Here is a 230,686-nt window from a genome sequence, read left to right as displayed (position 1 = left end):
GCGTCAAAGCAGAATAAATGGCCTTGTGCACCGAGTGTATAGACACGATTAGAGTCGATCACCGGTGTAGATCGTGGGCCAGCAGGATAACTGACAGAATACTCGACAGGATATTCATATTCCCAGATTTGCTTTCCGGACTCCGCGTCGAGGCACTGGACCCGTTCATAACTCACACGCTGTTTAAATATGCGATCTGTGACAAATACACACCAGCGGGAATTCACTTCTGCAACAGCAGGCCCGGAATAACCTTCACCGAGAGAAGCCGACCAAACACGGGGGAGCAAGCCGGACGTGGGAAGAGTTTTCACGATCCCGGTTTCCCGCCAGACGAGATCTTGTTGGGGACCACCCCATTGCGGCCAATCGTCGCTGAAACCAATTTGCGTGATTAGACTGAAACACAACATTGTTAAAATCAGAGTCAGTTTTTGCAGCATGGTAACCTCAGCTGTTTAAACAGTGCTTGTAAAATTTATTTCACTTCGTGGACCAAGAGCATATCGTGCCCCAATGAAGACCAGTCCGTTCCCGAAATCAATACTATCTGGCTCCCCTGTGAAAGGAAGCCATTTTTTTTGCCGTAATTGGCAATATATTTTAGAATTTCTTGAGGCGACTTATCGACCACATCCGTCAAGAGAGATGTCACGCCCCAATAAAGGGTAATGCGGCGCGCCGTAGCCCGACGATCAGTCAAGGCGACCGTTGGCACAGCCCGTCGCTGTTTGGAAAGTGCCATCGCGGTTTTGCCTTCATGCGTGCAGGTTACCATCAAATCAGCATCTAGCTTTTCTGCTGTGATACCGGCGCCGAGTGTCACAGCTTCTGTCACTTCGCGAGCATGTAATCGTCGATTGCTCGTCGTTTCTTCTGAATGCAAACTGGAAGAAAGAATGCGGGCTGCTTCTCGAACGATGCGACTCATCATTTCCACAGCAGACAGCGGACTGACACCCACGGCTGTCTCACCCGAAAGCATAACAGCATCACTACCATCCAGAACAGCGTTTGCCACATCGCTGGCCTCAGCACGAGTAGGAAAGGTATTAAACTGCATGCTGTCCAGCATCTGCGTGGCAGTGATCACAGGCACGCGGTATTGATTACAGAGATGTATGATGCGTTTCTGAATTATGGGAACACGCTCGATGTCGACTTCCACTCCCAAATCGCCGCGCGCAACCATAACAGCATCAGTCAGCTTGAGAATCTGTTCGATATCACTGACCGCTTCAATCTTTTCGATTTTGGCAACGATATGCGGACGATTCTCAGGTTCCAGCTTATCGATTTCCTCATTTAAATGTGTGATATCATCTGCGGAACGTACAAAACTGAGACCAACATAGTCAAGACTATGCTCAACAGCCCAGGCAAGATCTTTAATATCTTTTTCCGTCAGACTAGGAGTACTAAGTTGAACCCCAGGTAAATTTACCCCTTGTTTGCTACGAATGATTCCTTCTCGCTCAACGATACAAACAACAGACTGTCCATCGTCCGGTTTTTCAACCACGCGCATAGCAACCATGCCGTCCGTTAACAAAACGGGGTCTCCGACTCGCAAATCTTCGATCAAAGGTTCGTAAGTGCATGTCAACTCTTGTGGATTGTTGGTCTCAATGCCACGAATGAAGCGAAAACGCATGTCATGCCGACAAGTGATTTCGTCTCCCGGTAACACTCCGAGACGAATTTTCGGCCCTGATAAATCACCTAAAATTCCAACCGGTTTTCCCATTTCGTCAGAGAGTTCATGAATGTTATTGACAATCCCTGACAACCAATCATGTGTGCCATGAGCAAAGTTCAGTCGAAATAAATCAACACCGGCAATGATTAAACGGCGAAGCATATCACGTGAATCACTGGCCGGCCCGACTGTGGCAATGATTTTCGTTTTCACCAACGGCTGCTCTTCGTATTGGATTTTTTCGGTCATAATGAACCTTGTAAAAGGACTCCTTTCAATAACAAAAAATCATATGCACAATAAATTGCAGCAAGGTAGCAAATTCAGTTTGTTGCAGTAGGTTGGAACCACTTCTGATTGATCTGTCTAACTTGTTCTCCAGGTTTGGCGATTTGAAATTTTCCTTTGAGGCTGATTGTAGTGGGACGAATACAGGTTTTATCATTACAAGCCTGGTATTTGATCTTTAGTTCCAGAGTTTCCTCTTTACCAGCAGAGTTGCCTGGAACTTCAAGCGTGCCGCGAATAATAGCCTGTTTCTCATAAACCTGAAGTGGTTCATCAAAGCCCGTTACGCGGAATGCATGACCGGTTGGATATTTGACATCGGATAATTTTACACTCTGGTTTGATTTGATGGTAAAGGTTGTGGGAACCAGGAAATCGGGACTGGCGGGGTTTGTGTTAATATGCCACCCTTTCTCAATCGCTAACACAATTGCAACCTGGCAAGTTTTACCTGCTGGAAGCCTATCAACCGACAGATAAGCTTTAGCGGTAACCAGTTTTTTCTTTTCCTTTGTTTGTCCCAAACCAGCTGCCATTAGCAACTCTAAGCCAGGATTCCTAGCAGCCAGTTGTTCATCGGCTATTACATTAGAATCTTCTAGCGATACGAAGTCGCCAGTCGGGATCGAAATCGCTGATTGATTTTGAGTGAGAGGCGATTCAATATATTCCCCAACGGCCTGCACGAGTTGGGCACAGCGACCGGGATATCGTTTGATGGTTTTGCCGAACAATTGTAGTGTTTGATTGGCGTATTCGCGGTACTTTGGTTGATGAGTCCGCTCTGACAATTCAATCAAATTCAAAGTACTGATACTGTTACCAGATGGAATTGCTGCATCATAGGCGTTTTTGGTACGTGCGATTAGCTGCTCATGGTCATGCGTGGTGAAAAAGAAACCGTGCTCTTTCTGATCCCAAAATAACTCAATTTGCAGGTCTGTTAATTCACGCGCCTGGTCCAGCCATTGCTGTTTGCCGGTAGCCTGATGCAATGCAAGCAGTCCTTTTACCAGAAAAGCATAGTCATCAAGATAGGCATTCAATCGTGCTTGACCCGTACGATAGCTACGATAGAGGTGCCCCTTGTCATCTCGCATATGTTCGAGAATAAACTGCGCTGCTTTTTCGGCAGCCGCGGTGTAATCGGGACGTTTCAGAATTCGGCCCGCGGTCGCCATGCCTTCAATCATTAATCCATTCCAGCTGGTCAGGATTTTATCATCGATTAATAACGGTTTTCTTTTGCTACGAATCGTATGAAGCTTTTGTCGCAGAGTCGCCAATTTCCCTTCGAGTGCTTCGGGAGTCATGTCCTTTTTTGGGGCGAGTTCCTCCAACGAAGTGACACGATGCAACACATAACCGTGTTCGAAACGAGCAGGTTCATTCAACCCGTAGAATTCAGCAAACAGATCATAATCGTCTCCTAAAGCTGACTTGAGTTCTGCTTGAGACCAGGCATAATGTTTTCCTTCAACACCATCGGTTTCTGCATCGAGCGCAGAGTAAAAACCACCTTGAGTATCAGTGAGCTCGCGCAAAACAAAATCAACGATGCCTTCGGTGACGTTCTTGTATTGAATGTTTCCTGTTTGTTCAAAAGCATTCGCATACAATGAGGCCAGTTGCCCATTATCATACAGCATTTTCTCAAAATGGGGGACATGCCAATATCGGTCCGTACTATAACGGTGAAAGCCACCACCGAGGTGATCATAGATGCCACCATTGGCCATCGCATCGAGTGTGTAATTGAGAACTTTGGCAGACTCTGCAGAAGTGGAGTCTTTGGAAGGAGATTGGATATCGTACTGTAACAGAGCCAACTTTGACGAAGTCGGAAATTTGGGGGAATTCGGGCTCACTTCAGAGAAGTCAATGCCACCAAATTCGGCATCATAGCTGGCGTTGATCGATCTAACACCAGCTGTGACTAATTTACTTTCGATTGCAATAGTTTCTGTCGCTGCCTGTTCTTTTTGTAGTCGGGCGACTTCGCGGGCAATGATCGTCGCACTCTGGCTGACTTGTTTCTTATCCTCGGACCAGAGTTGATGTACACGCTGGAGCACACGAGGAAAACTCATTTGTCCCCCCTGATCGGTAGGAGGGAAATAAGTTCCACCAGCAAACGGTTCTCGATCGGGCGTTAGAAACATCGATAACGGCCAGCCTCCATTGGAGGGCGCACCGATCAGATGGAAGTAAACGCTTAAGGAAGTCATGTAAATGTCGTCGATATCAGGACGTTCTTCGCGATCCACCTTGATATTCACAAAATACTTGTTCATATACTCGGCAATTTGAGGATTCTCAAAAACCAGTCGTTCCATAACGTGGCACCAATAGCAACTGCTATAACCAACCGAGAGGAAAATAATTTTGTTTTCTTTTTTCGCTTTTTCAAATGCTTCCGTTCCCCAAGGATACCAGTCCACCGGGTTATGCTTATGAAGTAGTAGATAGGGACTGGTTTCTTTAGCCAGTCGATTTGTGAATGTGGGCGTCTCTTTATGCTTATCGGCAGACACTGATGATTTTTGTTTCGAAATTTTTCCAGATCCGTCGTCGGCAGATAACATTTGATGGTTCCAACTCGAACTGATAAAAAAAGCGGTGAGAAGCAAAGCAAACCACCAATTTGAGTTTTTCTTCAAATCCATTTTATTCCTCCGGGAAAGGACAAGTGCCCCATTCCACTCTAAATTATTTTGAGCTACTACAGTACTTCCAGACCTTTGCTCTGCCGGATATCCAGTACATGTATCTTAGCTAATATGACTACGGACGCCTATTTAATAATGTCGGAACCACAAAATTTCAGCATGACAGCAATGAAGCTTGACGGAACTCGGTTTCTCCATTTTATCCCGGAACCGTAGCCTGTTGTAGAATTTGTCGAATAATTTCCGTGGCACGTTCACGTTGGCTTTCTCGTACGAGAGACTTGGTAATGACCCGATGAGCGAGCACCGGAACAGCCAATTGCTTGATGTCATCCGGTGTCACATAGTCACGTCCTTCGGTAAACGCCTTACTCTGGGCTGCTTGTGAAAATGTAATGGCTCCGCGTGTACTGACTCCTAATGTGAGCTCCGGATGATTGCGAGTAATCTCTACGATTTCGAGGATGTAGTCGGTCAAAGAATCATCAACACGCACATTGAGCACAGCTTGTTGCATTTCTCTTAACTGTTTGACAGTTAGTACCGGCTCTAATGTATCGACAGGTTCACCAGAACGATGCTGAATCAACACATCGCGTTCAATCGAACGCTCGGGATAACCAATATCGATACACATCATGAAGCGGTCGAGTTGATTTTCAGGTAGAGGGTAAGTCCCTTCAAATTCGAACGGATTTTGTGTCGCCAAGACGAAAAAGGGAGGCTGTAATTGGATGGTTTGCCCTTCAACACTCACTTGTCCTTCATTCATCGCTTCTAACAAAGCGCTCTGCGTACGGGGAGGTGTCCGATTTATTTCATCTGCCAGAAGAATATTCGAAAAAATTGGTCCTTTTCGGAATTCAAATTCACCCAGATTGGGTAAAAACACATTTGAACCCAAAATATCGGATGGGAGCATATCCGGAGTAAATTGAACGCGCGTGTAATTACAATCCAAACTTTTAGCAATTGCTTTTGCCAGAGAAGTCTTACCCACACCAGGGGCATCTTCGATCAAGATATGGCCTTCTGCTAATAATGTGACAATCGCAAGTTGTACGACCTCGGGTTTGCCAATTAATACACGGGAAATATTGTCATGAAGTGTTTTGACCAGACTTTCTGTTTGTTGCTGGGAACGAACTTCCATTTAAGATCCATTTCTGAAGGGAATTTTTGCTATAGCAGCGGGGAGAAAAATTTACTTTTAATGGTTCAGAATTACAGAAACCTGTGATTCATTTCAACCAATAGTTTACCTAGTTTACAGTTGATATGGAATTATGGAAAAACAAACAAAATAATTCTGTACAATTGTGTGAATGACTTTCATTATAGAGTAGTCGATGCTAAAGAAAACCAAGATTTGACAACAATCAATGGACGTCGCAATCATTATTTTTACTATTTAGCTTGATTTCAGTGTGTTCAATTACAATCACACAGTATTTTTTCAATTTCCATAATTAATATTATTTTCATCAGGATCATTCAGCATGTCGGGCTCAAAACAGTCGATTGACCAGGTAGAAAAACTCTCACGACGCACTTTTTTACAGAGCGGAGGGATTAGTCTGGTTAGTTTAAGTCTATTTGAAAACTTAGTATTACAGGAATTAGTAGCTGCCCCAGCTGATCAAAAAATCGAAACGTTGAACCGCTTTCCAAGAATGGTCCAGGAGTACTTTGTTCGCCGCGTCAGAGAACAAGAAGCGAAAACGATCAAACGATTGGATTCTTTGAAAACCAAAGCCGATGCAGAAGAATATGTACAGTCCGTACAAAAACGAATTCGCGAAGCATTTGGCCGGAATCCTGAGCGTACTCCCTTAAATGCCCGCATTACCAAAACAACGGAACGCGACACTTATCGTATTGAAAACATCATCATCGAAAGTCGCCCCGGCTTTCTGGTCACAGCCAATCTCTATATTCCCAAGGGGATCACTAAACCAGTCCCGGGTGTTGTAGGAACTTGTGGTCATTCACACAATGGAAAAGCCGAAACTGCCTATCAGTCGTTTGCACAAGGGCTGGCCAGAAAAGGGTACGTCGTGCTAATCTATGATCCCATTGGACAAGGAGAACGGATTCAATATAGTGGGGACGACCTGAAATCGACCATCGGCGTTGGGGTTCGCGAACATCTACAAGGTGGCAATCAACAATTTCTAGTTGGGGAAAACCTTGCGATGTGGCGCGCCTGGGATGGCATTCGTGCATTGGATTATCTATTAACGCGTAAAGAGGTCGACCCAAAACAAGTGGGAGTCACCGGTAATTCTGGTGGGGGAACAATGACCACCTGGTTGTGTGGGGTGGAGCCACGATGGACAATGGCAGCTCCCAGTTGTTTCGTCACAACGTTTCGACGAAACATGGAAAATGAGCTTCCCGCGGATACAGAACAATGTCCGCCGAAAGTGTTAGCATTAGAACTTGACCACGCCGACTTTCTAGCAGCGCAGGCCCCTCACCCCATACGCATCTTAAGTAAGGAGCGGGATTATTTCGATGTTCGTGGTGCTCACGAAGCCTATTTACGACTCAAGCGACTTTACAAGCTGCTTGGCAAAGAAGAAAACATCTCGTTTTTCATCGGCCCGACTTATCATGGGTATTCGCAGGAGAACCGTGAAGCGATGTATCAGTGGTTTAATCAAGCCACGGGAGCTTCTAATGAATCAAAAGAACCAAAACTGATAATCGAGAAAGATGAGACTCTGTGGTGTACTCCCAAAGGCTCTGTTGCCAATGTTGGTTCCAAACCAATGCATGTCTTTACTGCAGAGCGATCTCAGGAACTGGCAAAGCAGCGTAAACCAAAATCCGGCGCGGCACTGAAATCGGTTGTTGCTGAGGCATTAAGATTGAAGCACATAGACGGCGTTCCCGACTACCGGATATTACGAAACCGTGGAGGAAAGAATTACCCTTTGAAATATTCAATCAGCTATGCTGTTGAGACGGAACCAGGAATTCAAGCTGTGGTGTACCGAGTTTCTGATGAACGACTTTATTCACGACCTCCACAAAACACAGGAAAATTGGCAACATTATATGTCGCGCATATTTCGTCCGATGCCGAGTTACGAGAAGAGCCACTCTTGAAAAAGGCCAGCAAAGAGAAAGAGTCCATACTCTATACATGTGATGTAAGGGGTATCGGAGAATCTCTGCCTGACACAACAAATGCGAATTCTTTTTTTACTCCATACGGCAGTGATTATTTCTATGCCGCCCATGCAGTGATGTTGGATGAACCATACATCGGTCAAAAAACATTTGACGTCCTTCGCGTGCTTGAATGGTTGAAAGCAAATGGACATACCGAAATTCATCTGATTGGCCGAGGCTGGGGAGCGTTACCAGCAACCTTTGCTGCTTTATTCTCACCACAAGTGAAACAGGTAACGCTTAAGAACGCATTAACATCCTTCAGTGACATTGCAGAAACGGAACACTATCACTGGCCTTTATCCACACTGATCCCCAATGTATTAACAACCTTTGATATGCCAGACTGCTACGCCGAACTAAAGGTTTCCAAAGAGTTTACGCAAATTGCCCCTTGGGGAGCAATCGGTACTGACAGTTAAGAAGACTATCAAACACCCTTGCGTCGATTGGTGCCTGCTCGTCACAATAGACATAATAACCATGACTAAGTGTTTTCATTTCTCTCTATAGAAACTGACAATATCGTGAGCAGCGACCCTACATTGGAATCTTCCGATTTGGAAGGCGTTGAAAAATTACATCAGGCGTACGAACAGCTGAAACAGGAAGTCAATCGAGTCATTATCGGGCAACAGCAAGTTGTCGAAGAACTCATGATCTCTCTGTTGGCCGGTGGTCATTGCCTGTTGGTAGGCGTACCTGGATTGGCGAAGACGTTAATCGTACATACTTTGGCCGATACGTTGAATCTCTCATTTAATCGAGTGCAGTTTACCCCCGATTTAATGCCCGCTGATATTACCGGAACTGACGTCATTCAGGAAGATAAAAGTACTGGCAATCGTGATTTTAAATTTCTGGCTGGTCCTGTGTTTTCCAATGTTGTACTAGCTGATGAAATCAATCGCACACCACCTAAAACACAAGCTGCCTTGCTCGAAGCAATGCAAGAACACCAGGTAACTGCGGGGGGACGCAAACATAAACTCCCCGTCCCGTTCTTTGTACTGGCAACCCAAAACCCCATTGAACAAGAAGGAACTTATCCTCTTCCCGAAGCCCAACTAGACCGTTTCATGTTTGAGGTCAAAGTAGATTACCCGAGTGAAGAAGAGGAATTCGCGATCGTGCAGCAAACGACTTCTGATGATTCCTATACCGTGAAGAAAGTATTGGAACTAGAAGAGTTATTATCGTTTCAATCTCTCGTTCGAAAAGTACCAGTGGCTGATCATATCATTCGCTATGCCATGCAATTTGCACGCATGACACGCATCAGCCAGGGCGATAGTTTAAACTCAAACGATATTCCCGACTTTATACGCGAGTTTGTAAGTTGGGGTGCTGGACCACGCGCGAGTCAGAACTTGATACTGGGTGCAAAAGCGCGAGCAATTCTACACGGACGCATGTATGTCAGCACAGACGATGTAAGGGCCGTGGCACATCCGGTATTGAGGCACCGAATCATCACTAATTTCAATGCGGAAGCCGAGGGAATGACTCCCAATAAAATTGTGGACCGCTTAATAGAACTCATTTCCGTCGATTCCTCTCAGGAAAAACTTGATGGACGATTACCGCAAGTATTTAGATCCGCAGACGCTCGCTAAAGTTCAGAATCTGGATCTTGCAGCACGGCAGATTGTGGAAGGTTATGTTTCGGGTTCTCATAAGAGCCCTTTTCATGGTTTTTCCGCCGAGTTCGCGCAGCATCGCGAATATGCAACCGGTGATGATCTGCGTTATGTTGACTGGAAGGTATTCGCCAAGTCAGATCGCTATTATCTGAAACAGTATGAAGCCGAGACCAATTTTACCTGCTACATTTTGCTCGATTGTAGTGAGTCAATGCGATACCGTTCTGAAAATGCTGCACTTTCAAAATGGGAATATGCAAGGTTGGTGGCAGCAGCATTGTCATATGTAGTTATCAAGCAGCAAGATGCAGCAGGGCTATGTACAATGAATGATCGTGTACTCGAATTCCTCAGGCCTTCCAGTCAACCGAATCATTTAAAACAGATTTATCACACGATGGAACATACAGAACCTGCAGGTGAGTCTGGTCTGGGAAATGTATTCCATGAATTAGCCGAGAGAATTACACGCCGCAGTCTCATCATTGTCATCAGTGATCTCTTTGATGATATTGATAAAGTTATGTTGGGGTTGAAACATTTCCGCCATCGCAAACACGATGTAAGTCTGTTACAGGTAATTGACCCGGCAGAGCAGGATTTTCCGTTTCAAGAGCCAGTTCTCTTTCGAGGACTGGAAAATTTACCCGAACAGATGGCTGAACCTCGTTCACTTAAAAAAGCGTATCAGGCAGAATTCGAGAAGTTTTTAAGTTCGGTACAACGTGGCTGTCGTGATTTAAAAATGGATTACGCCCTGATACGTACAGACCAACAACTGGATGTCGCGTTATCCGCATTTTTGTCGAATCGACGGTCGCGGGTTGGTTCTTAATCATATTCCGAATTCGAAACATATGAACTATTTAATTTTCCAACCTGTAGTCGCTTTCGGATTTGCCAGCCCCTGGCTATTGATGGGGTTGTTGGCAGCGGGTATACCAATTCTCATCCATTTGCTACATAAGCGAAAATTCATCGAAACCGACTGGGCTGCGATGAAATTTTTGCTGATGGCTACCAAAAAATATTCGCGGCGTTTCAGAATTGAACAGCTGCTAGTCTTACTGGTACGATGCTTAATTCTGTTGTTATTGGCCATTGCCTTTTCCCGTCCCTATTGGTCCGTGCAAGGTTCTCTCCTGGAGTCAGCTGGCCCCGTGCATCGGATTATTGTAATCGACTCCTCATTCAGTATGCGCTGGATCGAAGATGAACAGCCACTCTTTGAGTCAGCAAGAGAACTAGCACTTTCTTTGGTTTCGCAATCAAATCCGGGAGATGCCTTTCAACTAATTCAAATTTCCGATTCCTCTCAGCAGGCTCTGATCTCTCGACCTTCTCGACAGCAGACATTTGTTTTAGATGAAATCACAAGAATGCAGACTACTGAAGAATATGGCAATGTAAGTCAGGCATTGCAAACAGCATTGGAATTTTTGGATCAATCACAAGAACTGGCACAGAAAGAAGTGATTGTGATCAGCGATTTTCAAGCACAAAGCTGGTCTCCGTCGCAAACGGATCAGGAGAGTGCGCGCATTCTCTCTTTAATCGAAGCCATTTCTAAAAAATCTACTTTAATTTTAAAAGACATTGGTCTCACAGATGAAGCGAACCTCGCAATCACGGACTTCTCCAGCAAATCCGTATTTGCCTCACTGAATCAACCGATTCGACTCGAAGTTACGTTGCATAATTTTGGTGTTATGAATCAGGAAAATGTCAATCTCCAATTGTTCGTAGATGGTAAGCTTGTTAACCAGAAAACAGTCGATCTTACTGCCAATGCAGATACGCAGACGGAATTCACACATCAGTTCACAAGAGTGGGAGACCATCGGCTGGAAGTGAGACTCGCAGAGGATCGGCTGCCTTTAGATAACCATCGCTGGAAAATCATGCCTGTCAAAAAGGATATCAATGTACTGCTGATAAATGGCAGGCAATCCGGAAAATCCATGGGGCGCGCTACTGATTACCTTGAATTGGCATTATCACCGTCTTTGAAAGAACACCCCTGGCAGGGAATTATAAAACCTCACGTAATTAATGAAGGTGAGCTGGCCAATACCGAATTGAGTTTATACGACGCCGTCGTAATTTGTGACGTAGCACTCTTCACGGCAAATGAACGAGACTTATTAAAAAGATACGTCAAACGCGGTGGTGGTTTGATTATTAGTCTGGGAGAGCAGGTCAATGCCGAAAATTACAATCAAACACTATTTCAGCCAAACGTTGGCTTACTGCCTTTGAAATTATTAAATCGACGTGGTGATGCCAAAAAACAAGCGAAGTACTTCGAGTTTGATCCTTTGAAATACCAGCATCCAGCTATCGAGCTCTTTAAGGGAAATCCGGACGCCGGTCTGGAAACAACTCATCTTTATGAATATTTCCAAGCGGAAATTCTACCCGACCCCAACACACGATTGATTTTGAATTATGATACCAATGATCCGGCCATTGTGGAAAGTACATTAGGGCGAGGAAAAATTATCCTGATCACGACATCCTTGGATCGTCAATGGGGAACATGGGCGATCTGGCCGAGCTTTCCTCCAATGATGAATGAGTTTGTGCTCTATGCTGCTACTGGAAAATGGGGCGCAAGAGAAACTTTAGTCGGACAACCGTTGGAAGTCGTTATGCTGGATAATCAACTTCCGCTTTCTCCCCGCATGATTACCCCCAACCAGGAAGAATTCCCGCTACGAAGCGTTCTCGATCAAAACGCAGAAACCAGAACAATCTCTTTTAGTCAGACATTCCTATCAGGAATTTACGAATTGGACTGGGGAACGTCAACTACTGAAAAAACCCTTTATGCAGTCAATGTAACTCCTCTGGAAAGCGACTTGAGACATATTGGTCCGCAATTCATCCCTCCACAATATTTCCGCACACAGGCTAGCACTCAAAACATTCTGACGGAACTGTCTGAAGATCAAACTTCACAAGTTGGTTTGTCGGAATGCCTACTATTCATAGTCTTAGCATTGATTGTAGTGGAACAGCTATTATTATGGCGATTTCCCATCGGTGCGTTTTCATTTCTGGCTGTACTATTACTGTCTTGCCTGAGCCTGTTTTTATTGCAGTGACTGTCAATGTGAGTCTATAACTAAAGAATCTCTTATGATATACTCCCCAGTTCCAGGTACCATGATTTTTTGTCTGAGAGGGAATACACACAACGATGGGTTTGAATAAGAAACAGAAAAAACAGATTGATGTCGCACGGAAAAAAATCCAGAATTTTCGTCAGCGTTTGACGGGGGCCAAAGAGCAAATGGATGACCCTCAGGAAGTAAAAAACCTCGAGCAAGAAATTGCCAACCAGGAAGCGTTAATTAAAAAAATTCAAGAAGAGTCCTGAATAGTTATAATCTTTTTCCAAAAATTTTTATTACACTCGCAAATTTTTAATAGTATGCAAAAAGCCGGGCACCGTGTTAGTTTCTCATCTCCCTACGATCATAGTGGTACATCCTAAAGAACGAAAAAGTAAATGCACAGTTCAGACATTACGTTCAAGAGATGATTTTCTTTTCTGGAAATTCCCCAGAAAAGAACCTGAAAAGCTAACACGCTACGTCCGTCTGGGAATGGGAGGTCCACAAATTAGTAAAGCGGATGCCACGTCAGGATTGCTGGTTCTGGATGGGACCTGGCGTCTGGCTGAAAAAATGGCATCTGCTTACGAAGAACTGCCCGTGCGAAGCTTACCTGTCTGGGAAACCGCATACCCACGTGTATCCAAGCAGTTTGATGATCCAGAAACAGGTCTGGCAACGATTGAGGCTATTTTTATCGCCTATCACTTGATGGGCTATGAGACAGCAGGGTTGTTAGATGGTTATTATTGGGCCACAGAATTTCTGAAAAAAAATTCTGAGCGGCTGGCACAAAAAATCTAGACCGATCAACCCACTGTTTCTACAACCTCTTCTTCAGGGATCAGTGACTGATATGTCTCTACAATTTCCCTGAGTTTATTCCGATTAACTGGTTTTGTAGTATAGTCATCACAACCTGCATCAAGACATTTTTGACGATCACTACTCATGGCGTGTGCCGTTAAAGCAACAATGGGCAAATTATATCCCTGTTCTCGTAATTTTCTAGTGGCACCATAACCATCTAATACAGGCATCGACATGTCCATTAAGATGACATCAAATGGGTTACCTTGCTCACGCGCATTCATTGCACATCTATAGGCAATATCTCCATTCTCTGCCAGCATGACCTTCGCTCCTTCTTTCTTCAGAAGCGTAGAAATCAATCGTTGATTATCAACTCCATCTTCAGCCAAAAGTACAGAACAGGTTCCTTTTGGTTTTTGTTGTGCTGATCCGTCAGCAGAAAAATTATCTCGACTGCCAACTTGAATCGCCTTCAAGGCAGCCATGGGATCATCGTGAAACGACATGGATTCCATTTCACCAGTACTGATTGTCAAGGTGAAAACAGTTCCTTGTTCGGGAACACTATCACAAACCAAATCACCACCTAGCATTTCTGAAAGCCGTTTACTGATGGCCAAACCTAGTCCCGTTCCTCCAAATTTACGCGTTGTCGAAGAGTCTGCTTGAACAAATGGTTGATAGAGATTCTTCATCTGTTCCTGAGTCATCCCAATGCCTGTATCCTGAATTTTGAACTGTAACATTGGTTTGCCCGACTCTGATTCCAGGAATGATGTTTCTACGGAGACTTTTCCACCATCAGGTGTGAATTTAATAGCGTTACCAATCAGGTTAATAAGAATCTGCTTGAGTCGAGTGGGATCGCTCTGAATTCGTTCGGGTATTTTTCCGTTAAATGTTAACTTGAATCGAATTTCCTGATGTTCAGCGCGAATATTCATTAATGACTGAATTTCTTTCATTTTTTCCATCAGGGAAAATTGAATTGTTTCAACTGTGAGATTTCCTGACTCTATTTTGGAAAGATCAAGAATATCATTAATGAGTTCCAGTAAATAATTTCCATTTCTTTTGATGACATCAAGTAACTTCAAACTTCCAGGACGTCCCCAGCTTTCTTCTATTAATAAATCCGTGTATCCCAGAACAGCTGTCATAGGTGTTCTGATTTCGTGACTCATATTTGCCAGAAATTCGCTTTTGGCACGAGATGCTGCCTCTGCATCTTCATTAGCTTTCTTCAGGCGTTCGGCTTTCACTTCCAACTCGGACGTTTTCTTTTCCAGTTCCGAGCGAACTAATTCTAGATTATTTGTTCGACTCTGAAGTTCGTTCAGTGCCTGATCACGTTTTTCTGAGACACGATTATATTGTTGGGCAATCAATCCCACATCGCTATGTTCATCCAAGTCCTCAATAGGGCTGGAATCACCCTGAATATGTCGCTCCATCGAATTGAGTAAATCATACATTTCTGTCGAAGTACCATGATCTGCCATATTTAATCCCATCTCTTCTTCTTCAGATGTGGCTCGCAGACGCACATACTTGCTTACGATTCGTAGCGTGACCCAGCAAAAAGAAAAACACCAAACGAAACAAACAGCACACCCCAGTAATTGGACTAAAAATTGTTCAAATCGCGAATGAGTCAGAAATTCTGCCGGAACAAAAAACGCGACGGCAAGTGTTCCCCAGACACCAGCAAAACCATGTACGGGAATGACACCAATCGTATCATCCAGTTGACAACGTTCCAGAAGCCAGACACCACATTCCATCACAATCGCAGCGATGACTCCGATCATGGCGGCCGAAATAGGCGAAATCACGTCGCAACTGGCACTACTGGCTACGAGACCCGCCAGGAGTCCATTCAGAATATTTTCAATTTCTATCTGCTTACGTTGATAGAACTGCCAGATCAGTAAGGTAGTGGCACCAAAGGCTGATGCAATAAATGTGTTAATCAATATTTGAGGAACATGAGATGTAAAACCAAATTCGCTCCCACCGTTAAATCCAAACCAACCTATCCATAGAATAAACACACCGGTCGTTGCTAATGTCAGGTTATGTCCTTTGAATTTGCGTTTGCTTTGCGTTTTATCAAATCTTCCAAGCCGTGGTCCGATAATGACAATTGAGGCTAATGCTGCCCACGCACCAATCGAATGAACGACTGTTGAACCACTGAAGTCTTTAAATCCGAGAGATTCCAACCATCCGGGAGCTTTTCCAGCAAAGTGACTGGTCCAGGCCCAATGACCGAAAACCGGATAAATCAGTCCGCCAAGAACAACCGCCAGAATCACATAGGCAGTAAATCGCATTCTCTCTGCAGAAGCACCCGACGCAATTGTGGCGGCAGTGACACATAGCATCAGCTGAAAAAGGAAAAAGGCTGATAAAAAGTTATCGGTTCCCGGGTTCAAATAGGGAAAGTGAGAAGTTCCAATCAAACCACCCGTGGTCGTCCCAAACATCAATCCGAATCCGAAAATCCAGAAAAGTATGCCGACAACGCACACATCTACGACGTTCTTAATCGCAACGTGGATGCTGTTTTTTGACCGAGATAAACCGGATTCCAGACAGCAAAATCCTGCCTGCATAAACAGTACAAAAATAGTGCAAACAAGAACCCAGACAATGTCAATTTGTTGGTGAAGATCCATGGTAACTTCTACTCATTTATCATGAAGATCGATTTAAGGTGAAACGTATTAGTGACATGATGTTCTAACTGTTCTCTTTTGTTCATTAACGACAAACTCAAGAGAATGAGGCAATTTCACCTCACTACATCATGTAAGAAAAGCTTATGTCGTTTTCAGTAAACACGAGGCCTTAACTCAACAAATTCACATGCTGTTCATTTCAGGAAGCGAAGTGCATGAAAAGCCTGTATCGAATGGGAGGTATAAGGTTTATTTTGTCTATGTGAACGTAGGTAATCATGCAAAACCCTCCTATTTAGAAAAGGGTTCATAAAAAAGAACTTATAACTCGCATCAGATACTAGAACTACTTAGTAAAATTGTTACAGCCGGACAGATCATTTCAGTTCCTCTGGTCCGAACTTATATTGTGAATTATTTATGGAAATCGTGTTTCTTTTGTTATCCGCTCTGAGAGAAGCAAACCTCGGATTCAAAATTCAAGATCGAGTGATGATTTTAAGGGTAGGCAGCTAGCCGTCAATTTGATTTCCTGTTTCAGAAATACATCTGAAATTCTCCGTTTCGCTAAGTAATATTTACTAGAATTTCTAGGAATCCCTCTTAGATGCAACTCCTGGTTGCATTCTGATGCGCTCTGAAGCCAGTCTGTTCTGAGACTTTCTGGCCTGCATTCCTTGATTATTTTGGATGGCTTGTTAACGTTGAGAAGATTTGCGCAAAAATAGGTATTTCAGCCAAAAAACAATGTACATTTGCTGTTAAGGTGACGTAAGAAAGTGCCCAGACGCGACGATATCCATAAAATTTTAATCATCGGCTCCGGTCCCATCGTAATTGGCCAGGCTTGTGAATTTGACTATTCCGGTACACAAGCATGTAAAGCTTTAAGAGAAGACGGTTATGAGGTTGTGTTGGTGAACTCCAATCCAGCCACAATTATGACTGACCCGGAAACCGCTCATCGAACTTATATTGAACCGATCACCTGGCAATATATTCAAAAAGTGATCGAGATCGAAAAACCAGATGCACTGCTGCCGACTTTGGGCGGGCAGACCGGCTTGAATGCGGCAATGGACCTGGCACGACGGGGAATCCTTGATCAATTGGGAGTCGAGTTGATCGGTGCCAAAGAAGAGGTGATTGCTAAAGCCGAAAGCCGTGATCAGTTCAAAGAAGCCATGATGAAAATTGGGCTCGACTGCCCTCGAAGTGCGGTCGTCCATAATATGGAAGAGGCAAACGCCGCCTTAAGAGACATCAGCCTCCCGATGATCATTCGGGCCAGTTATACCTTAGGGGGCACGGGAGGGGGAGTTGCCTATAACCGCGAGGAATTCGAAGAAAAAGTACGTAGCGGGCTGGCTCTTTCTCCGGTGAATGAAGTCTTGCTCGAAGAGTCCATCCTCGGGTGGAAAGAGTATGAAATGGAGGTCATGCGTGATCGGGCCGATAATGTGGTGATTATTTGTGCGATCGAAAACTTCGATCCGATGGGAGTTCATACGGGAGATTCCATTACCGTCGCACCGGCACAAACCTTGACTGATAAAGAATATCAACGGATGCGTGATGCCACGATCGCCTGTATGAGGGAAATTGGCGTCGAAACGGGTGGTTCCAATGTCCAGTTTGCAATCAACCCCGATACCGGCCGGATGACGATTATTGAAATGAATCCTCGTGTCAGCCGCTCGAGTGCACTCGCCTCTAAAGCAACCGGATTTCCAATTGCCAAAATTGCTGCAAAACTCGCTGTCGGATATCGACTGGATGAAATCAGGAACGACATTACGCGCGAAACACTCGCTTGTTTCGAACCTACGATTGATTATGTCGTGACAAAAATTCCACGCTGGACATTCGAAAAATTTGTCGATGCCGATTCTGTGTTAACAGTACAGATGAAATCTGTTGGCGAAACCATGGCCATTGGACGTACATTTAAAGAATCGCTGCAAAAAGCCTTACGCGGGCTGGAAATCGGACACTTCGGCTTGGGAGGCGGCAATAAAGATCTGTGGGGAACGTCGAAACAACCTTCCCAGGATTTCATTGAATCCAGATTGTCGATTCCAAACGAAGAACGCATTTTCTTCATTCGCTATGCATTCAAACTCGGCATGACCACCGAACAGATTCATGAATTAAGTGATATCGATCCCTGGTTCCTGAACCACATTAAACAATTGGTTGAGTTTGAAGAGGAGATTTGTAATTGTTCTCGACTGGAAGACCTTGACTTCGCATTCATGAAAAAGGCGAAGCAGTATGGTTATTCCGACAAACAGCTGGCCTTCTGGTTGGACTCCACAGAAATGGATGTTCGCCAATACCGTAAAAATTTGGGAATCGAAGCCACATTCAAGCAAGTCGATACCTGTGCGGCGGAATTCGAAGCATATACTCCCTATTTTTATTCCACTTACGAACAGGAAAACGAAACGCCAGCTAACCCGGAACAAAATCGACGAATCATGATTCTGGGAGGAGGTCCTAACCGTATTGGACAGGGGATTGAGTTCGATTATTGTTGCTGTCAGGCCTCGTTCGCTTTGCGGGAGTTGGGTATTGAAAGCATCATGGTCAATTCGAATCCCGAGACGGTTTCGACTGATTATGACACGTCCGATCATTTATTCTTTGAACCGTTAACAACTGAAGATGTTTTAAATATCTGCGATCGCATGCAGCCTGATGGGGTGATTGTACAATTCGGCGGTCAAACACCTCTCAATCTCGCCCGTGGTCTTGAAGCTGCCGGTGTTAATATTATTGGTACCAGCCCCGAAATGATCGATGCCGCCGAAGATCGGGAACGCTTTCAGGCTATTCTTGAGAAACTCGAACTGCATCAACCACCAAATGGAATCGCCACCGATACAGAAAGTGCACGTGCCGTTGCAAACGAAATCAGTTATCCCATTCTGGTTCGTCCCAGCTATGTGTTGGGCGGCCGTGCAATGGAAATCTGTTATGATGAAGAATCCCTTGTACGCTATATGCATGAAGCCGTCAATGCATCTCCTGATCACCCGGTGCTCGTTGATCAGTTCCTGGAAGATGCGATTGAGGTCGACGTCGATGCCATTTCTGATGGAATCACCACACTGGTCGGAGGAGTTATGGAGCACATCGAGGAAGCGGGAGTTCACTCTGGTGACTCTGCTTGTGTGCTGCCTCCACACTCTTTACCCGACTCTGTGATTGATGAGATCAAACGCGCCACTTACGCGCTCGCACGAGAATTAAAAGTATGTGGCTTAATGAATATCCAGTTTGCCGTCAAACAGACTGAAGACGGATACACAGTCTATATTCTGGAAGTGAACCCCCGTGCGAGTCGTACATCACCGTTCGTTTCAAAAGCCACAGGCCTCTCATTACCGCGTGTCGCCGCGAAAGTCATGGCCGGTGTTCCACTGCTGGAACAAGGCGTGACAAGGGAAATTGTACCTCAACATACTTCAGTCAAAGAGAGCGTCTTCCCCTTTTCTCGATTCCTGGGAGTCGATATCATCCTCGGCCCGGAAATGCGTTCCACGGGCGAGGTGATGGGAATCTCCAAAGGCTTCGCTCTCGCGTTTGCCAAAAGTCAGTTAGCCGCAAATACGACTCTGCATTCTGAAGGAACTGTTTTTATCAGCATGGCAGACGTCTATAAGGAAACTATGATTGAACCCGCACGTCGCTTGATCGAGATGGGATTTAAAATCGTCTCGACTTCAGGAACCGCACGCGTTCTTCAAGAGGCTGGCATCGAAGTCTCCACCGTAAAGAAGTTGAAAGAAGGCCGGCCAAACCTGCTGGACATGATGGCGAATCAAGATGTGCAATTTATCTTCAATACACCCAGCGGAAAAGGTTCGCGCACCGATGAGGGTAAGATCCGTTCTGCATCCGTTACGTATGGTGTAACGTGTGTCACCACAATTCCCGGATGTCTGGCAGTCGTCAAGGCTCTGGAGGCTTTAGCAGAAGACGCCACACCTCAAGTTCGTGCCCTGCAGGACTGGATGGCTGACATCGAATAAACGGATCACACATCGCCTGAACTGGAAACCCAATTAACTCTATCAGATATTTTCGAACCGCTTTTTTCTGATCGAATTTAGCTAAATATTTTGTACTTGACACCGTCGTGCTGTTCTTGAAACTCTGTGATCTGCGTCGCGCGCGAGGAGCTTTTTTCTGATGAGTGTACATCGTGAATACTGAAAATGTTCGCACCACAAAAACGTCCTTTTTTTGCTGATGATCACCTGCATCTTGAGAATATGTTAATTCTATCTCGTAACGTTTTGCCCCGTTTGAGCTCACTTTCAGCCAGTTCAATTGAAACAAAGTCGCTATTTTTGACCACTTCTCAGACAATAATGCGCAAAAGTTTTTCTTGACCGCCTCACGCCGGTTTGCATGATGTAACAAGATCAACAATGAAAAACTGATTCTGAACCAGAGAAACGCATACATAACAAACCTTTCCTGTGTAAGCAGACAACCCAGGCATGACTGAGGAATGTAAATGAGTCCCAGTCACTGAAATTGAATTCGGTTAGAAATGATATGAAATAGCGCCCAGTGACTCTAACTGAAAATCATGAACAGTAGCGACGCATGTAATAAATAGAACAAGCCGGACCACTGGCAAGAAAGAATTTAAATTCGGAAATACGTTTAGACATGAGAAAGCAGAAGTGATTACAATAAGGGATTCTTATCTCGTAAAACTGTTCAGCAGATTGAATGACCATCCAAACGAAAACATCAGCCCTGGAACCAAGTATCTAACATGCCATCTCGAATCCACCAATTCAAACAGATATTTCACATAAGCTTCGCCATCGCATTGGCCCTGTTACTCATTTCCAACCCAGTTTGTGGGCAGAATAAGAAACGGAAGAAGAAGCCGCAGCCCTTTCGCTGGGTGAATGAACTAAAACAAAAACTTCCCGGTGTGCAGCATGGAACATTTCATAGTCCGTCGATGAAAGTTGATGTCGGCTACTGCATCTACCTGCCTCCACAATACGAGGCACCCGAAAACAAGAAACGACGATTTCCCGTTGTGTACTACCTGCATGGTGGCCGCCCCGGCAGTGAAACAAAAAGTGTACGCCTCGCCGAATACATCAACAAACATATGACAGCCGGTGATGTCACACCGATGATCTATGTGTTTGTAAACGGAGGACCGGTCAGTCACTATAATCTGCCCGAACGTGAGAACGCGATGGGGGAAGATGTCTTTGTGAAAGAGCTGATTCCACATATTGATAAAACCTATCGTACTATTGCCGACCGCAAAGGCCGTGGAATCGAAGGCTTTTCGCAAGGTGGTCGCGGCACCACGCGCATCATGTTTAAACATCCACAATTATTTTGTTCTGCAGCGCCGGGGGGAGCCGGTCATGCCACTGAGAAACGCATCTCGGAAGAAAACGGGCGCGAAAACCCAAATCTAATCTTCGCCAAAGGCTATAACACATACGATCTGGCCCGCGAGTATGCAAAACATCCTGAACCAGACCTCCGGATCTTAATTCATGTCGGCACCAAAGGGTTCAATTACGAGAATAACCTCGCCTACATGAAATTCCTGGATTCACTCAAAATCCCATTTGAAAAACTCATCGTTCCCGAAGTACCACATAGTGCCGTGAAAATTTATCAAAAAGAAGGACTCAAAATTATGCAATTTCATACTAATAATTTTCGCCAGGCTGCTATAAAAGACTAAACTTCAGAATTAAGTTTCCAAACACCCATAGTTAATTTTGTGTTCTTTCGTGGTAGCAAAAAAGCACTTTCAACTCACCGTCTACGTTTCTTGGCAGCATAAGTCGCACGTCGTTTCTCGGCATGAAACACAAAATAGCCGTCAATCTCTTTCACATCGACGCCTCCAAAAATACTCGTCAGTTTTTTCTGATACCAGAGCCGACGACGCGTGACCATCACCATCCGACCACCGATTTTTAATCGGTTAAAGCCTTTCATAATGAAATTTTTAGCGATTGAAAAATCGGTATGATAAGGGGGATTCGACAAAATCCAGTCGAAGTCGGATTCGTGGTGATCATTCAGACCATCACTCTGCATGATTTCCACAGCGTCAACCTGATTCTGCTCTGCATTGTGCCGTGCAAACTGTACCGCTGCCCGCTCAATGTCAGTCATTACGACATTTTCTGGTCCTACTATTTTCGCTGCCAAAATTCCCACGACACCATATCCGCAACCCAGGTCTAACACACGCTGACCGGGTTCGAATGTCACCGTCGATAACATTGCCTCCGTTCCCCTGTCAAGATTTTTGGGAGAAAACAACTCCGGAGCGGTTTCGAATGTGAATGAGTGACTTTGATAGGTGAGAGAAAATGCCATACAAGTTCAAATAGTCTGGTGAAAAGTGGTCTTTTCTGTTAAGAATCAACAATCCATCGAACGCATTGATTGTCTCGATTCACATTCATAGTTACGTTATCTACTGGAAACATACACGTTTCGCAAAGAATTATCCATTTCAAGTAACAGATTTCATTTTGAGCTTGATAAGGAAGTCTTTGCTGGCACGTTGATGCGCAAGGATTTGGCGAATGGGCGAAGTAACACAGAAGCATTTCAAACCCGGGTTAACAACTTGGATTCTAACAAGTCTGTTTCTGGGAATTCTGTGTGGTCTTTTCTTTGGTGATCTGTGCGCCCCTCTGAAATCAATCGGGGAGATTTTCATTGGTCTCTTGCAGATGACCGTCCTGCCCTACATTACACTTTCACTGATTCTGAATTTGGGCCGTATCTCATTAAAACAGACACGGAATATGGCTCTGACGGTCATTGTTCTCCTGATCATTTTATGGTGTATTGGTCTGTTTTCTGTCTGTCTGATGTCCCTGGCGTTTCCTTTCTGGCAAAAGGGAGCGTTTTTTAGCACCAGCATCATCCAGGGGACACAAAACGAAAGCCTGTATGATTTATTCGTGCCCGCAAATCCCTTTTTCTCACTTGCGAACAACGCGGTTCCTGCCGTCGTCATCTTCTCCATCGGACTAGGTATCGCTTTAAGCAGTCTTTCGAATCGGGATCATTTGCTGGATCCACTAACGGTTGCAGTGCAGGCATTAATGAGACTCAACCGCTTTGTGGTTCATATTTCTCCTTTTGGAATCTTTGCGATCGTCTCGTACGCCGTCGGCACACTGCCGTTTGAAAAATTCGGATTGCTCCAGGCTTATCTAATCACCTTCTCAGCCGCGACGCTGCTTCTCGCAGTCGGAATTCTACCGATGCTGATTTCAGTCTGCACTCCCGTAAGATACTGGGACGCATTAAAGGTTTCACAAACCGCGGTCATCGCAGCATTCGTGTTAGGCAACACCTTCGCTGTGCTGCCATTAATCGTCGAAGCGGCTCGCGAGATTCTGGACCGCTATCATCTGGAAAAAGAAAATAGCGGTGGCTCTCCGGATGTTTTAGTTCCCCTCGTATTCCCCTTTCCCGATCTGGGAAGGATTATCGGATTGATTTTTATTCCCTTTTCGGCCTGGTTTTATGGTGAGAGTTTATTACCAGACCAATACCCCAAATTTTTATCCTTAGGCATGGCCGGTTCCTTTGCCAAACCTGCCGTTACAATCCCCTGGCTACTCGACCTGATGCATATTCCCCATGATATTTTTCAACTCTATCTGGCAGTCGGCATCTATACCACGCGTCTGGGAGATGCACTCCGTTCGATTTATCTGTTTTCCTTTGCTATCCTCGCTGCCGCCTCATTGTCGGGAACCCTCAAAATTCAATGGAAAAGATTTATTTCTTACTCGCTACTCTGGTTGTGCATTGCCGGCATTGTCATTGCTGGAATTCATACCGTTTTGAATTACACTTTCAAAGACCTTTATCAATCCAAGGCGATGATTGCGGATCGGCAATTATTGTTTCCTGATGTCCCTTATACAATCCTCAAGAAATCAACACCAAATCCGGTCGCCATCATGCCGGGGGAAACCAGAATCGACCGCATTAGACGCCGTGGGGTAATTCGACTCGGATTTGATGGCAAACGTTTGCCATTTTCCTATTTCAATGAACAAAATCAACTGGTCGGTTTTGATATTGATATGGCACATCGCCTGGCCGACGATCTAGGTGTGGCCATCGAATTCATTCCGTTCACTCCGAATACCCTCATCAAACAGCTTGATGAAGATCACTTCGATCTGGCGATGTCAGGTCTGGAAGGTACCATCGAACGTGCCACCGCATTCCCTGTGGCCGATTCTTATATGGACGTTACACTCGCCATCGTCTTACCCGACTATCGCAAAGCCGTCTTTTTGGATTTCGAGGAATTTCGAAATTCTAAAGATTTGAAAATCGCCGTTGTGTCCAATAGCTTTTTTGATGAAAAAGCACACGAATATTTTCCGAATGCCTCATTTGTTCAAATTGAATCTGAAGAGGAATTTTTTGAAGGCGAAGCGGGAGATGCAAGTATCCTGGTCACCAGTGCCGAGACCGGTTCGGCCTGGACACTCTTGTATCCGAAGTTTTCTGTTGTGAATCCTTTTCGGAAAGATATTCGCGTTCCCTTGTATTACCTGGGAGCACACGATGTGGAGTTCGAAGAATTCATGGAAGTCTGGCTCGAACTCAAAAAGAAGGAAGGCGCCTTTCAAACGCTCTACAATTACTGGATCCTTGGCAAAAACGAAGAGAGAACACCCCCGCGCTGGTCGATCATCCGCAACGTCCTGCATTGGATTGATTAGAAATGTTTTCACAGCACTGGTGACGAGTCACCAGTGGAACCCGACTACGAACAAAAAAAGCTGCCAATGCAGGGTGCCACTGTCGGCTTGTCCGACAGTGCTCGACTAAAAGTAGAATACAGCTACTACAAATTACTTCCTGGATTGATCTAACCCAAAATTTCAGTAGATAAAGCGACTTGAACTTTCTCTTCAGAATTGTGATATAATCTTCAAGCTTTCCAGTGATGAAAGTAATTTTCGTGTCGAAGTAAATTCTTGCGAGGAGTGAATTATGCTTGGTCGTTTGTCACTCACACTGATGTCCCTGACTTTTTTGCTGAATTCTCCGGCGATAATGAGGGCAGCACCACCAACAGATGACAATGAACGGAAACTGAATCCAAAGGAAATCCAAAAAGCCTTTGCATTCCTCGCAAAACAGTTATCTAGTAATTTGGATTCCATCCAAACCTGGCAGGGAACCTACCGTTTCTTCGACAAAGTCCATTTTAAAATCCCGAAGCGAAACGAAGGCAGTGGATATTGGGAGATCACTCAAGGCCAACTACCATTCTGGCTGGACCAAAAACAGGACAAGCTGCGCGTAAATTATGAGTTATCCGTAAAACCAGATAATCTCCAGCTGATACCACAAGAGCATGTTAAAGCAAATAGCTGGCTGAATTCACAATGGATTGTGAGAAGAGAAGAGAGTTTTGCACTCTCAGAAAATCACTTCGGACGACGTAAAGAATTTCACCAAAATATCAGTGGTAGAATATTATATCGCTTGCTGAAGTATGATCTGCACTCGAATGGCCGTTTTTTTGATCCCAGAGGTTTATTTGGAAGCGGCTCAGATTTCTCGGATTCCTTTGCAAATAATTGTGACATGTATGCCACAGCGCTCAGTGGAAAGAAAGGAGACGAACAAAAGCAGAAAGCTTTGATGATGGTATCGATCATAGAAAAAACAAACACATCTGGTGATAAATTTTTTATCGTGACCAAGAAATTTAAGCCTATGAGCCCCAAAGCCACACCGAACATTTATAAAGTAACATACGATTCCAGGTATGGTTTTAATACCACAAAATATGAACAATACTCCGGTCTAAAACTACGGCACAAACGCATCTTTAGATACAAAAAAGTAGACGGGATCTATTTACCAGAAAAAGTAAGTATCGAACACTTTCAAAACAAAGAGGGCCAAGAGGAAGAATTGATTAGAAGTCGTACCGTTACATTAATCGAATCCAAATTAAACCTCCCGATTGAACTAAACCTTTTTGAAGTCAAATCACTCGACCTGCAATACGGCGAGCGTATGTGGGACTCCATTAAGAATCAGGCATTCATCCAAGATCGGCAAGGTCTCGTCCCTGTAAAAGATTTTGTATTCAAAGCGAAATAACTTCATATTCATTTTTCGAGCCTATTATTTAGTCCTCTTCTTTCGATTCTTCACAGGCTTTTTTTGCTTCGGAAACACATTGACTCGCTTCGCCCAGGCTTGCCATTGGGTCGATAGTTCATTCACTTTTTCGGGATGACTACTCGCGAGGTTATTCAATTCCGTACGGTCTTTATGTACGTCATACAGTTCCCACTTCTCGGGCTTCAGTCCGCCAGCGGGAGAGACGCCGCGACCCACCAGTTTCCAGTTCCCGGCTCTCACAAATGCGTTGTTCTCATGTTCGATGAAAAGCGGAGCAGCGCGGTCTAAGCTTTTCCCCTTCATCGCAGGTTTTAACGAAATACCATCCAGTGTATGAATCGATTTGCCTTTATGTTCTTTCGGATACGATGCTCCGGCAACATCGACGATGGTGGGCATGACATCGATTAATTGCGCCGGTTCACGGAACCACTCTTGACTTGGTCTGATCTGCTGTGGCCAGTGCATGATGAAGGGAGTCGCACTTCCGCCTTCGTGAGCATAATGCTTATACAGGCGAAAGGGAGTATTCGAAGCATTGGCCCAGGCAGCACCGTAGCTGTTCGCTGTCTCTTGATTTCGTTTTTCGATGTCGAGAAATTCCCCACGTCCCAACTTACCCCCCTCTGCACAACCCCCATTGTCGGACAGAAACAGGATCAACGTGTTTTCATATTGCTGATGGTCTTTGAGCCAGTTGACGAGCTTGCCAATATTCTGATCAACACGATCAACCATCGCGGCATAGATGGCCATCTTGAGCGCCATCTCTTTTTGTTTTTCCGCACTCAATGAATCCCAGGCGGGAACAGATTTATCACGCGGTGAGAGCCTGGTGTCTCTAGAAATCAGACCCGATTTCTTTTGTCGTGCGAAACGCTGCTTACGTAACTCGTCCCAGCCGATCTTGTATCTTCCGCGATATTTATCAATGTCTTCTTCATGTGCCTGAAGTGGCCAATGTGGAGCGGTATAAGCCAGATACAGGAAAAACGGTTTCTCTTTTTGTGAGTTCTCCTGTTGATGTTCTCCCAGAAAGCGAATCGCATAATCAGTGAAGGCATCAGTAGTATAAAAAGGGCGATCGGTTGTGCTGGGAGGAGTTTTGATATTTTCATTACCAAACGTCATTCCCCGTGGTTCAATAGGATAAAAGAAACGCGTCGCACCCGAGACACAACCAAAATATTTTTCATAACCACGTTGCAGTGGCCAGCAATCACGCACGCTATAGCCAAGATGCCATTTCCCCGCCATATAGGTTGCGTAGTTCGCCTGCTTCAATACTTCAGCAACTGTGACGCAATTACGGTTCAAATACCCTTGATAGGCCGGCGGTTTTGAGTCACCTCTTTTATTTCCAGGCGGATTGGTCATCCAGCCAATGCCTGTCTGATGAGGGTGCAAGCCCGTCATCAAGGTGGCGCGAGTGGGACAACAGCGACCCGAGTTATAAAACTGAGAAAACCGCACGCCCCCGGCAGCCAGCGCATCGAGATTCGGTGTTTCAATTTCACCGCCGTAACAACCAATATCTGAGAACCCCATATCATCGACCATAATGAGAATGACATTCGGACGTGATGTCTCAACTGCATACAGACTGCGTGAGGTAAATAGAGTTACAAATAAGGCTAAGCTGAAGAGCGACTTCATAAAATTCATGTTGGTCTTTCAGATAAATGCGTCGTTAACTTTGCGATTTGATAATACTTAAGGCTGCTTTTTTGTTTGATAATCGTGGCCCTGGTTACTTTGCTCACAGGATTTCATCCAGCGTTCTAATTCTGTCTGATACCGTGCAACGAGTTCAGGATGTTCTTTAGAAATATCTTTGCTTTCCGTTGGATCAGCAAGCAGGTCAAACAATTGATACTCTGTTTTCGACCTTTGCTGTTTTCTAAGCAGTTTATAGCGATCGGTCACCCAGGCCGCGTTTTTCTGGAATTGAAAGCCAATCGGCTGCTGGCGATGTTTTACCTTGTTTGCAAAAACAGGCCAGAGATTCATTCCATCAATGGGACGATCTGCTTGAACTGGCAACTCCATAGCCGCCAGGATCGTCGGTAGATAATCACTGGTCACCATTGGAAAGCTGGTTTCGGTACCAGGGTGAATTTTGGCCGGCCATTCCAATAGCGCGGGCACACGAATGCCTCCTTCAAACAAGTCACGTTTGCGCCCACGAAACGGACCCGCAGAACCGGGGGCACGAGCATTGCCTTCTGGACCATTGTCAGAGCAGAACCAGAGCATTGTATTTTCAGCAGAATTCAGTTGTTTCAATTGCGCCCGCAAGCGTCCTATCTGCTCGTCCATCGCAGTAATACAACCATAATAGTTACTGTGATAAAGATCATACTTCTGATACATGTCTCGATAACGGGGCCCTGCAACCACAGGCAGATGTGGCGTATGAAACCAGATCACGCAGAAAAACGGTTTCTCTGCTCTCGTACTGCTTTTAATAAACGGTAAGGCACGGTCCATAATAATTTTCGAATCATCACCGCGTAAGTTATCTTTAACGATCTCGCCTGCTGAATTCCAGTAATGCGTGCCATATGGTTTGGTAGGTTCGCCCTCTTCAATCGCTGCCCAACCTTTTCCAGGAGCCTTTCCGGCTGGCTTGAGCATCGGATCCCAGGTGGGAACTTTCGCTTCGGTGGAAAAACAGGCTTCGAATCCGTTCTGCCAGGGAGGTGAAAAGTCTTTGATATTTTTTGGTCCCCCCCGATTCGATTCGCGAACCGTTTTCGTCAGTGTTCCCAGATGCCATTTCCCGAAATGCCCTGTACGATAACCGTGGTCTTTTAATAATTCTGCCAGAGTAATCTCCTGAGCTTTCATGTGCCCCTTGTTGGCTGTCACAATCCCATACCGAAAGGGATTGCGGCCCGTCAGACAACTGCCACGCGTCGGACTGCATACCGGCGCTCCCGCATAAAATCGTTTCAGGATGACTCCCGCTTTCGCCATCTCGTCCAGATGTGGAGTTTGGATGATTTTATTTCCGTTAAAGCCAGTATCTCCCCAACCGAGATCATCACACATGATTAAGACTACGTTTGGTTTTTGTGACGCAGCATCCGCCCTAGTTGTGATCAAACAACTCAACACACTGAGTAACGTAATCAAACACTTCACGTACATGGCATCACAACCTGAAAAGTGAGCGGTTCGGCGCTAGCCGCCGGTTCTACTGTTTTTAAATTACCGGTGGCTAGCGCCATTCCACTCAGAAAATGTTAATCTCACCTTACCACAGCGAACGAAAATATTTCGCATCTACGGCCGTTTGTGCCAGACACTCCTCTGTTGAAAGCTGTTTCCAACTGTGGCGACCTTTAAACTCACTATGAAGTGAAAAGATTCCTTCATAACCTAGTTTCCGCAGCGCGTCGACATAATCCGGAATCGGTGAAATCCCGTCAGCCACGGGCACAGTCTTGACTTCCCACTTCTGATGCCCTTTTTTGTCTCGTCCCTCGCCTCGTTCCCAGGCAAAATTCTTAACGGCACAGAGAGCAATCCAGGGTGCTAACAGATCAAGTCCCTGACGCCAGCCATCGCCGCTACCTTCCTTGACCATATGCAACATATCGACATACGCGCCGACCTCCTGAGGCGAATAGTCTTGAATCATTTGATACAACTGCGTTCCATGCGAAGGCAGAAAGTTGTTCGAGTGCACATGCACGCAAGGCAACACGTTATATTTTTGTGCCAGTTTTGCAACCTTGCCAATTTGCTTGCTTGTTGCTTTTAACTGCTGAGCCAGCGTGCCAAACTCCTTGTAACGGTAGTAGCCGATTTTGATTCGATCAATCCCCTGCTCTTGCGCGGTTGCCAGAATCCGTTCTGCGTTTTTGTCAGGCTCAGTAATCATGGTGGTCAGAAAGAGAACTTTGACGCCTGCCGCTTTGGCCGCAGCACATGCCTGTGGCAGTTCTTTTTCTACATTTTCTGGTAAAATATGCCCCTTGGGACGCACGGTCAGATCAAGACCGTCCAGACCAATCGATTGGAATGCCCGGCAAACGTCGGAAATAGGCATATCCTGAAAGCTCTTTGTAAATGCCCCCAGTTGGTAACCATTGCCCGATTTCGTTTTGGGCTGCTCCCCCGCCTTTGATGTGTTTTGTTCAGACAGGCCATTGACTAGAGCAGTACCCGCTAAAACGTTCAGGGAGGCCTGTTTCAAAAAATCACGGCGAGGGAGCCGATTATAAGGGGGCAGAGCATTCCGCATTGTGAAAACCTTCTCTATGATCAATTGTCTTGTAGAATTTCGTTTGGGTCCATATATAGTAGTATGATCATCCCTCTGCCCTTTTTCTACCGGATATTGTTTGTTTTACTGAATTCGAAAGTGATACCCCGCCAGTATGTCCGAGCCAATAACTCTCGTAGCCACTTCTGCTTTTGGCCTGGAAGCCGTGATTTCGCGCGAATTAAAACAACTGGGATACGAAGATCAGACGGTCGAAAACGGACGCGTCACATTTCAAGGCGATCTGAATGCCATCTGTCGCTGCAATCTCTGGCTCCGCAGTGCAGACCGAGTGTTGGTATGCCTTGGTGAATTCACGGCCTTTGATTTTGACGATCTGTTTGAGGAGGTCCGAGATCTCGAGTGGGAGCGCTGGATGCCTCCCTCTGTGCAGTTTCCCGTCAGAGTATCGACGGTTCGTTCGAAGATCAACAGCGCTAAAAACTCACAGAAGGTGGTGAAGAAAGCGATTGCCGAACGCTTGAAGCAGCATTACATTAAAGACTGGTTCCCCGAAGATGGTCCCCTGTATTCGGTCAGCGTTTCGATCCTGAAAGATAAAGCATCGGTTTGTATCGACACCACAGGCCCCAGCCTGCACAAGCGCGGCTATCGCAAGTTGACCGCCGGAGCACAATTGAAAGAAACCTTAGCCGCCGGGTTAATTCAATTAAGTTACTGGAATCGTGAACGTCCTTTTATTGACCCGTGTTGCGGTTCAGGAACCATCCCCATCGAAGCCGCCTTAATTGGAACCAATACCGCCCCCGGTATCAATCGCGATTTTACTTCTGAAGGCTGGCAGCAACTTTCTGCTGAGTTATGGGAGGCCGCCCGCGAGGAAGCCCACGATCTGATGCGTAATGACATCGCTTTCCGTTTGCAGGGCTACGATATCGACCCTGCCATGATTCGCATGGCCCGCTATCACGCACAGCAATCAGGGATGGAAGAACACATACACTTTCAAGAACAACCGCTTTCTGAATTAAGCACGCCCCGCAAATATGGTTGCCTGATTACCAATCCTCCATATGGAGAACGCCTGGGTGAGAAAGAAGATGCCGAAAAAATTTATCGCGAAATGAAACGTGTGTGCGAACCGTTAGAAATGTGGTCCATTTATGTACTGACGTCTCATCCCGGTTTTGAGCGCATCTTTGGTCGCAAAGCACGCCGCCGAAAATTATATAACGGCCGCATTGAATGCACGTATTACCAATTTCCTGGCCCACCGCCGCCACGCAAAAAAACACCCTGGGATCAAGCAACCAGTGCCAGTAAAAAATCGACGGATGAAAAGCCAGTCGATACCGAAACGGCAAACGAAGAAGAATAAAACGCGAGTGTCGTCGATCAGGCAGACCACATATTACGAATATTCTTGCGAATGTCTTCCGCCGTCGTCTCGATCTGCGCGTCCTCTGGTGTGTCCAAATCTTCTGCATTGAAAGCAGGCCGACGTTGGAATAGTGGAATCGTCTTCGAGGAGATAAACCGCGTCAATTGTGCATAACTATGTGCCTGATTCCAGCGACGGTTCTGGAAATACTGCCGATGTGGAAAACAGACATAAAGCCAGTTCTTCGCCCGCGTGAGTGCTACATAAAACAGGCGGCGCTCTTCATCAATTTCGTCATTACTCTCCAATGACATTTCGGATGGAATGCTGCCATCGGCGGCCTGCAACACATACACGGCATCCCACTCCAGCCCTTTCGAAGAGTGGATCGTACTCAAAACAAGAAAATCATCATCGTCCTGACCTGATGCCGCAGTGACATCTTGTGTGGAACTGGGAGGATCAAGGGTGATCTCTTCCAGAAAACTCATGCGACTGTTAAAGCGGCTAGCAACCTGTTCCAATTGTTCCAGATCGCGTTGACGGGATGTCGCGTTATCATACTGTTGATCCAGTAACGGCGCATAAAAGGTGCGCACCTGATGAACTTCGGCTGAAATGCCTCGCTTTTCCGACTGAGGCGAAGACAGGTTTTTCATCAATCGCACAAATAAAGGCCAATGCTCGGCGGTTGCCGCCGGCGGTTTGAATTCCAACCATGCATCGAATCGAAACTGGGAATCCGCCAGCAGATTTAATAATTGTTGTGCTTTCTTCTGACCGATACCAGGCAGGAGTGTCAGAACTCGCAGACCGGAAACGGCATCACGCGGATTTTCTGCCAGTCGTAAATAGGCCATTAAATCTTTGACGTGCGCCGTTTCAATAAATTTCAAACCACCATATTTGTGATAGGCAATATTACGTCGCGCCAGTTCGACTTCGAGCGACAGGCTATGGTGCGAGGCTCGAAACAAAACCGCCTGTTGATGCAGGGGCATGCCAGCCTCTCGATGTTCGAGAACCTGCTGTACAACAAAATCAGCTTGCTCATTGTTATCACTGCAGTCGATGATATACGGGGCTTCCCCTGCAATTTTCGCTGACCAGAGATTTTTCTCAAACCGCTCATGGGCTTCGTCGATAATCTGGTTCGTCGCCTGCAAAATCGGTTGTGTGCTACGATAATTCTCTTCCAGCGTGACCACCGTTGTGCCAGGATATTCTTCCGGGAAGTCCAGAATATTCCGCACGGTCGCCGCCCGAAAGGAATAAATCGATTGTGCATCATCGCCCACAACTGTCAGACCGTTTCCGTCGGGAGACAAGTTTTTCAAAATGCCTGACTGCAAAACATTTGTGTCCTGATACTCGTCGACTAGAATCGCTTCGAACTGGCCACGTAACAGTTTGCCACCAGCAGGGTCAGATCCAAGTGCATGCCAGAAGAGTAGTAAATCGTCGTAATCGAGTATGTTCTGTTTTTCTTTGCGGTCCACAAACGCCTGAAACAGTTTTTTGAGGTCATTCACATGCTCCAGGCACCATGGATAATGTCGTTCCAGAATCGGCTCCAGCTTCAAACAGGTGTTTACACAACGGCTGTAAATCTCCACCAGTGTCCCTTTACGGGGGAACTTCTTACCGTTGTTGCCCAACTCCATTTCGCTGCGAATCGAGCTCATTAAATCTTCGGCATCGCTACGATCAATGATGGTAAAGTCATCCGGCAGATTGATGGCTTGCCCATAACGTCTCAGCAATCGGGCGGCCGTCGAATGAAATGTGCCTCCCCAGATGCTGCGCGACCGTGCAGAGGACGATCTCTCTCGACCGTCACCCAACGTACGTAGTAGCGCATCGACACGACGAATCATTTCATTCGCAGCCCGCCGAGAGAATGTAAGCAGTAAGATGCGGCTGGGATCGACGCCTTGCGCAATCAGATAAGCAACACGGTGTGACAATGTCGTCGTTTTGCCTGTACCAGCCCCCGCAATAATCAGCAGTGGGCCAGACTCATGACAGGCGGCTGCCTGCTGTTCTGGATTGAGCTGTTTAAATAGGTCTTCAAGTTCTGCTGGAATGTCTGACATCCGTGCCCCACCGCGGTCGAAAGAATTACGTGTCTGCTTATTCTCTATTTTCGCCGGGCAGAAAGTTATCGCAAGGGGCGGATCTCAAAATTGTTGATGAACTGCTGTTTTTCCTCTTCCGTAAACGATCGCTCATAGTTCCCGCAGGCGAATATTACGATAATGCACCTGATTGACGAGGTTCCCATGAATCTGTAATGCGATAATTCCCTTGAGCGGAATCTTCGGATCGTCTTCGGTAAAGTCGACCGTCTGTACTCCGTTAATCCAGAGCTGAATCCGTGGACCTTCACAGCGGATGCGATACGTGTTCCAATCATCCATGCGAATTGGCAAAGTTCGTTGGTCTTTTGGTGGTCCAGCCAGAATTTTTTTGCGGCGGGATTCGTCATACAAACAGCCCCAGTAACCGGTACCCAGGTCCGCCTGATATCCAATGACTTCATGATGATCGGGAATTTCCGCCGTACGAATTTGTATACCCGCATTGGTTTTATCACCGCGTAATTTGAATTCCAGCTTGAGTTCAAAATCATCGTATTCCTTGTTGGAACGCAAAAACTCATTACGCTCCACTTTCTCAATCAGACTGCCACCAACAATTTCTCCATCCTCGATTCGGAAAATCTTTTTATTGCCATGCCAACCGTCAAATGACTTGCCATCAAACAGAGATTGGAAGCCTGACCCTTGTTCGTCCTGTTTTGCCTGAATTCGCACACGCTCCAGTTGCTGTGTAGCCCGTTGTTTCAGGTTGGCATTAGAAGTGGTCGCGATGACCTGTTGCAAGGCGTTTTGCAGCAGGTCAGCATCGACGGGAGTGCCTCGTTCTGCCCAAGAAACTATTATAGAACTAGCAGGCACATTGAGCTGTTTGTCTTTGAGCAGAGAAACCGTATAGTTCACTGCCAGGGGATTTGGATAGCGTCGTAAAACTTCAAAGACCAGTTTTCGTTCATCGTTCCGTTCTGCATTCGCCAGCGTATTGCGACAGACTTCCAGACGTTGTTCCGGCGTCATGTTGAGCTGGCGAGCAACGCGAATATAACCGCGAAGAGAACGAATTTTGTATTTTCGGTTCTCCAGATTTTTTGCGAGATCCAACAACGCAGGAGCGACATCAATACTGACCCACTTCCCCAATAAGTCGGTGGCGGTGTTTTGTAAAGCGTCATTGTTCGAACGCGCTGCTTTGACAATAGTCTTGAGTGCCGTTTCGCCTCCAATGGCCGCCAGTTGCTTCAGCAGGAGCTGTTTTTGTTCAGTTGTAGCGCCCTGCATCGCAGTCGCCAACGCTTGTGCGGTCTGATCTAAAGGCAAACGCGAACAGGCCGCTTTAAGGGCGTCACTGGTGGTTTTATCATTCGGATTCTTTAATGCCAGCGCGATTAGCTGAGAAAGAGTGGCCGTAGAAGTCGTACCCCCCAGTGCTTTGATGGCTGCTTGCTTGACCTCAGTATTAGAATGACTGGCTAATGAAAGCAATGTTGGGGTTACAGAATCAATACGGCACGCCCCCGCCAGTTGCAGCCCCATCAGTTGCTGTGGGAGTCCTTCGCTCTCAACCAGTTTTCGTGTATTTGACTCAATTAAAGCGTTCACTTTTTCAGGAGGTTGGCTGGAACTGATTTGGGTGATGACAGCTTGCGCTGCAGACACGATTTCAGAATTGTTTTGCTTCAATAGACCAAACAGGTCGTTCAAAACCTGAAGTTGAGCGTTTTTGTCCAAAACAGGTTCCAGTTCGCCTAATGCATAAATCGCCTGAAGTTTGAGCGGTTCCGACCGTGTAGCTGCCACTTTGCGAATCAAAGGCAGTGCTGTCGAATCATGTGAAAGACTCAAAGCGGCGATCACAAGAGCTTTGCGTTCGTCAGGAAGCGCGTTAAACACATTGATGAGTGTGGAAGTGGACTGTTTACCCAAATCGCGGGCCGCTTGTAAACCAGAACGAAACCGGGAAAGGTCTTCTGACTTGAGTTCCTGAGCCAGCAATCCGAGTCCCGCTTTACCTTTAAGCACTATCGTCAGTTGCATGGCCGCCACCTTGATATTTTTCGGCAAATCGGCTTTGTGAACGAGTTCTGTCAAGGCGATCGCCGTTTGTTTGTCTCCTTTTTTTGCCAGCGAACGAGCACACATCAAACACGCAAAACCCACTTCACGCTGTAACTTCTCATCCCCTTTGCCAATCGCAGCCTGCAACGCGTCTGCTGCGGATTTAGTACCAATCGAACCCAAAGCATGTGCAGCAGCGATGGCAATCTTTGTATTTTTATCTGAGAGAAGCTTTGTCAGATCTCCGGTTGCTTTCTCGTCTTTACGCTTGCCAATCGAATTGATCACGCCAACCAGTAGATTTCCTTTCACTTCTGTTAGAGCGTTTCGCAGCGCATCATCTGCCCCTTGATCGGGAATGTTTTCCAGAGCAGAGCGAGCATACGTTGCCAGTTTTGCATCGTTAAGGTAGTTCGCAAGGGAAGCAATTGCCGACTGATGACCTATGGCAGCCAGACGGCGACAGGCCATCGCTTTGGTATGGGTGTCTGCATCAGAATTCAGAACCTTCACCAACCGTGCCGTCTCTTTTTTAGAGTCATTTTTCGTATCGGTTTTGGCGGGTGCTACGTTAAGCAGCAGAGAAAAAGAAAGTAACAGGATCACAGGATACTTCAAAGCAAACATGAGCACGAATTCCTCGAGGGAAAGGATGTGTAAAAAATAGTCGGAAAATCAAAAACCATTTCTATGTGAAACGCAGCTTAGACAGTCCACGGTTCTCGCATCGCGCGGCTCCGCATGCGATTGGCTTCATCGTCGTTCACAAATTCTTCTGTCACCGGATCAAACTGCAATTTCCGTCCCAGCTTCCAGGCAATTGCTGCCGCATGACAGGCAATGTGGGAACGAGCCATTACATCTTCGTTGGCCGCGGGTTTGGAACGAGTTTTCACACAGTTAAAGAAATCACGTACATGAAATTTAGGTGATGTACCCGGAATCGAACTGGGTGAGGGAAGTGATGCCCTTAGTTGGTCTGAGGACACGGCCGTTTGACCCGAGTCACCGGTTTCGACCCAGCCTGCTTCGCCTTCAAACCGAACCGGGCAGGTTCCCAGTCCCATCCAGCCATTGCGACGCATAACTAGTTTCACACCATTTTCGTAAACACATTCAATGACGTTGTCATTCGGAACATCCTTGGGTTCATACGTCACTGGCATGGTATGGTCTGCATCGAGCGCCCATTGACAGATATCCAATGTATGCGCCCCCCAGTCGAGTAGTTTCGCACCGGAATCAAAATCGTAATGACCACGCCAGGCGCCATCAACATATGCATGATTGTAAGGCCGCCACGGTGCGGGTCCAAGCCACATGTTCCAGTCCACTACTTCAGGATCAGGCTCTGGCTCCGCCGGCAGCCAGTCGTGACGATCAATCAATTGATAGATGGAAGCATGCACGGTATGAATTTTTCCAAGTTGTCCTGTCTGAGCCAGTTTGGAAGCGTGCGCAAAGTTTGAAACATTACGACGCTGTGTGCCTGCCTGGAAAACACGACCCGTGCGTTGAATTGTCTCTTGCAATTTACGGGCGAGTTCCATTGTAATCGCACACGGTTTTTCGGAATATACATCCTTTCCCGCTTCCGCCGCCATCATCGACGCGGTCGCGTGCCAGCGGTCGCCCGTGGCTATTAAGACAGCGTCAATGTCGTCCCGTGCCAGGAGTTCGCGGAAGTCACGATACGTATCACATTTCTGATCACCGTTCTGTTTGTCAGCCATGCCTTTGACTGTTTTGCGTTGGTCCGCACGAACGTCGGCAATCGCCACAAATCGTACATCGGGTTGTTCCAACATATGACTCAACACATAACCACCGCGTCTGCGAATACCGATGCCTCCCAGATTGATGCGTTCGCTGGGAGCCACTGTTCCGTTCAATCCCAACGCAGTTCCGGGAATGATAGTAGGAGCCGAGAAAACGGTACTGGCGACAGCCGCCGTTTTCATAAAGTCACGACGATTTAGAGCACCTTTGTTCGTCATTAGATTCTCCTCGTAAGCTATTGGGGGGGGGTGAGTTGAATTTGTATTTTCAATATGTTTTGTCTGGCGAACAGTCAAATCAACGTTTGCACAATTTCATTTATTGTAATCTTCAAGGTAGTGCCCGTCTTGGAAATTCGAGGCGAAATTGTGTATATTTAGCGCATTCCTGCACCAGAAATAAATTCCATGAATGTCCCCCTCCAGCAACAATTCTTCAAAAAAGTCCCCGGAATTGAGCAAACGTGTCGACTGTTCGCCCATTTGCCCGATGTGTATCTGGTTGTGAAAGATGACGAAGGACGATTCATTAAACACAACCAAGCATTATTAAACTGGCTCAAAGTCGATTCTGATGAGGAACTAATCGGTAAGACCGATTTTGACATCCATCCATGGGATCAAGCCGAGGCATATCAACGCGAAGATCAACGCGTCATGAAATCGGAAGAACCACTGGTTGATCTCGTACATCCTGTGACCGGCGGTGAAGGAGCCACCTCCTGGTTTCAGGTCATCAAAGAACCCTTGTTCGATAAGCAACGCAGAGTCGCAGGCGTCGTGGGGATGATGCGCGATTATCAGCGTGCCGGTCTGGCGATTGCCCCCTATCTGGAAATGCAACAAGTGTTCGATCATATCGATGATCATTTTCAGCGAGAAATCACAGTGAAAGAACTGGCATCTCTGGTGGAACTTTCGACCAGCCAGTTTCAACGCCGGTTTCGCAAGCTGTTCAACACAAGTCCCGCCAGTTACATTAATCACGTTCGCATTCAATCTGCGTGTCGCAAGCTGACTTCCACTACTGATACGATATCACATATCGCGATTCAAACCGGATTTTACGACCACAGCCATTTCTCCAAAGTCTTTAAGGCATATACGGGAGTCAGCCCCACTGAATATCGTCGCCAATAGAAGCAAAAAAGCAGTAGTCTTGTTTCATTAATCTGCGATAATAGAAATATTGATAAGTTCAACACAAGCTCCACCAGCCTTGAACTTTTTGGGGATTAGAGTGTCACACTCTTAATGCAGAAAAAAAGTATTTTAAAAACACTCTCTGTTAGAAAAGACTCAGTATGGGACAGCGTTTCACCGAATTGCCAGAAAAACAAATCGAGTTCATCAAAGAGCAAAAGTTATTCTTTGTCGGGACAGCAACGGCTGACAGCCGGATTAATATCTCTCCCAAAGGCATGGACTCACTGCGTGTTCTGAGTCCCAAACATGTCATCTGGCTGAACGTGACTGGCAGCGGCAATGAAACTTCCGCACACATTCAGGAAGACGGGCGAATGACAATTATGTTTTGTGCCTTCACAGGGAAGCCTCTCATCTTGCGACTGTATGGACAGGCGAACGTTCTGCACCCTTACGATGCGGAATGGGACGAAATGGTATCCCACTTCCCTAATACGCCTGGCGCACGACAGATTTTTGATATGCACGTCGATCTGGTTCAGACCTCTTGTGGGATGGGTGTCCCATTTTATGACTATGTCGAAGAACGGGAACTGTTAACAAGCTGGGCCATCAAGCAAGGGGAAGAAGGCGTATCAGAGTACTGGAAAAAGAAAAACCAACTCAGCCTCGACGGCAAACCAACGCACATTCTGGATGCCGATCGTTAAACATGGATTCATTCTGTGAATGAATCACACTCGTTTGATATCAAAATACCCAAGAGAGGATTCGAACCTCCACGTCCGTTAAGGACACTAGAACCTGAATCTAGCGCGTCTGCCAATTCCGCCACTTGGGCTAAAGATTATCTGCCTGACAGGCAAGATCAAAAGCATCGACATAGGATAAGCTGATGTTTCTGCCCCGGCAAGAGATGCGATCACGTTTTTCTATCTTACTCTGCCTATTCAGTCTGATTTTCAGATAAATCCCTACAATTCACTCAATTCGATCCCCCGGCAGCGGTGCTAGTTGCGACTGCAGACCTGACTGTTGCGAGTTCGGGGAGTGGCTCTTCCAGGCATCCTTTTGATTTTGACCAGACGAGTAAGCCTTCGATCATCATCCAAACCTGTAAGGCAATGACGGCAATACCAAACAGGAACAGGTGTTGTTTATCGGGATTGGCGGCCCAGCCTGATTCGCTATTGAACATGTTCCAGAGCATCGCCCAGGCTGGCATGATTAACATCACGATCATCGGAACCAGCGCGAAGATGATCGGTTTATTACGGCGGCGGAGGTAAAACACGATTACCATAAACGCCAACCCTGCCAATAACTGGTTGGTCGCTCCAAACAGAGGCCAGAGAATCAAACCACCACTGCCCGGTCCCTGCGAGGCACTGGCCGGCAGCATGGCTACCATCCCACCGAGAATGACTGCCAGAGCTGTGGCAGCATATTTGTTCGTTAAAGGCTTGAAGTGAACCGTGGCCGCCAGCTCCTGAATCACATAGCGTTGTAATCGTGTCGCGGTATCTAATGTGGTCGCCGCAAAACTGGCAACCAGCACAGCAATGATGCTGATGCCTAATTTCAAAGGAATTCCAATAGTGCCTAGAAAGTTCGCTCCACCATGAATAAACGCACCAATTTTATCTTTCAATTTGAAAGCGGCCCAGCCTTTGCTGGCGTTGTAACGCGTTTCCCAGGCAGCAACTCCTGCCAGTTGGGTATCGGTGCCTTCGACCATCGTGGGTTGATAGCTATAAGCGGCTCCTTCTCCGATGCGCGAGAATTCTCCCATTCCTACACCGGCACAACAAGCCAAAATTACGATGACTGCCAACCCCCCTTCGAGTAGCATAGCACCATAGCCGACATATTGAGCATCAAGTTCTGACTCGACCTGCTTACTGCTTGTACCACTACTGACCAGACAGTGAAATCCGCTACAGGCACCGCAAGCGATTGTAATAAATAAAAACGGCCAGATCGGCGGTGCATCAGCGGGAATATTCGAGGCAACCGCAGGTGCGCTCCCCACTAAATCAGCTTGACCCGTAGCACCGGCAAAAATGGCACCGATGAGCAATAAACCCAATGCCAATACCAACTGATGGCTGTTGATAAAGTCACGAGGTTGTAGTAACAACCAGACAGGCAACACTGAAGCAATCGCACAATAAGCCAGTAATACGAACGTCCATAGTATGACGGTATTTGGGAACGCGCCCATAATGGGAATATCGAACAACGTTGAAATATTAATCGGTAAATAGTAAGCCCCGATATAAACCGACGCGTACACAATTGCCAAAGCAATAATCGAAGGACCTAATAAAGACGCATTTTGTTTATACACCATAAGCCCGATCACAATCGCAATGGGCATGGTGATCCAGACAGGTAATACCGTTTCCGGATAAAGGGCAAAGATGATGGCAATCACCAGACCAAAGATCGCCAGAACCACCGTGAGGGCTAACAACAGAATTAACAGAAATAAGATGCGCGTCCGCGGGGCAATTAAACGACCGGCGACTTCACCCACTGTTTGACCACGATTCCGTAACGAAACGACGAGCGCCCCAAAATCGTGGACCGCTCCAATGAAGATGGACCCAAATAAAACCCACAATAGAGCGGGCAGCCAGCCCCAGAAGACGGCAATCGCCGGACCTACTATGGGCCCTGTCCCTGCGATGCTGGTGAAATGATGACCAAAAATAACTTCTTTTTTTGTAGGAACAAAATCAACATCGTCCCGAAGTTGCTTACTGGGTACTTCAGCTTTGGCATCGACATTAAATATTTTTTGTGAAAGCCACTTACCATAAGTGTGGTAGGCAATAATGTAACCTACGAAGGCTCCCGCGGCGATCAGCAATGTGACCATTTATTCTTCACTCCAGTACGCTTCGAACAACCAGTCTTTCTGGCTGTTTTTTTATTTATAACGAGTCAGACTTGGGTTGATTAATGTTCTGATTCCTAGATTGGATTCCCTTCACATCAATGTAACATGAGTCTGACATTATGAACCCAGTGCTATTTACAGGTTAAACATCTCTCTTGTGATTCGCAATTAAGGCATCGCTCAGAACCAACATAACAACAACCATAACTATACATAAACAACCCAAAAAGCATTGTCGGGAAGCTACATCCGGCACAATCGGCAAATTCAACTCATTCAGAAAATTACACCACATCTCTCTGCAACACCCTTATTTAACCCATTTTAAACATTATAAAGATTAGCAAAACGTCGATGTAGTTAGTACCCACGAGAAACTCGTTTTTGAAAACAGGGATGTGGGTCATTGCCGTTATCAAAGTGTTCCAGCATTTGATGTCTCGTGATCGTATTGAAAGAGAGTCACCAGTAAGCAGGGCACTTTGGATTCCGGACTGATTTGTTTTACATACTTACGAATAGACAACGGGTGACAAATTTTACATTAGATGAAATAAGAGGTTTGTCGCCTCTTCAGATATCACCTCATTGACCCAAAACATGAAGATCTACGGAAGGAGTAACTACGATGCTTGTTTTGTCGAGACAACGCGACGAGAGCATCATCATCGGTGACAATATTGTCATTACAATTGTCGATATCCGAGGTGATAAAGTACGGTTAGGAATTCAAGCCCCAACAGAAATTCCAGTACACCGTCAGGAAGTGTACGATGCGATTCAGCGAGAAAACGCACTCAAAGAATCGGGTGAGCACCGTCCCTCACCTCAATCGCCTTCCAAAAATGCCGGCGAGCGATCATCCTGAACGACGAAGACGTTCGCTAGACAGGATATGACCAACTTTCAATTAAAGATTAATTGAAACTCCAACAGGGGGAGAGATTGGCAAGAAGTCAACTCCCCCTGTTTGTCTTTGTGGTCGCTCATGTTGAACGGGGCAGAGTTAAAGAAACGGTCCAGTGTCGATCGGATGACATGCGTGCCGCATTTTTGGGTAAGGAAAGTTCCTCCAACAATCCCTGAACTTCCTTGAATGTCAGTGCCGCATGTAAAGAATCTCTCAACAGTTGCTGTTGATGATGGTTCTCCTGCCCCGCATAGGCTTCAACCAGATGATCCACCTGGTCAACAAAATCTGGTCGAACCAGATCGCGCATGAACAGAAAACCTCCTGGTTTGAGTACGCGAATGACCTCACGAAACACTGTGATGGGGTCGGGGATATGGTGAATCAGACTGTTGGAGATCACGATGTCAAAAGTCTGATCTGAAAAAGACAGTTTTTTGGCATCAACAATCTCCAGAACAATTCTGTGCTCCAAGTTAACCTGTTTGATATTCTCCTGTGCCAGTTTCAACATCTCTTGAGCCATATCAACCGCAACCACTTTGATTCGATCAATGCGGTTACACAGTTCAATTGGAATCAAGGCAGTTCCTGTTCCGAGATCAAGCACGGTTATCGATACCGACCTGGCAGAATTTCCAAGAGCGTTCTGACCATTAAGGACAAATTCCAGTAAGTCATCCACAAATAAACGGTTGACTTCGCCATGGTCCATTGCATTATAGTCGACAGCTTCCTCTCGCGTATCCATGACTTCCGGCTCAAGCTGTCGAGGAATCATCGTTCTTGCCCTTCTGAAGCGATCGAAATCTCATCGTATTTAGAAAAAAAGTAGCCCTCATCTGGATGATGAGGGCTACAAATAAAAGTTTCATTTAGCGAAACAGAACGCGATTAAAGGTTACGCGTCTCCTTCAGCGCCTTCTACTGAGCCAACTGTTTCCAGTTCTTCAGTCTCAGCTTCATAAGAACCTTCAAAGCCGAGTTGTTTTTCGCCATCGACTTCTCTGACTTCGACGAGCACCTTGTTTTTGCCCTCAAAACTACCACGCAGCAGTTCTTCGGCCAATGGATCTTCGATGTACCGTTCTACAGAACGACGTAATGGACGAGCACCGTAGTCGAGTTCGCCACCTTCAGAACCTTTATCGATAATGAACTCGCGTGTATCGTCGGTAAGCTCCAAAGTAACGCCCTGCTCTTTCAGGCGACTGCGAACCTTGCTGAGTTCGATATCCACAATTTGCTTTAACTCTTCACGAGTCAGTTTACGGAACACAACCACTTCATCAAGACGTCCCAAAAATTCAGGTTTGAATTCTTTCTGAAGATCATGCATCAGGTTGCGTTTCATGGCATCGTAGCTGGTATCATCGTCTGCTTTTCGGAATCCGAAAGCATCTCCATGAGCCATACCTTGAGCACCCGCATTGGTTGTCATAATCAGAACAACATTTTTGAAGTCCACCTTACGTCCAAAGCTATCGGTGAGATGACCTTCTTCCATAATTTGAAGCAACATGTTGAACACATCAGGGTGTGCTTTTTCAATTTCATCAAGCAATACAACAGCATAAGGACGACGACGAATTTTCTCCGTCAACTGTCCCCCTTCTTCAAAGCCTACATATCCCGGAGGCGCACCAATCAGACGACTGACGTTGTGCTTCTCCATATACTCACTCATGTCAATTTGAATCAAAGCGTCTTCATCACCGAACATGAATTCAGCCAGTGTTTTGGCCAATAATGTTTTTCCAACCCCAGTCGGACCAGAGAATAAGAAGGCACCCATCGGTCGTTTCGGATCTTTCAGTCCACTACGACTGCGGCGTACTGCTTTAGAAACCTGTTTGATGGCTTCGTCCTGACTGATGACCCGCTCATGCAATTCATCTTCCATATTCAGCAAACGTACGGTGTCTTCGCTAGAAAGTCTTGTCAACGGCACGCCGGTAATTTTGGCAACCACCTCAGCGACAACTTCTGCATCGACCACCCCATCTACTTCTTTGGACTTTTCACGCCATTCCTGAGTCAAAGACTCTTTACGTTTCTTTAATTTATCGGCCTGATCACGAAGATTGGCAGCCAATTCGAAGTCCTGATTGGCAACAGCTTCTTCCTTCGATTGGTTCAAACGCTCTGATTCCTCTTCCAGTTCTTTCAGATCGGGAGGACGAACCATTGATTTCAAACGAATCCGGGCACCTGCTTCGTCAATCACATCGATGGCCTTATCAGGTAAACAACGACCGGTAATGTATCGCGAGGACAGCTCTACCGCTTTTTCTAAGGCATCATCGGTAATTTGTACTTTATGGTGCTCTTCATAACGTTCCCGTAAACCACGCAAAATTTCTACTGTTTGTGAATCGGTCGGTGGTTCAACCATGACATTCTGGAATCGTCGCTCCAGAGCACTGTCTTTTTCAATATATTTTCGGTATTCGTCCAAAGTAGTCGCACCAATACACTGTAATTCACCACGGCTTAATGCTGGCTTCAATACATTAGAAGCATCGATGGCACCTTCAGCGCCACCGGCTCCAACCAGTGTGTGCAATTCGTCGATGAACAAAATCGTATTTTTTGCACGACGCACTTCGTTCATGACGGCTTTAATGCGTTCTTCAAACTGACCACGATATTTTGTGCCAGCAACCATCATGGCCAAGTCCAGCACAACAATGCGACGGTCGCGAAGCAGGTCGGGAACCTCTCCATTCACAACCATCTGTGCAAAGCCTTCGACAATTGCCGTTTTACCAACACCGGCTTCACCTAACAGAACCGGATTATTTTTTTGCCGACGACAGAGTATCTGAATGACACGTTCAATTTCTTTCGAACGTCCAATGACAGGATCAAGTTTTTTCTGCTTGGCGAGTTCAGTTAAATCGCGACCAAAGCTATCCAGAGCGGGTGTTTTACTTTTACCCGCTTTCTGGCTACCAGTGCCAGGTGTTCGTTCGCCTGCTTCTCCACCTTCCAAACCATGCCCCAGAAGGTTCAATACCTCTTCGCGTACTTCTTCCAGTTTCAAGCCAAGATTCATTAAGACCTGGGCGGCAACACCATCTTGTTCTCGCAGTAATCCTAACAGGAGATGCTCAGTTCCAACATAATTGTGGTTTAAATTCCGCGCTTCTTCCATCGCATATTCGATGACTTTTTTGGCACGCGGTGTTTGAGGCAACTTGCCCATCGTTACCATGTCGGGGCCGGATTGCACAATCTTTTCGACTTCCAGGCGGATCTTTCTCAAATCCACGTCCAGATTTTTCAGTACGTTTGCAGCTACGCCTGAACCTTCTTTGACTAATCCCAGTAGGATGTGTTCGGTCCCGATATATTCATGATTAAACCGTTGGGCCTCTTGATTGGCCAACTGCATCACTTTTCGAGCTCGATCTGTAAACCGCTCGTACATAATTCGTTTCTCCTCTGGCCCTGTTTACTGTCGGGCACTTTTGGATGAACAGTCTGATTATGATTTGAAATGAAATATCTCAAATGCAGTAATCAAGTCTCCCAAATTATTATTAAATTAAATTGTATTCTTTTCTCTTTTACTTAAAACGCGCTGTCTAGAATTTCCAGCGTCTTCCAATATCAATGGACAAATTAGAACTAATTCGCATTCAAAAAAGAAAGGCTCCCAATAATAATACGTTACTCACAAAAAAACGTCGAGTAATTTCCCAAAACAACGACAACATCGTGGTAGGAAGTCACTGAAAATACACTGCTTACCAAAATATATTACCTATTTTAACATGCCAGATTTTTAAGGGACTTTCACATCTAAGCCCTAGACCCAGATTCATACAGGAAAGTAGGGGAAACCACCACCCCGCAAAAGCCATAAATTCGATACAACCAACAAAACCAGTGTTTCAATTCTAGTGCCCACACCTCGATGTAGCAAGATAAGCCTTTGATCGGTTAATCTATTTGTGCACGCTCTTTCCAGAAACAGCATTGATTTATTCATTTATCATCTAGTTCCTCTAAAAAATCAGATCCTCATGCAACACTTACTGACAGCAGGAGCCCAACGCGCACTAAAGCAGGCGGAACTAATCGCGCATACTTCAGCCCAAACCAACTTGGATGCGATTCACTTGCTGGCGGCACTTGCCAACGAAGAATCACGGGCAGCAGAAATACTGCTCACTCATAAGATCGAGCCGGTCATGATTCTAGCTGAATTCCAACTTGAAATACCTGATGAATCATCCTCCGACGCGGAAGAGAACCAGCCGCTAGAGCTATCGGAGGCGCTGCGCGATTACCCTGCACTCAAAGAGATTTTGAATAGCGCACTTGAGCATGCCAGTCAAGCGGATGTCTCTACCGAAATTGGAAGTGAGCATCTGTTGTGGGGTCTATTAAACGTCGAAGGTAAACACACTCAATGGCTGAATACTCGAGGAAATCTTTCAGCGCAATCATTAAAACAATCTATCCATGCGCAGCAGCATCAAGCAGATCCAATCGACGTGGATTTTGCGTTCCGGACAGTTCCTACAACAATCAACGATCAGACGCATATCTTGAGAACCATCGACGCCGCAGCGAATCGACTTCGGGAAGGACTGCGTGTGGTGGAAGACTACCTCCGTTTCACTTTAGACGATGCGCATCTGATGGGCATTCTCAAAACAACTCGTCACCAACTGGCAGATGCGCTGAAATTTATTGGACCGGAATCACTCATTGCCAGTCGTGATACGCTTAACGATGTGGGCACAGCTATCAGTACCACTTCCGAGTTTGATCGACAAACGCTGGAACATCTGCTGCAGGCAAATTTAAAACGTGTTCAGGAAGCAACTCGTACATTGGAAGAGTTTAGCAAATTAATTTCAGTTGAAGCAGCTTCCATTTTCAAGCAAATGCGCTATTCGTTTTACACTTTGGAAAAAAGTGTTCTGGGTTGCCTAAACAACCAACAAAAACTGAAAGACTGTCGACTCTATTTGCTGGTCACCGAATCCTTATGCCATCATGGTTCAGGTCCCGCTATTCGGGAATCACTGGCAGCAGGAGTAGGAATCGTGCAGATCCGCGAAAAAGAAATGACAGATCGGCAACTGTTAGAACATGGCAAACGTGCGCGTGAGTGGACGAGAGAAACGGGCGCGATCCTGATTATGAATGACCGGCCGGATCTAGCCGTTGCCATTGACGCCGATGGTGTGCACGTCGGACAGGATGAATTACCAGTACGAGAAGTAAGACAAATTGTGGGACCACGTCATATGATCGGTGTATCTACACATAATATCGAACAGGCACGCAAAGCAGTCCTGGACGGAGCCGATTATCTGGGAGTTGGCCCCACTTTCCCAACTACAACTAAATTATTTGAAGCACATGAATACGCTGGTTTGAAGTTTATTCAACAGGTCGCTGCGGAAATTACGCTCCCCTGGTTTGCAATCGGTGGTATTAATGAAGACAACCTGGAGCAGACATTCCAAGCAGGCGCGCAACGCGTGGCAGTCAGTAGTGCTATTTGCGGTCATGAACAGCCTGGCCAGATTACCAAAAAATTACTGGAACAATTCCCAAGCTGATTTTTCATCTTACAAAAAAATAAGTTTAACAAAATCATGTTAGTCAATCAGATAACCCCGGTCTCTCTTGGCTCTTATCAATTAGAGTCTCCCTTGTTTCAAGCTGCATTGAGCGGTTATAGCGATTACCCCATGCGGGTCATTGCGGCAAAGTTAGGTGCAGCTTACACACTTTGCGAAGTGATGATTGACCGCATGATTGTTCAATCCAAACAAGGCAAGCAGCACGCAATGATGTATTGCCATCAGGATGAATTCCCTGTTGGTGGCCAACTGATGGGCTCCGAGCCAGAAGAATTTGGTCCTGCCGCACAGCGATTAGTAGAAGCTGGCTTTGATGTCATCGACATTAATTTCGGTTGTCCCGTTAAAAAAGTGATGAGCCGGTGTCGTGGTGGCTATCACTTGGGTCAACCAGAAGTGGCACTGGAAATTGTTTCCCGCGTTCGAGATGTTGTTCCAGACCACATTCCCGTCACACTAAAAATGAGGCGTGGCATTGATGATACAGCAGAATCGGAAGACAACTTCTTTCGTATTTTTGATGGCGCTTATGAACGCGGCCTGGCAGCAATCACTGTGCATGGACGAACGGTGCATCAAAAATATGTCGGCCCCAGTAACTGGGAATTTCTCAAAAAAGTCAAACAGCATGCGGGAACGAAAACGGTCATTGGAAGCGGTGACCTGTTCTCTCCTCAAGCCTGCATCGATATGCTGCGCGTGACCCAAGTAGACGGTGTCTCCATCGCACGAGGCGCGATCGGGAATCCCTGGATCTTTGAGCAAACGGCTGAATTACTCAAAGGTCAGTTGATTTCCCCCCCAGATATCTATGAGCAGCGCGCTGTCATTACAGAACATTTTGAGATTGCCCGCGATTTTTATGGAGAGAAAAAAGTCTGTAACACCATGCGAAAGTTTGGGATCTTTTACTCAGAACTTCATCCACAACGAACAGCAGTTCGCGACGCATTTATTGCTGTCAAAACGGCAGAACAGTGGTTAAAGGTTCTAGAGCAATGGTATGGAAATAACAGCCCGGGAGAATTCCCGCCTGTTAAGGAACCGAATCCCTTGTCTGTCGAGACACCAACTTAATTGTTGAGTTTGAGCCTTTCTCAGTAGCACTTAGATTCATCTCAGTCTAGTCTGACTAAAACGAATGCATCGATTATTCTGCTATGAAATCGTGCACTAAATGAGGACTTTCCCTCACTTTCTTTTTGACTGTTGTTAAAACCAACGTAAAGTTTCAAGGTCCTGCAAATCTCCAACGATCATACGCGCGCACTATGGTTGTTCAGTCAAACATCGAAGGCTCTTTCTTTTAATGTCCTATGAGTTAACGACTAATACCATTTGGGTGCTTACATGTACCAGTCTGGTCTTCCTGATGCAGGCTGGTTTTTGCTGCCTTGAATCTGGACTCTCCCGATCAAAAAACAGCATTAATGTCGTGCTCAAGAACATTGTCGATTTTTTCATAGGCGCCTTACTGTTCTGGCTCCTGGGCTACGGCCTGATGTTCGGTAATTCCTTTCACGGATTATTGGGAACATCGCATTTCGCTTTTGAAGACTCAAGCAACACTCACTGGATGACGGTTGTCTTTCTTTTCCAACTCGTTTTTTGCGGTACGGCAATGACGATTTCATCGGGAGCCGTCGCAGAGCGTATGAAATTTCGATCATACCTGTTCCTGGCATGTGCGATTGGTGCCATTGTTTACCCTCTGTTTGGCCATTGGGCTTGGGCAAAAACCTTAGCCGGTGATCCTTCAGGATGGTTAGGAAGATTGGGCTTCATTGACTTTGCAGGTTCGACGGTTGTGCATTCCGTAGGAGCCTGGTCTGCACTGGCAACGGTTCTGATTCTTGGCCCTCGTACCGGACGTTTTTCTCAAAAGCCAAACCAGACTCACTTTTCATCAAGTAATCTTCCGTTAGCAGGCCTAGGTGTTTTATTAATCTGGCTGGGATGGTTTGGATTTAATGGTGGTAGCACACTGGCTTTGAATAGCGAAGTTCCAGTCATATTTTTAAACACGATCTTAGCGGGCATCTCAGGAGGGTTATGTGCGTTATTTTGGGTAATGATGACCTCGAAACAAATCTCCGTCGAAAAAGTCTTTAATGGATCACTAGCAGGGCTCGTGGCTATCACCGCATCTTGTAACGCCGTCTCTTATACAAGTGCGATCCTGATTGGAGCGATTGCTGGAGTGGTCATGCTGGCGTCAGTCCATCTCCTGGAAAAGCGATTCCAGGTGGATGATGTTGTCGGAGCCATTCCCGTGCATGGATTTGCCGGAGCCTGGGGAACATTGGCGGTTGCCATTTTCGCTGATATAGAACTCTTTCAAAATGGAGTTTCTCGCGTACAACAGTTTGGAGTTCAAGCCTTAGGTGTTGTCACCTGTTTCCTATGGAGTTTTGGGGTGATCTGGATTTGCATGTCAATTCTTAATCGATTCAAGCCCATCCGCGTGACTGTGGAAGAAGAAAAAATAGGACTCAATGTAGTAGAACATGGAGCTTCAACAGAACTGCATCAACTCCTGAAGACAATGGTCGCCAACGAAAAAGGAGAAAACGCGTTAAGAGCTGATATCGATTCGTTTTCGGAAGCGGGTATTGTTGGTTATCAATACAACCGGGTATTGGACGCCCAGGAAGTGTTGTTAGCGAATGTGAAAGATCGCGAGACACGATACCGATCTATCATGGATAATGTGATTGATGCCGTAATCACAATGGACCCCCGGGGGTTCATTGAAGAGTTTAATCTCGGGGCAGAGCAGTTATTCGGCTACCAAAATCATGAAGCCATAGGAAAAAACATCGATTTATTAATTCCTCCACAACAGGAGCAACGGCAAGATAAAAATACGATTGATGCTCTGAATCCAGAACTGCGAAAAGCCATCGGAGCGAGACAAGAAATTATCGCCCAAAGAAAAGATGGTTCTACATTTTCCGCAGAACTTGCGCTCAGCTCAGTCGTACTGGCTGATCGGAACATTTTCACTGGAATTATTCAAGATATCAGCAAACGAAAAGAGTATGAAAAGTCACTTAATGAAGCACGGTACAAAGCGGAAGCAGCAAATCAAGCAAAAAGTGAATTTCTAGCAAATATGAGTCATGAAATCCGTACTCCTATGAATTCCATTTTGGGTTTCGCAGATATATTGCTTGGTAATCTAAACGATGAAGAAAACATTGAATCTGCAACCATCGTAAAGCGAAACGGTGAACACCTCATCGAAATCATCAATGATATTCTTGATTTGTCAAAAATTGAAGCTGGGAAAATCACTCTCGAAAACATGCAAATCAATACTCGAGAAATTGTGAGTGATATTGCATCATTGATGCAATTCAAGGCAGACTCGAAAGGTTTGAATTTCATCATTTCTTTTCAAAATCCCATACCAGAAACAATTACTTCAGACCCGACTCGACTTCGACAAATTCTGATCAACCTGCTCGGAAATGCTATCAAATTTACTAAATCGGGTTCTGTTGAATTACGAACACAACTTATTCAGTCCAAAGATGCTTCACCACAACTTCAATTTGATATCATCGATACAGGAATCGGCCTTTCTGAAGAAGCAATTTCACAGATCTACCAACCTTTCACACAAGCTGATAACTCAACTACAAGGAAATTTGGAGGTACGGGACTCGGTTTGACGATCACAAAACGGCTGGTTGAAATGCTGGGTGGTATGATTCAAGTAAAAAGCACAGTAAATCAAGGTAGTACTTTTACAGTAACTGTGAATACAGGATCTCTTGAGGCAGTCCCTCTTTTGCAATTAGATGAAAACTCGATCACAAAATCTTCCAGCGAAATAAATTCTCATCAATTGCTTGAAACAAGTGTCTCGAATTCAACGCCCAAGGCACTAATTGTTGAAGATGGTGTGGATAATCAGCGACTCATCTCTTTCCTGTTAAAAAAGGAAGATATCGATGTGGATCTCGCTGAGAATGGTAAAATTGGTTATGAGCAGGCAATCGTAAAGTTCGAAAATGGGGCGCCTTATGATTTCATTTTGATGGATATGCAAATGCCAGTGATGGATGGTTATACGGCTACCAGGAAACTACGCGATGCAGGATATTTAAGCCCGATTATTGCTTTAACCGCCCATGCAATGAAGCACGATATGGAAAAATGTCTTGATGCCGGTTGTGACGCTTACGCAACCAAACCCATTCAGAAAAAAAAGCTGATGAACATCATCGCTCAACTGATGGCACAAGAACTGGAATCACATCAAGGCTAAGCCTTGTACCAGTAGAATGGGCTGCGCTCTTATGACCAAAATTGCCGATCCAGGGTACGATAATTGATGGCTTCACTCACATGAGCCGCCGTGATTTGATCGCAAGGTTCAAGGTCGGCAATCGTGCGGCTGATGCGTAAAATTTTATCGTGCGCCCGCGCTGAGAGGCCCATTTCTTCCATCGCTGATTTCAATAATGCTTCTGCGTCTGCAGCCAATTGACTATATTTTCGCAATTGCCGCGGCGTCATGCGACCGTTGTGGGAATTCGATTCATGTTTAAATCGGCGGGCCTGAATCTCCCGCGCTTCCAATACCAGTTCGCGCATAGTGGCACTGTTTGTTCCCGATGATTGATTTGAAAGTTCGCGAAAAGGAACAGGAGGCACTTCAATATGAATGTCTATTCGATCCAGTAACGGGCCACTGATTTTAGAAAGATAACGTTCGATCTGGGCCGGATTGCAGGAACATTTCCGACGCGGGTCAGAAAGATAGCCACAGGGGCAGGGATTCATGGCGGCGATCAACATCACATTCGCAGGAAAAGTAACACTACCCATCGCACGGGAGATCGTAACATTGCCTCCTTCTAATGGTTGTCTCAATACCTCTAAGGTACGTCGATTAAACTCAGGAAGTTCATCGAGAAATAAGAGCCCGTTATGCGCCAAACTGATCTCACCAGGCGCCGGTGTCGACCCTCCTCCCACCAAACCTGCTTCACTAATCGTATGGTGGGGCATGCGAAACTGCCGTAACATGACTAGTGATTGATTGCTCTGTAAACGCCCCATCGCACTATAAATGCGTGTCGTCTCCAAGCTTTCTTCCTGCGAAAGCCGAGGGAGAATGGTACTGAGCCGTGAGGCCAGGAGTGTCTTGCCTGTACCGGGAGAACCAATCATGAGTAAATGATGCATACCGGCCGCTGCCACAGTGATCGCACGCTTTGAATATTCCTGCCCCTTGACATCACTGTAATCAATATCGTAGTGCGCATGTTCTTCCAGAGCATCTTCCCAGCAAAACTCAACTGCTTCGATGGGCAAATTTCCCGTATAAAAACCAACGGCTTCTGCCAAAGTACCCACGGCGAACACATCCAGACCTTCTACGACAGCAGCCTCCTCTGCATTCTGAACTGGAACTAACAACCCCTGCTTCCCCTGCTCACGTGCCGCTAGTGCCATCGATAACGCGCCACGCACCGGACGAATTGTACCATCCAGCGCCAGCTCTCCTACCACAGCAAAATCCTGAAACCGATCTGAGGCCAATTGCCCACTCGCAATCAACAGACCTAAAGCAATCGGCAGATCAAACGAAGCCGCATCCTTGGGGAGGTCAGCTGGTGAAAGATTGATAACAATCCGATCAATGGGACGGTTATAACCACTGTTGACCAGCGCCCGTTCGATGCGATGAGTACTCTCCTTAACGGCTGCTTCTGCTAATCCCACCAGAATGGTTTTCGGCATTGCCCCGGGAGAGATATCTACCTCAACTTCAACCGGTTTGGCATCAATTCCCAATAACGAATAAGTAAATAGTTTGGCTAGCATGAGGAATTTCTTTAGCACAATTCAGGTTCGTGTTTAAATTTGTCCAGTATTCATAGTTTCCTCATCATGCTAACCAGAGCAAGAACAACAGTCCACATACTGAGGGTCTGACAAACAAACTTTTGGCCCAAAATCCAATCTGATTTCAGAGAATTCCACTCGAAACAGCGATTTTTAGCTGATTGGCTTTTTTTCAGGATGACGTTCGACTAGAATACTTGACCCTGTACCGATAACAATTTGCAGACCTCATCAGTCAACGTGTGGTCTTGATTGCAAGAATTGAAGACCATTAGAGGATATCGTCATGGCCAAAACACAACGAAAATTGAAAAAAGCAAATCACGGTCGTCGACCTGCGAGTGCGAAAGCACGTAAGCAAAAACGCAAGCACATCAAGTTCTAACCTTGATGAAGCAGCTTGGTTCTGTTTGCTGAAATTTGGAATCATTAAAATCACCTCGCACATCGGTTTGATTGCGAGGTTTTTTGCTGCGCTTCTTCTGAGAAGATGATCAAAGTTGACTGACTACTCGGACAACCCCAACCCGACTAAATCAGCATTGTGAATCTGAGCTGTTTTGATAGCGTCCTTTAATTTGCCCACCACAAAATGCTTATGGTTGGCAACGGCTTGTTCTGAAATTTGTAACTGTAACGCAACTTCTTTATTCGCCTTACCCGAAACAAATAACTGCTCGATGCACTGTAGCCGTTCGAATTCTCCATTTTTGATCCAGGATAAGATCAATGCCTGCAAGCTCTCACTGATGATTTGCTCTTCTTTTGATTTTCTCTCTTTGCTCCGCGCCAGGCTGGAGGCCACACGTGCATGTCCGGCTGGTTCGCGATGAGTTTCTCGCTCACCACCTTCATCGGGGAAAAGTGGAATCGTTGGGCGTCTGCCCTGCTTCCGCAGTAGGTCTGTTAATTTATGAGACGCTATTGCGAATAGAAATGACTCCAAAGGGGTTGCAGGATCATAATTGGGAATACTGATCAGGAATCCCATAAATGTTTCTTGAACAACATCCTCGCTGGTCGCCGCATTTCGTAATCGGCTATTCACAAATGCCAGCAAGCGACCCTCAAACCGCGCAATTAACTCAGCCCAGGCATCGGGATCACCTGCCTTAATTTGAGACACGAGAAGTTGGTCGGCTTCGTCAATGGGCATGATCGAGCGTCAGCTGCTTAAAGAAAGGAAATTAGGGATTTGTCTTAATTGTAGCCGGGGCATGCGTGGCTCGCAAATAAATGGCAACCCCCATACAAAGTAATGTAATCAGACCAAAGCCCCCTCCCAACCAGGCAACCCGTTGATTACCGGTATCCTTTCTCCATTTTTGAAGAATCTTCTCACGAACCGGAGTCGTATCTTCTACTTCCAGATAAGCGCGATACATCTCCTGCTTGAATGGCTCTCCTGATTTGAGAATATTACCAAAATCGTGTTCAACAGTCTGATAATAGACTCTGCGATATGCTGTTTGGCGTGCCAATTCCGGGGTGAGTCTCCAGCCGGAAAGACGGTACTGCGGACTGCTGGAATTTAAATTAGATTGTAGTTTTTGAGTTGCTTTGGCCAGTGCATGCTCCAGCGCCCCATCACGTGTCGCAAAGAGCCCAGAGCGAAATACCATTTTACCTGATACCGGGTATCGATTCTTCAGACCTTCTTCTAACCCGCTAAGAACCCATTCTGGTAACTGCTCGGGTATTCTCTCAGGCGTGTTCCCTTTTGTTGGAATATTCAAATTAGGCAGCGCAGGTTTATTGGCAATCAATGGTTCATCTGAAACAGGAATGAATACCGGTGCAGAAGCTTTGACAGCATTCGGTTTTAACTGCTCTGTATTTATCCTTCGAGCTGAGACAGACTGCATTGTATTCATTTCTTCTCTCACAGCTTCTTGAGATACTGTCACATGTGATGCTCGCAAATAAAAAATGGTCAAAAACAGGAATGCAACTCCCGCCATCGCGAAGGTTACTAGCACAGGAACATAATTACCTTTTAATAGGCTGCGAATCACGATGCTTCCTGCCAGAATGACCAATGGCAAAACGATCAGTATCATAAAAATGAATATCAAACCAAAACTAACAGCCATTGCTCTCTCCTTTCAGCGCTGCCACGCGTTCTTCATCTGGTATCCAAGTGGCCGACAACTGAACTACACTCGAAATAATCGCAGCCCAGCAGAGAGCAGCCGTCATTGGAAATGCCCAGATTGCTGTGATGACATAAGCGGCAAAGACTGTCAACAAGACCGATGAAACTCGGAACTTCTTGGGACGAAATGAATCAGCGTGCCACCACCAACGACGGAAGCAGAACAACATACTGAAAAAGACAACATAGCCGATCAGGCTTGGCTGTCGATCTAATAAGACTAACGAGTAAGGGCCAACAGTATTAAAGATCGGATTCTGATCACTATGCAATACTAATGAGGCATTTTTCGTTGTCATTAAGATATCAACTTGAAGCAGGTAAATCATCGCACCCACCACTGCACCAACTCCTAACCACATTAAGCGACGTGTGCTGTTATCGAATGATTTACCCTCGGTCATCTTGGCCACCAATAAGACACTCCAGGTAGCGATCAAAGAACCAAACGTCAGTAGCGCAAAGGGAGTGAGGTCGGAACCTGTCCAAAAACCTTTTGAAATCGCTCCATCGGTAAAAAATAATATCCCAGCCACAATGACTAACGTACAAACAACAGCTTTGATCATGGAGATTGACAAATCGTATAACCGACTTCGCAAAGAAATAGACCGACGTGATTTGGGAGTCAAACGTCGCGGATAACATTGTTTGCGTCGATGCTGCTCTCGGACATATCTCTGATGCGCTTCAACTTCTTTCTGTTGCTTTTCTCGAAAAATACGAGCCTCTTCCAGTTTCTGCTGACGATATTCTTCCGTTGTGGATTGCCCTTTGGAATGTTGCCCTTTATCCAGAAGGTCGCTCAGGGGAGGTGGACCTTTTACAATCGCTTTTTTGCACTTGGAAATGAATGAGATGGGAGGAGGTCCGTTCACAACGGCAGTCGCTCCTTTAGCTAACAAAGCGCGCCCGGACCTGCTGAACACAGAAAAAATACCTGCGAGGATCGCACTCAGAAAACCGACAATCAGTAATTCCAGGAAACCAGGTCTTCCAATCGTACACAGAATAAGGAATAATCCAATGAATATAAACACGAAGGTGGTAACACCACTCAAACCTGTCGAAGAAGCAGAACCTTCAGGGCTTTTTTGAATATAGGCTGTTTGTGCTAGGTCTGAGTCAACATTTTGACCAGTTTGTCGATTTGAAAAATGTGTCTCTTCAAAGGAATCTTCGGGGATCTCCGTGTGTGTATCCCGCTGAAACAATGCACGTTCAAACTGCTGCTTAAACTCTCTGATATCAGAAATTCGCTTCTGAGGATCCTTTTCCAATGCACGCCCTAAAACGGCACGTAAATGAACAGGTAAACGACTCAGGTCCGGTTTTTCGGAAAGATGTTTCATCAAAATTTCAGCCGTCGATTCCCCGTCGAAGGGAACTACGCCTGTAATCATTTCATAAACCAGGACACCGGCAGCGTAGACATCTACTTCTTTACCATAACGGCCTTTTGCCACTTCCGGCGCCATATAGTAGACGGTACCCACACTCTGTGTATTTGCGCTGCGACGACTATGAGTGATGAACTTGGATAGTCCGACATCACCCACTTTGATGATTTCACCATCACGAAACACATTCGAAGGCTTTAAATCACGATGAACCAATCCCCGACCATGTAAGTAAGCCAACCCTTCAGAAATACCCGATAGCCAATAGCGAACCTGCTCCATCGGCATTCCATTCGGATACTGATGCAAGGCTTTATCGAGTCCCTGACCAGAAACATACTCCATCACCACCCAATGGTCGCCATCCTGGTCGGTTTTGACATCAAAGATCGTAACCAGATTGGGATGCTTCAAGTTCATACATTGAGTAACTCCCCGTAGCTCGATATCCATATTTTGCTGGAGGAGTTTTAGGGCAACCTCTTTTCCGGAATCACTCAGTGCATAATACACCTCACCAAATCCGCCCCGATCGATGGCGCGTTTGATCGTAAATCCTTCTAAAGGTTTCGATTCAGGTGCAAAGGTGAATTTCATTCGTTTATTCCATCCGCTGAACAACGTATTTAACATAAGGTCAGTGTTTTAAGGCGATGTTCACCAACGCATTCAATTTCATACATGCAACAATTTGCTGCTCTCTACTCTATCTTAACGTTCGAAACATCATTCCGGATCTTTTTATTTCTTCGAATCTACTGTCCAAATTGTTTAATTCGCTCGGGACGACGTACAAAGTAATAGACTAAAGCGCCAATCCCATTGAGTAGTACAATCACGAGTGCCCAGATAATTTTATCGTTGCCGGTTGACGATTCATATTTGAGACAATCAATGAGCATCCAAATCCAAAATACAAATGCCAAACAGGAGATCGCAAAACAGACCAACCAAACGACCAAGGCAACAAGCGTGAACATGATTCCAACTTCCATAATAATAATTTTCTGACTAGCGCGAGTAAAACCCCAACTTGTTTAAGCAACTACCTCCCAACGAAAGCGAAGATCCGGACCACTCACAACGGAGCCTGGGGTTAAGATGGCTCCCTCTGATGCTGAGGCCTGATTCACATGAATTTTCAGTTTGGAACGACACAGGATCTGATCCCCCTGTCGATATAAGATCACCGAACCCGGCCAACGATCACAGACCACATGATTCTCGGATGAAGAACCAAGCAAACAGGTATCGGCCATTAATACAATTCCATCCAGGCGTTGCTGTGGTTGATGCTGACTTGTCAATTCGAGACAGGCTGAAGCACTAAGCACTGTTGGTTGCCTGAACGTGATTAACACTTCTTCATTCAGTCTAAGTTCTGATGGATCTGACAGCAAGACGCGATCATTGACTGGACGTCGATTACAATATACCGGTGCTTTTGCTTCCACATAATAGCTTTCGCCAGATCGGGTCAGAGAAGCATGATGTCGCGACAAGTTGGCCAGCAATGATAAATCAGCCCAGGTCGAATCAAAGCCAGTCACAGTGCCCGGGTCCCCCGGACCACCAATTCTTAATGTCTCTTGTAAATAGACTAGAAAGGTCCCTGCTCCATCAATCCACAACAAATAGCTCGAACCGGCAACGGAACTTTCCGGTCGATTCTGCTGTTCGTCTTTTGATGTGGAAGTGAAGAAGCCCAAAGTAATTCCCCCCGGGAAAACATGATATGCTACGCTTTTCTGCCGGTTGCTTTATCAGAAAACAAACCACCAGACACTGACCGCTCATTTTAACGTATGATTTCAGGAAATGGTCTAACAGAAAACCGTTTTTCGCTGATTAACAGACTGTTTTTTCGTTTTTTCTGACAAAATTGGCATGGGGCAGGCAGTTTCGCTCGAGAACAAAAACTACCTGCCACCACTCGCGCCAATGCATCCTTTTTATACTTGAACTACTATTTCAGCTGAATCGCAACTCGATCGCCGACGTTCAATTTGAAGTACTCATCCATCTGCTTAACCACATCCCGCTTTTCCTTTGTTTTAGTATCAACGGGAATCAAGCCAGAAAATTTTCCTTCTGCATCAAGTAGTTTTTCTTTGACATCGAGCTGTTTGTTCAAGTCACGAATCAAACTCTTGGCTCGTGTTAACTGTGAACTATCAATTTCTAGATTACTCACAGTCTCAGCGGCTTGTACTGATTTTAAGCGTGCCTCGAGTTGTTCGATTTGCACTTCCATATCCATCTTGGCAGAAAGCATGTTTTCCAGCTTTTCACGGTTGGCATCCAAGGCCTTTTCGCGTGCTCTTAAAATCTGCGCATTGCGTTTGACTGTATCTGAAGCTACTTTGAAACGGTCAAATCGCTGCGCCAGATCGTTGCGGATCTCATCTTTGGAGTAGGTTCGACTTGCATACACAAATTCGGTCTCATTTGACTCCAAATCAGATCGTAGTGTAAACATCGCTTCCTTTTGTTGTTTCATCGCCAATTCCGCTTCTTGGATTTCACCTTGCAGCGTTTCCACATCAACCTGCTGCTCTGCAATCACATGCATACAACGACGGATATCGGGAACCAGATCCTCTACCATTTTTCGTGCCCGCTCAACTTCAAAATCAACGGGAACTTCCGCTTTGACCGCTTCCCGTACGGAGGTGCCAGCTGTTTTCACATAGCTCACAACGTCACGGCCAAACAGGAAGGTACCCAGAGTGGCCAACACTGCCGCACCTATTACAAATTTTTTACAGAAAAAAGCCATTGTCCAAACTCCCTCACAAATGTTCGATTCGGAACCGTAGGCCAAACCGATCGGCCACGTCACACAGAGTTATTCGCACAGCCTGTTCAATTCTTGAAACATTTTCAAAAAGAATTCGACCAAAAACACAAAAACGCTGTATCCCGTTATTTTATATAGAGATACAACGTTTTCGACTTGGCAATTTATAATCAGATCATATTTTGATTATGCTGGCAGCGCTCTCAGAAAGAAGTCAATAAAATTCTGGGACATAATGCCTTTGATGTCTTCCTGGCGATAACCACGTTTCTCCAGAATCCCTGCGTACATTTCCAGATCGGCAATAGTATCTAAATCGTGAGGCGTTTGTTCCTTACCAAAGCCGCCATCAAGGTCTGTTCCCAAACCACAATGTTTCGCATTCCCGGCGAGCTGACAGATGTGATCGGTATGATTGGCAATATCTTCCACAGAAGTCGTTGCTGGATCAGAAACACCTATCGTCCAGCCTGGCTTAATCATCCAGTTATCAAAGGCACAACCAATGACTGCGCCACGTTCAATGAGTGCTTTGATTTGCTCATCAGTCAATTGGCGGTCTGCATCGACGAGAGCCCGACAATTGTGGTGGCTGGCGAGAACAGGGCCTTGATAAATCTCCAATGCTTCCCAGAAAGATTGATCTGCCAAATGAGTCACATCTAACAGCATCCCAACCCGATCCATCTCTTTCAATAAAGCCGGCCCTTGTTCTTTGAGCCCTCCTTCACTGCCCGTTCCATAGCAATAAGGTGCCGGACCATAATGCGCGGGCCCCAAGATACGCAGTCCTGCATCAAACCAATGTTCAATTTGCTCGGGAGACAGAATCGGCGGTGAGCCTTCCATACTCAAAATAAAACCGATCGGAATCGTACTCCCTTCCGCACGTGCATCGGCTTCGTTTGCTTCCCATTCAGCAACGTGGCTCTGTAAAGTATTACTGTCAGAAATTTCTCTCAACACACCTGCTTCTATCATCGCCCGGTAATAGGCCAATTGTCCCATTGCCACACCATAGGCAGCTTCTCTTGACTGGTAATGGGTCAAAGCAGCATCTTTACGATGTAGCCGCGGCAGTAGCGTAGAAATGGTGACACTCACTCCCCCTTTTCTCAACGCATGCCAGGAAACGGTGGCTTCTCCAGGGATAATATTTTCAAACTGCCTTTCGAACTTGCGAATTTCACTGACTGGTAATTCCAGGTCCCGATTCCATTCGCATGCGTTCCAGGCCATATCGAGGTGTGCATCAAAAATCAGCATGAGTAAATCATTCCTGAAGTAAGGTGGGGCTGATTCCTGAGAATCAGTTGATTAAATAAAAACCAGCATAGCTGGCATCACGTTGAGGAAGGAGTTTCGGGCGCGCTGAGAACTTCAGAGTTGGAATCACCGCCACAACAACAGATTCCTGCCGCAAACGTAAACCAACCAACAATGAAAAGTGTACCGCCAATCGGAGCAATCGCTCCCCAGAAAGTTTGACCGCTCAGAGTTAAAACGTAAAGACTGCCTGAGAAAAAAATGATCCCCAGGAGAAAACACCAGCCTGCACAGTTCAATAATTTTTTCTTCTGCGAAGTGAGTCCCGCAAAACCGACCAGAATCAAAGCCAATGCATGATACATTTGATACTCTGCGCCAGTTTTAAAGTCTTTCAGATACTTCTGAGCCGCTGGAACTTCGCTTCCAGCGATGGACTTAACCTGACCATGGTATTTCTCAGCGAAATAACCGTCGATTCCATGAGCGGCAAACGCTCCCAGAATCACAGCCAACCCAGCTAGAACCGCCCCGATCATAGACCAGTTGAAAGGACAACAAGACATCAGTATTTCCTCGTATTCGGATCATCAAAAACTAAAGTTCGATTTTGGTTCCCAGTACATCTAAAAAGGCAGCTAACCACTGCGGGTGCGCAGGCCATGCCGGCGCTGTTACTAAATTCCCATCGGTGTGAACACCATCAATTGACGTCTCCACATAAGTTCCCCCTGAAAGATTCACTTCTGATGAGCAGGCAGGATACGCCGTACAACTTTTGCCTTTAAGAGCACCTGCAGCCGCCAGGAGTTGTAAACCGTGACAAATGGCGGCAATCGGTTTACCGGCTTCTGAAAAATGACGTGTGATCTCCAAAACACGTTCATTGAGACGAATATATTCAGGAGCCCTGCCACCGGGAATCAAAAGTCCTGCATAATCATCGGGATTGATCTCAGCAAATGAAGTGTTCAATACAAAATTGTGTCCCGGTTTTTCAGTATAGGTCTGATCGCCTTCGAAATCATGAACCGCCGTCCGAATGATTTCTCCTGCTTTTTTATCAGGACAAACTACGTCAACTTGATAACCGACCATCTGTAGTGCTTGAAAAGGAACCATGATTTCATAGTCCTCTACAAAATCACCTGTGAGAAACAAAATTGATTTATCAGCCATTGAATATTCTCCCTGTTATTATGTTTTTCATCCAGCCAACAGAAAGACCAGACGCGCCCCAATCATAAAAGCCACTGACAGTAATAACCAGCCAAACTGTCGTCTTAACTGCAAGCCTTTGAGTCGAGCATTCAAATCTGAGCCTAAACGTGCCCCCACGGTACCCCCCACAAGTAGCGCGATTACGATGATGATGCTGATATTCCCATGCCAGGCATGCGCGATCGTCGACTGAAATGCCACAATCCACACAATCACCAGGCTACAGGAGATCGCACGATGTGTGGGAATTCCAAACCCGAAAATCAACGTCGGCATCAACAGGATCCCACCACTAATTCCTAATAACCCGGAAACCAAACCCAGTCCGAGTCCAAACCAGGCAATGAGGGGAATCGAAAGTTTTCCGTCAAATAATCCCGGAAATAGTACTAGGGGAGGAATCTGAAAGTATTTTTTCAAAAGCGCTCCAGAAATTTCGTCATCGGAACGACGGGCACTTTTCAGAGAAATGATTCCCAGCCCCAGCAACATCACAAAATACGCAACTAATACAACTAAATCGGCCATGCGGATTGTTTTTCCATTGACACCGATTGGGGCCAACTCTTTCGCATGTTCCAGAATTCCTGTTCCCGCTATGACACCAAATAATAAACCCCCGGTAATCACCAGTGGGAAAAATAAGTCACGGAATCGTATTTTTCGTGCCAGTAACGAGGTGGTTGCCGGCCCCAAGACCTGACAGACACTGGCACCCACTGCTAATTCCATGGGAATCCCTAATACAATATGTAAGATGGGAACTAATAGAAATCCGCCACCAACACCGAACATTCCTGCCAGGAAACCAATCAGGCCTCCCGCTAAAGAAATCGCAAAAAAATCGATCAATCCGAAGCCCATACTCAATTCGCCTCAGATTTGATAGTCGGGGAAAATGTAATCATCATCTGATCGATCATCGGAGCGATCACGCCATTGGTTAAAAATCCAATTGACGATCACTCCCCAGAGAACGGGGATGATGATGCAGGCGAAAATAAAAAATAACTTGTCCAGCATACACTTGACCTTTGCAGAGTTTTAGATGTTGTGTTTCGTGTTTAGAGCCTGAACACGGTTGCTGTCAAGCGTGAGCACCAGCATCACTGAGATTGGTATCGATCTTAGTTGTTTTTTCACAACCATTATGAGAACATGTACGTTCGTGAATTACGAATTTGATATTGTGCTCAGAGGTACTTGTGAAGATGGATGAAAGGCTCCCAGAATCGGATCAAAGACTTCTCGAACAGATTCAACTGAATCTGATTCAGGGGGTTGGTCCGCGCATTCGGCATGCTTTAATGGAACAATTTGGTTCGGCCTCTCGCATCTTGAATGCGCCTCGGCAGGAGCTTCTCAATGTACCCGGTGTCGGAACCAAACTGGCAAACGCCATCATCTATCGTTCTGCCAAATCCAGTGCCGAGGAGGAACTAAAACGCTGTCGAGAATCAGAATTTCAGATCCTCACTGAAGAAACACAGAATTATCCTTCTCTGTTAAAAGAAATGCCCGACCCACCATCGCTGCTGTACTGTAACGGGACTCTGCTACCAGAAGACGAGTTAGCCGTTGCCATTGTCGGATCTCGAAAATGCACGACTTATGGATTACAACAGGCAGAAAAACTCGCAGGCGCGCTGGCACGTGCCGGTATCACCGTTGTGAGTGGACTTGCGCGAGGAATCGATCAGGCCGCGCACAGGGGTGCCCTCAAAGCTGGTGGGCGAACAATTGCCGTGATGGCAACCGGGCTCTCCCATATTTACCCTCTTGAACATCAGGAATTATCAGAGAAAGTTGCCAACCAGGGCGCGCTGGTTACAGAGTTCCCCCTCGATCAGGCTCCGGTTGCCGGTCTGTTTCCACAACGCAATCGCATCATCAGCGGTCTCTCAATGGGTGTTGTTCTCATTGAAGCAGGTCGTAAAAGCGGCGCACTTCACACCGCACGACATGCTTATGAACAAGGTCGCGATGTGTTTGCAGTTCCTGGTCGCATTGACCACCCTGCGAGTGCAGGCTGCCATGATCTGATTCGCGACGGAGCAATGCTCGTGCGCGATATCGAAGATATTCTGGAAGGGCTCGGTCCTCTGATGGCGCCCGTAGTCACAACACAACACCGAGAAATTCATACTCCCCGTGAACTGTCATTGAGTGATTTTGAACAAAACATCTTAAATCTTGTCACTCTTGAGCCACAGCATTTAAACGATATTGTACAATCAAGCCATCTGGACTCCTCACGCATCCTTTCCACACTTACGATTCTGGAAATGCGAAAGGTTGTCAAACGACTGCCAGGAGGATTCCTGGTGAGAGCCACAAGCTAATCAGTCTCTGAAAAAACAACCAAAAATAATTTGCCATCAAAATGAACACTGCCTCTGACAAAAGTATCGCGGGCCAAGCCGTTTACTCAAAAAAAGTTTTATCTTTTTACGATTTGTGGGTACTTGGTATTTCTAACTCCTTGATCTGGAAATGTAGAACAAAAAAAATCTTACATTGGATGAACCAGAGCCTCACCGCCAATCATCTAGATGTGGGGGTCGGAACCGGTTTTTATCTGGAGCATTGCACCTTTCCCGCTACTGATGTCAGACTTGGCATACTCGATTTAAACTCGAACAGTTTGGAAGTGACGGCCAAAAGAGCGAGCCGTTATACACCCGAAGTGTATCAAGCCGATATTTTACAACCGCTACCAGAACAATCACAGAAATTTGATTCGGTTAGTCTGAACTATCTCCTGCATTGTCTACCCGGAAATCTCGAAACGAAAGCCACATTGTTTGATCATCTTGCCCCCTGGTTAAATCCGGGAGCTACGATATCCGGCTCTACTATATTACAAGCGGGAGTGCCCAGGAGCTTCGTCGCCAAACGTTTAATGCACGTTTACAATCAAAAGCAGATCTTCAGCAATGCCTCTGATAATCTGGATGCGTTACAATCTCAGCTTTCCAGCCGTTATACTGATGTAGAACTCGAAGTCATTGGCTGCGTCGCTCTCTTTCGAGCACACTGTAATCCCCATTAGCGAACCAAAACCATTATGGAAATTCGTAAATTTGCCGAACGAATACTACTCAGCGAGTCACTCGAAGAAAAACTGACTGCCGCCACAGAAATATTCACAGACCAACAACCGGGCAAACCCCTGCAGATTAAAGAACCAACGCGTCCTGCAAATTTACAGTTTGCAGCTCCCCGCACTGCGCCTGCCATGCCAAAACCGTCTGCGTTTGTCGAGCAGGAAAAACGGGCACTCGCGCATCACATTATGGCGAATCATGAACTGCAAGCCTTGGAAGTGATGGCATATATTTTGTGTGCGTTCCCCGATGCTCCAGCTGATTTTCGTCTGGGGATGTGTAAAATCATGGCTGACGAACAACGCCATACCCGCATGCATAAAGAACGCGCTTCTGTACTGGGACTGGAGTTCGGCAGCTTGCCTGTGAATTGTTATATCTGGAAAAAAGCGCTTAGCTACGAAAGTATTCTTGACTATTTAGCAGGACTGCCCCTCACGTTTGAAGGACGTAATCTCGATCATACTCTCGAATTCGAACAATACTTTCTCGATGCAGGAGACCAGCGCAGTGCCGCATTAATGAAGGTGGTCTATCACGACGAAATTCAACATGTCGCTTTCGGCCTGCATTGGCTCCGCCAGTTGAAACCCGATCATCTCTCGGACTGGGAAACCTACGAACAACACCTGCACTGGCCGGTACGTGCTGCCCTTTCAGTAGGAGATACGTTTAACCGTGAAGGACGCAAGCAAACAGGCATGAGCGATGAATTCATCGAGCAACTCTACCAGTCAGCCCAAACGGATGTGCCACCCAACCAGAAGCCCAAAAGCCTGGATTAATAACAGAGCGAAAGACAGGAGATAATATATTGAGTCATCGTTTGTTGCCGCTGTGGAACAAGGTGGTCTTCGTCGATTGGCATGGTGTTCTGTCACGTGATCCGTTTTGGATTTCGATTCTACAAAATCCACAACATCCCCTTCACCAACAACTATCTGGTGCTGTCAAATGTTTATTTACACAAAATGAGGGGCTCATCCACGATTGGATGCGGGGTAATGTCAAGGCAAACAAAGTTATTGATTCAATGGAAATCGTACTAGATAAGCGATTTCACTCCGATTACTTAGCCCGTAGGCTCGTCGATGACTGCCGACTGATGCATTCAGACGCGCGTATGCACAAGATTCTACAGGAAGCACAAAATGGAGCCTTGATAGTACTCGCAACTGATAATATGGATTGCTTCTTTGAGCAGATTCAACGCGTTAAGTGCCGAAGAACGAGTCGCCACAAATTAAACCCTGTTTTTAAAGAGGCACTTCCGACATTCGCATCAACGGTCAAACTATTCGATGACGTGCTCTGCTCTAGTAAGCTGGGCGTCCTCAAAAGAGAAAAACCGATGCGTTTTTTTGGAGATTGGTTGCATAAAAGGTCACTTGACTTTCAAAACGCGTTGTTGCTGGATGACACAGAAGAAAACTGTATCGCATTCCGCTCTGCTGGTGGCACTGCTCTTCATATAACAGCTAAGTCAAAAGAGTTGAGTTCAATACAATTTAAATTGCAATCATGGCTTCAAGACGAAATATAGCGAGTTTAATTTTACTGTTTCTTCTTGGCTCGTTTTTTTCTTTTAACTTCCAGACTCGGATGTTTAGGACCACCACCTAAATAGGGGTGCTTTTCCAGTTCAGCCCCCTGCCCCATCGCGCGCGGATCATGTGTGGCTATGAGTTGCTTTTGCAATTTTTCAGCAAGCTTTCGTTTAATGGTTTGGTACATGGCTCCCTGAGCAACATTATTCAATTGGTCCGGGTCACTCCGTAAATCATATAATTCTTCAGCGGGTAATTTGCCAAAGGATAGCTCATAGAGTCGGCGATGATTCTCATCTTTATCTTTGTTCTTAATCATGTATGTCTTAGTCGGCCCATTGTCACAATCACCATACCAGGTTCCCGGGAAAGTCGCCTTTTGGTAATGCGGCGTTCCGGCGGGCCAGCGATCAGGTCGATAATTATGGATATAGAGAAAATCATCTGTGCGAATCGCCCGACAGGGATAACCACCCATATCGGGAGCTTCCTGCGAAGGCACATGCCGTTCTTTTCCAAAATAAATCTGTCCTCGACTGGTATCCACTCGGCCCGATTTTGAATCTGATAGAACATTCGTCAAGCTGCGACCCGTGATATCAGCAGGAATAGCAACTCCGGCAGCCTCAAAAAAAGTAGGAGCCAGGTCAATCAGGCTGACAAAATCAGTCACCTTCCGTCCCGCTTGAATTTTAGCAGGCCAACGGGCGGCCAGAGGAACCCTTGCTCCGGTATCATAGAGGCAACTTTTACTACGTGGGAAAGGCATACCATGATCGCCGGTCATAAAAATGATTGTGTTATCCAGTTCGCCTTTTTGCTCTAACAATGCAAGTGCATCTCCCACCAGTTTGTCAAAGCGTTGTACTTCCCAATAATAGTCGGCCACATCACTGCGAACTTCAGGTGCATCAGGAAAACAGGCTGGTAACTTGATCTTGGAAAGATCCATCCCGCTTTTTGCTCCCGATCCGAGTTCATAAGGGCGATGAGGATCGCCACTGCCTAACCAGAAGCAAAAAGGAGTTCCCTCTTCTTGTTGTTTCAGAAAGTCCTGAAAGTTTTTAAATCGTTTCCCTGCAATTTCTCTGCCGCGAGTTTCTGTTCGCCCCGGCCCCCAAGCTTTTCCTGTATGTCCGACGGTATAACCGTGCTCCTTTAAAATTTCAGGATACGTTTGAAACTTGTCCGGAAAAATGCAATGCAGATTCGCTCCTGCTTCCAGCTGCCAATGATATTTACCCGTTAGGATCGCCCCCCGTGAGGGAGTACAGGAAGGGGATGAAATATAAGCATGCTGAAACAAAACACCCTCCCGTGCCAGACGATCAAAGTTCGGTGTTTTGACAACGGGGTCACCATAGGCGCCCGCATGCGGCCAACCCCAGTCGTCGGCTATCGCAAACAGAATATTGGGGCGCTGTTTTTTTTCTGCAGCCTGAGTTTCAGAAGAAGGTAAAAATAACGCGATCGATAATAAGAAAATGAACGTTAAACGTAAAACATTGTGAGCAGCAAGCATAGCGCAAACCTTAACTCGGTGAGTGAAATTCAGAATGATCCTCTCACTCTACTTTACTTACGGTGTTGAAGGTAAGCAAGCAAATCCCGGATTTCCTGGGGAGTCAATCGTTGCTCAAGACCCTTCGGCATGATGGACGTAGGTGATTCTTTCATCACCTCGATCTCATCTCGGGCGATACGTACTTCTGATAAATCGGCTGTTCTCAGGTAAACCGTGTCTGTCGATTCACGGCTAATTACGCCAGTGTAGATTTTTCCCGCATCCGTTACTACCAGATAGGATCGATACCCACGGGCAAAACTGGCACTCGGCAGTGCGATGGCTTCCAGTAAATCGGTTCCTGTACGAATTGCGCCAATGCGAGTCAAATCGGGTCCCACCTTACCCCCCAGATTCTCTACAGCATGACAGCCTGAACAGGCCGCTTTCTTACCAAAGAAAATCTTTTTCCCCTCTTCAAGCCGACCTTCGGTTAATAATGGCTTGAGTGATTCCAAGTGTGCTTTCTGTTGTGCCAAGTCAACTCCCAGTTTTTTCAACAACGGTGCCGCGGCTTTCTGGACGGATTCAGGATATTTTTTCAATAATCCCGCTAACTCATCAGCAGATAAATTTGTCGCTGCAGAGGAACGATTGAGACCTTTGATTAAAGCGTGCCCTACTTGTGAATCGTTACTTTTTGAATATGATCTCAACAACACTGGTAAAGCGAGAGGCCCTGGTGCATCTAACTCTTTGGATAATTGGATCAGTTGATCTTCGGAATGTGGTAACCCCGCGAGTGCCCGCGCTGCCGACAAGCGATCCAGCGGTGGATACTCTTCATTCATCCGCGACATCAAAAAATCAAATGTCTCTTGATCGACTTTCTTTAAATCTGAGCTGATGGCTGATAAGGATTCAATCCGCAAGTTGGCAGGCTGCTTCTTATCTAGAGCCAGCGATTTTAATAGTTCATTCAAATCAGGTAAATCATGAGTCTGGGCAATTCGAACGACCAGAATTTGTAATTCAGGGTTCGATTTTTTCAACGTCTGTTCTAACGCGGTTCGCCAGATAACAGGAAATTCTTTCAACGAAGAACGTTGAATCACTTCTAATAAAATACTCTTCGCTGACTGCGAAGTTTCATCACTGGTCAATGCTTGTGCAATCAATGCTTGAACATTTGGGTCAGACGACTGGGCGATCAAAAAACCTCTCAGCACGGCGGCCCGTTCTTCACTCAGGCTCTCTTCATTCAACCATGTTTTTAATAATGTGAGAGTTTCACCGGCCCAACCGTCGTGTTCACCGATAATCGTCAACGCTTCTTTCTGGAGTGCGGGATCATCCGTATCTAATAAAGGCGTCACTAATTCGCGCGTCAGATTCCCTGAATCCATCTGATCTAAAGCAACCAAAGCAGCCCGGCGCACAGCAGGACTGGAATCGTTCAAACCCGCCAACATCAGATCACGCTGGTCGATGCGAATCATGGCGAAAATCAATGCGTGCTCCAATGTACGATCAGGAGCCCCTGTTTTCATTGCATGGAACAGTGATTCTACCACAGTTTGTAAATCACGTTCTGAAGTAGAGACATTTCGACCCGCTTCACAAATGCGTCCTAAAGCAGTCGCCGTAGTACGTTGCGCGGGGGGCTTCCCTTCTTTAACAATTCGCGATAATTGTGCAATGGAATTCGTGTCGCGTAGTGTCCCTAAGCACCGCGCGGCTGTCATTTGCACTGTCTCAGAAGATTTGAGTCCCCCCTGAATTGCTGTGCGCGCTTTTTTACTAGCGATGCGTGAAAGTGTCCAGATTGCGTTTCGTTTACTGGTATCGTTGTAAAATGAACCGGAGGGAGCAGCAACGACTTTGCCAAGCAAAGGCACCACAAGATCACCTGCTTTGGCTAACTCATGAATCGCCTTTTGTTGAACAACAGGACGGGAATCATTCAAAAGCTGTATTAAACGATTCGGGGAGAGCCCTTTCCAGTCCAAGGCTAAACCATACGGATCTGATAACGTCGGCGTATCTGTTTTACGAATCCGATAAATGGCACCATGAATCTCCGGCTTGGAGATCTGAGACTGTGGGCATCCAATCCGAAACCACCCGCCGGTATCAATCACAAGCAAACTGCCATCGGCGTCTTCAATTACATCGGTGGGATGAAAGTCAGGATTCTCTGAAACCAGGAAATCTTCTTCCTTGGTTTCAAATGTCGCACCGTTGCGCACTAATTGAGAACGAATCATCTTATGCGTGTTGAAAATGGTCGTAAAAATATTGCCTTGGTACTCAGAACCAAACTGTGAGGACCGATAACACAACATACCAGAGACAGCAACATGGCCAAAGCGTGTAATCGGCCCCAGTAAATCGCCAGTTCGTTTAAATTCCGCGACACAATCTTCGAAGTGAGGGTACACGCCCCCTTCCATCCAGTGAACCAGACAATCTACGCGCGGCCGCGTCATTAAGATATTCACCGAACCAATCATTTCACCTTCCGGTGTGAAATCAATTTCGACCGGGTTATCCATGCCGCCACCACAGAAGACTTCAATGTCCGAACCATCGGGCTTACATGAGAAGATCCGAGCCGCCAGACCCTTGCTAGTCACCTTTCCTGATTTGTCCTTAAACTCGTGACCATGTCGTCCATCACACCAGTAAAGGCGCCCCTCCGGACCACGAAAGCAACCATGGATACTGGCGGCATTTCCGGAAAACCCAAAATGATCCACGATAATTTTTCGCTCATCAGCCACTCCATCATCATCGTGATCTGTTAAACGCCAGATATTAGGAGGACTCGCAACATACAAAGAACCATCATGCCACAACGCCCCCATCGGAAGCGTCATCTTGTCTGCAAAAATAGTGCTTTTATCAAACCGACCATCGCCGTCTTGATCTTCTAACATGCGGATAAAACTTTTGGGCTCCTTCATCAATTGAGGAGCGCGTGTGTTTTCTCCTGAACTTTCGGCAATGAATAAGCGACCTCGATCATCGAATCCACCCATCATCGGGTATTTGGTTAGCTCACTATTAGTCACGCGATCGATACTGAAGCCTTTGGGAACACGTGGAAGATCTTCGGCTTGGGCAAACTCAACATGAAAAATACACAAAAGCAAGTAGACAATCGAGCAACCAAAAGAGGAAATGCGAGGCGGTTGGTGATTCACGGCAAGTACCTTTACAGGAAGGAATAAAAAGTTCGTATGACCACAGCAAATAGGCCGTCGGAGCCTGAGAATCTTACATTGTAAACAAAGTAAATAAAGTTCACAAACGGCAAATCACAGATTTCACGATTTCCTGACCTGAAGTTTGTCCTATGAAATTCAAAAGCTTCGCTTCTTGATTCTACAAGAACAATTCGACCAGCACACAATCAACGAGTTTTTCCATGTCGTGTTGAGATGTGATTGTCGCGCGTAAAAAAAAGAAAATTTTTACATCTTTTCCTGGAGCGAATCAGCGGAATATGTCACGAAAAATCGGCAATTGTCGGCATGCAGCGGCATTCCTCTTTTCACTGTTTTAAGACCACTTCTGAAAAAAAGAGAGCACGTTTTCACCGTTATAATTCCCATGTAACGCACATCGGTCACTACTTTACGGAGACAAAAGAAATGAAAACAACAGAAACACCAACCAGACAAAATTTGACAGAAAAACAAGAGGCAATCTACTCATTCATTAAACAGGAAATTATCGAACAACGCCTTTCTCCCACCGTTCGGGAAATTGGCGAACAGTTCGGAATCCGATCTTCGAATGGCGTCATGTGTCATCTAAGAGCATTGGAACGTAAGGGGTGGATCAAACGAGATCATTATCTTTCAAGAGGCATCACCCTGATTACGGAACCCATCACTCAGTTGCTTACACTCACCCCCGGTGAAGCAGCTTGTTTAGGCGATATCTACGTCGGCTGTGTCAACGCACAAGACAGAAGTGTGACACTCGAAGTGATCGCTCCCGATACGATGGGAGAAATACGCAAAGACATATGAGAGGAAATTCACGAAATCGAAAGTGCACTCAATTCGAAAACGTAAATTTAAAAATTGACTCACCAGAAAAGCGGAAACACAAGAAATGGATCGCACACCTGAAAGCAATGAAAAGCAACATGTATTGCCATTTTCCAACTTGGAAGACAGTTCGGAAGCTGAAATCCCTTCTGAAACATCACAACTAGAATTTCCGAGTATGATAAAAAAAAGTTATCGCGACCTATTAACAATTGAAGACGAATATGAAGGACTCACCTCTGCCGAAGCGACAACGGACGTTGCTCAATGTACTCAGAGTGTGCGCGACAAAGAAAATGAACTCAGCAATTTAAATAAAAAAATAAACCAGGAGAAATTAAAACTAGAGAAATTAAAAGGAGACTTAGAAGAGGCAGAAGTCTGTCTTTCGATGGCTCAATCTTTTGAAGCGGCCATCACTGGTTGGCGGCAAACCATAGAATCTCTGGAATCGCTATATAATTCAACAATTGAATCTCAAGTACCTTTGTCTATGGCGGAAGAAGCCTGGAAAGATCTGAAATTTGTAGAACAACAAACTTTAATGGAGTTGGAAAGTGCAACCACGAAAGACGTGATTCATGCTCCTTTTGGATCAATGTCTGTCCAGAAATCAGAGTCACTGTTCCCCAATGAAGTATCAATTGAAATTCTCGGCGATTATCTGCCAGTTTCTATTTTGACCGAAGAAGCTCAGCTCTCATTAAAGCACTGCATGCAGGGAAATGCCACTTACGCAGTTCACTGTCAATCGCAGTGTTGACGTTGAGTGTTTAAGTCAAATTTATTACCTATTACTTCAAATATACAAGGATTTTAGGTCTATGCAAAATCAAACAGAACAATCGAAACTTCATTCCAATACACACCGAACCATTAGTGGCCAACTCGCCGAATGGGGCATCGAATTCAGTCAAGACCGTGTGGCGCAACTATCCATAAATCAACAGCGCCAACTGCAAGACTGGATTAATAAGGGTGTAGATGCGGACGAAACTTACCAAGCCGAGTTCGCCAGTCTGCCGGAGTTTATGGAAAATGAATTACTTGAAATGAGTGGAGAAATGTCGGCTGAGCCTCAAGAAATCATTGTTGAACAAGCCATCAATGCCTATGAAGCGGAAAACTCTATTACAAACAATCCTTATCTATTTGACACCATTGCCTGGCGCCTTTGGCGAAAAGCTTACTGTCATTGGCACCATGGCGAATCCCTCGAATTCGAGAACGAAAATAGTCCGAATTCTGAAACAGGAGAACAACAATCAGCAATCTCAGAGATACATCAGCAGTTAGTACGACTGTCTCCACAATTGAACCAGACAGAACACTCACTGAAAGAGCTGCGTCATAAATTGAAACAAACGAAAAGACAAAGAAAAGCATTTATCAAACAACAATCTCTACTAATTCGTCAATTAAGCGAATCGATTCGTTCTACGACAGACACAAGTGCTGTTTCTGCACAGAAAGAAGAACTGTTGCAAACTATAGAATCGAAATCAGAATCTACAACTGACGTCTCGCCCTCTCTCACAATTCAGGAAAATCAACGCATATCACTGGCAGCTGATTTAGATGCGCCGATTCAACTCATTAGTATTCCTGTTACACCATCACAGACAAATCGGGTTGAAGTGTATCTACAACAAAGCAGTGATGGTCGCTGGCGTGCTGGACATCTCTGGTCGGTCATTAGGAATGCGAAGACAGGCCAACTCTCACGTGGAAGCAGACAGCCAGACCAGCAACAGATGGCCTATCCCTCTGAAACAGCGGCATTACTCAATGAAGTCATTTATCTCAGCCAGGGAATCATCGGCGTGGTCGAGATTGAGAGCCAGATTTTAGATTATCTAAATCTGCTTGAAGAGTATCCAGGACAGTTATCTGTCTGTAGCGAATGCCATTCTCATTATCTTCTGGAGAAAGACAGTCATGCGGAGCTTTGCGCTCAATGTTGTAGTACACCTGACGATTAAAGGAGCCTGGGATAAGCTAAGATTTTGCAGGAGTCATCCATTTTGTCTTGCCAAGCCCTTCCAATCTTGCCATAGTTGATGATGTAGAATCATCACTTGATGCAACTTAATTCTCCTTCAGGAGCGGAGGCGCACTGTGCAAGACAAAACAAATAAAACAGACAAAACTCATTCTTCTTTGAATCGCAGAAAATTTTTGGCTGCTTCCGCCTCTGCTGCCGCGATTGGCTTCGGTGCTCCTGCCTTTGTTCGTGGCAGGAATCTAAATGAAAAACTGAATATCGCCATAATCGGTTCCGGAGGCCGTGGCGGCAGTAATTTGAGATCTGTCTCTTCTGAAAATATTACCGTGCTCTGTGATGTTAACGAACAGAACCTGTTCCGCGCTGGACAGAGCCATCCCAAGGCAGAAAAAGTCAAGGACTTCCGTAAGGTCTTCGACCATCCTGAGAAATTTGACGCGGTTGTCGTCAGTACTTGCGAACATACGCATGCATTCGCCACACTACCGGCGCTTCAATTGAAGAAACATGTCTATTGTGAAAAACCATTAACACATAGTGTTTGGGAAGCCCGCGTGATTCGGGAAGCAGCCCGGAAAGCAAATGTCGCAACGCAGATGGGCACACAAATTCATGCGGGTGACAATTATCGTCGAGTGGTCGAACTCGTTCAATCAGGGGCCATTGGTCCCGTACAGGAAGCTCACGTCTGGGTTTCCCGTGCCTGGGGCTGGCATCCTTCAGAAGCAGAAGCGAAAGCAGCCAATGATATTGTGTACTCTCCCAAACGTCCGAGTCATTCTGATCCTGTGCCTAAAGGAGTCGACTGGGATCTCTGGTTAGGCCCCGCGCCAGAACGTCCCTTTAACAACATTTATTTCCCGGGGCCGAAATGGTACCGTTGGTGGGATTTTGGAAATGGAACAATGTCTGACTTAGGCAGCCATTGGATCGACTTACCCTTCTGGGCCTTAAAGCTGGATTATCCCCTCACCATCGAAGCGGAAGGGCCTCCGATTCAAAAAGAAATCGCGCCAGCATCGATGCAAGCAGTTTATGAATACGGACAACGCGGTGATTTGCCCCCCGTGACGGTCGGCTGGTATCAAGGTACCAATAAACCAAAGTTCTGGCAGGAAAAGAAAATTCCTCAGTGGGCCAACGGCGTACTGTTTGTCGGTGAGAAAGGCATGCTGCTTTCTGATTACCGAAAACATGTTTTACTGCCAGAAAAAGAATTCGCCGACTTCACTCCTCCAGCGCCTTCGATTCCCAAGTCATTGGGACATCACGCCGAGTGGATTCACGCCAGCAAAACAGGCGAACCTACTACGTGCAACTTCGAGTATGCAGGTCTGTTAACGGAAGCCAACCACCTTGGTAACGTGGCCTATCGGACTGGTAAAAAGCTACACTGGGATACTCAAGCCATGCGCGCGACGAATGCTCCTGAATCCGATCAATATATCCGCCGCGAATACCGCAAAGGTTGGAAATTGATTTAGAGAGGATCGAAAGAACTTTTATTGATGCTCAAACAATTCGTAATCAATAAGACAACGATGATTACCACATCCTTGAGCGTAGAAGCGTCAAACTAAAACTATGAGCACACGATTTTTTTGCGAAGTCTAAGCTTAAATTATTAGGCTCAATTGTCATCAACTCATGCTAGAAATTGCAAAAAATATCCTGGTGATTGAAAATTTTTTGACTTCTGAAGAATGCATTAATTACATCGAATACAGCGAGTATCTCGGCTATCAAGCAGCTGATGTTGATGTACATGGGGTTCGAAAACAAATCAAGGAAATTCGAACCAACGAACGCGCAGATATTGAGTCACAGAATACTGCGGACGACTTATGGGAAAAGCTGAAACATTATCAGTTGCCTGAGACAGAGCTGGGTAAAGCAGTCGGTTTAAGCCCCTTTATTCGCTTCTATCGTTATAGTGGACAACAGAAGTTCAACATGCATAAAGATGGAATAAAACGACATCAAGGATTTGAATCGCGTTATACAATGATCGTATATTTAAACACAATTTTAGAAGGTGGAGAGACGGCATTTAGAACAAATGATCTAGAGATAAAGCCAAAAGAAGGCCATTGTTTATTATTTGCACACGAGTTGTGGCATACCGGTAAGCCTGTAACTTGCGATGAAACAAAATATGTTCTCCGCACTGATGTTTTTTACAAAACCTCGCAATAAATATATCAATCTCAAAGAACGATTTCGAAAGAAAAGATAATCCACGTCGAATATGACGATAAAGGTCATTACAAAGACAATTTCGACAACAAGATCCATGTAGTCGATTTTAATCTAGTCGAGAGCCAAGTCTTGAAGAGAGAGTGAGACTTAATACTTATAGTTCAATCACAGAAATCTAATCTTCTTTCCAATACCTGCATCTACACGACCATAAGGCCACAATTAAAACCTCTCTTGACACGTTTGTTTATTTTGTATACTAAACCGCTTTAGTGTCTCCAGTGATACATCTCTTTTTGAAATAGATAAAGTGGTTACTGAATATGCATGGATCGCGACATTTAGAATACTTACAGGGAATGGTGTTTGACGAAGTTTCTTTCATTGAATTCCTGGAAGCACTCTCTTTTGATAAACAAGTCGAAGACACGAATGAGTTATTTGAACCGGCGGATATACACCATTCTACAGGATGGGAACATGAAGATATCGCCAGTTATTTGAGTTCGTCCGCAGCTTGGGCCAGATCATCCATTAGTGATTCATCACTCACTCTAAAAGAATCAAACCCATGGAAAAGAGTAGCCGAAATTCTACTTGCAGGGAAAGACGTCTGCTAAAACGATTCGAAACTCATTGAGCTCCTTCAGCAGACAAAAATGCTGGAAATGGTAGATATTTTCAGGGTCGATCCCTGTAAACAGCTTAATGTCAGGAAATTCACTTGTCATCTCTCAACCTTCTTGGATTGAGTACATCGGCGCGTACCTTGAGACAGTTAAATCTTCCATGGATTTAGAGGCCTGGGTTCACTACAGACCGACAAGAAAAGAAACACGGATTTTTAAATCTGAGTGACCACCTACAGCGGGTCACACGCGGCTGCCACCTGGCAAATATGGAGTCATTGAACTGTTTGTTCAACTCTAAAACCAATGAACGAATAGTCAATGTAAATGGTTTAAAGTTTTCTCCATTTTACTCAAAATGATCAGTACCCCTTAATATGTAGGGGCAACTCATCACTTTTGGGGATTCGCTTTTACACTCGATGTTTGAACACAAGGTTGGATTTGGTAGGCTACAGAACGGCTCCTAATATTAACGTTGTGACGAGTTGAGTTGACGGATGGATGAGCAAGGAGATGGGGTGAGCAAAAAAGCGAGAAGCCTGAAGAGTTTGCCTGAATGTGGTGATGTATTTTCAGTCTCATTAGGTAATTGGGGATTCACAGCATGCCGTGTTGTTGCCGTGAAAGCAAAGCCTGTGACTGTGCTGGTTGTTGGGTCGGAGTATTTAGACGCGAATCCACCCTCGTTGGATGATCAGAAAGTTTACGATATCCCAATATTAACACATCACTCATTTGACAGTGAGCCATTAGCATTCTGGACTCCCATGACAATTATTCCCGGGTTCGAAAAAATCGGTAATGTCAAACCAGCAGAAGGAGAAGATCAGCTTGCCCCCGGCAGCATGGCGCAATGGGAATACATCTTGTATCAACGTATCATGCAAGCTCAATGGGATGGTGTTCCAAGACCAGATGCAGCAAGTGAGATCGATATAATAGAAGCTATAGAGCAAGCCTATCAAAAGCGTCAAAAGCCTCTCACGCCAGCTGGTATAATTAAGAAGTTCCGTTCCTTAGATCCCTTGGACCAACCAAAAGCCGCATTGGTGGCTGACATCCTGAAAGCATTAGTAAGGGATCTTGGTAACGCAAAGGACACCGGTATCGAACCAGTAAAAATAGTGACCGACTGTATTACAACCCTCAATCGGTTGGATGCGGAAGAAGAGTGCATTGACACGGTTGAACGTGATTGGCTGATAGAATTCTTTCAAAAGATTGGAAAGAAATACAAAATCGACGATGTTTATGAACTCGTCGAAGAACAACGAGAATGGTGACTCCCAAATAAACAAGGCCGCCCTGATTAGGGCGGCTTATCTAGTAGATATTTGGTAGTATATTGATAGGCCTTAGGTATTATTTTTGGATTGCAGACTCAAATTTGGTTGTAGAAAATGACCGTAAGAATATTTTTCAATCAAGCCAGCGCTAAGTATTTGTTCTTAATTACGCCTATTATTCTTCCCATGATTTGTGTTCTAATTGGGTTTTTAATCGGACTCTACTTCGATGGTTCGACCGCAAATTATATTACAAGCGCTTTTCTTCATTTCATTGCACCATTCAGTGCTATGTATGCAGCATTTCTGGTGTCGATATTTTTATGTCGTAAATTGATAAATACTTTAGCTCTTTGCTATTTATTAATTTTTTTAGGGTTATTGCCTTGGTTCATGATCCTCCACTACATTGTGTTTTAGTAAAATTAATCTGGAGCACCATCACCCCAACTCAAAATGCAAATCAACCGCTCGCTTCCCTAACACTGTAGCTACTAGCTTAGCCTGCTTATCTGTGGGTGCTTTGGTGGTGGATAGGATCTTGTGGATTGGTGAGTCTGGTGGAACTTCGAGCTTTTCTACGAGTTCACAGAGCCACTGGTAATACTCGTCCTTGCGATAACCGTCGCGTTCCCATGCTTTGAACATTAAGAGCACGTAGTTGTAAACGTCCCAATCGGGTTCAGTTATGAAAACATGCCGCTTTTTTCATCGTAGTCATCTTGCAGAGTATCACCTATCAGTTCGTGATCTGAAGCATATTCAGCCCACCCTGGTCGGTTGCCATTAAGAACTTCGGGCGGACCAATATATACACAGCCGTCTTCTACTGAGAAATTCTGCTTTACCTGATATTGATAGACTTCTTGCCCGGCATCGACACGGTACTTTATTTCGAGGAAAGCATCATCGCCTTCGATTCTCAGGAGCTCACAACTTACAAAATGGATCACGACACCACCCCGCCTAACCGCATTCGCAGATTATCTACCACCTCAAGGCTATGATACATGAACTCGCGCCGTATAAGCCTACCTTTTCGCTCCAGAGCTTTTAAGTGATTGCACACTCCATTGGTTGACTTGATTCCGAAATGTCTGCCAATCTCTCGCACAGACGGAGCCTGCCCGTGCTTGTGGATGAATACGCCGATATAGCTTAGGACTTGCTGTTGTTTGGGGGTTAGGTTTTTCAAGCAAATTGCCCTTCTATCCACATAAGCCAGAGAATAAAGAGTAGCATTCCACAAAAGATCAACAGGTCTTTCCAGGGTTTCTTTTCTATTGAAACGACTACTTCTAAAATTACCCCTGCAATAATTGCAAAGAAAATCAGAACCCAGAAAGTAATACCTTCGAAAGACATCACAAAACTCTCCATACTACACTGCTAACAATTCATCTCTCATTCTCCAAATTCTACCAACCAGTTTTCTAATTCTCCACTTCTGGCTTGATTTGTTCACATATGCCAGTATACCTTAACAACATGGAATTCGTTGGTGATAACAATCTTTAGGAGGAGAAAATGAAAGTCAAACACACAAAACTTATATATTGCTTAGCACTATTGATCGTGGTTGGCCTTGGCTGTAATAAGAAGCCAGAAATTAAAACTGACAATTCTAAACAGGCAGAAGGTCAACAAGTAAACGTAGAAAATCCTCAAGTCAATAATGAAAAAACAAAACAACCTGATAGTACTGCGACTCAAGCAAAAGGTGTAATTAATGTTGAGAACAAAACATACGAGAATGACAAGTTTAAGATCGAGATTACTGATCTGAAATCTAAGCGAATTAGTAAATATCTACAACTGATACCTCTCCTCGTTATGCTCAAGGTAGACAATTTGCAAAAGGATAAAAATCTATTCTATCCATCATGGACTCCAGACGCTTCTGTGGCATACAAAATACGTGTTTCTACTGTTGAGGATGAACATGGTAAGGTGTATGACATATTGCCTGTTCGAGGGCGTAAGCATGATCAGCAAACGATAGACGTGGAAATAAAGCCAGGAGAGTCTATTACTGACATGCTCCAATTTAATGAAATCGCCCCTAATGCCAAGAAGTTGAAACTGACTCTTGTAGGCAATGAACTAACAGACGGCAAAGACCTGGTTTTTAAGTTTGATACGCCATAAATCTCTGCTCTGGATTGCACTTTACCCTTGATTTGTACACATACTATTAGGTATGGGGAATCAACGGAATTGACTTCCGTGTCTTCGTTCTATTTTGGAGGGCACCCACACAAAACCATGCCTGATTCATTAGGCGGCAGTCCGCATAAAGGGCAACAAGGACCGTACTTTCCTGGGGGAATTTCTTCTTTTTTTTCTCCAATCAAATAAACCCGATCTGGCCCCCAATGCTGTGACTTGCAGGACCAATCGCATAGCCGTCGCCAATGGTCTCCCATCGACTTAAAGAAGTACGGATCCAGATCGTCCTCGGTAACTGGCAATGCCATCACATGTTGTTTGATCACTTCCGATCGTGCAATAAGACAACCGAACCCAGAACCCCGCATCTCTGCGACCTGTGGTTCATTCGGTTTTGGGGGAACCGCTGGAGTCATCGGCTTAATGTTTTTAATTCCATCCTGCATCCAAACAACAGGATTCCCACTGAAACGGGATTGATACGGTGCTGTCACAGCTCCTACGTCAACGTTGAAGTGCTTCATCAGCCTTTCGAGTACATCATCAGGAGGGAGCACGTCGTCTTCCAGAATCCAACAATATGGCGTTTCCAGCATCAATCTAAGCTGGTTATAGATCTTGCAAATAGATTGCTTCACCTTCAGTTGTACCTCACGATCTCGACGATTCTTGTCAGCGAGCCCCTTCAACCCAACATCCAATTTAAAGTGTCTCACGTCCGAATAATTGCAATCACCAATCCAATATCTGACCATTGTGGAAAACCTGTCGTCTTGGCTCGTATCGCAGAGGATCAGCTTGATTTGATCGTGAGGCCAGTTTTGGCGATCCAGGAACATTTTCAAACGATCCCACGCCCATTTTCGTCCCGCAAGCGGAATAAACAGAGTGACCGTCTGGTATTCCAATCCATGCGAATGGTAATAAACCTCTTTAGGGTCAATCGGATCTCGATTCTGGCTCATCTGACTGGAGTGTCTGCGATAATTCAGGATGGCTTTTGACTTTTTGAAATCCCAACCATCCAGAGCGATTCGCTGAAACATCCAATAGTCTTCAGGCATGAAGTATTCATCAAACTTTCGGTCCCAGGCATCGCAAAGATTAAGTGCTTCTCGTCGAACAAAAGAGCAGGTACTCACAAAATTCTCTCCCTGAAACAGCCTGTTTTGGGAATACTCAGGAAAGTTTGTTCTTCGCGTCGATTCTCCGAAGTGCTGATGATCGGCATAAACTACACCGACATCTTGATTAGTGAATTCTTTCATTCCCAATTCGATATAGTTGGAAGGCAGAATATCATCAGCATCCACAAACAGCACGACTCCTGATTCTGTCTGCAAATAACCATCGTGCCGCGAGAACAGAGCACTCCTATTTTCGACTCGTAAATACTTCACACCCTTGCTGGCAAAGTCTTCCGTCACTTCCTTTGTGTTGTCTGTGCTGGAATCGTCGACGACGATAATCTCTGAGGCTGATTGAGACTGCTCCAGAACGCTCTGTAAGCACTCTTCAAGAAATTTGCCGTAATTATGACTGGTGATCACAACTGCGACTTCAAGAGGGCTACAGGCATCGGGAACAGCTCCCCATTTTTCACAGTGAAACTGATTGTTGTGAACCAGCTTTTCCCACTCTTCACCGTGTTTAGTACAAGCGTAGTTTCGCTGGTGCTCACATGAATTACAAATTGTCTCTCGGTCTCTTGATGTCATTTCTTTACGTGTCTCACATCAATGAAAGGGGGGGCGTAGTAGATGTCGTGGCTCTGTCTGAACCCGACTGGGTAAAATGGTCCAGGCCAACCAATTAAGAATCCGTCTTCTTGAGTTGGTACCCCATCGGGCCACTGGTAGTCATTGGGTAATGTGTCAATAGTATGGCCTGTCGTCAGAACTGGTAACGTTGGAATATTTCTCCGCCATCGCGTAGATGACTCTGATAAACAGCGATAGCCTGACGGCGGGTAATAGGTCGCCTTTATGCGTGATGAATTACCAAAGGATTCGGTCGGATCGGTAGCCGCTGGGCCGCCAAAGATATTATAGAATTCCCCACCGGGTGCTAAATTGAACCAGCCGGGGTTCGCTCCAGCTTCCCAATCTAAATCAAAGACTTGTGCAGACTGACTAATAGTTAGATCAATTTTCCAGCGACCGGGGGTAATTAACTCCCCGCTTTGGTCTTCTACTTCTGCCGCTTCCCAACTAACAAGGACTTGGTGCGACCGCAAAAACCAGTTCCAACCGTCGTACAGAGAATCGAATCTTTGCCATTCGAAATCTTGAACGAATTGCCCACCTTCAATAGGCGATTGGCCTTGAACTAAATTAAATGCTTCCGAGGCTAGCGGACCATCAAATTTACACGGTGAGTCACCTTGTATTTCTTCGTCAAAGTTCGGCAACCGACGTGGAGCATTTACAATGACAGGTGTTTCTATGGCGTCTGCGTTTGGAACCAGAGTCTCGGGATTTAAGTAATGCCATCGCCGATATTTTGGGACTGATATTTCCCATTGCAGGTCAGCGTTTACAATCTTCGCACCGCATCGACTACAAGGAAACCGTTTACGAGGACATGGTTTTTTAATCAGTGAATAAGAGCAATCTTTTTGTCCCATTATAAATCTGGTGTCCCATCCCCATTAAAATCGCGGCATTGAACAGACATCGCGACAAACCCTTGCCCGTTAAACCAAACCGCATCACCAATTGCACCTGGTGCCACAGCATCATTGATCACATTGTCGTCTCCATCCCATCTACCAATCTGTGGAATGTGAAAATAAACATCGACGGTTAACTCGCTATCGGCGTAGTCAGTACATGTGATATGCACTTGGAACTCTGCGTCTTCCGGTCTGATCACTTCCAAATTGTTAAAAGTTTTTCCAGCAAGATCACCAGCAAATTCAATCAACCAAAGCCCCGGCCAGACTGACACTTTCAGGTTTTTTGCACCGATATTCGGGAGGTCTCCAATTTTTTGAGCAAGATAATCAGGGGTTAAAACAGATTCTTTCAAGTTGATCAGTTCTGTTTGATCTTCGTCCAACACCAACCTGATTTCACCGTTCACATTATCGCCGACAAATGAAATCAATTGTTTATGATTACCCTCACTGTCCAAATGTGTTACGGCGGCCTTAATAGGTTTGTCACCATCTACTTTGACCGTGTATTCAGTTCCTGGTGTAAATATAGAATACTCTTCTGCGGGACGAACTCTCGTAATATAAGTTGAGTATGCTTCCAGAGCGACGAACCGGATCGGTGGTCTTGGTGAGATTTGAGCTGCAGGAGCGATGTAAGCTAACAGATTTTTAGTGGCATCCTCGTCTTCTTTTTTCCCTTTGGTTTTTTTGCCGGTGTTGTACTTATAAATCCCCATACAGTTCCAGCCGAGGTACTGTGAACTGATTCCAAACTGACTGGACTTGGCAATATCACTAGGAAGTTTTAAATGTCCGGTGGGATCTCCGACGAGTTGCTGCTGAATTCCATTTCCAAACAGCTTTTCCTGAAACTCAAATGCTTCGTATTCGGCTTCTGTGAATTTGCCGCCTAATTGTCTCTCAGGAGCTTCATACCTTCCGAATATTTTAGCCGTATCATCTTCGTCACCTTTAAAGCGACAGTAAGCAGGTGGGAATTTCATTCTGCCCTGACGATCCTTGCGGATATCAGCAGGTCCTGTGAATGCGTAATTGATCCCAATCGGAACAATCTTCACTTGGTCTTCTTCAGGCACACCCGATTGATCTTGCCCGACGGGAAGTTCTCCGACTGGCAGACGAACTTCATGCACATAGTGATCGTCGCCAAACTTTCTAATACCCACTATTTCCACCAGCGAGAAACCGGGGATAGTCAAGTCTTTGTATTTCCGACGTTCATCCTTATCCTCAATGTGATCATCGCCAACGTTTAAACAGTTTAACCATTCACCGGGACTTGTCTGACTTGGTTCGAACATTAGGTTCCCTCCGTATTGACTTGATCGGTGTTATCAATGGTTTCAGTATGATTTTTGATCATCTCTTTTAACGCGAGATTACGCTGGCGTTGGTCGAAGTTGGGAACATTGATCTTTACTTCCGTATTACGCGAGATTGTGGTTGTCATCCCTCCTGAAGTCGTGCGTGAAATCGCAACCTGTTGGATGGCTCCGTCCAAGTTGATTTTCTTTAAACCGGCATAGACTCCGGATCCCGAGTCTTCTGTAAAGATCTTGATGTTTTCTACATCGACTGCGATCAGAGCCTGCTTTTCCAGTTCTTCCTCTACAACATTATCCAAGACTTTGACGACTTCGGTTACTTCTTCCCCTTTTAGATTTGTCTTAGTCTCATACTGTGCTTGATATGCTTGGACAATTTCGTTTTTGATGACAACTTTTGTACCTGTTCCTTTGGGAACTTTTGTTGGTTTCTCGACGATGACATCCAGTGGGAGTTTTGCTGGCTTCGTTTTAAACTTCGGGTCCAGTTCTTCAACGTGTGTAAAGCGGGCCGGTTCTCCTGCCAGGTTCTTTAGAGGAGTCGCAATTAGGACTCTCAAGTCCGCTGGATATTCTAATTTCTGGTCTTTTTTACCTTTCTTGCCTTTGATAATTTCGCGTCTTGTGATCGGTTCATTGAATTGAATGATCCCTAATTCAGGAAGGACGCGAAATTTACTCACCTCAATCGTATTCAGTAATTCATCAGTAGTGAGCGTGTCGCCAACTCTCATCGGATCATAAAAAATTCCACTCACCTGGGGTGGTTTCCGAATCAGTTTCCCGGTGTAGGAATCGACTGCCAGTTCTGCTCGGGTCTCAAAAATCGGCAAGATCTGTTCAAATTCAATCAGTTTAATATCATCTAGGTAGCCAGTCTTAGGGTTGATCGCCTGCGGACCGGGAATGACAGGTTTCGCTTTCTGAAACAGTTTGCGTCGGGCTTGCTCATAATCAGCTAGTAAATTGTCATAGACTTTTTCACCAGCCCTGTGCCCGAGATCTACCACGAGACCAAGTTGGTAGCCTAAATCATCGTACTTTTTTCTTAAGCTTTCATCTTCCTTTGTGCCGACTGGGTATTTGAGTCGGTAACTTCGATAGACAGTTTGGACAGCCAGAGTGTACTGCTCTTTGCGTTTGCGGTATTCATCATCACTCGGTGTTTGGTCAAACTTGATCTCATCAAACTTATAACGAATCTCTGGGTAGTTCGGGGGTATTGAAAATTCCCATTCTGCGTTTCCCTGAGAATCAAATGGTGCATAACTAAGATGATTAATCGGCCTCCAGTCTCCGTCGAGATCCAATCCCACTGGTTCCAATTCCCACAGAGCCTCATGCATGGTGATTCCACCGAGGACGGTCACTGAATCGGGTGTCTCGGGAAGTTCAGCATCAAATCCCCCAGACATGAGATCTTCGGTTGGGAGAAGTGCTCCTACGCCCTGTTTCTCGATGCGCACAATGTCATCCCAACCCAAACAAACGCGATAACCTAATGGAGTCAATAAATCGTTTAATGCCTGGGCAGGTGGGATGCGGTCCCAATGAACTTCTGGGCGCACTTTTTTACGATAGGAGATTTTTTTATTCTTCTCTAACTCGTCGAGTGTTTTGGTTTCGTACTTGATCTCTCCCATCGCATCCAAACACATTTCGGCCAATTCACGAACGGTTTTCTCTTTCCTTTTTTCGATGACTCCATTTTTCTTAGTATTCCAATGACCTGAGAATGATCCAAATTGCCATTTCCAACGTCGGTCAAATATTGGAATCGTCCAGTTTTCTGATGTCTCAGAACGACGCACAGACGCTCTGTCCGCTCGACAGGACTGCATCAAAATCTGAATGGTTTTATTAACCGTCGTTTTTCTTCCGAAGAGATCCGTATTCACTTTCACCGTATCAAATTGAAAGATCAGGAATCCATCCGGTTCAATCGGAACGTAGTCCTTGTCTTTTGGATCTAGAGTTTGAGGTGCCATTTCGATACGGCAAATGTCGGGAGTAATCCCATGCGAGCGTGTATAACTCACACCGACGATCTGTTTGATACCCGGATACAATACAGATCCCGCACCTTCGAAATCACTGTTTGGATCATCCATGTTAAGTAGTAATTCCAAAAGTGAGTTTGAAGTTCTTACCCATATTGAGTTTGCTCAAATCACCCGTGTTTTCCATATCGATTACGGGATTCGCGATGCTTCCGGAGACGTCAAAGATTTCAGATTCATCGCTGAGCTTATTGATAATAGTGATTGTTTTTGGTCGACTGTCTTGATCAAAAATCAAAACGGATTCACCGGAAAGATTAATCTCTGATGCCGTATCGACAGAGTTATAGTTCAATAAACCATCCTGAATATTCAACAGAGTGTGAGCCCCTGCATGAATCGTGGTTGACCCGGCAGTCTGATCTAGTGATGTTGTGTTAGAGTTAATATCCAACACACCACCACTCTTGATGATGTCAGTAATAGTTACCCCATCTCCTAAGTAGACCGTCGTGTCATCTGCAGCGTCATCAAAAAATGCTTGCCTTAGTAAAGCAATTGTTGAGACTTCAGTAGGATAGTATGCCACTCCCAAGCTGCCCCGGTTGACATTGATCACGTTCGATGCGTGTGTACCGAGCAAGAGAATCGCCGGTGTATTGGCATCTTCACCATCACCGGAATCAGTAATCAGGACCGTACTTTGTACCGATCCCAAGTCAATTTTTATTCGATCAGAACCATCACCCTCTTTGTCCCCGATAAACAAAGTAGTGGCTCCGATTTTTAGATACTGATCACGGTATTCAAAGTAGGACAATCCATCACTGTTGGTACGGGGCAATCCAATAAATCCGGAGAAGGTCTGCTCAATGTGTAAGGCGGCCAATGTGACAGCACTTTGATCTAAGCCGTAAAGAATACTGATCTCTGAATCTGAAATGTATACTGTATCACCATTTGTCGGAACAGTGTTCGTGTTCCAATTCGCGGGCGTGTCCCAATGATTGGGACCTTCGCTGGCCGTGGTGGCAACTTGGCTCACGGGTGACTGTGTAGTTACAATTGTAACAGTTGGAGCATTACCGCCTTTCACCGACTCTGTGACCGTTATGGAAACAACAGTAATCTCAGCTAATGCCGTCCCACTTAAACTACCGGCAAATGTAATGACAACCGCCGTGTCTGGAAGTGGCCCGCCTGTGCATATTACATTACCCGAGCCGATGGAACTCATCGCCTCTAAAGCTGCCTGCACCGTGGCGGCTGATGCGTTGTGTGCGATTGACGCTGAATCGACTCCGCCAAAACTCAAGCCGAATGTGCCGCTTACAGGCGATCCTGTAATACTAAGATTCTGCACTTCAGCCGTTCCGCTTGAACCTATGGCGGTGTAGAAGTCATCTTCCTGAACTGTTCCGATTCCGGTGTTATGCGTCTTAATATCAACAGTGAACCCGGTATCCTGATTCGCTAGATCACCAATGAATTCAACTTTGAGGACAAACGGATCAAACACGTCATCCGGAGCCGATGACGTTACTTGCACATTACCCGATCCCACATTGCTCAAACCTTCCAAAGCTGCCTGAATCGTTGCTGCTGATGTATTCCATGCTAAATCATCGGTTTCTTCGATGCCGACTTTAATGTAGAACGATGAAAATGATATGTTTCCAGATTCGGTGACAAGCTGACCCTCACTTCCAGCTCCCAGTTCACCATAAGTACCGCCAACCAATGATGTATTATCAATCGTCAATGTGTATCCCGCTGAAGCTGAATTTAAAGCAACGACAGGGTGCCACCACAAAAGATAATCATTGCCGTCTGCGAGCGTTCCGCTGCCTAGAGAACCTCCGGCTTGTACAGCAAAGCAGAGAGGATACGTACCGCCAACAGCTTTACCAAAGTCCGTTGCTTCAAAGGCAGCCATTATTTCTGCCGGCGTTGCATCATAGGCAATTGCCCCGGTTTGCATGACTGTTGTTGAATCGATTTGAAGTTGGATCGTAAACGTTCCACTAGTAGCACTCGCATCGCCTCCGATTCTAAGAATCCCGGACACATTTGAACTGTCATACATGCTAAGGTGCCATATTTCATTTTGACCTCCACCTCCCGGCGTTGTTTCTGTGACCGAGACATTTAAACCACCTGTCAGCAATGCTCCATCAACAGTGATCATCGCTACGTCAGTTTTGCCAAGCGCATTTTGAAATGTCACCGTATACGGTCCACCATTGGCACCTGAGACTGAGACATTGCCCGCGCCGATAGTACTTAACGCTTCTAAGGCCGTTTCTACAGTCGCAGCACTCGCGTTGTAAGCAATGTTCCCGGTTGTTTGACCTGCATAGCTCAGTGTGAATGTACCACCGGTTGAAGAGGTTAGACTGATAACTTGTTGTTCGTCTGTCCCTAACAGATTAGTGACATCGGCGGTCATCATTGCTACGTCTGTGTTTGCTAGAGCTCCGATGAATTCGACTGTATAAGGCCCACCATCTGCCCCTGTGACCGCAACGTCTCCAACTTCGATGTTGCTTAAACCCTCTAATGCTGTTTGCACAGTCTCAGCAGTAGCATTGTGTGCGATAGCTACCGTTGTTTGCCCATCAAACGTAAGTGTATACGTACCGCCTATCGGATTATTGCCGATAGTAATGACTTGAATTTCATTCGTGCCAGAGCCAATTGAAAACGATACAATAAATGGCTTACCGGGAGTAACAGCAGTGAGCGTGATCTCTCCGGCCAAAATTGATGACGCAGATATTTCAGCAAATTCAGGTATCGTAGATGCGCTCCAAACTGCGACAATCGCATCTGTAACATCGGCTAATACTGGACCGGGGGGATAAGTATAAGTCAACTCTTTGTTACCTATTTTCGCCGTGAATACCTGGCCCGATTCGACATTGGAAGGAATCGTAATTGTATCAACTTGTGCTTTAGCAGGTGCCCCGCCAATCCATATGTGTGAAGCCATTTTTAAAATCTCCTAAGTGACGACTGCCTTTTTGGGTACAGGGAACGGATCGTTCCGTTCGAATGTGTATGACCAATGAATGGGATATTCCAGACCCACGCCGTTACGTCGACGAATAGCTGCCTGATTGATTTGTCTTCGCTCTTGATGCTCATCGTCAGGCCAAAGCGGGAGGTTGGGGATTGGATAACCTCCCAAGCCGACTTTCATGCCTGATTGCACAATTGTGATTGTGGATGTCTCAGTGAGCTGCTGTTTTTGATACTTACCTGTCAGCGTTGGTAAGAAGGCGACTTTTCGACCACCGGTTCCAGTTTGATTAATGTGTTCTTCAAATTTCAAAATCAAAGGTTCGAAGTCATCCGCTTCTGCATCAAATTGAACAAACGGCACTTCGGCTTCGACGACAATGTTGTAAGTCCGAAATGTGGTCAGCTCCCCTCCCGTATTTTTCGGGAAATGGGGCAGGGTAAAGACCTTCGTTCCGGTGAGTGTGTCATCGTTCAAGAGCTGATGCATGACCGTATCACCTTTTTTCCAAACAAGGTTTTCTCCCTGTTTGCTGTAAGCGTCGAGGAGACCATTCATCGCTTGGAATAGAGCTGCATCTGTGTCGCCATGCAAAATCCCGGTGATGCTCCAGGTCTCGGTGTATCCGTAGACAAAACCATCTTCCGCTTCCAATCCCGCTCGTGAGATAGAAACGTTGGCTTCGTTGTCTGGGTGTGCGTAATCACCGTAAGTTAAAATCATGTTTGTTGATTCCAATTAGTATCCAGTTGGAAGTTCTCGAACTGCTTTTGCATTTCCTGATGACTCTTGATCATTGTGTCCTGCATCGTTTGAATCGAATTAATCGTCGCCATACCTTGTTGATTGATTGCGTCTGCTGCATCAGCCGCCGCCTGCTGAATACGCTGAATTAAGTTCTCCTGATTCAATCCATCGAAATTTTCGTCCAGAGCTTGCTTTAGAACAGCCTCTTGTTTCACTCGGACTTCGTTGAATTGTCTAAACAATTCCGCTGAAGATCTGACCTCCCTTTTCGCACCTGATTCTTGACCCCTGCCTTTATCCAATTCGGATTGAAGTTCACTAACATTAGTTGCAGCTTTTTTTAGTTCCTGAGACTTGGTTCCAAAAACCTCTGTAAACGTGGAAGAGCCAGCCACACCGCTGCCTTGCTTCTCGAAAAAGTCAGAGACAAACCGTTGACCGATTCCCGCTTCTTGCAAAATCGCAACATCCCTGCGATCGATCTGTTCTCCTGCCTTGATCTTCTCCGCAATCTCAACAGTTCGTCTTTGCAGGCCAGGACTGAACTGTCCCAATCTCGCGCGTAAGCTCTGATCTTCAACCTGCTTGGCTTGTTCGAGCGTGATCAGCTTGGTTTGCTCTGCTTTTAAGAGTGCCTCAGTTTCTTGATTCTGAAGTCGAAGAACTGACAGGCGGTTTTTATCTGCATCCAGCAAACGGCCTTGAGCGTCTTCCAGATCTTTGAGGATTTTGACAGCGAGTTCCTCACTTTGAAATCGTCCTGCATCTTTGCGTAATGCTACAAGGTTTCTGTGCTCAATGATTTCGCGCTCGGCTGCTTCCACCTCACGAATTGCTTCTAGCCTGAGACGATCAGCTTGCCCGATGTTGGACTCTCCAGCCGCGAAGGCGACCGCTTCATCAGCACGATTCGCACCCGCTCTGAATTGCCCCTGAAGGTCGATACGGTCCGTGACTAATTTCTCAACTTTTGTACGTTCTCGTTCCAGTGCCTGCTGATTTTGTTCTGCTCTGGCGAGATCTTTCTGACTCTCTGTGAGATCCTTCGTGACCTTCCACCAATCTTGAAGTGCAGTGTTCATTAACTCTGAGTTTTCACTCAGAATTCCCATTTCTCTGAGAAGTAGTTTACTAACATCATGTAACGCCAACCCAGCAGCCAAAACACCCGCCGCAACTGCGGTTGCTTTTCCAGCGATCACAGCCCCACCTAAGACAGTACCTCCTGCTGCTGCACCACTTCCTGCTGCAACTCCACCCGTTCCAGCGGCCTTCACATTACTGGCTGCCATTAATTCATTGGCGACAGTTTGAGCATTGGTCGCCTTACTCAACGCAATCAGACCCTCTCTCGTTTTCCAGATTGCATCTGTGGCACCTTTGAAAACCTGAATACCCGACTGGATCATCTCAAAGTGTCGGGCAAAGGTTTCAAAATTATCTTCGGTGATCAACCCTAATTTGGCTGCTCCCTCGACCATATCAGCCAGTCCTTGCACAGCAATCAGACCCGCTTCGTTGGCTTTTTGATGCGACTTGTCTCGTGTTTTCTCTGCTTCTCGTATTTTTTTCGCAAGTTCTTGGACCGCTTTCTCCCGTTTCTCTTTTTCTTTTAAAGTCTTTGTAATGCGTTTGTTAGACTGCTCCTCATGGATTTTGGTTTTGCCAACTTCGACGCGAGTAAATTCTTCGACTTCCTGTCGGAGCGCATTCACACCCGCTACAGAGACGTTTTTTGCTTGACGAGATACAAGATCAGCAGTAGTCTGATTATTAGGATCAGCCGCTAATTTCAGTGAGATAATCACATTTCGTTGGGTTTCAGCCACCATTTTTATTGACCAATTAATTCAGGTAATCAAATGAGAGAATTCATTAATAGCTGGAAGTTTCCAACGATTCTTTTCATCCTCTACCTATTCACTTTTAAAAGAGAACTTCCTTTTGAAAATTTATATGCAAAATTAATTACTGCAATCTCGATTCCAGTCGTAATTGCATGTATAGCACGCTTCGAAACTCCAAGCATGACACGTGCTCGTAAAGAAAAAGAACAACAACCTGAGCTTGAGGCGTTTGCTAAAATGACATCCGAGCAGCAACAGCTCCATCTTCATGCTCAACAGAAAGTCTTGGAATTCAATTATAGTCTGGTGATGTTTGTGATCACTTGCATTGTTTCTGGTGCTATAATTTACTATGTAAATAGGGTTATGTAGCATGGATGTAGCTATAGGCATTGCCGGTCTGGTTGGTGTACCTCTCTTGATTTGGGCACTGATAAAACTACGCATAATCGAAACACCAAAACAATCCCTTGAAAGACAGATGGAAGAGGCCAATGACGAGGCCCGCGAAATTGCGAAGTACCGCCAACTTTCACCCGAAGGACAGCTCCTTTACGACTTAAATAAAAAACAAGAAAATATTGAATATTACGCACGTGGTATTTATTGGATGATCTTAGGTAGTGCCATTGGCACTCTCATTCTCTACTTCTTCACTTTGCTCGCATTCAAATGATCCGTCCCATCGCTCCCACTCACCAAGAAGCAGCCGACAAGGTCGAACGCATCAAACAAACCGAACAAATCCTCAAAGCCAACCGTAAGCACACAACGACCGAAATCATCGTGTATGGCATCGTTTGCTTGCTCTTGATCTCTGGCTGTTTTCTGGTCGGAAGACTGATTACCTGGCTCATACAACACATATAAGTCAATCTCATATCATCTTTCCCGTCATCATGAGACCCAGCATTTGGATCTGCTTTAACTCTTTCGATTGATCATGGATTTCCTGAATCATCGCCGCGTTCCTTTTCACGATCTCATCATCAGGGAATTGACCGACCGCTTTACATTCTTTCCAATGCTGATAGGCCTGCATATTTTTCGGACTGAGCACTTTCGGATTCTCAGGAGTCCCTTTCGGGCACCCACCTCTCCGACAGGGAGCCGGCACCGTTGGCAATCGTTCAAAATATTCTCCATGACGTTCTCGGGGTTTTCCCGTTTTTTCATCGTATATGTATTTGAGACAGTGCTCACAATTCCGATAGGCAACAGTGGGGTGAAACAAAATCAGCTCCACCCCTTCAATTAGTTTTTTGCCTCTTCTTCCTGCTTCACTTCAGGTCTGACAGGGTTGTCGAGTAACGTGTCTAAATCTAGTTGTTCTGAAGATACTTCAACATCGCTCACGGCCAACTGAACGATGATATTGAACATGCGATCGATCAGATTAATTTTTAACCGATTGAGTGTCTCCAGATCCTTAGGTAGCATTTTTTTATCATGCTGAAGATCCCAGCTAAGTACCTGTTTGAGAATGACCGAGTTGATACGGTGATTCTTTTCCTCAGCAGAAATTGAATCCCAATTATGCAACACTCCTCGAATCTGATCTGCAAGCAGCGTTCGATACTCAAAATGTACGTCCTCGTACATTCCAGGGATGCCTTTGATAAAGGCTCTTTCTGTATACCCGTCTTTAATATAAGCCTGTGCCACCATCGTGATTCCTTAATGAAAATCGAGATTGATAAAACGAACAGCTCAAAATTCTGTTCCATGCGTACAAACGGTCAAGCCGAATCATAGCATGTAAAAAGCTCCACCACAAAAGGGTGGAGCTGAGACCGAAACGGATCATTTTTAAATCGCGTGAGCATTAGTTATGATCAACGGTTTTGTAGTACCAGAACTTTTTACCATTCCCTCGAGCGGTAAGTTCACTACATCTTTACCTGGTAGTGTTGGTGACACATTTGCATACTGAATGGCCGCCATTGCAAAAGTCAACACATCTGTCACTACCGTAGAATTGGTAAAGACCAGCGTGCCAGCTGCTCCGTCGAGATCTTGCTTGATGAGGTCTGTGTTGTCTGTATCCCATGGATGATCAGTGGCTAGCGTGATCACTCGATTGACCAGGGGGATGTCGTATCGCGTGAGATTATTACCGAACAATTCCGTGTTGAGTTGATTCTCAATCGTCAAACTGAAGTTCTCAAACACACGAGTACTGCCTTGAAGAGTCAAAACTCCATCGGCAAACAGATACGGTTTCTCGGTAGGTACCGTCAATGTGGGATAAGTCCCAGCATTTCCAACTGTTTCCGTTTCCGCTTCGATCTCGAGGTCCAGAAAGAGAAAATCACCTTTTGTACCTGAGAATGTCGCTTTCGCAATACGACACCCTGAATAGGTGAAGACTTTCGCCCCTCGATCGATCATAAGATAAAACTCAGGTATCGTATCAGCCAGGGCGAATACGTTCGCAGCCTCAGCCGTACCACAGATGTAAGGGAGCAAGGTATCCAACATGAGTCGAGAGCAGGCTAACTTAACCGAACCGTTGATTCGTTTGAGACCTTCACGTGTGCGTTCCTTGTTCTGCTCCACCGTACCAGTCAATCCACTAGTCTGGATGATTTCGGCAGTCTCTTTTAACGATTCTGGAAGAATGATCTCAAGTGCTATAGAACTCCCGTCGAAGGGCAGGGCAGTATCGAATGCCATTAAGCCCAGAGTTCCGATAGTTGGAGTCGTCATAATAGAAACCTCATATGTTATCGATTTGGTTGATTACATCATCAGCCACTGCTTCGGTGGCATGATCCATTACTTTTTTATTGAATCCCAAGAATTGACGCTGAGGAATATTCCCTGAACCTTGCTGATGGACTCTCGCATATTCCACATAAGTCCCCAGTGTTAATGCTTCGTCGGTGACTCCTTCAACGTGTTCCTCGTGGTCGACTGTCACACTATCCATCAGATTCCCCGTATCGATCAATGGCTTATTGTTCTGATTATGCCCCGGTGGACGCGGATGTTTTAACGCAGGCCATTTTGAACCATCGGGGGCTCTCCCTGATTCAAATCCGATCCTGACCTGTTCCTTGGTCATATCCAAAATCCCGGTCATGACTTTTTGGGATTCGGGGTGTTTTGTGACTTTGACTGTGTCGTTGAGGAAGTCGGAGAGTTCTTCGATTCTGATTTCTTTAGGCATGGCCTAACAACTTTCTCTGCTTTGACCGTGGGTTTTAAATTCTTCAATTTATCGAGGCTCCAACCCATGGTATCTGCATATAACTCAAGCCCTTTCTCTTCATCCTCCGTCTTGAACTTCAACCGACCATAAGCCGTGTGCACCGAAATGACGGACACTTCATATGTTGAGATTTCCTGTTTTTCTTCTTTATTCATTTATCTCGTCTCCCAGCTAATAAACCACAGGGTCATACCTGCATGATATTCTCCCACTTGAAACCAGTCCTGATCGACCACAGCACCCGGAGCAACAAAACTATTTACGATGGAATTTACACCTGCTAACCGTGGTGTGCGGAACCTATTCATTATCTGTTCGTACCAAGTCAGGTACTTATCTCGATTAATTGATTGATTCTGATTATCGTTATCCACCATAAAAACCCCGATCGGGTATTCGATTTGATCTCGTAAATTCGTACCTTCTTGTGGGTTTATTTTTGGCACCCCCATCGGAGTAATTAAAATTGCCGGAAAGTCATTACTTGTAAAATCCCTGGTAGTCGGTACCTTCTGTAAATATATGTGACTATCCGGTATATCTGTCAGATTGAGAGCCCGAATCTCGGCTTGTACTGTCGTCAGAATATTCTCAAGAATCGCAGGCATTATTTTTCTCTCCGACAAATACAGCGCCAATGAGTTCGCAATCTGACGCGCGTAATGGACATCACGATCCAGACCACACTATCTGAGTCCGTGATCGTGTCACCTGTCTCAATCTCTTTTCCCGCCAACAACACATCGGGGATGTTCCATACGATCCCTTCCGGAGCAGTTAAAACAAGCCCTTTCGCAACATCGTCCCGCGTGATATCTCTTTGCCAGGCATGTGAAATCGATTGAGTCTGTAAAACATCGTTATTCACACCTCGTTTGGTGGTGAGTGTCACTGGCTCTGTTCCCGGCATTTTCAAATACAGATTTTCTAACTCTTTTGCTGTCACCATCAGATCACAATCCTCTTATATCGAGCCAGTGATGTTTTGACTGAATCTAATGCTTGTACTTCATCTTCTCCATTTGCAAGTCTGTATGAGTAGTCCTCAATGTTCTCTGACTGTAATCGTCCTGCTTTACTACGGGACTCAAGCATGGAGATAACAAGTTTGTTTGCCGCAAACTGAATATCTGTAGGTACAACAGACCAACCCGCTATGTATGAGACTTTAATATTACCGATTCCTATTCCGGGAGCATTGGAAAGCTGTCCGTGTTGTCGATAACGAGGCCGAAACCAGGTCTTACCAATACGATAGAGAATGCCACTCTTACTTATTGCGGTCACACTGATTTCGTCCTTTTTTAACACAAAGTCGGTCCCCTGGGTCAAAGCTGTAGACGCGGGGAAAGCATCCATGCCATCCCCATAATAACCATCTCGATCTTCGTGAACCGAAATGATCTCTTGGACGGGTGCTTGGTTTAAGATAAGAGCCTGATTACCTGTCCCATTATAAAATTCAGTATAAGTCTCCTGTTCAACATCTCGCTGAAGATATCCTTTGATAATGGCATCAGCCTGAGGTATCAACAAATCGATCACGTTATCGAGTGAAGTATCATCGACGCCAATCATTGTTTTGATGTTCGCCCTAGAAGTGAGTGCCATCTTCAATCAGTTTCTCCATACGAGTTCTAACTATCGCTTACGATGTGAACCAATTCTTAATAATCAAAGCTTGGTCTGGATTATTTTTTGTTTATTTTTTTTCACCGCTATCTGATGATGTTTTTACTTTATCAATATTTTGATAGAAGGCTTTTGCAAGTTCGTAAGATCTTCTTACGTAGTGCGATGCATCAAAACCATGCTGTGCTGTGGTACACATTCGGAGGAATATCTGTTCTGCCATCGAATTAATTTGTGCTGTTTTTCCTGATTGTTTTATTCTCTGATTCATCATATTGATTCCTGATAAAAAAATGGGGAACAGAAAATACAACTGTTCTACGTGAGGGCCGACTGTTTGATTTCATTTACATAACCTGCTCCTTGTAAAATGTAAAATCCTGCTCCCAACTGTGAGTTCAGGCCAACATCAGCAACATTGAATGAAACAAACGTGTAACCGTTTTCTGAATCTAAGTCTTCAGCGAGAACTTCAATGACAATCATGGCTTCATTTTCTGCGCCATCGACGGTAGTAGTGTCATAACTATCCGATTCCGATTGTTCTACTAAAGTAAATTGCCCAACTGCATCGATTCCCGTTGCCCCAACTTTATGCCGTATGCGCGTAAAATTGAGCGCCTTCGAATTACCAGAAGATGCGGCATCGTGCTGTTGTGCGGAAATCACGGGATCATCACCTGCAGTTCCAATCGAAGCCAATAAAACAAAAACACATCGATCATAGTTCTGTAAATTTACTCGATCCCCTGTATTTGCTGCCGCTGATAAATCAGCGGGCATCAAAGCAGGTATGATATCGTGACTTTCGAGGAATTCTTTATTGAACATAGGATAATCTCCTTCTCATTTTTGAGTTAAACTTCTGGGAAGAAAAAATAAAGCGCGAATAGCTGCTCTCCGCTATTGGTCACTATGCACGGGTAGCCAGAGTGACAAAACTAGACTGAGTGGCAGTGCCTTTATAAGGTGTTATTGGTTGAGTTTCCCAAGGTTTTCCATCAATACGCATGATGAAACGTAAAGCTAACTGATCAGTAAGAAACTCTACATGCATTGACTCTGCCTGTTCGATTCCCCCCTTACTGATAGTGATATAATCATCGAGACTAGCTAGTAGAATATCACCTTCTGTCCCTAATGTTTCGTTAAATTCCGTTGGAATCACTGGACGCCCCATCAAAGTTGCATAGGGAGCACCTGACAAACCTGTTGGTGGCATATAAACTAATTGCCCACCAGCTGTAGATACTCCCAAACTCATTTGATGAAGTTGCGGTTCTGTGTCCTGGTTAATAAACCAGGCTGCATTTAGTCTCGAAGAAGCTTTTAGTCTACTCCACATATTCAGGACATTTTCAGCTACAATCGTATTGGCTGCTTGGCCTGCTTCTTTTGGAACTGTTACACGTGCCGCTGACTGCATAACCCCTAAAGGTTTCCCCACTCCGTTTCCATTAAAGATCGACTCACCCAAAGTAAACTCTATTTCTTCAGTCACTTTTTTATTGACATAGGATTCGAGTGCCATTCCATTGTCATTTATTAATTCTTCAGTCAAATAAACTAACACTGCTAATTTATGTAGTTTTAGTGTCGCTTCGCCTAGTTTCGGTGAATTTCCTGTTAGTGGATCACCTTCTCCAACCCAATAAGCACGTAAACCGCCAGCGCGTGATCCATTGGCACGACTGGTTTCAGAATCAGTCGGGAATGTCATATTATTCCCAGCCACTTGATAATGGTCTGTCCGGCTGAAAATGTCATTCTGATAGATGCGAGTCAATATCTCCTGATGAAATTCTGGTAAAACAGAGATACCTCCATCAGCGCCTACAATTTCTGACATACCTTGAATCGCCTTACACATGCCCCAAGATTTTTTTGTCTTCGCAATCACTTCACTTCGGTCCTTAAAACCACAACGAATAAATTCTCCAAAAGAGTTGAATTGAGAAAAAGGCTTATACCCAGTTGGAAAAGTTCGGAAGTTTTTAACGTGGGATTTACTTAATAAAAATTGAGGTGTGTGATTATCTTCGGCTTCCCAGTAACTGGTAAGTCTGCCCTGTGTATCATGATGAATTCCACTCATATCAGGGCTGTTTAACTGGTCGACACTTTTCACTAAATCTTCGATGTTTGATGACAAAGACTTTACTTTCTCTTCTAGTAACTCAGACATAAAATATTCTTTCTAAAAATAGAACTTGATATTTCGATAGACCTACGATTTGTCCAGCGACTTTGGAATTTTCTAGTTAGAGCTCTGAGAATAACCCGTAATGATTTTCATTCAAGCAGGTAGTAGATCAGATATCTTCTGTTGAAGTTCCTCTACGGCATGCGTAAGTTTTTCAACATTTTGTTCGAGCATTTTTTCATCGTGAGAGAATTGACTGCACGGAATTGGATTTAACTGCTTTAAAATGTCAGTCAAAATTTGGCGCTGAGGAAGAGTTAAATTTCTTGCTTGAGATAGCTTTTCTAAACGAATAAAATCATTTGAATCAAAAGGTACCGCGTTTGTGTCTTTAGTCTTAAGAATGGAATTTTTGTTAGGACTAACTTGATCTATCTGTTGATCTTCTTTTATCCCTACTTCACGAGTTTCTTGAAGTGAATCATTATCAGAGTGTGTCCACCCCGGTATTGTCAGAGATTTCGTCGGAGGAAGGACAGCTTTGAGAGATTTTAGAAGTGTGTCCGAAATTTTTTTCCCTTCAATTGTCCCTTGATTTAGAGTTCGTGCAATCGCATCAGGATTTACACCCAGCGCCCCCCAAGACCACTCAATCAATTCCCATTCTTCAAGTACAATTCCGATTCCATCATTCGATGTTTTTCTGGTGAATGATTTAATTGGAACAGCGCGAACTGATGTTGCCCTAACTAGCCCTTCAGCAATGAGATGAAAAATCTGTAAAGACTCTAAGCTTTTATCAGTAAAGTAGGACGTTGCTGTAATCTGATCCTCTTCAACTGTCAAAGCTATTTTTCCATCAGGATGCTGGCATTTGGCAATGGGACGAGTTATCTCTCCCAAACCATGTTCCCAAAGCACAACTGGATTTTTACTGAAATTTTCGAGGTGTACTCCCTTTGGTACGATAATATCACCTTCACGATCCTCTCGTGAGGTATTGATGGTTGCACGTGCAGACATTAACCGTTCATCAATCATCGGTTGTGACTGGCATGTCAAAGAAAGATCAGACGACTTTTCAGCAACTCTAGAAAAAGTACCGAATTTTTTTGTTCGGTTTTTGAGAATGTCCTGAAGCGAATCTGTTGTTTTTGTTTTCACTTTTTACCCCTGAAGGAAACATTTAATGTTTGTGACAGGGCAGTGTTTTAAGATTCGGCACATACAGGTCAAGCTGATTGGAAATTATTTTCTACGTTTTAATACTTGAAGTACTGCAGATTTTTTCATCATCAAGCATCGGCCACTTAGTGGCAATGAAAGCATAGCATGCACATAATTCAGGAATTGATTTATTAGACCATATAATCTAAAGAGTGAGCTAGAAATCCCAGACTCATATGCCTGAATCTCAGAAAGCCCTCGGAGTAGCGGTATGATAAAGCGTATCGTAAGAAAATGGATTTCTGGGATTTCAAGTCTGAAAGACTTATTTAGAAATTTAATACTCTTGTAAGCAAGTATTATCAGGAATGTGGCAATTTATCTATTGTACTTTACATTGCAATAGATTGTCACCAAGTCTGAAATAGAATTTTCATACCCTACCTATCAAACTTTGAATCAGAAAACTCAATAGGAATCGATAAGAAACAATACGTCTAAATCAAGCTTTTTTAGCACAATGCTGTAATTCATAACTACAAGAATAGAATTGAATTTCTCTATTGGCCCCTTGATTAAGCCGCTTTGCGAAATTTTCCAGAGTCCTGATCCGTATGTGGTTCTTTTTCTTCGATTTCATGTGGAATCGGCTCAGAGTGATTTTTTGATTCTGAAGAAATTCGATTTGAATAGATGATGTCAATAAACTCTGGGAAATTATTCCATTCCCCCGGATCTTGATTCCAAATCGCTGCAATTTTTTTAAAGAAAGTCATTTCATATTGAGCGATTACTAAACTCTGAATTGTATCATTCGGTTCTAAATCTGAAGCACTCCACTGTCGCGGACATAAGTCGTAAGCTGGTTCACCATCGCGTCCATTACTTGGAATCTCGTAAAGAATTGCCAGCTCATTCGAATCGTTTAGTTTTGCAGGAAAACTGCGACAAGTATGCGGACGATCGCCATAAATACTACAACGTCCCAGCCCTTTGGGGTATTCTTCATCTGGAAGACACTCCATTAGAAAACGGCACTTTGTAGTTCCTGGGAATGAGTGACTGGGAACATGCTTTAAACAGACCACGAAAGGAATTGTAGGATCGTCTGCAAAGAAGAAATGTGGCGCAAGATTTCTAGAAATTAGTCCCTCTGAATCTTCCCACCTACAGGCAAAGTCCCAGAAAGACTTATTCTGATGATGAGTAAATCGATGAATGTCTGCACCAGAAATAGGAACTGCGAATGATCGGCAACATCCTGAATGGCACGAATCACAAATGCCCATTACGATTCTTACTATGAGAGGGAAGACAGTCGTTATTGTTTGGCGATTTAAAACTTAGATCGGCGACCAGAAATCAGCCTTTCTTTATTGGAAAATCGTACCACCAAACCCTACCTGCCCTATCGTCACAATCGCCAAACTCTCTTTAATCGATTCTTCAAATACGAAGCATTCTATATGTTGGGTCTGACACATATCGATCTAACCTTTATTAAATGAAAGATTTAACCGCCTTTGCCAGTCTCTTCATTCCTTCTTGAATTCCTTCGTGGTTTTGTACACCAAATGTAAGACGCATATGATTTTTTTGAATGGGAGGCTGCTTATCAAAGTCCAGTTTTTGATCGGTTGCGTAACACAATTCTCCCGGCACATACATAACTTTATCCTCGTGAATTGCTTTTTGAAACAAGGGGCTAGCAAAGCCTGTTTCGATATTGTTTGGCAATGTCATCCAAACATACAGTCCTCCATTAGGATGAACCCAACGAACGCCTGGTATGTTCGAGAAATATGTGTCAGCAGCCTCTAACATGTAATTCCTTTTCTCACGGTATACTTCTCTTAAATGTTTCACGTGCTCGTAGTAAAAATTTTCGCGCAAGGCAGTAGCAAGAACTTGTTGACTCATATTCGTAGAACCAAAATCATCGTTTCCTTTTTTATCACAAATCGCGGCACAGACTTCTTTTGGAGCAACCCCAAACCCAACTCTTAACCCTGGAGAAAAACTTTTGGAAAATGTTTGAGTCAGAATTACTGTTTCACCAGTGGAATCAAAACTTCTGATGCTGGGTACTACAGGTCCGTCATAACAAAGTTCACGGTAAGCCAAGTCTTCTAAGATGAAAATTTTCTGTTGCTTTGACCATGATTGCGCGATTTCTACAACCTGTCCGCGACGATCTTGAGAAAGCGAAATACCAGATGGATTTTCATAATCACTCACCAGATAGATCATCTTAACTTTCTCTAATTGCCCTTGAGACTCTAGTATGCCGAGGGTCGATTCAAGTGAATCCATACGCATTCCAAATTCATCAGTTTCAATTGATACAATTCTTGCACCTAATCCTTGTAAGACTCCTAAAAATACAAAATATGTAGGAGCAGCAACCAGACAAATATCACCTGGATCAAGTAGTACTTCACCAAGCAGTGATAAATACTGCTGAGAACCAGTCGTTACGATAATATTGTCAACCGTCATACCTAATTCTCTGGCTGACTTTTCCTCTAAATTAGATACATGTGAAAGTAGCAGGGACCTTAATGATAACGAGCCGGCAGTAGTGCCATACTGCAATGCTGCTCTAGCAGTCTTTGGATTGGAAAAAAGGTGATCGAACGATTTTTTGGTCAGTTCAACCGGTAGACTATTCTGATCAACTAGTCCAGCGGCTAAGGATAGGACGCCTGGATTTTCTACGCCTTGTTGCATCAGAAAACTGATCGGTAAGTCGTGACTCCATGCCCTTTTTTTACTGAAGCGAATTTTACTATTCATCGGCATGATATTTACAATCTTTCAAATCTCGAATGGAACGGACATTTACTTTGACCATCTAATCATATGATCGAGCTTGGACTTATCACAGACTTTGATTCATTGTGAATGACACATTATATAAAATTGAGTTCGATTTACTTTTTCCAAAAAATTCGAGATCACAACACGTTCCTAGATAATTGCCTTACTAGAAATCAAAGCACTTCAAACAAGAATCTTGATCATATTATAGTTATGTTGAACATGAATGATTTTGTTTTCTCTAACTTTGGAACAACAGAATTGAAATCATGATCTGAAGCGAGCATACTGGATGTAACTTTCAGTCATAAACACCGGCATATGTCTCTATTGATGAAAACAAAGCAGGAAACAGTATTTTGAAATCGATACTATTCTATTTTTCTCTGTTAGTCTTTCTTTTTTTACTTACTCCTCTGTCAGCGGCGGAATCATCACCCTCACTTCATCCTGAACCTCTCACCCTGAATAAAGGATTGCATTACATAGATTGGATCATCATTGCATTTTACGCAGTCTCAACGATTTTTTTGGGATGGCATTTTAGTAGAGGTCAAAATGACACTTCCGAATATTTCGTAGGAAGCGGCCAAATGAACCCGGTTTTGATTGGTGTCTCTTTATTCGCCACACTACTCAGCACAATAACGTATCTCTCTACTCCTGGAGAAATCCTCGGTAAAGGGCCAGTGTATCTAGTCAAAGATTTAGCTATGCCCTTCATCTTTATCATCGTAGGATTTGTAATGTTGCCAGTTTATATGAAACAGCGTGTAACAAGCGCCTACGAACTTCTGGAAGAAAAATTGGGATTGGGTATTCGCCTGCTCGGAGCGATTATGTTCATTTGCCTTCGTTTAGTATGGATGTCACTATTAGTCTATTTAACTGCTAGTGCAATTACCACTATGCTTAACGTGGGCGAAGAATGGATCCCGTTCATCGTATTAGGAACGGGTTCTGTTGCCATCATTTATACATCTTTAGGTGGGATACGGGCCGTGGTAATCACCGATGTAATCCAGACGATTCTCTTATTTGGAGGTGCATGGTTAGTAATTGCAACGATATCTTACCACTTGGGTGGTATTAGCTGGTTTCCGACAGAGTGGGATACGAATTGGGATACACAACCTTTTATTAGTTTTGATCCATCAACCCGTATTACCTATGTCGGTACGTTTATGTCTGTTTTAATCTGGTATATAGCTACTTCATGCGGGGACCAGGTTTCTGTACAACGATTTATGTCTACGAAAGATGCAAAAACAGCTCGAAAGTCATTAGCGATTCAGTTAATTGTGTCGGTAGTTGTATCAATCACATTAGCACTAGTTGGATTTGCATTATTAGGATATTTCAAAGAATTTCCTCATGAGATCCCAGCGGGCATAGACCTTAAAAAAGACGCCGATAAATTCTTTCCACATTTTATTGCATATCATCTCCCGGTAGGAGTTTCTGGCTGCGTCGTGTCTGCCATGTTTGCGGCCGCTATGTCAAGCATTGATTCTGGAGTTAACTCAATTACCGCTGTTGTAATGACAGACTTTCTAGACCGTTTTGGTCGAACACCCAAAACAGAAAAAGGGCATGTTCTTACTGCAAGATTTCTTGCATTAGGTATAGGAGCGTTCGTTGTGCTAGCAAGTTCAGTAATGGGAGAAATACCAGGAAATATTACTGCTGTCACAAATAAAACAGCAAATTTGTTAACAACCCCAATCTTCTGTTTATTCTTTTTTGCTCTATTCATTCCCTTTGCCAGACCGATGGGCGTTCTGATAGGTGCAATACTTGGAACGACAACCGCTGTTTTGATTGCTTTTTCTGGACCAATTTTTGTTCCCAATTTTAATTCGAATGACTTAGACCCAATTAGTTTTCAATGGATTCCCACTGCAGCAGTCACGGTGAACATTGCAAGTGGTTGTCTCGTAAGTTATTTGATTGCCTGTGCTGAAAAAAGTCCAACTCGAACATGAAAAGTTTTATTTGTGTGAGCACCTGACAAAACGATTTAGCGATTGCAGCTTCGATGAATTTTCAAAAGCTTTACTTGCTGGTAAAGTAGGAAGACTGGAGCCATTTGATTCCTGTTCCTCAGAGGAAATCGGTTGTTTTGATTCTTGCATTACTAATTGATCTCCTCCTCGTTCCGATCCTAGAGGAGGTAATCCTCTAATCGCGCGTAATTCATCCACTTTTATTATTTGTGCGCGTATATCTGTTGCCAGACGCTTTTCGAGTATATCAGGATCATCTATGTGAGCTGCTTCTATTTCAATCGTCAAATTCTCACCAAATTGGGGGGCTAAATGCTCTGTATCGTCTTCCGCTAACAGGTCCAGAATTGGCTGTACGGTAAGGGAAATAAATTGCTTTAAACTAGCATAAAAAGCGGCATAACTTCCTCCATCTGAAATACCAGCGGCTATCCCTGGTACACCATGTAAAGCAAGGATAGCATCTCTGAATTGAAGAAACGACTCATTATAATCCATGTCTTTGGGAGTTGCTGTCAATGAAACGACCTGTTCGCCTGTTGTAAATATCGCTTTACCAGTATTTTCAGTACCACCATATTTTTGCTCAAACATAGCAGCTGCTGCTTCGAGTTCCTCTCGAGTTGGATTCATTTCTTTACCACATGTAACAACAATTGAAGGATCAGCCCCATTACTCATCTGGGACCAGCGAGCTGCATCAATTTGATTTGCTGAATCAATCCATTTAGCACCAGCACTTACAGGAGATTGACCATCGTCCTTGTAAACAGGATGTGGCCAGCGAGTAATTTGTAACTGTGCAAGAGGAATAATTTTTCCAGCGATCTGGTGAAGAGTTCCAGATCCTAAAAACTTGCCACCATGAGCTGCATGATTGTAACGCAATGAGGAAGGTTGTATTTTATATCCTCCTTCTGGCAAATCCTCAGTTGGAGAAACCGGTGAAGCAATGGCTGTGGGAATCACATATCGTTGGACGGTTTTACCAAATTTATTAGGCACATTCCATACGATACTTGTACCTGTAAGCTGTAACTGTAAAACACGCTCATAACGAAAAGATGCTCCCGATTGAGTTGGGTTAGGGCGTTTTAAGATCGAACATAAACTATGATTGTTTGGTAGTGGAATTGAGTCTCCGTTTTCTCCTGCATATAAACTCTTTATTTGAATATATTCAAATTCCTTTTGAGCTCGTTGTTTCATTCTTTTTTGTTTTGACCCGTTTAACGAATCATCATAAACAAAGACAGATGCTTGCATTGCCTGAAGACAAATCGCTTTAATTGCGACGAAAGTCCAACCGATAAATTGTTCTGATTCCTGACGATGGTCAGTACTCCATGATCCAGGTTGTCCTGACCCAAGAGCCGTTTGAAGTGCTACAGCAAAACGATTGGATTTAAAAAGCGTGGCGAGCTGCCGAAAAGGGTTCCACATGATTTGGTCATTCCTATTCCATCGAAATATGTTGATTGATCTTGAGTCTCAAATAACATTATTATGCAACAATCAATCGACGCCGTCGCTGATCTCTCAAAGCGTATAAGCAGTATACGACTGCATCGGCGCGATCCGGTGATCTCCCTAATATCTCACGCAAGGTTTTTCCCATATAATTTTCATCAGCCCCACGGCGATCCTTGGGAGTAATGTAGTATTTTTCTCCATCATGGCCTGAATATATTTTTATTGGAGCAATTAGCTCTGCTCGTAAAGTTTGGATATCCGGTAAACTAAACGGGATCATGCGAAAGTCACCCGCTGGGTCAAGACGTCTTCCAGTTTCACCATAGAGTTCTGCCCGTTTATTTGCATATTTTTGCGGATCAAGAGCACTTGTTGCATTTCCGTGAACTTCGATCACATGCACATTAAGCCTCTTTAATGGATCTCCGACAGCATTGCCATATCCGCCTCCCCAGTCTATGGCAATGGGAACATGCCCTTGCTTCAAATCGATTCCGTAAGAAAATGCAGTCTCTAAAACCCACCACATAGTTTGCTGAGTATCAGAAAACTGACATTCATGTATTGCGCGAATTCCATTACGCCCCCCTACAGCCAATACTGAAGTATCTCCATATTTCGAAGCTGCTACATCGAGACCAAATCCTTCCACAGGTAAGATACGCTCCAATAATTTCAATGCTGACTCATGTCGATCCCGATTAGCACGTATCCATAGATGATGCCAGCGATTCCATAATTTTGTAGGTGCGACGAGCCAATCTGGTATAATAATCTGCCTATTGGGATCCTGATCAGGAAACTTACCAAGTGCATAAACATTCCGAATCAGTGGATCAGCATCGTTTAGTAATGCTATGAATTCATCGTAGCATGTCTGTCCCGGAATAATTTGCTGGCATTGATTAAAATGTTCTTTCGAAATTGGAGCACCGTGCGGATAGAACGTACCCGCAATTTTGATTCCACCTATCGGTGAAACCGGTTGCTCAAGGCACTTTTGTTTTACGTTAGTACAATCCCAACCGCTGACTGTTATGCAACGTGTTTTACCATACTGATCAACAATCGTCTGCGTTTTGTCAGGACTTTCGATTGGAAATGAATCCCGAAACGTACCAGCTAGTGTAGATGGATTTGAGAGTGCTAGAAATTTTTTCGCCTGGGTATTTGCTAACTTGTATTTATCTTCAAGATTTGGTGCTGTCGCTTCATCAAACCAAAAAAAGACATGTGGTGAATGAGATCCACGAAATCCTTCAATATGCTTTGGATTCGCCAGAGAAATAGAATGTTGCTTGTTATCATACACTCCCGAAACTAAAAGATTTCCTGGAGGCTTAAATGACATTTGACGCCACCACTTATCGACTTCACCGAAGGCAATCTTCTGTGCCATTTTCATGGAATCGCGCGTAATGATTATTTTCGCATCATTCCAAATATGGTAATAAATGCAACAGGCAATCCCAGCGGCAGCTCCTTTTCCGCAGCCTGTGTTTCCTTTAACAAATACCCGACGAATCGTTGGATTAAATAACGACTCAAGAATATCCCACTGCCAATCATCTAAATGAACTGTCGGCCACTGAAGCTTGACAAATGGACGAATGTTTCCAAGACGTGCCTGTTTAATTACCGTATTCAGTTCCGCCTTAATTATTTTCTGAGTTCGAAATCTCTGTTCTCGTCCAATAGTGATTAGTGAGGTTGTTGTAGATGGATTCAAACTCAGCACCATTCAGTTCTGCGTCGAATTTAAAAAAATTCTTCTGTATCCTTTTGCTGGAAAATTTTCTCAGAACTTATTTTTAATTCGAACTCTTGCCCTTACAATCGCTTTGATTTTCGAAACCCAGCTCAAGAAGCCAAAATAGTATCTTTGTAGTCGGCATCTTCCAGTCAAGATAAACAAAAACTACATATTTGAGTTTACTAGCTGCACCAAATACTTAGATTCAAAATTTTTCGTGAATTAAGAATGACCATGTCAAATCACGGAATGCCACAGGGATTTGTTGACAACAGAGCTTTCTTGATGATCAATTTGTACTTGATTTTTCTGATAACATCGTATCAGAATGAAGTAGTAAACTTATTCATTCAGAAATACCCTATGGTTGAACAAGGTTTACTCAACCCCACCCTCCGGTATTACTAACTCATAGCATAGTTTTGTTGAAAGAAAAAAATCGTTACACGATCTGGGAGATATCTTATGAGGTTTGTTTTCACTGTTATGATGCTTGTTTCTATTTTGATATCAGCACGAACTTCTATTGCAAATGAAAATGTGAAAATTACTCCAGACGTCGTCTATGGCCATAAGTTCGGAATGGCACTCACTTTTGATGTTTTTCAACCACCAAAGGAGGCTAATGGAGCAGGTATTCTATTTATGGTAAGTGGAGGCTGGTATTCTAGATGGACTGACCCAAACGACATGCTGGATAGGTTTAAGCCACTTCTTGATGAAGGGTTTACAGTGTTTTCTGTCAGACATGGAAGCAGTCCCAAATTCGTAATCCCAGAAGTGGTTAAAGATGTTCGACGGAGTGTCCGATTTATCCGACTGCATGCTAAAGATTATGGGGTGAACCCTAATAGGTTAGGTGTTTGGGGTGGAAGTGCCGGCGGTCATTTATCACTTGTCCTAGGAACAACTTCTGACGAAGGAAGTCCGAAAGAAAAAGATGAGGTATTGCGAAGTAGCGATCGCGTGGCTGCTGTAGTTGCATACTATCCTCCTACAGATTTAAGGGAATTTGTTGACGAGAAGTCCCCTTATTATCACCGTTTTCCCGCTCTACAGTTTAATACCGACCTCGCAGATGATTTTTCTCCAGTACTACATGTAACACAAGATGATCCCCCAACATTATTAATTCATGGAGACCAGGACAAACTCGTTCCAATTAGTCACAGCGAGAAAATCATGAAACAATTTAATGAGCAAAAAGTTAAAGCAGAGCTGTTGATTATCAAAGATGCAGCTCATGGATTTCGAGGAGAAGATAAAAACCGAGCGAATCAAGCTGTTGTGAAATGGTTCAAACGCTATTTATTGAAATCATGACAAAGAGTCATACTATTTCTGCTTTTCATTAAAACTCTGCATTTTTGGGAGTTCTTGGAAATGGTATGCAATCACGAATATTAGTCATCGATGTAATTAACTGTATCAGACGTTCAAACCCTAGTCCAAATCCCGAATGAGGGACAGTTCCATATTTGCGTAAGTCAGTGTACCACCAATAATCATCCGGATTTAATTTCCCCTCTTTCATGCGATCAATCAGCACATCATAACGTTCTTCACGCTGGCTTCCACCGATAATTTCACCAACCCCCGGAACAAGCACATCCATGGCACATACTGTTTTGTCATCGTCATTACATCTCATATAAAACGGTTTGATTGTTCTTGGATAATTATAAACAATGACTGGTTGTTTAAAATGTTCTTCAGTTAAAAATCGCTCATGTTCGGATTGCATGTCGCTTCCCCAATCAATGGGAAAATCAAATTTCTTACCACTGGATTTAACGATTTCAATCGCCTCTGTATAAGGAACGCGTATGAACTCATTTTCTGTAATGTTTCTCAATGTCTCAAGGGTCGTTTTGTCAATCCGCTGATTGAAGAATTCCATGTCCTCTGAACAGTTTTCAAGAACATCCCCAATCACAGTCCTGACAAAGCTTTCTGCTAAAGCCATATTATCATTTAGATCGTAGAAGGGCATTTCAGGTTCAACCATCCAAAATTCAGCTAAGTGGCGGGATGTATTTGAATTTTCTGCGCGAAATGTGGGGCCGAACGTATAACATTCTCCAACCGATGTGGCAAATATCTCAGCCTCTAATTGCCCACTAACCGTTAATGATGCAGGCTTTCCAAAAAAGTCCTGTGAAAAATCAATCTTTGTTTGAATTTGCGCGAGGTGTTCCAAATTCAAGGTTGTGACCTGAAACATCTCACCAGCTCCCTCACAATCACTGGTAGTAATGATGGGAGTTTGAATATAAAGAAATTCTCGCGTCTGAAAAAAACGGTGAATTGCCGCAGCAACTTCGTTGCGAACACGTGTAATCGCTCCGAATGTATTCGTTCGAGGACGTAAATGTGCAATATCTCTCAGAAACTCAAAACTGTGTCTTTTTTTCTGTAGCGGGTAAGATTCGGAGTCTGCAGTACCATACAACTGAAAAGATTCTGCATGTAATTCAACCCGTTGCTTTTGCCCAGGTGATTCATTCACTTTTCCACTCACAGTGATGCTGGCACCTGTTGTGACATCTTTGATTGTGGACTCATAATCGGAAACATTCTGGTCAATCACGATTTGTAAATTGGCCATGCAGCTACCATCGTTTAATTCAACAAATGAAAAACCACTCTTGGAATCACGACGAGTTCGCACCCAACCGCACACCTTAATCGTTTCTCCTGGCTGAGATGCGCTTAAAGCTGATTTTATTTTTGTACGAACCATTAAAAGGAACTTTCCCGTTTTGAGATCAGAGTACAGAACACTAACTTAACTGTAGATTAAACTCTATTTAAGAAATTTTTACTTGAATGAAAACGCCATTGATTATGAAAAAGATTTTCTTTTGTAATGTGCAACATTGATTCTGTAAACTGTAATCGTGCAAACATGCTAAACACCATAAAATAACCGTGATATGATACCGCGGTCATATCGAAAGTAGAAATTCCGAAAATGATATTCTTTTAGATCTTTTAAACAAAACGGCTATGATAAGCGGTCTAATTTGAGACCATAGAACAGGGGATTTTTTTACTAGTCATCCATATTAGCCTCTCACTCGATACCTAAATTAAAGTTGTTAAACAGAAAATAACCAATCATTCACTTCAACAAAAAGTGGCCATGCGCCCAGATATCTTATAGATAAATCCATGGAACACACAAATGGCTAAAGCAGATATTTCTTCACGCCAGAAAATATCAACTGCAAGTCTTTCAGACTTGAATGATGAGCTTTCAGCAATGATTAATGCAGGAATTCCTTTAGACGAAGGCTTACGAAATGCAGCCAAACATTTGAGAAAAGATTCTCGCGATTTCGTTGAACGACTCATTAATAGAACCGAACAAGGATCCACGCTTGAAGAAGCAATCGAATTAGAGTCGAAGGAATTGCCTTTGGCCTACCTATCACTGATTAAGTCAGGCCTACGGATGGGACGTCTCCCAGAAGCACTCACAGCTTATACTTCGTTCTCTCGTTCTCGAATCGAATTACGTCAGGAAATAGGTAATGCGTTGTTATACCCAGCCTTTGTATTGATCATGGCCTTTTTGCTTTCACTTTTCGTGTGCTTTGTGATATTTCCAGAATTGCTTACTGTTCACAAAATGTTTCAACTCGAAACGACTCCTTTACTGCAATCTGTCTATCGATTGTTCGAATTCTACCAAATCTGGTATCTCATCATCCCTTTTGCGTTTTGCTTTTTACTCTTTTGTTGGAAATCCAGTCGCTCCCTGTTTCTTGTACCTCGAGATCAGAAACGCCCCTTGGGAGGTAAAATAATTTCTACAATCGCTTATGGCTGGATACCCGGCTATCGGAATTTGATTCGGGAAATGAATTATTCTACTTTTACTGAAATGACCAACTTGCTTCTTTCTTATAATGTACCTCTTACTGAAGCGTTTACGCTTGCTGCTGAATCAACGGGGAGTTCTAAAGTCATAGCCGACACCAAATCACTTACCAATTTGCTGGGACAAGGAGTATCACTTGAAGAAGGAATCCAATCTTGCCGTCATTTTCCGGTTTTTATCAAAACGATGATCATGGAAAAAACTTACCAAAATCATCTCCCCAATATTCTGTCCGAAATTTCGCGAGTGTATCGAACCCGCATTTTAAATCGAATTGATTGGCTTAAAAACATCATTCCTGTTGTATTGTTGATCGTTGTCGCAGGAGGAATTACCGCCTGCTATACAATCATCGTATTTCTACCGTTTGTAGAAATTTTGAAAATGTTAGGGAGTCCTACCCTATAATGAACCGTTATTCCTATGTTTGTATTGACCATGATGGGCAGGAAACGAGAGGTTTCCTGGAAGCAGTCAATGATGAATCTGCACGCATAAAACTCATGGAGCAAGGGCTTAAGATTATTCGTGTGGATCACTGTTCCAGTGATACATCATCGACTATCGAAGAAACTTCCGTCGCAGGCGAACCTTTGGAAATCATCAATTTTCAAAGTAATCACCTTTCCGAATATGGAAAAGCTGCCTGGAATACTGAATCGGAATTTATTGATCTCGTTGCTAGAGATTCGACATTTCAAGTACATGGAATACCACTTTCAGCGAGTTTACGCACTTTAGCAGAAGAAACTCCTTCTAAAAAACTTACGCGTGAGTTACAAAAAATTGCTGAAGATTTAGAGCATGGCAAAACCCCGGAAGATAGTTTTGAACAACATTTAAAAAACGTTCCTCAAAATTTAGAATCGCTTATCAGAGTTGGTGCACAAACCGGAAAACTGGAATCCATTATTGAAGACTATATCGAAAGCCAAAGGCTTCTGGCTCAAACTCGACACAGAATTTTGACATCTCTCTTTTATACGAGCGTTTTGGTCTTTGGTTCTTTTCTGATCTTTTACTTTCTTCTCGTAACAGTTGTTGGCAGTTTTAGATCCATTTTCTTGGACTTTGGAACCGAGCTCCCTGGCATCACTATTTTAGCATTTAGCATATCTGACGTTTTTTCTCAATTTGGCTTCCCGATAGTAGTATACCCTATCATTTTTGCTTTGGGATTCTGGTTTAGTTTTGATTTACTCAAGTTGCAAGCGACACGCAGAAGGCTACTCAACCTTATCCCCATATTTGGAAGCATTTTAAGCTATACTTCAATTGCTCAATTTTGTCGTATGCTAGCCTCAATTATTGAAGCCAACATCAAACTACCTAAAGCAATTGAATTAGCTGCGGATTCGACTAGAGATCCTAATCTCATTGCAGGCTGTCAAATTTTAAAAAAACGAATAGTAGATGGGTCTAACCTGACTCAAGCAACCTCAGAAAATCCGAACTTCAATAAAAATTTTGTGCATTTGTTTCGCTGGCAAGATCAACCCGAAATATTTATTGATTCCCTGCGTGCCAGTAGCAATATCTTTCAAGCGAAAGCAAATATGAAAACAGGTTCCCTCGTTTTCGCACTTAAGCCCCTTGTTTTAGCAGGTGTCATGCTCACCATAGGCACGCTGATTTTTGCTCTTGTTATGCCCTTAATCAAATTACTGAACGACCTTTCATAATATTGTGCAGGAAAGTTATCGAATCTGTGGAAATACTTGGACTCATTTATTGTTTGGCATTTTTTGTCTATTTCCCTATTGCTGGAATCTCTTCGATTCTCCTTGCGCGCAGGATTAAAGACTATGGTCATCAAGCTGTGAACCCATTGATAAAATCGTTCTGGCTCCTTTTTACTATGATTATGATTTTTATAAGTTCAGCTTTTCTGATATGTTATCTTTTTCTGGTAATCACTCATCATCATTCCATTCTTGGGTCTCTATTTCTGATACTACCAGTCATTCTTTTTTTCCCAATTCCAATTATTCTGGAAATAAACTGCTATCGAGCCGCTTCTGCTCTGAACAAAGGTTCCGAACATGTTCTACCTGAATCTCTACGAAATCTGACACAGAAAATACAGGCTTTAGGATGGATATCATTGGGAACTCCTCTCATTTTATTTGTTCCCGTGTTGATTTTTGCCCCCGTGGCAATCGCAGCCTCTTTGTCAATAGTCATCTCTTTCGTTCTATTTGCCATTTTATTCTTGGGCTTTACGATAATTGCATCTCTTTTAAGAATCGCGTTTGTGAATAAAAAAGCAAACGAATCTGAATTACTCTGGTTACTCACTGTTTGTGTAGAAAAAAATATTCCCCTCGCAACCGAACTTGACACATATTCCAAGACATTGTCTGGTAAATATCGAGAAAAAATTCAACAACTAAGTAGTTTCCTCCATTCAGGTTTCTCTCTTACAGAAGCTCTGTCAGCCACACCAGGATTAGTGCCACAATCAACTATCGTTGCAGCGCGCATTGGAGAAAAGAGTAACAGTCTTGGAATTGCTCTACGTGATGCAGCCGTCCAGACTATGAAAAATTTAAAACAGCTATCTGATAGATCAAATATCGCAAATCTTATCCTTTATTTATCTATCGTCGTTTCAATTCAATTCCTGATTACCGGCTTTATCATGTATTGGATTATTCCGAAATTTAAAAAAATCTTTTTGGACTTTGGAATTGAACTCCCCTCCCTAACGTTGTCTCTAATGGATACAAGTGATTTTGTAATTTCCTATTTTTACTTACTCTTACCGTTTTGCTCCTTACCATTTATTATGCTGTTCCTAATGTATTTTGGAAATTATTATGGATGGTTTAATCTTCGAATCCCATTTATCACTGAATGGTTCCCTCGCTTAAACACACCTCATTGTCTCAGGCAAATAGCTCAGTCAGTCTCAGTCGAAGCACATCCCTTACTAGCACTGGAGACAGTTTCCGAATTTCATCGCTGGTCAGATGTAAGAGTGCGAACACATTTGATTAATAATCAAATTAATCAAGGCGAAAATATTTGGGTCGCTCTAAGACAAAATAAAGTAATTAACAGTGCAGAAGCATCGCTATGTGCAACTGCCGAGAAGATGGGTAACCTACCTTATGTATTAAGGACTTTGGCAGACACCATAGAACAACGTAGAGCAAGAAAATTACGATACCTCACGGAAATAATCAAACCAGTATTAATTAGTCTGTTGGGTATATTTGTAGGCTTATTCGTTATTGCGATATTTATGCCACTCATCAAAATACTACGTGACCTCATTTAAGTTACATAGAAAATGAAACAATACCATCTCATCAAATCTCGATCTGACTCTTTTAGTAAGAAGCGAAAAGGTTTTACGGTTTTCGAGGCTTTCATATCAATGATCCTCGTAAGTGCTACTCTAGCTATTTCTATTCCCGCATTTAGAGTTGTTAATCTACAAAGAAGATCAATTGACGAGCGATTGTTGGCCACTACAGCATTAGCGAATCTGGGGGAGAGGATCACAGCTGAAAATTATTGGAATAGTCTTAATCTAGAGAGATTGAATCAATACAAATCAAGGCTGATTAATCAAGTCGATCTAAAAGAACCTCAATTAAAAATAGCTCTTGTTGAAAAAGAAACTGACCTGAATATTCGACAAGTGCGTCTCCAGCTTTCGTGGAAAAACCCCCATGGCCAAATGGTTGATCCGATTCTACTTTCTCTCTGGTTCCACGGTAGGAGAGATAGCAATGAATAAGCTAAGAATGATTGAGACGGTACGAACAAATTCCGCATTAAACATTACAAGTGCGTTACCTAAAGGGGTTTCATTAATCGAGATGTTGCTGGCCATGGCTCTGATGTCCGTTATTTTTACTTTAGGCGCTTCGATTCTAGCATTTCTGATGCGAGTAGAAATGGAAGGCACAAATCGAATTCAAAAGACTTTCAACTTGCAAAGACTCTCTCATCAATTTCGAGAGGATGCAAGAAGCGCTCAAAGTGTAGAAATTGTTCCTGAGAATAATAAAAAATCTACAATTCTCAAATTCGAGATGAAACCCGAAACTTCAATTCTTTATTCAGAAAATACTCAGGGGAATGGGATTCTGCGTTTAAAAAAGCAATCAAATAAAACCATTACTCGAACTGAATATCCAATCTCTGAAGATGCGCTTTACTTTGAAATTGAAAAACAAAACCCAGGCCTAATGGTCTCTATGAATTTTAGAATACTTCCAGAAGTACTACATGAAAATCAAACGCTTAACAAACCTGGTAACTCCTTCAAAGTAGAGTCTCAAGTAAACCGTAAATTCTCAATTCAAAAAAGCACTCCAAAATAAAATAGAATTTAAGAAAATGATGAAACAAATAACGGATCATTCAAGGTCAAACATTTCGGAAAAGCAACAAGGAGGTAAAACGAATCGGGGCGGTTCAGTTGTTCTAATCCCCATGATTTGTCTCGTGCTGTCTTTGACAATTATTGGAGAACTACTAAAACAATCATCAATCGAAATCAAGCAGTTAAAAAAAGAACAATACCGTCTTCAATCTATTTGGCTTGCAGATGCTGCGGCGCAGCGCGCAATCACAAAACTTAGTAATCAAACCGACTATGATGGAGAAATATGGACGCTTTTACCTGAAGATATTGGCGGAGAATTTCCCGGAGAAGTTCTGATCGAAATTGATCGTTCTATTCAAAAAAATAATTCGATCATAATTCGAACCACTGCCAGTTATCCTGCAAAGTCGACTGAACGGGTCCGTATCATACGTGAATGGCCATTTCAGTTAAGAATTATCGCAACTAAGAATTAAATTCTTTTTTTGATATAACAATATTACATCGAAAGAATCATTATGTTACATTCCCATTTTCAATCGACAGAAATGAGATCCCGTCGTGGATTTACGCTCATTGAATTGCTAGTTGTCATCGCCATTATTGCAATCTTAATTGCTTTGCTCCTGCCGGCAGTTCAGCAGGCAAGAGAAGCAGCACGACGCTCTTCTTGTAAAAATAATCTAATGCAGATTGGCGTTGCTCTCCAAAATTATGAGATGGCTCATAACGTTTTACCTTCTGGCACGGTTAATCCAACAGGCCCGATTCGAAACGAGGCTAAGGGATACCATGTGAGTTGGATTATACAAATTCTACCGTATCTAGATGAACAGATTGCTTTTAATAAGTTCGACTTTAACCAAAGCGTTTATGACCCCATTAATAAAGAAGTGGCCGACTACCGTATTTCGACTTTACACTGTCCTTCAAACCCCAATCGTGGGCATTGTTACGTTGGAATGCAGAACGATATAGAAACACCAATTGATGTCAATAATAAGGGTGTTTTATTCTTGAATAGTAGTGTTCGCTATGATGAAATTTTAGACGGAAGCTCAAAAACAATTTTTGTGGGAGAAATTACACAAGGAAATGAGCTGGGCTGGGCTTCGGGAACTCGATCAACGCTCAGAAACGCGGGTGAACCTATTAATTCTAATTCCCCTAATTTTTTTGCGGGACAAACTTCCTTTGAACAACGTTTTGACTCGGAAGATCTTGAAGAAAACACTGAGAATGAAGAAAACAGTCCTGAATCTTCCGGCAATGAAAATGAAGCACTGATAGTTGGCGGATTTTCTAGTTACCACACTGGTGGGGCTCACTTCGGGCTAGGTGATGGCTCAGTACGTTTTCTAAGTGAGAATATCAATACCAAAACTTATCAAGCGCTAGCTAATCGACACGATGGACAACTAATCTCCGAGTATTAAACGATCAATCATGAAAAAACTTCATATTATGTTTTCTAAGCATAGAGCTTCCCAGATTCGATCCGGATTTGTACTGATTGAGCTAGTTGTAGTTATTACCATTATTGCAATTTTAATTGCGCTTTTACTTCCCGCAGTTCAGCAGGCTCGTGAAGCAGCACGATGCACAAATTGCAAAAACAACTTGATGCAGATTGGTATAGCACTCAATCATTATCAAATGGCTCACTTAGTCCTTCCTTCGGGATCTGTCAATTCAAAAGGACCTATTCTCAATCATCCAAAAGGCTATCATGTAAGTTGGGTCATTCAGATTCTACCATTTTTAGATGAAAGAGCCGCTTTTCACAGTTATGACTTTCGTTTTGGCGTTTATGCCCCCATCAATCGAACAACGGCAAATTATCGTCTCTCCGGCTTTATATGCCCATCCAGCTCTAATCAAGCATACAATTATGTCGGCTGCCACAATGATACAGAAGTACCAATTGACACTGGTAATAACGGAGCCTTATTTTTAAACAGCAGCATTCGTGAAAAAGATCTTAAAGATGGACGTTCACATACGATTTTTGTCGGAGAAGCCTGTGATGGAGGTTTTTTGAGTTGGACTTCTGGAACTTCATCTACACTCCGCAATATGGGAACTAAAATTAACACTGTCATGTCAAATGGAAATATTTTCAAGCAAAGCTCTTCATTTGGTAGAGCTGATGGTTTTTCTTTCGAAAAAGAACTGTATGACGAAGAATATGAGATGTCTGATTCACCATCAGACGACTTAGACATCAAAAAAGAGAAAGTACCTCTGACCCCCAAACAACGACAGCTTTTGCTTCAAGTAGGTGGATTTTCAAGCTTTCATGCGGAAGGAGCTCACTTTTGCATGGGAGATGGTTCCGTAAGATATATTGGACAAAAAACTGATTTTGAAATTCTAAGGAATCTTGCCAATCGTCACGATGGCAACTTGATTGGAGAGTATTAACATTTCCCTCCTGAAGATGAAGCCAGCAAATTTTGGATTAGCGTGGAGCATCTTTTTTTTGATGGCCACATTTTTGTTTCCTCAGTTTGTTGAAGCAATTGAGGTTCATGATATCCGCTGGGGATTTAATGGCAGTCCAGTGGCTTTTAAAATTAACCCCGTTACGATCTTAGTTGAAAATACTGACCCGGTACCATTTGAGAGTGACTTCATTTTTCACCAAGAATCGTTTCGTGGACAGCAAATTGATATCACACTTTCGACTTCAACTTATATCGCGCCTTTTGAAAAAAAATGGCTCCAGTTCTATCCCTATCTCATGGAGTCTAACAGTCATTGGAACCTAAGCTGGCAAAGTGGTAATAAGCAACATTCTCAGTCTTTTTTGTCACCTCAGGTTTCGAAAGAACTTATAACGGTTCAATTAGTAACACCAAATAGTTTAAGCAAAGCCATTCCAGGAATTAAACAGTATCCTGAAGACCTGTTTCCACCTATTTTAGGGGCAATTGATTCATTAGACGCAATTATTTTAGACCATGTTCCCAAGTGGGAAAAATCTCGCAGAACAGCGTTTATACAATGGATATTTACCGGAGGGACCGTACATCTTTTCCAAAACTCGAATGGGAACCCACTTACATTTCCTGATTCCTTTTTACCTTTAAACAGTACTACATCAACTGTTCATTTTGGGAACGGAATTATCTACCGTCATCAGAATCGTTTGGATGACTTACCATCGCTGGAACTTAAGCAATTAATTATGAGAAATAATCGTTCCTTAGAAAACCAATTCATGAAAGGAGAGAGAGCTACCTCTTCGCAAAATTCGAATTTCTCTTATGATGAATTTTCTGTGGTCTCACACAATCCACCAACCAATGACGAAGAAATTTTAGCGACATTGAATGATTTAAGTAAACCAAAACAAATTTGGTATTTCATTTTTTTGCTCTCGTTCATTTACTTAATTGTTACTGGACCAGGCTATTATTTGATTACAAAAATTTCAAATAACCACTTCACTTTTTATGGTGTCTACTTATTAAGCACAGCTATTTTTTGTTTCATTTTTTTGATAATTGGACAATACAGCGCAAATCGCACATCCAAAATACATTCGCTAATCATCGCAAATATATTGCCAGAAAATGAAATCGATATCACAGAATGGTCGAGCCTGGGGATTGCATCGGGGGGGAATTTTACAATATCCCATCTCGGTGACTCACACATCTATTCTACATGTCAACAATACTCAAAAGTGAATGGTATTGCCATCAGTGGAAGGGAAGGAAAAATACAGGTTGACATTCCGACAAACTCATCTCGCACCTTCTTTCATCGAGGGAAAACTACAGAAACCATTTTTGGTGTAAAAATCAATTCATTTCTGACGAATGACCTCGGAATAGAAGTGCTTTCACTGGGAATTGATAACGAGTTTCCCCAGGAGATTGACCAGATCCATTTCCTGTATGGTGCAAAGTTATACGAGTTAAAAAAAGAAAATGATCAGTTAGAATATCGAGGTACTTCCCGAAAACTGCGTTCCGTTTTCAGTGTAAATCCTCTCCACGATGAGTATCGTTTCACTCCAAAAGGAATTAGCTCTTTTGTCAAACCACAAGACCTGCAAGATAGTCTCTCTATAAAACACTTAGCCCCAATTTTACTGCAACGTGCGTTGAAACTTTCATCAAGAAAGCAAGAACTTAATTTTCAACTCACTAGAACCCATGGAAAGCTTCTGGTTTTCAGCTCAATTCCCGATAAATTATTTCCTGAATCTCCTGATCTTTCTCAAAAAGAGGGTCTGGTGCTCTATTGTCTCGATGTTCCACTGACAGGCCAAGCCGGTTGAGAGCCTTAATTTTTTTGAAAGCCGCTGAATATGTTTCGAGGATCTTTGATTTTTTGTAGCTTCTCATTAAAAAAGGATATCCTTCTCAAAAAAACACACGTTCTTCGTTTTGCGTGTGTTGCGCTTGTTTTTTTAATTCTATTTTCTTCTTGGTTAACCAGCTCAAGAACAAGTTCTCCAGGACTCGATTTTTTCACAAAAATTGTTTGGCTTAACTTCTGGCTGGTTACACTGACGGGAATTGGTTTTTTTTCAACGGCCATCACTGAGGAAAAAGAAGAAGAAACACTTCCATTGTTGAAATTAGCTGGTATTAATACACTGGCATTACTCTTGGGCAAATCAACCGTCAGGGCCTCAAGAGTGATCTTGTTGCTGATGGGTCAACTCCCCTTCTTGATGATCGCCGTTGCTTTGGGAGGAATTACACCTCACCAGATTTATGCTGCAATTGGAGCGCTGGTTGCTTATGTCTTACTAGTAGCCAATTTTTCCTTACTTTGTTCTGTTTACGCAAAACGTTCTGGAACAGCGATTGCTCTTGTATCAGCTGCATTTTTCCTCTTTTTCTTCTTCCCACTCCTAATGACAGAATTCTTGACAAACCTTCAATCACGAGGATATGTGACAACGAATGACTCTCTTTATCAGAGCATCGTATCTTGTGTTAATTATTGTAAAGAAATTTCGGTGACCGATAGTCTCAATACAATCCTGACGACAGGTTATTCAGAATCAGTGATGACTACACAGGTCATCAATAATTTATTGATTGGATTGAGTTGTTTTTTCATCGCCTGGTTAATCTTTGAGCGTTGCACAGAATCGAAACCGGTTTTAGAAAAACGAAGCGGGATAAAATGGTATAAACGAAAAAGAAGAAAATCGAGACCGGGACGGCTGGCTATTTCCTGGAAGGAATTTCACTTTTTATCTGGGGGTACAAGAGCATTACAGCTCAAGTCGACCCTTTACTTGTCTGGTATTCTGACGATCGTAGGAGGGGGAATGATCTTGGACCAATACTCCAGTCCTACTTTTGTTTTTTCATATTCATGGAAGGAGTTAATGAATACATCCCTAATATTATTAGTTTCTGGCTTTGTAGTAGAATGCACTATCTATTTTTCCAGAATCTTTCGTGAAGAAAGAACACAAAAAATGATCCCGCTGCTCTCGATTCTCCCCCTGTCAATAATGCGTATTGCTTATGAAAAAATAGGGGGCTACTTACTTGCTTTGATGCCAGTTTGTATTGGGATTTGTATCATTGTACTTATTTCACCAGACAGCGCATTCAACCTTTTTGACTCAGGATATCACTCTCTATTTATTGTCTTTTTAATCCAGTTAGTTCTATTCCTGCATTTCCTGACTTACTTTTCTATCGTTGTGCGTTGGGGGGCTCTTGCATTTGCAGCTGGCACTATGATTTTGATGGCATCTTGTGCGACACCATTTTTACAAATTACATATCTTCTCTTTGGTAAGGTTTTTGGCGAAACGGGTTTTTTCTTGCCTTTATTCTATTTAAGTCTCTTGAGTTGCTTTGTTTTACAAATATTGATTGGAAAGCGTTTGAATCAGATTGCTTCAGAAGAATAACAAGTTGCAGTTGCTGAGCTTACTTTTGTAAGAAAGCCTGCTTTAATTTAAGACCAGCTAACTGAACCGCTTCAAATGCCCGATCATATAGGTCCGAACGTCTAAAGAAACCATGGATCATATCTTCATAATTAATGTGCTCAACGTTGTTTCCGAAATGCAGCATTTGTTCTACATATTGTACTGCTTCAGAATAAAGGGGATCGTATCCCGCTGTAATAACTATCGTATCAGGTAACCCGGTTAAGTCTTTACAACGTAATGGAGAAGCGTAAACTTCGCGGCCAGCGGATTCATCAGGAAGATACTGCTCCCAAAACCACTGCATAGCACGTTTAGTCAAAAAATAATTGATTCCATACTTTTGGTATGACTCTGTATCAAACCGATAGTTGGTGACAGGATAAACCAACATTTGAAAGGCTAAATTGAGCTGTTGCGACTGTCTCGCTTTAAGAGCAACCGCAGCTGCCAGGTTCCCTCCAGCACTATCACCACCAACCGCAATTCTATTTTGATCGATGTCTAGATCATTGGCATTACTTGAAACCCATTCTGTTGCAGAATATGCATCTTTGAAAGGCAGTGGATAGGGATTCTCTGGAGCCATTCTATAATCGACTGAGATAACCTTACAATCTCCCGTTCCTGCTAGATCCTGGCACAATCCATCATAAGCGTCCAATGTTCCCATTACCCAACCACCACCATGAAAGTAAACAAGAGCAGGAGCTTTGGAATTAGAAACTTCCGAGATACTTGCAGGTGTGTAAATTCGGATTGGTATTTCTGTGTCATTGACCAAGAGCACTCGATTTTCAATCTTTTTGGCTGGAATGTGAGCTTCAGGGGAGGGAGTGAGCGTGGACCGTATAAACTCTGGAGTGATCGTTTCAAATGGAGGTATGTCTACTTTTGAAATCTCATCAAGGTATCTACTAACCTGAGGGTGGACCGACATTTGAAATTCCTTGGAGGGATTTATCTGCTTGATTCACTAAGTAAGTATCTTTTAATTATCAGTTGTTGAATACGTGACATGCCAATTATAACAAATACGTCTATTATCCTGATAATGGTCTGATAGAATTCGTTTCAAAAAAGATCGCTCTTGGCAACGGACGTATTTTTTGAACTATAGTAATCATAGAGAAGTCTGTAGGTTTTTTCGTCAAATTTTAAACATACAATTGAAAATCTATTCATCCATAAATGCAATTCACACAGGGAAGTTTAAAAATGAGTCCCAATCCTATTCGCGTCTTAGTAGTCGACGATTCAGCTGTAATTAGAGGTTTGGTTTCGAAATCCCTCGAACAAGAGACTGAAATTGTTGTTGTAGGCACTGCTATGAATGGTGAGCGCGCGTTAAGCTGGATGAGTTCCAATCCTGTTGATGTTGTAATTCTTGACGTCGAAATGCCGGTTATGGACGGGTTGACTGCTTTACAAGAGATCCAAAAAGATTACCCAGGTGTACCAGTAATCATGGCCAGTGGATTGACTAGTAAAGGAGCAGAAACCACTGTTAAGGCCCTTTCGTTAGGTGCCGTTGGTTGTGTTGCGAAGCCACAGACAAGTAGTGCTGCTGAGAGTATTCGTGTACTCTCACGCGAACTGGTAATGATGATAAAAGCTGTCGGGTCTAAGAAAACAACGCCTTCTTCATCTAGTGATCTAAAGAAAAAACGCTCAAGTCATCAATCACAATTGACTCACTCTGACTCACAAAACAAGGATGTATATAACAAAAACTTAAAGTTTTATAAACAACCTGAAGTTTTAGTAATCGGTACAAGTACAGGTGGGCCTAAAGCGCTTGCAGAATTATTGCCTCAAATACCAATTGATTTCCCAATTCCAATTCTGATCGTCCAGCATATGCCACCAGGATTTACAGAAATGCTGGCGTCTCATATCCAAACAGATACTGGACGAACGACCGTAGAAGCGAAGCATAATGAACCGCTGGAATCCCATAAAACTTACGTTGCACCAGGAGGCAGCCATCTCCTGATCGGTGAACAAAATGGGCAAAAGGTAACTCTAATAAACCAAGCACCTCCTGAGCATTTCTGTAGACCTTCGGTGAATCCTTTGTTTCGATCTGCTGCAGAACACTTTGGAAACACAACCTTAGCCGTGATGTTAACTGGAATGGGTGAAGATGGGATTGAAGGTACCCATGAAATTGCTCGTGCAGGCGGTACAATTATTGCGCAAGACGAGGCAAGTAGTGTTGTATGGGGTATGCCAGCAGCAGTCGCTGGGGCTGGGTTAGCTGATAAAATCTTACCCCTTTCTCAAATTGCAGCAGAAATAAAGTCACAGTGTTTAATCCGAGCATAACACGCCTCGATCTAAAAAGAGCCTTTCTCAAGAGAATAATATCGACACAATCGATAATCCTGTAATGACCCGCCAATCTAAGAAAATCGCTTTAAAAGTCGATTTTCAGATTCACCTAGTGTGATACTCATGAGCATTACGATACTCTAAAATGACCTGATAAAGGCTATTTCATATTTAGTGTTAGCCAAAACTTATCAGATTCACGACTAAGTTAACCACTCAAGAGATAGCAGCTTTGAATCTGTCTGGTTGGATGTGAAACTTACACGATCTTCTACTTAGATTTCATCCATGCCGAATTGAAAAAGTAGCTTCTAGATCGCTCTAGTTTTTCAATTAGAAAACCAGATTTTTGTTGATCGCCAGTATCGTTCACCCCCCTCTGAACGGTGCTGGCGTTTTTTAGTCCCCTAAACTCAAATTTCTCTTTTTCAGTAGTTTCAATATCAAATTAAGAATTATCTCTACCTTAATATTATCAACAACATTTCGTTAATTCTCAGTTGTTATTAATGAGTCAACTATTGCCTGCTATGATCGCTGCATTCCCTACCCTCAACACATCCCTTAAATCATTCTCATAATCTTTAAACGATTACCACAACCACATCAATCACTATGCTTTTGAAAGATATAGTTTGCAGGAGGTATATGCCCTATCCTTGCAGTAGTAGATTCCCCTGTTCAGTGAAAACATCTCATTTTTGAACACACCAGATTTCATGAAACAGAATCAATTGAACAATCAATCCATTCAAAAGCAAAGACCTTTTCAACACCTCACAACAAAATTGAGAAAGTGGCCTATCTCAAATCGGCTTAAAATTGCCTTTGGATTACTGGTGTTAGTACAAGTTGTAAGTGGCTTAGTGACTTTCTATCAGATCTCAAATATAAACCAAGATATTTCACGGCTTGTGAATGTCGAAGAACCACTCGAAGAATCAATTCTTGAGATGGAAATCAAAGCAGGAGAAATCGCGCGAGCTGTTCTAGATTATGTGCGGGATCGGAACCCAAAGGACCTCAGTAAACTGAGTATTTCTAGAAATGGTTTTACGAAAAGTCATATCCAATACCAAAAGCTCGCATCAACGAAACAAGAAAAACTTTTGAGCCAAAAAATTGGCACAAGATACTCGAACTTTAACCAAATGGCGAATTCAATTACCAACTTGGTCGACCAAAGAGATGCTGCCTTAGCTCAATTTGTGAAGCAAGTAAAGCATATCAATAATCTCATTGAAAGTGAAAGACTGGAAACAAATGACGATACGCCTGATGGTGAAATTGTAAGAGACGATGCTTCTCACAATATGGAAAAATATCTCAATATTGCATTTGGCTCAGTTGAGGAATATATCGTTCAGCAAAATCACAATTTATTATTTCGTATTTTTGATGCAGAACAAAAATTCAAATTTTTTGAGCGAAAATATCTGAATTCGATGTCTAATCACATTGAGAAACAACGGATAAAAGACATAGGTAATGAGTTCGAAAAAGCAAGCAACCAAGTTATGAAAATCACAATAGAAATGGACCAGCTACTTGCTAGTTTCGAGCAGAATCTGGATTCAATGGATGAGTTGCTGCATAATCAAGCACATCCCCTGATTTATGCCAAAACAGTACAAGCAACCCACGATGCAGATTCTTCAATTCGATCAGCTAAAATAGTAATCAGCCTATTAGCCATCATTGGTACTGTTTTTGGTCTGTTTTCAGCTTGGATAATCTCTCGTGGAATTGTGTCTCCGATACTAGAGCTTTCAGAGAGCGCAGAACTTATCGCAGCTGGTAACGTTGAACATCGCATAGAGGTAGATTCTCAGGATGAACTCGGACGGTTGTCAAAAACATTTAACCATATGGTAGATGACCTTGTGATTGCTCACCAGGAGGCTGAACAAGCCAGCCACATCAAAAGCGCTTTTCTGGCTAACATGAGCCATGAGATTCGCACACCTATGACTGCAATCTTGGGTTTTGCAGAAATTATGCGACAAAGAAATGAAGACCCGGAAACAATTCGGCATATTGATACCATTAAAAAGAATGGTGAGTATCTACTTGAATTGATCAATGATATTCTAGACGTTTCAAAAGTTGAAGCAGATAAACTTGAAGTAGAGGAAATCGAATGTTCTCTTATAGAACTAATTGAAGATGTTAAAACCTTGATGGAAATTCGAGCAATCGACAAAGGACTCAAACTTCTCGTAAGAATCGATGGAAAAGTCCCAAGATTTATTCTTAGTGATCCTATTAGGCTTCGTCAAATTCTTATAAATCTGCTGAGTAACGCGATTAAATTTACTAAACAAGGAAGTGTTCAGCTTGTTATCAGAACCATTGAAGAAGATTCTGAAAGTCCGTGCTTGCAGTTTGATGTCATAGACACTGGAATCGGCATGACAGAAGAACAAATTTCTCGACTTTTTCAACCATTTGCTCAAGCAGATTCATCTACTACTCGTAAGTACGGGGGAACAGGTTTAGGCTTAACTATATGCAAACGCCTTACCAATATTTTGGGTGGGGAGATTTATATCAACAGTGAATACGGAATTGGAACAACATTTACTGTGACTATAAAAATGAGACAGATTTCTGATAAAGAATCTTTTGATGATCAGATTTTCAAAAACGAAGTCAAAAAGGCATTAAGCAAAACTGGCACTACATCTGACTTCGAGATGAACTACAACATATTATTGGCCGAGGATGGCTTGGATAATCAGAAATTAATTAGCTTTTTACTTAAGAAATCAGGAGCAAAAGTCACTTTAGCTGAGAATGGTCAAATCGCAGTCAATTTAGCATTAGAAGCAATAGAGAAAGGCAATCCTTTCGACGTAATATTAATGGATATGCAAATGCCGGAACTAGATGGGTATGCTGCCACAAAAGTACTTCGATCAAAAGGCTTTGAGTATCCGATTATCGCTTTAACGGCCCACTCAACGAACGGAGCAAAAGAAGAATGCATCGCAGCAGGATGCAATCATTATGCGACTAAGCCCATTAATCGCGCCCAATTCTTTACAACAATTCAGAAAAGTATCATAGAGTTTCGGGAACATGTAAGAACGACTCATTGATCACGAGACAGCCGCACGCTCTAAACGGTTGTTGATCGTTCTTCCCAATCCTTTTTCTGGCATACGTAAGGCAATAATATTATCAATTCCAGCTTTATCAAGATTTCTTAGTGCCGTAAAAAATTTGCATGCGGCGAGTTTCAAGTCACCTGCTGGAGAAAGTATTTCCTTAGCTGAAAATTGACACCCGCGCAAGCATGTTTCCTCGATTGGGTATAAACTCAACAATCCATTTCTACCAGTTTTAGGAATCTCATCCGAATTATTCACAATAAATAAGCGAGTCTTTGGGGCATAATGCTTAGGCAGCATGCCGGGACTGAGAGGAGAGTTCGTCTCTGCATGATCCTCGATCCTTGCAATTTGCACCTCCCCTATACAAGATTCAATCTCTTCAAGAGAAATTCCTCCCGGTCTGAGCAAAATAGGCGATTCACTAGCGCAGTGAATTACTGTAGATTCAACGCCTACGGAACACGGACCTCCGTCTAATATGAGTTTAATTTCACTTCCAAGTTGCTCTTCCACATGTTTGGCTTGAGTGGGACTAAGATTACCAAACTTATTAGCACTGGGTGCTGCAATAGGTAAATTTGTTGCTTCCAATAACTCTCGAGCAATGGGATGGGCAGGAATACGAACAGCGACTGATTCTAAACCTGCTGTGACAAGATCTGGAATCCGTTTCTTCTTAGGAAGTACCAACGTCAAAGGTCCAGGCCAAAATCGGTCTACCAATTTTCTAGCACGCTCTGACAAACCTAAGGTTATGTCTTCAAGCTGAGCGACATTAGAAACATGAACGATTAATGGATCAAAGTAAGGCCTTTGTTTCACTTCAAATATCTGAGCCACTGCTTCTGGATTGAGGGCATTTGCTCCAAGACCATAAACCGTCTCCGTTGCAAATGCAACAAGCTCACCATCACGAATTAATTTTGCGCCGGCTTTGATATCCTGGCTGATTACGCACTTCATTTTACATCTTAAGCAATTAACAAACAAAAATCATTACTTTCCAAATTCATTAGCAAATGAGTCTCTGGAAAGATTAAAAAAAGACCCTTGCATCATACCAACCTCAATACCCGGGGCAACCGGAAAAGCACACGGCTTAGTATCGAAACTGGTAAGAAAGCAAGAGTCTTGATTTTATCATGATCAAGCAAAAGCTTGTTTAACAAAGGGTTTTATTTATCCTGAAAAATTGAATCTCATAGGAGTTACCTGCTGCTGTGATGCGAAATTATTTACGAGTTCGGCGGGTTTTTGACTTAAAATCGTATTTATAGCTGCCTCAAGATCTCGATCAACAGGACCAACCTCTTCCAATTCTTGCTCTGACATATTTACTGGAACATTGGGTTTCACACCCACTCCTGCCATTTCGCGACCTGTCGGTGAATAAAACTTGGCAGTCGTAAGCCAAAACGTTCCAGAGACTGATTGTAAAGGAAAATGTGTTTGAACAGTTCCCTTTCCATAGGTCTTTCTACCGACAACCAACCCTCGTCGATTCTCTTGAATAGCAGCAGCGAATATCTCACTAGCGCTGGCACTATCTCCATCAACTAATACAACAAGAGGTAACTTCCAAGTTCGTTCATGAGTAGCTGATTCAACGGTGTTATCACTTTGATTTCTTCCTCTCGTAGAAACGATTTGACCAGAGGGAACAAAACGATTCGAGATTGAAATAGCTTCAGTTAATAAACCTCCTGGGTTTCCACGTAAATCGAAAATCAGGGACTTCATACCTTGTCGATGCAGGCTCCACAATGCCTGGTCTAACTCCTGGACTGCTCCCTCGCCAAATTTTTCCAATCGAATCAAACCTACTTTTTGTTGCATATCAACGATCTTCACTTCACTGATATTTGTGATTCGAACAGATTGACGACTTAGATTGATCCTGGCATTCCTACTTCCCCTTCGAACTTCAAGAGAAACGGTTGAACCAAGAGGCCCTGTAATCATATTTGCAATTTCATCGAGAGAAAGTCCAGCTAAAGTACGCTGATTAATACCCACGATCACGTCTCCTCGTTGAAGCCCTGCTCTTTGTGCAGAACCCCCATTGAGAGTACGTAGAATCACAGCACCTTCGCGATGTACTTTGAGTTGTACTCCGACACCTACTACGCTTTCGCCTCCTACATCAACTCGTGGGCCAGAAACACTGGGGGTAAATTCAAATCGTGAATGTTTATCGAGAGCATACAATGAACCATAGGTAAACTCATAAATCACTCCGGTCGCCTGCATTCGTAGATGACTCCCAGCGATGTCGGCTGCTTGACGTAGTACTACTACAGCATCCTGAGGTGAACGCGCTGGATGTTGATCTATCAATTGCTGCCACTTTTGCTGTGCCATCCTAATTTGCTCGGGCGATGCCGAAATACGATTGACACTCAGAAATTTTCTGTTTTCCACAGCAAATATCAAATTCTGTAGACCTTTCTTAGTTCTTACATCATAAGATGGGGGCTGAACATGACGTGAATCTATCATCCGGTTTACTTCCAGATAGAATGCGTAAGCTCTCTGAGGGTCAAGATTCTGTAGAGTTCCTACAACCGAAGCACTAGAGTACCGTTGCGATAACTTATTTCTTAGTTCTTGGTTAGGATCGATTGGATAATTATTCGGAAATTCAGTTTCATATTGCTCACGATCATACTGAGGCAAGACGCGTTCTCGTAATTCCCGAATCAGTTCTCTTAGTTTCTGACTGTCGCTGTTGTCTTCAAAAGAATTTCGAGGCTGCCTTCTTGACCTAAAATCACTTCTTTCTTGAGGAAAACGATCGTACGATTCGTCAAATCGCTGATCATTTCCAGACAATAACCGTCGCAATTTGATTTCATACTCATCAAAACGAGAAGTACTTCCCACTGGGTACTGTCTTTGATAACGACGATCTTCGGAATAGGAAGCTGGCAGAAACCCTTCAGATGAATGACCGAAGTTACGATCAAAAGATCGATTGTTAATGCATTGATAGAGATCCTCTTGGTATGACTCGTTCTCTGCTGCATGTGAAAGGGTCGCACATCCAGACAAGAACACAGCTGTCATCAGTACAACCATTCCCCAGACAAAAAGTCGAGCGGAATTTACGGTTTCGTTTTGACTATTTTTAAATTGTGATCGGTTCATGATCCCCTCCGATATAAGTCGCCTGGCGACTCCTAAGTCCGGCCAATCAACTTCCTCTGTGATGGCTCAACGGAAACTAGTGAATGAAATAATTTACGGATCACATATTATGTCCCGTTCCGCGTTCGAGAATTAAGCACACTGAGTATTTAATGCTTGTTCAATTTGAGTCGAGGTGGCAGTGTCAATCGAATCTGGTTGCGTTTCTTCTTCGAGTAGCTCTCCTCGTATCACTCGAATATTTCCCGGTGCATCGACGCCAATTTTGATAGCCCCTTTGCCGGTTTTTAAAATTTTAATAACAATATTGTCACCAATTTGAATCACTTCATCTCGTTTTCGAGTTAAAACTAACATCACAACATCTCCTGTTATCTCTGACCATCAATACTTCTTCTTCAAAATAATCATATTGATGTCATTTTGTTATTGTTAAGTGGCTGAAAGAGATACGTAGCATTCACTGTGCCAATTAAATATGACAACTTTTTTTTTGAATGTATCTTACTGTTTTAAAATGACTTTCGTCTTTTTAAAAAATTTTTGGTCGATCTCGACATTACTTTATTGAGTGTAACATTGACAACATCTCTATTAACGTCCCCAATTTTACAATGGATCAAACGATCGATCGTCCATTTTATGATTACACATAAATGATTCAATAACCTAGAAAAATCGTTAATCTTGCCGCAAACCATCAATTCAACGCTGACGCCCCAAACCAACAGAAGTGTTATCTGTCTGTCCTTGAAAAAATATTTACTCATTTCGATGACAGGCATTTTTACAGAGTCAGATGACCTTGCATGAAACGACCGTAAGCATGGTCTTGACGTAGTTTGCAAAACGAGTAAACTTCGCCGCCTGTATGATGAGATTAAAAGTGGAAGTTCTGTTTACGGAAAGACGATACTCCCTCATCACTCTTGAAACTTAAGATGTGTTAGCTACCGAAAACGGGCCCTAATGTACCAATTATAGTTTGCTGCTCATTCTGTTACTTAACAGCGTGCGCGTTATTGAAAACACTGGTTATTCAAGCCGTAGAATTCACAAGAAAGGATTGTGTGAATGTATTCCCGCTCCAGCCACACCATTTGTTATTCCCAAAATCAGAGGAACTTCTCGTTCTCTACCCCCAAATTTCTCATCGCGCTTTTGATTTCTGGGTTAGCAACTATTTGTTTTAGCGCAAATATACAAGCACAATCTCCTAACGACAGTAACAGCAAATTAATTAATGATTTACTTCGCTTGTTGGAAAAGTCGGAGTTAGCAACACGCGATCGTGAATACAAACCATCAGGCCTAGAACTTCCTCCGACACCACAATTAGAGATTTCGAGGAATAAAATCAGCGAAGTAAGAGACACTCTTGATAAATTTTCTAGAGACAGCTCTTCGCTCGCAACAAATCTCAACCGCGTAATGTATCAAATCCCTGGAGTCAGAAGCTATATCGCTGACGTGTTAAAAGTAAGAGCTCGTTCATCAATCCTTGCCGACAAAGTTCGTAGAGATAGCGACTTTGCTTTGATTGCAGCTGAGTATGGTGAAATTGATCAATTATGGAGAGTCGTCTCTCATCAGTTAGAACAAGTACGTGGCTTAGATCGAGAATCAAAAAACTTGATTGCACGTATGAAACAACTCGATCGAAAGTTAGTCGAACTACTGCAAACGGGGCCTCAACTTAAGAGAATCGATCTATTAAGACAAACTTCAGCTATGACCAATGCCATGAGCATTTTGCTGGAAGATATTGATATCGAACTCTCGCGCGAACCCAAAAAATTTGAATTATTGCGAGAAGGACAAAGAGTTGAACAAAGAATTATTCAGGTTTCTAATCTGCTCATTGATCGGCAAAGTTACGATTCCATTAAACGTGAGTATTTGAGTTTTCGTGATTCCTGGAATTCTTTTGCAACTCGATTGCGTCCGTATCATAATCGCATTTTAAGCCGTGGAATCCAACGCATCGTACAACAAGACCGTTCGATACAAGAACTTTTGTGGTTGCCTCAAGATGGAGTGAATCTGCCGGAAATTGCCCACTTGACCGAAGCTTTAAAAAGAGATGTGGATGAATTTTACCGCAGAGCGACACTTCGTTTGTTGATCAGTTTGCCTCCTGCAAACTATATTTCAACATCCGACGAATTTTATGGAACTGTAGAAAATCTAATTGATACGGTAAATCATAATGAATCTACTCAGGATCTCATTACTTCCTTCTCGTACATTGATCAGTCATGGAAAGAATTTTCCACTTTATTTCACAGTGTAGAGAGCCCAGCTGCTTTACAATTACTGGATAAGGTGAATGATTCAATTGACGCTTTACGAATTTCACTCCGTATCGAACAACCATCAGACAGCATTAATACCGTCAAATTAATTGTAGGACTTGAAGCACAGAGTGCTCAACTTTCTATAGTTGCTGAGCAATGGTTGGCAACAGAATCACCTTCTTTCAGGAGATCAACCCAAGATGCCATTCGTGAATTCAGCGCAATTGCACATGAACTTCATCGAATTTCCTTAAGACAACCAGTTCCAATGGCACTCATGCGAACTAAGAGTTCTGAGCTATTTGAAAGTTGGTTCCGAGTACATGAAAAAATTTCCCGTTGTGAAACTCGTGAAAAATATCAACTTCAAGAAACAGCTGTTCGCATCACCCAAATGTTGATGGACCTGCGGTATGCAACAAAATAGGAGAGACATTAAACCGTTTTAGATTCAAGGCCCTCATATAAATAGAGGGCCTTGTTCTTGCGCAAAGGAATAGAAATAGATTAATCATCTCTTCTGTAAGCAAACACGAAGTAATATAACTCATTAATATTTATAATTCGTTCTGTGAAATTTGATCATACGATGAATTCTTACATGCCTGAGAAAGACGAATCGCACTTTAATAAGCATGCCCCAAATGCTCTTAACGAAACCGATTGGGTAGATTATATTGTCGCCTATATCGTGGCATTGCAACGTTTTTTTCGAATCCCACTGTTACATCTTCAGGCTGATCGAAAAGAAACCATCGAAAAAAGAAGCACTTTTTTTTTACCTTTAGCAGGTACTAGTTTAGCTTTGTTATTAACTTTGCTATTGGCTGTCTTACAGTTTTTTTGGCCTTTAGGAATTGCTGTTTTGTTACTTGGCTCACTAGAGCTGCTATTTCTGCGTACTTTCGTTCCTGAAGCGATCCCTCAGTGCCGTGAGCTGTTAGCTCCTCAAAAATCATCTATTTCATCTGGCAACATTTTTGTTCTGACTATCATTTTCATGCTATTACGGATGGGCCTCATTTATCAGCTTATTGTTGATTTTAATTCGATGCTCACAGCTTGTATCCTGATTCTAACTTCGATTTCTTTAGGAACCTGGATTATCCCTTTTTCCATCAGCTTTACCATATCTCACGACGAATCAGCCAGGTGGGTTAATCCCAACCGTCCATTATCTAAGAAACAACTGATCTACGGCAGTTCATTCTTAATCGGATTGCTACTGCTGGGAACCTGGGCTTCGTTGAATCGTTTACTCCCAGCACTCGTAGTCTCTGGCTTACTATTGTATTGGATTATGAGAAAACTAGGTGACCATGACAAAGAAATCACAGATACTCACCTCGAAGGGCTTGCTTCTCTCTTTCAGATCGTGTTTCTTCTAGTATGTACGATCGATTATTCTTTTTTAAATAAATTATCAGCGTAGGTTAAAAACTGCTTAGCCATTGCTTAAATCCGTTGCCTTAATTCAGCCTTCATCAAACCTCTTTGAAACTCTCTTAGCGCTCTCAGTTGAAAGCCTTTACTTTCAAGAATTTCGGCTGGATCGATCAAACTGCGCGATTGAATTTTAGCTACAACTCTAAAAAATACATACATAACCTTCATCCATGCGAGTGACCTTACTCGTGGAAGTAATCCACTGGAGATCTGAAAGTCAGCATATAACCAAATAGCGGTCTCTTCACAGGCTGCCGCAATTTTAGAGATGCTTTTTTTCAATCCCTGTTCATTAAAAAGATCTAAAAAGAAGTTGGTCACAACCAAATCATAATTCTGACAAGGCATTGATTCAGACATCAAATCACAATGAAAAAACTCAACAAGGCTCAACTCATTCGATGAAAATTTCTGTAGCCGTTTTCGGGCGAGTTCCAGCATCTTCTCGCTGGAATCAATATAATGAATTTTTTCGAATTTGTTCTCTTTGATCAACTCTACTAAGAATCGACCATCCCCTTCACCAATTAATGCAACTTTTTTTACACAGGGTAATTCAGAAAGGAATGCTGTCCTACAACATTGCATTTGGTTGTTAAAGACTATTTTTTCCAGTCGTTCAAAATAAGGAGCAATCCGATTGAAACTCATCACGAAAAACTCAAAAAAATACACGGTGTGAGCATCGAAAAATCTGCCAAAACAGGTTTTATGTGAGTGCTTAGTGAGCGTCGATCAAGCACTAATAAAAAAAATGCGCTCAACAATACGGAGAACTCAAATACTAGAGTTCGACCCATTAATACCACAAAACAACAGACAATGACTTGCAACCAAACAAACCAAAGTAAAATAGATTGAAAGTGATGAATTTGTCTTGGATTTCTTGTAAAAAAAGAGACTTCTCCCACCTGTTCATCCGCTGAATATTCCCAGCGAGAAATTGAAAGACAGTTCAAACTACACAAACTCAAAAAACAAATAAAGGTCCAGGCTGAATACAAACTCCAGTGACCGACTTGAAGTAGTACAAAAAAATGGGAAGCCGAGGAAAAGAATAACCCCACCAAGAATTCTCTAGGAACTATCGCTCTCATTTGGCGTGGAAAACAAAAACAACCCAGGAAATAAATTAATAATAACCCCAATAAACAAAAGCCCCACACGATTTCAGTGAGACTCAAGGCATGAAATAAAAACAGGACTGAAAAAGTAGCAATCAATGCCCAGATACATATCAAAGGTTTAAAATGAGTTGTGGCAAATTGGTGTCGAGGTAGTTTACAATAAACAGCAGGCATTCGAAGACTATCTAGCAGGCGATCACCAGAATAAGATAACCAGGTGACACTAAATAAGATCAAATAATGATGGAAATAGATATCAACTGAGTATATAGAGGAAAAACACCAAAGCCAGACAACTCCCACCAAAGGGGCATCAAAACTCGTTGAATTGATGAGCAGTAATGTCCTTTCTGAGAATCCTCGTAGACCACTTTCTGAAAGCGTTTCTGCCTCCAAGTATGATGCACCTATCGCTGAGGAATTCCCAAACATTCTCGAATACATTTTACTTAACATCAACAACCTAAATGACTTTTGTCTATTTTATTTGATTAATCCGTGGACGTAATTAGAAATATGATTGTCATATTCTAATACAGTTATGTTTTAATGAACGATTCTTGTTGGCAGTCACTTAGCTATAATAGTGACATAATATATCGAAACCAGTCGGCTGCTGCATAAAATTCACCTATTGAATCACATACAAAACTTCGCATACAGTATACGGCCCGGTCAAGTTACATAAAAAAGAAAAAGGAACTTTTGCGGACTACAATAGCACATTTTAGGAGTGTAAGCATGCCGTTAAAAACGGGTACTGTTGAAGAGCCTAAGCTCGATTTAACACCCATGATTGATATTGTTTTTTTACTGATCATTTTTTTTATGGTTGGAACTCAGTTTACGGAAATGGAACGTCAATACGATATCAAACTACCAACGGTAACTGATGCGAAACCATTAACGAACTTGCCCGATGATATTGTAGTGAATATACAACAGGATGGAGAAATTTCTGTAAATGGTGAAAATAAAAGTCTTTCGGAATTAGAAGTTACATTAAAAACAGCAAGACAAAATTTTCCAGGTCAAGCTGTTGTGATCAGAGGTGATGCAACAGGGCCTTATCAGAACGTAATGAATATTTTAGAGATTTGCCACCGTGTAAAAATACGTTCTGTTTCTTTGGCAAATCGATTAAGTGACGAGTAAGTAGTACTATGAATAATCGAATCGACAACCTAATAGAGAAAATTCTAGCTGGTCGAAACGTTTCTTTTGACCAGGTTCTTTGGGGCGTCTTAATTTTGGCGGCAATCTTCGCCTCGATTCATTTATTATCCATGCTGGTAACACGATGGGGAGACAAAAACGCATCGTCAAAAGCGCTACTCTTTTCAATTATTGTTCATCTGTCATTATCTTTGGGCGTTGTAACATTATGGCCTGATTATGCACCAAAATCATTGGCAGAAACTCAACCAGAGCAAGAGGAAATTGAAATTAAACAAATTCTGGCAGAGAGTACCGAAACCACAGAAAGTAAACAAACTGGAAACACACCGGTCTGGGAGAAACTTACCAATCCTAAAAAACAGGAACTGTCACGAATCGATCTAACAAGACCAGAATTCACTCCTTTAATGGCTCCGCCTGAAAAAAAACGTTCCCAGGAAATCTCTGAGTCACCAATTCCCGATGTCGTTTCCAAAACTGAGCTACCCATTACCCCTTCGAAAGTTAAAGCCGAAAGTATAAGCCAAAAACGAATTCAATCTCAGGCCCCACTCGAAATTACAGACATTACTGCTGAATCACGTGCTGAGGTTTCTGTTCCTTCAACGTCAACAATTCGCAGCAAGATGGTACGTACAGGCCAAAAAAATCAGAATGTTGAACGACAATCGGCCCTTGGCACTGTTGATCGAATACAACCTACATTTAACAACGAACAGAAAACTCTCGCAATCAATGCACAATCTGATCCCAAGTCTACATTGGAACGTAGAACCCAAGGTAGTATGCTCCGAAAAAGAACAGGCCCTGCTCCTTCCAATTTGAAGTTGAATACAACCGGGGTTGAGTCAGGGAGCTCAACATCTAGTAATTCGAATGTGGCACCAACCAAACCACGTTTTACGAGAAGGAAAACTAAAACAATGCGGTCTGCGTCTCAGGGCGTAATTCAGCGTTCTGCGCCGCAAACTCCAGCAGGAAAAGCAAATCCGAATTCAGAACGTTTACTGGCTGAGCGAAGCCGTCTTCCACTCTCAATGAGTAGACAAGGGCCTCAGCCTGATGCATTTCGCCCAAACTTCGACGCAGTCGCAAATCGAACGAAAGCAAATATTCCAGCGACATATCGACTAAGAAACCTGTCCAAGCGTAAAGAGATTGCTCAGCGGTTTGGAGGTACACAAGAATCTGAGAGAGCTGTTGAAGCCAGCCTGAAATGGTTGGCAACTCATCAGGATCAAGCCGGTTTTTGGGATGCAGATCGGTTTGGTGCGGGAAAAGTTAGAATTGATGAACAGGGAATCGACCGACGGAATGCGGGTGCTCAAGCCGACGCTGGATTGACCTCTTTAGCAATCCTGGCATTTCTAGGCGCAGGTTATACCCAGGAAGAAGGACAATATTCCGATAATATCAATCGCGCCATCCAGTGGATGATAGCTCATCAAAGACCCGACGGATTCCTTGGAGGTGAGGCAACTCACTATGCCCGTATGTACTCACACGCGATGGCAACCTATTCTTTAGCCGAAGCGTATGGTTTACAAAACAATCCCAAATTAAACCCAAAGTTGCGTGAGGCGATTGCGCGGGCTATTTCGTATATCGTAGAAAACCAGAATCCCTATGACGGCGGTTGGCGGTACGTAAAAGGCCAGAAAAGTGACATGAGCATGTTCGGATGGCAATTAATGGCTCTCAAAAGTGCAGAAATTGCAGGAATCCCAATTCCAGCAAATACGAAGCAACTAATGGTTAAGTTTTTAAAAGATCGAAGTTTGGGTAAAAACAATGGTCTTGCCACTTACAGAATGGTTGAGCCTCCGACGCCACCAACACCAGCTATGACCGCGGAATCATTATTTTGTAAACAGATGCTGGGAATCAGAAGAGATAATCCATCCTGTAAGGAAGCGATTCAGTTCATCGCAGAGCGTCCTCCACGCCGTTCAGAATATAATCTTTATTATTGGTACTACGGGACATTAGCCATGTATCAGTATGGTGGTACGCCCTGGAGAGAATGGAACGAAGATTTGCGTGAATTACTAATTTCTGAACAAATTACACATGGAGAAAATGCAGGAAGTTGGGATCCAAGACCACCGTGGGGACTATATGGAGGGCGACTCTACTCAACGACGTTAAGCACCCTCTGCCTTGAAGTCTATTATCGTTTTTTACCTCTCTATCAAATGGGAGGCCGATATGAAGATGAAACAAAGTAGAAATAATAGAATCAAAAATTGTTGCATTCGCTGATCAAATTGATTTATTTTTTCACATCCTATACATCACACTGTGATATAGTTTGCATTTCACAATAATCAAAATATCACACTGAAAACGATGACTGTTTTAATCAGTCATTTCCCTAAGAAAGAACCAACCAATGAATGCTTCAATCAAAGCATACGATGAATTAGTTACACGACTAAAGCAGACTGCTTTATTGGCTTCCTGTTCCGCCGTTTTGGAATGGGACGAGCAAACTTATCTACCTCCTGATGGAACTTCACATCGAGCTGATCAGCTTGCGTTGCTGGCTGGTATAATTCATGAGCAGGCCACAGATCCCGAAATAGGGAATCTGCTTCATAAGTTGGAAGCAGATTCCATCTTTGATCAAGAGTCCATGGAAAGCGCTAACATTCGAGAAGCTCGTCATGAATATGACCGGGCCACAAAGCTACCACGGCGGCTGGTCGAAGAACTATCGAAAGTAGCTACTCTATCACATCATGCTTGGGTTGAAGCACGCAAAAAAAATCGATTTCAGGATTTTTTGCCTTGGCTAGAGCAAATGATAGACCTCAAACGAGAACAGGCATCCGCGATAGGCTATCAGGGGACGACCGCCTATGACGCTCTTCTTGATGGTTATGAACCTGGTGCCACTTCTGAAATGATAGAGCAGGCTTTTATTCCTTTACGAAATGAATTGGTTTCTTTGGTTTCAGCGATCAAAGATTCTGGGATTACCCCTGATGTCTCAATCCTGACGAGAAAGTATCCCGTTGAGAAGCAACGTGAATTTAGCATTTCAGCAGCCAAAACAATTGGCTTTAATTTCAATGCTGGCCGGCTCGATATTGCGGCTCATCCATTCTGTAGCGGTTTGGGACCAGGGGATTGTCGATTAACAACACGTTATGACGAACACCATTTCCCCGGAGCTTTCTTTGGAACTCTTCACGAAGCGGGACATGGAATTTATGAGCAAGGGCTTTGCCAGGAGCATTTTGGGACTCCTGTGGGCAGTTCAACGTCGCTTGGTATTCATGAATCACAATCAAGAATGTGGGAAAATCTTATCGGGCGAAGTCGTGCATTCTGGGACTATTTTTATAAACCCGCCCAGAATCTATTTTCAGAAGCACTTTCGGACATTGATCAAGAAGATTTTTATCGCGCCATTAACGATGTCCGCCCTTCATTTATTCGCGTAGAAGCAGATGAAGTGACTTATAATTTGCATATTATGTTACGCTTTGAGTTAGAAAAGTCATTAATTTCAGGCGACCTCAAACCAGTCGATCTAGAGGCTGTCTGGAATGAGAAATTCACAGAATATTTTGGAATCACTCCTGATAGTTCCTCAAACGGGTGTCTACAAGATGTTCATTGGAGTGCTGGATTGATTGGTTATTTCCCTACTTACGCTTTGGGCAACATGTACGCCGCTCATTTTTTTAACGCGGCAGAAAAAGAGCTGGGGGACATCACTCAGCTCATTAGAAAAGGTTCTTTTTCACCTTTAAAAGATTGGCTAAACGAAAATGTTCATCGACGAGGCAAACTGTATCGGGCAAATCGCTTAGTTGAAGTCGTTGCAGGTGAATCACTCTCTCATAAGCCCTTAATCAGTCAATTACAAAGCAAATACAGTGAACTCTACAATTTATAATATCTAATTCAGAAACGAATCATATTTGCAGAAAGTGCTATTATGGCCAATCAAAGTGTTAAAAAAGATTTCTTACTGGCTCTTGCACTTGTCGTTGCTGGAACAATTTTATTTTCTGCTTGGTTTGGTTTCAAAATACTGGGTACACCTCAAGCAACGAGTAACCGTGCGGAATTAAAGGTAGGAAAAACCGCCCCTCCCATTCAAGCCGCAGGCTGGGTAAACGGTGACCCTTATCAAAAAGGTAACCTGAAAGGCAAAGTCATCGTCGTAGATGCCTGGGCAACGTGGTGTTTACCTTGTCGACTACAAGCGCCTCACATCGTCGAAACGTACCAAAAATTTAAAGACCAGGATGTCGTCTTCATTGGGCTCACTGCAGAAGGTGAAGAAATGCTCCCTGCAATTCAACAGTGGCTCGAAGAAACCGGGATTACTTGGTCAAACGGATATGGAGCTCTCGATACACTCATTGCTTTCAATGCAGATTTTATTCCGCAAGTATGGGTGATCGGACCTGATGGGAAAATCGTATGGAACGTTGATTCTGAGCCTAAAGAATCCTTAGAACAAGGTATCACCCGTGCTTTGACTCAAGTTCAATAAGCAGTTAAATCAAAAAGCTTATCTTCATTCTTTGTTGATTTTTACAAATCAATTTTTTCTCGATGCATACAAAAGGATAGACGAATGCGTCACCAGTTCGTTGAGATAAATGTCAATTCGATCAAAATGAATGTACTCAAGGAAGGTACAGGCCCCCCGCTGCTCTTTGTTCATGGATTTCCATTAGATCACAAAATGTGGCAGGCACAAACAGAATATTTTAAAAAGGACTTCACAGTACTCGCTCCTGACTTACGTGGTTTTGGACATTCCGAAGTGACTTATGGAACTGTCACAATGGAACAACATGCAGAGGACTTGAATACTTTACTGAATCAGCTCAACTTTGCAGAGCCAATCATTTTTTGTGGCCTTTCCATGGGAGGATATATCGCCTGGGAATTTTGGAAAAAATTCCCGGAGCGTTTACGCGCATTCATTCTTTGTGATACACGTCCAGGTTCGGACTCAGAGGAAGGCATCAACAATCGATTAAAAATGGTTGACCTTGTGCTGAAACACGGATCAAAATCAATTGCATCGTCTATGGTTCCAAATCTAATTAGCGAGTCTTCTCAACGTGATCAACCTGAGATAGCCAAAAGTCTTATTGAGACGATTGAATCGACGGACCGTGAAGGAATTGCTGCCAGCCAACGTGGAATGGCAGAACGAAAAGATTACACTCATATGATGGCCGAGATACAAGTTCCTACTTTAGTCATCGTCGGAAGTGAAGACCAATTAACGCCACCAGACGTTATGAAATCAATATATGCTCAAATACCATTTGCAACATATCTTGAAATACCTAATGCGGGTCATATGGCACCGATGGAAGCACCTTGCGCTGTGAATCAGGGAATAGAAGATTTTTTAAATTCCTGTTAATATGCAAGTCTTTGAGTGAATCAATTTTTCACCAGCTTTTTAAACAGAGATATGACATAATAAATTTGAGTCTTTACTAAGACTCTTGTGCTCAAAAAAATATAACTACTCCCTAAATTTAGAGGCATGAGATGGCTAAAGATCATTCTAAACGTTTTCTGGACATCGTTGCGGATGCAAAATCACGCATTCTTGAATGCACAGTTCATGATGTAAAAAGGCGTGGAGAACAAGGTGAAGCGTTTCATCTCATCGACGTAAGAGAGGATCATGAGTTTAGTGCAGGAAGAATACCAAATGCCAAACATCTTGGTAAAGGAATCATTGAACGTGATGTAGAACAGATGATACCAGACACATCCTCACTTTTGATACTCTACTGTGGAGGTGGTTTTCGTTCTGCTCTAGCGGCAGACAATCTGCAGAAAATGGGCTATACACAAGTCATTTCTATGGATGGAGGATTTAGCGGCTGGAAAGCCGCGGGATTTGAAATTGAAACTGAAGCGTAAATATCACTTCGCAAATACCAATCATTGGAATTAAATAATGAATCACACTAAAAAAGCACTGTGCCTGGTAAGGCACAGTGCTTTTGTCGTCGATTTTTTTAATAATTTTAGCCGCCTAACTCCCAATTATAGCTGCTTAATTCCATTACAAGAAATAAGATCCCAAATAACAAGGCAGCCAATGAAACAAAAAGCAGTCCTACGTAGATATTGGGGCCCCCTGACTCACCTGAGGCGGCTTTTCCTTTTGATTTAGAGCTTCGAGTTGACATGGTCACCTTTCTCAATTACGCCATTCTTAGCAGCGTCAATAACAGTCCCGACAGCTTTATCAGGATCTACATATACAAGTTCAATCTTACCAAGATATTTAGGACGATTTCCATTGGCTTTAGTACCAAAACGATAAACGAACAATTGATGCCCTTTGCTGAGACCATCATCACTTCCCAATGAAACTTCGACAAACTTAGTTCCATTTCGTTTATCCTTTTTGGTATTGAGAATCAAACCTTCCACTGCAGGTGGAGGTGACTGCATACCAGCAATCGCCGGATCCTTAGGGTCGACTCCAAGGTTAGCAACAATTTTATTTAAGTATTTGAGTTCATTCAGCAGCTTATTTTGCTTAGCAACCAAATTCTTTTCTCGAATTGATTGAGTAAAAATTGTATCTTCTAAATTTTTAATCTTTGCTCGCAAGTCGTTGACGGTATTGTGAAGTGTCTTATTGACAACTCGTTGTCTGCCTGATTCCTGACGTCGAAACTTTGCTTCCTCACCAGTCGTTTCTGCCTGTGCCACCGAAGTATCTCGTTCAGCACGTACTGTTTCTAACTGGTTTTGGTAAGACTTACTCTGCTGCTCTAGAAGCTTATTCGCAGCCTTAGCTTTTTGTGCTTCACTAAGAGCATCATTTACTTTCTGAGTCGTTTCAGTTTTATAATTACTGTACTCAGATTCTAATTCAGCCATACTTGTCTGTATGTTTTTTAAATTACCTTCAAGTTTTTTACTCTCTGCGCGCCAATTATTTTGGGCTGTATATACAGCCCCTGCAAAGCCCATGAAACAGACGCTGAGAATAACTTGAACGACGACCAGTATTTTGCCGACAAACGACATCTAATCGCTCCTAAATACTTAATTTAAATGACGAGTTTGTTTTGATAGCACTTGAGTTAAAATTCCGTTATTTTTGTGAGATGCTATTTTCTTCATAGTTAGTACCCTTAACTGCCTTCTGCAGCAATTCCTTCTGCCTTTGAAGACGCTGTACTTTACCTTCGATCCTGGCAATATAATCACGTAGCGTTTTTTGTTGCTCTTGTGCTAAATAGTTTTCATTCCGAATTTCATCAATCTGATCTTGTAACCGAAAAACATCAGACCTTCGTTCAGCTGCTTCTTGATTCACTTCTAATGTCTGTTGGCTGATTTTAATTCCCTCATTGGCAAGTTGAGTGATCTCAGTATCCAAGGCAGCAATTTTTTGACTCAATTCTGCTGCCATTAAATCCATTGCCTCACGATCCAGTTTATTGATCTTTTCCCAATTCGCTTTTGCTTTTTCTAAGGGTGGTATTGTCTTTGTGATTTGATCAATTTTTTCGTTTTGCTGTTGAATCTTATGCTTCTGAGCAGCAACGATCACTTTTGCTAAAACAGGAGACGTTGAAATTTGCTCGCCCCCCCGTCTGGTTTTAACTGACCATGTCAATATCTCACCTGGCTGAGGTTCAAACAGGTAGTCCGTCATTTTGGCTGCCTCTTTTTGCCAGTTGGGGCCTCCCACTGAACTAACTGCGGCAAATCCCATAAAAGCGATACTAGCAAAGAGCACTAGTACTAACAGGATTTTACTAAAACGGGTCATTGATGCATTCCTGGATCTCTAAAGAGACCTTTATCTTATTTACTGGTTCAAACTAATTATGATTTATAATTTGAGTTTTATCTATCTACTTCGATCTAAGCTCGAGATAATAATTGTTTTCATTGAATACAAGCTAGAAATGAATCCGTTTTCATCATCGCTTGGCTTTAAATAGAAGCCAATATTCAGAATTCATCACGATTCTCAGACGTGTAATGTAAAATACTACCCACAACTTGTGCGCAAAAACAACCTATTTTGTGAAATCGGTCATTCTTTAATTATAAGTACGCCAAAAAACCATAGTCAAACTGAATTTCGGCTAACTGTTTGGTATTTAACTGTTTGACCTTTCTAACTTGGCTGGCAGATACAATCCCTACCTTCAGAAAACTTGACATAATATCCAGAACGTCAAAGTGGCTTTCACTATGACATTGTTAATGTTAATGGATATTTCGCAATTTGTGTTGAAATCATCATCTCAACTCAGTCTACACAGCCTTGAAGTGATCAATTGAACCCTTATGCACTCACACTACATAAAAATTGTAATTCGCATTTGTTAATATGTAATTAAGCAAACTCGTTTCTCTAGAAATACTTATTAAATCTTGTACTTTGGTCCGAATTGAGATAGGTAAAATCAAACTGCATTGCTATTTTGAATCAGATTCAGAAATTTATTGCTATCACTAAAGCAGTGACAAAAACCAGTATGCAATGATGAAACATTGAGCTAATGCAGGGCCCCGATACAGTCTGTATCGAGATTAGTTGGAGATTGGTTTATGGCTACCCAAGAAGTTCCTTACCTCATTACCACTGTCAATGACCACCTCAAGGTTCAACTCCTTCCAGAACTGAATGAATCTGCCTGGAATGAATTAGAGGCTTTAGGGGACCTACTCCTTCTGGAACTCAAAAACCAAAAGAGTCCATCAGTTATCATTGATTTAACAAAACTGACTTACATCAGCAGTTCGTTGGTTGCTGTTGTTATTCAAGTGTGGAAACTGGTTGATGAACAAGGTGGAAAAACGGCGATTCTTAACACCAGTGATATGGTAGAAGAGGTGCTTAAGATTTCCGGGCTCCAAAAAGTTTGGCGTATTTACTCTAGTGAAGAAGAAGCAATTGCGCATTTAAGTCAGGCTTTAAAACAAGAACGGATCGAAAGGCGACGTATTTTCTCTATGCCAATACTCTTGGGCATTGTTGCACTTTTGTCTGCCGCTGCTTGTTTTGCTCTATATATAAGTGACTCCCTAAATCTCAATCCAAAATCCACATTAATTGCTACGATCTCCTTCTCAGTTGCGGGAGTACTTCTTGGAGCAACCGCTCTGAAAGACCGAAGAAAAAATTTGAGAATTATGGGAGTGGTAGTTCTGACTTGTAGCATCATCTTAGGTGGAATCGGATTAGTCAAACTTATCTAAAGGTTGATGATAAACGATTTCTAGATTCGATAAACCCAATTCAGCGATTAATGTTAGGACAGAAAGAGTCAAAGTGATGTCAGAGAAACCAGATAATGCAAACAAGAAAGAGGGACGCCAGCAGGCACTACAGGCAGAGCTAAGAGAACTAGTCGATGTCGTAGGTCCAGGACCACTCGTTGACCTATTGATGGAAAGAGCTTTTCAGTTACAGGCGACTGATATCCACTTGGACCCTCTCGAGGATGGTCTGCGACTTCGTTTGAGAGTAGATGGTATGTTGCATGATATTATACAGCTTCCCAAAGAAGCCGCTGCCTCAGTCATTTCACGGCTCAAACTAGCTGCAAATATGGATATCACTGAGAGACGCCTTGCCCAGGATGGTCACATTAATAATGAGACACTTCAAAATCGCCGTGATATTCGAGTTGGTTCAGGTCCAACTATTCACGGTGAACGACTCGTCTTGCGACTAATGCCAGACCATAAGCGTTTTACAGAATTTAACGAATTAGGACTCAGCGATCATCAGATATCCGAGATTACCGGATACTGCCATGCTCCCTACGGAATGATCTTGAGTGTTGGGCCCGTAGGTTCGGGAAAGAGCACAACCATTTATAGTTGTCTCGACTACCTAAACCAACCCGAAATGAGTCTGTCAACGATTGAAGACCCAGTTGAACGTCGGATCGAAGGTGTCAATCAAATTCAAATAGACCCCAAAATTGGGTTTAGTTTTGCCGAAGCCTTAAGGGGAGTTCTTCGACAAGATCCTAACGTAATCATGGTAGGAGAAATCCGTGATTCTGAAACGGCACATATTGCCGTCAGAGCAGGACTCACTGGTATCCGTGTACTCTCGACTCTTCACTCCAATGATGCCGTTGCTGCAATTGACGTATTCAGAGAATTTGGAATACCTTCAATGTTTATCACGGATAGTCTCCAGGGCATCATTTCTCAACGTTTAATTAGATGTATCTGTGAAAAATGCAGAATACCTGATCAACTAGATGCGGGAGCATGTGAATATCTTGGAACCAACTCAGATCAATTGTCAGAATCTAAAATAGCAAAAGGAGCTGGTTGCGAGCATTGTTTTCAGACTGGTTACGTAGGTCGTACAGGTATTTTTGAAACACTTGGAATTCAAGGTGAATTGCGAGATGCCATTCTTAGAGGAGCATCACAAACAGAAATCCAAAAGATGGCAATTGGCTCGGGAATGACCACCATGGAAGACTCTGGTAAAGCAAAAATACTTGAAGGAGTTACGACCGTACAAGAACTTCATCGTGTTCTTGTTTAGTCTAACCGACTAAAAGTAGCATCCATTTAGAATTTCGAGGTCTAACTCGACCTGTTTGTACAGTAAAAAGGGCTTTTTGCATTCTGCTTCCGGTTTTGCCGATTATCTCTTACTTCTTAAGAAAAAAAGAATTCAATTCTAATCGTTCCGATATATAATTATAATTAGGAGCATATTCAAATCTAAGATCTATCGGTCGGGCCATCTCCCATTGTTTATGCAGTTTGATGTGAGATCGCGTCCAATGAATTTAAACAAAATAGAAATGTCTGGTAAAGAACTCTCTCAGAATCTCCAGACAGTTTTATCCCAGTCGGCTACGATTTCCATGTCGAATCAAACTAATTCTGCAACTCAAGATGTGATGAATTTATCTCATTCATCACAAATGAAGAGACAGAGTTTTTCTGCTCAACCTCAGTCACTAGCCAAAGAGGATGATGAGCCTGTCCTTTCATTTAAAGAAAAGGCAGTCATTTGGATTGCCAGTTTCACAGCGACGGGATACTTAATTTCATTTCTTTTTCATTCGACCGCTCTGACAATCATGGCGATAGTCATTGTGGGTGGCATCCAGGGAAATGATGATTTCTCGACACTTGCCAGCCTAGATGACAAAGATAACTTTGGCTTAAACGACCCATTGGACACACGCATTGATGAAGAAGCAGGTGGAAAAACCACCGAATTCAATATTATGCAGCCGGTAAAAACATTGACAGGTGAGAATGATTCGACACTAAAGGAAATTGAAGAAGATTTCTCTATGCATCTCGGAAAAGGTGAAGGAGAAGAAGATGGAGACGGAAAAGGAAATGGGGGAGGCGATTTTAAATTTAAACCAATGGGAAATGCTGTTACTGTCGGAAGCTTTACAGCCTGGACAGTTCCCAAGGATCCAGACCTCAACGAAGATTATTTGATTATTATTCAGGTCAAACTACCCTATAGTTACAAATCAACCCGTTATCGCGCTTCAGATTTATCGGGAATGGTACTTGGAACTGATAAGCACCGCCAATCAATTCCCTGGGACGTCCGTTGGCCAAACTCGACCTTTACACCCCAGCTCAAAGGCGAAGTTAGACCCGTAAAAAAAGGGGGTTACTTACCAGTAAAGAAGCGAGTCTCACAATTAATCGTAAAAGTCCCAGGTTCAAAAATTCCCGCAACTCGCGACACTATCAAAATCGAATCTAAAATTCTAAAAGAGAAACGCACATTAGAAATAGTCTTTTAAGATAATTCGCTTTAAAACTCATCCCTTTCTCCTTTGATAGTATAAATCCAGCCGTACCTATAAATCTCCCCAAAGTTGGCCCAGTGTGCAGGCTCTTCAGACAGATTTCCCTGACAATAAGGACAAGGAAGAAGTGGTTGCTCAGGAAACAGGGGCTTACTGTCTAAATAAGTTGAAAGCCAAACCGCGTCGCATTCATCGCACAAAATCACCACATCACTTTCTTTGCTACAGATGCGGATTCCTAAGTTCCCTTGTTCACAAAAGGGACAAGTCCCAACGTAGTACATAAATTTTGACCTTGCCCTCAAAACATCACAAAGGAAATGCTGTGATCACATTGGTTCCTTCGAGTATTAATCGTATTTTGAAGGCAGGAGGCTTCCCCTGTTTGTTACCAACCTGACCTCCAACAAATCCAATACGACGCCCCATGTCTACAGTATAGACGATTCGATTCCTTTCCTTTTTTTTCTCTACGCTCTTTCGACCCTTGTTCGCTTGAAGATAGGCCTCATCAATTAATGCAAGTACCTTTTTTCTATTGCCCTCCCCAGCAAAAACTCCATGTTTCCCTGGACGGTTAGGCTGATCTTCAGCATGACGCATAACATGGAGTAGCCGATGTTTTTCCCGGCTACCGGGGCCATATTTTAAACCGGCAGCTGACTCCCAGACTTTACTGCCTAAATCTCGGAGCTGTCCTAATTCTAGACTGGGCTTTGCAGTTTTTGATTGTTTTGAAGAGTTTAGTGGTGGTGGTCGGTTCGAATTCGCTGGAGTCTGTTTTTTAGATACTTGTGAAGAGGTAACCGGATAGTTCTTTGATTTTGAAATATCAGTTTCATTTTGCTGAACCAGATCCGATTGTTGAGCCTCTAACTCTTTTTCAAGATTTGATTGACGACTCGCTTCTTTAAAAGGATCAAGAACGTTTTGTGCTCTCGACTCTTCAGAATTTAAAACCGATTGATCATTCGTATGGTTTCTCTCGCCTTGAATCACTAAGTAGATAATCAGAAAAAGAACTACTGTAACTGTCCAACCCAATGAGCTAACTTTTGTTCGAGTTCGTTTATTTGGCTGGTTCATAGTTCGTATCTTATTTTTGCTTTTAGAAGGCTCAGCTTCATTTCGAGAGCGATGTCTGGTAGCGACGATAAATTTGCTTAAGGCGTTCTAGTTTCGCAGGATTGCTGGCAGCAAGATTGCGTTTTTCGCCAGGATCATTCGATAGGTCTACTAGAAAAAGTTGATCCTGCTTGGTAAGTTGACCTTGCTGACTCGTATCACGAGGATTCCCCAATAACTTCCAATCACCTTCTCGAATGGCCCAGCTTTTACCAATTTGCCAATAGAAATCACGATGGGGGCTCTGCGCTTCTGATGAATCAATGACTGTTTTTAGACTTTTCCCGTTTAGTTTTTGTTGTGGAAGAGGTGTACCAGTTAGTTCTGCGATGGTCGGTAGCCAGTCACAGCCTGTTGCCATTTGATGACGTTCTTCTCCCTTGGCGATTGTTCCAGGCCAGGAAATCATGGCAGGGACACGAATCCCTCCTTCAAATAAACTAAACTTGGCGCCACGAAAAGGTCCTGCGCTACCTCCCCCCCCGAATGTTCTTTCTTCCTGTGAATGCCCATGATCAGATTGAAAAATGACGATTGTATCTTCACGAAGTTTGAACTCATCAAGTGTTTTTAATACTTCGCCGATACAGTCATCCATCGTAGAAACAAACGCAGCATACTTATTTCGTGGACTAGGAAGATGTGCGTATTTCTTTCGCCACTTATCAGTTGCCTGCAAGGGGTAATGAGGAACATTGATCGCCCAATATAAAAAAAACGGTTCATCTCTGTGTTCTTTGATATAGTTCTGACATTGCTGAACCATCAGATCAGGAAAATATGTACCATCATGCCATACTTCTTTTCCGTTTTTCCACAAATCGTGTCGATTGGGACCATTCCAGTAAAAGAAGTGGGAATAGTTATCGATGCAGCCTCCCATATGGCCAAACGATTCATCAAATCCTTGTCCATTTGGCATTGTTTCTTCTGTATAACCCAAGTGCCACTTACCCACATGCCCTGTTCGATATCCTGCATCTTTTAACATTTCGGCAATCGTAACCTGCTCGGCAGGCATCCCACTTTTGCCATGTTTCGATGAAACATTTCCGGGAACACCCGCTCGCTGAGGAAACTTACCTGTCAACAAACCTGCACGAGAAGGGGAGCAAACAGGAGCCGCGGCATAAAACTGTGTAAACCGAATTCCCCTTTTGGCAATCGAATCCATATGGGGTGTAATCAAGTCTTTCGCTCCATAACAATTGAGATCAATAGATCCCTGATCATCTGTAAAAATAATAATCACATTCGGTTTTTCTGAACGCTCTAATGCACACGCCTTGTCGGTAGAGAATAATACTAAGCATAGAAATAAACTCAAAAAATAAAAAAGAAAACCAAACCGCGTTATTCCAGAGCAAATACCACTGATAATGAACATACTAAGTCCTGACTTGATCGAAACATTGAAGCGAAGAGATTCATGAATTTAAAAATGCCTAGAGCTAACTTTTTGGCGTCGCGTCCCATGCATCCTGGAATACTTTCTCTCCATGGACTGTGTAAGGGTTTTGCATGCTATCCTGATACACGACAAGACCTGCAGTCACACAATGGGCTCCCGCAAGAGCAACATCTGCAATCTGCCGAGCATTCCGAATCGCAGCCGCAATAATTTGTGAATCATACTGATGTCGTTCCAGCATTTCGGCGACTTCCAGAATGAATTCTGTTGTCGAATCGCCATAATTTTCTTTCCATCCAATAAAGGGGCTGAGAAAGTACGCTCCCGCTCGAGCCGCATGCCATGCCTGTGCAACTGAAAAAATTAAAGTGGCATTCGTCCGAATTCCCTGCTTAGTCAACTCGCGAATCGCTTTAAACCCTTCTTCGCTGGCGCCCACTTTCACTACAAAATTAGGAGACATTTTGGAAAGCTGGATTCCTTGTTCTACGATCTGTTCCCAATCTGTAATATGTGGATCCACTTCCACACTCACAGGTTTATCAGTGCCAGTGAACAATTCTGCGATCTCTTCAATTACTTTCAAAAAAGGCTTACCAGAATTATTGATATGCTTGGGGTTTGTTGTAAGTCCATCCAAGTCCCAATATTCAAGGCTGTGCTTAATCTCATCTGTGATTGCACTATCCAGAAACAATTTCATTGTGAATTCCATTACTCAAGATAAAATGATTTGAAAATCGTAACATAAACTTTTGAAGTCAATTGGTCACGAAGACCTGTTGTGTTCTAATACATTTATTATAGGTTCATCTGATTTGATAATTCTATGCTGCGATTTTATTCCATGAATATTTCACGCTGAAATAAGTTATCAAAGCTAAATCATGCCTCAAAGCAAAAGTACTCTCAACACAATGACGACTGAATTTCCTGATTACCTTAAAATCAATCGTGACGCTTTAGTTAAAGGAACGGCAGTTAAGCTTTCTGTAGTTAAAGACATGTCTGAGATTGCTCAACATATGGCAACGGCAATGTTTAAGGCTATAAAAGTGGCAGAGCAAAATGGTCACCCTGCCACATTGATCGTTCCTGTTGGCCCCGTCGATCAATATCCTATATTGGCTGACATGTTGAATCAAAACCAATACTCAATTAGAGATGTCATGCTGATCAATATGGATGAATATCTGACAGACGACGATCAATGGGTCGATATCTCCCACCCACTCAGCTTTCGTGGCTATATGAATCGTAAATTCTATGACTTATTGAATCCGGAATTATCACCTTTACCCGAAAATCGCATCTGTCCCGATCCAAATAATGTTGGTGCTATCCAACAATTAATCGATCAACGGGGAGGAGTAGATGCCTGCTTTGGTGGGATTGGGATTAATGGTCATATCGCCTTCAATGAACCACCCGAACCAGGGCATATGATTCCAACGGAAGAATTCTTACAGCTACCTACCCGTAACCTCAATTTAACCCGGGAAACAAGAACTATTAACTCTGTAACCGTAGGCGGTGAAATTTCCATAATCCCCTGGCGCGCTGTGACGATTGGAATGAAAGAAATTCTTGCTGCTAAAGAACAGCACTTCTATTGTAACCGCATCTGGCAAAGTTCGGTCATTCGCAGAGTCCTTCAAGGCCCCATTACTGGCGACTGCCCGGCTTCGCTTTTGCGAACGCACTCTGATGTTTCTCTCACAGTTGCGGAATACGTTGCTGATCTCCCCGACATTCGGCTACGTTAATTTTATATTTTAATCCACTTGTAATGAACTCTGTTGAGCAAAATGAAATTAAACTTCCAACAAGAACGCATTCTCGCTGTTGTAGCTCACCCCGATGATGCAGAATTATTATGCGCGGGTACTTTGGCGCGTGCCCATCATGAAGGCGCTTCCGTCGGAATATGCATACTCTGTCAAGGAGACAAAGGACAACCAGAACCACCTATCGAGAAACTAGCCGAAGCACGACGTCAAGAAATGCAAATGGCTGCGAAACTGCTTGGTGCAGATCTCTTTTTTGGTGAAAATCCGGATGGCGCCCTATTTGACAACTTGGAACAGCGCCGTAATTTAACAGAGATCATGCGGCGGTTTTCACCAACGCTTGTATTGGCACATTCGCCATTAGACTATCACGCAGACCATCGTGCTGCTTCTGTTATCACGGAAGCAGCTACGTGGTTCAGTGCCTCTACTGGAAACCAGACACCGTCACCGGCTTTGAACCAGCCACCTGTTCTCTGGTGGATGGATACTGTGAACATGACACAATTTGAGCCACATTTATACATCGATGTAAGTGAATATGTCAGCATAAAACTGGACATGCTCAACTGCCACCAAAGCCAATTACAACGCGGCAAGGACTCGAGCTTCTCTCCTCTTCAAGACCTTATGCTCCAGCAATGCAGGATTCGTGGCACTCAGTCGGGTGTCCCGTCTGCAGAAGCCTTTCAATGCCACACCGCCTGGAAGCGCTGTTGTGCATGGTAATACTTGTGAGGCAGAGGGCTTTCGCTCTATTCAAATCAGGCCAAATCTCATTGCTTCTTTCCTTCGTCCAGGACCGATAAATTGAAAGCTGGCGGTAATTCTTCCCGCACTGCCAGAAACTCGACTTTTTCTGATTCGCTGAAAGCCATATTGATGCTGAACTGTAGATGGTTTGCGAGTCATTCTCCATAAACTTGACCTCGCTCGATGGCGAATCATGGCAGGATGTCCTGTGACACTTGTGTACGGTTTCTTGCAAACGTAAAGAGATGCTACATACTCACTCATGGCATTTCCAATACCAACTCCTTGAAAGTCAGGGAGACAGACTGTTCGATGCTCTCTGAATGATGGGGTTGTTTTGTGTGGAAAATGAATCACTGCAGTGAAAGCTGCTGGCTTATCGTCGACTAATGCCATAAAACAGTTAGCAGACTTATGAATTGTTGAATCTAAATAGTGATGTTTCCGGAATAGAGACCACGCACTTCGATGCACGTTAATAATTTTGAGGGAGATCGGGGGTCGCGACTGCCTTTCACACCTCCATTGAAATTCCTCAGACGCTGGTTGATAAATCCAGTCAGGATTAAGCCAGTCGATAATGTCGTAATGGCACGTAACGGCGATAAATTTTTGCTGCCTTCTCCGAACTGATTTTGCAATGGCACTACTTCCGATTTGAGCAACAGTCCGATCAACTACTGACGTAAACTCATCGAGGACCACAAATTTTGGTTGCTCGGCTAAAGTCCGTGCTATCGTCACTCGAAACTGTTCGCCATTGGAAAGTACACGAAAAGGTCTTAACCAACTGGGAGGTGAAGAAAAACCAACTGAAGAAAGGAGGCCTGTGATTTCTTTAATTCCCATATCATTAGGAAAAGAATCCAGAATACTTTTGTTTTCAAACCATTTGAAGTCTCCAATTAACTCTTTATGGAAAAGCGTTTTGGCAATGGTAGTCTTTCCACATCCAGAAGGACCGACAATTAAACCAATGTTCCATGCATGATCATTTAGAGGTATTTCTACAGAAAACTCAACACGGCTCTTTTTTTCAACTGCAATGCCAAATATCCCCTCTAGTTGCATGACACGAGGAGTCCGTACGATATTACTTTCCTTTATAATATCCACGCGCGACATGTCAGACCTTCTTTTTTCAGTCGCTGTAAAAGCATTATCTGTTCGGATTCATCTTTGCAATCAATCAAAATACTGAAAGAGTCTGTTAAGAGATGTGACTCGTCTTTACCGGTTACCATTTCCAACAATTCAGAATCATGACTCATCAGAGTATTCAGTAAACTCTGTAGTTCCTTTGATTCGGTAGAAATCGAAGAAATCAATTTATTTAATGCAACCTGATCAGTGCCTGCCATGGATGTAACCATATCAAATGTTGCCAATATTTTATCGGCTTCAGATTTTGTTACATCCAAAATCAGACATGGGACTTTTTCATTTTCAGCGAGATCAGCGCGTAAATGACCATCAATCAATTCAAACGTCCCATTGTTACAATCTCTTACAAGGCAAGCTGAAGCGAACCCTACATCTTTTAGAATTGTACTTAATGCTGACTTTTGTGATGGAGGATGAACGCGCCAGTTTTTCACATTGCGTTTGAGTTGTGAGGCTTTGATACGCCGGAAGCTTTTTACGCGATCTTTCATTTTACATAATCACTCGTTTTAAATTCTATTACATACAGTCCAAACAGCGATTGGCTCCATAGCGTTGACGTATCTGATCTTTGTGATAATCACCCTTAAAAATGGGTGCTCCGCATCGGGCACAGGACGAAATCGGTTCATGCTTTACCAATACTGAATTGACAACTAAATCGGGATATTCGGCTTCAATCAATTTTGCTGCCAATACATGTGTTTGCGCTTCACAATCAAGACGTTTTACAGGACGTTGATTTTTTTCACGAGCAAGATAAACAATAAAATGAGGCATTGTCACAGTCCTTTTCAAGTAGGGATACATAGGTCTTAAACGAAGTTCAATGCTCATTCTAAAGGAAAGTCCAGCGCTGTCATGAGGTGCATTTAAGCATGGGTGCTCAAACAGAACAACAATTTATATTCTTACTTCACCAGCTCTAAATCAAATAAAGTATCGCTATCAATGGGTATTACGACCTCTTTAACTGAATTGTTTTTCAAAGCGTCTGCAATCAACCAACCACCAATCGGCACACCTGCACCCATAGCGAGCATTCCCGCACCCAATGTTAGCTTGGCGATTGTACCTGCAGTTCCTTTCTTCTCTGCTGACAGATACTGATGAATTACACTATTGTCGTCTCCGATATGCATATCCTCACCCTCTGGGCGATTATTGTCTGTGATCTCTTTCCCAAGTAGTTTTTCTCGTGTGGACATCACCAACGATTCGACATTGTTAAATCGGCGGCTCGCTTGCCGCAAATTCTCCGCTCTCTCCCCTGCTTTGATTGACCAAAAATGTTTCGCTATCTTCTCCTGCCACGTCTTCGGTTGGGTCTCCTCCGTCATTTTTTTCGCTCCATAATTGTACAAGTTGACCGAACGTTCCGTTTTGAAACGCTCGGTCTAACTCGTTGTTCTGTTCAATCAAGCAGTTATGAAACTCATTGTTTTGCCTGATTAATTCTTCCAGAGGATCGTCCATTAGGCAGCAGCCGGCCCACCTGGATTGACTTTGGATTGAACCTCACGAATACCAACCGCTTCATCAAGGGTTACCATTCGCTTGTTTTCCAAATAGTCATAATCAACAATTTTTTGAACGGTCACAAAGTTATTCTGTGCCACCGTCCCGGTTTGCATGAGTTGCGTCAACATGTGATTCGCAACGTTTTCCGATAAATCCACAGCAGCCATCTCCTTTTCTCCTTCATCCTCAATAGGGATTTCAACATCTAAAATCTCGCCGCCTGGCATTATGAGGCCTCACTTTTTAACGGCTTTAAAACGTAGTTTAATAGGGTCGCCAAGCAGGTATTTTTGCTCGCTTAAGACCTTATTGTTTGAACCTATGATTTGAACTGGTATTTTTGTTTTTGAAAGCTGATCTAACTGCTCTCGTAATTTTGAAATTTCCCCCTCCAGTATGGCGATTTCTTCATCATATTTTGGAACGGGAGTATCAGGCTTTGGTGGGTTTTCCGCAATAATCACTGATCCCCCACATGCGGGCAACCTTCCATAAATTCTGAATAACTCAACTCTAATCAGGTCAGATTCTGTATAGAGTGTGTTCTTGTAATCGTGACCTTTAATTATTCCCACAATGCGATCATTCACGACAATTGGTCCACCTGAATCGCCCTTGGCAACGAGCTTCGAAAAGAATCTCCCATTTCTGTTCACTCGAATTTTTGCTCTGATGGTCTTCATGTTATAGATACCATTTGCATAGCCATAAGCCACTGCATCAACACCATTGTCGGGTTGATGCTCTGCTATTTTAAAACATCTATTGGCTGATATTTTCTGTGTTTCGATCACAGCATAATCGATATTTTTTTGATATCGCTTATGGATGACTTTGGCTTGCCACCACCTGCCTGCATAGCCAACAAACACTGCCGGGTTCCCTTCCAGGTTATGAGCAGCTGTCAAATAAATCGACCTGCCATCAATGTTTCCGATGTAGGCACAAGCTCCCGTACCAATGATTTGGTGGCAACCATAAGCAGTACATCGCTTTCCCACCGTTCGGAGAACCAATGCCTGAGCCTGCACAACAGTGGCCAATATCAGCACAACGATAATAGTGATTATCCTCACCATTGAATGTACCTTTCAAAAAACAGTAAACAGTAATGCCAGGGATTCAAAGGGACTTTCCCTTCAGCCCAGTTAAAAGCAGCAACTCCAAACAACCGCACACGGCGGTAATAAATATTCGCCATGAACTTTCCTAAGTCGCAGCGTCTGAGATTTCGATAAAATGACGAATCAGCTATTTGGCGGTCCTGCTTGCAACCACCTATTTGATAGGCATAATCATGCCAGTGGCAGGCTGCCCTGATGTCAACACCTCCCCACCGATCCGGAGAGAAACTACAACCATTCGAAACAAAATAATCGGGAGGTGTGGGGCCTTCCATTAGTTGGACAAGCTTGGCTGGCAGATCGTCAGTCGTGATTTCAATCATCAATTTTCTCCGAAAGCCTTGTCTTCTAATCGACTGATCCGCCTCTCATGTGAATTCACCATTTCAATGAGTAACTCTTTATTGGAATCGAGCTTTTCATCAATTTCTATTAGTCGCTGACTATGTTCGATCAATGTTTTGGCAGTCCACGTAACAGCTCCAACACCTCCAGCAATAATGGGAGAAAAAACACATGCAATCACCCATGCTGGAATAAAAATCCCTTTACGTATTGTTTGAGGCATTATGATCTCGGTAATCAGCAGAAGTAGGAAGCAACATTTGTGATCACTAATACTCGTTAATGGCATGAGTCGCACAACGCTATTTTGCAAAAAAAAGCACCTGTCGTTGCACAGAACGACAGGTGCTTAAATAGAACCAAATAAACTTAGTCTCAAAGACAGTCGGCGACAGGAATCGACTTATCTACTAATCATCGTAGGATTCATTATTCTTTTAATGGAAATTCACTGATTGTGATATTTTTGCTTTTTACCTCGCATAGTCTTCTCCAGCCATCAGTGATTAACTTCTCTCTTAGCAAAGCCTCAGACGAATCGAGTTCACGTTTATCAAATGGTCCCTCTACAAAAACCGGTTCAAAGTGATCATCGATAATGAATTGAGCTAAAATAGGATTGCATCGAATATGATGCTCGGGTTGCGAGTTTAATTCATCTTCGTCTACTTCTCCAATAATATAACGCAGATAGAGTGCGCTGTCCTCGATCTTCTCGACCTCTCGACCACACACAACGCAGAGATAACCTTGATCGCACCTTGCCATAGCTTCTAAATCATATAATTTCTACCAAGAGAAAAAAGTACTTTAGTGATAATTAATCATCACTAAAGGTCTCCAATAATTCTAGCTTGGGGCATAATAGAAAGTGAGCTAAGATCAGAAATTTTTTAGTATTTCTTATCTTTAATAGCCTTTTCGACAACTGAGTAATCATGTTCATTTTTCTAAGCGTAAATCAAATCCACAAGATATTCTATTTACCATCTGTCCCGATCCATCAAACGATCTGAGCTCGTTCATGATTCCTTCTGCCCCTGATTTTTCCAAAAATCTTGTGCATCAACAATGACATTACTTCCAAATTTAAAATAAGGGATGCCAGATTCTTTTAAAAGTTCCTTAAAATTTTTTTCTGTCATTCCAAACAGCTGCGCCCAAATTTTACTACTGTATTTTCCTGTCTGAGGAAAAGCACCCGGAGAACTTACAATATTTGCAACAAGATCAAATGCAAATTTATCTGACTCAATGTATTCGTTTGATTCCGTCATGAGACCAAACCTTACCAGAATTTTTCAAGCACCGTTTTTCAAATCTCTATAAAGCGCGCACACTGTGCGCAATTCATCATCAGGAAAATAACTTCAGACTGATTAAATCGGATGCAAAGATGTCCGATGTTTATTTAGATTTGGAAAGAAACAACGCGAGAAAAAGTTCAGTGACACCTACAGCGGTCACTACGCGGCTGCCTCCTGGCAGATGTGGAATTGTGGCAAAACCACCCCAAAACAACAGAAATTATCTTAACACCATGCAGTGAACAAATCAATATACATTTTTGTTTTTTCTGGAATTTATCCATTCCAACTTCTGTCAAAAACCCTTTATTTGCAGTGCAATACTAATCCAGCCTTTAATTTGATGATTGCCTCGAGTGATACTAGATGAAACATCGATAGATTTTTATATAATAAGCTTAAAAAAGCCACCAGAACTGTTTTTTTGCTCGGCTGAAATCACTGATAGCATTGGAAAAACGCTGATGTCAGACTCAAACGCTGTAATTTCTCGCCGGTCATTCCTGACTGCACTAACAGGCTCGGCCTTTGGAATACAAACAGTATTCGCACAATCTGCAGAAACTCACGCTCCAAAAAAAGCACAAATTGCGATTACCTTCGATCTAGAAATGAGCCGCCAATATCCGCAGAGGGATATATTCGAATGGGATTTTCAAAAAGGTAACCTAAACAAAGAAACCAAAGACTATTCATTGAAAGCAGCTGAGATTGCGAAACAATCAGGTGGATTGATTCATTTTTTTTGTGTGGGTCGTGTCCTAGAACAAAAAGATATTACCTGGCTTAAAAGTATCTCAGAAATGGGCCATCCCATCGGAAATCATACTTATGACCATGTCAATGTATGGGCTACTGAACCTCAAAAAACACAATTTCGTTTTCAACGTTCTCCCTGGTTACTCGGTGGGAAATCGGCAGAACAAGTCATTCGTCAAAATATTCGATTGACCACGGAAGCAATGAAACAACGATTAGGAATCGTGCCTGATGGATTCAGAACGCCTGGTGGCTCCAGTAATGCACTTAACAATCGAGCAGATTTGCAAAAAATGTTGCTTGCGGAGGGGTTTAAATGGGTCAGCTCGAAATACCCAAAACATAAATACAGCCAACCTAAGGAAAAGCCCACAGAGGAAATTTATCAATCGATCTTACTCGCACAACAAGAAGCACAACCTTACGTCTATCCAACTGGCCTGATTGAAATTCCAATGAGTCCCATTAGTGATGTAGGGGCCTTTCGATCTGGATACTGGAAATTAAAATACTTTCTCAAATCTGTTGAGCTATGCGTGCAACAAGCAATAAAACAAGGGGGTGTATTTGATTTTCTGTGTCATCCATCCATTATGTATGTCGAAGATCCAAAATTTGAAACTATCAAATTGATTTGTAATCTTGTTAACCAAGAAAATGACAAAGCTGAAATTGTGGGCTTGAGCGACATTGCAAAACGCGTTCCTTAGAATCAGAACTAATCCACCCATATCACAATTTTTTAGAGATCAAAGGAGCTACAGTAAAGATGTTTGGTTCACGTGATTTACTTTTTGGCTTGTTCTTTACATTCTCTTTAATTTTAAATTCACAACTCACTAATGCTGGTGAAGAAATACGCGTTTATCATAATACATTAAAAAAACTGAAAGCTCCCTCTCCATTATTGGCTGATCACCCCGAATTTATTCAACCTATTGAAGAGCTTAGACGATTTGAGGCACCATTGTTAGTTGATGACGAAGGGGCAGACTTGAGTGTAAGGGCCTGGAGATTTTCATATAATGCACGAGGCATCATTGAAATTCCTAATAAAATTCGCGCTGACAAAACTGCCGTGATCATGGTCCATCCCTGGGGAATTGATGATGGTCAAGGCTGGAAAACTCCTGAGCCTGCTGGCGCTGCTGACTTTTGTACGCCCGAAAAAAATCATCTTGCAGGACGGCATACACGCGAGGTCATTGATCCATTTTTAAAGCGTTCCAGAAAAGATGTTGCCCTGGTTATGTATAGTCTTATCGGTAAAGTGGATCCTATCAGAAAAAAATTATACCGCACGTTTGACTATAATCCTACAAAAACCGAGCGAGAACAGGCTCGAAAAGATCTCGCAAAACAATTAAAGAGCTTACCTTATCAAGGAGAGCCATTACCTAATCGCCTGACACTTTCCAAAGAACAGCCAGTGATCGATTATTTCAAACAATTTTCTGGCCTGAGCGCAGGCGATCGATTTAATGGTAAAGGTTTCTGGAATGTACCTGTTCCCGTTACAAGCGATATTACTGTTCATGATGATGATGTTTTGATCTTTGACCAAGAGGGATATGAGCCACTAAAGAAATTTTTGAAAAAAGAGGGCATTCGACACGTCCTCTTAACAGGATATGCAACAGATATGTGCTTCTGTAAAACCACTGCCGGCTATGAAAACCTCTCACGCGATTTCAATGTATTCCTGGTAGGTGATGCAAGCCTCGCCACATTTCCTGCCAACTCTTCACCAAAATATGCAACGAATGCGCATATTTCGTTTGCCTCATTAAATCATTTGATCACACAAGTCTCCTGGATTAAGAAAATCCATTCTGACTAATTTTCGAGTTATCATCAACCAAGATGCATTTTCTTATTCCCCTCAATCCTGTCTTAAGTTGAGTGGCGGATAAAATGTTCCAGACTTAGAATGAAACCATTCTGAATTCAGCTCGCCGTTCATAAAAGAGGTTTCCATGGCAGATCAAATCCACTCTGATCTCAATGAAGAATTAGTCCCTGATGAGGTGATTCCACACCAATCGCTACCTCCTCTGAAGTACAAAGACCTACCACCAGCTATCTCCTGGAAAAAAATGATCGGTCCCAGCATTATGTTGGCAGGGCTCTCACTCGGTTCAGGTGAATTTGTCCTTTGGCCTTACATAACTTACAAAGCTGGATTTTTATTTTTCTGGGCTTGCCTATTGGGTGTGATCACTCAGTTTTTTTTGAATATGGAAATTGAGCGTTGGACCTTAGCAACAGGAGAAACTGCTATTATCGGTTTCTGTCGCATGAACAAACACTGGGCCTGGATCATGCTACTGTTAAATATCATTCCGTGGGCATGGCCGGGTTGGGCAACCGGTGCTGGCACCATGCTAAGTTGGACTTTTTTTGGTCCAGAAACCATCGCCAGTGTTCGAGTAGAACCAACTGCGTCTCAATTCTCACTTCAAGACTTACCTGTCAAAGCCTCTTACTCTCCCGAAACAAACACCTTGAAGTGGCGTGGATCCATGGATGGATCTGAACGAAATAGCTTAAGTAGCGTTTTCACTAAGAATCAGAGCACAGATCGTTCAAATGAACTGTTCAACAAAATTAATCAAGGATACGACCTGCAATATGAGGCCAAGTATAGTTCGTTTCTGGGAATTGCTGGCTTACTCTTAGTAGGCATTGTCTTAACAACTGGGCCAGTGGTTTATAACACCGTTGAAAAAATACAGATTTTTCTGGTCGGGTCAATCTTTATCATCGCAGTGATCCTCGGTATCTATCTCATTAAACCGTATGCCATTACATCTATGATGCAAGGAGCTGTGAGTATTGGGCAGATGCCTGACAAATCCAGTGGTCTGTCAACTATGGCACTTCTCGGGGCATTGGCATTTGCCGGCGCTGGCGGAACCATGAACCTTGGCCAAAGTAATTTCATCAAAGATAAAGGCTATGGAATGGGCAAGTACATCGGTCGAATTACCAGCCCGATTACCGGACAAGATGAAGCTGCCAGTGAAGCCGGATATCACTTTAAACATACTGATGAAAATCGAAATCGCTGGCAGCAATGGTGGCGCGCTGCCAACATTGAACACTTCTTAAGCTTCTTTCTCACCTGTCTGGCTTGTTTGGTTTTATTATCACTTATTTCTTATTCTTTGTTTTATGACGCAAATGGACAACTGAAAGAAGGCATGGCCCAGTTTGGTTCTGGCCTTAATTTTATCTGGGGACAGGCAACTCTTCTTGAAGACCGGCTCGGCGGAACCTTTAAATTGCTTTTCCTCCTTATGGGTACTGCCATACTGCTCACAACTGAATTGGGAGTCCTTGACGTAACAGCCCGTATCTCTGCTGATATCCTGAAAGTGAACTATTTAAGAGAAAATGAAAACTGGTCATTGAGTAAACTTTATTACGTATTTCTTTGGGGCGAAATTTTGCTGGGTTCTGCAATTCTGCTTTATGGCTCAATTAACCCTCTATTCAAGCAACCATTATTTCTGATTGAAACTTCCGCCGCCATGAACGGTGGAGTGATGTTTCTCTATTCAATGATATTGTTGTATATGAATACGAAAATACTGAGCCGTAGCATCAGCACCAGTCCCTTGAGATTTGTTTTAATGGTTTGGGCTGCCGCCTTCTTCGGTTATTTCAGTTTACAGGCTTTCCAAGTACAAATTATTCCTTATTTTGAATCCATTTTGAAAATTTGATTTGAATTTTAAATCATCAAAGCTCTTAAACAAATCGCTCAATTTAGACAACTTTTAGCATGTTAAAATAGGCACTAATATCGATTCACATTGATGCATGCCCACTTTTTTTACAGCTCAATAAAGGGATTGCCACTTTCTCAATGATTTTACATAATACTGATAATCTGACGAGGGGGTGTTGAGATTTAGCCCTTTAGTCGTCTTTACCACATAACATACTCATCAAGCCTTTGGCTATACTTTGATGATTCTCCCAGAATTACTTCTCGCTGAAAGAAAAAGACATGTCAATATACAAAGACAACTCGGAAACAATCGGTCAAACACCTTTAGTGAAAGTCAATTATTTAACTGAGGGGCTTAAGGCAACAATACTTGCCAAAATTGAAGGACGAAATCCCGCCTACAGCGTGAAGTGCCGAATCGGTGCGAATATGATTTGGGACGCAGAAAAAAGCGGGAAACTAAAACCAGGTATGCAGGTTGTAGAACCGACCAGCGGTAACACTGGAATTGCACTCGCGTTTGTATGTGCTGCTCGAGGATATAAGTTAACACTAACGATGCCAGACTCGATGTCAGTAGAACGTCGTTTGATGTTGAAAGGCTTCGGTGCCAATCTGGTACTTACTCCAGGCGCTGATGGCATGAAAGGAGCAATCCAAAAAGCAGAAGAATTAGCTGGCAATCCTGAATATTTCATGGCTCAGCAATTTGAAAACCCTGCGAATCCGGAAATCCATTTTAAGACTACTGGCCCCGAAATTTTTAACGATACAGAAGGCAACATTGATTACTTTGTAGCTGGCGTTGGGACTGGTGGTACCATTACAGGAGTATCACGTTATTTAAAACAAGAAAAAGGCCTTAATATCAAGTCCATCGCTGTCGAGCCAACGAGCAGCCCTGTTCTCTCAGGAGGAGAACCAGGTAAGCACAAGATTCAGGGAATTGGAGCGGGATTCATCCCGAAGAACTGTGACACATCACTCATTGATGAAGTCATACAGGTTACAGATGACGAGGCATTTGAAATGGCAGGAAAAATCGCTCGTCAGGAAGGAATCACTTGTGGAATTAGCTGTGGTGCAGCGATGCACGCTGCCATGGATATTGCTAAACGCCCGGAAGCAGAAGGAAAAACAATCGTGGTCGTTCTACCTGACTCAGGAGAGCGTTACTTGTCAACACCGCTGTTTGATGATGCGCGCTGACCATACTATAACGCCACAAGTTATTACAAAATCAGAAGTTCAGAAAACTGTATCGACATGAATGAGATGCAGAATCACCTTTAGTGTAAAATCTGAACTCAGAACAGTAGCGACCAGTGTCCGGCGACTGTATTCTTCACTACATAAAATAATGTAGAACCCCAAGTTCTGTCTCGTGTCTCCTGAAGAAGTGTGTGAGTCTCCAAACTAGAACGGGGATTTCTCGAGTAACCAACTAACATTTGGATTGTATTGCCATGCGTTTTGAAACGAAGTGTGTTCATACTGGAGTCGACAAAGACGGTACATTTAACAGCTGTACAACTCCCATTTATACAACATCAACCTTTTACTGGGATAGCTTGGAAAACCACAAGGGCTTCGATTACACACGTAGTGGAAATCCAACTCGAAGTGCCATGGAGGAAAACATTGCTGCATTAGAATGTGGCGTGTCTTGCCGTGCTACTTCAACTGGAATGTCTGCGATCACTCTGGTTATGCATTTATTTAAACCTGGTGACCATATCATCGCAGGAGATGACATTTATGGTGGAACGTATCGTTTGTTTGCAGATGTTTTTACAAAATGGGGAATCAAATTCTCATTTGTAAAGATGGGAGATATTGAGAATGTCAAATCAGCATTGACACCAGAAACCAAAGCGATCTGGATCGAAACTCCCAGTAACCCTTTAATGAATCTTGTAGATATTCAAGCCGTAGTCAAAGTTGCCTCTGATGCAGATACCGATATTATCACCATCGCTGACAATACATTTTGTTCTCCTTATCTTCAACGACCAATTGAATACGGTGTCGATATTGTTATACATTCGACTACAAAATACTTGAATGGGCACTCAGACGTCGTCGGTGGTTGTGTCATATCACGTACTGAAGAACTCGCCGAACGAGTCGCTTATCATTCGAATTCACTCGGACTGGGATGCTCTCCCTTCGATGCTTGGCTGGTCTTACGTGGCATCAAAACTCTGGGGCCTCGTATGGAAGCGCATCAGCATGGCGCAATGGCTTTAGCTCGAATGCTGGAAACACATCCCAAAGTAGAACATGTTTACTATCCAGGCCTGGAGTCACACCGAGATCATGAATTAGCAAAAACTCAACAAGATGGCTTCGGAGGAATGCTGAGTTTTGATGTGAAAGAGGGCCGATCTGCTGCTGAAAAAGTCATGTTGAATACAAAACTGTTTCTCTTGGCAGAATCACTGGGGGGAGTGGAGTCATTGATTGAATACCCGGAAAGCATGAGCCATGCCTCAATGACTCTGGAAGCAAGGCGCGCCGCGGGAATTACTGAAAAAACAGTTCGAGTCTCAGTCGGAATCGAAAACAGTGAAGACCTAGTTGCCGACATGAAGCAAGCCTTGGACAGCTAATCTGACCATCGTCGCACTCCCATTGATTTGTAGAATAAACCTGCCTGATTGAACAAAATGTTAATCTTGGTAAGGGAGTCTGTAATTTCTCTCAGATGGAATCGTTAAGCGCGTGCAATCTACGTTTCTTTTATGATATGATGTTTTTTTGAATTCTATTGTAATTCAAAAAAGCGTAACGCTACTTCGATTCTACAAGAGAAGTCTGTTTTCACTTAGAGATACAATTCCACAATACAACCTCCTGAAAACAAAGAAGGCCGAGGTTATGAGTATCGATTCTTACGATCCTTGCCCCTGCAATAGCGGAAAGAAATACAAATTCTGTTGTCATTCAATTGGCGATGAAATCAGTAAAATTTCACACCTGCATGAAACGCACCAGACAGCAACTGCACTGCAGTTGCTGGATCGACTCAAGAAGAATCACCCTGAACAACCTTTGAGTTTCATAACAGAAGCCCAAATTTTAATGGCTGAAAGACGGTTTGAAGATGCCTGCAAGCCTCTGGAAGAATGTTTGGAACGTGACCCGGATCATCCCGCCGCCCATTCCTTATTGGCCACCTCAACTTTTCTTGCTCAAGGCTACAAGCAAGCACAAAAAACCATTTACACTGCATTACAAAAGTGTGCCGTCGTCGATGTTAGTTTGGCAACACCTTTGGCGATCAGTATCGCGATCGCGCTACAAATGCGCGGTTTTTATTTAGCAGCACGTGAACATTTCGCGTTGGCAATGCGCGTTGCTTCACAGGAATATCAACAGAACCTGTTTATGAATCTGTTAGAATTTGATGGTGACGATCAAATTCCTTATCAATTCCGTGGAGTACATGTCCTGGAACGATGCCCTATTGAAGATTCTGAACATCAAGAAACATTTGAACGCGCACAAAGACTTGCGAACTTGGGCTGTTACCGATTAGCCGCTGGCTTGTTTAAACAACTAGCAGAAGCAACCGGACAGGTCACTTTATGGAAAAATGCCGCATTTTGTTACGCCTGGGCAACCGATGAAACACAATCAGCTGAACTATTTCATGAAGCTGCAAAACTAGAGAACGACTTCGCTGAAGCTGTAGAACTTGAAACTCTGGCACAATTGCTTGATTTAAACAACACTGATGAAGTCATTGATTCCATAGAAAAGGTTTACGAAGTTGATTCGCTTTCCAAGTTCCTCACATTATTAGAAAAACACAATCAGATACTGCGAGGCAATGTTCCCTCTGAACAAGACCAGGATTCGGCTGAAAATGTACCTACCGCATACCTTCAAATGGTAAGCTCTCCCGTCAATGCTGAATCAAAGGGAGAAGAGATTCACATCGATAACGTACCTACCGTGATTGGCGACATTGATGTCTTTGATGCTGACCGACAGATGGATCAACCTGCGATCGTTCGACTGTATGCTTACGAAGGGGAGCAAATCTCTTTAGCAGAAAAAATTCTTGATGAAGCCTTAGATGAACAAGGCAAAAAAGACTGTGGTCTAAAATTATTAGATCAAGATCACGAAGCGTCGAGTAACCCGCTCTCTCCCATCCCTTCAGAACAATGGCCTCTCTTTTTTCGGTGGAGTTTTCCACAGAAAGTGCCTATTATCAAACGTAGAGAACTTGAAGCACAACAATGGAAAAAACTTCTCTCTGAAGTCTGGTCTAATACAAAGTTAGCAGGTCTAAACGGAAAAACTCCTTGGGAAGCTGCGAGTGAAGATGATCTGAAAGTCGCTTTAACTGCGGCGGCTTATGTACTCGATGCACAATCACTTTCATTAGGTCATTTCCTGCAGTTTGCCGAGCTCGATCCCAAACTCGGCATTTCAGAGCTTCCTAATCTTAATGTTGATGAATCCTCCCGCTTCAACACCTGTTCATCAATGACTCAAAACAGAATTCCAGCGAAAGAGCTAAGCGATGCGCAATTGATGTATATATTCAACCGCGCATTACTCATAAGACATCCACGTTTTCTTTATGATGTTTTACTTGAAATCTTAGGACGTGAAGAATGTAAAAAAGAAGTCGATCTAGACCGGGTATATTCGACATTGACTGAAATTTGCCATAAACGTAACCATCGAGATGAAACACTCTCCTGGATTCACAAAGGCCAGGAAAATGCTCAAACACAACCGACCAACGCTTTTGAAAGTGAGCTGCAATGGAAAATGCGAGAACTCTCATTTCGATTGGAAGATACATCCGATCCCGGACTTTCAGGATTTATGAAACAGATTTGGGATCAGTATGGTAAAAAAACCCCACAAATCAAAGACTATCTCAAAGCTTTCGCGCAGGCATTTGATCTTGATGCATCCTGGATGACCGAATCAACTTTAGGAGAGCTAGGCAATTCTTCCGGGGAAGGCATTTGGTCTCCTGGGGATACAACACACGACGACAGTTCCAGCTCAGGACAGAAACTCTGGCTTCCAGGTGAATAATTGTAATAATACATTTTCCTCGCGTTGAACTCGCTGTTTTTAATTAAGAACTACCACTCTCGGGCATGCCCGTTCAGGAAAGTACTTCAGTCAGTGGATACGACCAAGCAGTTTTTCAATCCAGAAGCTGTGATGCAACGAGCCCTCGAATTAGCCAGTCGAGGGCAAGGATTTGTTGAACCTAATCCAGCTGTAGGTTCAGTGATTGTTGACGACAACCTGAACCTCATTGGTGAAGGTTATCACCAAAAATACGGCGGACCTCATGCCGAAATTCATGCTTTGAACGGCGCCGGAGAAAAAGCGAACGGGGCGACCATTTATGTTACTCTGGAACCATGCTGTCACCAAGGCAAAACCGGCCCCTGTTCCCAAGCAATCATTCAAGCTGATATCAAGAAAGCAGTCATCGCAATGCGTGATCCTGCACCGCACGTTGATGGAGGTGGAATTGCTGAGTTGGAACAGGCTGGAATTGAAGTTGAAGTTGGACTACTGGAATCTGATGCACAAAAATTGGTTCGTCCTTTTGTAAAGCGAGTCACTAAAGGGTTGCCCTGGATCCATGCTAAGTGGGCAATGACACTTGATGGAAAGATTGCTACAAAAACAGGTGATTCACAATGGATTTCCAACGAACGTTCGCGTGAGCTGGTACATCAGCTTCGTGGTCGCATGGATGCGATTATGGTTGGTCAGCTCACTGCAGAAAAGGATAACCCGCTTCTAACCGCTCGTCCTGCAGGACCAAGAACACCCGCACGAATTGTTGTCGACTCGCAGGCAAGACTTTCAAGTGAATCCAAATTAGTCCAGTCCATCAATGATGCGCCTGTCATTGTCATCGCACACAAATCGGCTCCCAGCAAAAATATCAAAGGTCTTGAAAACGCGGGTGTCGAAGTCTTGCAGATTCAAAGTGCCCCAGGATCAAACACAGCCCATCCTGACATCGAGAAAGGTCTGCTGGAACTAGGACACAAGGAAATGACCAATCTCCTTATTGAAGGCGGAGGAAGTTTACTGGGATCTTGTTTTGATTCACAACTTATCGATGAGGTTCACACTTTCATCGCCCCAAAAATTGTAGGAGGAAAAACAGCAATTACTCCTATTGCAGGACAAGGATTAGAAACAATTCCACAATTTCAAAATATCATAGAGTTAGAGATTCAACTACTGGAATCAGATATTTATGTGCATGGCCTGTTAAATTATGAGAGATAGCTCTGACTTGATATAGACTTTAAAGACTTAATGCAACGAGCGAGAAAGTGTATCAAGCAGTGTTCGCAACTCAGGGCGTTGTCTAATCACTCCTACAAGTGCATACTTACTCAAATTGCTGCCATACATTTGCCGATTCAATGTCGGACGAACTTCTTTCTTGAAATAGAAATCCTGACGAAGTCGTATTGCCACAAAGCTAGCTGCCATCGCAACAAGTGCTAACCCCAAGTCTAAATACCAACTTTCCCAACCCAGCCCAAAGTAGTTGTGCATTAAAACACAAGCCCAGAACCAGGAAAGAGTAGAAATCCAAACTGGCCGCGCGATCAATGAATTCAGCCTCTCATTCGCATGAACTAAGTGCCCATAAAATTCCGGGCTCGCCATCTCATCAAGTGACCGTTCTTTTTGGAAATTTTCACAAGTCAATTCGCCGTGACTGCGTGAAACTATTACTGACTCACCTTCATCAGGAAGAAAATCAGCTAGATATTCCAATTCTTCAAAGGGTGTACTCATTCCTTGCCCCTTTTCTCAATTCCAACCGACGCTGCAATCATAATATTTTTAATTTTGAGGTTGAAAAACCGTAATGTTTTGTGATTTGTAACAAGAAATACAACTTTAGAAATCATAGTTAAAAAGAATGAATCACTCCTTTTATTTTATCTAAATCATTCTCAACGACAATAGGTCCGTTTGAAAAAAGGGCCTTGCTTACGCCGTGTCTTGTTAGTTTTTCGTCCATATGTTCATTAGTTGCAGAATGATAGGCTACTGTAGCATTAGGATCTTTTAACTGATGACCGGTTAAAATACAAACGACGCGATCACCGGAGGCAATAATCCCTTCACTTTTTAACCGCTTCGCCCCAGCCACACTTGCTGCACTCGCTGGTTCACATCCAAATCCGCCTGCCCCAATCTGTGCCTTCGCATCAAGGATCTCCTGGTCATTGACTTCACGTACAACACCGTCACATACATCAAGTGCTCGTAAGGACTTAGAAAAATTAACCGGACGGTTTATTTCAATCGCGCTTGCTAGAGTTGATGCCCGCCGATCTTCTTTATCCATCTGCGAAAAGAATTCTGAAGAATTAGATTTATCGTAATGGCCCCCGTTCCAACGCAGCCCTTGTTGTTCGTAAAGTTGATAAAGCGTGTTTGCTCCCTGCGCGTTGATGATTGCCAAACGGGGAATTCGGTCAATGAGTCCCAGCGCTTTCAATTCCATAAATGCTTTGCCAAACGCGCTGGAATTTCCCAAATTTCCACCAGGAACCACAATCCAATCGGGCACTTCCCAATTCAGACTTTCAAGGACGCGAAACATAATAGACTTCTGGCCTTCCAGTCGAAACGGGTTCACACTATTACACAGGTAAATTCCTTCTGAAGCACATACTTCTCGAACACGCGCCAACGCATCATCAAAATCTCCCTGAATTTGAACGGTTTTTGCGCCATAGTCGAGTGCTTGTGATAATTTCCCGAATGCAATCTTTCCACTGCCCACAAAAACAACCACTTTGAATTTCTGGGCCACACTGGCATAAATTGCTAAGGAAGCGCTGGTATTACCAGTAGAGGCACAGGCGGCGACCTTAGCCCCCACCATCACAGCATGCGTCGACGCAGCCGTCATACCATTATCTTTAAAGCTACCAGAGGGGTTCAGCCCCTCATATTGTAGAAAAAGACCATCATCATTCAGCCCTGCATATCGAGCGACAGGCTGAGAAGCTTTTAGCATCGTCTGCCCTTCACCAATCGTAATAATCTGATCATCTTCAGCGAAAGGCAAGAGTTCACGAAACCGCCACACACCACTGAAGTCGATAGGACGATTACGATTCCCCCAGCGTTTTTCAAAATCTCGTAATGACTGAGGGACTGGAACCTGATCCCAGTCATAAGAAATATCCAGGAGCTCGCCACATTTAGGGCAGCTTGTTAAAACTTCATTTAGTGAATAAGTTGACTGGCAACAGGGTGAAATGCACTTTTGATAAGCAATTTCAGTCGATACAGTGGAAATCGTCGTTTCTCCTCTATTTTTCTCATTTGTTAGATCATTGAAGATTTAAAATCAGTGAACTAGGAATTCATTGTCTAGACACTCACAAGGAATCGCAACTGAAAGCTGATTGATTCAAACTGTTTTTCCTAGAGAACACCTTAATTTGAAGGAATCAGTTACACACCTCGTCTTGAATTTGCGATTCTAACCTCTTACATTGATTTGTTTAACGACGATTTCTCCTAACACAGTTCCCTCTTTTTATTCAGGTGCTTTCGATATGTTCGAGCTCACAAAGGTGCAAGCAGCATTAGAACAATTCTCGCTTGATGGTTGGTTATTCTATGATTTTCGAGGGAGTAATGTTCTGGCGAGAAGAATCCTCGATATCCCTGAAGATGCGATGGGGTCACGACGCTTTTTCTACTTTGTCCCTAAGTCAGGCCTGCCTACGAAACTGGTTCACCGAATTGAATCAGAAGCACTGGACCACCTCCCGGGGGAAAAAGTTGTCTATCTAAAATGGCAGGAATTGGAAGCGGGCATTGAAACAATCTTGCGTAATGCAAATCGAATCGCTATGGAATATTCACCTCGGAATTCGAATCCTTACATTTCTCGTGTTGATGCGGGAACTGTAGAACTGGTTCGTGAATCAGTTGAGTCCATCGTTCCTTCCGGAGATTTAGTTCAACTCTTCGAAGCAGTGTGGGATACCGAGCAATGGGAATTACATCAAAAAGCGGGTGTAGAAACAGACAAAGCTTTTGAAATCGCCTGGTCATTCATCGCGACTCAAATTCGAAAACAAGGAAGCGTTGAGGAGCAATCCGTTTCAGATGCGATTATGGAACATTTTAAGCAGAGTGGATTAACAACCTATCACCCTCCGATTGTAGCACGTGAGTCGCACAGCGGTGACCCCCATTACGAAACGGGAACCGGTTCGAATACTGACATCCGAGAAGACGACTTTGTACTAATTGACTTGTGGGCCAAACTGGACGTTCCGCGAGGCGTTTACAGCGATATGACTCGTGTCGGTTTTGTCGGCCAACAGGTTCCCGAAAGATATTCTCAAATTTTTCAAGTTGTTGCCAACGCCCGGGACGCGGCAATCACTTTAGTTGAAAAGGCATTTCAATCAGGTACTCCACTTCAAGGTTGGGAAGTCGATCAGGCTTGTAGAGATGTTATTCAAGAAGCAGGTTACGGCCAGTATTTTGTGCATCGTACTGGCCATAGCATCGGACAGGAGACGCACGGTAATGGCGCCAACATGGACAACCTTGAAACACACGAAGAGCGCCTCATCCTACCTCAAACCTGTTTCTCAATTGAGCCAGGAATTTATCTTCCAGAATTTGGCGTTCGAAGCGAAGTGAATGTCTATATTGATGGACAAAATAGAGTTCACGTCACTGCAGGAGCGCGTCAAACAAAGATTCTATCAATCTTGAGTGAGTATTAACGAAACTCGTGCAAGTTATCTTGATCTTTGTTATTCCTGATCTATGCGAAGCATTTCATCTAATATGACAGGGTGCCAGAGATCGTCGCGCTGCGATTGCTCTATGTAATTCTTTCTAGCCCAGGTGCGCAGCCGCATCTCCTCAATGGCATCGACTGAAAGTCTGTTTGTTTCTTGTGCCGAAAAAGAAATCGTAGCTGAAATACCCAACGGTCTACTCCTCACACATAATCTTGAGAATGAAACTCGTCGAACCAGCTTCCTGCAGCCGCGAGACCCTATTTGTTAAAGAACAAGCCTGAATGATCTCTCAAACTAAGGAAAGCCCTCATTTGGTTCCATCAGGCTGTGAGAGAGTGATTCAGGTTTCCGGTGAAGACCAATCCTGAAATTCGTCACCAGATTTGTCACATATTGTATCTAATCTGCCATAATTTCAAGCCGAAATTCAGTAACAAAGAACATTAATGACCGAAGATCAAATGATAATTAGAGTTAGAGTTTCGGCGCCGTTAAAGTCTAATACTGTTTTCTGCCCATAGACCTCTTTATTTTGCTAAAGAGACATCGACTGTACTACCCATAGGCAAATCGGGCCAAAGGCGTCCTGATGGCTCAATGTAAACCATAACAACACTTTCACGAAATCCCGGCTTGGAAACTGCTTGCTCTGAAATTTTGCTAACAGTTCCTGTTCCTTTAATGTTCCCAGAAAAAACGATCTTTACTGCTGTCCCCCGCTTAAAGAGGCTTAACTTTCGGGAAGGAACATCCACAAGCAAAAATGGACGTTCCTTATCGAATAGTTCTACAATCGGAGTGCCTTTCTGAACGGAGTCTCCGACTTCTTTTTTGAAGAATCCAACAACACCAAAACGATCCGCATTCAGTTGTAATGCATCGCGTTGGGATTCCAAGTTTTTCAGATCACTTTTGACCCGCTCCAATCGATTCATGATTACTTCAACCCCCATTGCCAGCCGGATCTGTTTGGGAAGTTTTTTTTGAATCGCCTTCAGCTCTTCCATCTGTTCTTCACAGAGTTTGACTCGGGCAGCAAACACTTCCGCAGAGTTACGAGCAGATTCCTGACGTAACATCGCCGTGATTCGGTTTTCATCAGGTAATCGACTTTCATAAACTAATGACCGAAAAACTTCTTCCTTTGAACCATTGCTGGAGATCGAATTATAATCTTGTAAAAAATCCTGCCATGCCAAATTGGTTATCTGGTGGATGTATTGCTCTTTAAGATATTGTGAGGACTTTAACTTGGCGTTAAAAACTTCGGATTCAATATCCTTATTTCGCAAAGCTAATTCCACTTCTGATTTCGCCTTTGATTGCTCAAGCTCGGCTTCAAGTGTAATTAATTCCTGCTTTTTTTGATTCCAGCTTCTATCTAAAGAATGATCGAAAAGAGTCAGAATCCGCTCTCCACTGGAGACAACCTGCCCTTCCTTAACATAGATCTCTTGAATCACTGCGTCGTTTTTAGCTATGATGATTGTTTTCGGAGCCTGCAATGAGCCAATGTAGGCCTCTACTCGAACACCTTTCACCCATTGTGAGCACCAAATTCCTCCAGCCAATGCAAGCATCAAAATAATCAATGCCCGAAATCCAAATGAAGAGGAATGTTCGTGCAAATCACTTTGAACTTGATAGTCATCCAATAATTCTGAAGGCATTTCTGGCTGTCCTAAAATCATCCAGCTTCATTTAATGGTATCGCTCGCGCTACACAATACATCACTTATCGAATCGGATTCTAAGCGACCAGAATTTACCTCAAATCCCGCAAAATACATCCTACCCTGGACATTCCTGTTAAACTGTAACGCCTACGAAACCTACAACCCAATTGGCTAGAAGTAAAACCAGTCATTTGTACACATTCCTTGGTCTTCCTAATCCACAACGAGGCCATCAGAAAAGACCTTCTATCACCTTGAAAATCCCTAATTACAAATCAATCAATTGAAGCTGATTGATTGCACTTTGCTTTAATACAGGCAAAGATCCAAAGGAGAAGTAGCAATACACGTGTGGTCGCAATTCCAGAATTCTTCCGTTAGGATGATTTGTAACTGTTCTTTGTTATTCTCAAATAGACACACATACAAAAACTTACAAACGCAACTGAAAATGAAAGTGAGATAGGTTTCATGAAGCCAATCGTACAAATCTCATTAGATCTGACCAACATACATGAAGCCCTGGAAACAGCGGCGATGGCGATACGAGCTGGTGTAGATTGGCTAGAAGCAGGAACTCCCTTAATTCTTGCCGAAGGCTTAAATTGTGTTCGGGAACTCAGAGCACAATTTCCGGAAACGCCCATAGTTGCAGACTTAAAAACAATGGATGGTGGTTATCTTGAAGCAGAAATGATGGCACAGGCAGGTGCAACCCATGTTGTTGTGATGTCGCGTGCTCATGCAGAAACCATCCACTGTGTCGTCAAGGCCGGTAAAGATCATGGCGTCAAAGTCATGGGAGACAACCTCGCTGATGACATGGTCTCAGCAGCCAGGAAGCTGGAAGACCTGGGCTGTGACTATGTAGTTCATCATGTCGGCTACGATGAACGCCGTGGGATTGCTGCCAGGGGAGAACGAATGCCAAGCCCGTTAGACCAATTAAAAGAAGTTGTGGAAGCGATCAATATACCCGTTCAGGCAGTAGGAGGGCTCTCATTGGAACAAGCCATCAGGACACCAGAGTACGGTGCCCCACTTGTCGTACTGGGAGCACCACTTACCATTGATGCCGATTCGTTCAAAACCGCCTCTGGGAATCTGGAAGACTCATTAAAATTAATCTGCGAAAAAGTACATGCTTACGGCGATGTTCCAATTGGAGGACAATAATGAGTCAGACAGAAATGACACAAACGGCTGTTGTGAATTATGCACCTGAGGCAAATTCGGTTGAGCTACAAGATATTCCAATTCCTGATTTCGGAGCAGACGAAGTGCTGCTGGAAGTTTCTGCCGTTGGAGTTTGTGGCAGCGATCTCCATCAATGGACGGCCGACCATAGTTGGCCTGTGAATTACCCAGTTGTACTCGGTCATGAATTTGCAGGAACCGTTTATAAAACAGGAAGCCTGATTAAAAATTGGTCAGAAGGAGATCGCGTTGTGAGTGAAACAGCAGCGGTGATCGACTTGGATAATCCGATGTCTCGAGAAGGCCGTTACAATCTGGACCCAACACGAAAAGGCTTTGGATACGGCGTCAACGGTGCAATGACTCGATTCGTACGCGTTCCAGCACGCTGTCTTCATCGCGTCCCCGATCGCTTACCATTAGAAAGAGCGGCACTTACTGAACCCTGCTGTGTTGCCTTTAATGCTGTGGTAATGAATGGAGAGATTCAACCGGGCGACCGTGTCGTCGTGTTTGGACCTGGCCCGATAGGTTTACTTTGTGCAGCCATGGCACGACTACAGGGCGCTGAAGTTGCTGTTGTTGGTCTGGAACGAGATAAAGGACGTTTGGAAATTGCCGAACGCTTCTACGGTTGCCAACCCATAATTGACGGGCTCGATGAGTGGGCTATGGAAACAGATGGTCTAGGCGTGAACGGCGTAGTCGATGCAGCCGGTGTCTCTATTACACTAAAAAAGTCTTTGGACATTGTGCGACCGGGTGGCTGGATCAGCAAAGTAGGTTGGGGGCCTCAGCCCTTGGGGTTTTCTTTAGATCCCTTGGTACAAAAAAACATCAGGTTGCAAGGCAGCTTCAGCCACAATTGGCCCATTTGGGAGCGTGTTATTCGACTGCTGACAACGGGCCAGTTAAACATAGAGCCGATCATTGGTGGAACTTGGTCATTAAATGAATGGCACACTGCTTTTAAAATCATGCATTCCGGGGAAATTGTGAAAGCAGTACTGACCCCATAAACCGATGAGAGAGTTCAGACGACTTACTTTATCTCAGGAAAAGTAACTCCATCTATTTTCTATTCCTTCAACTTTAATTTGGTGGAACATTCCATGCCAAAATTAGCTGCGTTTCCTAAAGCCTTTATGGATGAGTTATGTGTTTCCGGAGAAATGACGCTTCGGCAGTGGATCGATTTGGCAACTACTCTTGATATTGATGGACTGGAATTTTATGCCGGCTTCCTGGAAATGAAGGATCAGAAATTTTGGTCGGAAGCGAAAAAAATGGTAACTGATCAGGGGTTAGAAATCCCCATGATGTGTTGTTCACCCGACTTTACCCACCCTGATGAATCATTTCGAAACAAACAAATCGAAGCTGAAAAATTCTGGATGGAAATGACGGCAGCATTGGGAGGGAAATATTGTCGGGTACTTTCAGGTCAAAGACGTCCGGAAGTCTCGCGTGAAGCAGGCATTCAATACGCGGTTTCTTCAATCGAAGCTTGCCTTCCCTTGGCTGAAAAATTGGGAATCACATTAATTATCGAAAATCATTACAAAGACAACTATTGGGAGTATCCAGAATTTGCCCAGATGGCCGATGTTTTCTGTGAGCTTGTGTCTCGCATTGATTCTCCAAATTTCGGTGTCAACTACGACCCTAGCAATACCATCCTGGCGGGAGAAGATCCATTAGAATTACTTGAGCGAGTGAAACATCGGATAGTCACCATGCATGCCAGCGACCGTTACTTAATTGAGGGCACTATTGAAGATTTACGAAAAGAAGAAAATAGCTTGGGATATGCAAGCCGACTGAGCCACGGTGTCATTGGCCAAGGACTCAATGATTATGATGCGATCTTCTCCCAACTGAAGGAAGTCGGTTTTGACAGTTGGATTAGTATCGAAGATGGCGTCAACGGGATAGAGGAATTGCAAAAAAGTGCAACTTTTCTCAGGGCAAAGGTGTCTCAATATTGGGGATAGTATCAATTGCACTGGCAAATAGAAAGTTTTGGTAAAATAGAGAGCCCCATTAGCATTGCATATACGTTCTAACAGAGATATCGTATATACATCTGGACTTGATTAGAATGACGATTTAATAAGAATCTCTCTTTATAACCAGACAAATATACCTTACCCACCTGATCTTCTACCTATTAAGCGCACGCTGCTCTATTACATATAGTACTCAGTAGTGTTAATTCTTCCAAAAACAAGAAAAGCAGAACCAAACACCTATGTTGGCCTTCATTCATAAAACAACTTTTTTTCCTTTCCTAATTAGCGTGGCATTTCTTCTTAATGGATGCGGTGGATCGAATTCGAATAATCAACGTTCAGCAAAATCGAATCCGTTTGCCCCTTCGAATGGTAATTTTGCTCCAGCACGACCTCGGACACCAAACAGGTCAAACACCGAACGGACTCAACAGTCTCCTGACGAGAATTCCAACATCATTTCACAGCAGAAAACGGGATCTGTTAAAAAGATCACCAAACCAAAAGTCAACGCTACATCAAATCAAACCAATATTATCACAGAGACCCGTAAAAGAACTTTAGATAGCAAAAGTCCGGGAGTGGCCATCATTGTGCGTGGCGTCAGTGGAGATGAACCAATGGCATTGCCAATTCTCCAAAAAGAGATTCGCTCATCGATTTTGAACCCATCAACTAACAACTTACAAAAACAGGGCGCTCTTACAGAGTCCTCTCAACAAGATTTTGAAAATTTTGTTTTTAATAAACAACTCGTTGTGGTTGTGCGCCCCGTTCCAAATGATCTATTTGCATTTGCTCAAAAGCTCAACTGGGGAAAGGTGAAAGAAATCGATTTACAAAATCGAATTATCACTGTGGATACACAACTCCAACAACTCAACTCTACATTACTTAAGAACAAAGCGGCTGCTATGCAGTCAGAGCCTCCTGTCAAGGTATCTGCGAATACGAATTCCGTAAAAAATAATGCAACAGAAAATCCTACCAGACCAATGATGAAAACTCCCGAAAAGAAGCCTGGAAACTCTAATGATCGTGACTTAAAACCTCGTTCCGGTGAAGAAACGATCGACTGGGCTTTGCGTGTAATTGCTGGTTCCAGCCCGTTTGCACACGACACCGCCTGCAAACAATTGGCTCGTATGACACCAGACGATAGTCAACTTCAGCGTGTTTCATCTGTCTTGGCTGCGACATTACCCTTAGCCAAAGAAGGGTTTCGGATGAAGGAGCACGTCAATGCCATGGCGGTTTGGTATACGAAAGAAGCAACAATGGCATTTGCAGTCCTACTCGCTGATGAAAAATCAGTATTGGTACGTGAAGAAATCATTGAACTTCTTCCGAAAATTCACTCGGAAACAACTGCTGAAGTTCTTGTAGGCCGGCTTTCAAATCGAGAAGATTTGAAAGATGCCCGACAGGCACTTAAAATCATGGGGCAAATTGCAGAAAAACCAGTAATTCGGTTATTAAACCACCCTAACTCCTCACTGAGAATTGAAGCTTGTAAAATACTTCAATCAATAGGTACTCAGGAAGCAGTCGAAGCTCTTAAAATACGCGCTGAAGTTGAAGAGTCCAACGTCGTCAAACAACTCCTGTCAGAAACGCAGGCTGGCATTCAATCGAAATTGTCAAAGCCAGAAAAGTAAGGCAATTCAATAGCCGGCAGCAGCCCCATGTTTTCGAGAGTCGCTCTGGCCACGTAGACCATCTGATTGACGAGATACTGCTTGAGTGGCGGCGATTCCGGAACTCTCTTTAATACGATGTCCGAACTTCTTCAGCTTGGAACCGTTCTGATTAAATAGTTTTGATTCGAGTACTAGGTCATTGGGCATCCATTGATGGTGAATGCGCGGAAATTCGACGGCCTGTTCCGGGGGCAATCCATATACAATCATGTTCAATAAAACCTGGAGTGTACTGGAAATAATTCTGGGACCTCCAGAGGCACCCGCTGAAAATACTGCTTTTCCATCCTTAGTTACAATTGTAGGTGACATACTGGAAAGAGGTTTTTTTCCAGGTTCGATTTCATTTGCTTTACTTTGAATCAACCCAAAGGCATTAGGTTTGCCAGAAATCGCTGCAAAATCATCCATCTCGTTATTCATCACGATTCCATATTCTGGAATCACCACTTTACTACCAAATGTCAAGTTAATTGTCTCGGTACAAGCCACCGCATTTCCAGCTGCATCCATCACCGAAAAATGGCTAGTCCCTGCATCCTGGGGTGGAATATAACGACCGTAGTCTTTCAACGGTTTGGTTTGCTCAACATTGATGCGTGATGCTAACTGTTTTGCATAGTTCTGATTTGTTAATCGTTGAATTGGAACAGGTACAAAATCAGAATCTCCCAAGTATTCTGCACGGTCCGCATAGGCGTGTTTCATGACTTCCGTCAACAAATGAATTTGCTTGGGAGAGTGAATTTGTAGTTTTCCAAACGAATACCCTAATAACTCCTTTTCTAAAGATTTGATCATGTTGAAAGACTCTATTATGGCAATGCCTCCGCTGGAAGGTGGAGGCATTGTTAAGATTGTATATCCATTGAAGTTTGTAGTAAGAGGTTTTCGAATGACTGGCTGAGTTTTCATCAAATCCTCAAGAGTCAATATGCCTCCATGTTGCTTTCCACAAGCTTTAACCATGGCATCAGCAACGGGGCCCTCGTAAAAACCAGCCCAACCTTTTTCTGCAATTAATTCGAGTGACTTTAATTGCGGACTGAAAAAACGATCGTTTTCTTTCCAGGGCTTACCTTGATTCAAATACTCATCAAACAGTATTTGAAATCGTTTAGGATTCAAAGTTCCATTTTTAATTCGCCTTAACATGGTATTTTGAATTGACCTCATGTGATCATTGATAGGTACTCCTTTTCTCGCCATCAAAATTGCTGGCTGTATCACGGTCTTTAAATCTAAAGTTCCATATTCTTTCACGGCATAACATAATCCGGCCACGGTGCCTGGAACTGCCACTGCCAAAGGTCCCTGACGGCTAGCTAATTTACGCTGTTCATCAGTACTTGGTAGCTTAGCATACATGTCTGGAGTCGCGGCGGCAGGAGCTCTTTCCCGATAATCAATGACGATAGATTTCTGCTGCCTTTCATCCCAGATCACCATAAAGCCGCCTCCTCCCAGACCACAACTGGCTGGTCTGAGAACAGAAAGCGCAAAGGAAGTGGCAACGGCTGCATCCACAACATTGCCGCCTGCTTTAAGAATGGCGATTCCAGCCGCACTCGCCAAAGGATGATCTGCAGCGACAACCGCCTTTTGATATACTCTTTCCTGCTGATCTGTAGGTGGAGTTTCTGAAAATCCGAATTGTGGATTGCAAAAAACAGCAATGATTAACGTAAAACTTAACATGATATTCGTAAAAGATTTACGACTGTAAAATTTTATAAACATGTAATACCCTTTGAGCATCGATTCGCAGTGGGGTAGTAATTGTAATAAACGATGCAGACAATCTAGTACTGCCACTCGAAGTCTGGTTTCACTCTGATTATACTATTCGATCTGACCTGATTGAATTCCAGATTTAACCTTGGGACATCTTTTCAGTCGGTAATTAATACGAATTTTATTTTGAGAGCTTCTGAACAGACACTCTTAAAATATCGCTAGAGTGAAGATCAATCTAACTAGATATAAGAATCCCTTTTCCTAAGCAACCCTTGATTCATCATGACACTCACAACTTCAAAAGCTGACAAAACATGCCAATTGGTAACTCTTGGCTGCAAGGTGAACCAATACGAAACTCAGCTGGTAAAAGAAACTCTGGAAAAAAATGGCTATCGCGAAGCATCAGCAAACGAAACAGCGGATCTCTGCGTTGTTAATACGTGTACCGTTACGGCAACAGGGGATTCTAAAGGACGTAAGTTAATTCGTCAGCTCTCAAAGAATAATCCTGGGACGAAAATTCTGGTTATGGGTTGTTATGCAACTCGAGATCCAAAAACGGTCTCTGAATTACCAGATGTATTTGAAGTCGTCACCGACAAACGAGAACTGCCAGATATCCTTGAACGGCATGGGATTGTCGATATGCCAACAGGTATCTCTGAATTCGAAGGGCGAAAGCGGGCTTACGTAAAGGTTCAGGACGGATGCATTTTACGTTGCACTTATTGCATCATTCCTAAAGTACGGCCCGGTTTGCAAAGTCGTTCTCCACAAGATATCGAAGAAGAAGTTCGACGTCTGGTGGGAAATGGTTTCCGAGAAATAGTTCTCACGGGTATCCACGTTGGTCATTTTGGCGTAGACACGACACGGGGAAAATCAGGACTGCCACCATTTCGACTTTGGCACCTGTTTCGAAAGCTTGACCAAATTCCCGGTGATTGGAGAATGCGACTTTCCAGCGTAGAAACCGCGGAAATCAATGATGACTTCATTTCAGCAGCCGCTGATTGTGAACACCTTTGCCCTCAGTTTCATCCTTCACTTCAAAGCGGATCAGACACAGTCCTGCGTCGTATGAAACGGCGATACCATGTCAGTCGATTTCTGGAAAAATTGCAAATGATGCGCGAACGCTTAGATAATCCGTCGTTCACAACTGACGTAATCATAGGATTTCCTGGTGAAACAGATGCAGAATTCGAGCAAACCATTCACGCCTGTCAGGAAGCAGCGTTCATGAAAATCCATATTTTTCCTTTCAGTGCAAGAAAGGGTACTCCTGCTGCGACTTATGAAAATCAAATTTCCCCTGAAGTTCGCCAGAACCGCTGTCAACAATTAGCAGAAATCGAACGGAGCTTAGCAAAGAATTTCTATCAAACGTTAATAGATCAAAATCTACAAATCCTTGTTGAACGAGAATCTGAAGACCGCTCAGGATGGGTACGTGGTACTGACCGCTGGTATGCTCCCGTAGAATGCCGTGGCTCTAAGGTTGACATTGGCAAATTTGTGAATGCATTTGGCGCCAGAGCGCACCGTGAATACCTCGAAGCAGAACGAATTTTCTAAGAAGATTGATTCGAATTTGTGGTCGAAGCCCTCCATCAAGTTGAATTCCGTTTGTTTAATATTATAAAAAAGAAAGATTTTGAGTGTCATTGTTAATTGCGATAGAAGGCATTGATGGTTCAGGCAAAGGAACACAGGCAGAGAGATTGCTTGCAAAATTAAAGCAAGAAGGAATCGCTGCAAGCCTGGTCGGTTTTCCCCGCTACGATCAAACACTATTTGGTAAGTCCATTGGAGATTTTTTAAATGGGCGTTTCGGACAACTTGATGAAGTTAATCCGTTCCTTGCATCGCTGCTGTACGCCGGAGATCGTTTTGAATCTCGAGACCATATTCTCAAAATGATTGAATCCACGCAGGTCGTTATATTTGACCGCTACATACCTTCTAATATCGCACATCAGGGGGCAAAGCTCTCTGGCAAAGAGCGGAGCGAATTTATTCAATGGATTGAGCAAATCGAATATCAGATATTTGGTTTGCCTCGATTGGATTTGGCGATTCTTTTGGATTTGCCCGCAGACTACGCTCAGAAACTCGTAGCAGAAAAGCAGGCTCGCTCTTATACCGAAAAAATCGCCGACCTACAGGAAGCCGATCAATCGTACTTAGCAAACGTCAGACAGGTCTACCTGCACCTGGCTGAAGTAAATCAGCATTGGCGAAAAATTAATAGCTTGAATGAGGATCAACTGCGATCCATTGATGAGATAGGAGACGAAATCTGGTCTCATGTTACTTCGTTACTCTGAAAACAAGCACTTTCAGATCTTTGTTCAGCGCCTATTTGAACACAAATTAATTTGGTTCAATCTTAATGAAAGCTGAATGAAAAATACTCTTGACCCTCTGCTAGATTAGCCTGTCTAATATCAATGTTCTTTGATCTTTGGAAGGGAGACAGGAATCGTGAAACGCGCTCCAGGGCAACTCACATTAAGAGAAATGTTTTCTGATACCGAGCGACTTGCCTCTGAACTAATCGAACATTTGGATTTGGGATTTATACCCATGAATGAGCAATTAATTCGCTTGGTTCGGGTTGTGCCTGATGGGATTGAAAAACGACGCGTGGAAGATGTCAGTGTACGCAATCAAGCCGCAGATTTATTGAAAAGCGAGAATTTTACGCAAGAACTTTTCGAAAAATTGGATGAATATCTGAAAGCCATTGATGAATCTGTGAGCCAGATCATTAGTGGCGAATAAGTTTCTTCCCCATTATTGTGAAGCTTTCAGTTCCAAAGATGCGAACTCTTCCACTATTTTTTTAGCACTCAAAAGACCATCGACTGCCGCAGATACAATACCGCCGGCATATCCTGCCCCTTCGCCTACAGGGTATAAACCTCGGAACTCTGGAGCCTGATACGTCTGACGGTCACGATCAATTCGAATAGGAGAACTGCCGCGCATTTCAGGACCCGCTAAGATGGCATTCTTCAGAAATGCACCGCGCCATTTCTGATCCATAATCGGCAATCCATTCTGAATTTGAGAAATCACAATCGGGGGTAGTACTGAATTCAAGTTCGCAGTGACCACTCCCCGTTGATATGTACCCTGATATCGAAAACCTGCTTCTGTTTTTCGCTGCTTAAGAAAATCACGCGTACTTTGAATGGGACATAAATAATTTTTTTCTCCCAACTCGAAGGCAATCGATTCATATTTTCTCTGGAGTTCTATGCCTGCCAGAGGATGGTCGCTCCCGAATTCCTCGGGATAAATGGTCGTCATGATCCCACTATTAGCATATCCGGTATCATGCCTTGAATTACTCATGCCATTTGTACAAAACATATTTGGTTCTGAAACACTGGGCATTACAATTCCGCCAGCGCACATGCAAAAAGTATAAAGATCACGTTTTCCTTTCGTAATCATCGTGTAGTCGGCAGCCCCCAAAAGTGAAAGATACTCCTGGCGACCGTATTTGTGTTCATTTACTTGATTTTGAGGCTGTTCGATTCTGAGCCCCAACTGAAATGCTTTACGAAACATGGGAACTCCCAGATCGTATAGCATCTGGTAAGTATCGCGGGCACTATGACCGATTCCTAAAATCACATGAGCTGTTTTAAGATAACCTGAAGATGTCATCACTCCCTGAACTTGGCCATCAACAACATCGAGTCCTTCCAAACGACATTCAAATCGAAACTCTCCTCCCATCGCGTCTATTTTACGACGAAAGTTTCGACATATCATTGGAAGCTTATTACTTCCCAAGTGAGGGCGGTGTTCATAAATGATTGAAGACCGCGCTCCACAATCTACAAAACGTTCGAGAACCCACTGGACGTCAGGCCCACTAAGCCGACAGGTCAGTTTCCCATCACTGAAACAACCTGCCCCACCTTCTCCAAAGAGGTAGTTATTTTCGTTCTGAAAATCGCCCCCTTTATCAAAACGTCTGATTTCAGGTACACGTTCTTTGACAGGAAAACCACGCTCAATTATTAACGGGCGATACCCTTTTAAAGCTAAAAAATATCCCGCAAGTAACCCGGCAGGACCAGAACCGACAATAACAGGCCTTTCAGAAAAAGGCTGCTTGCCACAGAGGGGATCATCAAATTCAACTGCTGAATATTTTTGAATCGATGAATCTTCACGAAGATTTCTGAGTATTCCTGATTCGTCTGGTACGCTCACTTCTGCAGAATACACGAAACACAAATCGTGGCTCGAACGCGCATCCAGGCTTTTTCTAATGATTCGATAGCTCTGGACATCTGAAGTATTGATCCCCAATTTTTGAGCAACATGAGTGGCAAGCTCTATTTCGGGTATTTCTACTGGCAAACGAATATTAGTTACTTTAAGTGACATAGAACTGAAACCGGAATCAAACAAACGCGGAAGCAAGACGCGAGATCATGTCAAGCAATTCGACATGTTATACTGCTTAGGTAAGCGAATGCAATTTTGATGCTCGGAAACAGTTATAAATGCAGAAAATACTTAGAAAAGCTGCCCCAAAAAGAATGGCTCAGGCAGCTTTCTTGAAAGAAACGGTTTCGCAGTCTTCATCATCTTTCTTGTCTGAAAAAAGCTGATTTAGTTCGCGTTCCAGATCTTCCATTTTTGTCTGAACTAGTTCTGTGTAATAGTCCATCTCTTCACGAGAAATATTTTGCGGAACTGGGATGGGTTGTCCGACAAGATAATAGACTTTGGAAAATGGTTTCGGAATCCAGATACTTGTCCAGCTTCCCTGGAATTTCCAATAGCGTGTCGCTGTAAATGCAGTCGGAATGACTGATCGCCCTGAATGAGACGCTAAAAAAATAATACCGGGCTTCATCTTATGATGAGGCCCTCGTGGGCCATCAGGGGTAATGACGATATGTTTCCCCTCTGCCAACTTGATTAATTTTTTGATCGCACTGGCTCCTCCCCGAGTGGTAGAGCCACGGATTGCCCCCATACCGGCGGCTTTTAACATTGCTTCAATCGTATCAGCATCTCGATGCTGACTGATGAGCGCCACACTGTTATGTTCCACAGCGCAAAAAAGTGGTGGAATGACAGAGTCGTGCCAGACACTGTATAGGTAGCGGTCGCTCCCTGTATCAGCAAATGGACAACGATCAATACTATCGCCGACGAACTCAAGACGCGTGGTCTTGAAGATCAATCGGATTATGACAACAATCAAAGAATTGAGAACGCTTAATAAAGTTCGACTCTGAATTTTCAACCGATTACTCCTGTGCGGCATCTGCTATAGAACATTATGAAACTACGAATTGTAATCATGTTCTGATCTATGCAAATCCCAATTCTCAAACTCGCAATCTGGCCTCAAAAACCTGTTTTTTGATTGCCGCCATTTACCACAAACTACCTATATTTAACATGGTCTGGAAAAACGGCTACGATTGAAGTTCCTCATCATAACTAATGTTTAGTGCCTCCATACGACGATACAATTTTGCCCTGGTTAGTCCAAGTAGTCTGGCCGCTTCAGTTCGATTATTTTTAGATTGCTCCAAAGCACGAAGAATTTGCTCTACTTCAACCTGATGAAGAGTCTCTTCCAATGGTTTGATGACTGGCGACAAAGAAGGCCCGAGTCGTCGAGCATCAATCCCCGTTTTAAGTCGCAAAGGTAACGACTCCTGAGTAATCAAAATTTCTGATGTCGATTGGAATGCGGATTGGATGATCTTTCTCAGCTCGTCCAGATTCGCGGGCCAAAAGTAATTTTGAAACAAAGACAGTACCCCGGGAGCAAATCCGCTCACCTGTTTTTCTTGATATCGATTTTCATTTTCCAGGAAATGCTGCGCCAGGACCTCCAGGTCTTCTTTTCTCTCTCGCAAGGGAGGCAAATGGATCTCCATCGTTGTGATCAGATAGTAAAATTCCGGAAGAATCAATTCCTGATCTAAGAGTTCAGACAATGAAAAAGAACTAGCAGTTACTAATCGAACGTTGTCTTTGACAGTTGTCGGCTGATGTTTTGATAATATCAACTCTTGAATGTCCCGCGCAAGAGACTCGGCATGAGAAAGAAAAAGCATTCCAGGTTCCAAAGGCATTTTTTCTTCATAGTCTCTTTCAAAAATTTTCCCTATCGTTTGCTTCAATTCACGTGGAGGTAATTTATCACATTCCAGAGGGATAAATATTTTTCTCCGTTGATCACTTTCAAAATGAACGACTCTCGCCAAGTGTTCTTTTCCGGTACCCGGCTCCCCGTAAAAATGGATTGGTTGATTGCTGTGTACTGCCAACTCTAATTGTCGCAATGTACGCTGCATGGCATCGTTTTGTGCAACAATAGTTGAAAAATGAAATCGGTTTCTTAAAGACAATCGTAACGCTGCTAATTCTGCATGTAACTGTTGAGATGGAGATGTAGTAGGTAGAGTATGAGGCTCTTCGATTTGATCTATGATCCCCAGTACCAGCTTAGTTTGACCATTTTCATCAAGCAAAGGGTTGTAACGAATTACACAAGGTAACGTTTTGCCGCCATGTGTTAGAAGATAACGCGGTACTTCAGATTTGTTTCCCTTAAATACTTCTGGAGGTGGGCACAACAAATTACAAACAGACTCACACTCATCAGGATCCGTATCTACTGCATAATCACAAGTCTGCCCAATAATATCATCTGCCGACCATTCCAATATTTTTTCACAACCTTGATTGAAGAACAAAACCTTCCGCGAAGCATCAATCAGAAACAAAGGCGTGTCGAGAGAACTTAAACGAGTTTCCAGACGGGCAAGACGTCCTGTTCCTTTTTTCATACTTACCAGTACCTACCATCTGATTTCAGTCAGTCTACGGAATACATTTTATTGATTAAATCGATTCCTACACGACGCAAAATACTTTTGCCACCTATCTTTGAACACGACCTGATCCACTACCATTCATCAATGCTTCAATTTCTGCACGAGTTGAATAGTTAAAATCCCCCTGAATACTATGCTTCAGGCAACTAGCGGCTACAGCATAACGTATTGCAGTCTCTGCAGAAGAAAGCTCTGGTGTATTCAGAGCAAAAATCAAAGCGCCTGCAAAGGAATCACCAGCACCAACTCGATCGATGATGTTATGAATTTGATAACTGGAATATTGCCCATGCGCATCACATGGAGCAAAATAAGCTTGCTGCTGTGACTGATCATACAACACCGCTCCCCAGTTATTATGGCTGGCTGAAATGCTTTCACGCAGTGTGATTGCGACCTGTTTTACATTGGGATATTTTTCGGTGATTTGTTTTGCAACCGAAATATAACCTTTAATGTTTAACTCTCCCGATTCGACATCTGACTCAGGCGCGCTGATTCCCAATGATAAATCTGCATCTTCTTCATTGGCGATAATGAGATCGACATATTGAACCAGAGATTGCATCGTCTCTCTCGCTAACTCTTGTGGTTTTGTATTTGTTTTCCAGTTCCAGAGTTTCTTTCGGAAATTCAAATCGCAAGAGATCGTCACATTGCGCTGACGTGCTGTTTCTAAAGCCTTCAGAGATAAGCGTGCCGCAGATTCACTAATTGCGGGCGTAATCCCTGTGATATGAAACCAAGTTGCTCCTTCGAAAATTTGATCCCAGTCAAATTTCTCAGGAGAAGCCAAAGCAATCGAACTGAACTCGCGATCATAAGTTACCGTACCTCCTCGCTGATTGGCCCCCGTTTCGACGAAGTAGATACCAAATCGACCTGTTTTGCTCCGGTGGATCAAACTTGGGTCTACTCCTATTTTCCCCATTTCCTGAACGAGCGAATCTGTTATTAGGTTATCAGGAGAAGCGGTAACAAAAGCTGAGTTTCCTCCTTGAAGGGCAATAGAAACAGCGACATTGAGTTCACCACCACCGAAAGTAGATTCTAGAGTACCGGGTATCGATTGCCTGACTCGCAAAGAATTCTGAGGGGCCAATCTCAACATGACTTCACCAAATGTAACGACTCTCACACTAAACCTTCGTTGCTATACAGAAAAAATTATTGGACAACAATCTGTATTTAGCTTACCTTGGTCTGTTGAATCATTCCAGCACCTGTCTAAAAGTAGTAAATGCATTTACTATTTCAGGAAAAACGGTGGTCATAAGTGACGTGGTGTTGTGTGCTATTTCTATGAGTTGAAAAATACGATAAAATGCCAATCTGGTTCTCTATTTATTTTGATAAAAATTGTGTGGTGTGCCAAACAGTTGTCATACCCATTTTTTAAAATAGCATTATATTAGCATATCCTTCTTAATATGATTGGATCATTTAAAACAGGTGGCGGCAGTTTCGTCTAGCCCGTTCAGGGACTGAGATGGAGTTGAACGGGGTTGCCTGCATGGAACTGCCGCCCCTCTGTATTTACATATTACTAGAGTACGAGTTTATACTAATATCAAGTTACCTGCAAATCTCAGCCACTAAGTTGAGTAAATGTGGAGGGATTTAACTGTTAAGGATGATTGTTCAATATTAAGCGTCGGATTCGTTTTGACTTTAAAACCTAAGAAAAATAGAGTACAAAACTTAGTTTTTTTTTTGCACATAATTCGATGTATGGAGAAGCAATCCTATGTTCCATAATGAATCGGCAGTGATATGTCCGGCTTGTGAAAAGAAAATCACACCAAAATATGGAATCAATCAGTTCAGGCAGCAGGCTTCTCTGGAATATCAATCTAAACGGCTTGGTTGCTCTGTTGATTGCCCACACTGCGAGCATGTTTTTATTTATAAGGTATATCAGGAAGACAAAAAGGCCTCTTAGGATCTTCGAATCTTTTGAAAATCACCCTAGAACTTAAACATCGTACTTAGATTCAAAATCAATAGGCTGAGCACACCACAATAGCATATTAATGCCATTCTTTTTTGCGCAATTTGGCGGTAGCGGCTTAGAGGTTTTGCAAAGCAAACCTGTATCATTAATTTTGCGCAGACAAAACTTACTATCATGGATGAAATGACGACGATAATCGCTAATCCAAGATAGACTAAATGCACCGTAGGTATCATTCCCACCGATGATTCCTGGTGAATTTCAAGTAGTGAAATTAAGGTCTGCCATCGCATTCGAAACACAGACAAACCTGGAAATCCCATTAGGCCCGCTAACAAAAAAATCGCTGCACTGCCCAAATAGCGTTGATCACCAATCAGGCCTTGTATTTGATTCGGATAATTAACCTTTGATTGACCATCACCCAAACTATCCAGCAAGCAGGCCAGCCCCAAAATTGCCAAATAAGATAATAGCAATTCAGGAAAAAACTCTTTCATAGCATGAAGAATGGAACTTGCCTCGAACTCGTTCGAATCATGTCGCCACTTCCAACACATTGCCGAGAGTTGTGTGAAGAAAACACCGGTGAATTGCATTACAACTAAAGCCAAAATAGCCTTCAATTCTGTCGTAATTAATAAAAGCCCCGCTGTTGTAGTAAGCACAATTAATGCAAGGAAACCTAAAATCTGTTCTGTATCTACAAAAGAAACAACAGCGATTTTATCGACAAACAGAACTACAAATAAAAGACCCGAACAGATAAAAGCGAGAGCAGGCAATATTGAAGCCCAATATGACATCTCGTTCTGGATAATTCTCACGCAGAAATTGATCGGAATAGCACCCATTCGAAACACAGCACCAGTTAAAATCAAAAAGATTCCTAACGCCGGAACAGAGAGGTTCAATAACAAACTACTCTCCTTACCCATTCTTTGCAGTGCTTCGTGAATTACACTTAAGTTAGTCGATCCAATAGAAGCAGACAACAAGATAACGCCAGACAAAAGGATCGCTGTCATAGGTAGTGTAGATTTGAAATGCAGAAGTACCGTTTCCTTTTGAAATTCTAACTTGATACGACTGAGCGTAAACATCGAAATAAGAAACAGAACCAACTCGAAGCTGATGGCCAGAAAATAAAGATTATTGAACATTCTAAAAATCTACAATTAAACAAGAACTATGTTCTAAAGACTCTGTTTTTAGCTGGCACCTATCAAGACAATAACAAGCTGTAAATGAAATGTCACTTTTTTTATTCTGCGGCAAGAGTTAAAAAGAGGTTCACTCAGGTCTTTTGTCGGATAGAAAGCAATACCTTTCCAGATTTTCCTGTTTTCTCGGCTTCCGTCACTGCCAGATTAATTTGCTCAAGAGGAAATGTTTCTCGAATTTCAGTTGATAGCACTCCTTTCTGAATCAATGTGGTCAGATGGGCAACCAGTTTTATTTTTGCCGGTAAAGATAACGTTTCCATTTGACGGGCCAACCAGAATCCTTGAATGATCCCACCATTTCTAATCAATTCCCGCGATAGAAATTCCAAAGGCGCGTTTCCCAAAGAACCATAAAGAATGAATTTCGCCCGGTCTCCGAGCACTTTGACAATAGATGAAGCCGTCGGGCCTCCAATAGGATCAATGGCAAACTGAAGACTGCTACTCCCCAGAGTTTTGCGAATTTGATCTATTAATATGCGTTCATTATCATGTTCTGTGTTGTAAACAATGACATGTTTGGCTCCCAGTTTTTTCAATTGATCCTCCTGATCATGACGCCTGACAACATTGAGGGTCTGGAAGCCATAATAATTTCCCAATCGAATGACCATCTTGCCAACTGCTGATGCTGCCGCCGTTTGAAGCAGCCATTGATTTTTCGGTATACGTAGAATTTGCTTCACTAAAATATAAGCTGTAGCTGGATTGACAAAAAAAGTAGCGGAATCTTCCAATGATAATTTTGAAGAAACAGGAATAACAAACTGATTAGATATCGCAATTTTATCAGCCCAGTTACCAGTTTTTCGATTCAACACGACTACCCGCCGGCCTTTTAAGAGGGCACCGCGCAAACCACCTCCACTTGCCTCTACTACTCCGACACCTTCAAATCCTGGTGTAGCCGGTAAGTTAGGCCTCGTTGAGTAGCCACCTCTGATATTTAATAAATCAGAGGGATTCAAAGGGCTAGCCAGCATCCGTACCAGGATTTCTCCATCCGTTGGAATTGGTTCTTCAACCTCACAAACCTTAAGTACTTCAGCCGGTTCTCCAAACTGTTCAAAGCGGATCGCTCGCATAGACTATCTCTTTCACTTTCGAAGGGCAGCTCTGAATTGAGAGTTTAACAGGTCGCAGACAGGACAAGCAAGCAGCATAGAAAATAACATTCGGGTAAGATTTTCGGCATGATGTAAATAAAACACTCCTTGCCGCCATAGAGGCAACAAGGAGTGTTAATGATTCTTCAAAATCAAATCCGAATCGGATTAAGTGACTCTAGAGACTTTCACATTAATTTTGTTTCTTTGGAGTGAAATTAGATGCCCCCGATGCCGTCTGAGTAGGTCGAGCTACTGACTTTTTTTGAGCAGTGCCTTGAGACTGGGGAGCCGAGGAACGTTTCCAGTTGTCGGTTGACCAGTGTGGGTAATATTGAACAACACTGCTCCCCAAATCACTGAGAATGGCATGAAATTTTTTCGTCGTCATGTTCTGATTGGGAATCACACGCTGCAGAACAAATCGACGATTTGTAGCAATGTAAGCGAAAAATTTACCATTTCCCATGCGGTCATTATCAGACAGCAAACGCAGCATCGCCGTACGAGGCACATCGGCTGCACTTCTGGGAAGTGGGTCCAGCCAAGCCATCACCCAAACCCATTCACCATTCTCACTGAGAACGGCTGACATTGAGAGTTCCCACTCTTCCTTGTTTTGATTCGCTTTGAACTGAAAGTCATAGCGTTTTTTCTTCTTAGTTGTGTTTAAACCCATCGCTTTTAATAGGTTGCCCAGCTGTGCTTCAGAGATTTGGCCAGGATTTTTCTGGCTGGTAGTAATCGCCATTTTTTTTGAAACTGGTTGCTGGGCATACACTCCGGCTCCCAAAATTGCCATTACTGATAACACGGCCATAAAACAGCCAATGACGATCCATCCACGAAACGTGATTTTCATTTGAAGACACTCCTTTGTCACTTTAATAGTCTCATTCTTACATTTGTATATGCACGGTCTGCCCACATTCCTTCAGATGAGCAAACTGGCTGCACTGCATTTTAGAAAGCAGCCCTGCAATGGTTTATTTCATAGTTGAGTCAGATTCGCGTTCTCTACCGGCAATTTTTGCCGAGTTGAGTTAAGATAGTTCAAATAACCCTTTCAGGCAGATCTGAGACCATGTTTCGAACTGATCTAACTCTTGTAACAATTTTTCCGGTGAGTCAAACCCTGTCTTTATAATCGACTCTTCACGGGGTAGAACTTTGGGCAACTCTAGGTCAAATATGTGAACTATTCCCAAGTGGACCTTTCCGACCTCCGTTTCATCGTCATTAATCAGGCCTACACACTGTTCTGTATATCCAGTTTCCATTACGACTTCTTCATCAATCTCGCGTTCCATCCCCTCTCGGTAAGTAGATCCCGCTTTCGCATCGTCTTCTGAAGAAATATGCCCGCCAATTCCTATTGAACGTTTAGCATGCAACCGTTGTTCGCCTCCTTTGGAACCACGCGTATAATAAAAGATCTTTCCTTCATGCCGAAAAATACAGTATGGAATTAACTGTTTGAAACTGGGGTCTTCTTCAACTGTATCGCGAGGTCTGAAACTGATGTAAGTGGGATCGAATAAGGTTTTGAGATAAGAATCCACCTGACCATTAAACCCCTGAAAATAACCAACTTCATGGAAGAGAAGTGTGGGAACGACCATTACGTGCTCCACTTGTTGTTCCGTATTTGACATGTCTGATCCTTCTATGCTTTATTGACAGGTTGATTTATTGCTGAAAATGAAGTTGATTTAGACATTGGTTCCGAGCAGTTCGCTCACTTTTTCTCCGATATCAGGAGCGCGCATGAGAGTTTCTCCGACCAGGATACCTCCCACTCCTGAATTTTGCAGGCGAAGAACATCCTGCCGGTTTTGGATTCCGCTTTCACTAATAAGTAAACAATTTTGAGGGATTTCAGAACTTAATTGAATCGAGTGGTCGAGCGTTGTGACGAACGTCTTTAAATTACGATTATTAATGCCCAACATCGGAGGAGACAATTTTAATACTCGTTCCAAATTCTGTGGATCATAAATTTCCACCAAAGCTGACATCCCCAGTTCCTTCGCGTAAGCATACAAATCTTCCAACTGGTTGTCATCTAGACATTCAGCGATCAGGAGAACAGAGTCAGCACCTGCAACCCGGGCTTCCAGAATCTGATAACGTTCAATGATAAAATCTTTTCTTAACACTGGAATCGAAACAGCCTTGCGCACTGCTTTCAAGTAATCAAGATGGCCTTGAAAATAATGTTCGTCTGTTAGCACACTGATACAGGCAGCTCCCGATGCCTCATAGATCCGGGCTATGTCCACTGGATGAAAGTCGTCACGAATCAAACCTGCTGAAGGGGAAGCCTTTTTTACTTCCGCGATCATTCCCACAGGAGCATGTATTTTCAATGAGTTCACAAAATCCCGTATGGAGGGCGCATCTGTCAATTGTTCTGCCAATTGCTCGAAAGGCAGTCTCGCTTTTGCCTGACTGACTTCTATCTGTTTTGTGGCAATAATTTCTTCGAGAATATTATCCACGATTGTGATTTCGTACCTTAGAAAGCGGTTTCAAAAGCTCAATGATCTACCACGTAGCATAACTACCAAAGACACGAAGTACCACAGAGTCGGCAAAACCAATGCTGATTCGGCTTGTAATTCTTGTTTCCGATTACGACGATGGTTCCTTAACCGTTTTTCCTGTGTTATTTAAGGCTCCTCAGGTTGATTCCTACATCACTAATCCTGTTGACTTTACTACTGACGTTGCTGAGCATGCGCTACTGGTTTCTGCTCTTGAGAGCAAAGAGTGTGACGGCCCTTTTTCAGTTAAACCCAGATCGCTGCCAACTGGAAATCTCATTGCCGGTTATGCTTGCACTTCTCTGGATTTCCTTTCAGTTTATCAATTCGATCACCAGAGAATGGAATCAATGGCAGACAACAAGCATCAAACCGAACGTCATTTCTCTGGAAACGGTAATTGCATCCTGCATGATCACATTTTTCTTTGGGGTGGTAATCGTATGCACTCTGGCAGTATCCCACCATCACTCCCTGCAAAAATTAGGATTTCGTGCGAATGATAAAAGGGGCCAGCTTCGCGATGGATCAATCGGGTTTCTACTATTATTGATACCTGTCATGTCACTTCTCCTGGTGACCCATTCATTTCGAACGGAAGAGACAATGCATCCCTTCTTGCTCCTGCTGAAAGAACACCCGGAATTTTCAACCATCGCATGGATTTCTATCTCCGCCGTTGTCGTAGCGCCTTTATTTGAGGAATTGATCTATCGCGTCATTCTTCAAAGCTGGCTTGAAAATTTTCTACATCCAATCGTTGCCATCTCAATCAGTTCAGTGATCTTCAGTTTTGTGCATGGCTTCCCTGATTGCATACCCTTATTTCCATTAGCTTTCATACTGGGAACACTTTTTTATTACCGTCGGAGCTATGCTTCCATTGTTATGACGCATGCTCTATTTAATGGAATCAATCTTGCGTTTGCCTTGGCAAATCAGCAAAGTCCCGGTTAATGTCGCCGAAGACAAAAGTGATCAATTGACCACAATCTTCATTGGGGTTCACCTGATTTCGAAAAGAAGCTATCCTTCCCACCTCTCTCAACTCTTTCCTATCTCATCTCTTCAAAGACATTTGCAATGAAACCTTCCCCGATAAGCCTGTTGGTATTGTTCTGCCTCTGCGCATGTCTCTGCTTTTCCTGTCAAACAATGCGCTCCAAAATGGATTTGATCTACACCGGAAAAGTAACTGGGGCTTTGTCCCAGCAACTGGTAGAAACCTATGCTGATTCTCTCAAAGATCCAATCGCCGCGGAAAAAACAGATGAATTTACGAGCTGGAAAATTCTGTATGCTACAAATCGGTCACCCGAAACAAATTCTGAGGGTATGACTCGCTACGCAAATGAATACGGAACTGAGTTGGCATACGGTGCAGGCCAGGTGCAAATATCTCGAAAGAATAAAAGTGACCTGAAAACCAAGGTGATACAAACATTATGGCAGGGAGCACCTGCTCCGGAAGGGCAGGTCAAAATCGCTTCATTAACTCCAGCAAATGAAGCGCCTTTTTTTGAAAATTTAAACACGCTGATAGAACGTTCGCCCCAAAAAGATGTCTTCCTGTTCGTCCACGGATTTAACGTCAACTTTTCAAGTTCTCTCACGCGTGCCGCTCAAATTGCCAATGATCTCCCCTTCAATGGCGCTATTATCTGTTACAGTTGGCCTTCACAGGGAGGGGTAGAAAAATATCTACTCGACGGAGAGGTCGCTAACGCAAGCGTTGAACCGATGGCTCATTTTTTGGAATCATTAGTGAATTCGGTACCTCCGGGAACAAAAATCAATCTCATGGTGCACAGTATGGGAAACCGTGTTGTGATGCGTGCCTTGAACCGTTTACCAGAACACTTTACAAAAATAAAATCATTTCAAAATGTAATCTTAGCTGCTCCTGATGTCGGTGTTTCTGAATTCAAAGAACTAGCCCCTGCCATTATCGCGCAATCAAACCGTGTCACACTCTATTCAGGCTCCGGGGATGTCGCGCTGGTAGCATCTAAGGCAGTCAACCAGGAGCGCAGGGCGGGGGATTCCCGTGAACCGCTTATTATGGAAGGCATTGAAACGATTGATGTCTCTGCAGTCGATACCAGCTTTATGAGTCACTCCTATTATGGCAGTAACCGCGCTGTATTGAGCGACCTCTTCTCACTGATTAAACAAGATACTTCGGCCTCAAATCGAAAATGGCTCATTTCTAAAAGCTATCTCGGCATGAACTATTGGGCCTTTGATAAAGAACCACCTGAAATCAAAAAAGTCCGCTCAACCAGCCTTTGAGCACAGTGATTTTCCGTGTGATTAAAAACTCAGGCGTTATACTATCGCAAGTATTTTGTATCATCCCCTCTCTCCGCTCAGGGTAACGGCATGAAAGATTCGAAAACCCGCTTTTCTGACCGTGTTGAAAATTACACCAAATATCGCCCTGGATATCCCCCACAAGTACTGGAGCTGTTAAAAACAGAATGTGGATTATCTCCCAATTCGCTGATTGCAGACATCGGATCAGGTACCGGAATTTCAACCAGGCTTTTTCTCGACCATCACAATACCGTCTATGGCGTGGAACCAAATGCAGAAATGCGAGCGGCGGCAGAAGCGTTTTTAAAAGACTATCCTCAATTTCATAGCATCGACGCAACTGCCGAACAAACTCATTTGCCAGCTGACATTATTGATTTCATCATCGCAGGTCAGGCATTTCATTGGTTCCAACCTGATCGAACAAAACAGGAATTTCAACGAATTCTCAAACCCCAGGGCTGGGTCGTATTAATCTGGAACGAAAGGCTTGTTGACACAACACCCTTTCTGATCGCATACGAAAAGATGCTTCTTGAATTTGCTACTGATTATCAGCAAATCAATCACACGAATATAACTCTGGCTGAACTCGAACAGTTCTTTGATCCACATCCGATTGAGCATCTCACATTACCCAATCACCAAATCTTCGATTTCCCTGCTCTCAAAGGACGTCTACTCTCTTCTTCCTATTGCCCGAACCTCGGAGAAGCGGGTTATGAAGAGATTATGAAACGCCTGCAGGAAATTTTTGAGGAAAATCAAACTGAAGGAAAAATCATGTTCGAATACAAAACAACTTTGTACTTTGGCCATGTTAAATAAGTGATGGAGCTTGGGGACCTCAAGACTATTCGTCCTCCTTAAAGAAAAATGATCTCATCCAACTTAAGTGGACATTTCCATCAGGTTGAAAACTTGCAATCAGCAATAGTCACTCAAGGCTATCATTCAGCGCATAAAGAAAGCCCTTAAAAAGGCGGTGAATTGTGGACGGAAAAAATTATTTTATGCACTTCACAGAAACTGATAAGCAGGCTGGGTCAGAACTCGCAAATCAGGGGGACCATCTGGAGAATGTCCGTCCAGACCAAATTCCTTTTTAAGGGCCAGGCTGGGTTCAGAAAGCATTCACAATCACGGTTCTGAATGAACCTGTAAACTCCGTTTCTTGACTGAAATAACACTTTCTATAAAGACTTATAGCATACTCTGTGCCAATCCCTGTCGTTTTAAGCTCTTGCCCTCATATCTTCAAATTTTTGTTCAAATATGTTGGATAAAACGTTGAACTCTCAGATTCGTCTTTGTTTTTAATAACTTAGATAATATAGGATGTGTTCCGTTTCGACGATTTTTATACTCATACTTGAAATTTCGGCGCCGAAATGCTCTATTGTTGATAGCCAATGCGTATCAGCGCCGAAAAATCGGCGCTGTTTTGGAGTTCAACACTTTCCGTTATTTCGTTTAGAGACAGCGAAATTCGGTTCTGGAATGAAGAGCTATGAATAAACAAGGGATTCTAGAACGAGCTGTTTTATTCACATGCGGTATTTTGGCCATCATCTACAGCGTGATCGTTTTAGGCTTCGTAACCACCAGTCCTGATCTTCGTCTGCGAGCCATGTTGGATAGTGTCGAAGCGGGACCAGGACAATCCGTTCCTGCAGGAATCGAAATCAAAGCAACTCCGGGAATTGAAAAAACCGGCTCTGCACCTGCTCCAAAAGCAACCGATATTCTTACCAAAATCGGCAATGAGCCTATTCGGACATTCCTTGATTTCTCACAAACACTCAACGAATTAAGGAGCATCGACCTCCCTCCAGGCGGTCAGTTGCAACCCAATTCAGACCCTTCAGAACTCGATGTTCCATTTATGGTCGAAATTCAAGATAGCGGCCGGTATATCAAAATTGAGTATTGGAGTACTGAACAGAAGCTGGCCAGATCTGCCTGGATAAAAATCCAATCCATCCCAGCAGCGGATGTTGCCATTTCACTACTTTGGTTTTCGCTGGAAATTGTGATCCTGGCAATTGGAGCATTTGCATTTTGGATGCGCCCTTTTGACCGGACAACACGTATCTTTTTTATCATGGGAACTATCACACTTGTCGCCTTTATTGGCGGGTACAACTGGTGGATTATCGCGGGAACTCTGGCTCTCAATGTTCCCTTTGTAATTGCAGCCGTACTAATCCCTGCGATTACACTTCACTTTTTTATTACTTATCCTCGCGTGATCCCCTGGTTAGCACAGCACCCTATCGGTTTACTCCGCACTGTTTACTCAATCCCGGTTGCCACAACCCTCCTGCTCGTAGGATGCCTGACATATTTGTGGAGTACTTCGAATATTGGCGACAATGAATCGACTCCCATCGAATATCCGCAACATGTGATTCAAGTCGTTTATGTTCTGCGTTGGACCGTTTATGCTTATATCAGTATTGCCGGGCTCTATTATCTCGCCACTCTTGCAGCATTATTTTATGGTTATCTCAAAAGCCAGAATGCCTACGAACGAAACCAGTTGAAATGGATCGCCCTCGCCGGATTGATCTCAACAATCCCCGTTGGATATTCACTTTACCTGGCTGAATTTGACCGCACTCAGTTTGCTCTGGGCGGTGCGGGAATTCCGATGTTTCTGGCAAGCGTTTCCTTTATGGTTGCCTTCGTCGTGGGAATCATTCGATATCGACTCATGTTGATCGAACAGATTATCAGCCGGGGTATGTTGTTTTATGTGGTGAGTGCGGGTATCTCAATCGTCTACGCCACTGTGATCTCTCTCGGTTCACTTCTAGGCACACAATTGAATCGAGCCCCCAGTACAAATCAGGCTGTGTCTGTATTCCTGGTGATGTTACTTGCCATTTCTCTGTTGTTATGGTCTCGCGACCGAATTCAACGTTTCATTGACCGACGTTTCTTCCGACAGAAATATCAGCTTGATAAAGCGTTAAAACGTATGAATCGTGCAGTCGGACGGCTAGGCGATCAACGATCCATTGCCGATCGAATGCTCACATCCTGTCGTGAAGTGCTCCAGGTAAAAAATGCCGCTATTTATTTACTCAACCCCGATCGTACGCAGTTCGAATTACTGACCGGTTTTCAAATCGAAAATGCACCTTCAACGGTTCCCTGCAATTCTGAACTGCTGGAAGCTCTGGAAGGCGAACTCGCTTTCCAGCGCATTGCAACTGGTCTTTTAAAAGAAGTCTCTCCAGCGCAACATTTGTTGCGTTTGCTGGGATTTGATTTCATTTACAATCTTGAGTTAGATGGAGAATTTGCCGGATTCGTAGCGCTGGGCCAACGAGTATCGGGTAGCCCCTACTCTGCTGAAGATCTCACATTTTTGAACGCCATGGGGCAGATAACCAGCATCGCGCTACACAGCACAAAAATCCATCAAGACCTGCGACGTCTCAATGAAGAAATGAGAATCAAAGTCGAAAAGATTGATGATCAACGCAGGCTCGTATCGATCTTGCAGTCTGAGTTAACCAATTCACAAGAGATTTCCGAGCGTAGCGCTACGACTCACGATATCCAGCGTGGGCTGATTAAAGGCAACAGTCCGGCTATTCGCGCGGTCATGGAAACGGTCCGCAAAGTGGCTAATTCTGAATCAACGGTTTTCATCCGAGGCGAAAGTGGGACCGGTAAGGAACTCCTGGCACAAGCCGTTCATGAAAATAGTGGCAGACGCGAAAGCCCGCTTGTGCGAGTCAATTGTGCCGCACTTTCTCCTAGCTTGTTAGAAAGTGAATTATTCGGTCATAAAAAAGGTGCTTTTACCGGCGCACACGAAGATCGAATCGGTCGCTTTGAAATGGCGCATGGAGGGACGTTATTCCTTGATGAGATTGGTGATATTTCACTCGATACCCAGGTCAAACTCTTACGTGTCTTGCAGGAACGTGCATTCGAACGAGTTGGTGGATCGGAAACGATCCATGTAGATGTTCGTCTCATCACTGCAACTCACCAAAATCTGGAAAAACGAATTAACGAAGGCTTGTTTAGAGAAGATTTGTATTATCGTCTCAACGTCATCAGTATCACGCTTCCCCCTTTAAGGGAACGACGTGAAGATATTTTTGAACTCGCGTTTTACTTTCTCCAACGCACTGCACATCGTATCGGCAAACGGATCACTCACATCGATCCTGACGCCATTGAAGTCCTCGAACGTGCCCACTGGCCTGGAAATATTCGTCAGTTGGAAAATGTCATCGAGCGTGCTGTCGTTCTTGCTGAAGAAGAAGTCATCACGCTCAAAGACTTGCCCGCAGATTTAATAGAAGGAAAAAAACGATTACCAACCCGCGTCATCGAAACCAAACCAGTGGTATCAGAAACAACGCGCCGACTCCCCTTGTCTGACGTGGAAGTCATCACCTTCCCCGGCAGTCAAAACCAGCTCGATGACAACCTATCCGAACCTGAAAAATTGAGAATGGCATTATCAGAATGTCGAGGCAACAAAGCACAGGCTGCCCGCATGCTGGGTATGCCGCGCAGTACTTATTTCAGCAAGCTCAAAAAATATGGCATCAGTTAGTTCTACATCTTCATTAGGATACTTTTCTCATCAATGAATAAAATGAACTAGACTGCCTGTCGCACTTCGCAAAACTCTGAGATCTGCGTCGCGCGCGCGAGGGCATTTTTTTCTTAGCTGAACTCATCGCCCCTCTGTTGATTTTTGCACTATAAAAATCAAGCGAAAAAACCGTATTTCACACATCCCTGCTGACATTGATTCTCCTTGAGCACTACTTTTCAACCTTTGATTTGCATTGTTTTAATACATATCTTGTCACTCAAGTACCATCTTCGAGACAATAACGCGCATAAGTCAATTGAAGATCGCTTGACTGGCTTACGCCGATTCGCATCATGGGGTAAGCCAATCTGGAACAAGTAAAAAAGTAGTAGAATATTCATCCGCTGCGATCCCGTATTACCCAATTGGGATGAAAAAATCTCCATACAAACTCAGAGAGATTGTATGCCATATAACTAAGTCTGCTGAGATGAACATGCAACACGCAATTCAACAAATCAGGTAGCGTTTATCTCCTAAAAAACAAACTTAAAAAAGTGAGAATGATTTTTCACAGGTCCACACACCAGATATGATAAGTACATACGCTGACTTCAAAGTTCTTCACCAAAGCTATCCCACCTGGAGTATCCTTCCCGTGTTTGACCTGACTGCAATCCATCGTCGTCTCTTTTATACTCTGTTCGCACTCCTGCTATTGTTCTCATCAACCCAGGCAGCCGAACCCAAACAAAAAACCATTCTGATCCGCTCCGGATGGCAAACTGTCAACATCGGAGATATCGGGCATACACCCGGCACACTCCGTTACCTGGAAACATATTTGCCAGACGTCAAAGTCATTCTCTGGTTACATAAGACAACAGACGATGTCACTGCCATGCTCCAGAAACGTTTTCCTAATGTGCAAATCGTACAAGGCAGACTCAACTCACGCGGCAAAGCCAACAATCCGGAATTTCAGAAAGCCTTCGATGAAAGCGACCTCTTTCTCTACAATTCCGGCATGCACTTCAACCAATTCTGGAAACCCCCGACCTATGTGATTGAAGCCTGCACCGCGACGAACAAGCCATTCTGTCTGTACGGTCAATCCTTCGATGGCTTTGCTCCCGAACAGGAAGACGAAATGAGTAAGCTGCTATCCCGCGCCGCGGCCATTTATACTCGCGATGTGGAATCGTTCTATTACCTTCGTAAAATTGGTGTTACATCCCCGTCGCTTGCGTTCGGGCCGGACGGCTGTTTTGGCATTGATGTTCGCGACGATGAAAAAGCCAACGCCTACCTCAAAGCCCACGACCTGGCACCCAAAGAATTTATCACTGTCACTCTCCGCAGCAATACGCCCAAAATTGGAGCGAAGAAGGGAACTGTGATGAACCCCACCAAACCGAGCAAAGCAGACCTCGCACAGAATGAACTCTGGACAAAAAAGCTTCGTGAACTCATCACCGACTGGGTTCGCAAGAGCGGTAAGAAAGTACTTCTGGCCCCTGAAGTCAATAAAGAAATCATCCATGCAAAAACGATGATTCTGGACAAACTTCCCGAAGACGTGAAGCCATACGTTGTCAACCGCGATCCGTTCTGGAATGTTGACGAAGCCGCCTCAGTTTATTCCCAGGCCATCGCCGTCGTCTCGATGGAACCTCATTCCTGCATCATCGCCCTCGCCATGGGCACACCGACAATGCATCTGGCCAGCCCCCGCCACGGCCTGAAACGCTGGATGTTTCGCGACATTGGCATCTCCGAATGGTTATTCGATATCGACGCTGATCCCGCGTCACAATTCACAACAGCGCTGTTAAAAATCGACGCCAAACCAAAACTGGCAAAATCCAAAGTCAATCGAGCCATGCACACAGTCAATACCCGCTCGAAAGAAATGATGGGAGAGTTGAGCGAAGTTCTGACTCGGTAAAAAAGAAACGTGCAATCGTTCTAGAAAATTTTCATCTCTTTGAGCGGCATGGCGCTAGCCGCCGGTGTTGCGAATCATATTTGTGACCAGTGGCTAGCGCCGTGCCGCTTAGATACTGGCTTATCAAATTTACGAGACAATCACCCTGACCTGACACTCATTTGTCGCGATTTTTTCGGTCTTGTGGTTCATCGATGTAGACTATAACACGTTCCAGGCTGTTCTCTCCTGCATCTACAATCTGAATGTCTCTTCCTCGCGTCCATACTTTTCCACTTTTTACAGGGTCCGGATGTTGACGTAAAACACGTGTTGCATTTGCCTTAAATTGATCACGAATTTTTTTCGGTGCCAAATTAGCAGTAACAACTACATGAATATGATTGGAACGTACATTGATAGCATGTACTAGCCAGCCACGAATTTGGGCATGTTCATAACAAACTGTTTCTACTTTGTTACGCTGGAGTTGATTCAATAGAACGGGTGGTTCGTTCATTTGATTTCGACTCCATTCTTCAAGCAAAGGCTGAGGTTGTTGATTGCCTTTACTCGTTTTTCTCCATCCACGTTGATCCCCGGGAAGCCATGTCCCGTAGGTAGTCCATGTAATGAAATACGTGAATGGGTCATTCATCATTCAACTCACTACCAAATACGTGAGCGGTACGGCGCTAGCCGCCGGTATTGTAAATCATTTTTGTGACCGGTGGCTAGCGTTATTCCGCACAGATATCTCGTGAATCAGAGGGAATCATAAGCCCTGTTTGCGTTTGAGACGTTCCAGTCGTTTTAGTTCGCGACGTTTATCCCGTTCTTTTTTGCGCGCTTCGCGTTCTTTTTGAATTCGCTCCATTTCTTCCGGCGTTCGTTCGGGAAACAGACCTTGAAGCTGTTGTCCAAATCCGCTTCCTAATACGGCATCGAGCGCATTCACACCCATCTGTTTGGCATAATTACCGACCTGACGCATATCGATCTTCGGCTTCTTCAAAGTCCCTTTAATGGGCAATCGTAAAGGGCGACCGAGAAGCGATTTGAGGACTGGTTTTCCACTGTCTTCTCTAAGCAGATTTGTAAATCCAACTTCGGCAATCAAGTCGAGCGATTCATCCAGTCCCACCGAACCAGTCGTCTTGACAGTCACACCTTTCATCTGAACTTCGAATGGGGAATGATAAACGCGACCTTCAACCATGTGATACTGAACCACTTGATTGTCAACCTGGACCAGTACCGAATCCGGGGCGAGTATACCTCCAGGTCGATTGAGTTTGACAATGGCAAGAATCTGAGTGATCTTCTCCGAGAGCTCGTCAAGCAGTGGACCTGGTCGTACACGAGCTGACTTTACGATGAATGTGCCTCTGGCTTCTCCTTCTGAAGGGTTGTTGATTGGAATGATGGCGAAATCCTGATTCAGGGAAAATTGTCCCTGAATGCTCGTGCTATTGGCCAGCATCGGTGCGACGAAGCGTAGGGAATTGCGAGTCATCTCAGGCGTGAATTGAAAATTCTGAATGACGGCTCCTCGTTCGAGTACGAGCGCTGCAGGTTTGACATCCAGGCGTATCACGGGAGCCAGCGTGAATTGTCCACCACTCACTTGCATGTTAAGAGGTGAAAATCGGATTTGGCCATTTTCAATACGGGCTTCGATATTGGTTTTTCCACTGGTGAGACCACGAATATTCGCTTTGTCCCAGCCGATACCGGCTTCCCCTCTCAGATCGTTGTACTGGTCTGTTGGAGTAAATAACGGTCGTGTGTCAGGCAGTAAAGGCCGCGGTCGTACATTGAAAGAAACATTTTGCAGCTGATCAGATTCAGAACTTCCCAAAGGCCCGTTTAAAGTAAACGGTCGAGTTTCACGGCCGACGATATCGACATCGGGTCCTAATTTGCTGCGTAGGAGCGGCGTTAAATTTTGCCAGTCATAAGTAACTTCACCTGTAAGACGAACTTGTTTTCGAGTCGAGAATTCTCGAATTTCACCTTTTGCTGCCAGATCTAACATTTCTGATTGCACCGACATCTGATTCAACGTGAGTGTGTCTGATTTCAGATCCTGCAGCGTGTCGCCTTCAATGCGCACTTCTGGTTCCTGCCAACTGATGGCCCAACCCGGATTGCGCTGGCTGAAAACCACTTTTTTCTGTGGATTTGAATTTTCTTTTACCGGCGCTTCAATAGCAAAGTCGGCGATAGTGGTGCGCCAGTTTGCCAGGCGTGCCTCTTCTGTGACGACCACATTTGCCTGACCAGTGAGAGCACCATAATATTTCTGAGCCGCAGGCTCAGCAGGATTTTGAAACCATTGGGAAATTTGATGTAAATTACCATTAAACGCAAGGGAGCCCATGAACGAAGGTGTTTTGATTTCTGCATTCGGTAATTGGACTTCCAGTTCTTTTCCATTCACATTAATCGTCGTACTACGATAAGAAAACAGAGATGCCTTGAGTGTTCGTTGTAATCGATTCCAGCTACCCGAGGTTGTAATTGCGGCCCGTGGTTCATCAATCCAGAGGGTGGGAGTATAAATACGGGCGTCTGTGAGATTGATGTTCGTATCTTCGTGAACAATATATTGGTCGCTGATCGAAACTGAAGAGGCAAATTGAACTTCACCGCCGAGTTGCAGATCTTGTTTTGATAAAGGACGTACACGATCTGCCCAGGAAGCAAGTTTGCCCTTCAATTGAATTTTGAACGGCAGCAATTGTTCTTCAATGGAAGCTTCCCGGTTTCTGTTGATTGTCGTAGGCTGTTCCAGTTTCGCCTGGAAGGCATCTTCAGCAGCAATCAAGGTGACGATGAAACGATCGACGTGAATTTGTTCGGGGTCGTTCTTACCCGCTCCCTCTACGGTCAGTTTGAGATTGGGTTCCCGCCAATCACGCCGGTCTGGTAATGCCATCTGCAGATTGTCGAAGTTTAAATAAGATCGCGTTTCCCATGCCTGGTCCTTAATCTCAAACCCGATTTCGCCATTCATTTTTCCTTGTAAGGAAACGGCCTGCAGATCGAAAAACTGATCCAGATGACGGGAGAGCTGATCCAGATTCGCTTCCAGATTGATTGCCAGATGATTGCCATTCCCCGTTCCGGATAATTTCAAAAAGTCTGACTGACATCGCAAGGATTGAATTTCATAGGACTCCGGTTCCTTCGCAATCTGCATCAACAATGACATCGGCTGTTCCCAGCGAATTTCACGTCCCTGATTTCGGCCCGTTAAATCGGATGTCTTCAGTCCGACCATCCAGATGGTTTCCGCTGTCTTTTCAGCTTGATCTGGATCGTGATTGGAGATTTCAAAGTCGATGGTTCCCGATGTAATCTCCATTCCCGGTTTTAAATGGATCGTTTGTGGTAACTGCCGCGCTGCTTCTGCCAGATCCAGATTGCCAGAGAACTTCATGCGCGAATTGAGGAACCCCGCCAGTTTCTCTCGCTTGCTTTCGTTTTGCAGGTCGGCCCAGTTCAGACTGCCTTTTAATGTCAGATTCCCTAACTGAGAATGCGCGTGGGCGTCTTTAAAATGCAATACGCCGTTTGCCGCTAACGCGTCGATATTTCCTTTGGCGTATTCGGTATCGATTTCATCATCACCGATCCACTCGGGGGCACTGAATTGCAAAGGAGCCGCTTCCCAATCCCCTTTCACAGCGAACCGGGGTTCTTCTTTTGTTCCCGACCATTTCACCTGCAGATTGGAGTTTGAGATGCCATTAATCTTTGCTCCTGGTGAGAGAGCACTTACGAGTGGCGTTAAATGATTCAGGTCAAAGAATCGCGTTTTGAACTTCAATGATCCCGACCGTGACTGGTCAGCCTCACCCGCGTTAACGAAGCTGACTATGAAAGCAATCTCTGCAGGATTTTTCAGATCTTCATTTTCGGCAGACGGTTGTTCCCAGTTTCCTTCTACCAAAACCGGTTCTGTGCGGAGCTCAGGTTTGGTGACCGTGACTTGCATCCCTGTGAGATAAGGGACTTCCTCTGAATCTGGTTTGACGACAATCAGATCCAGATCGGTCAGCCGCAGCTTCATTGATTGTTGACTACCCGACGATGTAGAGCCTTCCTGTCCCGGTTCACCTTCGGGATGCTCTTTCGTTCCTTTATTCAGAATCGCGGTGAGCAAGTCACGATTGGCAATCCCCTGATCGTCGACATAAGTCAGACTGGTTACGCCCTCAATGTCAATCTCGCCAACATGCTTACGGTCCAGGGCAAGATCCCAAAGTGTTTTCTGTGTTTTGATTTGACGAATGCGCGCAATGTCCCGACCTTCAAAATCCTGTAAGGCCACATTTTGAAAGATAGCAGGTTGCGTCCAGCCTAGAGAGACTTCTCCCGTACTGATCTCCCCAGGATAGTGTTTGAGAATTCGCGGCAGAATCGAATTTTTGAGTGAGGTGCGCGAAACAATCAGAGGGGCAAACCAGATCAACACACACAGACCGAGAAACAGGACAAATAGAATACGGCCTGACGAGCCTCGCTGCGCCTTTTCATTTTTGGGGGAAGCTTGCTGCTTAGTTGTGTCTGACTGGGCCATAGCAAATCCTGTTTTAAATTTCCGGTTTTAATTCTCCGGTTTCAATTCCATTGTGCAGGAAACAAATTCTCATCCCTGTTTGTCATCGGTGAGCCCACAAATAACTATATGGAGATTTTCATCCAGCGACAACGTGATTTCCAGCAAGATTGGACGTTCGTTCCCTGAAATAGAGGTTTATCACCCTGTCAATAATCCATTTCGGTATTCAATTCTATATAAGCGAATGTCAATGGATGGCTGTCAGCTTATCATGTTTCGTAAATTTTTGGATTATACCACTTCTGATGATTTCAAATAGATCATTCCGCGAGTGACGCGTCGACTTGAATCATCCACATGTCGTTGATCAATAATTCAAACCGCTCCTGGATTGATTCATCGAGCGTTCCCTCTTCTGACCAGTCTGAGTCCTGTGTATACAGAAAACGAGGGACAATCACCGAACGAAAATCGAGCATCAAGTGATTAGCGAATGACATCACTGACATATAGCTACCGCCGCCGCCTGCAGAACAGAGGAAGCTGATGACCTTGTTTGTGAACGAACGGCCCGTCAATTCTATGATATTTTTGGCTGCGGAGTTCACGTCATAACAATAGATCGGTACGGCAAATACAACGTGGGAAGCCTGCTTCACCGACTCAGCGATCCTGGCAATGTCCTCATTTCCCCAACTCTCATTCGTACCGCACATTTCGATATTCAAATCACGGAGATCAAATAACTGGCACTCGACCCCGTCGGCAATAAGATGTGACTCCATTTGACGCGCAAGAATTTGAGATTTCGATTTGGGATTTAAACTGGTCGCGATAATAGTGACATTTTGCATTTACGTTTTGCCTGTTCGATTTGAATATAGTATGGCCTGAATTGACTCATCTTAGTGTTGCTCCCCCTTCCGTGTCTACCACCTGATTTACGACTGATTTGAGTAAATTTTCGTTACGGAACCTCTCTTTTGAGTCCATGTTTGTTAAGATGGCGCGTATTACTAACTTATGTTTAGAAAATACGCAGGCCATTTATGAATGATCAACAGCCCATTAATCCCTTCAAGCGCATTCTCAGAAGTCTCGGTCCGGCGATTATTACTGCTTCGGTGGTACTGGGACCGGGAAGTATTCTCTCTGCCTCGAAGATTGGCCATACCTATGCTTATCAAATGATCTGGGTGTTGGTGATCGCAGTGATCATGATGATTGCGATGACGGCGCTGTCGGCCCGGTTGGGTATTCAATTGGAAGGGACCATTTGTGATGAACTGGCAAAGCGAGCCGGTCGCCCGATTGCGATCGCGACAGGCATTATTCTATTTTTGATCGCCGCCTGTTTCCAATTCAGTAATAACCTGGGTGTACTGGCCGCGGTGGAGCCCTTCATTGACGATGGCAGTAATCTCTCATTAGGAATTATCATCGGCATGAATGCCTTCATCATCATGGCGCTGTATGGCTTCAAACATCTATACGGTCTGATTGAAAAGCTGATGAAGTTGTTAGTCGGCATCATGATGGTTGCGTTTGCCATCAATCTGTTTCAGGTCAAGCCGGACTGGTTGGCGGCGCTGTCGGGTTTCATACCATCAATTCCTGAAGGAACATTCGATACGATTCTGCCAAAGTGGGATGCAGGAGCAGACAAAGTCACGGACCAGATGACGCCCCTGGTCGCCTTGTATGCAACGACTTTTTCCGTAGCGGGTGCATTTTATCAATCGTACCTGGTACGGCAAAAAGGCTGGACCAGAGATAATCTGAAACAGGGCTTAATCGATTCCACGCTCGGGATCAGTGCGCTGGGTTTGATTACGATGATGGTGCTGATCACAGCTGCTACAGTTCTGTATCAGAATCCGGATGTGACTGCTTTGAACTCCGTGTCTGATGTGGCAAAGAGTCTGGAGCCCGCGTTTGGTAAATCGGCGATGGTCATTTTCTCGCTGGGGATTTTCGCGGGTGCCTTCAGTTCCTTTCTGGTGAACGCGATGATTGGTGGCTCGATTCTGGCCGATGGTTTCGGATTGGGTGGCTACATCGATCAAAAGTGGCCTAAGCTGTTCACCGTGTTTGCTTTGCTGGTGGGAATGGCTGTCGCTATTTACACAAAAACAATGGGGCAAAAACCGGTGGGCCTGATTATCTTCGCGCAATCACTGACTGTATTAGGTATTCCAATGCTGGCAGTTGCAATGCTGTGGCTGGCGACCCGCGCCGATATGAAAGGCAAAAACGCGATTCCCGCCTGGATGAAAATCCTGGGCTTCGTGGGTCTGATCTCGTCTGTTTTTCTGGCGCTCAGAACAGCCGTAAAACTGTTACTACCATTGATTAATGGGTAGACTGAGATAGATCCGTTCCTACGAGGATGGCAGACAATTCATGTATCGCGCATGGGTTTTTACAGGAGCGACTCATCTATAAAAAAATTGGATTCTCAATGAAAATATCCCTACAATCGTTCAAGCGATCCGTCGCTTCGAATGAATTTTCAGCATTCTCAAGCAAACAGGGTTACTCATAATGTTATGCGTCCAATACATAATCGCTCTGAATCTCAGAGTAATATTATTCCTGCTTCTTTTCTTGATGTTCACAGCGGTGGTCCAAGCGGATGATAAGCCAAAACGCACGCCAACGGCATATGGCCTGCTTTACAATGAGTGGGAAGCAGATCGTGATGCTCTGGAAAATGATTCTACCCCCAATAATATTGAAGAATTAAAGAAACGTAAGCTGGCTTTGCGAAAGACATACACTCACAAATTCCTGGAACTCGCAAAGAAGCACACTACCGATGACCTCTGGCTTGGTTGCTTCATTTGGGTTAGTGTGCATGGTGAACCAGGACCCGATCTTGATGCTATGATGGATTTACTGCATCGTTATGGAAATAAAGTCGACAATCGGTTTCAACTACAAATGCTCATGTCGGAGCTGACCAAAGTCAAATCAGACCGCCTCAATCCAGCGCTTTCTGAAATCATAAAAAACAACATCTCAGATCAAGTACGCGGCGCCGCACTTTATGCACTTGCTGCACGTACTAAGAAATTAGCAGAGCATACCGGTTCACTAGACGGCTGCAAGCAGGCAGAAACGCTGCTACTGCAGGTGATCGATAATTATCCTGACATAGCAACATATCGCGGCAAAACCGGCGAAAATGCCAAGAAATTACTCAAAGGAATCAGAGGGCCTGTGGCCATCGGAAAGTTGGCTCCTGAATTGATAGGGAAAGATATAGATGGTGCTTCATTCAAACTCTCTGATGAACGTGGAAAAGTTATCGTACTGTCATTCTCTGGTCATTGGTGTGCTCCGTGCCGAGCAATGCATCCGATAGAAAAAGAACTACTCAAGAAATATCCACGAGAGAATTTTAATCTTATTGAAATTAATAGTGACGAGCAGAAAAATCTTAAAAAGGTCGCAGAAAAGACGAAAAATGACGGGCTCACGTGGAAGCTTATTGTTGATGGTTCAAATGGCCCAATCTCTGAGGCCTGGAATGTAACTTCGTGGCCCACCTTCTACATCCTTGATCAAAAACATCAGATTCGTCACAGGGGAGTGGGCAACCTTGGACAGGACCTCACAGCGTGGGTAGATAAATTAATTGATGAACCAAGAGAATAAATAACATGTTTATTTCAAAATGAAGCACGAAATAAATTGTGAACTCTTGGGAGTCTTCTCTCTCAAAGAGAAATATTTTCGAGTTCGAGTTGTTCCGACATCGCAATGGGTTTCCGATACGGTTCGTAATGTGTAATCTGAACTTCGAATGGGGAAGGCACATGGTAGCTCACGCCGCGCCAGTCGATTGTTTTGGTTCTGATGGCAGTAATCAATGCAGCGCAATACACATAAATCGTTAACCACAGTACGGCCGCCGTGCGGAGAGGACGGCGTTGAAATTCTTCTCCCCGGTCGCGCACGAGTTGATGAATCAATGAACTCATACGATATATGATCGCAGTCACACAAACGCCGCTGAAAACTAAGACACCAGCCGAAATTCCTGCCCAGAGTAAATTTCCCTGAGTTAGAAAAAACACTGCTAGCAATATGAGCATCGTCTGTGCAATGGCATTTGTTAAACCAACGGTTGCAATGAACGACCACTTGGCGTGGTAGAAGCGGGCATTTAATAATTGCCGGGTGATAAACTGAAAACAGGAGGAAAAGGAGGTCGATTCTGCATTAACCATTGTGGCAGCTGGTGCGAAGGCTAATTCTTTATTTAATTCGGAAGCAATGGATTTCAGCCCAGAGTCCTCCCACATCATTTTTGAGAAGGAATTTTGCAGGTGTGGATTTTGAAAAACGGCACGGCTGAGTGCAATCGAACCTCCCCAGGCGATTTCCAGTGACAGCACCTGAATCACTGCTGCCGCATTCCAGGCGTGCCGGACGAGAGTTCCTACATTCGTATCACGGGGTGCATACCAGCGGATTCCGGATGTCACGCCAACTTGTGGATCTTGAAGTGGTGCCACTAAATCTCTCAGCCAGCTTTGATGCGGCACCACATCGGAATCCAACCAGGCGACCACTTCCACATCGTCATCTAATTCGCTCAATGCCTGGACGAGCGAGGCATTTTTTAAGCCGCAGCCTCCGGAATGGTTCTCACGAACACTGACCTCGCAGTGCGAGTGCCTCTGGTTTTGTAAATATTGATCGACAAGCTTCCAAGCCGGATCACTGAGGTGATCGACGATAATCTTGACAGTGTAGTTTGGATAATCCTGGTTCAGCAATCCCTTTAAACAATCTGTGAGAAACGGGTCATTTCCTCGGACTGATAAAATAACGGTCGCAACAGGCGTATAGTCAGAATTGGAAGTCTGGTTTTGGTATAAGCGGATGCATCGCTGCCCCCAATACACATACAGCAGCGCAAAGCTCAGCAGACAGATGCTGCTTAATGTTGCCAGGACAAACATTTGGCTCACCTCAATTGATGTGGGATGGTTTTGATTTCGGGCAGATCGAGACGCAAACATCCTGTTTCAATCGGTAGAAGGCTTTGCCCAGTCCGCCTATCTTAAAGTGCTTGTGTGATAGATATCAACAAAAATTTTCAAAAAGGGGGCGATTGTATAGCATTTTCTGTTGGCTATCTGAAATCGAGAAATCCTCGTTTTGTACTCGAACGATTGAATTGGGCCTCATTACCCTTGTTTCAGCTCGGCCTGGAAACAGCGGGGCGGTTTAGGGCATTAAGATACTGGGGGGAATTATCAGGTGTCAGGAGTCGTAAATAGGAGTATCTATGACTCAGGGCCTTTACTGCGATCAATGCGCGTTCCCCTTGGTGCGTCAATCCCAAGACGAACTTTGTCTTTGGTGATGTGAACTGCGATGATTGAGATCTCATCGCCAATTTCCATTTTCGTACTCTCATACAAAATGTCTTCCAGTGGTGCGATTTCATCATCAAAGCCAATGATGAGTTGTACTTTATTAAATCGAATCCAGCCGACCGTAACTTCGAGTTCATTAATGAAAACCGATTCATTCGTTTTTCTGGAAATGACGAACATAGGTCGAACCCTAGAGAATAGCGAGTGTCAAAAACGAACTGTACTGCAAATAATGTTTAACGAGTCGTTTCTTGCCGAATTGAGAATATCAAATGATTTCCGTAGGTTATATGGCAAAACGTGTGATGCGGAAATGTGATTGGATCCAAAACGATCTGGTTGAAGATGTTTATTCCGTCAGTGATTGCATTTCAGAAAACTTCACACATTTTATTGATTTCTGGAAACATAATGGCTTCTGGTTCTTTGATTCTCCCAAAATTATCAGTGTGCTGGCGAAAGAGCACAATATCAATCTGGCAGGCACGAAGTTGTTTTACTATGAAGTATACGAGTATCAGTACGATGAAATTCGTTCCACCTGGGAACCCTTCGAACCAGAGCCGTTAATGGTCACCGACGTACAAATTCCTGAAGAAAAGACGCTGGAAGGTTACGATGTTGTGTCCTTCTTTGTATCCCCTGCTCCAGGATGCTCATATTTATCCTGCAATAACATGGCAGCCGAAATCAGAGTGAATCGGCATTGTTTAATCCCCACATTTGAAGAAGCAAAATCTCTCTTGTCGCAGGGAGTCTTTGATAACTGCGAACCCGGACCGTCTCGTATTTTCGCCATTTATTCTGTGCCAGTAGATATGGAGTGATCGCAGTGAAATGAGGTTTCATTTCACATTTTTCCTTGCCGATCTTTCGTCTGTTCGACAGAATGAAATTGATTTTATGTGAACTTCTCAGAACGATTTCAAAATACCAATTGGCATCGCTCCCCATTTTGAGGAACATTCGATGGTTCGCTTGTTCTTGTGTTTCTTTTTGTTCTGCGTTCCTGGCTTTGGAATATCTCAAGTTTTTGGTAACGAAGACTTGAAAGCGAACACAAAAAGTGCGCAAGTCAAAACCATCAGCATGGTCTACAAAAAAGAGCCGCGGCGGTCGCTTACGGTTTATTATCCGGACGGTTGGAAACCAACGGCTAAACGATCGGCGTTGGTGATTTTTCGTTGTCGTATTCCAGAACAGCGCGAGTATTTCAGGAAGCGGGGAATGGTGATCGTCAAGCCGCAGCTCGCCGGTGTGAACTCGGGGAAGCTGCCTGGTTTAAGTTTAAACGAGATCGCGAAATTGCCGAAGCCAAGACTTCAAGTGGAAGACACCAAAAGTGTCATCCGCTTCGTGAGAAAAAATGCCTCGCAACTTGGTGTGAATCCGCAACGGATCGTCGCGACCGGAACTTCCGGTGGTGGAGATCTCGCGCTGCAGTCTTACCTCAATTCTGCATTTGAAGACCCTAATGATGATCGCTCGGTTTCGCATCGTCCCAATGCGCTGGTCCTGTATTGCCCTGCCTTTGACGGAATCGACATCTGGTATGTCAAAATGGAAACACTGTTGAACAATACCAAAGCCAAAGCCCCTTCGTTTACTCCTTATCTTTTACAGTTCATCAAAAATACAACGGACGACTACGCGACGCCCCTGGATCATCGCGCGAAACTGATTGAATTCGCAGCAAAACTGGGCAATGAGCAAAAGATTGACGAATCTGAAATCAAGCATTTTCAGGAAATTCTCAAACTATTTAATCAGCGAGACTGGCAGTTGCTGCATCCCGTCGAAGATGCACTCAAGATGTCGGCTTCCCGAATTCTGGCAAAGGAACCACTCCCGCCCACACTGATCATGTTTGGCGATCGAGATCATCTTTTTCAACACCAGAAAGCGTTCGTTGAAAAAGCAAAAGCACAAGGCCAAAAATTCGAACTAAAGATATTCCAAGGAGCCGGCCACAGCTTCATGCTGCAGCCCGCATTCATGGAGCCAAGTACCAAAGAGGTGGAAACGTTTTTAAAGAAACAGGGATTTCTGCCTTAGTAGTGGCTTTTGAACGATAATACGTTGGTGATTTTTCCGTTCTTGAATCGTGTGCGCGATTGTTGGCTTGTTATTGAAGCTGGACACATAGGCTGCCAGCAATAAAGAATTGAATTTTAATAAGATTCAAAGTTCAAGCCGAGTTCCATTTCTACTGCCGTTAAGTCACGTTTTGTTTTGGCACCTATCAAAACAGTCCATTGATTATCCATAAAGGGTAAACCATTAGATGGCATGAGGCAGACTACTTGATTTGTGCGACTGAAAGCCATTAACGAGTTGACAGTACCATAATAGGTCCAACCTTGCTTCTCAAATTGATAATTAATTTCATCTGGAATATCTGCTGAAGAACGAAAACGGAATCCACCACAGACTGCTTGATAATGCAGTATGACTGCTAGAAAAACAGAACATTTATGATGTTCTCGATACCAGGAAATGGGTTCCTCAGTATGTCCTTTTGAGACACGAGGATCTTGTGTGTCAGGATTTCGGACGGAGACACCCCACCAGAGGACGGCTTGATTTTCTTCCATAAACAGAAGTCGTTTTTTATCGACATTCCAATCTTTGGGGGCAAGGAGTCTATTGTGGCTCTTATTAAACCGGCTCTCACGTCCTGCGACTAGATAATAGTCTCGCAGTGCCGTTGGGACCGAGACACCAAGTTGTTTTTCTGCTGACATGATTACATTAGGAGGTATTGCAGAATTTTTAGTAAGAGGATACCCAAAATTGCGATAGAGAGTACGATAGTAATTTTTGAATGATGGCATTACTTTTTAGCTCAATGAATTGTTTATTATTTTTTACCGGATGCATTGCGCTCAACAGCTCGAAAATATAAGTTACACTTTCTCTCTTTGATAAGCAGCAGCGTTTTAACAATTTAACCGGTTTTTCTTTACTTCTTTGCGATGGGTGGGCATGATGGAGCTTGTTGGCTTGTGAGAAAACCTTCTTGTTTTATCTGATATTGTGAGGCGGCTATGCATGTTAAAAGGCTGAAGGATAAACTGATCAAAGGCGAAACCGTGTATGGTTCGTTGTTCCAGCATGCGGTGGTGCCGGCGATGGTGGAGTCGATTCCTGATAACTCGCTCGATTTTGTGATCGTCACCCCCGAACATACGACCCTGGATCTGGCGGAGTTTCTGCCACTACGGTATGCCCTGAAGTCGAAGGGCATTGTTTGTCTGGCACGCACACATAGTCGTGACCCTGCGGATGTGGCCCGCGTTTGTGACACCTTTGATGGGGTGGTAGTGCCTTATGTGGAGGAATACGAACAGGCCCAGCAACTGGCGGCGGCCGCCGTGTATCGGCCGTTGAAAGGGATTGTGCTGGATCGGGTGTTGGAGACCGGCAAATGGCCCAGCAAAAAAACAGAAGACTATATTGAAAAACGGAACGAAGAGACCCTGTTTATTCCGATGATCGAATCGGTGCCCGCGATTGAGAACCTGGAAAAGATCTGTTCGATTCCGGGAGTCCATGCCGTGTTTGTAGGGCCAGGCGACTTGACGGCCAATATGGGAATCCCCCGCGAATACGATCACCCGGAATTGATCGCCGCGATTCAAAAGGTGATCGACACGGCTGACAAGCAGCATGTCGCCGCAGGCTGCTGGTTCGGCACGACCAAGCAGGCACTCCGCACCATGCGGCAGGGTGCCCGGCTCGTCGTGTATGCCAACGACGGGTTGATGCTGCAGCACGCGATGCAGAGCGCGTTCACTGAACTTCGTAAGGGATAAGAATTGAGAATGACGATCACACAACAGCAAAAAAATACGGCTTCCGTGTTTGCCATTCTCGCCGGGCTGATCTCGATTCCGCTCACGTGGATGACGATTCGTGAACCACTGCTTCTTTCCGGCTTAGGGAATTCGCTTCACTTGCCCATTGGTCAATTGAACGTGACCGGAGTCAACGGAACCATTACCTTCTTATTCAAATCACCGATTTGGTTTATCGTAGGTATCGCCATTTCTGCCAATGTGATACAACTCATGCAAAATTCCAGGCAGTACGCGATACCCTGGTTCGCCGGATGGGTGACTTCCATTTTCGGGGTGGTCTGGATTGGGATCGGTATTTGCGTGGCTCTGTTTTCAGACAAAGCGACGCTGGGCATTGGTTCGCTGTTGGGATTTTTCTGTGCGGGAGTTGCCTTGTTTTGTGTCATAGTGCCTACTTCGACACAAGAAGATCCACTTCCTACCATAACAGATGCTTCATAACGTTCTCACCATTGAAACTTGCCCTGGTATTGGTACGGTTTCTTCTATCGCTAACAAATCGATTGAATGGATTCAACGACATCATAAAATGTAGGAATGCTGGTGTTATAAAATGGAATGCGATTCACATCTGGATTCGAGATGAAACAGGGATCACATGGCTAAACGACAGACAAAGAAATTCGCCATCCCTGCGTTTCTGTGCTTTGGCAGTATTTTCGTCGCAGCGATGTATCATCTTTATATCAGTGCAGTAGATCTTCACCTGTCATTCGAACTCATTCATAGAGCTTTTGGTTTGGGGATTGTCTCTGGTTTATTGATCTTGGTTGTCGGCACCTTATTGAAACAAACTCCTTGGGGAATCATCGCTGGCGCTTTCGCTTGCTACGCACTGACGGTCGGGTATATCGTCTTCGGAAGAGGAATTCCCATTACATGGCTCTATTAAAGAGTTGCTGGAAAAGCTACCATTCGAGGCTGAAACCTGTTATCTTTCTCAATCGTGAACATGGCGGTGCACGAAATTCATTAAACCAGGAGAATGGATATCGAAATGGATGAATCGGAGCTGAGTCGGCGGTCAGAACTTCGAAATGCGATGTGGGTTTACCTGTTGGCGCTGATCATTGGTCTGGGCGTGGGAACGGTGGGGTCGGCGTTTCATTACACGGTGCAAAAAACGACTAAGATATTTAACGTGATCGGTTCCGTGTTCTCCGATAATGGAACGCTGGCAATTGTCATCGCCGCGGTTGTCGGGGCTGTGATGGTGGGAACCGCGGCTGAATTAGTCCGACGATATGCACCGGAAGCAGCGGGGAGCGGTATCCAGGAGATCGAGGGCATTATGTCAGGGCTGCGGCCGCTGCGTTGGCGCAGTCTACTCCCCATTAAGTTTATTGGCGGTATCCTGTCGATGGGCGCGGGGCTGGTTCTGGGGCGTGAAGGGCCAACCATTCATTTGGGCGGCTGTATCGGCCAGATCGTGGGTGAAAAAGCGCGATCGAATGAGGCCACAATGAATACGCTGCTAGCAGCGGGGGCCACCGCGGGATTAAGCGTCGCCTTCAGTGCACCGCTCGGGGCGATTTTGTTTATGATCGAAGAGATGCGGCGGCGGTTCAATTACAACTTCGTTTCTCTGCACGCGGTGATTCTAGCCAGTATTACTGCGAATACTGTGAACGATCAGGTATTCGGAACTCTGCCTCAATTGCCAGTTCAGCTCCAAACCTGGCTACCGAGGTTTCCTCCGCCGGGGAATCTGCTGATTTCTTTACCCTTTTATCTGACGCTGGGAGCACTGATTGGTGTTCTGGGTGGTGGTTTCAACACTGTGTTGCTTAAGTGCCTGCGCATTTCTGACGGACTGAGTCGACGCACGATGTTGATGATTGTGTGTTCGGTTGGTGCTGTCGTCGGAGTGCTAATGCTGATCGCACCGGAATTTGCGGGAGGCGGGGAAGCCCTGGTGAAAGAACTATTCGACAAATCTCCCATGCTTAGTTTCCTGTTGGCTTTGCTCGTTGTGCGTGCGGCGTTGACGTTTTTGAGCTATTCGATGGGAGTCCCGGGAGGCATTTTTGCACCCATGCTGGCATTGGGCGCCTTGATTGGAACCAGCTTCGGTTATCTGGCTCAAGACTTGATGCCCCATGCAAATATTCATCCTGGGAGTTGCGCCATTGCCGCTATGGGGGCCTTGTTCGCAGCGACGGTACGGGCACCATTAACGGGTATTGTATTGGTGGCAGAAATGACGGCCAGTTTCAATTTACTGCCGGCAATGATTGTTACCTGCATGACGGCGAGCGTTGTTGCCCAGTCAATCGGCAGCAGGCCCGTTTACGACCTGCTCCTTGAAAGGACTTTGAAAGGCAGCAACTTATAGTTTCAATCTGCGATTCACCACTGAGATCATCAAGGAATCGGCCCCCAAAGCTTGACCATCAACGCATACATCGCCGGATCGTGGGCTTTGAGTTCTGCGCGTACAAACGGGTAGAAATCGTTGACGCCAAAATACGCCTCGGTCGACTCTGCAAAGTATTCTTTGTGGTTGTTTAAACCGTAGTGCCGGGCTTCTTTACCAGTGTGTACTAATACTTTCTCATAGATCCCTTTTTCTTTGGCTGCATTGTACGTGGCCACGATATCAGCATGATCGAAACTTAAGACCTGATCGTGATACGCGTGCGCCAACTCGTGCAAGACACAGTAAGGGTGCTTGGCCCACATCTTTCGATCCAGCAGTTTTTGAACAGAGGAGATATGAATGTGTTTGGCGAGACGTGGATCGTGACCATGTGCGATCAACCAGGCTTTGCTCGGATGATAAGCCATCGTGTTCAGTTTTTTGTTATTCCACTCGACCCAGATCCGCAATTTTTGCAAATCTGTGACGCGTTCTTCCGGAACAATATACTTCACGCGTTGCAAGTGGTTCGCCAAGGCCTCTAATGCACGCTTACCTGTGTCAGCATGTTCTTGGGAAAACAGCAAAGGATCGACGGCCACAGTCCAACCCTCGATTTGTTTTTCAACGGGATCGTAAAATTGAGGAGGCTCTTCGGCTTGTAACCGACTGGAAAGCGATATCGCTACACTGAAAAGTAGCAATAAAACAATCCGCACGTTGAGCAATTTCCATTTCCCTCGACGATTTACCATTATAAGCCTCTGGTATCTAAGACAAAGTGTCGTGTGAAGTTTCGATTTTAATGATTCTGATTCCAAATAGGAATCACTAAATAGAACATGACAGATCGTTCTCGATCCTTATCGTTCCAAAAGTATTATCAGAGAATTTTCTCCTCTGGTATTTGTCAGTTCCACGTATAGAATGACAGAATTAGCCCTGTCTCACTTTATCTGAACCAACTCAAAAACTCATGAATGCGGAATCCAAATCACTACTAAAACGAGTGTTGCCGTGGCTGGTTCCTCTTCCGCGCGGGATATTTGACAAACCTCAAACGGGAAAACAGATTCTGGTTTATTACCTTTGTCGAATATTCGCATTCTATATTCTACTGCTGATTCTGCTAATGGTGGTTCAACGCTGGCTTATCTATCAACCCACGCGCGTTTCTACTTTGTCTGTAGATCAAGCCGGCGCACCGTTTGGAGTGGTACATGACATTTCTACACAAACCGACGATGGTCTGGATCTAAAGGGCTGGCATTTTCTTGCTGGTCAGGTTGGCTGTACTGACCGCGCTGCCTGTGATATTGAACTTGCCAAAGGACGGCCTGTTGTGATTCTCTTACATGGTAACGGGGGAAATCGTCTGCACCGCACTGAAACCTGTCGGTTGTTGGCCAGCCTGAATATGCATGTCTTCGCCTTCGATTATCGAGGCTATGCCGAAAACCCGGGTAGCCCCAGTCAAACAGGTTTACTCAACGATGCCCGCGCTTTCTGGAAATATGCTGTCAGAGATCGCAAAATTGATCCACAGCGAATTATTCTTATGGGTGAATCGCTGGGCGGAGGTGTGGCGACATTACTCGCCAGCGAACTCTGCCAGAAAAAAACACCTCCCGCGGGTTTGATTCTGCGATCTACATTCAGTTCGATGGTCGATGCCGCCTCACATCATTATCCGTGGGTCCCGGTCTCCTGGCTCTTGTGGGATCAATACCCCAGCCTGAAAGTCATACCGGAAATTCAATGCCCACTGCTGATGATTCACGGGACGGCAGATCACATCGTTCCCTACGCCCTGGGGGAAAAATTATTTGAGGCTGCGTTGCCCACGTCGTCTACTGGCATTCCGAAACGCATGGTGACCATTCAACAGGGAACGCATAATGGCCTGATTTACGAGGCACGAGGAATTTTGACTACCACCTATGATCAGTTCGCCAAACAGGTCATTCCGTTACCTGCCATTGAGTGAGAAAGGTCTCTGCTGGCAGAGTCGAATCGTTTAAACAGAGTCAATCTGAAGTGCTATGAACTATGCAGGTTGCGACCGTTTACTCCGAAAACTGCTGGGAGTTTCGCCTGTCAGTTTGCGAAACGTGCGCGTGAAATAAGCAGGTGATGAAAACCCTAACTTACGACTCACCTGATCGACGGTCATTGTGGGATCGCCTAACATCCGCTTGGCTTGCCAGATTTTGATTTCGTTGAAATAAGCCATAATCCCACAACCATATGTTTTGCGGAACGCCGATTTGGCAAGCGTCGGGCTGACGTGGACTTCTCGGGCGACTTCCGTAATTGTTAAACGGTCATTCACACGATTGAGGAGCAAGCGGCGGATTTGCAGTGCTAGATCATCTTGTTCGCTGGTCTTCGAAACCGGGGCCAGGTGATCGAGTACCAGTGTGAGAAACACTAATAGCCGACTCGTTACATCCAGCATGCGATGGGGGTGTTCTGAGATCAACTGGTCCGCCATTCTCCAAAAGGCATGTTGCAGATCCGGATTTTCTGCTGAGCTGACACGCTGCACTCCTTTAACCAACGTCTGCAATTCATGGCACGCGTCGGCGATCCCAGATTCTTCAGGCCAGTGACCTAAACGATCCAGATCGACGACAAATGCAATCGTCGATGCCGTATGCGGACCTTTGTTGGACCAATGATGATCTACTCCCGGTCCAATCATACAAAAGTCTCCGGAATCTAACTCAAAACCTCCCTCGGGCGTCAACAACGTCATCGGTCCCTGCAAACTACCATGCATGGCAATGACAGAATGGTTGTGCTTCTGAGTGCGAGTTCCAGGAGGAAAATGTCCGGAAGTAAACCGGGCAAACGGTCCCGGCGTGGGATGATAATAAGAGAGATAGTTCCAGCTCTGTTTCAGCGAAGAAGTCTTCTGAGGTTGGGAAGAGGGCAAATAGTATGAGAGATCGATCTTATTGGCATCCACGTTATTCACAGGATGGATGAGATGGTCCGACTCTTCTTGTTGATTGAGTGAGATTTTACGACTCATTTTTGTCCGGCTTGAAAATTTTGGTTTTAAATTTCACGAGCGCGTTCTCAATAAGCTTGAAGTTTCTTACTGATCTTAGATCAGCGGAAATCCAAAAACAGAACATGACTTTTTGAACATGCTGACCTTGACTCATCCACATTAAAAATATGACATCGATTCCTTAAGCCATAATACCAGCTTTACCCTCAGAATGTCCGATAGTGCTGAATTTAGGTCTAAAAAGGCATTTCTGATTCGATAACTACTTGTAAATTAGAGGGTTATCGAGTTTGTCTTTTCAATTCCAAAAACACAAATCCTTTCCTGAACACCATACGAGTAAAGATGACCGTCGAAAACTTTGGCCAGAACTGGTTTCCATATAGGACAAACCAAACTCAATCGCTCACCAGCGACAAACAAAAAAATTCTCCAAGCCATGTGCTCTAAAAACGGCTTGTGGACCATATATTTTTTAATCGATTAATTGTTTTCTTAGCTTAAGTAAAAGGAAATCCCTCATGAATCGTAAAGCATTCACATTGATAGAATTGCTGGTTGTGATAGCGATCATAGCCATACTCATCGCATTACTGCTTCCCGCCGTTCAACAAGCACGTGAAGCTGCACGACGGAGTGCCTGCAAGAACAACATGAAACAAATCGGTTTGGCAATGCATAATTACCATGATGCATTTACGACATTCCCGATAGGTTCTCAATACAATATGTGGCAAGCGAACTGGAGATCATCCATCCTGCCATACATCGACCAGTCTCCCCTTTACAATCAACTGACTCAGACACCTGCCGATGGTCGCGGCTATAACACAACGAATACCTGGACGGGCGGCGGTGGATATGGTACCGGACCGGGATCCAATGAAGCGTTAGATAAAGCATTCGTGAATGTGTATAAATGCCCTTCCAGTCCATTAGATTCTTTTTATGTGGGAACGGTAGGAGGTCGGCATCCAACTCCAAGCGGCTCGCAAGTCGGAATGACAATGGACTACGTCGGCATCGGGGGGGCGTTTAGCGAGACCATTGCTCCTTTTGATGCGGCCAGTAATACCAGGGCTCAAGTGAATACGTTTTATGGAACGATGGCTCAGAATGGTATGTTACAAATTGGAAACGTCATGCGGATACGAGACTGTACCGATGGAACATCAAACACAATCATCGTAGGCGAAGACTCTGGCTCAATTGCAGGAGACGACCGCCGTAAGAATCTATCCGGTGGTTGGTCCGGCTTCAGATTTCCAGGCACTTCCGGGGGCAATGGTTATGGAGGTGGGGGAATCGTTACGATTCGCTATGCCTCGAATCCCAAAACTGCACCTGCCTATACGGGCGCAGGATTTAATAACGGTCCTCTAACGTCATATCACGTAGGAGGCGTGCATGTGCTGCTGGCTGATGGAGCGGTGCGATTCATTTCGGATAACCTCAATTTCACGACCCTACTCTCATTGGGCACATTGAATGACGGACTGGTTGTCGGTGAGTTCTAAATGATGTTGTTTCAACCCAAATACACACAGGCGGATAACGACCGATTGTGTGTGTCTGCTTTTAAACTAGAGACTGTGTTCAGTTAACGTTATGAACCACCAGGAGAAGCTTACATGTTGCCTATGATTCGCAGTTCTGATATTGCATTAACCCGATTCTGTTGCTGGAAACTCTGCTTTCTCACTCTATTCGCATTGACTACCTTCGTCGGTTGTACAGGCAGTAATGCCGATACCCCCAAAATGGGTACCGCCTCTGGAAAAATTACGCTCAATGGAAAACCGTTAACCGATTGTCGCATCAATTTTAATTCCGCTAAAACCGGAGTCGGTGCTGGAGGAGACTTGAAAGAAGATGGATCTTATACCCTGGAAGGTTCTCTTCCCGTCGGTGATTACACACTATTCATCACGCCTCCCAGTGATTTCACTCCAGCCAAAGCCCAGACTCAAAGTGGCTTGACCAATGTGCCGGCAAAGTACCGTGGCGAAGCAACCAGTGGTCTCACCGCGAAAGTCAAAGAAGGCGAGAGCGAATATAATTTCGATTTGAAGTAGTCTTCATGCAGCAGCACAGACCATAGGAAATTCTTGTGAACTTTTCTCGACCGTCACTTGGGAAGTTTTGTTTTAATCCGACTTTTTTCCAAAAGAACAGATGCTTGAACATCATCGGCTCAGGTAAACTGAAACGATCATAAAATTTTTTTCATTGTCTAAAAGTACAATATTTTCCGCGACAACGATCACCAGATATACAAAGATCAAACACCATGAATTCACTCTTAGCTGCATCAACAAATTCTCGATCAAACCTCAAACTGATAAGTTACGTATTCCTGCTCACTGTCCTCGGTTCATTACATCAAACGACTGCCAAAGCAGGCCAACTGATGGCGGGAGCTGCGAAAGTTGATATTACGAATCGCAATGTCAAGCTGGTGAATGACCCCTTGTATGTGAAAGCATTGGTTATCAAAGACGGTGATACCACTGCCGCGATCGTAACCGTCGATGCTGTCGCCATCGCCGAAATTGGTTCGATCCGCAACGAATATCTGGACAATGTGCGGACTCAATTGGAGAAAGACCTCAAGATCAAACCCGCCAATGTCATGATCAATGCCAGCCACTGTCATGGAGTCGTCTGCGCTGACGTGGAGCAACGGACTGTTCAAGCTGTAAAAGAAGCCGCAAAAAAACTGGTCCCCGTCAATGTCGGTGTCGGTACCGGACATGAAGACCGCGTCATGGAAAACCGCAGGCTCATTCTGAAAAGTGGCAAGGAAGCAGACGTGCGTCATGCTTATTCACTGCCGCCCGATGAAGAAGTCGCTAAAGTTGGTCCCATTGATCCGGAAATCGGCATTTTGAAACTCGACAAAAAAAATGGAGAGACTCTGGCAGTTGTGTATAACTTCGCCTGCCATCCCATTCAGGGGGTTCCCAACAAGGGAAACACTGCGGATATGTCCGGCTTTGCTTCACAAGTGATTGAAGACAACCTGAGCGACGGTACAATCGCCCTGTTCGTGCAAGGCTGTGGTGGTGATATTAACCCGGTGATGTATAAAGATGTCGACAACCCCCGTGATGCCGAAACCTTAGGTAACATGCTCGGACTCAGCACATTGAAGGCAGTGCGAAAAATCAAATGCACTGATGCGGGCGATTTGAAAGTCATCAACGAAACACTGGCATTACCCCGTTCCAACAACGCAAAACGCATCAAAGCCCTGGAAGCCGAACAGGAAAAACTGATGAAATCGTTACGAGGAACGAGTCTTAATCTGAAGACCTTTATTCCGTTGGTTGTGAAATACAATCTGCACAAAGATTTTCCCTCCTATTATTCACATCGCTATCTGCTGGAAGAAAAACTGGGCCGCGATGACCTGAAGCAACTCGATGCAGAAAATCGGGCAAATCTGGAGCGCTACATTCGCAATATCTACACAATGGAAAAACTCTCCATCAGTCAAACCAACCTGAGATTGTTAAACAAACATCAAGCCCGCAATACCGCCGCCAAGAAGAAAACGGTGGATGTCGAAGTGCTGGGAATCAAAGTGGGTGACTTCCGGATGATTACCTTCCCGGCTGAACTAACCGTCGGAATCGGCCTCAACATCAAGAAAAAATCACCACACGAAAATACGTTCGTAGCCGGCTACACCAACGGCTACATCTACTACGCCCCCACCGCCGCACAACTCAAAAATGTGGGTGGCGCCCAGGAAGACAGCGACTGCATGCTGGCCCCCGAATGGCAGGCTATTTTTGAAACCAGAGCCCAAGATATCATTAAACGGCTCGAATGATGGAATTCTGAATACAATCCGAGTGAGTGAAATCAAATCCAACATTAAACCCTGAGGAGATCCGCGTAACTTTCGCGAAAGCCAACATGGATTTGGGAGTCCATTCACCGGTGGGGCACACTTTTTAATTGGCGATGGGAGCGTGCGTTTCATTTTAGAGAAGATCGGCCCTGGATTGCTCCAGGCACTCAATACTCCCGCCGACGGTAAAACTGTGGGTGAATATTGAAGAGGACAATCTTGTTCATGGCTATATTATATTTCAGTTTATGTACGATAAGGAAATGTGGATACGCTTAAGACTTGATATTGGCTGGCGAGATTTATGCTATGGCTTCTTCGGCTCGTTCGCACCTGGAAAAAGAGAAACAGTACAAGAGAAGTTAGAAGATCTCTGGTCGGAAGGCCAAAACGATGCCTTGGCATGTCTCTCAGTTCGGAGCGGATTCGACCTGCTGCTACAGGCGCTCGCGCTACCTGAGAGATCGGAGGTTCTCTTCTCTGCTATCACGATTCGAGACATGCCACGCATTGCGAAAGCTCATAACCTTGTCGCTGTACCAGTCGATGTCTGCGGCAGTGACTATCACATTGACATAGATTCTCTCCAGCAAGCGGTTACTTCCAAGTCGCGGATTCTAGTAATCGCTCATCTGTTTGGTGCGCGTCCCGACATGCAGGAAGTGCTGAACTTTGCTCATGAGCACAATTTGTTTGTAGTTGAAGACTGCGCAGAAGCCTGGTGTGAACCAGATTGGCGGGGCAACGAACAGGCAGACGCCAGCCTGTTCAGCTTCGGAACCATTAAAACAGCCACAGCATTAGGAGGCGCGCTCTGCCGCATAAAAGACTTAACAATTCTGACGCGGATGCGCGACATTCAGAGCCAGGAGCCTGTATATCCTGCCAGGAAGTTGGCATTAGATTGTTTTAAAGTCGCTTTTCTCAAAATCATTTCTATGAGAATTCTGTTTGGTGCAATCGTCAAGATCGGCAAGCGATTTAGAAAAAATGTCAATGATATTCTCGGCGGAATGACGCGCGGCTTCTCAGACGACAGTCTGTTACCCCAATTGCGACAACAGCCAACTACAGGAACACTCAGACTTCTAAAACGCCGCCTGGAGACCTACGATTCTCAACGCATCGCTCGACGTATCAAACACGCGCAACTTATCGTCGCAAAGCTGGGACTCGAGAACTTACAACCGGAACTACTCAATAACCAACACTCTTTCTGGTTGTTCCCCTATATCACTGATCGACCTGAAGCACTCATTAATTTCTTAAGAAAACATAGCTTTGACACGACACAACGTGGTCGATTAGAGATTGTCTCGCCACCGCCTGATCATCCAGAACTCAATAGCCCGACAGCAACAGAACTGTTGAAGCAAACCGTGTTTCTTCCTTGTTACACAGAGATACCGGGCGCCGCAATCAACCGCATGTGTGCGCTGATTCTGGACTTCACTACTGATTCCTCTTAGTCATAAAATCAATGGGAGGTCAATCAGGTCTGATTAAGTACGACCCAAGAAGTAACCACCGTTTGTTCGTTATTGCGTACCTCAAATAAAAAATGGCTACGAGATATTGGCCATTCAAAGTCTATTTTCTTACCAATTTCGCTTCTGCGATTTCTGACTTAATAAATGAAAAACATTCTTGATTGTGGCTGAAATAAAAAAATTTATTACGCACGATTTTTTGGATTATGGCTCATTGATTGATAGTATATATTTGTATAAAATCGCTATCATTAACTCTACACACTCAAGAACTAAAGGGGCCTATTCATGGCGATTTTCATTTGCTCAAACTGTTCCCATACCGAGGAAACTCCTGATGAGTTTCTTGGGAAAAAAGCACGTTGCTTAAAGTGCCAAACACTTA

The 230,686-nt window shown here is 43.9% G+C and carries 194 protein-coding genes, 1 tRNA gene and 1 pseudogene (2 of these 196 only partly in view); 95 read left to right on the top strand and 101 right to left on the bottom strand.

The genetic code is table 11. From position 1 onward, the window contains the following. The 4 genes from V202x_RS01185 to V202x_RS01170 form a co-directional block, all read right to left on the bottom strand. Positions 1 to 443 carry the 5' end (the start) of a PQQ-binding-like beta-propeller repeat protein gene (locus tag V202x_RS01185; RefSeq protein ID WP_145170453.1) on the bottom strand. 868 nt of this gene lie to the left of the window's left edge, so 443 of the gene's 1,311 nt are visible here — the first part of the coding sequence; the start codon lies at positions 441 to 443; its stop codon lies beyond the left edge, outside the window. 35 nt (positions 444 to 478) lie between these two features. Then, entirely contained in the window at positions 479 to 1,948 is a 1,470-nt protein-coding gene (gene pyk / locus V202x_RS01180; RefSeq protein WP_232098757.1) for a pyruvate kinase, read from the bottom strand. Positions 1,949 to 2,022: 74 nt separating this feature from the next. Further along, a complete protein-coding gene (locus V202x_RS01175; RefSeq protein WP_145170449.1) occupies positions 2,023 to 4,653 on the bottom strand; it encodes a DUF255 domain-containing protein in 2,631 nt (876 codons plus the stop codon). A 202-nt stretch (positions 4,654 to 4,855) separates the two neighbouring features. Next, positions 4,856 to 5,809 carry an AAA family ATPase gene (locus V202x_RS01170; protein WP_144980355.1) on the bottom strand — a complete coding sequence of 318 codons (954 nt, stop codon included), beginning with the start codon at positions 5,807 to 5,809 and terminating at the stop codon, positions 4,856 to 4,858. Positions 5,810 to 6,155: 346 nt separating this feature from the next. Here V202x_RS01170 and V202x_RS01165 point away from each other — a divergent pair, with 346 nt between their 5' ends. From V202x_RS01165 to V202x_RS01140, 6 genes are all read left to right on the top strand, one after another. After that, the gene (locus V202x_RS01165) at positions 6,156 to 8,258 is read left to right on the top strand and encodes an alpha/beta hydrolase family protein (protein WP_145170447.1); all 2,103 of its coding nucleotides are present in this window, start codon (positions 6,156 to 6,158) and stop codon (positions 8,256 to 8,258) included. A 102-nt stretch (positions 8,259 to 8,360) separates the two neighbouring features. Further along, positions 8,361 to 9,452, top strand: a complete 1,092-nt coding sequence (locus V202x_RS01160; protein WP_145180280.1) for an AAA family ATPase — start codon at positions 8,361 to 8,363, stop codon at positions 9,450 to 9,452. Next, positions 9,409 to 10,314 carry a DUF58 domain-containing protein gene (locus V202x_RS01155; RefSeq protein ID WP_145170445.1) on the top strand — a complete coding sequence of 302 codons (906 nt, stop codon included), beginning with the start codon at positions 9,409 to 9,411 and terminating at the stop codon, positions 10,312 to 10,314. Before V202x_RS01160 ends, V202x_RS01155 begins: the two co-directional genes overlap by 44 nt. A gap of 22 nt (positions 10,315 to 10,336) precedes the next feature. Beyond that, a complete protein-coding gene (locus V202x_RS01150; RefSeq protein ID WP_197993157.1) occupies positions 10,337 to 12,586 on the top strand; it encodes a BatA domain-containing protein in 2,250 nt (749 codons plus the stop codon). 95 nt (positions 12,587 to 12,681) lie between these two features. Next, positions 12,682 to 12,861: a hypothetical protein gene (locus tag V202x_RS01145; protein ID WP_144980342.1), complete on the top strand. Its 180-nt coding sequence runs from the start codon at positions 12,682 to 12,684 to the stop codon at positions 12,859 to 12,861. 73 nt (positions 12,862 to 12,934) lie between these two features. Beyond that, positions 12,935 to 13,402, top strand: a complete 468-nt coding sequence (locus tag V202x_RS01140; protein ID WP_145170440.1) for a DTW domain-containing protein — start codon at positions 12,935 to 12,937, stop codon at positions 13,400 to 13,402. Between the two features lie 5 nt (positions 13,403 to 13,407). On the opposite strand, the gene amt (V202x_RS01135) is transcribed toward V202x_RS01140, so the two are convergent. Beyond that, positions 13,408 to 16,092, bottom strand: a complete 2,685-nt coding sequence (amt, locus tag V202x_RS01135) for an ammonium transporter (protein ID WP_145170438.1) — start codon at positions 16,090 to 16,092, stop codon at positions 13,408 to 13,410. A 782-nt stretch (positions 16,093 to 16,874) separates the two neighbouring features. Between amt (V202x_RS01135) and carB the strand changes: the two genes are divergently transcribed. Both carB and V202x_RS01125 read left to right on the top strand, forming a co-directional pair. Next, positions 16,875 to 20,132, top strand: a complete 3,258-nt coding sequence (gene carB / locus V202x_RS01130; protein ID WP_145170436.1) for a carbamoyl-phosphate synthase large subunit — start codon at positions 16,875 to 16,877, stop codon at positions 20,130 to 20,132. Between the two features lie 758 nt (positions 20,133 to 20,890). Further along, positions 20,891 to 21,838: an alpha/beta hydrolase gene (locus V202x_RS01125; protein ID WP_145170434.1), complete on the top strand. Its 948-nt coding sequence runs from the start codon at positions 20,891 to 20,893 to the stop codon at positions 21,836 to 21,838. A gap of 74 nt (positions 21,839 to 21,912) precedes the next feature. Here the strand turns inward: V202x_RS01125 and V202x_RS01120 are convergent, their stop codons facing one another. Beyond that, positions 21,913 to 22,485 (bottom strand): class I SAM-dependent methyltransferase, encoded by a 573-nt coding sequence (locus V202x_RS01120; protein WP_145170432.1) that lies wholly within the window; start codon positions 22,483 to 22,485, stop codon positions 21,913 to 21,915. A gap of 212 nt (positions 22,486 to 22,697) precedes the next feature. On the opposite strand from V202x_RS01120, the gene V202x_RS01115 reads away from it, so the two are divergent. Further along, positions 22,698 to 24,872, top strand: a complete 2,175-nt coding sequence (locus tag V202x_RS01115) for a cation:dicarboxylate symporter family transporter (RefSeq protein WP_145170430.1) — start codon at positions 22,698 to 22,700, stop codon at positions 24,870 to 24,872. 274 nt (positions 24,873 to 25,146) lie between these two features. Continuing rightward, entirely contained in the window at positions 25,147 to 26,271 is a 1,125-nt protein-coding gene (locus tag V202x_RS01110; protein WP_145170428.1) for a hypothetical protein, read from the top strand. A 24-nt stretch (positions 26,272 to 26,295) separates the two neighbouring features. Here the strand turns inward: V202x_RS01110 and V202x_RS01105 are convergent, their stop codons facing one another. The 3 genes from V202x_RS01105 to V202x_RS01095 form a co-directional block, all read right to left on the bottom strand. After that, positions 26,296 to 27,960 (bottom strand): arylsulfatase, encoded by a 1,665-nt coding sequence (locus tag V202x_RS01105; RefSeq protein WP_197993156.1) that lies wholly within the window; start codon positions 27,958 to 27,960, stop codon positions 26,296 to 26,298. Positions 27,961 to 28,008: 48 nt separating this feature from the next. Then, positions 28,009 to 29,448, bottom strand: a complete 1,440-nt coding sequence (locus V202x_RS01100; RefSeq protein WP_145170426.1) for a sulfatase — start codon at positions 29,446 to 29,448, stop codon at positions 28,009 to 28,011. A gap of 106 nt (positions 29,449 to 29,554) precedes the next feature. Next, positions 29,555 to 30,547: a sugar phosphate isomerase/epimerase family protein gene (locus V202x_RS01095; RefSeq protein WP_145170424.1), complete on the bottom strand. Its 993-nt coding sequence runs from the start codon at positions 30,545 to 30,547 to the stop codon at positions 29,555 to 29,557. Positions 30,548 to 30,683: 136 nt separating this feature from the next. Here V202x_RS01095 and V202x_RS01090 point away from each other — a divergent pair, with 136 nt between their 5' ends. Further along, a complete protein-coding gene (locus tag V202x_RS01090; RefSeq protein ID WP_145170422.1) occupies positions 30,684 to 31,907 on the top strand; it encodes a class I SAM-dependent RNA methyltransferase in 1,224 nt (407 codons plus the stop codon). 17 nt (positions 31,908 to 31,924) lie between these two features. Here V202x_RS01090 and V202x_RS01085 read toward each other — a convergent pair whose 3' ends face one another. The 3 genes from V202x_RS01085 to V202x_RS01075 all read right to left on the bottom strand — a co-directional run bounded on the left by V202x_RS01085 (position 31,925) and on the right by V202x_RS01075 (position 38,061). Further along, positions 31,925 to 34,006, bottom strand: a complete 2,082-nt coding sequence (locus V202x_RS01085; protein WP_145170420.1) for an ATP-dependent helicase — start codon at positions 34,004 to 34,006, stop codon at positions 31,925 to 31,927. 132 nt (positions 34,007 to 34,138) lie between these two features. Beyond that, positions 34,139 to 36,691 (bottom strand): DUF1080 domain-containing protein, encoded by a 2,553-nt coding sequence (locus V202x_RS01080; protein ID WP_145170418.1) that lies wholly within the window; start codon positions 36,689 to 36,691, stop codon positions 34,139 to 34,141. Positions 36,692 to 36,768: 77 nt separating this feature from the next. Next, positions 36,769 to 38,061 (bottom strand): Gfo/Idh/MocA family protein, encoded by a 1,293-nt coding sequence (locus tag V202x_RS01075; protein ID WP_145170416.1) that lies wholly within the window; start codon positions 38,059 to 38,061, stop codon positions 36,769 to 36,771. A 189-nt stretch (positions 38,062 to 38,250) separates the two neighbouring features. Between V202x_RS01075 and V202x_RS01070 the strand changes: the two genes are divergently transcribed. Then, positions 38,251 to 38,982: an AraC family transcriptional regulator gene (locus V202x_RS01070; RefSeq protein WP_145170414.1), complete on the top strand. Its 732-nt coding sequence runs from the start codon at positions 38,251 to 38,253 to the stop codon at positions 38,980 to 38,982. A gap of 164 nt (positions 38,983 to 39,146) precedes the next feature. Further along, entirely contained in the window at positions 39,147 to 39,698 is a 552-nt protein-coding gene (locus tag V202x_RS01065) for a pyridoxamine 5'-phosphate oxidase family protein (protein ID WP_145170412.1), read from the top strand. A 46-nt stretch (positions 39,699 to 39,744) separates the two neighbouring features. Here V202x_RS01065 and V202x_RS01060 read toward each other — a convergent pair. Both V202x_RS01060 and V202x_RS01055 read right to left on the bottom strand, forming a co-directional pair. After that, positions 39,745 to 39,829: transfer RNA gene (locus tag V202x_RS01060), tRNA-Leu, on the bottom strand. 144 nt (positions 39,830 to 39,973) lie between these two features. Further along, positions 39,974 to 41,872, bottom strand: a complete 1,899-nt coding sequence (locus V202x_RS01055; RefSeq protein ID WP_145170410.1) for a carbon starvation protein A — start codon at positions 41,870 to 41,872, stop codon at positions 39,974 to 39,976. A 649-nt stretch (positions 41,873 to 42,521) separates the two neighbouring features. On the opposite strand from V202x_RS01055, the gene csrA reads away from it, so the two are divergent. Further along, positions 42,522 to 42,761: a carbon storage regulator CsrA gene (gene csrA / locus V202x_RS01050; RefSeq protein ID WP_144980093.1), complete on the top strand. Its 240-nt coding sequence runs from the start codon at positions 42,522 to 42,524 to the stop codon at positions 42,759 to 42,761. Positions 42,762 to 42,879: 118 nt separating this feature from the next. Here csrA and V202x_RS01045 read toward each other — a convergent pair whose 3' ends face one another. Both V202x_RS01045 and V202x_RS01040 read right to left on the bottom strand, forming a co-directional pair. Then, positions 42,880 to 43,584: a class I SAM-dependent methyltransferase gene (locus tag V202x_RS01045; RefSeq protein WP_197993155.1), complete on the bottom strand. Its 705-nt coding sequence runs from the start codon at positions 43,582 to 43,584 to the stop codon at positions 42,880 to 42,882. A gap of 120 nt (positions 43,585 to 43,704) precedes the next feature. After that, the gene (locus V202x_RS01040) at positions 43,705 to 46,236 is read right to left on the bottom strand and encodes an ATP-dependent Clp protease ATP-binding subunit (RefSeq protein ID WP_144980090.1); all 2,532 of its coding nucleotides are present in this window, start codon (positions 46,234 to 46,236) and stop codon (positions 43,705 to 43,707) included. A 598-nt stretch (positions 46,237 to 46,834) separates the two neighbouring features. On the opposite strand from V202x_RS01040, the gene V202x_RS01035 reads away from it, so the two are divergent. From V202x_RS01035 to amt (V202x_RS01025), 3 genes are all read left to right on the top strand, one after another. Beyond that, positions 46,835 to 48,388 carry a thiamine phosphate synthase gene (locus V202x_RS01035; protein ID WP_145170408.1) on the top strand — a complete coding sequence of 518 codons (1,554 nt, stop codon included), beginning with the start codon at positions 46,835 to 46,837 and terminating at the stop codon, positions 48,386 to 48,388. 36 nt (positions 48,389 to 48,424) lie between these two features. Continuing rightward, positions 48,425 to 49,489 (top strand): tRNA dihydrouridine synthase, encoded by a 1,065-nt coding sequence (locus V202x_RS01030; RefSeq protein WP_145170406.1) that lies wholly within the window; start codon positions 48,425 to 48,427, stop codon positions 49,487 to 49,489. Positions 49,490 to 49,721: 232 nt separating this feature from the next. Further along, positions 49,722 to 52,688 carry an ammonium transporter gene (amt, locus tag V202x_RS01025; RefSeq protein ID WP_145170404.1) on the top strand — a complete coding sequence of 989 codons (2,967 nt, stop codon included), beginning with the start codon at positions 49,722 to 49,724 and terminating at the stop codon, positions 52,686 to 52,688. 29 nt (positions 52,689 to 52,717) lie between these two features. Here the strand turns inward: amt (V202x_RS01025) and V202x_RS01020 are convergent, their stop codons facing one another. Then, positions 52,718 to 54,253, bottom strand: a complete 1,536-nt coding sequence (locus V202x_RS01020; protein WP_145170402.1) for a YifB family Mg chelatase-like AAA ATPase — start codon at positions 54,251 to 54,253, stop codon at positions 52,718 to 52,720. A gap of 307 nt (positions 54,254 to 54,560) precedes the next feature. On the opposite strand from V202x_RS01020, the gene V202x_RS28080 reads away from it, so the two are divergent. Then, positions 54,561 to 54,659, top strand: a complete 99-nt coding sequence (locus V202x_RS28080; protein WP_390620792.1) for a 50S ribosomal protein bL37 — start codon at positions 54,561 to 54,563, stop codon at positions 54,657 to 54,659. A 123-nt stretch (positions 54,660 to 54,782) separates the two neighbouring features. On the opposite strand, the gene V202x_RS01015 is transcribed toward V202x_RS28080, so the two are convergent. The 11 genes from V202x_RS01015 to V202x_RS27315 form a co-directional block, all read right to left on the bottom strand. Next, positions 54,783 to 55,430, bottom strand: coding sequence for an RNA polymerase sigma factor (locus V202x_RS01015; protein WP_145170400.1), 648 nt, complete (start codon positions 55,428 to 55,430; stop codon positions 54,783 to 54,785). A gap of 31 nt (positions 55,431 to 55,461) precedes the next feature. Further along, entirely contained in the window at positions 55,462 to 56,367 is a 906-nt protein-coding gene (locus tag V202x_RS01010; RefSeq protein ID WP_145170398.1) for a hypothetical protein, read from the bottom strand. After that, positions 56,357 to 58,426 (bottom strand): serine/threonine protein kinase, encoded by a 2,070-nt coding sequence (locus V202x_RS01005; RefSeq protein WP_197993154.1) that lies wholly within the window; start codon positions 58,424 to 58,426, stop codon positions 56,357 to 56,359. Before V202x_RS01005 ends, V202x_RS01010 begins: the two co-directional genes overlap by 11 nt. Positions 58,427 to 58,584: 158 nt before the next feature. Further along, positions 58,585 to 58,809, bottom strand: a complete 225-nt coding sequence (locus V202x_RS01000; RefSeq protein ID WP_145170393.1) for a PLDc N-terminal domain-containing protein — start codon at positions 58,807 to 58,809, stop codon at positions 58,585 to 58,587. Between the two features lie 57 nt (positions 58,810 to 58,866). Beyond that, entirely contained in the window at positions 58,867 to 59,538 is a 672-nt protein-coding gene (locus V202x_RS00995; protein WP_145170391.1) for an FHA domain-containing protein, read from the bottom strand. A 257-nt stretch (positions 59,539 to 59,795) separates the two neighbouring features. After that, positions 59,796 to 60,608, bottom strand: coding sequence for a hypothetical protein (locus V202x_RS00990; RefSeq protein ID WP_145170389.1), 813 nt, complete (start codon positions 60,606 to 60,608; stop codon positions 59,796 to 59,798). 207 nt (positions 60,609 to 60,815) lie between these two features. Continuing rightward, positions 60,816 to 61,895, bottom strand: a complete 1,080-nt coding sequence (locus V202x_RS00985; protein ID WP_145170387.1) for a dipeptidase — start codon at positions 61,893 to 61,895, stop codon at positions 60,816 to 60,818. A gap of 77 nt (positions 61,896 to 61,972) precedes the next feature. Then, entirely contained in the window at positions 61,973 to 62,461 is a 489-nt protein-coding gene (locus V202x_RS00980; protein WP_145170385.1) for a DUF423 domain-containing protein, read from the bottom strand. Positions 62,462 to 62,492: 31 nt separating this feature from the next. Further along, positions 62,493 to 63,074, bottom strand: a complete 582-nt coding sequence (locus tag V202x_RS00975) for a DJ-1/PfpI family protein (RefSeq protein ID WP_145170383.1) — start codon at positions 63,072 to 63,074, stop codon at positions 62,493 to 62,495. A gap of 27 nt (positions 63,075 to 63,101) precedes the next feature. Then, the gene (locus V202x_RS00970) at positions 63,102 to 63,980 is read right to left on the bottom strand and encodes a sulfite exporter TauE/SafE family protein (protein ID WP_145170381.1); all 879 of its coding nucleotides are present in this window, start codon (positions 63,978 to 63,980) and stop codon (positions 63,102 to 63,104) included. 12 nt (positions 63,981 to 63,992) lie between these two features. Then, entirely contained in the window at positions 63,993 to 64,139 is a 147-nt protein-coding gene (locus tag V202x_RS27315; RefSeq protein ID WP_197993153.1) for a hypothetical protein, read from the bottom strand. Between the two features lie 188 nt (positions 64,140 to 64,327). Here V202x_RS27315 and dprA point away from each other — a divergent pair, with 188 nt between their 5' ends. The 4 genes from dprA (at position 64,328) to V202x_RS00950 (ending at position 67,766) form a co-directional block, all read left to right on the top strand. Next, positions 64,328 to 65,458: a DNA-processing protein DprA gene (gene dprA / locus V202x_RS00965; RefSeq protein WP_145170379.1), complete on the top strand. Its 1,131-nt coding sequence runs from the start codon at positions 64,328 to 64,330 to the stop codon at positions 65,456 to 65,458. Between the two features lie 179 nt (positions 65,459 to 65,637). Then, a complete protein-coding gene (locus V202x_RS00960) occupies positions 65,638 to 66,168 on the top strand; it encodes a class I SAM-dependent methyltransferase (RefSeq protein WP_232098753.1) in 531 nt (176 codons plus the stop codon). A gap of 15 nt (positions 66,169 to 66,183) precedes the next feature. Continuing rightward, the gene (locus tag V202x_RS00955; RefSeq protein WP_145170375.1) at positions 66,184 to 67,008 is read left to right on the top strand and encodes a ferritin-like domain-containing protein; all 825 of its coding nucleotides are present in this window, start codon (positions 66,184 to 66,186) and stop codon (positions 67,006 to 67,008) included. Between the two features lie 29 nt (positions 67,009 to 67,037). Continuing rightward, entirely contained in the window at positions 67,038 to 67,766 is a 729-nt protein-coding gene (locus V202x_RS00950) for a hypothetical protein (protein WP_145170373.1), read from the top strand. A gap of 11 nt (positions 67,767 to 67,777) precedes the next feature. On the opposite strand, the gene V202x_RS00945 is transcribed toward V202x_RS00950, so the two are convergent. Beyond that, complete coding sequence (locus V202x_RS00945) at positions 67,778 to 69,292, bottom strand: sulfatase (protein ID WP_145170371.1); 1,515 nt, start codon at positions 69,290 to 69,292, stop codon at positions 67,778 to 67,780. A 53-nt stretch (positions 69,293 to 69,345) separates the two neighbouring features. Further along, positions 69,346 to 72,480 carry a PVC-type heme-binding CxxCH protein gene (locus V202x_RS00940; protein WP_145170369.1) on the bottom strand — a complete coding sequence of 1,045 codons (3,135 nt, stop codon included), beginning with the start codon at positions 72,478 to 72,480 and terminating at the stop codon, positions 69,346 to 69,348. A 450-nt stretch (positions 72,481 to 72,930) separates the two neighbouring features. Between V202x_RS00940 and V202x_RS00935 the strand changes: the two genes are divergently transcribed. From V202x_RS00935 to V202x_RS00905, 7 genes are all read left to right on the top strand, one after another. Further along, the gene (locus tag V202x_RS00935) at positions 72,931 to 73,314 is read left to right on the top strand and encodes a LexA family protein (protein WP_145170367.1); all 384 of its coding nucleotides are present in this window, start codon (positions 72,931 to 72,933) and stop codon (positions 73,312 to 73,314) included. Between the two features lie 85 nt (positions 73,315 to 73,399). Further along, entirely contained in the window at positions 73,400 to 74,098 is a 699-nt protein-coding gene (locus tag V202x_RS00930) for a hypothetical protein (protein WP_145170365.1), read from the top strand. Positions 74,099 to 74,159: 61 nt separating this feature from the next. Then, entirely contained in the window at positions 74,160 to 75,317 is a 1,158-nt protein-coding gene (locus V202x_RS00925) for a hypothetical protein (RefSeq protein ID WP_145170363.1), read from the top strand. A 136-nt stretch (positions 75,318 to 75,453) separates the two neighbouring features. Then, on the top strand, positions 75,454 to 76,824 hold the full coding sequence (locus tag V202x_RS00920; protein WP_145170361.1) for a Gfo/Idh/MocA family protein: 1,371 nt from the start codon (positions 75,454 to 75,456) through the stop codon (positions 76,822 to 76,824). 163 nt (positions 76,825 to 76,987) lie between these two features. Next, on the top strand, positions 76,988 to 77,536 hold the full coding sequence (locus tag V202x_RS00915; protein ID WP_145170359.1) for a 2OG-Fe(II) oxygenase: 549 nt from the start codon (positions 76,988 to 76,990) through the stop codon (positions 77,534 to 77,536). 326 nt (positions 77,537 to 77,862) lie between these two features. Continuing rightward, positions 77,863 to 78,159, top strand: coding sequence for a hypothetical protein (locus tag V202x_RS00910; protein WP_145170357.1), 297 nt, complete (start codon positions 77,863 to 77,865; stop codon positions 78,157 to 78,159). A gap of 530 nt (positions 78,160 to 78,689) precedes the next feature. Further along, positions 78,690 to 79,454, top strand: coding sequence for a hypothetical protein (locus V202x_RS00905; RefSeq protein ID WP_145170355.1), 765 nt, complete (start codon positions 78,690 to 78,692; stop codon positions 79,452 to 79,454). A 444-nt stretch (positions 79,455 to 79,898) separates the two neighbouring features. On the opposite strand, the gene V202x_RS00900 is transcribed toward V202x_RS00905, so the two are convergent. From V202x_RS00900 to V202x_RS27310, 4 genes are read right to left on the bottom strand one after another with little or no spacing between them, the layout of a single operon-like run. Continuing rightward, positions 79,899 to 80,105 (bottom strand): hypothetical protein, encoded by a 207-nt coding sequence (locus V202x_RS00900; protein WP_145170353.1) that lies wholly within the window; start codon positions 80,103 to 80,105, stop codon positions 79,899 to 79,901. A gap of 38 nt (positions 80,106 to 80,143) precedes the next feature. Next, positions 80,144 to 80,410 (bottom strand): hypothetical protein, encoded by a 267-nt coding sequence (locus tag V202x_RS00895; protein ID WP_145170350.1) that lies wholly within the window; start codon positions 80,408 to 80,410, stop codon positions 80,144 to 80,146. Further along, positions 80,407 to 80,673, bottom strand: a complete 267-nt coding sequence (locus tag V202x_RS00890) for a LexA family transcriptional regulator (RefSeq protein ID WP_232099051.1) — start codon at positions 80,671 to 80,673, stop codon at positions 80,407 to 80,409. Before V202x_RS00890 ends, V202x_RS00895 begins: the two co-directional genes overlap by 4 nt. Next, positions 80,649 to 80,822: a hypothetical protein gene (locus tag V202x_RS27310; RefSeq protein ID WP_197993152.1), complete on the bottom strand. Its 174-nt coding sequence runs from the start codon at positions 80,820 to 80,822 to the stop codon at positions 80,649 to 80,651. Before V202x_RS27310 ends, V202x_RS00890 begins: the two co-directional genes overlap by 25 nt. 162 nt (positions 80,823 to 80,984) lie before the next feature. Between V202x_RS27310 and V202x_RS00885 the strand changes: the two genes are divergently transcribed. Then, complete coding sequence (locus V202x_RS00885; protein ID WP_145170346.1) at positions 80,985 to 81,605, top strand: hypothetical protein; 621 nt, start codon at positions 80,985 to 80,987, stop codon at positions 81,603 to 81,605. An 89-nt stretch (positions 81,606 to 81,694) separates the two neighbouring features. On the opposite strand, the gene V202x_RS00880 is transcribed toward V202x_RS00885, so the two are convergent. Genes V202x_RS00880 through V202x_RS00850 form a run of 7 tightly spaced genes read right to left on the bottom strand, consistent with a single transcriptional unit; the run spans position 81,695 to position 93,232 of the window. Next, positions 81,695 to 83,344: a glycosyltransferase family 2 protein gene (locus V202x_RS00880; protein WP_145170344.1), complete on the bottom strand. Its 1,650-nt coding sequence runs from the start codon at positions 83,342 to 83,344 to the stop codon at positions 81,695 to 81,697. Continuing rightward, positions 83,341 to 84,252 (bottom strand): hypothetical protein, encoded by a 912-nt coding sequence (locus V202x_RS00875; RefSeq protein WP_145170342.1) that lies wholly within the window; start codon positions 84,250 to 84,252, stop codon positions 83,341 to 83,343. The genes V202x_RS00880 and V202x_RS00875 overlap by 4 nt, the downstream gene beginning before the upstream one ends. Further along, positions 84,252 to 85,607, bottom strand: coding sequence for a hypothetical protein (locus V202x_RS00870; protein WP_145170340.1), 1,356 nt, complete (start codon positions 85,605 to 85,607; stop codon positions 84,252 to 84,254). Before V202x_RS00870 ends, V202x_RS00875 begins: the two co-directional genes overlap by 1 nt. Next, the gene (locus V202x_RS00865; protein ID WP_145170338.1) at positions 85,607 to 87,742 is read right to left on the bottom strand and encodes a hypothetical protein; all 2,136 of its coding nucleotides are present in this window, start codon (positions 87,740 to 87,742) and stop codon (positions 85,607 to 85,609) included. Before V202x_RS00865 ends, V202x_RS00870 begins: the two co-directional genes overlap by 1 nt. A 1-nt stretch (position 87,743) precedes the next feature. Beyond that, positions 87,744 to 90,623: a hypothetical protein gene (locus V202x_RS00860; RefSeq protein ID WP_145170336.1), complete on the bottom strand. Its 2,880-nt coding sequence runs from the start codon at positions 90,621 to 90,623 to the stop codon at positions 87,744 to 87,746. A 12-nt stretch (positions 90,624 to 90,635) separates the two neighbouring features. Then, positions 90,636 to 91,376, bottom strand: a complete 741-nt coding sequence (locus V202x_RS00855; RefSeq protein ID WP_145170334.1) for a hypothetical protein — start codon at positions 91,374 to 91,376, stop codon at positions 90,636 to 90,638. Then, positions 91,373 to 93,232, bottom strand: a complete 1,860-nt coding sequence (locus V202x_RS00850) for a hypothetical protein (protein WP_145170332.1) — start codon at positions 93,230 to 93,232, stop codon at positions 91,373 to 91,375. Before V202x_RS00850 ends, V202x_RS00855 begins: the two co-directional genes overlap by 4 nt. Positions 93,233 to 93,262: 30 nt before the next feature. On the opposite strand from V202x_RS00850, the gene V202x_RS00845 reads away from it, so the two are divergent. Genes V202x_RS00845 through V202x_RS00835 form a run of 3 tightly spaced genes read left to right on the top strand, consistent with a single transcriptional unit; the run spans position 93,263 to position 94,117 of the window. Further along, positions 93,263 to 93,619, top strand: coding sequence for a hypothetical protein (locus tag V202x_RS00845; RefSeq protein WP_145170329.1), 357 nt, complete (start codon positions 93,263 to 93,265; stop codon positions 93,617 to 93,619). A 1-nt stretch (position 93,620) separates the two neighbouring features. Beyond that, positions 93,621 to 93,923 (top strand): hypothetical protein, encoded by a 303-nt coding sequence (locus V202x_RS00840; RefSeq protein WP_145170327.1) that lies wholly within the window; start codon positions 93,621 to 93,623, stop codon positions 93,921 to 93,923. Next, complete coding sequence (locus V202x_RS00835; protein ID WP_145170325.1) at positions 93,920 to 94,117, top strand: hypothetical protein; 198 nt, start codon at positions 93,920 to 93,922, stop codon at positions 94,115 to 94,117. The genes V202x_RS00840 and V202x_RS00835 overlap by 4 nt, the downstream gene beginning before the upstream one ends. Positions 94,118 to 94,124: 7 nt before the next feature. Here V202x_RS00835 and V202x_RS00830 read toward each other — a convergent pair whose 3' ends face one another. The 13 genes from V202x_RS00830 to V202x_RS00770 all read right to left on the bottom strand — a co-directional run bounded on the left by V202x_RS00830 (position 94,125) and on the right by V202x_RS00770 (position 104,205). Next, positions 94,125 to 94,481, bottom strand: coding sequence for a hypothetical protein (locus V202x_RS00830; protein ID WP_145170323.1), 357 nt, complete (start codon positions 94,479 to 94,481; stop codon positions 94,125 to 94,127). A gap of 20 nt (positions 94,482 to 94,501) precedes the next feature. Further along, positions 94,502 to 94,915 carry a hypothetical protein gene (locus tag V202x_RS00825; RefSeq protein ID WP_145170321.1) on the bottom strand — a complete coding sequence of 138 codons (414 nt, stop codon included), beginning with the start codon at positions 94,913 to 94,915 and terminating at the stop codon, positions 94,502 to 94,504. Between the two features lie 141 nt (positions 94,916 to 95,056). After that, positions 95,057 to 95,956, bottom strand: coding sequence for a phage tail tube protein (locus tag V202x_RS00820; RefSeq protein WP_145170319.1), 900 nt, complete (start codon positions 95,954 to 95,956; stop codon positions 95,057 to 95,059). A 10-nt stretch (positions 95,957 to 95,966) separates the two neighbouring features. Then, positions 95,967 to 96,419: a phage virion morphogenesis protein gene (locus tag V202x_RS00815; RefSeq protein ID WP_145170317.1), complete on the bottom strand. Its 453-nt coding sequence runs from the start codon at positions 96,417 to 96,419 to the stop codon at positions 95,967 to 95,969. A gap of 197 nt (positions 96,420 to 96,616) precedes the next feature. Then, positions 96,617 to 97,069: a hypothetical protein gene (locus tag V202x_RS00810; protein ID WP_145170315.1), complete on the bottom strand. Its 453-nt coding sequence runs from the start codon at positions 97,067 to 97,069 to the stop codon at positions 96,617 to 96,619. Next, a complete protein-coding gene (locus tag V202x_RS00805) occupies positions 97,069 to 97,410 on the bottom strand; it encodes a hypothetical protein (protein ID WP_145170312.1) in 342 nt (113 codons plus the stop codon). Before V202x_RS00805 ends, V202x_RS00810 begins: the two co-directional genes overlap by 1 nt. After that, on the bottom strand, positions 97,410 to 98,072 hold the full coding sequence (locus tag V202x_RS00800; protein WP_145170310.1) for a phage head-tail connector protein: 663 nt from the start codon (positions 98,070 to 98,072) through the stop codon (positions 97,410 to 97,412). The genes V202x_RS00805 and V202x_RS00800 overlap by 1 nt, the downstream gene beginning before the upstream one ends. A 91-nt stretch (positions 98,073 to 98,163) precedes the next feature. Next, positions 98,164 to 98,367 (bottom strand): hypothetical protein, encoded by a 204-nt coding sequence (locus V202x_RS00795; protein ID WP_144979964.1) that lies wholly within the window; start codon positions 98,365 to 98,367, stop codon positions 98,164 to 98,166. A gap of 44 nt (positions 98,368 to 98,411) precedes the next feature. Further along, complete coding sequence (locus V202x_RS00790; protein WP_145170308.1) at positions 98,412 to 98,924, bottom strand: hypothetical protein; 513 nt, start codon at positions 98,922 to 98,924, stop codon at positions 98,412 to 98,414. 82 nt (positions 98,925 to 99,006) lie between these two features. Continuing rightward, positions 99,007 to 100,278: a phage major capsid protein gene (locus V202x_RS00785; protein ID WP_145170306.1), complete on the bottom strand. Its 1,272-nt coding sequence runs from the start codon at positions 100,276 to 100,278 to the stop codon at positions 99,007 to 99,009. A 111-nt stretch (positions 100,279 to 100,389) separates the two neighbouring features. Further along, the gene (locus V202x_RS00780; RefSeq protein WP_145170304.1) at positions 100,390 to 101,400 is read right to left on the bottom strand and encodes a hypothetical protein; all 1,011 of its coding nucleotides are present in this window, start codon (positions 101,398 to 101,400) and stop codon (positions 100,390 to 100,392) included. Between the two features lie 578 nt (positions 101,401 to 101,978). Beyond that, positions 101,979 to 102,692, bottom strand: coding sequence for a YkgJ family cysteine cluster protein (locus V202x_RS00775; protein WP_145170302.1), 714 nt, complete (start codon positions 102,690 to 102,692; stop codon positions 101,979 to 101,981). 211 nt (positions 102,693 to 102,903) lie between these two features. Continuing rightward, positions 102,904 to 104,205, bottom strand: a complete 1,302-nt coding sequence (locus V202x_RS00770) for a PLP-dependent aminotransferase family protein (protein WP_145170300.1) — start codon at positions 104,203 to 104,205, stop codon at positions 102,904 to 102,906. Between the two features lie 377 nt (positions 104,206 to 104,582). On the opposite strand from V202x_RS00770, the gene V202x_RS00765 reads away from it, so the two are divergent. Then, entirely contained in the window at positions 104,583 to 106,208 is a 1,626-nt protein-coding gene (locus tag V202x_RS00765; protein ID WP_232098751.1) for a sodium:solute symporter family transporter, read from the top strand. Positions 106,209 to 106,214: 6 nt separating this feature from the next. On the opposite strand, the gene V202x_RS00760 is transcribed toward V202x_RS00765, so the two are convergent. Then, the gene (locus V202x_RS00760) at positions 106,215 to 107,672 is read right to left on the bottom strand and encodes a phage portal protein (RefSeq protein WP_145170298.1); all 1,458 of its coding nucleotides are present in this window, start codon (positions 107,670 to 107,672) and stop codon (positions 106,215 to 106,217) included. A gap of 61 nt (positions 107,673 to 107,733) precedes the next feature. Beyond that, entirely contained in the window at positions 107,734 to 109,431 is a 1,698-nt protein-coding gene (locus V202x_RS00755; protein WP_145170296.1) for a hypothetical protein, read from the bottom strand. 489 nt (positions 109,432 to 109,920) lie between these two features. Between V202x_RS00755 and V202x_RS00750 the strand changes: the two genes are divergently transcribed. Next, entirely contained in the window at positions 109,921 to 110,778 is an 858-nt protein-coding gene (locus V202x_RS00750) for an alpha/beta hydrolase (RefSeq protein ID WP_145170294.1), read from the top strand. Positions 110,779 to 110,806: 28 nt separating this feature from the next. Here V202x_RS00750 and asnS read toward each other — a convergent pair whose 3' ends face one another. Further along, complete coding sequence (asnS, locus tag V202x_RS00745) at positions 110,807 to 112,198, bottom strand: asparagine--tRNA ligase (RefSeq protein WP_145170292.1); 1,392 nt, start codon at positions 112,196 to 112,198, stop codon at positions 110,807 to 110,809. 444 nt (positions 112,199 to 112,642) lie between these two features. Between asnS and V202x_RS00740 the strand changes: the two genes are divergently transcribed. The 10 genes from V202x_RS00740 (at position 112,643) to V202x_RS00700 (ending at position 123,579) form a co-directional block, all read left to right on the top strand. Further along, the gene (locus tag V202x_RS00740) at positions 112,643 to 113,749 is read left to right on the top strand and encodes a type II secretion system F family protein (protein WP_145170290.1); all 1,107 of its coding nucleotides are present in this window, start codon (positions 112,643 to 112,645) and stop codon (positions 113,747 to 113,749) included. Beyond that, a complete protein-coding gene (locus V202x_RS00735) occupies positions 113,749 to 115,023 on the top strand; it encodes a type II secretion system F family protein (protein WP_145170288.1) in 1,275 nt (424 codons plus the stop codon). Before V202x_RS00740 ends, V202x_RS00735 begins: the two co-directional genes overlap by 1 nt. Before the next feature lie 26 nt (positions 115,024 to 115,049). Beyond that, the gene (locus tag V202x_RS00730; RefSeq protein WP_145170286.1) at positions 115,050 to 116,624 is read left to right on the top strand and encodes a type II secretion system F family protein; all 1,575 of its coding nucleotides are present in this window, start codon (positions 115,050 to 115,052) and stop codon (positions 116,622 to 116,624) included. Positions 116,625 to 116,723: 99 nt separating this feature from the next. After that, complete coding sequence (locus tag V202x_RS27305) at positions 116,724 to 117,089, top strand: hypothetical protein (protein WP_197993151.1); 366 nt, start codon at positions 116,724 to 116,726, stop codon at positions 117,087 to 117,089. Further along, positions 117,082 to 117,678, top strand: a complete 597-nt coding sequence (locus V202x_RS00725; RefSeq protein ID WP_197993150.1) for a type II secretion system protein J — start codon at positions 117,082 to 117,084, stop codon at positions 117,676 to 117,678. The genes V202x_RS27305 and V202x_RS00725 overlap by 8 nt, the downstream gene beginning before the upstream one ends. A 16-nt stretch (positions 117,679 to 117,694) precedes the next feature. After that, a complete protein-coding gene (locus tag V202x_RS00720; RefSeq protein ID WP_145170282.1) occupies positions 117,695 to 118,159 on the top strand; it encodes a hypothetical protein in 465 nt (154 codons plus the stop codon). A 42-nt stretch (positions 118,160 to 118,201) separates the two neighbouring features. After that, positions 118,202 to 119,119, top strand: coding sequence for a DUF1559 domain-containing protein (locus V202x_RS00715; RefSeq protein ID WP_315851527.1), 918 nt, complete (start codon positions 118,202 to 118,204; stop codon positions 119,117 to 119,119). A 10-nt stretch (positions 119,120 to 119,129) separates the two neighbouring features. After that, positions 119,130 to 120,107: a DUF1559 domain-containing protein gene (locus tag V202x_RS00710; protein ID WP_145170280.1), complete on the top strand. Its 978-nt coding sequence runs from the start codon at positions 119,130 to 119,132 to the stop codon at positions 120,105 to 120,107. A 61-nt stretch (positions 120,108 to 120,168) separates the two neighbouring features. Further along, positions 120,169 to 121,974, top strand: coding sequence for a hypothetical protein (locus V202x_RS00705; RefSeq protein ID WP_145170278.1), 1,806 nt, complete (start codon positions 120,169 to 120,171; stop codon positions 121,972 to 121,974). 30 nt (positions 121,975 to 122,004) lie between these two features. Then, entirely contained in the window at positions 122,005 to 123,579 is a 1,575-nt protein-coding gene (locus V202x_RS00700) for a hypothetical protein (protein WP_145170276.1), read from the top strand. A gap of 19 nt (positions 123,580 to 123,598) precedes the next feature. On the opposite strand, the gene V202x_RS00695 is transcribed toward V202x_RS00700, so the two are convergent. Then, entirely contained in the window at positions 123,599 to 124,540 is a 942-nt protein-coding gene (locus V202x_RS00695; RefSeq protein WP_145170274.1) for an alpha/beta hydrolase, read from the bottom strand. A 278-nt stretch (positions 124,541 to 124,818) separates the two neighbouring features. Between V202x_RS00695 and V202x_RS00690 the strand changes: the two genes are divergently transcribed. Then, positions 124,819 to 125,928 (top strand): chemotaxis response regulator protein-glutamate methylesterase, encoded by a 1,110-nt coding sequence (locus tag V202x_RS00690; RefSeq protein WP_145170272.1) that lies wholly within the window; start codon positions 124,819 to 124,821, stop codon positions 125,926 to 125,928. A 725-nt stretch (positions 125,929 to 126,653) separates the two neighbouring features. Next, a complete protein-coding gene (locus V202x_RS00685) occupies positions 126,654 to 129,035 on the top strand; it encodes an ATP-binding protein (RefSeq protein WP_145170270.1) in 2,382 nt (793 codons plus the stop codon). Here V202x_RS00685 and V202x_RS00680 read toward each other — a convergent pair whose 3' ends face one another. From V202x_RS00680 to V202x_RS00670, 3 genes are all read right to left on the bottom strand, one after another. Beyond that, entirely contained in the window at positions 129,036 to 130,013 is a 978-nt protein-coding gene (locus tag V202x_RS00680; RefSeq protein WP_145170268.1) for an L-threonylcarbamoyladenylate synthase, read from the bottom strand. A 216-nt stretch (positions 130,014 to 130,229) separates the two neighbouring features. Then, positions 130,230 to 132,197, bottom strand: coding sequence for a S41 family peptidase (locus V202x_RS00675; protein WP_145170266.1), 1,968 nt, complete (start codon positions 132,195 to 132,197; stop codon positions 130,230 to 130,232). Positions 132,198 to 132,329: 132 nt separating this feature from the next. Next, positions 132,330 to 132,554, bottom strand: a complete 225-nt coding sequence (locus V202x_RS00670; RefSeq protein WP_145170264.1) for a carbon storage regulator — start codon at positions 132,552 to 132,554, stop codon at positions 132,330 to 132,332. A gap of 717 nt (positions 132,555 to 133,271) precedes the next feature. On the opposite strand from V202x_RS00670, the gene V202x_RS00665 reads away from it, so the two are divergent. Next, positions 133,272 to 134,921, top strand: coding sequence for a hypothetical protein (locus tag V202x_RS00665; protein WP_145170262.1), 1,650 nt, complete (start codon positions 133,272 to 133,274; stop codon positions 134,919 to 134,921). 174 nt (positions 134,922 to 135,095) lie between these two features. Beyond that, positions 135,096 to 135,926, top strand: a complete 831-nt coding sequence (locus V202x_RS00660; RefSeq protein ID WP_145170260.1) for a hypothetical protein — start codon at positions 135,096 to 135,098, stop codon at positions 135,924 to 135,926. Between the two features lie 23 nt (positions 135,927 to 135,949). Here V202x_RS00660 and V202x_RS00655 read toward each other — a convergent pair whose 3' ends face one another. Continuing rightward, positions 135,950 to 136,591: a class I SAM-dependent methyltransferase gene (locus tag V202x_RS00655; protein WP_232099049.1), complete on the bottom strand. Its 642-nt coding sequence runs from the start codon at positions 136,589 to 136,591 to the stop codon at positions 135,950 to 135,952. A gap of 1,217 nt (positions 136,592 to 137,808) precedes the next feature. On the opposite strand from V202x_RS00655, the gene V202x_RS00650 reads away from it, so the two are divergent. The 6 genes from V202x_RS00650 to V202x_RS00625 all read left to right on the top strand — a co-directional run bounded on the left by V202x_RS00650 (position 137,809) and on the right by V202x_RS00625 (position 144,162). Then, entirely contained in the window at positions 137,809 to 138,222 is a 414-nt protein-coding gene (locus tag V202x_RS00650; protein ID WP_145170256.1) for an ExbD/TolR family protein, read from the top strand. An 8-nt stretch (positions 138,223 to 138,230) separates the two neighbouring features. After that, positions 138,231 to 140,474 carry a terpene cyclase/mutase family protein gene (locus tag V202x_RS00645; RefSeq protein WP_145170254.1) on the top strand — a complete coding sequence of 748 codons (2,244 nt, stop codon included), beginning with the start codon at positions 138,231 to 138,233 and terminating at the stop codon, positions 140,472 to 140,474. A 164-nt stretch (positions 140,475 to 140,638) separates the two neighbouring features. Next, positions 140,639 to 142,153 carry a carboxypeptidase M32 gene (locus tag V202x_RS00640; RefSeq protein ID WP_145170252.1) on the top strand — a complete coding sequence of 505 codons (1,515 nt, stop codon included), beginning with the start codon at positions 140,639 to 140,641 and terminating at the stop codon, positions 142,151 to 142,153. 42 nt (positions 142,154 to 142,195) lie between these two features. Then, positions 142,196 to 142,759 (top strand): TlpA family protein disulfide reductase, encoded by a 564-nt coding sequence (locus V202x_RS00635; protein WP_144979873.1) that lies wholly within the window; start codon positions 142,196 to 142,198, stop codon positions 142,757 to 142,759. An 84-nt stretch (positions 142,760 to 142,843) separates the two neighbouring features. After that, on the top strand, positions 142,844 to 143,650 hold the full coding sequence (locus tag V202x_RS00630; RefSeq protein ID WP_145170250.1) for an alpha/beta fold hydrolase: 807 nt from the start codon (positions 142,844 to 142,846) through the stop codon (positions 143,648 to 143,650). 131 nt (positions 143,651 to 143,781) lie between these two features. Further along, positions 143,782 to 144,162, top strand: a complete 381-nt coding sequence (locus tag V202x_RS00625) for a rhodanese-like domain-containing protein (RefSeq protein ID WP_144979867.1) — start codon at positions 143,782 to 143,784, stop codon at positions 144,160 to 144,162. Between the two features lie 107 nt (positions 144,163 to 144,269). Here the strand turns inward: V202x_RS00625 and V202x_RS27300 are convergent, their stop codons facing one another. The 3 genes from V202x_RS27300 to V202x_RS00615 form a co-directional block, all read right to left on the bottom strand. Further along, complete coding sequence (locus V202x_RS27300) at positions 144,270 to 144,434, bottom strand: hypothetical protein (protein ID WP_197993149.1); 165 nt, start codon at positions 144,432 to 144,434, stop codon at positions 144,270 to 144,272. After that, entirely contained in the window at positions 144,415 to 145,287 is an 873-nt protein-coding gene (locus tag V202x_RS00620) for a hypothetical protein (RefSeq protein WP_145170248.1), read from the bottom strand. Before V202x_RS00620 ends, V202x_RS27300 begins: the two co-directional genes overlap by 20 nt. A 67-nt stretch (positions 145,288 to 145,354) precedes the next feature. After that, positions 145,355 to 146,038, bottom strand: a complete 684-nt coding sequence (locus V202x_RS00615) for a hypothetical protein (RefSeq protein ID WP_145170246.1) — start codon at positions 146,036 to 146,038, stop codon at positions 145,355 to 145,357. A 791-nt stretch (positions 146,039 to 146,829) separates the two neighbouring features. Between V202x_RS00615 and V202x_RS00610 the strand changes: the two genes are divergently transcribed. The 3 genes from V202x_RS00610 (at position 146,830) to V202x_RS00600 (ending at position 150,035) form a co-directional block, all read left to right on the top strand. Further along, positions 146,830 to 147,480 carry an STAS domain-containing protein gene (locus V202x_RS00610; RefSeq protein ID WP_145170244.1) on the top strand — a complete coding sequence of 217 codons (651 nt, stop codon included), beginning with the start codon at positions 146,830 to 146,832 and terminating at the stop codon, positions 147,478 to 147,480. Positions 147,481 to 147,556: 76 nt separating this feature from the next. Continuing rightward, positions 147,557 to 148,795 carry a GspE/PulE family protein gene (locus V202x_RS00605; protein WP_145170242.1) on the top strand — a complete coding sequence of 413 codons (1,239 nt, stop codon included), beginning with the start codon at positions 147,557 to 147,559 and terminating at the stop codon, positions 148,793 to 148,795. Positions 148,796 to 149,039: 244 nt separating this feature from the next. Beyond that, entirely contained in the window at positions 149,040 to 150,035 is a 996-nt protein-coding gene (locus V202x_RS00600; RefSeq protein WP_145170240.1) for a hypothetical protein, read from the top strand. A gap of 315 nt (positions 150,036 to 150,350) precedes the next feature. On the opposite strand, the gene V202x_RS00595 is transcribed toward V202x_RS00600, so the two are convergent. The 3 genes from V202x_RS00595 to V202x_RS00585 form a co-directional block, all read right to left on the bottom strand. Further along, a complete protein-coding gene (locus tag V202x_RS00595) occupies positions 150,351 to 151,127 on the bottom strand; it encodes a hypothetical protein (protein WP_145170238.1) in 777 nt (258 codons plus the stop codon). 37 nt (positions 151,128 to 151,164) lie between these two features. Further along, positions 151,165 to 152,418 carry a sulfatase-like hydrolase/transferase gene (locus V202x_RS00590; RefSeq protein ID WP_232098749.1) on the bottom strand — a complete coding sequence of 418 codons (1,254 nt, stop codon included), beginning with the start codon at positions 152,416 to 152,418 and terminating at the stop codon, positions 151,165 to 151,167. A gap of 199 nt (positions 152,419 to 152,617) precedes the next feature. Next, the gene (locus V202x_RS00585) at positions 152,618 to 153,280 is read right to left on the bottom strand and encodes a transaldolase family protein (protein ID WP_145170234.1); all 663 of its coding nucleotides are present in this window, start codon (positions 153,278 to 153,280) and stop codon (positions 152,618 to 152,620) included. Positions 153,281 to 153,494: 214 nt separating this feature from the next. Between V202x_RS00585 and V202x_RS00580 the strand changes: the two genes are divergently transcribed. Further along, the gene (locus tag V202x_RS00580) at positions 153,495 to 154,343 is read left to right on the top strand and encodes a glucosamine-6-phosphate isomerase (protein WP_197993148.1); all 849 of its coding nucleotides are present in this window, start codon (positions 153,495 to 153,497) and stop codon (positions 154,341 to 154,343) included. Positions 154,344 to 154,385: 42 nt separating this feature from the next. Continuing rightward, positions 154,386 to 155,096, top strand: coding sequence for a PIG-L deacetylase family protein (locus tag V202x_RS00575; protein WP_145170230.1), 711 nt, complete (start codon positions 154,386 to 154,388; stop codon positions 155,094 to 155,096). A gap of 30 nt (positions 155,097 to 155,126) precedes the next feature. Here V202x_RS00575 and V202x_RS00570 read toward each other — a convergent pair whose 3' ends face one another. From V202x_RS00570 to V202x_RS00520, 11 genes are all read right to left on the bottom strand, one after another. Next, entirely contained in the window at positions 155,127 to 156,245 is a 1,119-nt protein-coding gene (locus V202x_RS00570; protein ID WP_145170228.1) for an AAA family ATPase, read from the bottom strand. Next, complete coding sequence (locus V202x_RS00565; protein ID WP_145170226.1) at positions 156,224 to 156,775, bottom strand: ParB/RepB/Spo0J family partition protein; 552 nt, start codon at positions 156,773 to 156,775, stop codon at positions 156,224 to 156,226. Before V202x_RS00565 ends, V202x_RS00570 begins: the two co-directional genes overlap by 22 nt. 28 nt (positions 156,776 to 156,803) lie before the next feature. Next, positions 156,804 to 157,064 carry a hypothetical protein gene (locus V202x_RS00560; RefSeq protein ID WP_145170224.1) on the bottom strand — a complete coding sequence of 87 codons (261 nt, stop codon included), beginning with the start codon at positions 157,062 to 157,064 and terminating at the stop codon, positions 156,804 to 156,806. A 131-nt stretch (positions 157,065 to 157,195) separates the two neighbouring features. Continuing rightward, complete coding sequence (locus tag V202x_RS00555) at positions 157,196 to 157,492, bottom strand: hypothetical protein (RefSeq protein ID WP_145170222.1); 297 nt, start codon at positions 157,490 to 157,492, stop codon at positions 157,196 to 157,198. 19 nt (positions 157,493 to 157,511) lie between these two features. Continuing rightward, positions 157,512 to 157,760: a hypothetical protein gene (locus V202x_RS00550; protein ID WP_145170220.1), complete on the bottom strand. Its 249-nt coding sequence runs from the start codon at positions 157,758 to 157,760 to the stop codon at positions 157,512 to 157,514. Then, entirely contained in the window at positions 157,760 to 158,032 is a 273-nt protein-coding gene (locus tag V202x_RS00545; RefSeq protein ID WP_144979819.1) for a hypothetical protein, read from the bottom strand. Before V202x_RS00545 ends, V202x_RS00550 begins: the two co-directional genes overlap by 1 nt. A gap of 9 nt (positions 158,033 to 158,041) precedes the next feature. After that, positions 158,042 to 158,884, bottom strand: a complete 843-nt coding sequence (locus V202x_RS00540; protein ID WP_145170218.1) for a hypothetical protein — start codon at positions 158,882 to 158,884, stop codon at positions 158,042 to 158,044. Continuing rightward, positions 158,878 to 159,252 (bottom strand): hypothetical protein, encoded by a 375-nt coding sequence (locus tag V202x_RS00535; protein ID WP_145170216.1) that lies wholly within the window; start codon positions 159,250 to 159,252, stop codon positions 158,878 to 158,880. The genes V202x_RS00540 and V202x_RS00535 overlap by 7 nt, the downstream gene beginning before the upstream one ends. After that, positions 159,252 to 159,497, bottom strand: a complete 246-nt coding sequence (locus V202x_RS00530) for a hypothetical protein (RefSeq protein ID WP_145170214.1) — start codon at positions 159,495 to 159,497, stop codon at positions 159,252 to 159,254. Before V202x_RS00530 ends, V202x_RS00535 begins: the two co-directional genes overlap by 1 nt. Before the next feature lie 206 nt (positions 159,498 to 159,703). Further along, the gene (locus V202x_RS00525; RefSeq protein ID WP_145170212.1) at positions 159,704 to 160,042 is read right to left on the bottom strand and encodes a hypothetical protein; all 339 of its coding nucleotides are present in this window, start codon (positions 160,040 to 160,042) and stop codon (positions 159,704 to 159,706) included. A 254-nt stretch (positions 160,043 to 160,296) separates the two neighbouring features. Beyond that, complete coding sequence (locus V202x_RS00520) at positions 160,297 to 160,551, bottom strand: hypothetical protein (RefSeq protein ID WP_145170210.1); 255 nt, start codon at positions 160,549 to 160,551, stop codon at positions 160,297 to 160,299. A gap of 494 nt (positions 160,552 to 161,045) precedes the next feature. On the opposite strand from V202x_RS00520, the gene V202x_RS00515 reads away from it, so the two are divergent. The 7 genes from V202x_RS00515 (at position 161,046) to ribD (ending at position 171,370) form a co-directional block, all read left to right on the top strand. Further along, the gene (locus V202x_RS00515; RefSeq protein ID WP_145170208.1) at positions 161,046 to 162,050 is read left to right on the top strand and encodes a polysaccharide deacetylase family protein; all 1,005 of its coding nucleotides are present in this window, start codon (positions 161,046 to 161,048) and stop codon (positions 162,048 to 162,050) included. A 59-nt stretch (positions 162,051 to 162,109) separates the two neighbouring features. Further along, positions 162,110 to 163,180, top strand: coding sequence for an isochorismatase family protein (locus tag V202x_RS00510; RefSeq protein WP_145170206.1), 1,071 nt, complete (start codon positions 162,110 to 162,112; stop codon positions 163,178 to 163,180). A gap of 136 nt (positions 163,181 to 163,316) precedes the next feature. Continuing rightward, on the top strand, positions 163,317 to 165,068 hold the full coding sequence (locus V202x_RS00505) for an Nramp family divalent metal transporter (protein WP_145170204.1): 1,752 nt from the start codon (positions 163,317 to 163,319) through the stop codon (positions 165,066 to 165,068). 287 nt (positions 165,069 to 165,355) lie between these two features. Then, a complete protein-coding gene (gene cysK, locus V202x_RS00500) occupies positions 165,356 to 166,285 on the top strand; it encodes a cysteine synthase A (RefSeq protein WP_145170202.1) in 930 nt (309 codons plus the stop codon). A 257-nt stretch (positions 166,286 to 166,542) separates the two neighbouring features. Further along, positions 166,543 to 167,688: a trans-sulfuration enzyme family protein gene (locus V202x_RS00495; RefSeq protein ID WP_145170200.1), complete on the top strand. Its 1,146-nt coding sequence runs from the start codon at positions 166,543 to 166,545 to the stop codon at positions 167,686 to 167,688. A 268-nt stretch (positions 167,689 to 167,956) separates the two neighbouring features. After that, complete coding sequence (locus V202x_RS00490; RefSeq protein WP_145170198.1) at positions 167,957 to 170,143, top strand: SEC-C domain-containing protein; 2,187 nt, start codon at positions 167,957 to 167,959, stop codon at positions 170,141 to 170,143. Positions 170,144 to 170,236: 93 nt separating this feature from the next. Continuing rightward, a complete protein-coding gene (gene ribD, locus V202x_RS00485) occupies positions 170,237 to 171,370 on the top strand; it encodes a bifunctional diaminohydroxyphosphoribosylaminopyrimidine deaminase/5-amino-6-(5-phosphoribosylamino)uracil reductase RibD (RefSeq protein ID WP_145170196.1) in 1,134 nt (377 codons plus the stop codon). 27 nt (positions 171,371 to 171,397) lie between these two features. On the opposite strand, the gene V202x_RS00480 is transcribed toward ribD, so the two are convergent. Both V202x_RS00480 and thrC read right to left on the bottom strand, forming a co-directional pair. Further along, positions 171,398 to 171,892 (bottom strand): hypothetical protein, encoded by a 495-nt coding sequence (locus V202x_RS00480; protein ID WP_145170194.1) that lies wholly within the window; start codon positions 171,890 to 171,892, stop codon positions 171,398 to 171,400. 118 nt (positions 171,893 to 172,010) lie between these two features. Continuing rightward, positions 172,011 to 173,414: a threonine synthase gene (gene thrC / locus V202x_RS00475; RefSeq protein WP_145170192.1), complete on the bottom strand. Its 1,404-nt coding sequence runs from the start codon at positions 173,412 to 173,414 to the stop codon at positions 172,011 to 172,013. Positions 173,415 to 173,676: 262 nt separating this feature from the next. Here thrC and V202x_RS00470 point away from each other — a divergent pair, with 262 nt between their 5' ends. Continuing rightward, positions 173,677 to 174,867, top strand: coding sequence for a M24 family metallopeptidase (locus V202x_RS00470; protein ID WP_145170190.1), 1,191 nt, complete (start codon positions 173,677 to 173,679; stop codon positions 174,865 to 174,867). A 30-nt stretch (positions 174,868 to 174,897) separates the two neighbouring features. Here V202x_RS00470 and V202x_RS00465 read toward each other — a convergent pair whose 3' ends face one another. After that, a complete protein-coding gene (locus tag V202x_RS00465; protein ID WP_145170188.1) occupies positions 174,898 to 175,077 on the bottom strand; it encodes a hypothetical protein in 180 nt (59 codons plus the stop codon). Between the two features lie 338 nt (positions 175,078 to 175,415). After that, a complete protein-coding gene (locus V202x_RS00460; protein WP_197993147.1) occupies positions 175,416 to 176,558 on the bottom strand; it encodes an HlyD family secretion protein in 1,143 nt (380 codons plus the stop codon). A gap of 477 nt (positions 176,559 to 177,035) precedes the next feature. Between V202x_RS00460 and V202x_RS00455 the strand changes: the two genes are divergently transcribed. The 4 genes from V202x_RS00455 to V202x_RS00440 all read left to right on the top strand — a co-directional run bounded on the left by V202x_RS00455 (position 177,036) and on the right by V202x_RS00440 (position 181,431). Then, positions 177,036 to 177,740 carry an orotidine 5'-phosphate decarboxylase / HUMPS family protein gene (locus V202x_RS00455; RefSeq protein WP_145170184.1) on the top strand — a complete coding sequence of 235 codons (705 nt, stop codon included), beginning with the start codon at positions 177,036 to 177,038 and terminating at the stop codon, positions 177,738 to 177,740. Positions 177,741 to 177,754: 14 nt separating this feature from the next. Next, complete coding sequence (locus tag V202x_RS00450) at positions 177,755 to 178,780, top strand: zinc-binding dehydrogenase (protein ID WP_145180270.1); 1,026 nt, start codon at positions 177,755 to 177,757, stop codon at positions 178,778 to 178,780. A 93-nt stretch (positions 178,781 to 178,873) separates the two neighbouring features. Further along, complete coding sequence (locus V202x_RS00445) at positions 178,874 to 179,755, top strand: sugar phosphate isomerase/epimerase family protein (RefSeq protein WP_145170182.1); 882 nt, start codon at positions 178,874 to 178,876, stop codon at positions 179,753 to 179,755. Between the two features lie 257 nt (positions 179,756 to 180,012). Then, on the top strand, positions 180,013 to 181,431 hold the full coding sequence (locus V202x_RS00440) for a HEAT repeat domain-containing protein (protein WP_145170180.1): 1,419 nt from the start codon (positions 180,013 to 180,015) through the stop codon (positions 181,429 to 181,431). 6 nt (positions 181,432 to 181,437) lie between these two features. Here the strand turns inward: V202x_RS00440 and ggt are convergent, their stop codons facing one another. After that, the gene (gene ggt, locus V202x_RS00435; RefSeq protein ID WP_145170178.1) at positions 181,438 to 183,213 is read right to left on the bottom strand and encodes a gamma-glutamyltransferase; all 1,776 of its coding nucleotides are present in this window, start codon (positions 183,211 to 183,213) and stop codon (positions 181,438 to 181,440) included. Positions 183,214 to 183,492: 279 nt separating this feature from the next. On the opposite strand from ggt, the gene mtaB reads away from it, so the two are divergent. From mtaB to V202x_RS00420, 3 genes are all read left to right on the top strand, one after another. After that, the gene (gene mtaB / locus V202x_RS00430) at positions 183,493 to 184,791 is read left to right on the top strand and encodes a tRNA (N(6)-L-threonylcarbamoyladenosine(37)-C(2))-methylthiotransferase MtaB (protein WP_145170176.1); all 1,299 of its coding nucleotides are present in this window, start codon (positions 183,493 to 183,495) and stop codon (positions 184,789 to 184,791) included. 83 nt (positions 184,792 to 184,874) lie between these two features. Further along, positions 184,875 to 185,543, top strand: a complete 669-nt coding sequence (locus V202x_RS00425; RefSeq protein WP_145170174.1) for a thymidylate kinase — start codon at positions 184,875 to 184,877, stop codon at positions 185,541 to 185,543. A gap of 157 nt (positions 185,544 to 185,700) precedes the next feature. Continuing rightward, a complete protein-coding gene (locus V202x_RS00420; protein WP_144979748.1) occupies positions 185,701 to 186,000 on the top strand; it encodes a hypothetical protein in 300 nt (99 codons plus the stop codon). A gap of 12 nt (positions 186,001 to 186,012) precedes the next feature. On the opposite strand, the gene V202x_RS00415 is transcribed toward V202x_RS00420, so the two are convergent. The 9 genes from V202x_RS00415 to trpC all read right to left on the bottom strand — a co-directional run bounded on the left by V202x_RS00415 (position 186,013) and on the right by trpC (position 196,893). Continuing rightward, positions 186,013 to 187,626 carry an NAD(P)/FAD-dependent oxidoreductase gene (locus tag V202x_RS00415; protein WP_145170172.1) on the bottom strand — a complete coding sequence of 538 codons (1,614 nt, stop codon included), beginning with the start codon at positions 187,624 to 187,626 and terminating at the stop codon, positions 186,013 to 186,015. A gap of 160 nt (positions 187,627 to 187,786) precedes the next feature. Next, positions 187,787 to 188,497 (bottom strand): lysophospholipid acyltransferase family protein, encoded by a 711-nt coding sequence (locus tag V202x_RS00410; protein WP_197993145.1) that lies wholly within the window; start codon positions 188,495 to 188,497, stop codon positions 187,787 to 187,789. A 175-nt stretch (positions 188,498 to 188,672) separates the two neighbouring features. Beyond that, on the bottom strand, positions 188,673 to 190,058 hold the full coding sequence (locus tag V202x_RS00405; RefSeq protein ID WP_145170168.1) for a sigma 54-interacting transcriptional regulator: 1,386 nt from the start codon (positions 190,056 to 190,058) through the stop codon (positions 188,673 to 188,675). A 94-nt stretch (positions 190,059 to 190,152) separates the two neighbouring features. After that, positions 190,153 to 191,244, bottom strand: coding sequence for a sugar kinase (locus V202x_RS00400; protein ID WP_145170165.1), 1,092 nt, complete (start codon positions 191,242 to 191,244; stop codon positions 190,153 to 190,155). An 830-nt stretch (positions 191,245 to 192,074) separates the two neighbouring features. Beyond that, a complete protein-coding gene (locus tag V202x_RS00395) occupies positions 192,075 to 193,223 on the bottom strand; it encodes a hypothetical protein (protein ID WP_145170163.1) in 1,149 nt (382 codons plus the stop codon). A 134-nt stretch (positions 193,224 to 193,357) separates the two neighbouring features. Next, a complete protein-coding gene (locus V202x_RS00390; RefSeq protein WP_145170161.1) occupies positions 193,358 to 194,371 on the bottom strand; it encodes a zinc-dependent alcohol dehydrogenase family protein in 1,014 nt (337 codons plus the stop codon). A gap of 214 nt (positions 194,372 to 194,585) precedes the next feature. Continuing rightward, on the bottom strand, positions 194,586 to 195,254 hold the full coding sequence (locus V202x_RS00385) for a type III secretion system chaperone (protein WP_145170159.1): 669 nt from the start codon (positions 195,252 to 195,254) through the stop codon (positions 194,586 to 194,588). A gap of 181 nt (positions 195,255 to 195,435) precedes the next feature. After that, the gene (locus V202x_RS00380; RefSeq protein ID WP_145170157.1) at positions 195,436 to 196,047 is read right to left on the bottom strand and encodes a phosphoesterase; all 612 of its coding nucleotides are present in this window, start codon (positions 196,045 to 196,047) and stop codon (positions 195,436 to 195,438) included. Positions 196,048 to 196,104: 57 nt separating this feature from the next. Then, entirely contained in the window at positions 196,105 to 196,893 is a 789-nt protein-coding gene (gene trpC / locus V202x_RS00375; RefSeq protein ID WP_197993144.1) for an indole-3-glycerol phosphate synthase TrpC, read from the bottom strand. A 237-nt stretch (positions 196,894 to 197,130) separates the two neighbouring features. On the opposite strand from trpC, the gene V202x_RS00370 reads away from it, so the two are divergent. From V202x_RS00370 to V202x_RS00350, 5 genes are all read left to right on the top strand, one after another. Continuing rightward, positions 197,131 to 197,895: a CPBP family intramembrane glutamic endopeptidase gene (locus V202x_RS00370; protein WP_145170153.1), complete on the top strand. Its 765-nt coding sequence runs from the start codon at positions 197,131 to 197,133 to the stop codon at positions 197,893 to 197,895. Between the two features lie 210 nt (positions 197,896 to 198,105). Beyond that, the gene (locus tag V202x_RS00365; RefSeq protein WP_197993143.1) at positions 198,106 to 199,230 is read left to right on the top strand and encodes an alpha/beta hydrolase; all 1,125 of its coding nucleotides are present in this window, start codon (positions 198,106 to 198,108) and stop codon (positions 199,228 to 199,230) included. Between the two features lie 90 nt (positions 199,231 to 199,320). Beyond that, positions 199,321 to 200,082 (top strand): class I SAM-dependent methyltransferase, encoded by a 762-nt coding sequence (locus V202x_RS00360; RefSeq protein WP_145170149.1) that lies wholly within the window; start codon positions 199,321 to 199,323, stop codon positions 200,080 to 200,082. Positions 200,083 to 200,764: 682 nt separating this feature from the next. Further along, the gene (locus V202x_RS00355; RefSeq protein ID WP_145170147.1) at positions 200,765 to 203,839 is read left to right on the top strand and encodes a sigma 54-interacting transcriptional regulator; all 3,075 of its coding nucleotides are present in this window, start codon (positions 200,765 to 200,767) and stop codon (positions 203,837 to 203,839) included. 643 nt (positions 203,840 to 204,482) lie between these two features. Beyond that, positions 204,483 to 205,772, top strand: a complete 1,290-nt coding sequence (locus V202x_RS00350) for a polysaccharide pyruvyl transferase family protein (protein WP_197993142.1) — start codon at positions 204,483 to 204,485, stop codon at positions 205,770 to 205,772. Between the two features lie 157 nt (positions 205,773 to 205,929). Here V202x_RS00350 and V202x_RS00345 read toward each other — a convergent pair whose 3' ends face one another. The 3 genes from V202x_RS00345 to V202x_RS00335 form a co-directional block, all read right to left on the bottom strand. Further along, on the bottom strand, positions 205,930 to 206,412 hold the full coding sequence (locus V202x_RS00345; RefSeq protein ID WP_145170143.1) for a transposase: 483 nt from the start codon (positions 206,410 to 206,412) through the stop codon (positions 205,930 to 205,932). Between the two features lie 114 nt (positions 206,413 to 206,526). Further along, the gene (locus V202x_RS00340) at positions 206,527 to 210,339 is read right to left on the bottom strand and encodes a hypothetical protein (protein ID WP_145170141.1); all 3,813 of its coding nucleotides are present in this window, start codon (positions 210,337 to 210,339) and stop codon (positions 206,527 to 206,529) included. A 302-nt stretch (positions 210,340 to 210,641) separates the two neighbouring features. Next, entirely contained in the window at positions 210,642 to 211,175 is a 534-nt protein-coding gene (locus tag V202x_RS00335) for an NADPH-dependent FMN reductase (RefSeq protein ID WP_145170139.1), read from the bottom strand. A 195-nt stretch (positions 211,176 to 211,370) separates the two neighbouring features. On the opposite strand from V202x_RS00335, the gene V202x_RS00330 reads away from it, so the two are divergent. Together V202x_RS00330 and V202x_RS00325 are read left to right on the top strand one after the other, a co-directional pair. After that, positions 211,371 to 212,684, top strand: coding sequence for an Nramp family divalent metal transporter (locus tag V202x_RS00330; protein ID WP_145170137.1), 1,314 nt, complete (start codon positions 211,371 to 211,373; stop codon positions 212,682 to 212,684). Between the two features lie 259 nt (positions 212,685 to 212,943). Then, positions 212,944 to 213,981 carry a TlpA family protein disulfide reductase gene (locus V202x_RS00325; protein ID WP_232098745.1) on the top strand — a complete coding sequence of 346 codons (1,038 nt, stop codon included), beginning with the start codon at positions 212,944 to 212,946 and terminating at the stop codon, positions 213,979 to 213,981. Positions 213,982 to 214,043: 62 nt separating this feature from the next. Here the strand turns inward: V202x_RS00325 and V202x_RS00320 are convergent, their stop codons facing one another. Continuing rightward, the gene (locus tag V202x_RS00320; RefSeq protein WP_145170133.1) at positions 214,044 to 215,294 is read right to left on the bottom strand and encodes a glycosyltransferase; all 1,251 of its coding nucleotides are present in this window, start codon (positions 215,292 to 215,294) and stop codon (positions 214,044 to 214,046) included. A gap of 327 nt (positions 215,295 to 215,621) precedes the next feature. Next, positions 215,622 to 215,894 (bottom strand): carbon storage regulator, encoded by a 273-nt coding sequence (locus V202x_RS00315; protein ID WP_145170131.1) that lies wholly within the window; start codon positions 215,892 to 215,894, stop codon positions 215,622 to 215,624. 92 nt (positions 215,895 to 215,986) lie between these two features. Here V202x_RS00315 and V202x_RS00310 point away from each other — a divergent pair, with 92 nt between their 5' ends. Then, on the top strand, positions 215,987 to 216,541 hold the full coding sequence (locus V202x_RS00310) for a hypothetical protein (RefSeq protein WP_145170129.1): 555 nt from the start codon (positions 215,987 to 215,989) through the stop codon (positions 216,539 to 216,541). Positions 216,542 to 216,683: 142 nt separating this feature from the next. Next, a complete protein-coding gene (locus V202x_RS00305) occupies positions 216,684 to 217,769 on the top strand; it encodes an alpha/beta hydrolase (protein WP_145170127.1) in 1,086 nt (361 codons plus the stop codon). 116 nt (positions 217,770 to 217,885) lie between these two features. On the opposite strand, the gene V202x_RS00300 is transcribed toward V202x_RS00305, so the two are convergent. Then, positions 217,886 to 218,548 carry a hypothetical protein gene (locus tag V202x_RS00300; RefSeq protein ID WP_145170125.1) on the bottom strand — a complete coding sequence of 221 codons (663 nt, stop codon included), beginning with the start codon at positions 218,546 to 218,548 and terminating at the stop codon, positions 217,886 to 217,888. Between the two features lie 213 nt (positions 218,549 to 218,761). Here V202x_RS00300 and V202x_RS00295 point away from each other — a divergent pair, with 213 nt between their 5' ends. The 4 genes from V202x_RS00295 to clcA all read left to right on the top strand — a co-directional run bounded on the left by V202x_RS00295 (position 218,762) and on the right by clcA (position 221,909). After that, positions 218,762 to 219,529, top strand: coding sequence for an HpcH/HpaI aldolase family protein (locus V202x_RS00295; RefSeq protein ID WP_145170123.1), 768 nt, complete (start codon positions 218,762 to 218,764; stop codon positions 219,527 to 219,529). A gap of 9 nt (positions 219,530 to 219,538) precedes the next feature. Further along, positions 219,539 to 220,015 carry a hypothetical protein gene (locus tag V202x_RS00290; RefSeq protein ID WP_145170121.1) on the top strand — a complete coding sequence of 159 codons (477 nt, stop codon included), beginning with the start codon at positions 219,539 to 219,541 and terminating at the stop codon, positions 220,013 to 220,015. A 157-nt stretch (positions 220,016 to 220,172) separates the two neighbouring features. Beyond that, entirely contained in the window at positions 220,173 to 220,466 is a 294-nt protein-coding gene (locus V202x_RS00285) for a hypothetical protein (protein WP_145170119.1), read from the top strand. 105 nt (positions 220,467 to 220,571) lie between these two features. Continuing rightward, positions 220,572 to 221,909: a H(+)/Cl(-) exchange transporter ClcA gene (gene clcA, locus V202x_RS00280; protein ID WP_197993140.1), complete on the top strand. Its 1,338-nt coding sequence runs from the start codon at positions 220,572 to 220,574 to the stop codon at positions 221,907 to 221,909. A 29-nt stretch (positions 221,910 to 221,938) separates the two neighbouring features. On the opposite strand, the gene V202x_RS00275 is transcribed toward clcA, so the two are convergent. After that, positions 221,939 to 222,688, bottom strand: a complete 750-nt coding sequence (locus V202x_RS00275) for an anthrax toxin lethal factor-related metalloendopeptidase (RefSeq protein WP_197993139.1) — start codon at positions 222,686 to 222,688, stop codon at positions 221,939 to 221,941. A 221-nt stretch (positions 222,689 to 222,909) separates the two neighbouring features. Here V202x_RS00275 and V202x_RS00270 point away from each other — a divergent pair, with 221 nt between their 5' ends. After that, positions 222,910 to 223,920 carry an alpha/beta hydrolase gene (locus V202x_RS00270; protein ID WP_145170115.1) on the top strand — a complete coding sequence of 337 codons (1,011 nt, stop codon included), beginning with the start codon at positions 222,910 to 222,912 and terminating at the stop codon, positions 223,918 to 223,920. 60 nt (positions 223,921 to 223,980) lie between these two features. Here V202x_RS00270 and V202x_RS00265 read toward each other — a convergent pair whose 3' ends face one another. Beyond that, positions 223,981 to 224,970, bottom strand: a complete 990-nt coding sequence (locus V202x_RS00265; RefSeq protein ID WP_145170113.1) for an AraC family transcriptional regulator — start codon at positions 224,968 to 224,970, stop codon at positions 223,981 to 223,983. Positions 224,971 to 225,473: 503 nt separating this feature from the next. Between V202x_RS00265 and V202x_RS00260 the strand changes: the two genes are divergently transcribed. The 6 genes and pseudogenes from V202x_RS00260 to V202x_RS00235 form a co-directional block, all read left to right on the top strand. After that, the gene (locus tag V202x_RS00260) at positions 225,474 to 226,469 is read left to right on the top strand and encodes a DUF1559 domain-containing protein (protein ID WP_145170111.1); all 996 of its coding nucleotides are present in this window, start codon (positions 225,474 to 225,476) and stop codon (positions 226,467 to 226,469) included. 114 nt (positions 226,470 to 226,583) lie between these two features. Continuing rightward, positions 226,584 to 227,027 (top strand): hypothetical protein, encoded by a 444-nt coding sequence (locus V202x_RS00255; RefSeq protein ID WP_145170109.1) that lies wholly within the window; start codon positions 226,584 to 226,586, stop codon positions 227,025 to 227,027. A 215-nt stretch (positions 227,028 to 227,242) separates the two neighbouring features. Further along, positions 227,243 to 228,790 (top strand): hypothetical protein, encoded by a 1,548-nt coding sequence (locus V202x_RS00250; protein ID WP_197993138.1) that lies wholly within the window; start codon positions 227,243 to 227,245, stop codon positions 228,788 to 228,790. 82 nt (positions 228,791 to 228,872) lie between these two features. After that, positions 228,873 to 229,019, top strand: a pseudogene (locus V202x_RS28075) (H-X9-DG-CTERM domain-containing protein); the annotation flags it as partial. Positions 229,020 to 229,074: 55 nt separating this feature from the next. Further along, positions 229,075 to 230,280, top strand: a complete 1,206-nt coding sequence (locus tag V202x_RS00240) for a DegT/DnrJ/EryC1/StrS family aminotransferase (RefSeq protein ID WP_197993137.1) — start codon at positions 229,075 to 229,077, stop codon at positions 230,278 to 230,280. A 309-nt stretch (positions 230,281 to 230,589) separates the two neighbouring features. Beyond that, positions 230,590 to 230,686 carry the 5' portion of a hypothetical protein gene (locus tag V202x_RS00235; protein ID WP_145170105.1) on the top strand. It continues 383 nt past the right edge of the window, so only the first 97 of its 480 coding nucleotides appear in the window; the start codon lies at positions 230,590 to 230,592; its stop codon lies off the right edge, out of view.

The sequence above is a fragment of the Gimesia aquarii genome (assembly GCF_007748175.1).
GTDB lineage: Bacteria > Planctomycetota > Planctomycetia > Planctomycetales > Planctomycetaceae > Gimesia > Gimesia aquarii_A.
The sequence above is the reverse complement of the archived record's forward strand: the minus strand, read 5'-3'. Positions and strand labels throughout refer to the sequence as shown.

Excerpts from the sequence above, each read along its gene's own strand:
- pyk (WP_232098757.1), bottom strand. The coding sequence starts at position 1,948 with ATGACCGAAAAAATCCAATACGAAGAGCAGCCGTTGGTGAAAACGAAA.
- V202x_RS01175 (WP_145170449.1), bottom strand. The coding sequence starts at position 4,653 with ATGGATTTGAAGAAAAACTCAAATTGGTGGTTTGCTTTGCTTCTCACC.
- V202x_RS01170 (WP_144980355.1), bottom strand. The coding sequence starts at position 5,809 with ATGGAAGTTCGTTCCCAGCAACAAACAGAAAGTCTGGTCAAAACACTT.
- V202x_RS01165 (WP_145170447.1), top strand. The coding sequence starts at position 6,156 with ATGTCGGGCTCAAAACAGTCGATTGACCAGGTAGAAAAACTCTCACGA.
- V202x_RS01155 (WP_145170445.1), top strand. The coding sequence starts at position 9,409 with ATGGACGATTACCGCAAGTATTTAGATCCGCAGACGCTCGCTAAAGTT.
- V202x_RS01150 (WP_197993157.1), top strand. The coding sequence starts at position 10,337 with ATGAACTATTTAATTTTCCAACCTGTAGTCGCTTTCGGATTTGCCAGC.
- V202x_RS01145 (WP_144980342.1), top strand. The coding sequence starts at position 12,682 with ATGGGTTTGAATAAGAAACAGAAAAAACAGATTGATGTCGCACGGAAA.
- amt (WP_145170438.1), bottom strand. The coding sequence starts at position 16,092 with ATGGATCTTCACCAACAAATTGACATTGTCTGGGTTCTTGTTTGCACT.
- V202x_RS01125 (WP_145170434.1), top strand. The coding sequence starts at position 20,891 with ATGCCATCTCGAATCCACCAATTCAAACAGATATTTCACATAAGCTTC.
- V202x_RS01120 (WP_145170432.1), bottom strand. The coding sequence starts at position 22,485 with ATGGCATTTTCTCTCACCTATCAAAGTCACTCATTCACATTCGAAACC.
- V202x_RS01115 (WP_145170430.1), top strand. The coding sequence starts at position 22,698 with ATGGGCGAAGTAACACAGAAGCATTTCAAACCCGGGTTAACAACTTGG.
- V202x_RS01110 (WP_145170428.1), top strand. The coding sequence starts at position 25,147 with ATGCTTGGTCGTTTGTCACTCACACTGATGTCCCTGACTTTTTTGCTG.
- V202x_RS01105 (WP_197993156.1), bottom strand. The coding sequence starts at position 27,960 with ATGAATTTTATGAAGTCGCTCTTCAGCTTAGCCTTATTTGTAACTCTA.
- V202x_RS01100 (WP_145170426.1), bottom strand. The coding sequence starts at position 29,448 with ATGTACGTGAAGTGTTTGATTACGTTACTCAGTGTGTTGAGTTGTTTG.
- V202x_RS01095 (WP_145170424.1), bottom strand. The coding sequence starts at position 30,547 with ATGCGGAATGCTCTGCCCCCTTATAATCGGCTCCCTCGCCGTGATTTT.
- V202x_RS01090 (WP_145170422.1), top strand. The coding sequence starts at position 30,684 with ATGTCCGAGCCAATAACTCTCGTAGCCACTTCTGCTTTTGGCCTGGAA.
- V202x_RS01085 (WP_145170420.1), bottom strand. The coding sequence starts at position 34,006 with ATGTCAGACATTCCAGCAGAACTTGAAGACCTATTTAAACAGCTCAAT.
- V202x_RS01080 (WP_145170418.1), bottom strand. The coding sequence starts at position 36,691 with ATGTTTGCTTTGAAGTATCCTGTGATCCTGTTACTTTCTTTTTCTCTG.
- V202x_RS01075 (WP_145170416.1), bottom strand. The coding sequence starts at position 38,061 with ATGACGAACAAAGGTGCTCTAAATCGTCGTGACTTTATGAAAACGGCG.
- V202x_RS01070 (WP_145170414.1), top strand. The coding sequence starts at position 38,251 with ATGAATGTCCCCCTCCAGCAACAATTCTTCAAAAAAGTCCCCGGAATT.
- V202x_RS01065 (WP_145170412.1), top strand. The coding sequence starts at position 39,147 with ATGGGACAGCGTTTCACCGAATTGCCAGAAAAACAAATCGAGTTCATC.
- V202x_RS01055 (WP_145170410.1), bottom strand. The coding sequence starts at position 41,872 with ATGGTCACATTGCTGATCGCCGCGGGAGCCTTCGTAGGTTACATTATT.
- csrA (WP_144980093.1), top strand. The coding sequence starts at position 42,522 with ATGCTTGTTTTGTCGAGACAACGCGACGAGAGCATCATCATCGGTGAC.
- V202x_RS01045 (WP_197993155.1), bottom strand. The coding sequence starts at position 43,584 with ATGATTCCTCGACAGCTTGAGCCGGAAGTCATGGATACGCGAGAGGAA.
- V202x_RS01040 (WP_144980090.1), bottom strand. The coding sequence starts at position 46,236 with ATGTACGAGCGGTTTACAGATCGAGCTCGAAAAGTGATGCAGTTGGCC.
- V202x_RS01035 (WP_145170408.1), top strand. The coding sequence starts at position 46,835 with ATGCAACACTTACTGACAGCAGGAGCCCAACGCGCACTAAAGCAGGCG.
- V202x_RS01030 (WP_145170406.1), top strand. The coding sequence starts at position 48,425 with ATGTTAGTCAATCAGATAACCCCGGTCTCTCTTGGCTCTTATCAATTA.
- amt (WP_145170404.1), top strand. The coding sequence starts at position 49,722 with ATGTCCTATGAGTTAACGACTAATACCATTTGGGTGCTTACATGTACC.
- V202x_RS01020 (WP_145170402.1), bottom strand. The coding sequence starts at position 54,253 with ATGCTAGCCAAACTATTTACTTATTCGTTATTGGGAATTGATGCCAAA.
- V202x_RS28080 (WP_390620792.1), top strand. The coding sequence starts at position 54,561 with ATGGCCAAAACACAACGAAAATTGAAAAAAGCAAATCACGGTCGTCGA.
- V202x_RS01015 (WP_145170400.1), bottom strand. The coding sequence starts at position 55,430 with ATGCCCATTGACGAAGCCGACCAACTTCTCGTGTCTCAAATTAAGGCA.
- V202x_RS01010 (WP_145170398.1), bottom strand. The coding sequence starts at position 56,367 with ATGGCTGTTAGTTTTGGTTTGATATTCATTTTTATGATACTGATCGTT.
- V202x_RS01005 (WP_197993154.1), bottom strand. The coding sequence starts at position 58,426 with ATGAAATTCACCTTTGCACCTGAATCGAAACCTTTAGAAGGATTTACG.
- V202x_RS01000 (WP_145170393.1), bottom strand. The coding sequence starts at position 58,809 with ATGTTCACGCTTGTTGCCTTGGTCGTTTGGTTGGTCTGTTTTGCGATC.
- V202x_RS00990 (WP_145170389.1), bottom strand. The coding sequence starts at position 60,608 with ATGGCTTTTTTCTGTAAAAAATTTGTAATAGGTGCGGCAGTGTTGGCC.
- V202x_RS00985 (WP_145170387.1), bottom strand. The coding sequence starts at position 61,895 with ATGCTGATTTTTGATGCACACCTCGATATGGCCTGGAACGCATGCGAA.
- V202x_RS00980 (WP_145170385.1), bottom strand. The coding sequence starts at position 62,461 with ATGTCTTGTTGTCCTTTCAACTGGTCTATGATCGGGGCGGTTCTAGCT.
- V202x_RS00975 (WP_145170383.1), bottom strand. The coding sequence starts at position 63,074 with ATGGCTGATAAATCAATTTTGTTTCTCACAGGTGATTTTGTAGAGGAC.
- V202x_RS00970 (WP_145170381.1), bottom strand. The coding sequence starts at position 63,980 with ATGGGCTTCGGATTGATCGATTTTTTTGCGATTTCTTTAGCGGGAGGC.
- V202x_RS27315 (WP_197993153.1), bottom strand. The coding sequence starts at position 64,139 with ATGCTGGACAAGTTATTTTTTATTTTCGCCTGCATCATCATCCCCGTT.
- dprA (WP_145170379.1), top strand. The coding sequence starts at position 64,328 with ATGGATGAAAGGCTCCCAGAATCGGATCAAAGACTTCTCGAACAGATT.
- V202x_RS00960 (WP_232098753.1), top strand. The coding sequence starts at position 65,638 with ATGAACCAGAGCCTCACCGCCAATCATCTAGATGTGGGGGTCGGAACC.
- V202x_RS00955 (WP_145170375.1), top strand. The coding sequence starts at position 66,184 with ATGGAAATTCGTAAATTTGCCGAACGAATACTACTCAGCGAGTCACTC.
- V202x_RS00945 (WP_145170371.1), bottom strand. The coding sequence starts at position 69,292 with ATGCTTGCTGCTCACAATGTTTTACGTTTAACGTTCATTTTCTTATTA.
- V202x_RS00935 (WP_145170367.1), top strand. The coding sequence starts at position 72,931 with ATGAAAACAACAGAAACACCAACCAGACAAAATTTGACAGAAAAACAA.
- V202x_RS00930 (WP_145170365.1), top strand. The coding sequence starts at position 73,400 with ATGGATCGCACACCTGAAAGCAATGAAAAGCAACATGTATTGCCATTT.
- V202x_RS00925 (WP_145170363.1), top strand. The coding sequence starts at position 74,160 with ATGCAAAATCAAACAGAACAATCGAAACTTCATTCCAATACACACCGA.
- V202x_RS00915 (WP_145170359.1), top strand. The coding sequence starts at position 76,988 with ATGCTAGAAATTGCAAAAAATATCCTGGTGATTGAAAATTTTTTGACT.
- V202x_RS00910 (WP_145170357.1), top strand. The coding sequence starts at position 77,863 with ATGCATGGATCGCGACATTTAGAATACTTACAGGGAATGGTGTTTGAC.
- V202x_RS00900 (WP_145170353.1), bottom strand. The coding sequence starts at position 80,105 with ATGTTCAAAGCATGGGAACGCGACGGTTATCGCAAGGACGAGTATTAC.
- V202x_RS27310 (WP_197993152.1), bottom strand. The coding sequence starts at position 80,822 with ATGTCTTTCGAAGGTATTACTTTCTGGGTTCTGATTTTCTTTGCAATT.
- V202x_RS00885 (WP_145170346.1), top strand. The coding sequence starts at position 80,985 with ATGAAAGTCAAACACACAAAACTTATATATTGCTTAGCACTATTGATC.
- V202x_RS00880 (WP_145170344.1), bottom strand. The coding sequence starts at position 83,344 with ATGACATCAAGAGACCGAGAGACAATTTGTAATTCATGTGAGCACCAG.
- V202x_RS00875 (WP_145170342.1), bottom strand. The coding sequence starts at position 84,252 with ATGGGACAAAAAGATTGCTCTTATTCACTGATTAAAAAACCATGTCCT.
- V202x_RS00870 (WP_145170340.1), bottom strand. The coding sequence starts at position 85,607 with ATGTTCGAACCAAGTCAGACAAGTCCCGGTGAATGGTTAAACTGTTTA.
- V202x_RS00865 (WP_145170338.1), bottom strand. The coding sequence starts at position 87,742 with ATGGATGATCCAAACAGTGATTTCGAAGGTGCGGGATCTGTATTGTAT.
- V202x_RS00860 (WP_145170336.1), bottom strand. The coding sequence starts at position 90,623 with ATGGCTTCACACATATGGATTGGCGGGGCACCTGCTAAAGCACAAGTT.
- V202x_RS00855 (WP_145170334.1), bottom strand. The coding sequence starts at position 91,376 with ATGATTTTAACTTACGGTGATTACGCACACCCAGACAACGAAGCCAAC.
- V202x_RS00850 (WP_145170332.1), bottom strand. The coding sequence starts at position 93,232 with ATGGTGGCTGAAACCCAACGAAATGTGATTATCTCACTGAAATTAGCG.
- V202x_RS00845 (WP_145170329.1), top strand. The coding sequence starts at position 93,263 with ATGAGAGAATTCATTAATAGCTGGAAGTTTCCAACGATTCTTTTCATC.
- V202x_RS00840 (WP_145170327.1), top strand. The coding sequence starts at position 93,621 with ATGGATGTAGCTATAGGCATTGCCGGTCTGGTTGGTGTACCTCTCTTG.
- V202x_RS00835 (WP_145170325.1), top strand. The coding sequence starts at position 93,920 with ATGATCCGTCCCATCGCTCCCACTCACCAAGAAGCAGCCGACAAGGTC.
- V202x_RS00825 (WP_145170321.1), bottom strand. The coding sequence starts at position 94,915 with ATGGTGGCACAGGCTTATATTAAAGACGGGTATACAGAAAGAGCCTTT.
- V202x_RS00820 (WP_145170319.1), bottom strand. The coding sequence starts at position 95,956 with ATGACGACTCCAACTATCGGAACTCTGGGCTTAATGGCATTCGATACT.
- V202x_RS00815 (WP_145170317.1), bottom strand. The coding sequence starts at position 96,419 with ATGCCTAAAGAAATCAGAATCGAAGAACTCTCCGACTTCCTCAACGAC.
- V202x_RS00810 (WP_145170315.1), bottom strand. The coding sequence starts at position 97,069 with ATGCCTGCGATTCTTGAGAATATTCTGACGACAGTACAAGCCGAGATT.
- V202x_RS00805 (WP_145170312.1), bottom strand. The coding sequence starts at position 97,410 with ATGGTGACAGCAAAAGAGTTAGAAAATCTGTATTTGAAAATGCCGGGA.
- V202x_RS00800 (WP_145170310.1), bottom strand. The coding sequence starts at position 98,072 with ATGGCACTCACTTCTAGGGCGAACATCAAAACAATGATTGGCGTCGAT.
- V202x_RS00795 (WP_144979964.1), bottom strand. The coding sequence starts at position 98,367 with ATGATGAATCAGAGAATAAAACAATCAGGAAAAACAGCACAAATTAAT.
- V202x_RS00790 (WP_145170308.1), bottom strand. The coding sequence starts at position 98,924 with ATGTTCAATAAAGAATTCCTCGAAAGTCACGATATCATACCTGCTTTG.
- V202x_RS00785 (WP_145170306.1), bottom strand. The coding sequence starts at position 100,278 with ATGTCTGAGTTACTAGAAGAGAAAGTAAAGTCTTTGTCATCAAACATC.
- V202x_RS00775 (WP_145170302.1), bottom strand. The coding sequence starts at position 102,692 with ATGGGCATTTGTGATTCGTGCCATTCAGGATGTTGCCGATCATTCGCA.
- V202x_RS00770 (WP_145170300.1), bottom strand. The coding sequence starts at position 104,205 with ATGCCGATGAATAGTAAAATTCGCTTCAGTAAAAAAAGGGCATGGAGT.
- V202x_RS00760 (WP_145170298.1), bottom strand. The coding sequence starts at position 107,672 with ATGTGGAACCCTTTTCGGCAGCTCGCCACGCTTTTTAAATCCAATCGT.
- V202x_RS00750 (WP_145170294.1), top strand. The coding sequence starts at position 109,921 with ATGAGGTTTGTTTTCACTGTTATGATGCTTGTTTCTATTTTGATATCA.
- asnS (WP_145170292.1), bottom strand. The coding sequence starts at position 112,198 with ATGGTTCGTACAAAAATAAAATCAGCTTTAAGCGCATCTCAGCCAGGA.
- V202x_RS00740 (WP_145170290.1), top strand. The coding sequence starts at position 112,643 with ATGGCTAAAGCAGATATTTCTTCACGCCAGAAAATATCAACTGCAAGT.
- V202x_RS00735 (WP_145170288.1), top strand. The coding sequence starts at position 113,749 with ATGAACCGTTATTCCTATGTTTGTATTGACCATGATGGGCAGGAAACG.
- V202x_RS27305 (WP_197993151.1), top strand. The coding sequence starts at position 116,724 with ATGATCCTCGTAAGTGCTACTCTAGCTATTTCTATTCCCGCATTTAGA.
- V202x_RS00725 (WP_197993150.1), top strand. The coding sequence starts at position 117,082 with ATGAATAAGCTAAGAATGATTGAGACGGTACGAACAAATTCCGCATTA.
- V202x_RS00720 (WP_145170282.1), top strand. The coding sequence starts at position 117,695 with ATGATGAAACAAATAACGGATCATTCAAGGTCAAACATTTCGGAAAAG.
- V202x_RS00715 (WP_315851527.1), top strand. The coding sequence starts at position 118,202 with ATGTTACATTCCCATTTTCAATCGACAGAAATGAGATCCCGTCGTGGA.
- V202x_RS00710 (WP_145170280.1), top strand. The coding sequence starts at position 119,130 with ATGAAAAAACTTCATATTATGTTTTCTAAGCATAGAGCTTCCCAGATT.
- V202x_RS00705 (WP_145170278.1), top strand. The coding sequence starts at position 120,169 with ATGGCCACATTTTTGTTTCCTCAGTTTGTTGAAGCAATTGAGGTTCAT.
- V202x_RS00700 (WP_145170276.1), top strand. The coding sequence starts at position 122,005 with ATGTTTCGAGGATCTTTGATTTTTTGTAGCTTCTCATTAAAAAAGGAT.
- V202x_RS00695 (WP_145170274.1), bottom strand. The coding sequence starts at position 124,540 with ATGTCGGTCCACCCTCAGGTTAGTAGATACCTTGATGAGATTTCAAAA.
- V202x_RS00690 (WP_145170272.1), top strand. The coding sequence starts at position 124,819 with ATGAGTCCCAATCCTATTCGCGTCTTAGTAGTCGACGATTCAGCTGTA.
- V202x_RS00685 (WP_145170270.1), top strand. The coding sequence starts at position 126,654 with ATGAAACAGAATCAATTGAACAATCAATCCATTCAAAAGCAAAGACCT.
- V202x_RS00680 (WP_145170268.1), bottom strand. The coding sequence starts at position 130,013 with ATGAAGTGCGTAATCAGCCAGGATATCAAAGCCGGCGCAAAATTAATT.
- V202x_RS00675 (WP_145170266.1), bottom strand. The coding sequence starts at position 132,197 with ATGAACCGATCACAATTTAAAAATAGTCAAAACGAAACCGTAAATTCC.
- V202x_RS00670 (WP_145170264.1), bottom strand. The coding sequence starts at position 132,554 with ATGTTAGTTTTAACTCGAAAACGAGATGAAGTGATTCAAATTGGTGAC.
- V202x_RS00665 (WP_145170262.1), top strand. The coding sequence starts at position 133,272 with ATGTATTCCCGCTCCAGCCACACCATTTGTTATTCCCAAAATCAGAGG.
- V202x_RS00660 (WP_145170260.1), top strand. The coding sequence starts at position 135,096 with ATGCCTGAGAAAGACGAATCGCACTTTAATAAGCATGCCCCAAATGCT.
- V202x_RS00655 (WP_232099049.1), bottom strand. The coding sequence starts at position 136,591 with ATGAGTTTCAATCGGATTGCTCCTTATTTTGAACGACTGGAAAAAATA.
- V202x_RS00650 (WP_145170256.1), top strand. The coding sequence starts at position 137,809 with ATGCCGTTAAAAACGGGTACTGTTGAAGAGCCTAAGCTCGATTTAACA.
- V202x_RS00645 (WP_145170254.1), top strand. The coding sequence starts at position 138,231 with ATGAATAATCGAATCGACAACCTAATAGAGAAAATTCTAGCTGGTCGA.
- V202x_RS00640 (WP_145170252.1), top strand. The coding sequence starts at position 140,639 with ATGAATGCTTCAATCAAAGCATACGATGAATTAGTTACACGACTAAAG.
- V202x_RS00635 (WP_144979873.1), top strand. The coding sequence starts at position 142,196 with ATGGCCAATCAAAGTGTTAAAAAAGATTTCTTACTGGCTCTTGCACTT.
- V202x_RS00630 (WP_145170250.1), top strand. The coding sequence starts at position 142,844 with ATGCGTCACCAGTTCGTTGAGATAAATGTCAATTCGATCAAAATGAAT.
- V202x_RS00625 (WP_144979867.1), top strand. The coding sequence starts at position 143,782 with ATGGCTAAAGATCATTCTAAACGTTTTCTGGACATCGTTGCGGATGCA.
- V202x_RS27300 (WP_197993149.1), bottom strand. The coding sequence starts at position 144,434 with ATGTCAACTCGAAGCTCTAAATCAAAAGGAAAAGCCGCCTCAGGTGAG.
- V202x_RS00620 (WP_145170248.1), bottom strand. The coding sequence starts at position 145,287 with ATGTCGTTTGTCGGCAAAATACTGGTCGTCGTTCAAGTTATTCTCAGC.
- V202x_RS00615 (WP_145170246.1), bottom strand. The coding sequence starts at position 146,038 with ATGACCCGTTTTAGTAAAATCCTGTTAGTACTAGTGCTCTTTGCTAGT.
- V202x_RS00610 (WP_145170244.1), top strand. The coding sequence starts at position 146,830 with ATGGCTACCCAAGAAGTTCCTTACCTCATTACCACTGTCAATGACCAC.
- V202x_RS00605 (WP_145170242.1), top strand. The coding sequence starts at position 147,557 with ATGTCAGAGAAACCAGATAATGCAAACAAGAAAGAGGGACGCCAGCAG.
- V202x_RS00600 (WP_145170240.1), top strand. The coding sequence starts at position 149,040 with ATGAATTTAAACAAAATAGAAATGTCTGGTAAAGAACTCTCTCAGAAT.
- V202x_RS00595 (WP_145170238.1), bottom strand. The coding sequence starts at position 151,127 with ATGAACCAGCCAAATAAACGAACTCGAACAAAAGTTAGCTCATTGGGT.
- V202x_RS00585 (WP_145170234.1), bottom strand. The coding sequence starts at position 153,280 with ATGAAATTGTTTCTGGATAGTGCAATCACAGATGAGATTAAGCACAGC.
- V202x_RS00580 (WP_197993148.1), top strand. The coding sequence starts at position 153,495 with ATGACGACTGAATTTCCTGATTACCTTAAAATCAATCGTGACGCTTTA.
- V202x_RS00575 (WP_145170230.1), top strand. The coding sequence starts at position 154,386 with ATGAAATTAAACTTCCAACAAGAACGCATTCTCGCTGTTGTAGCTCAC.
- V202x_RS00570 (WP_145170228.1), bottom strand. The coding sequence starts at position 156,245 with ATGTCGCGCGTGGATATTATAAAGGAAAGTAATATCGTACGGACTCCT.
- V202x_RS00565 (WP_145170226.1), bottom strand. The coding sequence starts at position 156,775 with ATGAAAGATCGCGTAAAAAGCTTCCGGCGTATCAAAGCCTCACAACTC.
- V202x_RS00560 (WP_145170224.1), bottom strand. The coding sequence starts at position 157,064 with ATGCCTCATTTTATTGTTTATCTTGCTCGTGAAAAAAATCAACGTCCT.
- V202x_RS00555 (WP_145170222.1), bottom strand. The coding sequence starts at position 157,492 with ATGTCCACACGAGAAAAACTACTTGGGAAAGAGATCACAGACAATAAT.
- V202x_RS00550 (WP_145170220.1), bottom strand. The coding sequence starts at position 157,760 with ATGGACGATCCTCTGGAAGAATTAATCAGGCAAAACAATGAGTTTCAT.
- V202x_RS00545 (WP_144979819.1), bottom strand. The coding sequence starts at position 158,032 with ATGCCAGGCGGCGAGATTTTAGATGTTGAAATCCCTATTGAGGATGAA.
- V202x_RS00540 (WP_145170218.1), bottom strand. The coding sequence starts at position 158,884 with ATGGTGAGGATAATCACTATTATCGTTGTGCTGATATTGGCCACTGTT.
- V202x_RS00535 (WP_145170216.1), bottom strand. The coding sequence starts at position 159,252 with ATGATTGAAATCACGACTGACGATCTGCCAGCCAAGCTTGTCCAACTA.
- V202x_RS00530 (WP_145170214.1), bottom strand. The coding sequence starts at position 159,497 with ATGCCTCAAACAATACGTAAAGGGATTTTTATTCCAGCATGGGTGATT.
- V202x_RS00525 (WP_145170212.1), bottom strand. The coding sequence starts at position 160,042 with ATGGCAAGGTGCGATCAAGGTTATCTCTGCGTTGTGTGTGGTCGAGAG.
- V202x_RS00520 (WP_145170210.1), bottom strand. The coding sequence starts at position 160,551 with ATGACGGAATCAAACGAATACATTGAGTCAGATAAATTTGCATTTGAT.
- V202x_RS00515 (WP_145170208.1), top strand. The coding sequence starts at position 161,046 with ATGTCAGACTCAAACGCTGTAATTTCTCGCCGGTCATTCCTGACTGCA.
- V202x_RS00510 (WP_145170206.1), top strand. The coding sequence starts at position 162,110 with ATGTTTGGTTCACGTGATTTACTTTTTGGCTTGTTCTTTACATTCTCT.
- V202x_RS00505 (WP_145170204.1), top strand. The coding sequence starts at position 163,317 with ATGGCAGATCAAATCCACTCTGATCTCAATGAAGAATTAGTCCCTGAT.
- cysK (WP_145170202.1), top strand. The coding sequence starts at position 165,356 with ATGTCAATATACAAAGACAACTCGGAAACAATCGGTCAAACACCTTTA.
- V202x_RS00495 (WP_145170200.1), top strand. The coding sequence starts at position 166,543 with ATGCGTTTTGAAACGAAGTGTGTTCATACTGGAGTCGACAAAGACGGT.
- V202x_RS00490 (WP_145170198.1), top strand. The coding sequence starts at position 167,957 with ATGAGTATCGATTCTTACGATCCTTGCCCCTGCAATAGCGGAAAGAAA.
- V202x_RS00480 (WP_145170194.1), bottom strand. The coding sequence starts at position 171,892 with ATGAGTACACCCTTTGAAGAATTGGAATATCTAGCTGATTTTCTTCCT.
- V202x_RS00470 (WP_145170190.1), top strand. The coding sequence starts at position 173,677 with ATGTTCGAGCTCACAAAGGTGCAAGCAGCATTAGAACAATTCTCGCTT.
- V202x_RS00460 (WP_197993147.1), bottom strand. The coding sequence starts at position 176,558 with ATGCCTTCAGAATTATTGGATGACTATCAAGTTCAAAGTGATTTGCAC.
- V202x_RS00455 (WP_145170184.1), top strand. The coding sequence starts at position 177,036 with ATGAAGCCAATCGTACAAATCTCATTAGATCTGACCAACATACATGAA.
- V202x_RS00450 (WP_145180270.1), top strand. The coding sequence starts at position 177,755 with ATGACACAAACGGCTGTTGTGAATTATGCACCTGAGGCAAATTCGGTT.
- V202x_RS00445 (WP_145170182.1), top strand. The coding sequence starts at position 178,874 with ATGCCAAAATTAGCTGCGTTTCCTAAAGCCTTTATGGATGAGTTATGT.
- V202x_RS00440 (WP_145170180.1), top strand. The coding sequence starts at position 180,013 with ATGTTGGCCTTCATTCATAAAACAACTTTTTTTCCTTTCCTAATTAGC.
- ggt (WP_145170178.1), bottom strand. The coding sequence starts at position 183,213 with ATGTTTATAAAATTTTACAGTCGTAAATCTTTTACGAATATCATGTTA.
- mtaB (WP_145170176.1), top strand. The coding sequence starts at position 183,493 with ATGACACTCACAACTTCAAAAGCTGACAAAACATGCCAATTGGTAACT.
- V202x_RS00415 (WP_145170172.1), bottom strand. The coding sequence starts at position 187,626 with ATGTCACTTAAAGTAACTAATATTCGTTTGCCAGTAGAAATACCCGAA.
- V202x_RS00405 (WP_145170168.1), bottom strand. The coding sequence starts at position 190,058 with ATGAAAAAAGGAACAGGACGTCTTGCCCGTCTGGAAACTCGTTTAAGT.
- V202x_RS00395 (WP_145170163.1), bottom strand. The coding sequence starts at position 193,223 with ATGTTCAATAATCTTTATTTTCTGGCCATCAGCTTCGAGTTGGTTCTG.
- V202x_RS00390 (WP_145170161.1), bottom strand. The coding sequence starts at position 194,371 with ATGCGAGCGATCCGCTTTGAACAGTTTGGAGAACCGGCTGAAGTACTT.
- V202x_RS00385 (WP_145170159.1), bottom strand. The coding sequence starts at position 195,254 with ATGAAAATCACGTTTCGTGGATGGATCGTCATTGGCTGTTTTATGGCC.
- V202x_RS00380 (WP_145170157.1), bottom strand. The coding sequence starts at position 196,047 with ATGTCAAATACGGAACAACAAGTGGAGCACGTAATGGTCGTTCCCACA.
- V202x_RS00370 (WP_145170153.1), top strand. The coding sequence starts at position 197,131 with ATGCGCTACTGGTTTCTGCTCTTGAGAGCAAAGAGTGTGACGGCCCTT.
- V202x_RS00365 (WP_197993143.1), top strand. The coding sequence starts at position 198,106 with ATGGATTTGATCTACACCGGAAAAGTAACTGGGGCTTTGTCCCAGCAA.
- V202x_RS00360 (WP_145170149.1), top strand. The coding sequence starts at position 199,321 with ATGAAAGATTCGAAAACCCGCTTTTCTGACCGTGTTGAAAATTACACC.
- V202x_RS00355 (WP_145170147.1), top strand. The coding sequence starts at position 200,765 with ATGAATAAACAAGGGATTCTAGAACGAGCTGTTTTATTCACATGCGGT.
- V202x_RS00345 (WP_145170143.1), bottom strand. The coding sequence starts at position 206,412 with ATGATGAATGACCCATTCACGTATTTCATTACATGGACTACCTACGGG.
- V202x_RS00340 (WP_145170141.1), bottom strand. The coding sequence starts at position 210,339 with ATGGCCCAGTCAGACACAACTAAGCAGCAAGCTTCCCCCAAAAATGAA.
- V202x_RS00335 (WP_145170139.1), bottom strand. The coding sequence starts at position 211,175 with ATGCAAAATGTCACTATTATCGCGACCAGTTTAAATCCCAAATCGAAA.
- V202x_RS00330 (WP_145170137.1), top strand. The coding sequence starts at position 211,371 with ATGAATGATCAACAGCCCATTAATCCCTTCAAGCGCATTCTCAGAAGT.
- V202x_RS00320 (WP_145170133.1), bottom strand. The coding sequence starts at position 215,294 with ATGTTTGTCCTGGCAACATTAAGCAGCATCTGTCTGCTGAGCTTTGCG.
- V202x_RS00315 (WP_145170131.1), bottom strand. The coding sequence starts at position 215,894 with ATGTTCGTCATTTCCAGAAAAACGAATGAATCGGTTTTCATTAATGAA.
- V202x_RS00310 (WP_145170129.1), top strand. The coding sequence starts at position 215,987 with ATGATTTCCGTAGGTTATATGGCAAAACGTGTGATGCGGAAATGTGAT.
- V202x_RS00305 (WP_145170127.1), top strand. The coding sequence starts at position 216,684 with ATGGTTCGCTTGTTCTTGTGTTTCTTTTTGTTCTGCGTTCCTGGCTTT.
- V202x_RS00300 (WP_145170125.1), bottom strand. The coding sequence starts at position 218,548 with ATGCCATCATTCAAAAATTACTATCGTACTCTCTATCGCAATTTTGGG.
- V202x_RS00295 (WP_145170123.1), top strand. The coding sequence starts at position 218,762 with ATGCATGTTAAAAGGCTGAAGGATAAACTGATCAAAGGCGAAACCGTG.
- V202x_RS00290 (WP_145170121.1), top strand. The coding sequence starts at position 219,539 with ATGACGATCACACAACAGCAAAAAAATACGGCTTCCGTGTTTGCCATT.
- V202x_RS00285 (WP_145170119.1), top strand. The coding sequence starts at position 220,173 with ATGGCTAAACGACAGACAAAGAAATTCGCCATCCCTGCGTTTCTGTGC.
- clcA (WP_197993140.1), top strand. The coding sequence starts at position 220,572 with ATGGATGAATCGGAGCTGAGTCGGCGGTCAGAACTTCGAAATGCGATG.
- V202x_RS00275 (WP_197993139.1), bottom strand. The coding sequence starts at position 222,688 with ATGGTAAATCGTCGAGGGAAATGGAAATTGCTCAACGTGCGGATTGTT.
- V202x_RS00270 (WP_145170115.1), top strand. The coding sequence starts at position 222,910 with ATGAATGCGGAATCCAAATCACTACTAAAACGAGTGTTGCCGTGGCTG.
- V202x_RS00265 (WP_145170113.1), bottom strand. The coding sequence starts at position 224,970 with ATGAGTCGTAAAATCTCACTCAATCAACAAGAAGAGTCGGACCATCTC.
- V202x_RS00260 (WP_145170111.1), top strand. The coding sequence starts at position 225,474 with ATGAATCGTAAAGCATTCACATTGATAGAATTGCTGGTTGTGATAGCG.
- V202x_RS00255 (WP_145170109.1), top strand. The coding sequence starts at position 226,584 with ATGTTGCCTATGATTCGCAGTTCTGATATTGCATTAACCCGATTCTGT.
- V202x_RS00250 (WP_197993138.1), top strand. The coding sequence starts at position 227,243 with ATGAATTCACTCTTAGCTGCATCAACAAATTCTCGATCAAACCTCAAA.
- V202x_RS00240 (WP_197993137.1), top strand. The coding sequence starts at position 229,075 with ATGTGGATACGCTTAAGACTTGATATTGGCTGGCGAGATTTATGCTAT.